We start from the raw sequence: 230,686 nt of genomic DNA, 5'->3' as shown, positions 1-230,686 counted from the left end.
GGGCCGGTCGTAGGGCATGGCCCACAGGTTGGCGTCCAGCACGGTCTGCGCGTACCCCGCGATGGCCTCCTCGCTGAAGAAGCGGGGAGCGACGGGGAAGACGTCGTGCCCGAGGGATTCCAGGAGCCGCGCCGCCCGCTCGGCCGCCTCCACGCACACGGGGTCCACCGGCAGGCCGGTGGGCGCCTGAGTGAGCAGGCCGACGCGCAGCCGCCCGCTGTCGCGCCCCACCTCCTCGGCGAAGGGGCGTTCCGGCGCCGGCGCCTGGTACCAGGCCAGCCGGTCCGGCACGGACATGACGTCGAGCAACACGGCGGCGTCACGCGTGTAGCGGGTAACGGCTCCCTCGACGGTGGCATGCTCCCACGCCGCCACCTGCTGCGGCACCCGCCCTCTGCTGGGCTTCAGCCCCACCAGGCCGCAACTGGACGACGGCATGCGGATGGAGCCGCCGCCGTCGTTGGCGTGCGCCACCGGGCTCAGCCCGGCCGCCACCGCGGCCGCCGCGCCGCCGCTCGACCCGCCGGGGCTGCGGGACGGGTCCCAGGGGTTGCGGGTGCTGCCGAAGCGGCGGTTCTCCGTGGTGGACAGCAGGCCCATCTCCGGACTGTTCGTACGCCCCATGAGCAGGAATCCGGCGTCAAGGAACCGCTCGACCACGGGCTCGCTCGAAGTCCGTGGATGATCATTCACCCCCAGTGATCCGTAGGTGGCCGGTTGCCCCGCCACCTCGGTCAGCTCCTTGATGGGAATCGGCACTCCGTGAAAGGGCGGCAGATCCGCGCGATCGGCGACGGCCTGCTCGGCCCGCCGGGCGGCGGCGCGCACCTCGTCGTCATTACGCCAGACGAAGCAGGTGAGGCCGGGATCGTAACGGTCGATCCTGCGCAAGTAGGTGTCGACGATCTCGACAGGGCTCAGCTCTCGTTTGCGTACAGCCGTGGCGAGGTCGACGGCGGCGGCGAAGGGATCCATATCAGCTCCAAACAGGCAAATCAGCGAACCATGAGCAGCTCGTCGAGCCGCTGACGGGTTTCCTGGCCGACCGGCGCGTCGAGCACGACCCGGCCCGCCTCCATGACGAGGGCGCGGTGGCAGTGATCGAGCAACAGCCCGGCATGCTGGTCGACGACGATCACGGCGACGCCGTGCGCGGCGACGGTGGCGAGCGCGGTCAGCACCTCGCTCACGAGTGAGGGCTGCAGGCCCTGGGTCAGCTCGTCGATCACTATCATGCGCTGCCCGGCCAGGATCGACCGCGCCACCCCGACCTGCTGTTTCTGCCCGCCGGACAGGGTGCCGGCCGGCTGGCCGGCCCGCTCGGTCAGCAGCGGGAACAGCTCCCGCGGGTCGACGGCCGGGACGAACCCTCTCCGTGTGGCCAGCCGGATGTTCTCGGCGACGGTCAGCGACGGGAAGACGCCGCGGTCTTCGGGCATGAGGGCGGCGCCCCACCTGGCGAGCAGGTCGGGACGGCCCGGCGGCACGGGACAGCCGTCGAAGTCGACCTCGCCGCCCTGCCGGTCGGCCAGGCCGAAGACTGTGCGCAGCAGGGTCGTCTTGCCCGTGCCGTTGCGTCCCAGCAGCGCGACCACCTCGCCCGCCGCGACCTCCGTGGTCACTTCGCGGACGACGTTCGCCTGGCCGTATCCGCCGGACATTCCGCTCAGCGTCAGCATCGGCCCGCTCCCAGGTACGCCTCGCGCACAGCCGTGTCGGCCACGATGTCGTCCATGGGGCCGTGGGCGATGATCCGGCCGCCGTGCAGGACGACGACGTCGTCGGCGAGCTCTCTGACGATCTCCATGTCGTGTTCGACGACGAGCATGGCGCAGCCGGTCCGTACGGTGACCTGTTTCAGCTCCTGCGTCAGCCGTCGGGCGTCCTGCCGTCCCATGCCCGCCGTCGGCTCGTCCAGCAGGACCAGCCTCGGGGCGCCTGCCAGCACCATGGCCAGTTCCAGGCGGCGGCGGTCGGCCAGGGGGAGGGTGCCCGCCTCGATCGCGTCGTTCGTCACCAGATCCTCGTACTCCTCGGGCAGCTCGGCCGGGACCGGCGCCTCCATGCGTGCCAACCGGATGTTGTCGGCGGGGGACAGCGCCGTGATGACGCTGGGGATCTGGAACATGCGGCCCACGCCCATGCGTACCCGGCGGTGCACCGGTACGGCCGCCGCGTCCCGGCCGAAGATGCGCAGTGTGCCGGCGTCGGCCGCGAGCTGGCCGGCGACGATGGCCAGCAGCGTGCTCTTGCCCGCGCCGTTGGGCCCGATCAGGCAGACGCACCGGCCCGGCGGTACGACGAGGTCCACGCCGTCGAGAACTCGGACGGGGCCGAAGGACTTGGCGATCCCGTCCAGGCACAGCGCGGCGTCGCGACCGGCCGCGGGCGGCGTATCGGCCCGCTGGTCCAGGGAGACGGCCGCGGGCGATGTCCTCCTGTCCCGGGAGGCGGCCGGAGGCAGCGTCACGCCGGGCCTGCCGCCCGACGGCCAGGAGCGGGCGAGCCCGGCCAGCCCGGCCGGCGCGACCTGGACGACCAGGACGAACAGGGCGGCGAGCCCCAAGACGTACCAGCCCAGCCAGGCGGTGCCCAGGATCTGCTGACCGGTCGTGAGCGCCACCGCGCCGAGCAGCGGCCCCAGCGTCGACTCCCGGCCGCCCAGGGCGAGCCAGACCAGGACGCTGGTCGACAACCCCAGGCCGAACACGGGCGGCGACACCAGTCCGGCAACGGGGGCGTACAAGGCACCGGCGATCGTCGACACGACCGCGCTCGCGGCGAAGGCGGCCGAACGGACGCGGATGGTGTCGATGCCCGACTGCGCGGCACGTTCCGGATTCCGGGCCGCCGCCGTCAGGCGCGCCCCGAACCGGCTGCGGACGATCAGCAACGTGCACAGCCCCACCACCACGACGACCGCGACCAGTGTCCGGTAGTAGGTGGACACGATGTCCGAGGTGGACACCGGCAGGCCGTTGGTCCCGTTGGTGAGCGACGTGAGCGTGGTGGCCGCCTTCTGAAGGAGCAGGCTGACCCCGAGCGTCAGCAAGATCAGCGGCGCGTCGGGTACTCCCGAGGCCAGGCCGATGCGGACCACGACCAGCGCGATCATCGTTGCCGCCGCAAGCGCCACGGCCAGCGCGAGCATCAGGGGGATGCCGTGCCGCTCGCTCAGCGCCACCGCGTAGGCGCCGCAGCCGAAGAAGGCCGCGTGGCCGACGCTGAGGAGCCCGGCCCGTCCCCAGGCCAGATCCAGCCCGTAGGTGAACAGCCCGAAACACAGGCCGAGGGTCAAGGTGGCAACGGTGAAGGCGCTGAGCCCGAAAGGCGCCGCCGCCAGGGCCACGATCAGCAGCGCGGTGACGGCGCCTGCCATGCGAGGAGCGCTCACGGGCAACCCTGCTTGGCAACGGTGTCGGTGATCTGGCCGAGGTTACGCGTCACCGCGTAGGCGCCGCCCGGCCCGATGGTGGTCTCCAGCATGTCCGCCTGAAGGAGGTGGTTGGCCGGCTCGAAGTACGTGCCCTTGCCCAGCGGCGAGTCGAACCGCATCCGCCCGATCTCACTGTTGATCGCCTTGGGGTCGTTGCGGCCGGCCTTGCCCGCGGCGGCGAGGAAGAACTGGACGCCGAAGTAGGCGTTGCCCGCGACCTCGGGAATGGGTTGCGTCCACTTGTAGGCGGCCCGGTAATCGGTCACGAACTTCTTGCTCTCGGCGTGGTCGAGCCGATCGGTCCAGCGCACGACGTGGGTGCGCCCGTTCACCAGATCGCTGAGCGCCGGATAGTAGTCGGCGTCCAACGGCGCGCCGTCGTAGCCCAGCTCGCCGCGGAACAGCCCGAACTGCTGGCCCTGCTTGCTGAAGGCCACCGCGTCCGCGCCGACCACCATCGACAGCAGCACGTCCGGCTTGGCGTCCTTCAGCCTGGTGATGACCGACTGCCAGTCCGTCTGGCCGAGCGGGCTGTACTCCTCCGCGACGATCGTCCCGCCGGCCGACTTGGCGACCTCTTTGACGATGCCGGCGTAGAAATGCGGATAGTTGTAGTCCGACCCGGCGATGGCGACCCGCTTGCCGTGCTTGCGAATCAGCTTGGGAACGCTCGGGAGGAGGATCTGGCGGGTGGACTCGCCGAAGCCCCACGCGTAGCGGAAACAACGCTCGTTGTCGCCCAGGATGGCGGTGCCGAACGGCACCTCGGAATCGTTCGCGACCTTGCTCACCGCTTCCGCGGTGTCGCCGGTGATGGTGCCGAACAACATCGACACGCGGTCCTGCTGGATGAGCTTGCGGGCCAGCTGCGTGGAGGTCGCCGGGTCGCCCGCATCGTCGGTGACCACGTACTCGACCTTCTTGCCGTTGACCCCTCCGCTGTCGTTGACCTTCCGCACGCCCAGCTCGAAGCCGCGCTGGAGCGCCTTGCCCGTCTCGCTCACGGGGCCGGTGAGCGGGAGGACCACCCCGATCTTCAATGGCGCGCCGGCGTCGTCGGCGGCGCTGGACACGGCCGAGCCGCTGCACGCCGCCAGCGACAGCAGGGCCGCCGCGGCCGTCGTGGCTACGGCCGCGCGGGAGTAAGGATGCGACGGGACCATGAGAGCAACCTCCGTACGTGGGAACGCGACCGGAGCGCCGCGGTCCCGATGACGACGATGTAGAAGAGCACGTCGGCGAGCGTGTCGGTGAGCCAGGTACGCAGCAGCACGGCCAGCGCGGCCACCAGGAACGCCGCGGCCACCGCAGACCCGAGCGCACCCGGGCGGCTGAACAGCAGCGCGAAGAACATGGGCACGAGCAGCCCGAAGCCCATCGTCGGATTCACCGCGAGCAACGGGCTGTACAGTGCCCCGGCCAGCACCGCCAGCAGCCCGCCGGCGACGAAGGCCGCGATCCGCATCCGGCGCGGATCGGTGCCCAGCAGCGCCGCCATCGTGGGATTGTCCGCGACCGCGCGCAGCGTGAGCCCCCAGCCCGTCCGGTAGGTCACCAGCAGGACGACTCCGATGACCACCACCGCGACCAGGCCGGCCACCAGGCGGTAGGCCGGATAAGACGTGCCGAGCAGCTCGACCGTGCCGCCCACGGGATCGGCCACCGACCGGGACGTGGAGGTGAACAGCAGCTCGGCGCCCTGCCGCAACGCCATGCCCACACCCCAGGTGACCAGCATCGTGGCCAGGCCGTCAGCCAGCGGACGCCGCAGCAGCGCTCGCTCGATCACCATGAGCGGCAGGACGCACAGCACGAGAGCCAGCAGCACCCGCCAGCCGAACGCGGCGCCGGTGACGGTCGCGGCGACGTACGCGCCGGTCATCGCCAGGTCGCCCTGGGCGAGGTTCACCACCCGCAGCGCCGCGAAGATGATCGCGACGCCGAGGGTGAGCAGGCCGTACAGCCCGAACTGGCCCACGATGGCGAGCAGAACGTCCACGCCGGGGTCCGCCTTTCACCTGAGGAATGTTCAGATGATCGCCACCAGGCGGTGGGCGAATTGGTGTGGCAGCGCACACTTGTGGTCTTCCAGCGCCCGGCCCGACACTGGAGCATGCGCAACGGCAGGTGAAGGAGGGCCATGCCCATCGAGCACAGGCCGGACGGCACCCTCGTCTACGGCTATCTCGACACGGCCGCACGTCAGGGGGCGGGTGCCTCTGACGCGGTTCTCGTCCGGGACGAGGATCGTCCCTACCAGGCGGAGACGAGGCCGTACCGCCTCGGCGCGCTGGGCGCGTGCGAGATCACCGGTGAGAACCGGGTCCGGGTGAGCTCCCTGCGGTCAACGGCCGCTCCGGCGGGCCAGCACCTGCTCGGACTCCTCCGGGATGGCAACGGCCGGCTGGAACAGGATGGCCGACTCGCCTCGCTGTCCACCGGCGAGTTCCTGCTCTACTCCGGCTCGCGGCCGTTCCGGCTGGAATTCGACGGCCCCTACCGCTACTTCCTGATCAGGCTCTCCACGGCCGCGTTCAGCATCTCCCGCGGCTTCACCGCCAACCGCGACATCCTCGGGCCGCCCAGCGCGCGCATCCTGGGGGCCATGCTGATGGAGCTGGCCGACCAGGCCGCGCGGCTGGGCCCGCTGGCCGGCCACGAGCTGGGACACCACGTCACGGCCGTGCTCAGAACGGTGCTGCACGAGTCGTCCCGGCCGGCCCCGCCCGGCGACGGCGTCGCCCTGCTGGAGCGGGTCCTGGACCACATCGATCGCCATCTGAAGGACGACCTGCCGCCCGCCGCGATCGCCGCCGCCCACCATGTCTCGGTGCGCTACCTGCACAAACTGTTCCAGCAGCAGGGCCACACCGTCAGCGACCACGTACGCCGCCGCCGGCTGGACCGCATCCGCCAGGACCTCGCCGACGCCGCACTGGCCCACCTGCCCGCCCAGACCATCGCGAGTCGCTGGGGCATCAAGGACCCCAGCCACTTCAGCAAGCTGTTCCGATCGGAATACGGGCTCTCACCCCGCGAATTCCGGCGCGAGGCGATCGCCGGCCGCCCGGACTGACGTGTGCCGCAACCCCTAGTAGCGCTCGGCCGCTTCGGCTCGGGGTGCGCCTGACAGTCGCGCGCTGGCCTCGGCCGCGGCGTCCATCACGGCGGGAACGAGCGCATCGTCTGCCTTGACGCCGAGCTGGACCACTCCGAGGCTCGCCGTCGCCCAGTCCGACACCTGGATGGGCGCGGCAATGCCGACCGCGCCGGGCTGGATCATGCCCACCGTGACGGCGTAGCCGCGCTCACGCGCCAGCCGGACGTCTTCGGTGTCGCCGGCGCTCGGTGGCCGGCCGGCGAGGATCGCCACCCCGTCGGCGCCGACGTTGAGGGGGTGGCGCGCCCCTTCCCGCATCGCCAGGTGGAAGGTGCTGTTCAGAGGTTCCGCCGTCACGAGGATGAGCGCATGATCTCCGTCGGCAACGCTCAGTAGCGCGGTGCTGCCGGTCTGCTCGCTGAGCTTGCGCAGAATGGGCCATATCGTGGTCTGGAGCCGTGGTTGGAGGCGTCCGGCCAACTCGGCGATGCCGTACCCGAGGACGTACTTCGCGCCCTCGCGGCTCACGAGATCGTGGGCCTCCAGAGTGCGCAGCAAGCGGTAAACGATGGCCCGGGCAGTGTGGAGCCGTTCGGCGAGGTCGGCGGCCGTCAGGCCGTCCTCGCTCCTGGCCAGCAATTTGAGCACGGTCAAACCGCGGTCGAGTGTCTGAGATGTCTCCCCGCCCGGTGCAGCCACGACAGCTCCTCACCCTCCTTTCCAGGCGCACATGGTGTCACATGTCGGCGTGCGGTGCCGTCTTGACGGTCATCCGGCGCCGTGACTATCGTTCGCGTACGACTATCGGCCAAAAAGAACGGTAATCGAACATGATAGTACGTGCTGAAGCCGAACGCCTGGCCCTGAAGGTCCCCACCGAGCCGTACTACGCGGGACGGTGGGGTGTCACGCGAGGTGTGGGCACGTTCGACGTGGTCGATCCCGTGACAGAGCGACGGCTCATAACGGTTCAGGCGGCCGGCCCCGCCGAGGTCGACTCGGCCGTCTCCTTCGCGCGATCAGCCTTGGACGACGGCGCGTGGGGACGGACGGATGGTGCCACCAGGGGCCGGTTGCTCAACCGGGTGGCAGACCTGCTCGAGGAGCGCAGCGAAGAATTCGCGGCACTGGAGTCGCTCGACGTCGGCAAGCCGGGCTTCGAGCCCCGCGCGATCGATCTTCCCCAGTCGGTCCGGACCTTCCGCCACTTCGCCGGCTGGGCGGACAAGCTGGAGGGACGCTCCATCCCGACGTCCGGCTACATGGGACGGCCCACGGTCAGCTACACGGTCCGTGAACCGGTCGGGGTCGTCGCCGCGATCACGCCGTGGAACTCGCCGACGATGATCGCGGCGTGGAAGATCGCACCCGCCCTCGCCGCGGGGTGCGCGCTCATCCTGAAGCCTCCGGAGGAGGCACCGCTGACATCGCTGCTGCTGGCATCACTCATCGAAGAGGCCGGATTCCCTCCTGGGGCGTTCAGTGTGCTTCCCGGCCGTGGAAGCGTGACCGGCCAGCTCCTCATCGATCACCCGGGCGTCGACAAGATCTCCTTCACCGGAAGTCCTGAGACGGGGTACAAGGTGGCCGTCGCCGCGGCGAAGGGGTTCCGTCGCGTCACCCTCGAACTGGGCGGGAAGAGCCCGCAGATCGTCTTCGCGGACGCCGACCTCGACGCGGCGGCCGACGGTGTGGCCGTCGGCATCTTCGCCAACCAGGGGGAGGTGTGCGCCGCAGGCAGCCGCATTCTCGTGGCCCGCGCCGTCTACGACGAAGTCGTGGAACGTCTGGTGACCAGGGCGCGCGGCGTGAAGCTCGGCGACCCGTTCGATGAGGGCACGACGATGGGAGCTCTCATCAACGCGCGGCAGCTCGAGCGAGTGTCCCGATACATCGAGGCGGGCGTCGCGGGCGGCGCGCGGTGCGTCGTCGGGGGCGGCCGGCCGGAACGTCCGGGCTACTTCGTCGAACCGACCCTGTTCGCCGACGCGACGAACTCGATGACCATCGCCCGAGAAGAGATCTTCGGCCCGGTCGGCACGATCATCCCGTTCGACTCCGAGGAGGAGGCGGTCGCGATCGCCAACGACTGCGACTACGCGCTGTCCGCCACCTTGTGGACCTCGGACGTCGGCCGCGCGCACAGGGTGTCGCGCGGCGTCAAGGCGGGTGCGGTCGCGGTGAACGGCTGGTCTCCGCTCGACCCGAGCCTTCCCTGGGGAGGTTTCAAGCTCAGCGGTCAAGGCCGGGAGCTGGGGTGGGCGGGCATCGAGGCGAACACCGAAGAGAAGACCGTGACGATCGTTCTCTGACCTCCGCGGGTCGTCCTGCCGGCAACGCGGGCGGCCGCTCCTTCCCGCAACTCACCGCTGATCCCCCACATTCCGCCGCAACTCCTCCCCGCGTCCCATGGAAAGGTTCGTCATGTCACCACGTGTTCTCGTCGTCTACTACAGCGCCACCGGATCGGTGCACCGGCTCGCGGAAGCCGTCGCCGAAGGGGCCGAATCAGCCGGCGCCGAGGTCCGGCTGCGCCGGGTCACCGAACTCGCCCCGCCCGAGGCGATCGCCTCGAACGCGGACTGGGCCCAGCACCGTCAGGACGTCGACTCGGTCGTCGACGTGGCGACACTCGACGACCTCGAATGGGCGGACGGATACGCCTTCGGGACGCCGACCCGCTACGGCACGCCGGCGGCACAGCTGAAGCAGTTCATCGACTCGGCCAGCAGCCTGTGGCATGCGGGCAAACTGGCCGACAAGCCCGTCACCACGTTCGTGTCCTCGGCGGAGCAGCACGGGGGACAGGAGTCGACGATCATTTCCCTCAACAACGTCTTCTACCACTGGGGATCGGTCATCGTTCCACTCGGATACACCGACGACGTCGTGTACGCCGCCGGTGGCAACCCTTATGGGACATCGTGGCCGGCCGGGTTCCCCTCGAGTCCCCCCGACGATGTGACGTTGAGCTGCGCCCGCTATCAGGGCGCACGGCTGGTGAGGTTCGCGCGGCTACTCGCCCCTGCGGAGATGGAGTTGTCCGGCGTACCAGGGGGAAATGACATGGGGGATCGGGCTCGGTGACGCGGCGGGTCGACATCTGGTCGGACATCCACTGTCCCTGGGCCCTGATCGCGGTGCATCGGCTGCGGCGGGCCCGGGCCCGTCTGGGCGCCGAGGTCGTCTTCGTCCCGCGGGCATGGCCGTTGGAATGGGTCAATCACCGCGGGACCCCCAGGGACATCCTCTCGGTCGAGGTCGCCGCGCTGGCCTCCCACGAGCCGGAGCTGTTCAACCTCTATTCGGGGGAGTCGTGGCCCTCCACTTTCCTGCCGGCGTTCGAACTGGTGGCGGCGGCGGCCCGTACGGGTGGGGCCGAGCTGGCGGAGCATGTCGACTACGCCCTCAGAATCGCGTTCTTTCGGGATTCGGTGGATGTCAGCATCGAGGCCGGACTGCGCCGATCCCTGGACATCGCTCTCGAGTACCGGCCCGACTGCGATGTGGAAGGCGTCATGTCCGCCTGGCGGACGCAAAACGTCCGAGCGGACGTCGTACGTGACTTCACCGAAAGCCAGGGCGTGCGGATCCAGGGCAGCCCGCAGGTCGTCTGGCCCGACGGAACCTCCGTTCACAACCCGGGCATGACCGACCACCACTGGCGCGGCGGGCTGCTGCGGATCACTTCGACGGATCCGATGGAGCCCGACCGCCTGCTGGCGGAGTTCCTGGGCCGCGACACGGCCGATCGTCCCGGGCCGCCGCGCCCGTAGCGGCCCGGGAGGCGCACTTCTTCTCGGGCCCTGTCGGCGTTGAAGACGGCGGGTGGTCTCCGTGTGCTGTCTCCTGCCGCGGATCAGCGGCCTTCCGGCATGGCCCGCCTGGACGACCCCATACGCATCAATCCCGCGCTCCGGGGCCGCGATGTGCGTGGCTCGCCCGGCGGTCCGGGTCGATGTCAGGTCGCGATTCCCCGGGGGTTGACACCAGCCGACCAGCGGACGCACGATGTGTTTCCATTAATCGAACTTGCTGAACGATTATCGGACAAGACGGGGACTCATCCTTCGCGTGAAGACGCACGACCCCAAGGAGCTGCTTCGGATGACGCCAACCCCTGACAACACCGAGCTCGCGCGGGGTCGCCTTTCCCTGCTCGGCGTGCTCACCCAGTCCATCGGATTCATGGGCCCCGTCTTCTCCATCGCGGCCCTCATGCCCCTGGTCGTCGGGTTGTCGGCGACCGGCCGCGGCGCCGGCGTCGCGACTCCCGCCGCCATCCTGATCGCCGCCGTCGGCATGGCGGGGGTGGGCTGGATCATCGCCCAGTACGCCAAGCGGATCCATCGGTGCGGCTCGCTCTACGACTACGTCAGTCTCAGCGCCGGTCCCCGGGTCGGTCTCGTCGGCGGCTGGCTCTACTACGGCGCGATGCTGGTCCTCGCGGCCGCGACCTTCCTCCTGCTCGGCGGCCTCACGCAGGATCTCTTGCTCAGCCTGCTGTCGGTCGACGTGCCGTGGTGGCCGCTGTCGCTCGGATACGTGGCGATCGTCGTGGCCGTGCTCGTCATCGGCGTCCAGATCTCGATTCGCACGCAGCTCGCTCTCGCGCTGCTCTCGATGGCGGTCGTGCTCGCCTTCTCGGTGCGCATCATCCTCGCGGGCGGGCAGGGCGGGCACAGCCTGTCCGCGGCCCCCTTCAACCCGCTCGCGGTGGGCGGTCTGGACCTTCTGTACGGCGTCCTCTACGGCATCAACATGTTCATCGGGTTCGAGTCCGCCGCCAACCTCGCCGAGGAGACCGCGGAGCCGAAGCGGCACATCCCGCGGGCGGTCATGCTGTCACTCACCATCGTCGGGGCGTTCTACCTGGTGACCGCGTATGCCCAGGACATCGGGTTCGGCCTGGACGCGGAGGCGTGGAAGAACAGCGTCTTCCCGCTGCAGGCACTGGCGTCGGGCGCCGACTTCGGCTCCCCCGTGTTCGGCCACCTCGTGTCGATCCTGGTCATCCTCGACGTCCTCGCGGTCGCGATCGGAGTAGGCGTCGCGGTGACCCGCGGGATGCTCTCGATGGCCCGCGAGCAGCGGCTCCCGAAAGTCCTCGCCGCCGTCCACCCCCGGTACCGGACGCCGGCCCGTTCCGCCGCTCTCCTCGGTGTCGTCTCGGTCGTCTCGGTCATGGTGGTCGTGATCAGTGACGGACTCTTCTCCCGGGCGACCGGCCAGCCGGGCGTCCTCCAGCCGCAGTGGTCCCCGATGTTCGGCTGGATGGCGGGCTTCGGCGGGACGGGCCTGGCGCTGATGTACCTCGTGGTGAGCGCGGCAGGTGTCAAGGGCCTGTGGGGTCAGGTCAGCAGCGGCAAGCTGGTGGTCGCCGCCGTCGCAGGGGTGACGGTCGCGACCGGCGCGGTGTTCGGCGCCTTCTACCAGGCGGCGAGCCCTCTGGACACCATCCCATGGGCTCTGCTCGCGTGGATCGCGCTCGGCGTGCTCTGGTCGTACGCCGCGCTGCGCCGGCCGGTCGAGGCGGAGGCGAGCGTCGCCGAGGCCGCTCCGGCAGATTGACGGCGCCGGAGCCACTGAGGACATCGCACGTTCACCACGACAATCTGGAGGCACCGGCGATGACGACATCGCACCCGTACGATCCGCTGACCGTCGAGGAGATCGAGCGGGCCGTACACGCCGTACGTTCGGACCGGCCCGAGCTCGGCTCGCCGAGGTTTCCCCTGGTGCGGCTGGACCCTCCGGACAAGGAAGCCGTGCGGAGCCATGACCCCTCGCGGCCCGTCGCGCGATCGGCGTTCCTGGTCGTCTACGACCGCGACGCCGGGGCCACGTACGAAGCCCGTGTGGATCTCGCGCGGAACGTCGTGACCTCCTGGAGGCACGTGCCGGGAGTGCAGCCGCCGATCATGATCGAGGAGATCCTCGCCCTCGAGGACATCGTGAAGAACGACGGCGCCTCGATCGCCGCGCTCGCCCGCCACGGGGTCGACGACCTGTCCCTGCTGCAGCTCGACCCCTGGTCGACGGGCACCCTGCCGGTCGAGGGCGTGGACGCCCGGCGCCGCGTCATCCGGGCCAGCGCCTACGTCCGGCGCTTCAAGGAGGACAACGGCTACGCGCGTCCTGTGGGGAACCTCGTGTTCGTGATCGACTGTGACGCCCGCTCCGTCGCCGCGATCATTGAAGGAGAGCCCATTCCGTTGCCGCCCGAGAGCGGCAACTACGACGTCGGCAGCGTCGGCCCGCTGCGCGACGACCTTCGTCCCATCGAGATCGTCCAGCCCGAGGGCCCGTCGTTCACGGTGTCGGGCAACGTGATCGAGTGGCAGCGCTGGCGGCTGCACGCGCACATCGACACCGTGGAAGGCCTGGTCATCAGCGACGTCTCCTACCAGGACGGTGATCGGCGCAGGTCGATCCTGCACCGGGCGAGCATCGGCGAAATGGTCGTGCCCTACGGCGACACCAGCGAAGACTTCTACTTCCGGAACGTCTTCGACGCCGGCGAGTACAACCTGGGCAAGACCGTCGGGTCGCTCAGCCTCGGATGTGACTGCCTGGGCGAGATCCGCTACCTCGACGCGGTGCTCGCCGACGAGTCCGGCAGCCCGCACACCGTCCACAACGCCATCTGCCTGCACGAGGAGGACTACGGCATCCTCTGGAAGCACTGGGACTTCCGTTATGTGGAGCGGGCGGAGGTCAGGCGCTCCCGCCGCATGGTCGTGTCGGCCATCCACACGATCGGCAACTACGAGTACGGCTTCTTCTGGTACTTCTACCTCGACGGAACGATCCAGTTCGAAGCGAAGCTGACCGGCATCGTGCAAACACGCGCGATCGCCCCGGGGGAGGTTCCCGGATACGGAACCCTTGTCGCGCCGCAGCTGGACGCGCCCAACCACCAGCACCTGTTCAACATGCGTCTGGACATGGAGGTCGACGGCCCGCGGAACTCCGTCGTCGAGGTCGACGCCGTCGGTCTCCCTGTCGGGCCGGACAATCCTCACGGCAACGCGATCGTGGCCCGGCAGACCTGGATCGAGAACGAGCGGGACGGGCGGCGCATGTGCGATCCTCTCGCGGCCCGCACCTGGAAGATCGTCAACCCCGAGGTGCGGAACCGTCTCGGGCAGCCGGTGGCGTACAAGCTGGTGCCCTTCGCCGGCCCCACGCTGCTCGCGGCCCCGGAGAGCGACCTGGCCCGTCGCGCGGAGTTCGCCCGGGCACACCTGTGGGTGACCCGCTACAGCCCCGACGAGCTGCACCCCGCCGGCGACTACCCGAACCAGCATCCCGGGGACGGGATCGGGGAGTGGGTCAAGCAGGAGCGAGACCTGGTGAACACCGACGTCGTGCTGTGGCACACGTTCGGCACCTCCCACCTGCCCCGCCCGGAAGACTGGCCGATCATGCCGTGCGAGTACGTCGGCTTCACCCTCAAGCCCGCCGGGTTCTTCGACCGCAACCCCTCGCTGGACGTTCCGCCGCCGGTAGGCCATGACACGGCGCACTGTCACCACGTGCCGGGGCAGGACGATCAGTGAAGACCGATCGCCACACCGCGCACGTGGAACTCACCGGAGCGCAAGTCCTCCTGGAGACGGCCGCCGGTCGCGGCGTGTCGGTGTGCTTCGCCAACCCCGGAACCACCGAGATGCCGCTCGTCACCGCGCTCGACCGCGCACCGGGGCTGCGGGCGGTGCTCGGGCTGCAGGAGAACGTGTGCACGGGCGCCGCCGACGGATACGCCCGGATCGCCCGGCGAGCCGCGCTGACCCTGCTGCACCTCGGGCCAGGGCTCGCGAACGGCCTGGCGAACCTGCACAACGCGCGCCGGGCGCACAGCCCGGTCGTCAACGTCGTGGGTGATCACGCGAGCTGGCACCTGCCCTTCGACGCGCCCCTGACCTCCGACATCGCCGCCCTCGCGGGCACCGTCGGAGCGCACCACGAGATCGGTGATCGCGCCTCGGTCGCCTCGGTGACGCGGCGGGCGATCGACGACGCGCATGACCGTCTGGGCGTGTCGACGCTGGTCGTGCCTGCCGATCTCCAACAGCTGACCGCGCAGGAGCCGCCGCTGGTGGAGAGCCCCCGTGCCGCCCCCCGGCCCGGCGTCGGCGGGGAGGCCGTGGAGCAGGCCGCCCACCGGTTGCGGGCCGCCGGCTCCCGGGGCGTTCTCCTCCTGGGCGGCGCGGGCCTGAGCCGCCTCGGCCAGTCCGCCGCCGGCCGGATCGCGGCCGCCACCGGAGCCCGTCTCTACAGCGAGACGTTTCCCGCCCGAGCCGAGCGGGGCGGCGGGCTGCCCCCGATCGACCGCCTGCCGTACTTCCCGGAGACAGCGGTAGCGGAGCTCCGGGACGCCGCGGTGGTGGTGCTGGCCGGGGTCTCCGAACCGGTCGCCTACTTCGGATACGAAGGAATCCCCAGCCGCCTGGCACCCCAGGGGGCGGTGCACCGGCTCGCGGACGTCGCGCAGGATGTTGAACAGGCGCTGGTAGCGCTGGCCGAACTCGTCGGCGCTGCGGATCGCCCCATGGCCGGTGCGCAGCGACCGGTCGAGCCCGCGCCCGGGACCGCCCTGACCGGGCAGACCGTCGGCGCCGCCCTGGCGAACTGGCTGCCGGAAAACGCCATCGTCTCGGTCGAAGGCGGGACTTGCGGCTACCCCTTCTACTCGGCATCGGCCGCGGCGGTGCCTCACACCGTCCTGACCAACACCGGTGGCGCGATAGGCCAGGGACTGCCGGCCGCGCTCGGCGCCGCCATCGCCGCGCCCGAGCGTCCCGTCATCGCCCTGCAGTCCGACGGCAGCGGCCTGTACACCGCGCAGGCGCTGTGGACCATGGCCCGCGAGTCGGCCGACGTCGTCGTGCTGATCGCCGCCAACCACGCCTACAACGTCCTGCGCACGGAGCTCGCCCGCCACGGAAGCCCCGAACCGGGTCCCCAAGCCGCACGGCTGACGAGCCTCGGCGAGCCCGCGATCGACTGGGTGTCGCTCGCGCGCGGTTTCGGAGTCCCGGCGAGCGACGCCACCACCGTCGGTGAGCTGCGCGTCGCGTTCACCGACGCGCTCCGGGCGCGAGGCCCGCACCTTATCCAGATGACGATGTGAGGACCGCGATGTCGTCCGAAATTTCGCTCTCCCAGACGGTGCGACGGTTCGTGAACCGGCCGCAGCGCATGCTCATCGGCGGCGAATGGGTGGAATCCCGAACCGGCGAGACCCTGGAATCCGTCGACCCGGCGACGGGCCGGAAGCTGACCACCATCGCACGAGGTGACAGCGCGGACGTCGACCGGGCCGTCCGCGCGGCGCGCGACGCCTTCGAGTCGCCGGCCTGGCGGGACCTCTCCCCGCTGGATCGCGGGCGGCTGCTCAACACCCTGGCGGAGTTGATCGAGGAGCACGCCGACGAGCTGGCGCTGATCGAGGCGTACGACAACGGCAAGCCGGTCAACGTGGCCAGGGCCGTGGATGTCGGCTCCAGTGCGAAGCTGTTCCGGTACTTCGCCGGGTGGCCGAGCAAGTTCGAAGGCAGCACCATCCCGGTGTCACCCCGGGGCGGGCTGAAGATCCTCAACTACACGGTGCACGAGCCCGTCGGCGTGGTCGGCGCGATCGTCCCCTGGAACTTCCCCATGTCGATGGCCTGCTGGAAGCTGGCCCCCGCCCTGGCCACCGGCAACACCGTGGTGTTGAAGCCGGCCGAGGAGACGTCGCTGTCCACACTGCGGCTGGCGGAGCTCATTCAGGAGGCGGGCTTCCCGGACGGGGTCGTCAACGTGGTCACCGGCACCGGCGCCGAGGCCGGCGCGGCGATGGCGGACCACCCGGGTGTCGACAAGATCGCCTTCACCGGGTCCACCGAGGTCGGGCGGCTCGTCGCGCGGGCGGCGACGGGCAACCTGAAGAAGGTGTCGCTGGAACTGGGCGGGAAATCGCCGCACATCGTCCTGCCGGACGCCGACCCCGCGCAGGTCGCGGAGGCGGCGGCGGACGCCATCTTCTTCAACCAGGGGCAGACGTGCACCGCGGGGTCACGCCTGTACGTGCACAAGCGCATCTACGACGACGTGATGACGGCGCTGGTCGAGCGCGCCCGTCGCATCGTGGTGGGTCCCGGCACCGATCCGGGCAGCGAGATGGGCCCGCTGGTGTCGGCGAAGCAGCTCGCTCGGGTAGGGGAGTACATCGCCTCCGGCCGGCAGGAGGGCGGCGAGCTGGCCACCGGGGGCGGACGCCCGGACGGGCTCGGCGCGGCCTACCGCGACGGTTTCTTCCTGCAACCGACGATCTTCGTCGAGACCGACCACACGATGCGGGTGGTCCGCGAGGAGATCTTCGGCCCGGTCCTGGTCGCGATGGAGTGGGACGACATCGACGACCTCGTCGCCAAGGCCAACGACACTCCCTACGGCCTTTCCGCCGGGGTGTGGACGCAGGACCTGAAGACAGCCCATCGCATCGCGGCGGCGATCCGGGCCGGAACGGTGTGGGTCAACTGTTACAACCTCACCGACCCTGGCTCCCCCTTCGGCGGCTACAAGCAGTCCGGCTGGGGACGGGAGATGGGCCGCGAGGTGCTCGAGCACTACACCGAGACCAAGAGCGTGTGGGTGAACCTCACGTGAGAACACCGGACCAGGAGAGGAACGTCGTGGATCTCGAGCTTCGCGGGCGGGTCGCCGTCGTCACCGGCGGTGCCCTCGGCATCGGCAGGGCCGTGGCCCGTGAGCTGGTGAAGGAAGGCGTCACGGTCGTGATCGCCGCCCGGCGGCGGCATCTCCTTGAGGACACCGCCAAACACATCGAGGCAGAGCTGGGCGGACGCGTCGTGCCGCTCGTCGCCGACACCACCAGCACCGAATCCGTACGCGCGATGATGGACGCGGCGGCCGGTGAACTGGGCCGCGTCGACATCCTCGTCAACGGCGCCGCCGCACCGTCCGGACTGGTGCGCAACTCGGTCGACGAGGCCGACCCCGACCTCCTGCTGACCGACCTGAACACCAAGGTCGTCGGCTACTTCCGGTGCGCGCAGGCGGCCGCGCCGCACATGCGGAAACTCGGCTACGGGCGCATCCTCAACATCGGCGGGCTGACCGGCCGCTCCAGCCACGCCCTGTCCGGCATGCGCAACCTCGCCATCGTGCACATGACCAAGGCCCTGTCGGACCAGCTCGGCCCGTCCGGGATCACGGTGAACACGGTGCACCCCGGGGTGGTGGAGACCGAGCACATCCACGAACTGTATGAGAAGGAAGCCGCCAAACAGGGCATCACACCGCAGCAGGTCGAGCAGAACTTCATCGATCGGACACCGATCCGCCGGGTCCTGACCGCCCAGGAAGTCGCCCGCACGCTGTGCTTCCTGGCCTCGCCGCACGCCGGCGGCATCACGGGTGAATCGCTCGGCATCGACGGCGGGCTCACCCGCGGCATCTTCCTCTGAACCCTCAACCAAGGAGCATCGCCATGGAAGGAACGATTCTCGTGGCAACCGCGGGACAGGGCGTGCTGTCCAGCGCGGACGACGGCAGAACCTGGTACCGGATCCCGCCGGGGCAGGAGGTGGAGTTCGACGCCGTGGTCCGGTGCCTGGCCGTCCACCCCGCCGATTCACAGGTGATCTACGCGGGGGCCGACGTCGGCCTGGTCCGCAGCGACGACACCGGCGTGACCTGGCACCGTGTCGACTCTCCGATGAACGGCATGCACGTCTGGTCGCTGGCCATCGACCCCGACGATCCCGACCGCATACTCGCCGGGACCGGCGCGCCCTCCCGCGCGGCGGTGTTCCGCACCACCGATGCCGGGAAGAGCTGGGACCGGCTTCCCCCGGAGATCCCCGAGTTCTGCGCCGGGGTCAACCGCCCGCGCATCCTCACGGCGACGTGGGATCACGTCGACAGCGGGGGCGCGTGGTTCGGCGTCGAAGAGGGCGGCCTGTGGCGCACGCGCGACCGGGGCTACACCTGGCAGCGCGTGGACGGCACCCCCGCGTCGCTGCCGGACGGGGTCACCAACTCCGACATCCACAGCATCGTGGTCCTCGCTGGTCCGCCCAAGACGATCGTGGTCGCGGTCGTCAACGCGCTGTTCGTCAGCCAGGACGACGGCCGGACCTGGACCCGGCAGGACACCCGCCGGAAGTACGGGGTCTACTACACGCGCCTGGTGACGCCGATCCCCGGTACCGACGAACTGCTGCTCGGCATCGGCGACGCCACACCCGGCACGATGACGAAGATCCTCTACTCGACCGACCTCGCGCAGACCTGGACCGAGGCCGATCTCGACACTCCGGCCAACTCCACGGTATGGGCGTTCGGCACCCACCCGGCCGACCCGTCGACGGTCTTCGCCGGCACCAAGTACGGCCACCTCCTGCGGTCGACCGACGCCGGACGGACCTGGACCAAGGAATGGCGCGAGTTCCCCGAAATCACCGACGTGGCATGGACCCCGGCCGTCGCCGCGGGTCCTGGTGCCCACTAAGGAGGCAACGACATGGCCAAGGACGACGCACCGGAGTCCACGACCGACGCCGCATCCGGGGTGAAACCACGGGTGCGGCGCACCCACCTGTCGCTGTTCGTCCTCGATCCCGAGGCCTCGGCGAAATGGTACGAGGACGTGCTCGGCATGGAGGTCACCGCACGGGGGCCGGAATGGGTCTTCCTCTCCTACGGGCTCAAGCACCACGACATCGCGCTGATCCGCGCCGCGGACGGCGCCAGGCCCGGTGGCATCGGGCTGCAGCACTACGGCCTGGAGATCGACGGCGACCTGGACGAGCTGCGCCGCCTGTACGGCATGCTGCTCAGCAAGGGTGTGCCCGTGGTGAAGACAACCGACCACAAGGTGGGCTTCGGCGTGTACTTCACCGACCCCGACGGCAACCGCTTCGAGTTCTTCTGCGAAACCGTGCAGGACGACGAGGAAGGCAAGCGGATCCTCGGCGAGCACAACGCGCCGAGCGAGACCGTCGATCTCGATCCGCTCTACACCTGATCACTGGAGAGACCTCATGCCCGATCCGAATTTCGAGGGTTACCACATCCGTAAGTGGTTCACCTCCATCGAGGACACCCTGGCCACCGAGACCGGGGCCCTCGCCGACGGCGAGCCGGTGCGGAAGATCGTCATCGCCGCGGCGATCCACAACCCCTACGCGGGCCGGTACAGCGAATCCCTCGACGAGATCGTAGGCCGCTCGGCCGCGCTCGGCCTGGAGTTCGGCCGCCGGGTCAAGTCGGCGGCCGAAGGCCGGCCGATCGAGAGCTACGGCAAGGCTTGCCTTGTGGGCGCCAACGGCGAGTACGAGCACGGCAACGCCTTCCTCACCCAGGTGTTCGCCGACCCGGTCCGGGAGGCGGTCGGCGGCGGGAAGTCCTGGGTGCCCTCCACCGGCAAGCGTGCCGCCCCCGGCACGAGCATCGACGTGCCGCTCGCGCACAAGGACGCCCTCTACGTGCGCTCGCACTACGACACCGTCACCGTGACCTTCACCGACGCACCAGCTCCGGACGAGGTGGTGGCGATCTTCGCCTTCGCCACCCGGGGCCGGCTGCACGCGCGTCTCGGCGGGCTGGCGGCGAGTGCGATCGAGGGCCGAGACGGGCTGCGGTGAGCATGGCCGTGCCGACGAAGCCGATCGCGGGGGCCGACCGGTTCACCACGCTGAACGGTCTTCGCGCGCACTACGTGGAGTGGGGCGAGCCGGACGCGCCCCCGATCGTGCTGCTGCACGGACTGCGCAGCTATGCGCGGACGTGGGAGCCGGTGGCGGCGGCGCTGGCCGATCGGCATCGGCTCATCGCCCTGGACCACCGGGGCCGCGGCGACAGCGCCTGGGACCCGGCGGGAGAATACGTCACCGATGCCTACGTCAGCGACCTCGAGCAGCTCGCCGACGCATTGGAACTGCGGCGCTTCACGCTCGTCGGTCATTCCATGGGCGGCACCAACGCGATCGTCTACGCGGCACGGCACCCGGAGCGGGTCCGGCTCGCGGTGATCGAGGACATCGGGCCCGGTTCGTCGGCGTCCGGCGCGGGCGCGGAGCGGATCAGGCGCGAACTCGAGCGGACGCCGCGCGCGTTCGCCGGACGGGACGAGGCGCGTGCGTACTGGAGGAGCGTGCGCCCCGACATCTCGCAGGCCGCACTCGACTCCCGGATCGACAACACCGTTCGTGCGGCCGCCGACGGCCAGTGGGTGTGGAAGTTCGACCTCGAGGGCATCGCGCGGGCGCGCCTGGACCCCGACCCGGCACGCACCGTGGATCTGTGGCCGCACGTCGAAGCGCTGCGGTGCCCGACGCTGGTGCTCCGCGGTGCCCGGTCGGACTTCCTGCCCACCGCCACGTGCGCCGAGATGGCCGCCCGCCAGCCGCTGCTCACCTGGCAGGAGATCCGCGAGGCCGGGCACTACGTGCACGACGACAACCTGGCCGACTACCTGACCGCCCTGCGGGAGTTCCTGGACCGGTATCGGGACCGGCCATGACCCGCACGCTGCGGACCCAGGTCGCCGTGGTCGGCGCCGGCCCGGCGGGCGCCACCCTCGCGAACTTTCTCGGCATGTACGGCGTGGACGCCCTGCTCATCGAGCGCTCCCTCGAGATCATCGACTACCCGCGCGCGGTCGGCATGGACGACGAATGCCTGCGCAGCTTCCAAGCAGTGGACCTGGCCGACGAGCTGATCAAGAACATGATCCAGAACGTGCCGCTGCGGTTCTTCGACGCCCGCAACCGGTGCTTCGCCGACGTCCGCCCGGCCACGCGTGAGTACGGCTGGTCCCGGCGCAACATCTTCATGCAGCCCACCTGCGAAGAAACGCTGCGCCGCGGCCTGGACCGGTTCCCCTCCGTACGAGTGCTACTCGGGCACGAGGTCGTCCAACTGGAGCAGGATGGAGACGGGGTCGAGCTCGACGTCCGAGCTCCCGGAGGCGAAACCGTGCGGGTCCGCGCCGAGTACGTGGTCGGCGCGGACGGAGGCCGCAGCACCGTCCGCGAGCTGCTGGGCGTGGAACTGGAGGGCGACACACATCCGCGCAAGTGGGTGGTCGTCGAGTGCGACAACGACCCTCTCGAGGCCCAGTACACCGGGTTGCACTGCGATCCGGTACGGCCGTACGTCTGCGTCCATCTGCCACACGACTTCCGGCGCTGGGAGTTCATGCTGTTTCCCGGCGAGGACGCCGACGAGATGCTCAAGACCGACAAGGTGCACGAGCTGCTCGGTCACCACGTCGAGGACCCGACGCGGCTGAACATCATCCGGGCACGCGTCTACACCCACCACTCGCGCATCGCACGGAGGTTCACCGTCGGCCGCGTGTGCCTGGTCGGCGACGCCGCCCACCTCATGCCGCCCTGGGCGGGTCAGGGGATGAACACCGGCATCCGCGATGTCACCAACGTCGCCTGGAAGATCGCCGCCGCCGTCAGAGGGCACGCCGATCCGGGCATCCTGGCCACCTACGACGCCGAGCGGCGCGCCCACGCGCAGGCGATGATCGACCTGTCGACCACGCTCGGCCGCATCCTGTCGCCCACCAACCGCCTGGTGGCGACCGCACGCGACCTGTTCTTCCGCGCCGTCGTGCGAGCGCCGGCGATGCGCGACTGGGTCCTCCAGATGCGGTTCAAGCCGATGCCGCAGTACACCGACGGCGTCGTGGTCCCCGACGGGCACGGCCGGCGGTCACCGGTCGGCCGCATGTTCATCCAGCCCCTGGTCGAGAACGCCGCGGGGGACGTCCTGCGCTTGGACGACGTGCTCGGCCCCTGGTTCGCGCTGGTGGGCTTCGGCGCCGACCCGGCCGAGCACCTCTCCGGCGCCCAGCGCGACTATCTCACCGCACTCGGCGCCACCTTCGTCAAGGTCGTCGACTCGCGCGCCGGCCGGGCGCGGCGCGCGACCGTCAACCCGGAGACGCGGGTCGTCGAGGACGTCGAGGGATATCTGCGCGAGTGGTTCACCCGGCACTCCACCCGCTTCGTCCTCACTCGCCCCGACCGGTACGTCGCGGCGCGCGCCGACGAGGCCGCGCTCGGCCCGGCCGTCGACCGGCTCCACCGGCTGCTCGGCCCGGCCAACACTGATACGGAGCAGAAGTAACCATGATCGTCGAAGAGCGCAACTACGGCCTCCGGCCAGGTGGGGTCATGTACCTGTGGGGATTCCCCTCCTGGGAGGATCGTGGCCGGCGGCGGGCCGCGCTGATGGCAACTCCGCACCGAGGCCGATCGCGGACTCGGCGGTCAACTCCGGGTCAGATCCCGTGCGCTGCGGCTGATTCGGTCGAGCGCGACGCGGGCAGCAACGACGGCCGGGTGATGGTGGCTGCCAGTGCGGGTAGCGATGAGGACGCGCCGAGCATTCGGCGGCGTCAGCTCGGTAAGTGTCACTGTAGGAGCGTGGACGCCCCAGGCAAGTTTGGGTAGGAATCCGACCGCCTGCCCGGCTTCGATCAATCGCACGTGGAAGGTGAGGTCGGTCGACTGGTAGCGAACGTGGGGTTCGAAGCCGGCTTGGCGACAGACGGCGCTGGCCCAGCGCCTGGCGGCATTGCCCTCGGGCTCCATGACCCAAGGCAGGTGTGCGAGAGCTGCGAGTTGCGGCGGCTCGCTGCCCGGTGGGGTGGCCAGAAGAAGAGGATCCTCGAGGAGAAGCTGAGTGTGCAGGCCGGTCAGAGCCGACGGCGGCTCTCCCGGGTAGTCCTCGGCGATGACCAGGTCGAATTCGTGCGCGACAAGCGCCCGCAGCGGTGTGCGTTCGTTCTCCTGATGCACGTAGACGCGAAGCTGCGGATGCTCGCGCTGAAGCAGCTCTACGGCAGGTAGGACCAGAGTCTTAGCAGCAGTCTGGAAGGTTGCAATCCGCAGGTCCCCCTCGAGCACCGTTTTAGACCGCGCGATATCGGCCTCAGCCTGCTCGAGCCGGTCCAAGATCACCTCGATATGCCCCACCAGCATCTCCGCCGCGGGCGTCAGACGAACCCGACGTCCCATAGGTTCCAGGAGCGGGACGCCCACCTCGGCCTCCAGCTGCGAAAGCTGCGAAGAGATGGTCGAAGGACTGTACGAGAGGGCCGAAGCCACAGCTGCAAGGGTGCCGCGGTGCTTGAGTTCGCGCAGCAACCGAAGCCGGTGAAGGTCGTACATCACGCACCAATCGCCGCCTGCGACCATCGATTCGTCGCTTGAGATAACGAATCGTACGCGAAAACATTTGCCGCCCCGCATTGAGCGCATCCAACCGCCACGACCACCAACCCGGCGAACCTACGCGGTCACAGCACTACATACGGCGTCTTCCCAGGCGATTGGTCGAAAATATCGATGAGTGCGCATCGATAACGACGACTGGACCGGGCAATGGGCGGCGCATAGCATTCCAGAAACCGCGAGAATCGGCCACCCGAAATCCGCGGTACGGCCGACGCAGCCCGCGGCAGAGCGGTATCGGTCGTCCGTCTCCCCACGCTGTCGTCGCTGCCTGCGGGCCCGCGCGCCGCAGGCCGATCAGATATCCCGCCATGCAATTTCGGAGCGGCCATGAGACCACCCCGTGCACGTTGGCGCGTACGCAGCCATCCTGCTCGCCTGTCACTACTGCTGGGAGCGGTCATGCTCTCGATCGCCCTGCTCGGCGTCGTGGCAGTGGGCGGTCCGACGTACGCGGCTGATGATCGGACCGTGCAGGGAACGTTGCGCAACTCTGCCGACAACAACGCACCGGTCGCTGGGGTGAAGATCAATGTCCAGTCCAGTACGGGTAAGACCTACACGGGCGTCAGCAACGACCAAGGCCGGTTCGCGATCACTGTGCCCGGCGGCGACTCGGGCACCCTGGCCGTCATCTTGGACACCAAGACGCTTCCCGATGGTGTGCAGGTCCGCGACGGAGCGTCGAACACCTTGCGGCCAACGGGCACCTTGAGCACGATCACCGTCAACTTCCCCCTCGGTCCCGATACGCGTCGAGTGTCGACGGTGTGGGACCAGGTCCCTCAACTGCTCTACAACGGTCTGCTGTTCGGCCTGGTGCTGTCATTGGGGGCTCTTGGCCTGTCCATGGTGTTCGGCACGACGGGACTGTCGAACTTCTCCCACGGCGAGCTGGTGACCTTCGGGGCATTCGCCACCTATCTCGGCAACCGGGTCATAGGGCTGCCCATCGTCGTGGCGGTGGCGGTGGCGGTAGCGCTGTCGGCGCTGTTCGGCTACCTGAACGAAAAGGGTTTGTGGGGTCCACTCAGACGCCGCGGAACGGGACTTATCGCCATGATGATCGTCTCGATCGGTCTGCAGTTCTTTCTCCGGAACTTCTACCAGTACTTCACAGGCGGCCGCGCCTTGACCTACCGCGAATACGTCACGCCCGCCGGCCGAGACGCCTTCGGCTTGTTCACCTACACCATGCGAGACGTCGTCATCATCTCCATCAGTGGGCTTGCGCTCGTCGCGGTCACTCTTGCTTTGCAGTACACCCGGCTCGGTCGCGCCACGCGCGCGGTGTCGGACAATCGGGCCCTGGCCTCTGCGACGGGGATCAGCGTCGATCGTGTCATAACCACGGTGTGGATCGTGGGCACCGCGCTGGCGGGACTGAGCGGGGCGTTCTTGGGATTCTCCCAATCGGTGTCCTACCAACTGGGAGCGCAGGTACTGCTGTTGATCTTCGCCGCTACCTGCGTCGGAGGTCTGGGATCAGTGTGGGGCGCGCTGATCGGCTCGATCATCATCGGGCTGTTCGTCGAGACCTCAACCTTGGTCATCCCATCGGAACTCAAGTTCGCAGGCGCGATGGTTCTGCTGGCGCTGGTCCTGCTCGTCCGACCACAAGGCTTGCTCGGCCGCGCCGAGAGGATCGGGTGAGGACATGGACATCATCGGCGCCGTCACGGGGGCACTGCACGACGGCTTCGGCTATGTGGCCGTATCGTTCTGCTTGGCTGCGATCGGTTTGAACATTCAGTTCGGCTACGCCGGGCTGCTCAACTTCGGTCAGGCCGCTTTCTTGTCGGTAGGCGGTTACATCATGGGCGCGGCGATCGCCACAAGCGGGATTCCCACCGTCCTCGCCATCCTGCTCGCGATCGCCTTCACCGTGGCGTTGGCGCTGATCTTGGGTATCCCCACCCTGCGTCTTCGGGCGGATTACCTGGCGATCGTCACCATCGCGGCGGCAGAGATCCTTCGACTTGTGTTCGGGACGTCGTTCCGGACGTACTTTCACGGCAAGGACGGTGTGACCGGCTTCACCGCCGGGTTCCGAAGCCTCAACCCGCTGCCGGACTACGACGGCTTCTTCCTGACCTACAGCCGGGAGGAGCTGTGGACAGTCATTGTCGGCTGGGGCCTGGTCATCATGATCAGTCTGTTCACCTGGGCCCTGATGCGATCACCGTGGGGAAGGGTTCTTCGGGGCATCCGTGAAGACGAGGATGCGATGCGGTCTCTGGGCAAGAACGTCTACAGCTACAAGATCCAGGCACTCATCCTCGGTGGAGTGGTCGGATGCGCCGGAGGTTTCGTGGGCGCGTTCGGGGCCGCTTCGGTCCAGGCCGACACGTTCAACCTGGACTTCACCTTCATCGCCTTGACCATGCTCATCCTGGGTGGCGCCGCTCGGATCCTTGGTCCGATCGTCGGCGCGGTGATGTTCTGGGCGATCCTGTCGTTCCTCGGATCGGTCTTGACGCAGTTGGCGGGCTACCCGGTCGTGGCGCAGTTCATGAACGCCGACCAAGCATCAATCTTCCGGCTGATGTTGGTCGGATTGGTGCTGATGCTGCTGATGATTTTCCGGCCGCAAGGCATCTTCGGTGATCGAAGGGAGATCGCGCTCGATGCCCACTGACAACGTCCCCACTGACCACCTCTCCTCGGGCATCGCACCCAAGGACGTCCCGGCTGCCGGTGATACGTCGCAGCCAAGGGTTCCCGACCCCGGTGCCGGGGAGAACAAGTCGATGCGCGAGTGCCGGACTGCTTTGCAGTCGGTGCCGCATGAGCCCGGCGCTGCCAAACCCGACCCCGTTGTAGTCGTGAACGGAATCCGCCGCGCCTTCGGCGGCCTCACCGCGGTCGACGTGGAACATCTCGAAATCCAACGTGGGGTCATCACCGCCTTGATCGGACCCAACGGTGCAGGCAAGACCACGTTCTTCAACTTGCTCACCGGCTTCGATCAACCCGATGCCGGTTCCTGGTCCTTCGACGGGACACCGCTCAAAGGCAAGGCAGCCTACAAAGTGGCACGCCTCGGCATGGTCCGGACCTTCCAACTGACCAGAGTGCTCTCGAAACTGACAGTAGTGGAGAACATGCGGATGGGCGCCACAGGTCAGCGTGGCGAACGCTTATGGGCCGCCGCGCTCCCCGCCCTGTGGCGGGCGCAGGAACGAGACATCACCGACCGGGCCCGAGACCTGCTCAAGCGGTTCAAACTCGACGCCACGGAGGAAGATTTCGCCGGGTCCCTGTCAGGCGGCCAGAGAAAGCTGCTCGAGATGGCGCGAGCGCTCATGGTCGAACCGAAGCTGGTCATGCTCGACGAACCCATGGCCGGCGTCAACCCAGCGCTGAAGCAGTCCCTGCTCGGGCATGTGAAGTCGCTTCGGGATCAGGGAATGAGCGTCCTGTTCGTCGAACACGACATGGACATGGTGCGAGAGATCTCCGACTGGGTGGTCGTCATGTCCCAGGGCAAGGTGATCGCCGAGGGACCCCCCACGTCCATCATGTCGGACGAACGGGTCATCGATGCCTACCTCGGAGCTCGCCACGACACCGACATCAGCGAGCTCGAACACGTCATCCAGGTCGAGCACGCGCACGACCACGCCGAGCAGCTGGTCGACCGGGAGGTCCCGAGATGACTTCTGCCCATCACGGCCCATCGGAGCATCTGCAGGCGGCCGAGGGTGCAGCCCTTCGCGCCGACAATCTGATCGCCGGGTATCTCCCCGGAGTCAACATCTTGAATGGCGCCGATCTGTACTGCCAACCGGGCGAGTTGGTCGGCATCATCGGACCCAACGGCGCCGGCAAGTCGACACTGCTCAAAGCACTCTTCGGGCTGGTCAAGATCACCGCCGGGACGGTTCGCCTGCGGGGCGAAGAGATCACGAACCAGCGCGCCGACGCACTGGTATCCCAAGGGGTCGGCTTCGTACCGCAAACCAACAACATTTTCCCCTCGCTCACCATCGAGGAAAACCTGCGGATGGGGTGCTATCAGTCCCCCAAGAAGTTCGCCCCCCGATTTGCGTTCGTGACCGACCTGTTCCCTGCGCTGGGCCGGCGCCGCAAGCAGCGGGCCGGGCAATTGTCAGGCGGTGAGCGGCAGATGGTGGCCATGGGCCGGGCTCTGATGATGGAACCCTCCGTGTTGTTGCTCGACGAACCCTCAGCGGGCCTGTCCCCGGCGCTGCAGGACGAGGTGTTCGTCCAGACCCGAGCCATCAACCGCACCGGTGTATCGGTCGTCATGGTCGAGCAGAACGCACGCCGCTGCCTGCAGATCTGCGACCGCGGGTACGTCCTCGACCAAGGACGCAAGGCCTACACCGGGTCCGGCCAGGCGCTGGCCCGTGACCCCAGGGTGATCGAGCTGTATCTCGGCACCTTGTCCAATGCCGCCCAGGCAGACAGCACACCTGCCGGCCGGCGGAACTAGGACTACGACCGCACCTGTTCGCCGGTCGAATCCTCCCATCGCGTCCGCTGCTGACATGCGCCACGACACAGCCGTGCACCGCACCAATAGCGCAACAGTCCTCACCACACTTGGAGGCCCCATGCCGCTCCCCAGACGCATCACCTGTATCGCCGTTTTGGCCTTCGCCGCGCTGGCAACCGCCGCTTGCGGTTCTAACAGCAGCCCCACCGCAGCCGGCAGCGAGCCGCCGGCCACGGCGGGCACCCAGCCGCCGGCCAAGGCGGGCACCCAGCTCTACTTCGTAGACGGCAACACCGCCGACTACTCCGGTGATTTCGAGCCGGGCACTCTCAACGGTGTGCGCGCCACCCTGCCCGGCGGCAAGATCGGCGACGAATTCCGGCAGCGGATCCTCAAGATCAACAGCAAGGTGAAGGACTTCACCTACGCTCCGGAGGCCTACGACGCCACGATCCTCTCAGCCCTGGCTGCGATCGCCGCCAAAAACGACTCCGGCAAGGCGATCGCCGAGAAGGAGATCGGCATTACCAGGGATGGGACAAAGTGCACCAGCTTCAAGCAGTGCGCCGACCTACTCGCCGACGGAACGGACATCGACTACGACGGCGCCTCTGGCCCGATCGAGATGAACTCGACAGGAAGCCCGTCCGCGGCGACCGTCGGCATCTACCAATTCGGGCAGGACAACAACTACAAGAATGTCGGCTACGTCAACGGCACCACTCCGGACCAAGCCAACATCCGAGCCGACCAGAAGGTCAGCGGCCCAATCCCCAAGGGGGACGGCACCCTTACGTTCGGCACCCTGCTCCCTGCCACAGGGGACAGCTCCTTCCTCGGCGCCCCGCAGTTCGCCGGCGTGGACCTGGCCATTGACGAAATCAACAAGGCCGGGGGTGTGCTGGGCAAGGATGTGAAGCAGTTGAAGGGCGACTCCGGTGACGGGTCGCCGAACATTGCGCCATCCGAGACCGACAAACTGCTCCGCGGTGGTGCCGACGTCATCATCGGCGCCGCTTCCTCGTCGGTGTCGTTGTCGGTCATCGACAAGATCTCCGGGGCCGGCGTCGTCCAGATATCGGCCGGAAACACCTCGACCGCATTCGACACCTACCCCGACCATGGCATGTACTTCCGCACGGCCCCCTCCGACGTCCTGCAGGGGCAGGTGATGGCCCAGACCATCAGCGAGGACGGTCACCGCAACATCGCAATCCTCGCCCGGCAGGACGCCTACGGAGAGGCATTGGCGAAGAACGTCCGCTCCTTCTACGAGGAATCCGGCGGCAAAGTCGTCTCCTATGCCCTTTACGACGCGAACGCAGCCAACTACACGGCCGAGGTGGAGAAGGTGAAGGCCCAAGACCCGGACGCCATCGTGCTGATCTCGTTCGACGAGAGCAAGAAGATCGTCCCGGAACTCATCAAAGCCGGCATCGGCCAGAACGGCTGAGCCCGTACCTAGCCGGTGGTCGTGGCTCCGGATCCGCCCCGCAGCCACGACCACCCAGACTGCCGTGTCGCCCGTGGAGTGGAGAAGTTTTTCGCATGACCACCAGACCGCCAAAGGCCAGTCCTACCGCCACCGCAGAGTACGGCGCCGACCCCGACTTTGACACGGTGTACGACCGCGCCACTTTCGGGTCAGCCAAATGGGCCAACCAATGGGACGAATTTTCACCGCGTGTCCGGGGCGAGGATCTGCTGTCGCTATGGACGGCCGACATGGACTTCCGGGCGCCGACGACCGTCATCGACCGCCTGCGCGCCGCTGCGGACCACGGTATCTACGGCTACACCCTGCGAGACCCGGAACACTTCCAGATCGTGCAGAACTGGTTCACCGTCAGGCACGGCTGGACACCACCGGTGGAAACGCTCCTCCCGGCCCCTGCGATCATGTCCTCGGTCGCAGCAATCTTGCGCACCTTCACCGCCCCTGGAGATGGGGTGATCGTCCAGTCACCGGTCTACTCGCCGAACTTCGAGGCCATTACCGGTAATCACCGGCGGCTGCTCGTGAATCGGCTCCGGCTCATCGACAACCGCTACGAGTTCGACCTCGACAATCTGGCCGAGCTGGCCGCATCCGGCGCGAAGGTGCTACTGCTCTGCAACCCCCACAATCCCTCGGGCCGGAGCTGGACGGCCGACGAGCTGCTCGCCGTGAACGACATCTGTGCGCGCTACGACCTTCTGGTGATTTCTGACGAGATCCACTGCGACATCCGGCTGAACGGCCGGCCCCACGTGGTCTATGCCTCGATCAGCAGCGACGCCGCCCGCCGAGCATTCATCTGCACTGCCCCCACCAAGACCTTCAACCTTGCCGGCCTGCCAACGGCCACACTCTCGGTTGCCGATCCATACCTGCGCTCGGAACTGCTTAACGCCATGCGGGCATCGTTCATGATCAACGCGCACTACTTCGGTCGTCTGGCCTTGGAGACTGCCTACACTACGGGTGGTCCGTGGCTCGACCGGCTGACCGAATATCTCAAGGGCAACGTGGCCTTCGTGCACGAGTTCGTCCAAGAGCGGCTGCCCGAGATCACGCCGATGCCGCCGGACGCATCGTTCCTGGTCTGGCTCGAGGCTCGTGAGCTTGACGCTCGTGTGGGCGGGCTGCACCAGTTCCTCGTCGACCGTGCGGCCGTCAATCTCTACGACGGCCGGGTCTACGGCCCCGGAGGAGAGGGGTGCGTCCGACTGAACGTCGGCTGCCCCCGGAAGGTGCTGACTGAGGCGCTCGAACGCATCGATCATGCGCTATCACGGTAGCGCTCCTCGGGGCACTCACTGACCCTGTCCCGCGTCACCTCAGGACATGTCGGCCTGGGGATCTTCCGGTATCAGCGAAACCATGGCGGAGGCGCCATCGCAGCGAGGATCGCTCCCTGCTGAGGTGGCACCCCCGACGACTTGTGCGTGGCCGACCCATTCGGACGCCGGCGGCAGCGGGATGATCGGGGCGCCGGACGCGGTCAGAGCTGCGATGGTCCGCGGGGAGAGATCCATCTCCAGGCTGATCGTGTCCTCCGGCTGGCCCGCTTCCATACCGCCGACGACCCAGCGGGGCGCGGCCACCGCGTCGGCGGGTTGTTCCCCGTCGAGCAGCCGTAGCAGCACTTGGGTGAGGATCTGCGGTTGGGCCTTGCCTCCCATCGTGCCCATCGACCAGGCCAGCCGTTCTTCCTGGGTGACCATGACCGGCATCAGCGTGTGTGCCGGACGCTTGCCTGCCGCGATGACGTTGGGCGAGGCGGCGTCGAGGGAGAAGAACGCTCCGCGGTTGTGCATCACCATGCCGGTCGAGGGTTCGAGCAGCCCTGCGCCGAAGCTGTGGAAGAGGCTCTGAATCAGCGAGACCGCGTACCCTTCGCTGTCCGCGGTCACGACCGCGACCGTGTCGCCACTCGCCCTGCCGGTGATGGCCGGCCCGGGCGCTTGGGGGGAGGGGCCCAGCAGCAGGGCGTCCACGTCGATCTGCGCGAACCGGGGATCGGCCAGATGGCGGGTCCGGTCGGCGATGCCTCTGTGGAAGATCGCGGCCAGTTGTCCGGCGTCTTCCCCCTGCGGGTCCGTTCTCTCCAGTGCGCCCAGCGCCTGCAACAGCAGGAAGCCCTGTGTGTTGGGCGGGCTGGTGTAAACGTCGAAACCCCGGAAGGTGCGGTGGAGCGGATCGGACTGCTCGACCTCGTAGGCGGTCAGGTCGTCCAAGGCGATGGGGACCGCCAACGCCTGCAGGCCGGCGACCAGTCGCTCGCCCAGCCGCCCGCCGTACAACACCTCGGGGCCCTGAGCCGCGATCTCCGCGAGCGTCGTGGCCAACGCCTCCTGGCGCAGGGTTTCGCCGACGCGAAGTGACCCGAAGACGGTCCGCATCCCCGGGTCGGCGGCGATCAGATCTCTGGCCTCGGCTATGGCCACTGCCAGGCCCGGAACGACAGGAGTGCCTTCCGCATGGCTTATGGCGGCGGCGAAGTGGTCGGGCCACGTCAGCGCGGCACCGGAGGCGTGCAGCGCGGCATAGCCGGCGACCGCGCCGGGGACGGTGATCGTGTCAGGCCCGGACACGGGCATCTGGCCGCCGGAACGCGATCTCAGCGCCGCCACGTCGATGCCGGCCGGGGCGGGGCCGCTGGCGTTGACGCAGGAGATCCTGCCGTCCGGGGATCTGATCAGAGCGATCAGATCGCCGCCGAGTCCGGTGTTGTGCGGATAGACGACGGTGAGCGTCACGGCGGCCGCGAGCGCGGCGTCTACGGCGTTGCCGCCGCGTGCGATCGCCTTCTTTGCCGCGGCGGTGGCGAGAACGTGCGGGCTGGCGATGGCGCAGTGATAGGTCATGGCGCCTCTGCCCGGACCACGGCACGCCCGCCGCCGAAGAGCCGCTGCCCTATCGTCGGAGGTCGCGATATCCCCGCCGATGCATTCAGCCGGCCCTCGATCCAAGCCTGGACGAACGACCACAAGGTAGTGAGCATCAGGTAGTACAGAGCCGCGACGATGAACACTTCGAACGTGCGGAAGGTCGTGGAACTGATCGCCTGGGTGTTGAGGAACAGCTCGTCCACACCGATCACACTCAAGATCGAGGTGGTCTTCATCATGGCGTTGAAGTTGTTGCCGAGCGGCGGGACGATGAAGCGCAGCGCCTGCGGCAGGATGATCCATCTCATCGCGGAGCGCGGTGTCATGCCGATGGCGAGCGCCGCCTCCGACTGCCCCTTCCCGACTGAGTCGATCCCCGCCCGGATGATCTCCGCCATGTAGGCGCTCTCGTTGATCGCCAGCGTGACCAGGGCGGCCTGGAACACGCCGGTGACGGTCACGCCGAGCAGGGTCACGTCGGAGAAGGAATAGAGCTCGGCCGCGGCCAGGCCGTTGTAGACGAGAACCAGTTGCACCAGCAGTGGGGTGCCGCGCAGGATCCAGATGTAGAACCCGGCCACCGCGGTGACCCAGCGGCGCTTGGATCGGCGCATCAGCGCCACGCCGAGCCCGATGATCACTGCCAGGAGCTGGGCGAGGACAGAGATGTAGACCGTGCGCCAGAGCCCCGCGAGAAACGGCCCCGACGGGCGAAGGAGCGCGTCCCAGAAGAACGCCGGGTCGAAAGTCAAGGCTCCAGCCTGTCCACCTGGAGGTTCCACTTGGCCAGGACCTTGTCGTACGTCCCGTCCGCCCGGATCTCTTGCAGCGCCTTGGCCAGCGCGCTCTGCAGCGCGGAGTTGCCCTTGCGTACGGCGATGCCGGCCTTGATCTTGTCGAACGACTCTCCCGCGAAGGCGAAGAGGCCGGGCTTCTGGCCCATGTAGTAGGCGGCGGTCTCGCTCGTGGTCGCGTATGCCTGCGACCGGCCGAGCGCCAGCTCCTGCAGTGCGGCGATGTCCTGATCGAACCGGGTCAGCTTGATGGCGGGTTTGCCGGCCGCCTCGCACTTCTTGGACTGATCCTCGAGACGCGTGGCGGCCGTGGTGGAAATGAGCGTCGACGCGGTCAGCCCGCACAGGCTCTCGTCCAGCCCGGTGACGCGCCGGGGATTGTCCTTGGCCACGAGGATCGACTGACCGGAGTACATGTAGGGGACGAAGTCGACAACCCTTTCCCGCTCTGGCTTGATGTAGAGCTGGGACAGAATCGCATCGCACTGCTTGGCCACCAAGGTAGGGACGATGGAGGCGAACTTGGTGTTTCGCCATACCGCCGCCACACCGAGCCTGGCCGCGAGCGCCTCGCCGATCTCCACGTCGGCACCGATGGGCTTCTTGGCCTTGTCGTAGAACTCCAGCGGCGGGGCGGAGATGTCGGAACAGTAGACGATCTCCCCGTCCTTGATCACCGCAGGAGGCGCTACCATCGCCTTGCCGCCGGCTGGAGCGGCCTCCGTTTTCGCCGCCGTTCCGCATGCGGCCAATGACAGCGCGGCGGCCGTCGCGAGTATGCGACCGTGCATTCCGTACCTCCACCCAGACGAGCTTGCGGGTGAGGGCCATTGAGGTTGATTAACGAATTAACCACAACCCCGTACGGTAACAATCTCGTTGCATGGCCATGGCGACCGAATCGGTCGCCATCTTCCTCGCTGGCAACGATTTCCGTATGCTGCCTGGCATGCCAGCATTCGTTCACGTCCTCACGGACGGATACGCCGACGAGCGGGTCGCCAGCACCGTGACGTTGATCCGGGAAGGCGACCTGATCGCAGTGGTCGATCCGGGCATGGTCGCCCACCGCCGGCTCATCCTGGACCCTCTCGCCGAGTTGGGCCTGCAACCCGAGCAGGTCACCGACGTGGTGTTCTCTCACCACCACCCGGATCACACGTTGAACGCCGCCCTGTTCCCCGAGGCCCGCTTCCACGACCACTGGGCGATCTACGCTGGGGACGAGTGGGTGGAGCGTGAGGCCGATGGTTTCGAGTTGTCGCCCTCGGTCCGGCTGTTGCGAACCCCGGGGCACACGGCGCAGGACATCTCCACGGTGGCGGAGACCGATGGCGGGCTGGTCGTCGCCACACATTTGTGGTGGAGTGCCGACGGGCCGGCCGACGACCCGCTGGCCGAGGACGCCCACGCGTTGAGACGATCGCGCGAGCGCGTGCTCGCCCTGCGTCCGAGCCTGATCATCCCTGGTCACGGTGGGTCATTCGTCCCGGTGGAGACAGCCGAGTGACAGCCGGCGGGTAACCTCCGCGAAACGCCACGAGCGTACGATTGTAAAGGTGCCCCGAAAGCCCTCACCTGACGTGACCATGGCGGATGTGGCGCGAGTGGCCGGAGTGTCGATCGCGACCGTCTCCAACGCGCTCAACTCGGCCGGCCGCATGTCCCAGAGCACGCGTGACAACGTGTGGCGCGTGGCACGAGAGCTCGGCTACCTTCCTGATAAGACGCACACGAGAACGCTGGGCCTGGCCGTCACCACCGACCACCCCGCCTCATGGGGCTTCGCGGAAATCCCCTACTTCTCCCAGGCCATCCAGTCCGCCACCGTGGTCGCACACGAACACGGCTATGGGCTCGTCGTGCAACCCACCGCTCTCGGCCTGGAGCGGTGGGCCGTTCTGCCCGTCGACGGCATGCTGCTGATCGACAGCCCGAAGGGCGATCGGGTTCGTGCCGATCTGCTGATGCGCGGCGTGCCCGTCGTCCACATCGGGAGGCCGGTCAGCGCGGAGCCGAACGACATCTGGGTGGACAACGATGTCGAAGGCGCGGTGCGCGGCGTGCTGGACCACCTGTCGCAGGCCGGTGCACAGCGGGTCGCCCTACTCGGCGGCGACACCACCGACTACTACATCCAGGCCTGCATGACAACGTACCGTCAGTGGTGTGCCGAGCGGGGAGAGCCCGCCCTTCTCGAACTCATGAGACGCAAGAATCCGGCCCCTGCCGTCGCCCGCCTCCTGTCCCGGGACGATCCTCCCGACGCCATCTTCGGTCCGTACGACCGATGCGGGCACGCCGTACTGTCGGCCGCCCCTGGCTATGGCCTGCGGATTCCCGAAGACCTCCTGGTGGCCTGTGCGAGCGAGTCCAGTGCCTACGAGACGACAACACCGCCGGTCACCACGCTGTCCCTCGATCCCGTCGGAGCGACGAGAATCGCCACGGAACTCCTCATCCAACTCGTCGAAGGAGAAACGCCTGCGGTGTCAGGAGGCGTGGTCCATCACACTCGCCTGCTGGCCCGAACGTCGACCCTCCGGCATCTGTCCACAGCGTCTCTGATTGGCTAAGTGGTCTTCGCAGGAAGTTCCTCGGGGTTACGCCAGCCAGGACCGGGTGAGGCCATCGGGACAGATCGGCCCAAGGTGTTGGTGGAGCTGAGGTGAAGAAGCGGAGTAGGCCCAGAAGCCGACTGACTGGAGGGGCGGTCCAGTGGCGTTCGCCCCGGGCGCGTGCGTACCGGCCGGCGAGGGGCGGGTCTCACCGGCTCGCGCAGGTGCGTGCGGCGCCATAAGTTCGCGCGAGCCGGCTGGGTGGTGCCCATTGACGCGCTCCCCGGGATGAATGACTCCCGGAGATTCCGGCCCGCGTCACACAGGCTCGTGTGACGCCTCCTTGGCTTCGTGCTTCGTCGGCCTGCGCCACTCCGGAGAGTGGTCTTACCGGGCCTCCACCAGAACGACCCCATGGATCGTCCCGTCCGCTTGCGCGGAAGGCGTTTTTCGTCTCCGCCCGCCCGGCGGCGACAGTCACGCTGTGTCCGTCGTGACCCTTCGGAGCTTCCAGAGTAACCCTTCGCCCCGCACGTCGAACACATTATCGTGCGGTAGCCGAGCCCGCAGCACATTCCCCAGCTCTCATGCTGACTTCCTCGCGCCGAAGACGCTCTCGCACGTGCTGTTGGCGGGCGCCTGCGGGGAAAGCCCGATCGGCAGGACGGCGATCGCGGCGAGGAGTCTCCTGAGCGGGCTCACCTCGGATCCTTCCAGGTGGTGAGGCGGAGCTCGGTGCCGCCGCGGCCCACGCGCAGGTGGACCTGGCCGGCCGGGGCGTCGGAGTCGATCTCTGGGTGGTCGTCGCTGGAGACGGTGACGCGCAGCCTGTGGCCGGCGCTCAGCCGGTAGTGGGTGGGCCAGGTGCGGAGCTCCAGGTCGTACGTTTTGCCGGGGCGGACGGGGACGGCGCGGTCGTGGCCGAAGCGGTGACTGGCCTTGAGCCAGCCCTGGGTGATGCGGGCGGCCGTGCCGTCAGGGGCGACGTCCTCGGCGACGATGGCGATGTTGCCGTCGGCGGCCGTGAAGGAGGCGCGTACCTTCGCCGTGATGTCTCCGGCGAGGACGAGATCCTGCTGGTAGGGCCGGGTCTGGAAGGTCAGCCGCTCGTCCGGGGCGGCGGCGGCCGGGTCGGTGTTGACGGTGAAGTGGAGGGCGGCGGGGGCGCCCGGGGCGGAGGTAAGCGTTCCGTCGGCGCTCAGGCCGAGCCGGTGCCGGCGGGCACCGGGAGGAGGCCAAGTGGAGAACTGCTTCCAGCCGGCGCCCGCGCCGGGGCCGCGGATCTCGTAGGAGGTGACCTTGGCGGCCGGCAGGGGCGCGTCCCGGCGTCCGGCGAGCCAGCGGTCCCACCAGGCGAGGTACGCGCCGTTGCCGGGGTCGGCGTGCTGGCCGGACGGCCATCCGTGCTGCCAGGGGCCGGCGACCAGCCAGACGTTGCCGGGGCGGGCCTGGAAGTTCTCCACCATGGCGGCCCGGTATCTGTCGTACCAGCCGGCGATCTCCAGGACGGGAATGTCGAGGTCTTTCCAGCGGGCCTTGACGCTGCGCTCGCGCCAGAAGTCGTCGTAGAGCGGGTGCTGCGCGTAGGTGACCAGCGTGCCGGGGGCGACGGCGCGCTGCCAGTCGCGGATCCGGGCCGAGTAGATGCCGCCGCGGTAGATGGTGTTCTCGTACCAGTCGCTGATCCCGTCCACGGGGATGATCGCGGCGAGGTGGGGTGGCTTGTTCACCGCCACCAGGAGCGAGGAGTGGCCGCCGTAGCTGACGCCGGTCTGCCCGATCTTGCCGGTGGACCACGGCTGGGCGGCCAGCCACTCGATGAGGTCGTAGTTGTCGCGTTGCTCCTGCGCGCTGAACGGATCGAGCCGGCCGGGGGAGTCGCCCGAGCCGCGGGCGTTGCACACGGCGGCGTGGTAGCCGCGGGTGACGAAGTAGGCGGCCGCGCGGCCCTGCGCTTCCAACTGGTTGTAGGCGTTGTAGTCGTACACGATCACCGGGAAGCGGCCGTCGGCGTCGGGCCGGTGCAGGTCGCAGGCCAGGTGGCCGCCGTCGCGCAGTGGCACCGACACGCGCTCGGTACGCACTCCGTATGTGGCGGGCCGGTCGTAGGAGAAGAACAGGTCGGCTTCGGCGTGGGCGGGCTGGTGCGGGGTGAGGGGGAGCGCCAGGGCGGCGGACAGGGCGGCGGCGATCCTGCCGTACTTCACGGGGGGACTCCTCAGAGCGAGATGGCGCCGGTCACGAGCGCGGCCACGGTCATGACCAGGGTGGTGGCGAACGCCCAGCCGAAGATGAAGCGCTGGTGCCGGCCGAGTTGCACGCCGCTCATGCCGACGAGGATGAACGTCGCGGCGGTGAGCGGGCTGAGCGGGAAGCCGGTGGTCATCTGGCCGAGGATCGCGGCCCGGGCGATCTCGGCGGACTCGATGCCGAAGCCGCCGGCGGTCTGGGCCAGCACCGGGAGCACGCCGAAGTAGTAGGCGTCGGGGGTGAAGACCAGGCTGAGCGGCATGCTCGTGACCGCGACCAGCACCGGCAGGTGGCCGCCGAAGGAGTCGGGGATGATGTTCACGAACGCGGTGGCCATCTCGTTGATCATCTTGGTGCCGGTGAGGATGCCGGTGAAGACGCCCGCCGCGAAGATCATCGTGGTGACCAGGACCACGCTCTTGGCGTGCCGGTCGAGCAGTTCCTGCTGCTTCTCCCAGGTGGGGTGGTTGACCAGCGCGGCGATCGCGAAGCCGAGCACGAACAGCACCGGCAGCGGCATCGCCTGCAGCACCAGCCCGACCAGCAGCGCGACGGTCAGCGCCAGGTTGAAGGCGGTCAGGGCCGGGTGCCTGCGCTCCGGGGCCCGGGGCGTCCCTGGGCCGTCGCCGACGACCTGCGGTTGCGGGGGCAGGGTCACCGTGCCCAGGCGGCGGCGTTCCCGCAGGCCGATCAGGTACGACGCCACCAGCACCCAGGCGATGCCGGCGGCCATCGCGGGCAGGACCGGGGTGAACACCTGCGAGCTGTCCAGCTTCAGCACCGCCATGGCGCGGGCAGTGGGGCCGCCCCAGGGGATCATGTTCATCACGCCCGCGCCGAGGCAGACGACGCCGGTGAGCACCAGTGGGCTCATGCCGAGCCGTTTGTAGACGGGCAGCAGGGCGGAGACGGTGATGAGGAAGGTCGAGGCGCCGTCGCCGTCCAGGGCCACGCACATGGTGATGACCGCCGTACCCACGGCGATCCGCACCGGGTCGTCCTTGGCCACCCGCAGGATGCCGCGGATCAGCGGATCGAACAGCCCTGTGTCGATCATCAGGCTGAAGTAGAGCACCGCGAAAGCGATCATGATGCCGGTCGGCGCCACCTTGGCCAGCCCGTTGAGGATCATCGGGCCCATGTCGGCGGCGAACCCGCCGGCCACCGCGGTCAGCACCGGGACCAGCACCAGCGCGGTGAGAACCGAGACGCGCCTGGTCATGGTGAGCACCAGGAACAGGCCGATGGTGAGAAAGCCCAGGAGCGCGATCATCGGGGTCCTTTTCTTTCGGGAGGTTACGGAGAAGTTTCCGAGCGCCGACCTTTCACGTCCACCATCAAAAGTGGATTTATCCATGCGTTATGCGCAACAGTTGCTCCATGGAAGCCAGCCTCCGGCAGCTCGCCGCCTACGTCGCCGTCGCCAAGGCGGCCAGCTTCACCGCCGCGGCCGCTCAGTTGCACGTCTCGCAGTCGACGCTGAGTCGCGCCGTGGCCGACCTGGAGCGCGTGCTCGGCGTCCGCCTGCTCGCGCGCGACACCCGCAACGTGCAGCTCACCGCGGCGGGCCAGGAGACCCTGCGGGTGGCCGAGCAGATCGTCGGCGCCCACCGGTCGGGCATGAAAGAGCTGCAGCGCTACCTGCTCGGCGAGTCGGGCATGGTGGCCGTGGCCACACTGCCCTCGGTCGCGGCCGTGCTGCTGCCACGCATGATCTCCGCCTTCAGGGGACAGCGCCCGCTCGTGACCGTCCGCATCATGGACGGGCTCGAACGGGCCGTCCTCGGCAAGGTGCTGTCCGGCGACGCCGACTTCGCCATCACCACGGTCGGCGCGCCGTCGGATCGGCTCGAACACCGCCCGCTGATCCGCGACCGCTTCCACGCGGTGCTGCCGGAGGGGCACTCGCTCGCCGACCGCGACGAGGTCGCCTGGGAGGACCTGGCCGTCGAGCCGTTCCTGGCCGTGGGGCCGCAGTCCAGTGTCCGCAGGCTCACGGACGCGGCGTTCGCCCAGGCGGGCGCCGAGGTGACGCTCGCGGCGGAGGCGAGCAACGTGGCGACGGTGGGCGGCCTGGTCGCCGCCGGGCTCGGCGTGTCCGCGATGCCCGCCCTGGTGCTGCCGCTCCTGGGACCCGGGCACATCTTGCACCGCCCGCTGGTCGGCCCCGTGGTCGAGCGGCGACTGGACGTCGTGGTCCGGGCGCGGCGGACTCTGCCGGTCGCTGCGGCCGCGTTCCTCGACCTGCTGGAGGAGTCCCGTACTCGGGCGCTGGATGTGCCTGTGGGCGCCTCCTGGGTTGACTAATGCGTAAATGGCATGAATTTATCGAGTTTTTGTGCTGGCCCCGCATTTCTTCACCTGGGCAGGATGACATGGAGCCCGACAGGACGAAGGAGCATGCGTGGCCTCTGAACAACAGCGAGGGCAGTTGTGCGGCTTGAAGGTGGTGGAGTTCGCCCACGTGGTCGCCGGGCCGCTGGCCGGCTCCATGCTCGCCGACCAGGGCGCGGACGTGGTGCATGTGGAACCCCCGGGCGTCGGCGACGCCGCCCGCGCGATGGGTCCCACGCGCGACGGCGAGCCGCTGTGGTTCAAGGTCGCCGGCCGGAACAAGCGCTCCGTCACCCTGGATTTGCATGACTCCGGCGGCCGGCAGGTCGCGCACCGGCTGGTGGCCTGGGCCGACGTCGTGATCGTCACGCTCCGGCCGGGCCGGCTGCGGAGCTGGGAGCTCGACTGGGAGGCCGTGCACCGGATCAACCCCAAGGCCGTCCTGCTGCAGATCTCCGGATTCGGCGCGACCTCGTCCCAGGCCGACGCCCCGGGATTCGGGAAGGTCGGCGAGGCCAGGAGCGGCGTGGTGCACCTGACCGGGTTCCCGGACGGCCCGCCCGTGCACACCGGGTTCTCCCACGGCGACGCGGTGACCGGCCTGATGGGCGCCTACGCCATACTCGCCGCCCTGCACCGCCGGGCGCACGACCCCGGCTTCGACGGCGAGTGGATCGACCTCGCCCTCTTCGAGCCCCTGTTCCGGCTCGTCGAATGGCAGGTCATCGCCCATGACCAGCTCGGCGTCGTCCCCGGTAGATCCGGCAACCAGCTCGCCGTCGCCCCCGCCGCCGTGATCAACACCTACCTGTCCCGCGACGGCGACTGGATCACCGTGACCTCCGCGACCCTCCGCTCCGTGCTGAACGTCGTCCGCCTCCTGGGCCTGCCCGAGGAGGACTATGCCACCACCCGGCAGCAGCTCGCCGGACGGGAACGGCTGGACCAGGGGCTCCGCGCCTGGGTGGCGGCCCGCGAGACCGGCGAGTGCCTGCGGGCCTTCGCCGAGGCCGAGGTGGTCGCCTCCCGCGTCTTCACCGCCGCGGACATCGCCGCCGACCCCGTCTACGCCGAACGCGGCGACATCGTCACCGTCGACGATCCCGACCTCGGCCCCGTCCGCATGCAGGCCGCCCTCCCGCACTTCCACCAGGAGCCCGGGCACATCTGGCGCACCGGGCCCGCGCTCGGGCAGGACAACGACCTCGTCTACCGTGACTGGCTCGGGCTCGGCGCGGAGGAGATCGTGGACCTGGAGAAGCGCGGTGTCATCTGACCGGCCCCAGCTGCGCTCCCTGCTCTTCGTCCCGGGGACCAGAACCGAGTGGCTCGCCAAGGCGGCGGCCGCGGGGGCCGACGCGGCCATCCTCGACCTCGAGGACGCGGTCCCGCCCGCGAAGAAACCCGCCGCCCGCGCCCGCGTGGCCGACGCCATCGCGAACGTGAGCGGCGACATGGCCATCCTCGTCCGCATCAACCCCCTCGACAGCTGGGCGGCCGCCGAGGACCTGCGCGCCGTCACGCACGCCGGCCTGGCCGGGGTGGTCGTGCCCAAGATCGGCGGGCCGGCGGACGTGCTTATGGCCGATCGGCTCCTGACCTGGTGCGAACGCGAACACGGTCTGCCCGAAGGGCATCTCGCCCTGGTGCCGCTGCTGGAGAGCGCCGCCGCGCTGCGGGAGGCGTACGAGATCGGCCGGGCCGCCCCCCGCGTCGCCTACCTGGGCGCGGTCACCGGCAAGGGCGGCGACGTCGAGCGCGCGATCGGCTACCGCTGGAGCCGCGAGGGCACCGAGACCCTGGCCCTGCGCTCCCGTGTCCTGCTGGACGTCCGGGCGGCGGGAGTGCCGTGTCCGGTTGCCGGCCTGTGGACCGGCGTCGGCGACCTGGAGGGGTTGCGGGCGTTCGCGGAGCAGAACCGCTCGCTCGGCTACGACGGCATGATGGCCATCCACCCCTCCCACGTCCCCGTGATCAACGAGGTGTACTCACCTGGTCCCGAGGAGCTCGCCCGCTACGAGCGGCTGATCGCCGCGGTGGAGGAGGCGCGGGCGCGCGGCGCCGGGGCGATCGCGTTCGAGGGGGAGATGGTGGACGAGGCCATGGCGGGCAGAGCCCGAGCCGCCCTCGAACGCCGTTGAGGTTCGGACCAAACTGTGCCCCTTCGTCTGGCGAGCGGGGTCGGTGTGTTCAGCGCGCTCAGCACCGCCGGTTCTGCCGCCTGTACCACTCGTGCAGGTCATCGTCCCGGTGCTGACCACCGTCGGGTCCAGGGCCGGAAGCGGTGGGCGTACGCGGTTGACCCTGCTCACTCGGCAGCGCCTCCAAGGAGGCGGAGACCCTGGTCCTGCCGTACGAGGTGGCGGTGCTGCGCCGCGCCGGTCAAGGCGGGTGTTCCAGAACGGCGGCCATCAGGCGGGCCTCTGCCGGCAGCCGTACAGCGTGGGCGCAGCCGCCTTCGAACCGTGACCTTGCGGCACCTTCCGGGCGCCGTGAGCGGGATAGGCTCGGCCTGTGCCCACCTACGTCGCCGTGGATCTCGGGGCGGAGAGCGGACGGGTGCTCGCGGGTGAGTTCGACGGCGAGCGTCTCGTGGTGAGCGAAGCCCACCGCTTTCCCAACGTGCCGGTGCGCGTTCTCGGCGGCCTCCACTGGGACGTTCTGCGCCTGCTGGCGGAGGCGCGTGCCGGGATCGGGCGCGTCGCCGCCGAGCGCCGGGTCGTCAGCGTGGGCGTGGACGCGTGGGGCAACGACTTCGGGCTGCTCGACCGCGCCCAGCGGCTTCTGGCCAACCCTCGGCACCATCGCGACCCCTACACCGCGGGCCTGACCGCCCTGGTCTCCTCTCAGGAGCAATATGAGGTGACGGGGGTGCAGCCGCTGCCCATCAACACCTCGTGCCAGCTGCTTGCGCATGCCGGGTCGCCGCTGCTGGACGCCGCCGATCGGCTGGTGATGTTACCGGACCTGTTCACCCTCTGGCTGAGCGGCGAGATGCTCACCGAGCGGACGATCGCCAGCACCAGCCAGCTCCTGGACGCCCGGACCGGCCGCTGGGCCGGCGACCTCATCGCCCGGCTCGGGCTGCCGTCGCGTCTGTTCGGCGGGGAAATCGTCGAGCCCGGCACGGTCGCCGGGTCGCTGCGGGACGAATCCGGCCGGCCCGGCGAGGCCGTCGTGGTCGCCGTGGCCGGTCATGACACCGCATCGGCGGTTGCGGCGCTACCCGTCGTCTCCGGTCCGAGCGGCTCCTCTGGCGCGGTCGCGTACGTCTCCTGCGGCACGTGGTCGCTCGTCGGTGTGGAGACGGCCGGGCCCATCACCACCCCAGAGTCCCGGCTCGCCGGGTTCACCAACGAGGGTGGCGTGCTCGGCACCGTGCGGTTCCTGCGCAATCTCAACGGCCTGTGGCTGCTCCAGGAGTGCCGCCGGGCCTGGGGGACCCGCGCTGCGTATGCGGACCTGGTCGCCGAGGCCGCGACCGCGCCCGCCTTCGGCCCGCTGATCGACCCTGCTCACTTGGGTTTCCTCAAGCCGGAGGACATGCCGGGCCGGGTCGCGGCGTTCTGCCGCGCGACAGGCCAGCCGGTGCCCGAGGGCCGGGCCGCGACGGTGCGTTGCATCCTGGAGAGCCTGGCGTGCTCCTACCGCCTGGTCCTGGAGCAGGCCGAGGAGCTGACGGGCCGCCCGGTCGAGGCCGTGCATCTCGTCGGTGGCGGCGCCGCCAGCGACACACTCTGCCGGCTCACCGCGGACATCGGCGGGCGGCCCGTGCTCGCGGGGCCGGTCGAGGCGACCGGCATCGGCAATCTCCTCGTCCAGGTCATGGCCCACGAGGGCATCGGTTCCCTTGGAGAGCTGCGCGAGGTGGTCCGCCGGTCGTTCCCGCCCCGGGTGTACACGCCGGCCGGCGAGCGTGAGCCGTACGATGCGGCGTACGCTCGATTTCGGCGATTGACCGCTGTTGACAACTTCTGGAGTAAAGTAGCGTCCCAGAGGAGCCCTACCACAGATGGGTGAGCCCGGTCCCATGCTGATCGCAGAGCGGCGACGCCGCATCCTGGAGCACGTGCACGAGCACGGATACGCCTCATTCCAGGAGCTGGCCGGTGCGCTCGGCACGTCGGAGTCCACTGTCCGGCGTGACCTGCGATCGCTGGTAGGCGAGGGCCTGCTGCACGCCACCCGGGGCGGCGTGACCCGGCCCGTCCTGTCAGCGGCGTCGCGCCCGGCTCTCCCGGACGTGGTGGCGGCCGAGCGCGAGGCCATCGCCGACCACGCCGCGACGCTCGTGGAGCCCGGCACCGCCGTCCTGCTCGGTCCCGGGCGGACCACCGCGGCGCTGGCCCGCCGGCTCGCCAAGCTGCCGTCCCTCACCGTCGTCACCAACTCCACCCTGGTGGTCGAGGCGCTCATGGACGCGCCCCACGTCGAAGTCGTCGCGGTGGGCGGCACGCTGCGCCGATCCATCCAAGCCTTCGTGGGGCCGATCACCGAGCAGCACCTGGAGGGCCTGCGGGGCGCGCAGACCTTCCTGTCAGGCGACGGCGTCACCCCTGAGAGGGGACTGACCACGCCCAACGTCTTCGCCGCCGCCACCGACCAGGCTCTCGCCGCGGCCGGCCGCGAGGTCGTCGTCCTCGCCGACCACTCCAAGATCGGTCATGACACGATGTGCCAGACCGTGGCCACCGCGCGCATGAGGGTCCTGGTCACGGACTCGAAGGCCGATCCCGTCATGGTCGACCGGCTCGTCCAGGCACAGGTCGACGTTCACATCGCTGACATGAACCGATGAATTTTGACCTGAAATGACAGGTCTTACTGGCGTATAGCACGCCGAACATATCCGCCCTTCCCCTGTCGCCGTATGTGGCCAGCTCGTGGGCATGAGGTCGACTCGACACTGCATGACATCCGCCGACGCGTATTGACACATCCGCGCCCGCCGTGACTATGATCCCTCCAAGTTCCTGTCAAAAGTAGGCAAATTCTGGCAGTGGATGGGTTCGTTCCCTCGGAAGAAGGGGTTACGTGATGCCCTGCAGAACAATGGCCACAGCCGTCGTGGGCCTGCTGGCGCTCACGCTGAGCGCGTGCACCAAGTCTGTCGGCGACGGTCCCACGGACGCCGGCGCGTCCGCCCAGCAGCAGGTGGAGGCGACCTCTGGAGACGCGTCGCTGTGCACTCCGGAGCGATACAACGGCGGTGTGCCCAAGCTCGATCTGAAGAGCGTCACCGTGGGGTTCGCGCAGTCGGAGAAGGAAGCGAACCCGTTCCGGATCACGGAGACGCAGTCGATCAAGGACGAGGCCGCGCAGCGAGGCATCAAGCTGATCACGACGAACGCGCAGTCGGACCTCAACAAGGAGATCGCCGACATCCAGGGCATGATCGCCCAGGGTGCCAAGGTCCTGATCATCTCCCCGCTCAACTCCGAAGGGCTCGACCCCGCGCTCAAGGCGGCCCAGGATGCCAAAGTCCCGATCATGACGATCGACCGGCTGCTCACCACCAAAAAGGCCTGCGTCGACTACGTCGGCTGGATCGGCTCCGACTTCGTCAAGCAGGGTGCCCGAGCCGCCGATGCGATGATCACCGCGACGGGAGACAAGGGAGAGGTCGCGATCCTGCTCGGAGCCTCAGGGGTGAACGTCACCGTCGACCGGACCAAGGGGTTCAAGGACCAGCTCGCCGCGAAGGGCTCGGCGCTGAAGGTCGTGGCCGAGCAGACCGGCGACTTCACCCGTGAGAAGGGTCGCGCGGTCACCGAGCAGCTCATCTCCGCCAACCCCGGTATCAGCGCCATCTACGCGGAGAACGACGAGATGGCCCTTGGCGCCGTCGCCGCGCTCAAGGCGGCGGGCAAGAAGCCGGGAGACGTGAAGATCGTCACGATCGACGGCACTCGTGGCGCGGTCCAGGGCATCGTCGACGGCTGGATCGCCGCGGTCATCGAGTCGAACCCACGATTCGGGCCGCTGGCCTTCCAGGCGCTCGAGGACTTCTACGCAGGCAAGGGCGTGCCGGCGAAGACGATCATCTCCGACAAGGAGTACACCCCTGAGAACGCCAAGGTCGAACTGCCGAACGCCTACTGAGCCCGGGGGCGGCCCGGACCGCCGCCCTCACGACGTCCGGGAGCGGGCACATGAATGAAGCGGTGTGCGAGGCGCATGCCATCTCCAAGCGGTTCGGCGGGACCCTCGCCCTCGACTGCGTCTCGTTGCGGCTAGACGCCGGCGAGGCCCACGCGCTGGTGGGGGAGAACGGTGCGGGGAAGTCCACGTTGATCAAGGTGCTGACCGGGGTGCACAGGCCTGACGGTGGCACGATCCGCCACCTCGGGCGGCCGGTGTCCTTCTCCGAGCCCGCCGACGCTCAGGACGCCGGGATCAGCACCATCTACCAGGAGGTGGAGCTCGCCCCGCTGCTGAGCGTGGCCGACAACCTCTTCCTCGGCAGGGAGCCGATCACTCGCTTGGGGCTGCTCGACCGGTCGCGGCTGCGGCGCGAGGCCGCCGAGGTCCTCGCCCGGTACGGCGTGGCCGTGGACGTCCGCCGGCCGCTCGGCGAGCTCGGTCTCGGCATCCGGCAGATGGTGGCGATCGCCCGTGCGGTCAGTGCGCGCGCCCGATTGGTGATCATGGATGAGCCGACTTCCTCACTGGCCCCGCGCGAGGTGGACCGGCTCGCGGATGTCATCGAGGTGCTGCGCGCGCAGGGCATCGCGATCCTCTATGTCACTCACAAGCTGGATGAGGTCTTCCGCGTCTGCCAGCGGGTCAGCGTCCTGCGTGACGGCCGTCTGGTCCGCACCGGTCTCGTCCGGGAGACCTCCCGCATCGGCCTGGTCGCCGCGATGCTCGGCCGGCCGGTGGCCGAGGTGCGCCGCCACGGCGTGACGAGCTTCGGCGAGGCCCACGAGGTGGGCCGCGCCGCGCCGGTTCTGCGGGCCGAGTCCCTGGTGCGCGAGCACGCTCTGCACGGTGTCTCCGTCGAGGTACGCCCGGGCGAGGTGGTGGGACTCGCGGGCCTGCTCGGCTCCGGCCGGTCAGAAACGGTGAGAGCGGTGTTCGGCGCCGACCCCCTCGACGCCGGATCGGTGGAGGTGGCGGGGCGCGCCCGCCGGCGCTGGAACCCCGCCATCGCCATCCGCTCGGGTGTCTGCATGGTGCCGGAGGACCGCAAGGCCGAGGGTGTCGTGCCGGGGCTGTCGGTCCGTGACAACATCACGCTGGCGGCGCTGCCCCGCCTCACCCGGGGCGGGCTGGTGTCCCGCCGGGCGCGCGACCGCATCGTCGACGCATTCGTCCGCCGCCTCGGGATCAAGGTGTCCTCGCCCGACCAGAAGGTGGGCGAGCTGTCCGGAGGCAACCAGCAGAAGGTGCTGCTCGCCCGCATGCTCTGTCTCCATCCCGCGGTGCTGATCCTCGACGAGCCGACGCGGGGCATCGACATCGGCGCCAAGGCGGAGATTCAGGCGCTCATCGACGAGCTCGCTCATGAAGGCCTCGGCGTGCTGCTGGTGGCGGAGCTGGAGGAGATCGTGGAGGGCGCCGACACCGTCGTGGTCCTGCGGGACGGGACGGCGGCCGGCGTGCTGCGCGGTGCGGAGATCGGCGAGCGGCCGATCATGGAGCTGATCGCCGCGGCCGACTCGGATGGATCTGCCGGTGGGCGGTTCGATGACTGAGCCGCCCAGCGGGACTCCCGCGCCCACCCCCACCCGCGTGGCCGGCCGCACGGGCGCGGCGGGGCGGGTGACCTGGTTGTCCGATTACGGGGTCTACCTCGCCCTCGGCGTCCTGTTGTCGTTCAACCTGGTGTTCACGCCGAACTTCGCCACGGTCGCAAACCTACGGCTCCAGCTCGTCCAGGTAGCCCCGGTGGCCATCGTCGCCCTCGGCATGGTACTGGTGATCGGCACCGGAGGCATCGACCTGTCGGTCGGCTCCACGATGGCCATCGCGGCGGCGTTGCTGCCGCTCTACCTCGGCTACGGGCCCTGGCCCGCCATCGCCGTCGCGGTGCTCGCCGGTGCGGCCGTGGGACTCGTGAACGGCGGGCTGGTCGCCTACGGCATCCAGCCGATCGTCGCCACCCTCGGGCTGCTCGTAGCCGGACGGGGGGCGGCGCTCGTGCTCGCGGACGGCCGGCTCGTCGAGATCTTCGACCCCACGCTGGCCGCCATCGGCGGCGGGCAGGTGCTGGGGGTCCCACTGCCCGTGCTCATGGCCCTGACGGTCGCCGCCGCCGCCGGGTTCGTCCTGCGCCGCGCCGCGTTCGGCCGCAGACTGCTGGCCGTGGGAGGCAACCGGCCCGCGGCGCTCCTGGCCGGCCTGCCCGTACGACGGACGCTGGTCACCGTCTACGTGATCAGCGGGGTGCTCGCGGCGATGGCCGGAGTGCTCACAACCGGGCGGCAGAGCGCGAGCGACCCCTCGTTCACCGGGCTGCTGATCGAGCTGAGCGCCATCACCGCCGTGGTCGTAGGCGGTACGCCCCTCGCCGGAGGCCGCGTCCGGATCCTCGGCACGCTGATGGGGGCGCTGCTGATGCAGCTCATCATCGCCACGGTCATCCAGCACGACCTGCACGACTCGACCGCCCGGATGATCCAGGCGGCGATCATCGTGGCCGCCGTGTACGCGCAGCGAGACAGGAGCGGGACGTGACGACCGGACAGGCCGAGCGTGCCGCCCCCTTCTCGCCGGCCGCCGGCACCGGGCGGACGCGGCTGGCGGCACTCGCCCGCCGGCACGGGGCCGCCCTGGTGCTCGTCCTGGTCCTCCTCCTCGGGTCGCTGACCTTCGGCTCGAGCTTCACCGGCCCGGGGAACCTCGGTGCCATCGCACTGGACGCCTCCTACCTGCTGCTGGTCGCGACCGGTATGACGTTCGTGATCCTCTCCGGCGGGATCGACCTGTCCGTCGGGTCCGTTCTCGCGCTGTCCGGTGTCCTGTCGGCGTACGGCTCCCGCTGGGGGACGGCGGGCGCGGTCCTGCTGCCCCTGGCGGTCTGCGGGCTGATCGGCCTGGTGAACGGGCTGCTGATCGGACGGGCCCGGCTGGCGCCGTTCGTCGTCACCCTGGCGACCCTGCTGTTCGCCCGAGGGCTGGCCTTCGCGGTCTCGCAGGAGGGTAACCAGGTCTACATCATCCCGGCCGACCTGGCCCTCACCCGGATCGGACAGGCCACTGTTCTCGGCGTCGGGGTCCCGGTGCTGATCGCCCTCGCAGTCTTCGCCGCGGCCGGCGTGGTACTCAACCGCACCCGGTTCGGTCTGCGGGTCTTCGCCGCCGGGAACGGGGACGGGCACGCCGCCGAGCTCATGGGGCTCCCGGTGGCTCGCATCCGGGTCCGCGTCTACGTGCTGAGCTCCCTGCTGGCCGGCCTCGCGGGAGTCCTCATCGCCGCGCAGACCGCCTCGGGGCTCCCCACCCTTGGCGAAGGCAGGGAACTGGAGGCCATCGCGGCCGTCGTGATCGGCGGCACGCTGCTCACCGGAGGCGCCGGATCGCTCGGGGGGACCCTCGCGGGCGTACTGCTGCTCAAGGTGATCCAGAACCTGATCAACCAGGTGGGCACGCTCAGCTCCGCCTACCAGCAGGTGGTCAGCGGCACCTTCCTCGTCCTGGTCGTACTCGTCCAGGCCGCCCTGGCAAGGAGGAGACGACAGTGAATGGCAATCGAACCAGGGTCGCGGTGGTAGGCACCGGCGACTGGTGGGGCTTCCACCACGCCCGCGTGTTCTCCTGCCGCGAGGACACCGAGTTGTGCGCCGTCGTGGGCCGGACCGAGAAGCGCACCGTCGAGCGCGCCCGGCGGTTCGGTGTACGCCCTTATCTCGACGTGGAGGAGATGATCGCCCGGGAGCGGCCCGACCTGATCTCCGTGTGCCTGCCGAACGAAGACCATTTCGCCACCACCCGGCTGCTGGTCGAGGCGGGGATCCCGCTGCTGGTCGAGAAGCCGCTGGTCTTCTCGCTCGAGGAGGCGGACGTCCTGATCGCCGAGGCCGAGGCCCGCCGGCTCTTCTTCGCCATCAACTTCAACCACCGGTACGCCCGTCCCGTGCGGCTGGCGGCGGCGGCGATCGAGCGCGGCGAGCTGGGCCGGCTGGTCTTCGCGACCTGGCGGTTCGGCGGAGAGGCGGGCACCAGCCGGCACCCTCACGCCAACCTCATCGAGACCCAGTGCCACGGCTTCGACATGGTCGAGCACCTGTGCGGCCCGATCGCGTCCGTGACAGCGCAGATGACCGGCGGGCCGCCGTACACAACGATGGCGATCGCCGTGCGGTTCGCCAGCGGGGCGGTGGGGACCCTGCTCGGGACCTACGACTCCTCGTACACCTACCCGGGAACCCACCTGCTGGAGATCAACGGCACCGGCGGCCGGATCCTCGTCGAGGACACCGTCCGCCGCTACACCTACACGCCCGCCGGCGACGAGACGAGCCGGGTGTGGCAGGCGGGCTACTTCAACGACACCGACCGGGGCTTCCACACCACCTTCGACCGGCACGTCGACGAGGTGCTCACCGCCCTGCGCGCCGGCGATCCGCCGCCCGTCCACGCCCGCGCCGGTCGCCGCGCGCTCGAGCTCGCGCACGCCGTGATCCGCTCGTACGAGTCGGGGAAGCGAGTGGACACCGCCCCCGGAGAGACGACGTGACCGCCGAGGCCGGGGCCCTGCGCCGCCTGGGCAGCGATCCGCTGCGGCTCGCGCTGCTGGCCATCCGGCTCGGCCCGGCGCTGATCCTGCTGCTCCTCATCGTGATCATGAGCATGTTGTCACCCGCGTTCCTCACCGTGCTCAACCTGGGCAACGTGCTGGCGCAGAGCGCGGTGATCGCGGTGCTCGCCATCGGGCAGCTCCTGGTGATCCTCACCAGGGGGATCGACCTGTCCGTGGGATCGACGCTGGCGCTCGCCTCCGTGACCGGGGCCCTTGTCTACTCCGCCGTACCGTCCGGACCGGTCGTCGTCCTCGCCATGCTGGCCACCGGCATGGCGGTCGGCGCGATCAACGGCATGGGCTACGTCCTGGGCCGGTTGCCCCACCCCTTCATCATCACGCTCGCCACCCTGAGCGCGGGGCGGGGCCTCGCCCTGTGGCTGTCGGGCGGGCAACCGCAGCAGGGCATGCCCGAGATCGTCCAGGCGATGGGCGGCGGCTCGGCAGGCTGGCTGCCGTATTCGGCCTTCCTGGTCGCCGCAGTGGCGCTGGCCGTCGTCCTGCTCACCACGCGGATGGTGTGGGGGCGCTGGATCTACGCCGTCGGCGGGAACCCGGAGGGAGCCCGGAGGGCGGCGATCCCCGTCGACGGGGTGGTGGTCTCCGTGTACGTCCTGAGCGGCCTTGCCGCCGGGATCGCCGCGATCATCACCTCCGGCCGGCTCAACGCCGGCTCTCCCACCTTCGGCGACCTGGCCGAGCTCGACTCGATCGCCGCCGTGGTCATAGGGGGCGCGAGCTTCCTCGGCGGCCGGGGCGGCGTAGGCAACGCACTCGTGGGAGCACTCATGATCGGAATCATCCGGAACGGCATGAACCTGCTCGACGTCGACGCTTTTCTGCAGCCGATCGTCATCGGCGTCGTCATCGTCTTGGCCGTCGAGTCCGACGTCGTCCGCGGGCGGCTGGAAGGCCGCTTCCGCATCGCGCGGGCGGCGCGGTCATGACGCCCGTCCTGGCCGTTCGCGGCGCCACCAAGCGCTTCGGCGCCGTTCTCGCCCTCGACGGCGTGGATCTGGAGGTGTTCGCCGGCGAGGTGCTCGCCCTCCTCGGTGACAACGGGGCGGGCAAGTCCACGCTGATCAAGTGCATCAGCGGCGTGCACCGGCTGGACGCGGGATCCATCGAGATGGGCGGAGTCGCGGTGACGACGGGCTCGCCCGCCGCCGCCCGAGCCCTCGGGATCGAGACCGTCTACCAGGACCTCGCGCTGTTCGACAATCTGGATCCCGTCGCGAACTTCTACGCCGGGCGGGAGGTCGCCGGGCCGCGCTGGCTTCCCCGCGGCTTGCGGCTGCTGCGCCGCCGGGACATGTCCCGGGCGACGGGCGAGTTGCTGACACGCCTCCAGGTCGGGATCGCCGACCCCCACGCCGCGGTCGGTCTGATGTCCGGAGGCCAGCGGCAGGCCATCGCCGTGGCCAGGGCCGCGGCGTTCGCGTCGAAGGTCGTGATCCTCGACGAGCCGACGGCAGCGCTCGGGCTGCGCGAGTCGCGGCGGGTGCTCGACCTCATCCTGCGCCTGCGCGAGGAGGGCCACGCCGTCATCGTCATCTCCCATGCCATGGATCACGTGATCGAGATCGCCGACCGAGCCGCGGTGCTGCGGCGCGGTCGCAAGGTCGGCGAGATGAGGCCTACGCCGGACAACCAGCAGGCGATCGTCTCGCTCATCGTCGGAGGCGACTCGTGACCTCCCTCCGGCGTTCCGCGCTACCGCCCTCCAGAAAGAGATGAGAACGATGGCACCACACCTTCGGTCAGCCTCGCTGGCCCTCGCGCTGGCGCTCTGTCTCGGCGCCTGCTCCACCGGCTCCGGTACGTCCACCACCGGGGCGTCTCCTGGCACCGCCGAACCGATGAAAGTTGGATTCATCACGAAGTTCCCGGTCGACTTCTACGACACCATGGTCGACGCGGTGAAGACCTGGAACCGCGACCACCCAGACGTCGAGGTCCTCTTCGGCCAGGGCAAGAGCGGCACGGACGACGAAGGCGAGACGGCCCAGATCGAGTCGATGCTCGCCAAGGGGGTCAAGGCCATCGCGATCACGCCGACCAGCCCCAACCTCCAGAACGTTCTGCAGAAGGCCGTGGATGCCGGGGTCAAGGTCGTCCTGGTGGACAACGACATCCCCAGCTGGGCAGGTAAGTCGTCGGTGGTGGCGACCGACAATCTCGCGGGCGGCAAGCTGGCGGGCGCCTGGCTCGCCAAGCAGGTCAAGCCCGGCTCCACGATCGCCGTCCTGCAGGGGCGGCTCGGCAACCCCTCGCTCGACGACCGCGTCACCGGCATGCTGTCCACGCTCGGTGACGGCATCACCGTGGTCTCCAAACCCGCCACCGACTGCGACCAGACCAAGGGGCTCAACGCCGCCCAGGACATCCTGGCCGCTCATCCCGGCATCGCCGCCATCTATGGGGCCTGCGGGCCGCCGATCCTCGGCGCCCTCCAGGCCGTCAAGTCCGCCGGCAAGAAGCCGGGCGAGCTCGTGCTGGTGGGCTTCGACGCCTCACCGGGCGAGCTGAAGGCCATCGCCGGAGGTGAGGTCGCGGCGTCGGTCGCCCAGTTCCCCGCCAAGATGGGCTCGGTCGGTATCGAGACCGCGGTCGCCGCGGCCCGGGGCCAGAAGGTCCCGGCGATCATCGACACCGGCACAGAGATGGTGACGAAGGAGAACGTCACGGGCTTCCAGTGACGCCGCAGGCACAGGAGCCAACGGCACCACCACGTTCGGCCTCACCGCCAACGGCACAGCGCCACACCAGCCCTCTCCTGCAGCGCCTCCCGACCCGATGACGGTGCGGCGATGCGCCGGCCCGACCGCGGCACCCTCGTATGGAAGAGCGGGCCTGCGGGGATTTTGCCGGTCTCAGTCCGGTGATCCTCGCAGGCCATCGGGTCAGCTCTTGGTCCATTTCTGGCTGGTCGTGCCGGTGCAGGACCACAGCTGCACCTTCGTTCCGTTCGCGGTCCCGAAGTTGCTCGCCTCCATGCAGAGGCCGGACTGCACGCCGGTGATGCTGCCGTCGCCGTTGACGTTCCATTGCTGATTCGCCTGCCCGTTGCAGTCCCAGATGATCACTTGGGTGCCGTTACCGGTGCCCTGCCCCTTGGCGTCCAGGCACTTGTTGCCGTACACCTGCAACTGCCTGGACGAGGTGACGGTCCACTGCTGGTTGTTGCCGCCGCCGCAGTCCCAGAGCTGGAGCTGGGTGCCGTTGGCGGTGCTCGCGTTCGGGACGTCCAGGCACCGGCCGGCGTTGACGTTCCGCAACACCGACGTCGACCCGCCGCCGGGGCCGGGGTCCGTGGGAGGCAGGAGCGTGATCGTGTAGGTGTCGTCGATGGCGGTGTGCGGCAGGTTGACCGTCGTGCCGTCGCCGGACAGCGTCACCACGGAGTTCTGGAAGAGGACCGGGCCCTGGACGGCGCCGCCGCTGTTGTAGGGGATGCGCTCGGCGACGACTCTTACCTGGTTGTTCTGCACGATGCCGCTCGTTGTGTCCAGGCGCCGCAGGTTGACGGCGATGTTGCCGGTCGTGGTGCCGCCGCCGACCAGGATCTTGGCCGTTCCGGCCGCCTTGGTGGCGAACGCGTCGTATGAGGAGCTGGGGGTGACGGACACGATCTGGCCGGTCTGAGAGCCGTAGAAGCGGTAGACCCACCATTCGCCCTTCGGCTGGTACTCGCCTGCCGAGTTGCGGACGAGCAGGTTGCCGAGGTCGTTGTGCAGGTTTCCGCCGCCCGCCCAGTTGGCGCGCAGGCCGTCGGCGCCGGCCCTTTCCAGGCGTGCGATGTACCAGGATCCGTCACCGGGGTTCTGCTCGTTGGACGCCCCGTATTCGTTGATCTGGTACGGGCGCGGGTGCGGGATGCCGCGGGAGTTCAGCGTGGTATCCGCCGCAGCCACGTTGGCGACCGGGTCGCCGGGCAGGGAGTGCCAGCTGATGATGTCGGGGACCACGTTGTTGGCCTTGACGTAGTCCAGGTACTGGTTCCAGAACGAGTGCGTGGCCGAAGGTACGCACGCGCAGCTCGGCCCGACGATGAGATGCGTCGGGAACGCGGCCCGAATGCGCTGGTAGGTGCGCCGCCACAGCTCGAAGTACTGGGACTGAGGGCGGTTCCAGAACAAGGTGATGTTGGGCTCGTTCCAGAGGTCCCACTGCACGGTGGCGCCCGTCGCCCGTACGTCGTTGATCAGACGGGTGAGGAAGTTGTCGTAGTCGGTCCAGTCGCCGTTGTCGCCGGGGAATCGCGAGATCGGGTAGCCGTCGGCACCCCACAGGTCGTGGACGAGCAGGATGAACTCCCCGCCCAGCGATCGCGTGCGCAGCAGCTGAGCGCGGGTGGAGTTCCATCGGCGGTCGTATTTGCCCGACACCCAGCCGCCCGGACTGTCGAGCTGTGCCCCGCCAGCGCGCATGTACCGGAACTTCACATCGGTGTAGAAACGGTCCGGCGGCGCCGACGCGTTCTCGGTCATGCCGTAGATCCACCCGGAGGCGCGGTAGGTGGGAGAGCCACCACCGGCGGAGAAGTCGACGGTGATGGTCTGGTCCGCGGCCAGGGCCGGCGTGGCGGCCGTCACGACGGGGCCGGCGACGAGTGCGCCTGCGGCAAGGAGGGCAGCGATCCCGCGGCGGCTTCTGTGCCGCCTGCAGGGTGTGGCGTCCATATGTGATTCCTTGGTCACGGAGGGTCGGGGCAGGTCGAGCAGGCCACGGGGGGGCTGGTGGCGGTGCCCTTGCCGGCTCACGGACGGCGGCAAGCTTCCGCTCCTCCGAAGTGGTGGGGGCCGGAGTAACTCAAGGCACGCCGCACCGCCGTCGCGGGTGACGGGCTCAGGCGGGCGCCACTGGGAGCGTGGAGCGCAGGTCAGCAGGGTGAGTTGGTCTGGGTGAGGAGGTAGCCACCTTGCGGACTCAGTGTGGAAACCACCACGAAACATGTCAAGACCGCGGACGAATCGGTTCGATGGCATGATCGGCACCCAGGAGGCGGGTGCGCTGGTACGTCCCGGTCACGCCACGCCGCCACGGGATGAACGTTTCATCACTTGGCCCCGCCGCGACAGTGCGACCGCTCCCGGCCAGCCCTGCTCAGGTCACTTCGGCATGCGGCGGAATCGTGACGCAGGAGAGCGGGCCCTTGACGGATCTTCTGGCGTCATGTTTGCTCCCGCCATACCACCACCTCAGTCGGCCTGCGTGGAAGGAGCACTCGATTCGCCACGGTGATGTTAACGCTAACAGACGCTATCGGGAGCCGCTCCCGGCATACCGAATCGGGTCAGCCCCGAACCTGCCGGCCGTGGGCCCGGGTGCGGCAACCACTCAGCACGATCCCAAGTCGCCGATCCTTCCAAAGGAGGTCCCCGTGTCCACAAGGGCGGGCCGGAACGCCAGCGTGTTAGCGCAAACATTGCGACTCGATTCGACCTGCTACTTGACCGCCGCGAGGAGTTGAGCATGCGTACGTGGGGACGATGGTGGGCCGCCGCGCTGATGGCCGTGGCCTTGGTGGTAGCAGCTACGGCGATGGGGGCGGGGGTCGCCGGCGCGGAGTCCAACGGCGGGGTGCGGGTCATGCCGTTGGGCGACTCGATCACCGAGGGCACGCAGGTGCCGGGCGGGTACCGGATCGGGTTGTGGCAGCGCTTGGCCGCCGGCCGCTACACAGTCGACTTTGTCGGGTCGCAGTTCAATGGGCCGGGCAGCCTGGGCGACCACGATCATGAGGGCCATCCCGGGTGGCGGATCGACCAGATCGACGCGAACATCACCGGCTGGCTGCGTACGTACACACCGCGCACGGTGCTGCTGCACATCGGCACCAACGATGTCCTGCAGAACTACAACCTGGCCGGTGCACCGCAACGGCTGTCCACGCTGATCGACCACATCACCACAGCCGTGCCCAACGCGGACGTCTTCGTCACCACCATCATCCCGCTGTCCAACTCCGGCCAGGAGTCGGCCGGCCGCACCTTCAACGCGGCGATCCCCGGCATCGTCCAGAGCAAGGTGAACAGCGGCAAACATGTCCACCTGGTCGACATGCACAGCAAGGTGACCACCTCCGACCTGATCGACGGCATCCACCCCACCGCCGGCGGCTACGACAAGATGGCCGCCGCCTGGTACGAAGCCCTTCAGTCGGTACCGGGCAGCATCGGCCAGCCGGGGAGCGGCACCCCCAGCCCAACACCTGATGCGGGTGCGATCAGGGGTGTGGGGTCGGGCCGGTGTCTTGACGTCTCCGGCGCCTCGCAGGCGAACGGCGCGCAGACGCAGATCTGGGACTGCAACGGCCAGGCCAACCAGCAGTGGACGGCGACCGCGAGCGGTGAGCTGCGGGTCTACGGCGGCAAGTGCCTGGACGTTTACGGCGGCGGCACCGCCGACGGCACCAGTGTGATCATCTGGGACTGCAACGGTCAGAACAACCAAAAATGGCGCTTCAACTCCGACGGCACCATCACCGCGGTCGGCGCGAACAAGTGCCTGGACGTGCCGAACTACTCCACCGCCAACGGCGTCAAACTCCAGATCTGGTCCTGCAACGGCGCGGCCAACCAACGCTGGACCCGCACCTGACCTGGCGAAGGCGCACCGGCCACAACGCACGATCTATACCTGTGGTCAGCCGGCGTCTGCCGCCCGGCTCTCGTCGTCATGCGGTGCTGTTCCCGCAGTTGGCCGATGTGGTCCTCAAGCAGGGAACCGAAGAACCGCAGGTCGTGCGGGTGCGGGCCCGGACACGATCGGCGGGCATCCTGCCCCGCCTGCAGGGTCCCGGCCCGGCGAGTGCACGCCTATCACAACGGATGGCACTCCGTTGCAGTTGTGGGACTGCAACGGCCAGTCCAACCAGCAGTGGAGCGTGACCTCCGCGGGTGAGCTCAAGGTGTACGGCAACAAGTGCCTGGATGCCGCGGTCGGCTCATGGCTTCGCCGCAACCGGTGGCCGGTTGCGGCGAAGCGCGCGTTGGGCAGAGGTCTGCGAGGGTCGGGTTTCACACGCCCGTAATAGTCCATTGGTTGTTGGTGCTGTTGTTCGGCGTCCACATGGCCACGGTGGAGCCGGCGGTGCTGTTGCCCATACCGTCCAGGGCCGTGCCGGTGCCGCGGTTGATGATCTGGTAGCGGCCGTTGCCCATGTTGTTGAGGCGCCACTGCTGGTTGTTGCCGCCATTCCACGCCGCCTGCCTGGCGTTGGCGCCGTTGGCGGTGTTGCCCCAGCTGTCGGCGACCATGCCGTTGGTGCGGTTGACGATGCGGTACCACCCGCCGCCCAGGTCCACGAGCTGCCACTGCAGGTTGGTGCTGCCGTCCCAGTTCCACTGCTTGAGGTTCGACCCGGAGGCGACATTCCCGCCGCTGTCCAGCACCAGGCCGGTGGTGACATTCGTGATCCGCACGTAGCTCGTCGGCGCGGGGCCGGATCCGGTCATGCGGTACGTACGACCGGCTTGGCCGGTCAGTCTGATGACGTCGCTCTCGGGTTTGTCGACGCTGACGGTACCGCCGGTCGTGGCGTCCACCACCTCGTAGGTTCCGGCGAACAGCCGGCTGCGTACGTTGACTGTCCCGTCACGGTCGAACCTGATGAGGATCTCGGTGGCCCCGCCGGAGCTCCACGTCGCGTCCACGGTGTAGCCGCCGCGCCCCCGAAGACCCTGCACCTTCCCGCTTGGCCAGGCCGCCGGAAGCGCCGGCAGCACGTGAAGCTCGCCGTTGTGGCTCTGCAGCAGCATCTCGGCGATGCCCGACGTCGCCCCGAAGTTGCCGTCGATCTGGAACGGCGGGTGCAGGTCGAACATGTTCGGCGCGAGCCGGGCCGTCGTCACGAGGGCGCAGATCAGGTCGTGCGCCCGCGTGCCCTCCTCCATCCGCGCCCAGTAGTTGATCTTCCAGGCCAGCGACCAGCCCGTACCGTCGTCACCGCGCAGTTCGAGAGTCCGCCGGGCGGCGGTGTACAGCGCGGGGGTGCCGCGCTTGGTGATCTGGTTGCTCGGGTGCAGGCCGTAGAGGTGGGAGATGTGCCGGTGGTTCGGCTCGGTCTCGACCCAGTCGTACAGCCACTCCAGGATGTTGCCGCGTGACCCGGTCTTCATCGGCGGGAGCCGGTCCCGGGCCGCCAGGACCTGCGCCCGGAAGCTCGCGTCCGTGCTGAGGAGCTCGCTGGCCTTGGCACAGCCGCTGAACAGGTCCCGCAGGATCTGGTTGTCCATCGTGGGCCCGGCGCACACGCTGACCCCCGCGTGGTGGGTCAGCTCCGGCGAGTTCGACGGGTTCGTGACCAGATACCGGAGGTTCGGCTCCTCCACGAGGGTCTCGAGGAAGAACTGCGCGGCCCCCTTCATGGCCGGGTAGTACTGCTGAAGGAATTCCAGGTCGCCGGTGAACAGGTAGTGGTCCCAGATCATGGTGGCCAGCCACGCGCCGCCGGTCTGCCACATGCCCCAGGTCGCGCCGTCGACGACCGAGCTACCCCGCCACCCGTCGGTGTTGTGGTGGGTCACCCAGCCGCCGGCGTTGTACTGCACCCGGGCCGTGCGGGCGCCGCTGACCGTGAGGTCGTTGATCATCCTGAACACCGGCTCGTAGCACTCCGACAGGTTCGTCGTGTCGGTCGGCCAGTAGTTCATAGGCAGGTTGGCGTTGAGGGTGTACTTCGAGTCCCAGGCCGGGGTCAGCGAGTCGTTCCAGATGCCCTGCAAGTTGGCGGGCTGGGTGCCCGGACGCGAGGAGGAGATCAGCAGGTAACGGCCGTACTGGAACAGCAACGCCGAGAACTGCGGATCGCTGCTGTTCGCGTGCTGCGCGATCCGTACGTCGGTCGGCTGGTCGGCCGCCGCGGTGCGGCCGAGGTCGAGCGTCGTCCGCCCGAACAGCCGCTGGTAGTCGGCGACGTGCCGGCCACGCAGGTCGTCGTAGGTCCTTGTGACGGCGGCGTTGAGGTGACGCGAGGCGATGCCTTGGTAGTCGCCGCTGACGTCCTTGTAGTTCACGTAACTGGAGCCGATGGAGATCAGCAGGGTCACGCTGTTGGCGGCCCTCACCTGCAGCGTGCCGCCGGAGCTGCTGACACTGCCGCCTTCGGCGACGGCCCGGGCCAGTGCCAGGAACCTGACCTTGCCGGCCAGGCCCCTCTGGTCGCCGGAAATGCCGTCGAGCGCCACCGTCGTGCCGTCCGGGCTGGACCGCGTCGTCCGCTGCGGGCTGTCGAACGTCGCGGAGAACGTGATCGAGCCCGGCCTGTCGGCGGTCAGGCGGAGGGCGATCACCTGATCCGGCGTGCTCGCGAGGACCTCGCGCTGATACCGCACGCCGTTCTGCAGGTACGTCACCGTCGTGGTGGCCGTGGTCAGATCCAGCCAGCGGTTGTATTCCGAGACGCCGGTGGCGCTGCCGAAGGCCAGTCGCAGGTTGCCCACGGGCTGGTACGCCAGCTGGGCCGAAGGGTTGCCCAGCATGTTCTGGTCGATCAGGCTCTGGGCCTGGCTCCACTGGTTCTGGAAGACCAGCTGCCGGATCTGTGGCAGCGCCGCCGCACCCCTCGTGTTGCTTTGGTCGTACGGCCCGCCGGCCCAGATGGTGTCCTCGTTGAGTTGCAGCCGCTCGGTGTCGACGTTGCCGAACACCATGGCGCCCAGGCGGCCGTTTCCGAGCGGAAGCGCCCGCAGCCAGTCCGTACCGGCGCTCCCGTCGTACCACAGCGCCAGATCGTTCGCGGCGCGCACCTCCGGAGGAGCTACCGACGCGGCCCGGGCAGCCGCCGTCCACTGCCCCGGCAACAGCGCACCTCCAGCTCCAACCGCGCCGAATCTCAGCACTTGTCTTCGCGATAATTCTGCCATTTCGGTTCTCCCAGCTCGCCGGGGCGATGAGTCGCCCCGGCGATGGCGCGTCGTCAGCTGTCGCAGGCGGTCAGTATTAGGCGCGGGTCCACTTCTGGTTTGTGCCGCCGTGGCACGTCCAGATCTGCACCTTCGTGCCGTTGGCGGTGCCGGCGCCGGACACGTCCAGGCACTTGTTCGCCCCGACGGCGGTGATGGTGCCGTCGGCGTTGAGGCGCCATTTCTGGTTGTTCTGTCCGTTGCAGTCCCAGATGATCACTGTGGTGCCGTCCGCCGTCCCGGCCCCGTTCACGTCCAGGCACTTTCCGCCGTAGACCCGCAGCTCACCGGCGGTGGTGGAGGTCCACTGCTGGTTCGGCTGGCCGTTGCAGTCCCAGATCTGCGCCTGCGCGCCGTTCGTCTGCGAGGCGCCGGTGACGTCCAGGCACCGGCCCGACCCCGCACCCTTGAGCGCGGTCCCCGGCGGAGTTGGGTTGCCGCCTCCCAACTGCGTGAAGAACTCCCACACCACTGGTCTGGTCCAGGAATTCTCGCCGGGTTCGAAGTCGCCAGGCCTCCCGTCCACGGGACCGGGAGTGTGACCCGCGTCGAACGCCGCCCATGCGACGGGATACCCGGCCCGGCACCCCGAGTAGTAGGTGACGATGTGCGTCAGGCTGCCCTGCGCCGGCTCCGGCGGGTTCTGGGCGGTGCAGCCGTTGTTCCTGACGAACCTGTCACGCAGCGACCGGCCCAGGGAGATGTTGAGCACCGAGTCCCTGAGGCCGTGCAGTCCGATGTACGCGACCGGCTCGGTGCCGCCGCTGCACCCGCTGAGCTGCGCGCCGGCGTAGACCGCCACCGCGCGGAAGACCGTCGCCCGGGCGCACGCGAGCGCGTAGCTCATGCCGCCGCCGTAGCTGAAGCCCAGGGCGAAGCGCTGGGAGGTGTCCACACAGAGGTCCGCCTCGATTCGCCGGATCATGTCGTCGACGAAGGTGACGTCTTCACCGCCCGAGTTGGCCCAGCCATTGTTGATGCCCTGAGGCGCGACGAAGATCGCGGTGTTGTTCGACAATGCCCTGAGCCCGTAATAGGACCAGGGATATCCGCTGGTTCCGCCCGAGTCGACATCGTTGGCGGTGCCGCCATTCCAGTGGAATCCGAATATCAACCGGTACAGGTTCGTATTATTGTAGTTATCCGGAATTCTCAGGATGTAGCTGCGATTTTTCCCGCTGGTGGTAATCGACTGCGTGCCGCTTCTCAGCGTCGGAGTCTGGCCGCATCCCGCGGTGGGCGCGAGGGCGCTCTGTTGTGCGAGCGACGGGGTCAGGCTGTCGCCCAGCGCCGTTTGAGGCGTGGTCAGGACGACGAGCAGTGCCGTGGTCGCGATGGCGGTTAAGAGGGATCTAAGCCTCGGCATCACGCAAATTCCTTTGCCGTTCTCATGGTTGCACACGTAGCTGGGAAAGCCACTTCTTCCACCTTCTCCGGGTCGGTCGAGTCCCAAAGTGTTAGCGCTCACTCAACGCCGCCATAATCGCATCTCCTTTCTTTCGCGCGGCTGGAGGCGACGGTGCAGCGGAGCAAATATGACCGTGACAAGACCTGTCAAGGCTCGGCCTTGTCGACGTTGGCGGCCCTCGCATGAGGCGACCCTGTCGCTCCTGCGTCTGGCCAGGGGAAGTGGCCGTGGTGATCACTGAGTGCCGCGATGAAACTTTCACGGTCGGTCAATCGAATCGTTCCGAGCGCCCGGACATATGATCAAGCCACTCGATCCAGGCCTCGGTTTCCCGCCTCATTGACGTTATACGTCATACGAATTACATTCGGCCGAGACGGAAGGGTCCAGGCGGTCCCTCTCGGAAAGCGGGCAGCAATGAAGCAGCGAGTGTTGTGTTCGGCGTTGTTGGTCGCGGCACTGGCCGGCGTCGTCCGAATGCCGGCCACCGCCTCCCCTTGCTGGGTGGAGTAGGTGGCCGGCGTCCGGGCTGGGACTGAGTCAGCGGTAGCCGGCGGCGATGATGTTGGCCTGGACGGCGTTCTCCGTGGCGTCGGTGGGATAGCCGGCGACCATGGCTCCCTCGTAGAAGGTGCCCGCGCTGAGGTTGGCGCCGCCGTCGGGCTTGCAGCAGTCGCCGCCGCTGCCCAGGATGATGGCCCCCTGCTTCTTCATCGGGCTGTAGCCGTTGGGGAGCGGCCCGTCGTACAGGGTGTACAGGCTGCCGGACTGCGCGTTGCTGCCCTTGATGGCGAAGCGGGTCGTGCCGTTGTTCTTCAGCGTGGCGGTGACGAACTTGTGGGGGAAGGCCCGCTGGTTGGGGTTCCACGACTGGCTGCCGCCGGGGTAGAGCCCCCATTCGAGATCGGCCTGGACCCAGGGGCCGGTTCCCTGGCAGCCGCCGAACCAGCATTGGGTGCTGAAGTTGATGGCGTCCATGGCGCCGGCCGCGTCGGCCTTCCTGGTCGTCTCGCTGTTGCCGTAGTCGAAGCAGCAGCCGCTGTTGACGTGGATGCCACTGGTGACCATGTACATGCCCTCGGGTGCGCTGCCGGTGGGCACGCCGGTCAGGTGGCCGTCCCGCCAGTAGCTGTTGCCGGGGTTGATGTAGAGCGAGTAGGCCTTGCCGCCGCCGACGGTGAGCGACTCGGTGGTCGCGATCGCGGGCCTGCTTTGTGGGGAGCCGGGGACCACGCTGGATCCCTGGTACCACAGGTCGTTGCCCCGCCCGGACTGGTCGTACACGACGGTGATGACGCACGTGGTGCCGGCGCAGAAGGAGTCCTGGGCCGCGGCGTTGGCGACGCCGCCCGCGGTCAGGACGGCGATGTTCCTGGTCGTGTTGTCGGAGGAGCGCCTGACCTGGTACAGGTTGCCGTTGTACGACTCGTAGAGCGCCCGCGTCGTACTGTGCGCGGCCACGCACGGCGTGCCGCCCGAGGCGTAAATGTCGCACGGGCGCGCGCCGGGCGGCGGCGGGGTCGGCGTGGGGCTGGGCTCGGCTCCGGTGGTCCATTTCTGGTTGGTGCCGCCGTGGCAGGTCCAGATGTGCACCTTGGTGCCGTTGGCGGTGCCGGTGCCGCTGACGTCCAGGCACTTGTTCGCCCCCACCGCGGTGATGGTGCCGTCGGCGTTGAGGCGCCATTTCTGGTTGTTCTGCCCGTTGCAGTCCCAGATGATCACGCTGGTGCCGTCGGCGGTGCCGCCGCCGTAAACGTCCAGGCACTTGGTGCCGTACACCCGCAGCTCATCGGAACTGGTCGACGTCCACTGCTGGTTGGCCTGGCCGTTGCAGTCCCAGATCTGCACCTGCGCGCCGTTCGTCTGCGAGGCGCCGTTGACGTCCAGGCACCGGTTCGACCCCACGCCCACCAGCGGCGTGGTCGCTGCCGAGGCCGGTGCCGCCCATGTCAGGGCGGTGGCCAGGAGGGTCGCCAGCGCCGCCACCACAGACGCGACGACGGCGGCCCGAGAGCGCCGCCCACGCGTCGCACGGCCCGATAAGGGAACGGATGGAGGCTGCATTGTCGTACTCCTTGGGGGATAGCTGCTCGGAAACCGGTCGCTACTACGAGTGCGAATCGATTCGCTAAACGAACTGAATCCATGAGGAGGGGGAGACGGCGGTGTACAGCGAAGCACATACGACCGGCGGACCGCCTGTCAAGGCTCCATGCCCTCCAACTGCCTGCCGAAAGTCCTCCCGGCGGCACTCATCGGCGATGCTCGCACTCCCGCCGAGTCGGGCTCGATGAAACGTTCATCCGCCCCCGGTTCGCCTGGTGACGTCCCATCGGCTCCCATATGATCGAACCGGTTCGACTTAGCCGACCGCCAGCCGGATCATTCGGATGAGGAGAAGAGGCGCTGCTGGATCTCTCTTCGGTAGTCGTCGAGGGTGTTGTCGATGTGCGTGGCGGCGGCCTGGGCGGCCGCTTCCGGGTCGCCGGCGCGGATGGCCTGGTAGATGGCGTCGTGCTCCTCGACGGCCTTGGCGGCGTGCCCGCCCACCGAGCCGCGCAGCCCGATGAGGCTGGACTGCGCCTGCAGCCTGCGGGCCTCCCGCACCGCGACCTGGAGGAAAATGTTGTGCGAGGCCGTGGCGATGGCGGTGTGAAAGGTGTCGTCGCCCTCGTTGAACAGGTCCTCGCGTCCTGTCTCGAATCCGTGGCGGCACACACCGGCCGCCTCCTCGATGGCCCTCAGCTCCGCGGGGATGGCGCGGCGGGCGGCCAGCCTGCTGGTCTCCATCTCCTGCGCCCGGCGGAACTCGAACAGCATGTAGACGTGGTCCAGGTCGGCGGGGAGGAAGAAGGACGCCCAGCGCCCGGTGCCGAGCATTCCCTCGTCGTCGGCCACATACAGGCCACGGCCCTTCTGGGCACGCACCCGCCCGAGCGCGGAGAGTATCTTCACCGCCTCGCGTACCACCGTGCGGCTGGTGCCCAGCTGGTGGGCCAGCTCGTTCTCGGTCGGCATGCGGTCGCCCGGACGCAGGCCGAGCCGGACGATCAATTCCAGTACTTGCTCGGCGGCCACCTCGTAGCCCGGCCGGTATCCGCTCTCACGCGGGGTGTCCGTCACCGTGGTTCCTCCTCGCCGTTCCCTGTAAGAGTATGACTGATCGACGTCGCCCTCCCCGAGGACGATCAGGTGCGTGCAATCAGTACGACACATCTGAAAGGTTCATACGAGGATGATGGGCGTGAGCGTACGCCGTGGCAGGAATCGCCGCTGGTGAAGGAGTAAAGCACACAACCATTGGCTGGACCTTCGGCGCACAACCGGTCGAATAAGCGGGCTTAAGGTCTTGACGCATCATGACTCCGAACGTAATTAGATAGCGAGGCTCCGAAGGACGCGCTCCTTCCGGAACCTCCGCGGCTGGATCACATGGACGCAGTGTGGAGGCGCTTCGCGGCCCTCCGCATCGTGACCGGCCACGTCGACGTCCACAGCTTCGTTTGCCATGCGTCCCCTCGTGGTCTCACCAGTGTGTCGCGCCATCTTGGGAGAAGCACGTCCACCCCCTACCCCCCGAAGGAACCACCGTGCAGTTATCTTCGCCCGTCACGGCGCTGAAACCGGTCCTGACCGGCATCGTCGCCGCGGCGCTGGCCGCGGCGTTCGCCCTCGTCGCCCCGGCCACCCCGGCCTTCGCGGCCACCACGACCCTGTACGCGTCACCCGCCGGCACCGGCACCGCCTGCACCTCAACCCAGCCGTGCTCGCTGCCCGCGGCGCAGACGGCGGTGCGTTCGCTGAACGCCGGAATGTCCGGTGACATCGTCGTCGAGCTGGCCGACGGTGTGTACCGGCTCTCCGCGCCGCTCCGGCTGACCGCCGCCGACTCCGGGAACAACGGCTACACCGTCAAATGGCAGGCCGCGGCGGGCGCCCATCCTGTCATCAGCGGAGCCAGGGCGGTCACCGGATGGACCGTGGCCGACTCGGGGAAGAACATCTGGCGCGCCAACGTCGGCGCCGGGATCGACACCCGGCAGCTGTACGTCGACGGCGCGCTCGCCACCCGGGCGCGCACCGCCGTCAACCGGTCCGACTTCACCGCGAGCAGCACCGGGATGAGGTTCACCAGCAGCGCGCTGAGCTATCTGAACAACCTCGCCAACCAGGGCCGGGTCGAGATGGAGAGCGTCGGTTCGTTCACCGACCGGTACGCGCCGGTGCAGAGCATCAGCGGCAACCTCATCACGATGCGGCAGCCCGCCTGGAACAACAACAACTTCGGGTACGACACCTTCACCAGCCCGCACCGGGCGGGGCCGCTCTACCTGGTCAACGCCTACGAGTTCCTCGACTCGCCGGGGGAGTGGTACCTCGACCCCGGGACCGGCGCCCTGTCCTACATCCCGCTCGCCGGGCAGAACATGGGCAACGTCAGCGTGGAGCTGCCGGTGCAGCAGTCGCTGGTGCAGGTCGGGGGCACCTACGACGCGCCCGCGCACCACATCACGTTCAGCGGGATCACCTTCACCGGCACGAGCTGGCTCGGCCCCAGCGGCAACCAGGGCTACGTGGACCAGCAGACCGGCGCCTACATCGCCGGCAACTGGAGCTGGCCCGCCTTCACCTCCTGCCACCAGGGCTGCCGGCAGTTCGAAGCGACCCGGCCGAACTGGCAGCAGATGCCCGCCGCCGTCCAGGTCTCCGCCGCCAGCACCATCACCTTCACCGACTCCCAGTTCGTCAATCTGGGACAGACGGCCATCGGCATCGGCAATGACGCCAACGCGCATGCCAGCGGCGTCGGCCTGGGCGCCGCCGACATCGTGGTCACCCGGTCGGAGATCGCCCGCAGCTCGGCCGGCGGCATCGTGGTCGGCGGCGTGCGCGCCGACGCGCACCACCCGAGTGACCAGCGGATGGTCAACCGGAACATCACCGTCAGCAACAACCGCATCCACGACCTCGGCCTGGACCACCGGGGCGTCGTCTCGGTCCTGACCACTTACGTCACCAACACCGACGTGTCCCACAACGAGGTCTACAACATGCCGTACACCGGCATGTCGATCGGGTACGGCTGGGGCGCCAACGAGCCGGGCGGCAGCACCCACTACGCCGACCGCGGCCTGTACGACTTCCAGCCGCGTTACACCACGGCCACCACCGCCTCCGGCAACCGGCTCATCGGCAACTACGTGCGCGACGTCATGCAGCAGATGACCGACGGCGGCTGCATCTACACGCTGTCGTGGAACCCGGGCGCGGTGATCAGCGACAACCACTGCCTGCGCACCAACGGCTGGTTCGGCATCTACTTCGACGAGGGCTCCAAGTACTACACCGTCAGGAACAACGTGCTCTCGAACACCGGCACCTGGGCCACCGCCAACTACTACTACGGCGAGAACATGGGCAATTTCACCGTCACCGGCAACTGGTCGACCAACGGCAGCACCAACGTGACCAACGGCGACCGCGGCAACGTGGTGAACAACAACGTCACCGTCACCAACGGCGCCTGGCCGGCCGGCGCCCAGGCCGTGATCGCGTCCGCCGGACCCCAGGGCCAGCCCTCGGGGAGCACGGGTGCGTTCAAGGGTGTCGGGTCGGGCCGGTGCCTGGACGTCACCGGCGCCTCGCAGACGAACGGCGCGCAGGCGCAGATCTGGGACTGCAACGGGCAGGCCAACCAGCAGTGGACCTCCACCAGCACCGGTGAGCTGCGGGTCTACGGCACCAAGTGCCTGGACGTGAATGGGGCCGGGACGGCGGATGGCACCAGCGTGATCATCTGGGACTGCAACGGTCAGAACAACCAGAAGTGGCGCCTCAACGCCGACGGCAGCATCACCGCCGTCGGGGCGAACAAGTGCCTGGACGTGTCCGGCGCCGGCACCGCCAACGGCACCAAGATGCAGATCTGGACCTGCCACGGCGGCACCAACCAGAAATGGACCCGCGCCTGACACCGTCCGCCTGACGACGGGCCTCGTCTCCCACCGTGGCCAGAGGCGGCACTCCTCTGGCCACAAGCAGAACTCCGGGCGCCTTGCCCTGACTGGTCTTCGTGTTGCAGGAGGGAACACTCATGTCCCGACGTCCGTGGCTCACCTTGCTGGCCACGATGGCGCTCATCACTCCCGGAGCACTCGCGCTCAACGCCTCCCCGGCGAACGCCCTCGACATCCCGCCGTCCGACTACCAGCAGGTGTCTCTCGCCTCGGGTGGCGCGGAGCTGGGTGAGGCGATGTCGCTGGCCGTGATGCCGAACCGGTCGGTGGTGCACACGGCGCGCGACGGCACGGTGCGCGTCACCGATGTCAACGGCAACACGAAGGTGGCCGGCAGGCTCAACGTCTACACGCACGACGAGGAGGGCCTGCAGGGTGCGGCGGTCGACCCGAACTTCGCGTCGAACCGGTACATCTGGCTCTACTACTCGCCGCGGCTGAGCACACCGAACGGTGATGCGCCCAGCACCGGCACGCAGGCGCAGTTCGACCAGTGGAAGGGCGAGCTGTACCTGTCCCGGTTCACCCTCAAGTCGGACGACACTCTCGACATGACCAGCGAGAAGGTGGTCCTGCGGGTCCAGAACGACCGCGGCCAGTGCTGTCACGTGGGCGGGGACATCGACTTCGACGCCGCCGGAAACCTGTATCTCACCACCGGCGACGACACCAACCCCTTCGAGTCGAGCGGCTACTCCCCGCTGGACGAGCGGACCAACCGCAACCCGCAGTTCGACGCCCAGCGCTCGGCCGCCAACACCAACGACCTGCGCGGCAAGCTCCTGCGCATCAAGCCGCAGCCCGACGGCACCTACACGATTCCCAGCGGCAACCTGTTCCCACCGGGGACGGCGAAGACCCGGCCGGAAATCTACGCGATGGGCCTCCGCAACCCGTTCCGGATGAGCGTGGACAAGGCGACCGGCATCGTCTACCTCGGCGACTACGGGCCGGACGCGGGTGTGACCAACTCCAACCGCGGGCCGAGCGGGCAGGTGGAGTTCGACCGCATCACCGGCCCGGGCAACTACGGCTGGCCGTACTGCACGGGCACGAACACAACCAGCGAGACCTACAACGAATGGAACTTCGCCACCAACAGCACCGGCCCGAAGTACAACTGCGCGGGCGGCCCCACAAACAACTCCTTCCGTAACACCGGCCTGACCACGCTGCCTGCGGCGAAGCCGGCGTGGATCAGGTACGCGGGGGACGCCGGATCTCCGCCGGAGTTCGGCTCCGGGTCGGAGTCGCCGATGGGTGGTCCGGTCTACCGCTACGACGCGAATCTGAACTCGGCCATCAAGTTCCCCCAGGCGCTCGACGGGCGGTATTTCGCCGGTGAGTACGGCCGGCGCTGGATCAAGGCGATCGAGGTCAAGCCGGACGGCGCCTACGGGGAGATCTCGGCGTTCCCCTGGTCGGGCACGCAGGTGATGGACATGGCCTTCGGTCCTGACGGGGCCTTATACGTCCTCGACTACGGGACCGGGAACAACAACCAGGCGCTGTATCGAATCGAGCACATCGGCAACGCCAACCGCAATCCGATCGCCAAGGCGTCCGCCGACAAGACGTCGGGACCGGCCCCGCTGACGGTGAACTTCTCCTCGGCGGGCAGCTCCGACCCGGAGGGTGGAGCGCTGACGTACTCGTGGAACTTCGGCGACGGCACCACCTCCACGGCGGCGAGTCCGAGCAAGACCTACACCACGAACGGCGCCTACACGGCGACGCTGACGGTCCGGGACCCGCAGGGTCTCACCGGCACGGCGAACGTGATCGTGAACGTCGGCAACACCGCGCCGACGGTCAGCCTCACCACCCCTGCCGACGGGCAACTGTTCTCCTTCGGCGACACCGTGCCCTTCCAGGTCACCGTCAGCGACCCGGAGGACGGCACGATCGACTGCGCCGAGGTCACCGTCGCCTACTACCTCGGCCACGACAGCCACCGCCACAAGATCACCTCCAAGACCGGCTGCTCGGGCTCCATCTCGCTGCCGGCCGATGGTGAGCATGACACCGCGGCCAACATCTACGGCGTCTTCGAGGCCTCCTACACCGACAAGGGCGGTCTGACCTCCACCAGCGCCCGTACGCTCCAGCCGCGGCACCGGCAGGCCGAGCACTTCGGCGCCCAGCAGGGCATCCAGACGACCGACCACGCCACCGCGGAAGGCGGCAAGACGGTCGGCTTCACCGACGACGGCGACTGGATCTCCTTCCAGCCGTACAACCTGGGCAACGCGACGAGGATCACCGCCCGGGTGTCCTCGGCCGGCGCGGGCGGCCGGATCGAGGTGCGGGCGGGCTCGGCGACGGGCACCCTGCTGGGAACGGTGAACGTCGCGAGCACCGGCAGTTGGGACGTCTTCACCGACGTCTCGGCGAACCTCAGCGGCGCGCCGGCCGGCACGACGACGCTGTACCTGGTCTTCCGCGGCCCGACCGGACAGGGCTACCTGTTCGACGTCGACGCCTTCACCCTCGACACCGGCACCTCGCCCTCAGGGAGCACGAGCGCCTTCAAGGGTGTGGGGTCGAACCGGTGCCTGGACGTCAACGGCGCCTCGCAGGCCAACGGCGCGCAGGTGCAGATCTGGGACTGCAACGGCCAGCCGAACCAGCAGTGGACCTCCACCAGTGCCGGTGAGCTGCGGGTCTACGGCGGAAAGTGCCTGGACGTGAATGGGGCCGGGACGGCGGACGGCACCGCCGTGATCATCTGGGACTGCAACGGACAGAACAACCAGAAGTGGCGCCTCAACGCCGACGGCACCATCACCGCCGTCGGGGCGAACAAGTGCCTGGACGTGTCCGGGTCCGGCACCACCAACGGCACCAAGGTGAACATCTGGACCTGCACCGGAGGAACCAACCAGCAATGGACCCGCGTCTGAGGCCACCCATCACACCACCCGACCTGAAAGGCCACCCATGCTGCGACATCTGACCCCCGCCGCGCTCGGGCGCATCGCGGGGAGCGGCCGAAAGACATCTGTGCTGCGACGCCTGTCGGTGACCGTGGTGGCGATCGCCGCTGCCGCCGCCGCGACGGTGATCCCCGCCATACCTGCCCAGGCCGCCGCCTTCAAGGTGCTGGTGTTCTCCAAGACGGCCGGGTTCCGGCACGACTCGATCCCCGATGGGATCCAGGCCATCCGCGACCTGGGGGCCGCCAACGACTTCGCCGTCGACGCCACCGAGGACTCGAACGCCTTCAGCACGGCCAACCTGGCCCAGTACCAGGCGGTGGTGTTCCTCAACACCACCGGTGATGTGCTGAACGACAACCAGCAGGCCGCCTTCCAGACGTATGTGGACGGCGGGGGCGGTTACGTAGGAGTGCATTCGGCCGCGGACACCGAGTACAACTGGGCGTACTACGGGCAGCTGATGGGGGCCTGGTTCAACAACCACCCGGCGATCCAGCGGGCCACCGTACGGAACGAGGACCGGGCGCACGCCGCGACCGCTCACCTGGGGGCGACCTGGTCGCGTACCGACGAGTGGTACAACTACCGCTCCAACCCCCGCCCGAACGTCCGGGTGCTGCAGAGCCTGGACGAGAGCAGCTACAGCGGCGGCGGCATGGGCGATCATCCGATCACCTGGTGCCGCCCCCAGTCCTCCGGCCGCGCGTTCTACACCGGCCTGGGCCATACCCGGGAGTCGTACGCCGACCCGAGCTTCCGCACGTTGCTGCTCGGCGGAATCCGGTACGCGGCCAAGGCCACCAACGCCGACTGCCGCCCGGAGACCGGGTACACGACGTTGTACAACGGGTCGACGATGGGCTGGTCGCAGGCAGGGCCGGGGTCGTTCGCCAACAGCGACGCCACGCTGACCTCCCAGGGCGGCATGGGCATGCTGTGGTACAGCGCCAAGGAGTTCCGCTCCTACTCGCTCAAGCTCGACTGGAAGATGACCGGCGACTCCAACTCCGGTGTGATCGTCGGGTTCCCGGCCACCAGTGACCCCAACGCGGCGCTCAACACCGGATACGAGGTGCAAATCGACGCAACCGACACCACGGACAAGACGACCGGGGCGATCTACGGGTTCAAGGCCGCCGACATCGCCGCCCGCGACGCGGCGCTGAACCCGCCGGGGCAGTGGAACACCTATGAGCTGCTGGTGGAGGGTGAGCGGCTGCAGGTGTTCCTCAACGGCAGCAAAATCAACGATTTCACCAACACCGATCCGGTTCGCTCGCTCCAGCAGGGCTACATCGGCATCCAGAACCACGGGTCCGGCGACGTGGTGTCCTTCCGCAACATCCGTATCGAGGAACTGACCAGCACCCCGGGCAGTACGAGTGCGCTGCGGGGCGTGGGGTCGAACCGGTGCCTGGACGTCAACGGCGCCTCGCAGGCCAACGGCGCGCAGGCGCAGATCTGGGACTGCAACGGGCAGGCCAACCAGCAGTGGACCTCCACCAGCGCCGGTGAGCTGCGGGTCTACGGCAACAAGTGCCTGGACGTGAACGGGGCCGGGACGGCGGACGGCACCGCGGTGATCATCTGGGACTGCAACGGCCAGAACAACCAGAAGTGGCGCCTCAACGCCGACGGCACCATCACCGCCATCGGGGCCAACAAGTGCCTGGACGTCAGCGGCACCGCCAACGGCACCAAGGCGCGCATCTGGACCTGCACCGGAGGAACCAACCAGCGCTGGACCCGCGTCTGAGGCCATCGTCCACACCCCGGGGAGTGGACCGCCCCTTCGACTCCGGCCGTTGCCGGTACCCCCAGGAGACCCTTCATGCGAACATCACGCTTACTTCCCGTCTTGACCGCAGCCCTCTTAGGGCTGCTGCTGTCCGCGGTGCCGCTGGTGGCGCACGCGGCCGCTCCGCAGTTCAAGGTGCTGCTGTTCACCGAGACCGCGAGCGGCGCCTATCGGCACGACTCCATCCCCGCCGGTGTCGCGATGTTCCAGCAGCTGGCGACCGACAACAACTTCCAGCTCGACCACAGCGAGAACTCCGCCGTCTTCACGACCGCGACCTTGAACACCTACGACGCGGTGATCATGTTCCAGACCAACGGCATGGTGTGGGACAACGACACCCAGCGTCAGGCCTTCCAGGCGTATGTGCGCAGTGGCCGCGGCGTGGTCGCGATCCACAACGCCACCGACATGAACATCGAGGCGCAGTTCCCCTGGTGGGATCAGGTCGTGCTGGCCGGCGCGCACATGACCGCGCATTCGGCGACCGTGCAGGGGACCGCCAAGGTGGCCGACAAGGTTCACCCCTCCACGAAGGGGCTGCCGGATCGGTGGGTGCGTCCGGAGGAGTGGTACAACTTCGACAAGAACATGCGCGGCTCGGTGCACGTGCTGGTGACCGCGGATGAGACCACCTATGACGCGGGGCCGAGCAAGATGGGCGCCGACCACCCGATCTCCTGGTGTCACAACCCTGAGGGCGGCCGGGTGTGGGCCACCGCGATGGGCCACCAGGCGTCCTCCTATGCGGAGCCGCTGTTCAAACAGCACCTGCTGGGTGCGGTGAAGTGGGCGGCGGGCGCGGAGCCGGGTGACTGCGGCGGCACGGTCGCGGCCCGGTTCCAGAAGGTGATCCTCGACGGCGCACCGGACCAGCCGATGGAACTGGACGTGGCCGCCGACGGCAGGGTCTTCTACATCTCGCGCTCGGGCAAGGTGAACATGATCCCCGCCAATGGCGGGGGCACGCGCGTCATCGCCACCCTGCCGGTGTACGACGGCGGCGAGGACGGCGGCATCGGGCTGGCGCTGGATCCGAACTTCACCACCAACGGCTGGATCTACGTCAACTATTCGCCGTCCAATGGCGGTGAGGTGAACCGGGTATCGAGGTTCACCTTCAACGGCACCAGCCTCGACTTGGCGAGCGAGAAGAAGATCATCGAGGTTCCGGCGTACCGCAACGTCGACGAGCCCGGCCACACCGGCGGCTACCTCGCGTTCGGCCCGGGGGGCAATCTCTACGTCGGCCCGGGTGACGACACCAATCCCCACGCCTCCAGCGGCTACGCTCCGATCGACGAGCGGCCGGGCCGGGAGCATTACGACGCCCAGCGGTCCTCGGCCAACACCAACGACCTGCGCGGCAAGATCCTGCGCATCCACCCCGAGCCCGACGGCACCTACACGATTCCGTCCGGCAACCTGTTCGCGCCCGGCACCGCCCAGACGCGGCCGGAGATCTACGCGATGGGCTTCCGCAACCCGTTCCGTTTCTCGGTGGACAAGGTGACCGGCTGGATCTCGCTGGGTGACTACGGCCCCGACGCGGGCGCCGCGAACTCCAGCCGCGGTCCCGAGGGCACCGTCGAGTGGAACCTGATCAAGCAGCCGGGCTTCTACGGCTGGCCGTACTGCGTCGCCAACAACATCGCGTACAACGACTTCAACTTCGCCACCAACACCTCCGGCGCGAAGTTCAACTGCTCGGCGCCGGTCAACAACTCGCCCAACAACACCGGCCTGACCAACCTGCCCGCGGCCAAGCCCGCGACCGTGTGGTACAACTACCACGCCTCGGCCGAGTTCCCCGAGATCGACTGCTGCGGTGGTGCGGGCCCGATGGGGGGACCGTTCTACCGCTACGACCCCGCCGGCAGGTCTGACCGCAAGTTCCCCGAATACTTCGACGGCACGCCGTTCCTCTACGAATGGAGCCGCAACTTCGTCAAGGAGTTCCGCCTGGACTCCTCGGGCAACCTCCTGAAGATCAACCCCTTCGTGGCACAGCTCGCCCCGCATGCGCCGATCGACATGAAGTTCGGTCCGGACGGCGCCCTGTACATGGCCGACTGGGGCAATGGCTTCGGCCACGCGAACACCGATGACAGCATCTACCGCGTCGACTACGTAGCCGGAAACCGAGCGCCCCTGGCCAAGGCGAGCGCCAACCCCGATTCGGGTGCGGCGCCGCTGACGGTGGCGTTCTCCTCTGCCGGCTCCTCCGATCCCGACGGCGACGCGATCACCTACGCGTGGGACTTCGGCGACGGCGGGACCTCCACCAGCGCCAACCCCTCTCACACCTACAACACCAACGGCACCTACACGGCCAAGCTGACCGTACGGGATTCCGGCGGGAAGACGGGCAGCATCACATTGCCCATCGTCGTCGGCAACACTCGTCCCAAGGTGGCCTTCTCGGCTCCACCCGACGGTGGATTCATCGACTTCGGCGATCAGGTGGCCTACACGGTGAACGTCACCGACGCCGAGGACGGCGCCGTCGACTGCACCAAGGTCAACGTGATCACGGCGCTCGGCCATGACCAGCACGCCCACGACACCGGCCAGTACACCGGTTGCTCCGGGACGGCCACGACCACCGCCTCCGGCCATGACGAGGCCTCCAACGTCTACTACGCGCTGTCCGCCGACTACACCGACAAGGGCGGCCTGAAGGGCAGCGCCGGCATCACGCTGCAGCCGAAACACAAGCAGGCCGAGCACTTCACCGGCTCGTCCGGAATCCGGATCGTCGACGAGCCCGGAGCCGAGGGTGGCAGGCGCATCGGCGACATCTCCAACAATGACTGGATCTCCTTCAGCCCGATCAACCTGTCCGGGATCGACACGGTGTCCTTCCGAGTCTCGGCGCCGTCCAGCACCGGGGCGTCCATCGAGCTGCGCGCCGACTCACCGACCGGGGCGCTCATCGCCTCCAGCCCCGTGTCGGCAACCGGGGGATGGAACACCTACGTGTCGCTGCCGGCGGTGCAGGTCACCGACCCCGGTGGCACCCGCAATGTCCATGTCGTGTTCAAGGCGCCGTCCGCGAACTCGTTCGACGTGGACTCCATCACCTTCAACGGCAGGGGCGTCGGGCAGGGGGACGGCTTGCCTCCGGGCAGTACGAGCGCGCTGCGGGGCGTGGGGTCGAACTGGTGCCTGGACGTCAACGGCGCCTCGCAGGCCAACGGCGCGCAGGCGCAGATCTGGGACTGCAACGGGCAGGCCAACCAGCAGTGGACCTCCACCAGCGCCGGTGAGCTGCGGGTCTACGGCAACAAGTGCCTGGACGTGAATGGGGCCGGGACGGCGGATGGCACCAGCGTGATCATCTGGGACTGCAACGGACAGAACAACCAGAAGTGGCGCCTCAACGCCGACGGCACCATCACCGCCGTCGGCGCGAACAAGTGCCTGGACGTCGGCGGCACCGCCAACGGCACCAAGGCGCGCATCTGGACGTGCAACGGCCAGAACAACCAGAAGTGGACCCGCGTCTGATCCCCATGTGACGCCCGAACCCCGGAGCCGGCCCGCCCTCCTGCGGACCGGCTCCGCGGCCTGGCCGGCGTGCCGTGCCGAGTGGGCGGCCAAGGTTCTGCCGAACACGGCGCCTGCTTCACAGAAGCTTCACGGTCGAAGTCGTACGCGCCACATGATGCCCCGGTTCGCTGTCGTGGTGTGGACAGCTTTTCCCTCACCCGAAAACTCGTGGTCGCGGCTCATGCCGGGCTGGCCGGGGCGCTGGTCGGCGCCGCCGCCCTACACCTCGGCTGGGCGAAGCAGGTGGACACCGTCCGGAACGTGTTCAGCGACTACGCGCTGAGCGACGGCGCGGACCAGGTCTTCGCCGGGACCGTGGCCTGTCTCTCGATGGGATCGACGGCGCTGGTCGCCGGACTCGTACGGTCCAGGCTGCCGGTCGGCGCGCCGGCGATCGTCCTGCTGGGCGCGTGGTGCGGCGGGTTGGCCCTCGCCGTGGTCTTTCCGACCGACACGCCGGGCGTCCCCACTATAGAAGGGCTGGTGCACCGGTACGCGGCGGGCGGAGCCGTGGCGGCGCTCCCGGCCGCCACACTGCTGATCGCCCGGCGGCTGGGACGACGGCCCGGGTGGGAGACGACGGCGCGGGCATTGCGTCGTACCTCGTGGGCGAGTGTGGCCGGCTGCGTCGCTTTCATGTGCGCGCATCTGTGCGTCATGACCCCGGACCCGACCCCGCTGGTCCAGGAGATCGGCAGTTGGCTGGGGCTGGCCGAGCGGATCACCCTCGCGCTGGAGATGAGCCTGCTGTTCATCCTGGCCGGCGCGGTGGCGGCGAACCGGGAGGGCAGACTGGCCGGCGCCGTGGCTGCGAGCCGGGAGGGCAGATGACCTGGCTTGCCATCGGCCTGGCGGTCCTGAACGCCTGCTGCTTCACGGCCGGGACCTGGCTGCAGCACAGCGCGTCGGCGGGTGGCGCGTCCCTACTGGCCGCGCTGCGGCGGCCCCGATGGCTGGCGGGGCTGGCGCTGCTGACGGCGGGGGCAGTGTTGCAGGTCATCGCCCTGCGACTGGCCCCGGTGACCGTGGTCGAGCCGGCCGGGGTGCTCGGGATCGTGATCAGCGTGGTGTGGGCGCTGCGGCTGCGCCGCGCCCCGCTGCGGTGGGACACCGGCTCGGCGCTGGCGGCGATCCTCGTCGGTACGGGCGGTTTCGCGGTGCTCGCCGCGTTGAACACCGTCCCCCGCCCGGTCCCCGTGGCGGCGCAGATCCAGGCCGGTGCGCTGGTGTTCGCCGTGATGGCCGTCTGCCTGCTGGTCGCCCATCCGCTCAGGGGCCGGGCCCGGTGCCTGGTCCTGGGTATAGGCGGGGGTGCCGCCTACGGCTGCACCTCGACGCTGGTCCGGGCGGCGACGGAGGAGTTCGTCTCGCACGGCGTCAGCGCGCCGCTGTTCGGCACGCTCGCCGGTCTGGCGGCGACGATCCTGGCCGGTTTCTGGTTCGTGCAGCGCGCGTACGCCGACGGTCCGCCCGAGAGCACGGTGGCGACCCTCACCGTCGTTGACCCGCTGGTCGCCGTCACCATCGGCATCGGCCTGCTCGGCGAGGCCCCCGGCCTGACCGTGCCGATCGCCGCCCTGGGGCTGGCCTTCGCCGCCGTCGCGATCGGCGGGGTCGTCGGCCTCTCCCACGACATCCCCACCCGGCTGCCCCCTTCCTCTCCGTTTCCGCACGACAGGAGCACCTCATGTCCGGCAGTCCCATCCGGCGTATCGTCATCGGCGCGGACACCTATCCGCCCGACGTCAACGGCGCCGCGAACTTCGCCCACCGCCTGGCCACCGGACTCGTCGGCCGAGGCCACGAGGTCCACGTGATCTGCCCCGCCACGGGCGCCGGTCCCGAGCGCGTCACGCCCGACGGTCCGACCGTGCACCGGCTCCCCTCACACGGCACCCCGTTCCATCCCACCTTCCGTGTCTGCCTGCCCTGGCAGATCCGCGGCTCGGCCGCCCGGCTGCTGGACCGGATAGCACCCGACGTCGTCCACGTGCAGTCCCACTTCGCCGTGGGCCGGACTCTGATCAGAGCCGCGCGGCGCACGGCCATCGCGGTGGTGGCGACCAACCACTTCATGCCGGAGAACCTCGTCGGCTACACCTCCCTCCCCGAGTGGCTGGCCACCGCCGCGTGCCGGCTGGCCTGGCGCGATTTCGTACGGGTCTTCCACCGCGCCCAGGTCATCACCGCCCCCACCCCCAGCGCCGTGCGGCTGATGCGCGAGCACGGCCTCGTCGGTGACGCCGTCCTCCCGGTGTCCTGCGGCCTGGACCTGCACCGCTTCGCACAGCACACGGCGAAGAACCAGGGCGAGGGACTGCGCGTGCTGTTCGTGGGCCGGCTGGACGCGGAGAAGAACGTGGACGAACTCCTGCGCGCCCTGTCCCTGCTGCCCACGTGGCTCCCGGTCACGGCCGAGATCGTGGGCGACGGCTCCCACCGCCGTGGCCTGGAGCACCTGGCCCGCGCACTCGGCGTCGCCGACCGCGTCACCTTCCACGGCCTGGTCAGTGATCAGGAGGTCCTGGACGCCTACGCCCGCTGCGACGTGTTCTGCATGCCGGGAACGGCCGAACTGCAGAGCCTGGCTACCATGGAGGCCATGGCCGCCGGAAAGCCCGTCGTCGCCGCGGACGCCACGGCGCTGCCCCATCTGGTGCACCAAGGACGCAACGGACTGCTCTTCCCGCCTGGCGACGTCCCGGCCCTGGCCGAAGCCCTCGGCTCGATCCTGGGCGACCCCGAAGGCCGGACGCGCATGGGCGAAGCCAGCCGTGAGATCGTCGCCCGCCACGACATCGGGCTCACCCTGGACACCTTCGAAATGCTCTATCGGGAAGCGGCCAAGCTCACGACGGCCCGTGGCAGGGAGAACCATGAGCACACAGCGCATTCTGGTCGTTGACGACGAACCCAAGATCCGGATGACGCTGCGCGGCTATCTGGAGGCGGACGGCTTCGAGGTCCTGGAGGCGGCGGACGGCCCGTCCGGCCTCGCCTCGGCCGTCCGCGAGGAGCCTGACCTGATCGTGCTGGATGTGATGCTGCCCGGCCTGGACGGGTTCGAGGTGCTGCGCCGTATCCGGGCGACCCGCCAGGTTCCGGTGATCCTGCTCACCGCCCGGACCGAGGAGGTGGACCGGGTCATCGGCTTCACCGCGGGCAGCGACGACTACGTCACCAAGCCGTTCAGCGCCCGTGAGCTCGCCTTGCGGGCGCGGGCCATCCTGCGCCGCGCGGAAGGCCCGGCCCAGGCCGCGGAGGAACGGACGCTGCGCTTCGACGGCCTGGTCATCGACCCCGGCACGCGTACGGTCACCTGCGACGACGAGCGTACGGTAGAGCTGTCCGCGCTCGACTTCGACCTGCTGGTGGCCCTGGCCCGCGCGCCGGGCCGGGTGTTCACCCGCCGCGGGCTGATCGAGCACGTATGGGGCAGCGACTTCTTCGGCGACGAACGCGTGGTGGACGTCCACATCCGCACGCTGCGGCGCGCGCTCGGCGACGACGCGAGTGCGCCCCGGTTCGTGGGCACGGTGCGCGCCATCGGCTACCGCTTCCTCGCCCGTCCCGCCGTATGACCCGCCCGCCCCGTCACCGGAGGACCGCCTGGGCCGGCGCGCTGCGCAGCGCGGTGCGACGGCTGCCGGCGCTGCCGCTGACCATCCGCCTGACGCTGTCCCACATGACGGTCCTGGTCGTGTCGCTCGTGGTGATGGACGCCACCTCCGGCGTGATCGGGCAGCCGGTGCCCGTCACCGGGCGTACCGACTTTGAAGCACTGGTGGCCGCGCTGGCCAGCCAGGACGAAGGAAACATCGCTTTTGAGATGGTCCTGCCCGCACTGACCGCCGGCCTGATCTCGGCGCTCGCCCTGTCCTTCGTGTTCTCCCGGTTCCTGCTCCGGCCTCTGCGCCAGGTCAGTGCGGCGACGCACCGCCTCGCCGACGGGCACTACGACGATGTCCTCAACGTTCCCCGCGAGCCGGGACTCGCCGCACTGGTCGAGGACGTCAACCGGCTGGCCGCCGCACTCGCCGACATCGAGCGGCGCCGCGCCCGCCTGGTCTCGGAGATCGCCCACGAGATGCGCACCCCGATCACCATCCTCAACGGCCAGATCGAGGGAATGGCCGACGGCATCTTCACCCCCGATGACGCCATGTTCGCCTCCCTCACCGACGATCTCACCCGGCTGCGGCGTCTCACGGACGACCTGTCCAACCTCTCCCGGGTCGAGGAGGGCGCGTTCACCCTGCGGCACTCCCTCACCGACGTGACGGCCCTGACGCGGACCACCATCGAAAAGTTGCGTCCCCAGTTCGACGACGGCCAGGTCACGCTCGCCATGGCCCCCGGCCCGCCGGTCAGGGCCCTGCTCGATTCAGGCCGCATCGCCCAGGTGCTGGTCAACCTCCTGGGCAACGCCCTGCGTGCCTGCGATCCCGGCGGCCGGGTCTCGGTCACCGTGCGCACCGGCGACGGCCCGGCCCCGCACGTGGAGATCACCGTCCAGGACGACGGGGTCGGCATCGCCGCCCACGACCTCACCCGGATCTTCACCCGGTTCGAACGCGTCGAGCACCCCGGGCGCCCGGCCCCCGCAGGCGGCAGTGGCATCGGCCTGACCATCGCGCGCGGCATCACCCGCGCCCACGGCGGCAACATCACGGCCACCTCCGAGGGCTTGGGCCAAGGGGCGACCTTCACCGTCCGCCTGCCGCTGGCACCGATCGGCGCCTGAAGGGCGTTGCAAAGAACTGGTTCTCAGGGTTTACTCGCACAACGTCCAGGTCATTCGCACAAACGCACTCTACGGTCGCGGCGTGTCAGTAGAAACGGAATCCGTCGACAGCGACGAGAATCGGAAACGAACATTCCGCCGAATGGGACTGGTGGCCGCGGCGGCCGTGATCGCGGTCATGGCCAGAGTCGCCATGTTCGACCACGAGTCCTTCGACTACAAATTCTTTGTCAAAAGCTGGTATGACTTCATCTCCACACATGGTGGATTCGGCGCCCTCAAGCACCGTTTTGCGGACTACAACGTCCCTTATTTGTACCTGATCGCATTATTGACCTATCTACCGATACCCCCGCTCGCCGGAATCAAGATCATCTCGGTGGCGTTCGACCTGGTACTGGCGTACTTCACTTACCGCATCGTCGCGCTGCGCCACATCGGCCGCTGGTTACCGCCACTGGCCGCCCTCATCGTGTTGTTCCTCCCCACCGTGGCGACCAACAGCGGGATGTGGGGGCAGGCCGACTCCATCTACGCCGCGTTCGGCCTGGGCGGCGTGTATTTCCTCCTTCGCCGGCGGCCGTGGCCGGCCGGCCTCTTCTTCGGCCTGTCGCTGGCCTTCAAGTTGCAGGCGATCTTCCTGTTCCCGCTGCTCCTGGTGCTGGTACTGAAGAAGTGGATGCCGTGGCGGGTGCTGCTGGCCGTCCCCGGGGTCGTCCTGCTGCTGGACGTGCCGGCGCTGCTGGCCGGAGCGCCCCCGGGGCAGTTGTTGTCGGTGTACGCCCAGCAGGCCAGCTCATATTCGGCGCTGTCGCTGAACGCGCCGTCGATCTACCAGTTCCTCCCGGCGGGCGCCGACGCGGCGCTGATCCGGCCCATCGGTGTCGCGGTGACCGGGCTGGTGATTGTCGGGCTGTGCCTCGGCGTACTGCTCAGCCGGGTGCAGCTGACGACGGCGAAAATCGTGCTGATGGGAGCGACTTCGGCCGTCCTGATGCCGTTCCTCCTGCCGTCGATGCACGAGCGCTACTTCTACCTGGCCGAGGTACTCGCCGTGATCGCCGCGTTCTACCTGCCGCGCCGTCTCTGGTATGTGCCTGTCCTCGTCCAGGTGGCCTCGTTCCTGGCCTATCTCCCCGTGCTGTTCCCGGCGGCGGATTCGGGGCCTCCTGGAGGCCCGCCAGTGGAGATGTTCACCGGTGAGCCTCCTCCCGGCGGAGACGCAGCGCCTTCCGGCGGAGACCCGGCGTCCGAGGTCCTCGCGGACGAGATGGCGAAGATGTACGCGCCGACCCTGGAGTTCCGGATCCTCGCCGCGCTCATGGCGGTCGCGGTCGTTTCCGTTCTGTGGGCGACATTCCGCGAGTTCCGCCGGGACGCCCGCGCCGGGAGCGCAGAGAACACGGAAAACGCCGACTCATGATGCGCTGAATACGCATTCCCGATCCTCGTTGAGGACTTAGGGCGAAGGAAAGCCATGGCACAAATCTGCCATCCCAGAATGTATGAATATCGCCGCCTCCCAGGCTCCTTTGAGGTTCCGTCCAGCCTCCTCGCGGTTGCGCCTGGCAAACCTTTAGTCATGATTGGCATTCCAGCCCCGGCGACTCCGCCGGACCTGACCGGTGCGACAAAAGCCGCCACGGTCGACGTCGTGATCCCGGTGTACAACGAGGAACGCGCGCTGCGCGGCTGCGTGGAAGTCCTGCAGTCGTACTTGGGGGAACAGTTCCCGTTCGAGTGGACCATCACCATCGTCGACAACGCCAGCACCGACGCCACCCTGGCGATCGCCGACGAACTGGCCGAAACGACGGATCAGGTCCGCGTGCTGCATCTCGACGACAAGGGCCGTGGCCGTGCCCTGCGCAGGGCGTGGCAATGGAGCGACGCCGACGTGGTGGCCTACATGGACGTGGACCTGTCGACCGGGTTGGACGCGTTGCTGCCCCTGGTGGCTCCGTTGGTCAACGGCCACTCGGACGTCTCGATCGGTTCGCGACTGGCGCCGGGCGCGAGGACCATACGGGGCCCGAAGCGTGAGTTGATCTCCCGGTGCTACAACGCGATCATCCGGCTCAGCCACGGTGCGAAGTTCTCCGACGCCCAGTGCGGATTCAAGGCCGCGCGCACGGACGTGATCCGCCCGCTGCTCGACCACATCAAGGACGACAACTGGTTCTTCGACACCGAACTGCTGCTGCTGGCCGAGCACAACGGACTGCGGGTGCACGAGGTGCCGGTCGACTGGGTGGAGGACATCGACACCCGGGTCAAGATCGGGTCGACCGCGATCGAGGACATTCGCGGCCTGATCCGGGTGGCGAGGGCGAAAGCCGGCGGCACAGCGAGAGTCGCCGACCTGCCAAGACGTCCGGAACCCAAGCCGTCCCACCCGGACGCGGTGGTGTCCAGACGGGACACCGGTCTGGTCTGGCAACTGTTGTCGTTCGCTGCGATCGGCGTATTGTCCACGGCGGTCACGCTGCTGCTCTACGCGCTCTTCCGGTCGGCGATGAACCCGTTGACGGCCAACCTGCTGGCGCTCGTGATCACCACGATGGTCAACACCGAGGCCAACCGGCGGTTCACGTTCCTCGGCTCCCGTGGCTCGTCCGGCCGGGTGCACCTGCAAGGTCTCATCGTTTTCTGTCTCTACTACGCGTTCACGTCGAGCGCGCTGCTGGTCCTGCACTCGGCAGTGGCCGGACCTTCGCGTCTCCTCGAGCTGGTCGTGTTGCTCGGCGCGTCCGTGCTGGGCACGGCCGGCCGGTTCGTCCTGCTGCGTGGCTGGGTTTTCAACCAGGGAAAGGGAAACACATGACCGCCGCCGACACTGGCCAAGCGGAGCAGACAGTGCCCATCGAACCGGCAGGGCAACCTCCCAGGCGCCGGCCGCGGTACGCGCTCATCGCGATCCTCGTGCTGGGGGCGGCGCTGTACGGCTGGGGGCTGTGGAGCGGCAGTTGGGGCAACACGTACTACACCGCCGCGGTCAAGTCGATGTCGTTGAACTTCACGAACTTCCTGTTCGCTTCGCTCGACCCGGCCGGTGTGGTCACGGTGGACAAACCGCCGCTGGCGTTGTGGCCGCAGGTGGTCTCGGTGTGGATCTTCGGCTTCCACAACTGGTCCGTGCTGCTGCCGCAGGTGATCGAAGGCGTCGCGGCGATCTTCCTGCTGCACCGGACGGTCCGGATGTGGGCGGGGGAGAACGCCGCGCTCATCGCCGCCTTGATCTTCGCGCTCACCCCGATCACCGTGGCGACCACCCGCACGAACAACACCGACACCATGCTCGTCCTCACGCTCGTCGCGGCGGCCTACGCCTTCACCCGCGCGATGAAAGCGGTGGAACCAGGCAGAAGGACGAAGTGGCTGCTGTTCACGGCCTTCCTGGTCGGTTGCGGCTTCCTGGCGAAGATGGCGGCCGCGTACATCGTCCTTCCTGCCGTTTTCGCCGCTTACCTGGTCGGCAACAAGGCGCCTTGGCGCCGTCAGGTGCTCGACCTGGCCGGTGCGGCTGTGGTGCTGGTGGCGAGTTCACTGTGGTGGGTGGCGGCGGTCGACCTGTGGCCCGGCCAGAAGCCGTACATCGGCGGCAGCACCAACGGCACGGCCCTGGACCTGGTGCTGGGCCACAACGGGCTCGGCCGCGTGTTCGGCGCTGAAGCAACGGCGAACGGCGGGGCGGCGACCGGTACACCCCCGTCGGGCGGAGGTGGCCCCGGAGGACCCGGCGGGCCCGGTGGCCCAGGGGGCCCCGGGGGCCCGTCGTTCGGCGGCCCGTCCGGTATCGATCGGATGTTCGCCGACGCCGTCGGCGGGCAGATCAGCTGGCTGCTTCCGCTGGCGCTGATCGCGCTGGTGGTGGCGGCGGTGCTCGGCTTCCGGCGGTGGCGCCGGTCCGCCCCGGCGGACACCGCCGGCCGCGCGGGCTGGGTGCTGTGGGGCGGCTGGCTCCTGGTGTACGCCCTCGTGTTCAGCTTCCAGAAAGGCGTCTTCCACCCGTACTACACCACCGTCATGGCACCCGCGATCGGAGCACTCGTCGGTGCGGGCACAGTGTGGGCGTTCCGGAAGTACCGGGAGCCCGAGGGACGGACCTGGCTCGTGCTGCCCGCCGGCGTCGCGGTGACCGCGGCGTGGGCGTGGGTGGTCATCTCCCGGGACACCTCGTGGCACGGCTGGCTGCGGTACGCGGTGGTGATCGTCGCGCTGGCCGCGATCCCGGCCTTGGCGCTGCGTAAGATCCCGAGGGTGGCACCCGTGCTCGGACTCGTCGCGGTATTGCTGGCACCTGCCGTGTGGTCGGGGGCCAGTGCGTTCGCCTCCACCGCCCCCGCGAGCTTGCCGGCCGCGGGGCCGGCGGACAACGAGATGCCGATTGGCTTGGACAGTGGGGAACTCACCGCGGACCAACGCAAGGTCCTGGACTACGCCAAGTCACATTCGTCCGGAGCCGAGATCACGATGGCGGTCGAGGGCGGCGCCCAGGCCGCGAACACGTACATCGTCGCCACCGACGAGACCGTCATCGGAATGGGCGGGTTCGACGGCCGCGACCCCGCGCCCTCGACGGACCAGCTGACCGCGTGGGTGCGGGCGGGCAGGCTGCGGTTCGTGCTCATCGGCGGGCTGGCCGGCGGCGGGATGGGGGACGACAACAGGGTCATCGAGCGGTCCAAGTGGATCGAGCAGCACTGCAAGCCCGTGCTCACCGCGATCGGCGAGGGCGAGACGCTTCACGAGTGCACGGTCGGATGACTCACAGCGCGTTCTCAGGAAGTTCCCAGGTTCGTCGTCGACGCTGGTCAGGTGGATCAGCAGCGTGGTGAGGCGACTGTCCTCGTAGTGGACGACGAACCGAACATCCTGGAGCTGCTGTCGGCAGCGCTCCGGCTCAGCGGGTTCACCGTACACGCGGCGGACTGCGGAGCCGAAGCGCTGGCCACGGTCCGGCGCGTCCGGCCGGACATCGTGATCCTGGACGTGATGCTGCCCGACACCGACGGCTTCGACCTCGCCCGCAGCCTCCGTACGGTGCAGGACCAGCTGCCGGTGCTCTTCCTGACCGCACGGGACGCCGTGGCGGACCGGATCGCGGGCCTGACGGCCGGTGGCGACGACTATGTGACCAAGCCCTTCAGCCTGGAGGAAGTCGTGCTGCGGCTGAGGGCGATCCTCCGGCGCACCAACGGCGGCGCCGACGTCCTTCCGGACGGCGGCACCTTCCGGTACGCCGATCTCGTGCTCGACGAGGACGCCCACGAGGTCCACCGGGCCGGCCGGCTGGTGCCGCTGTCGCCCACGGAGTTCAACCTGTTGCGGTACCTGATGGTCAACGCCGAGCGGGTGGTCAGCAAAGCGCAGATCCTCGACCGGGTGTGGAGCTACGACTTCGGCGGGGACGGCCGGATCGTCGAGTCGTACATCAGCTATCTGCGCCGCAAGATCGACTCGGTGGAACCGCCGCTGATCCACACCATCCGGGGCGTCGGCTACTCACTGCGGTTGCCCAGGGAAGAGCGTTGAGCAAGAACCGGTGGCGCAGACCGTGGACACTACGGGCGCGCCTGGTCATGGTCTTGCTGGTGCTGGCTACCGTCGGCGTGGGCACCATCGGGGTCGCGAGCGTCGTGCTGCTCCGCACGTCGATGATCGTCCGAATGGACGACCAGCTCAGGGATTTCGCGCAGCGGGTGGACGGCCGCCCGGGAGGGTCGTCGCCGTCGCCGGACGACCTTCAGCGCCAGTCTGACGGTCTGCCCACGGACTTCGCGGTCCTGGTGCTCTACGACAACGGGACGCCGGAGTTGTCCGCCCCGGTCACCGCGGACGGGCCGGTACTGCCGGTGATCAACTCGACCACCATCGGCCAGTACGACGAGCGTCCGTTCACGGTCGACGACAAGCGCGGCGGCGCCGGGTGGCGCGTCCTGGTGTCGCGGCGGACGACGCCCGAAGGGCCGCGGATCGTCGTGGCCGCGCAGTCGACGGAGACCACCGAGGTGACCGTGACGCGGCTGATCTGGATCGAGGCCGGGGTCGGGATCACCGTGCTGCTCGCCCTCGGCGTGGGTGGGTTCTTGCTGGTACGGCTGGGACTGCGGCCGTTGACCAAGATCGAGAAGACCGCGGAGGACATCGCCGGCGGCCACCTCGATCTGCGGGTCGCGTCGGATCCGCGTACCGAGGTCGGCCGGCTCGGCGGCGCCCTGAACACCATGGTCGGCAGGCTTTCCGCCGCGCTGCGCCAACGGGAGCAGTCCGAGTCGCGGCTGCGCAGGTTCGTCATGGACGCCTCGCACGAACTGCGCACCCCGCTGACGTCGATCCGCGGCTTCGCCGAGCTGAACCGCCGCGGCGGCGCCCCGGACCGGGCCGACGTGGACCGGCTGATGGGCCGGATCGAGAACGAGGCGATCCGCCTGGGCCGGCTGGTCGACGACCTGCTGCTGCTGGCCCGGCTGGACCAGGAACGCGCGCTGGACCTGGCCGAACTGGACATCCGCACGCTCGTCGAGGACGCCGTGCACGACGCCAAAGCCCGCGACCCGGAGCGGCCACTGATCCTGGAAAGCGCCGACAAACCGGTCCGCGTCACGGTGGACGAACATCGGATGCGCCAGGTGATCACGAACCTCGTCAGTAACGCCATGGCCCACACCCCGCCTGGCACGCCCGTACACGTCCGCGTAGGCATGCCCGCCAAACAGCCAGGACCTCCTGTGGCCGCCGCGGGGAGCCTGGAATCGCGCGGCCGCGTCGTACTGGAAGTGATCGACGACGGGCCTGGCGTGCCGCTGGAGGCCGCGCCGAACATCTTCGACCGGTTCTACCGGGTCGACGAGGCCCGCTCCCGTACCCGCGGCGGCACCGGGCTCGGCCTGGCCATCACCGCCGCGATCCTGGAGGCCCACGGCGGCCGCGTCGAACTCAGGACGGCACCCGGCGAAGGCGCTCACTTCACCATGCTGCTTCCCTGGTCCTAGGCCGGACGACCGACACGGGTTGTGCGTCGTTTGGCCAGGTGTGCGAGGCCAGGCAAATCCGACCGAAATGTCCCGGACTGCAGGGACCCCAGTGGATCGAGCAGAACTGCAAGTCCGTGCTCACATCGGGCGGCGAGACGCTCTATGGGTGCACTGACGGATGAATCACAGCCCTTTCTCAGGCCGTTCCCACGTTCGTCGTTGAGTCTCACCCTCATGACTGATTGGCTCGTTGGACTGATGGAGAGTCTCGGGGCCCCCGGGGCGGGCCTCGCGATCGCGCTGGAGAACCTGTTCCCGCCCCTGCCCAGCGAAGTGATCCTGCCGTTGGCGGGCTTCACCGCCAGCCGGGGCGAGATGGGCCTGCTGGACGTGCTGGTGTGCACGACCCTCGGCTCGCTGATCGGCGCGCTGGCGCTGTACTGGGTCGGGGCGCTGCTGGGCCGCGAGCGGGTGCTGGCCATCGCCGCCAAGCTGCCGCTGGTGAAGGTGTCCGACATCGAGAAGAGCGAGGCCTGGTTCCAGCGCCACGGCCGCAAGACGGTGTTCTTCGGCCGGATGATCCCCCTCTTCCGCAGCCTCATCTCGATCCCGGCGGGCGTGGAGCGGATGCCGCTGCCGACGTTCACCCTGCTGACGATGGTCGGGAGCCTGATCTGGAACACCGTCTTCGTGCTGGCCGGGTATTTCCTGGGCGAGAACTGGTCACGGGTCGAGACCTACGTCGGCCTCGGCACGAACGTGGTGACCGCCATGGTGGTGGCGGCGGTGCTGGTCTTCGTCGGGGTACGGCTGGCCGAGCGGTACAAAGGCCGCCATGCGGCTCGTCGCGCAGTTCTTGACGGCACCCCAACTCGAGGAAAGCCTGGTGAAGGAGATCACGGCGACCGGCGTCCCCGCGCTCGTGGGTGAGCTGGGCGCCGGACGGTGCTGCCCCTTGGAGGCCGCGCTTCGGCTCAGGCGGTTGAGAGTAGGGGAGGCCCGGTGCTCTCGCGTACGACGAGTTCGGTGGCCAGCTCGACGCGGCTCTGGGGCAGTTGCTCGCCATGGGCCAGCGTCAGCAGCATCGAGGTTGCCGCGCCGGCCATCTTGGCGAGGGGCTGGCGGATGGTGGTCAGCGGTGGAATGGCCCACCGCACCGACGGCAGGTCGTCGAAGCCGATGACGCTGAGATCGTCCGGGATGCGCAGGCCGAGCTGACGGGCCGCGTGGTAGACGCCGATGGCCTGGCCGTCGTTCGTGGCGAAGATCGCGGTTGGCCGGTCGGGCAGGCGCAGCATGCGGTGCGCTTCGGCCAGACCGCCCTCGATGAGGAAGTCCCCCCGGCCGATCAGCTCAAGGTCGACGGGCACGCCGGCCATGTCGAGGGCGGTTCGGTAGCCATCGAGACGGGCCCGGCTGGGCAGCGCGGAGTCGGGTCCGGTGATGATGGCGATGCGGCGATGCCCGAGCTCCAGAAGGTGGCGGGTGGCCGTGAGCCCGCCGTTCCAGTTGCCGGCGCCGACCGATGGGATGTTCCGCGCGGGAGCGTCGGCCGGATCCAGCAGGACCAGCGGGATCTCGCGGAGGGCGAGCTGTTCATGTTGGGTCTCGGTCAGTCCCGAGAACACTGCGATCACGCCGCTCGGGCGGCGCCGCAGCACACTCTCCAGCCAGGCGTCTGCAGCGGTGTGGTCACCGTGCAGGTCCGATATCGCCACCGTGAGGTCGTGCTTACGGGCGGTCTCCGCGACGCCTTTGGTGATCTCGACGGGATAGTCGCCCTCCAGCGCGTGGAAGACGAGCTCCACCAGGGCCGTCGGCGTGGAACGGCGGCGCTGTCGCCGGTAGCCGTGCCGGCGGATGAGCTCCTCCACGGCGGCGCGGGTTTCTGACGACACCTCGGAACGGCCGTTCACGACCTTGGAGACCGTCGCGGTGGAGACTCCGGCCAGCTCGGCGAGCTGAGCGATGGTGAGAGGGGACGACTCCGTGGTCATGGCGGCAGTCTAATCACGGAGTGTGGGGGAGGCGGGCTGCCGCCGGTGCCGCATGACCCGGGCGGGCTCGGCCGTGCATCGAGCCCGCCACGCCGGCTCCAGCCGGACCTGTCACGCCATTAGCGCTGCAGTGTCAGCAGGCCCGGCCGGTAGGGCAGGAGGCCGTAGTCGCCGCCGGAGTTGGGGCTGCGTCCCTGGTAGAGCAGTTGCAGGTTGCAGGTTGCAGGGATCGACGGTCATGGTCTGCGGCGTCTTCGTCGCATACGTTGACCCACATCCCTACTGCCGCAAGGCGAGGAGGCCGAGATGCGGGTCATCAAGGAGCGAGACGGCGGGATCGTCCGCCGGGTGCGACTGGTCGACGATGAGGGAGAGCTGGTGGGGCCGGTCTGCCGGTTCCTGGATCACCTCCGGAACAGGGAGTTCTCGCCGAACACCCTGAGCGCGTACGGATACGACCTGAAGTACCTGTTCACCTTCCTCGATCGGGAGGGCTTGAACTGGCAGGACTTCCGGGCGCCGCACATGCTGGCCGGGTTGCCATCGACTTACTTGCCTACCGCAGGTGGCCGTGACTTCTGCTGCCTGATCTCGGCGTGTAGATTGCCGGCCAGTTCCTCCAAGGTCTCTCCGCAACGCACGTTGGAGAAACCGCTGTTCTTGGGCACGAAGTTGACTCGCATGGCGACCCAGCCTCCGGATATGTCGGTGATCTGCCAGCCGGGGAACTTGCTGAGCACTTGCTGCACGGTCAGAGACACGGCTGGACTCCGGCGATCAGCGATGAGAGCGGGTGTGACATGCGCAGTTCCGTGTAGCGAAGGGCGACTCGGTGCGCGGCGCGGGCCAGCTCTGTGAAGGGGTGCCCTGCGTAGATCGCTCGGTGTCTGCGTGGGTTCCAGCCAGTGTGCCACCAGTACATGCCGTCCTCGCACCATACGATCAGGCCGAGCCAGACCGACACCATGGGCGTGCCGTAGTCGTGATGGACGTCGGTAGTGATCCCTTTCTCCGCAAGAGCGGCGGCCAGTCGTTGGGCGGCGGCCAGGGGTTGAGGCGGTAGTGCGTTCATGTACTGAGCGTCGCCGTCACGAAACCGCGGGTGAACGCCATAGTGCTGCTGGTGGTACGCCTATTCCCGTCGCGAATATCGGTACGGTCGAGTTGGGCGGCTTAACCTAGCGTTGTGACCCAGATACCGCCGCAGTTCTGGTCCGGGCCAGTCGTGGCCGCTGCCCTCGCCGAGTGTGATCTCCCAACCATCCTCGAAGAGGTGCGGCGGGTACACGGTTGGACGCAGGGCCAGCTTGCTGAGGCGGTCGGCTACTCCCAGAGCTGGGTGTCCAAGGTGCTGCGTGGCCGTCAGCCGCTCACTGTGGACCAGGTTCGGGAGATATCCATCCAGATCGGGGTGCCGCTTCACTTGCTCCGATTCGGAGCCCGAGGGGATGAGGATCCGACGAAGCGCAGAGATTTCGGCAAGGCGGTGGCGTTGACCGCGCTGGCGGGCGTGGCCCTGCCCAAGCGCCCGGATGTGGACGAGACGACGGCCGCCACGCTGACCAGCATCACCGGCGCCCAGCGTCGTTTGGAGGCCGTCACACCTGCGCGTGAACTCGCCCGTCCAGCCGTGGCCCAGGTCGATCTCGCGAACCGCGTTCTCGGCCGCGCGTCGCGATCTCCGCATGCTGACGAGGTCCGGGCCGGTCTGAGCGAGGCGGCGGGCTTCGCGGCCTGGGTGCATGCCGACATGCAGGACACCGGTTCGGCGCGCTTCTACTACCGTCGCGCTATCGACAGCGCGCGGCAGGCCAACAACGCGCTGCTGGCTGCGTACATGATCGGTAGTCTGGCCGCGTTCGAGATCGACGCCGCCGACCCGCTGATCGGACTGAATCTCTTGGTGAGGGCGCGGCGGGAGATCGGTGAGCGGCCACCGGCCACCGGCCGTGCGTGGCTGTCGAGCCTCGAAGCGCTCGGTCACGCGACCGCACATGACGAGACGGCAGCGCTTCAGGCGTTGAGGGCGGCCGAGGCAGCGGTACGGGCTAGCGAGCGGGCCGTCGCGCCACCCTGGCCATGGGTGTTCCCGTTCGATCATGCGAAGTTGGCGGGCTATCGCGCCCTGGTGATGGTACGCCTCAAGAGGCCGGCCGAAGCCGTTGCCGCCTTCAACGAGTCGCTCTTGTCGGCCCAACCCGGTCCGAAGCAGCGGGGCGTGCTCATGACTGAGGTAGCGGCTGCTGAGGCCATGTCGGGGCACTACGACGAGGCGTTGTATCTGGCGTCCAATGCGCTCACTGTGGGGACGACGTATGGCTCGGAGCGTGTCCTGCACAGGGTCAAGAACTTCCGCCGAGCGTATGGCGGGCCGTCGTCCGACGCCCTGCGCTCGTTCGACGAACGTCTTCACGCCACTCTGCTCTAGAGGGATCATGGTCCGCATCGCTGTCTCCGGCCACCGGAGCCTTCCGGAAGAGACTGCTGTACTGATCGATCGGGCGATATGTGAGGCGCTCGCGGATTACCTCCCCGACATCTGCGGGTTGTCCTGTCTGGCGGACGGAGCCGATCAGATTTTCGCCCGTGGAGTGCTCGCTGTCGGTGGAGCGCTCGAGGCAGTCATCCCGGCCAAGGAGTACCGAGACGGGCTGCCGCGAGAGTGCCATGCCGCTTACGACGAGTTGCTGGGCCGGGCGATCCGGACTCACAGGCTGGACTTTGTGGAGTCCACCTCGGAGTCCCATATGACGGCCAGCGCGCGCATGCTGGACGACGCCGATGTGTTGTTCGCCGTATGGGACGGGCAGCCCGCCCGAGGCTATGGAGGCACTGCTGATGTGGTGGCCGAGGCCCGGCGGCGGGAGGTCCCTGTGCGGGTGATCTGGCCCGAAGGAGCCCGGCGAGATTAAGAGCCTCTAGGCGAGCCTCTAGACCTAGAGGTCGGTCTCTCTAGGTCTAGAGGAAGCGGCTCTACCCGTCTTCGCGAATTCGTTCTCGTGCGATCTTGCGAGCGGTGGCGATACGTTGGCGAGCTACCTCGGCCCAGAAGGCTTCTTCGTGGCGATGGCCACTCCCGGCACAGCGCCATTCGCCCACAGTCGCGGTCGTCTCAGGATCTGTCTGCGCGAGAAGTCAGACATCTCGATTCTCCTTCTCGAGAAGATGATCAGACGCGGGTCCACCGTTGGTTGGCGGCGCCGTTGCACGTCCAGATCTGGAGGTAGACGCCGTTGGCCGTGGAGTTGCTGGGTACGTCCAGGCACTTGTTCGCGCCGAGGGCGGTGATGCTTCCGTCGGTGTTGAAGCGCCACTTCTGGTTGTTCTGGCCATTGCAGTCCCAAATGATCACGCTGGTGCCGTCGGCGGTGCCGTTGTTGTTCACGTCGAGGCACTTGCTTCCGTAAACCCGCAGTTCACCGGCTGCCGTGGAGGTCCACTGCTGGTTGCTCTGACCGTGGCAGTCCCAGATCTCCACCCGGGTTCCGTTGGTCTGGGAGGCTTCGGTGACGTCGAGGCATCTTCCGGACCCCACGCCCTGGATCTGGGACGCGGGGTTGGGCGTTCCGCCGCTGACCCGGAACACGACGGTGCCATGGGACGGCACGCTCGCCGAGATGGCCCCGGTCGTCGAGGTGACGGCGTTCGTCCAGGCCTCACGCAGGCTGAAGGAGCTGCCGGACAAGCCGATCGCCGAGGTGGTGGTGCTCATCGTCGTCGTGCTGCCGCCCTGGTTGAACAGCGCGACCGCGACGTCGCCGTTGCTCAGCCGTTTGGCCAGGATGCGGCGGGTGCCGTCGTTGCTGATCTGGGTCGCCTGGAGGCCTAGCGGGTCCTGATTGATGGCGATCAGATTCTGGTTCTTCATGATCGTGGCGGTCGCGGCGTCCATGTTCCTCATGTCGTTGCCCGCGATCAGAGGCGCGGCCATGATGGCCCACAGAGCGAAGTGGCTGCGCATCTCGGTGTCGGTCATGCCGCCCCGGCCGACCACCATCATGTCGGGATCGTTGAACTGCCCCGGCTTGGCGTAGCCCGACAGGGGCGCGTTGACGTTGACGATGTTCTGGATGCCCATCGGGTAGCCGTTGGTCTGACCGGAGTTCCAGACGTTGGTGATGTCCTCGGTCGTGCGCCAGATGTTGGCGACGTCACCCCAGTTCCGCTGCGGGCCGGTCTTCTCATGGATGCTGTTGGGGTTGATGCTGTAGAGGATCGGCCGTCCGGTGGCCGCCAGGGCGTCGCGCATCTTCGCGAAGGTGCGTACCTGGTCGTCGATGGTGCCGGTGGGTGAGCACCAGTCGTACTTGAGATAGTCGACGCCCCAGGCGGCGAACTGCTGGGCGTCCTGGACCTCGTGGTTGAGACTGCCGGTCGCGCCCGGATAGGAGCCGAAGTACTGGGCGCAGGTACGGTCCAGGGGCGCCTGGTAGAGACCGAACTTCAGGCCCCTGGCGTGCAGGTAGTCGCCGAGCGTCTTCATACCGCTCGGGAATCGCGACGGGTTGGCCTGCAGGTTGCCGGCCGAGTCGCGGTTGGGATCGAACCAGCAGTCGTCGACTACGACGTACTGATATCCGAGGTCGCGCATGCCGGAGCTGACGAGCGCGTCGGCGGTCTGCCGGATCAGCGTCTCGTTGATGTTGCAACCGAACGTGTTCCAGGTATTCCACCCCATCGGCGGGGTGCGGCCCACGCCGTTGTCCAGCGCTTGAGCCTGGGTGGCGGGCGTGAGCGCCACGGCCAGGGCCACCATGGTCAGCAGCGCGCGGGTTCGTTTCCTGCTCATGGAGATCGCTCCTCAGTGAATCGAAGGCCGGACCCATGGGGTGGGCTGGCCACCCCATGAACCCGGTGCTCAGGGCTCAGGCAACCGTCGGGGTGGCCGCGCTGCGGTTGGCGATGAAGCCGAAGAGCGTCCTGCCTGCGGTGCCCGGGGCGGGGTGTCTTGACATGGCGCGGCTCCTTTCAGTGGAAGGAGGCGTCGTCGATGTAGAGGCCATCGGTGCCCGCGGCCGTCTCGACGTAGAAGGAGGCGTTGGTCAGCGTCCCGGTCCAGGAGACGGTCGCGGTGCCGGTGAGTTGGGTCCAGCCGTTGGTGTTGACCGTCTGCGCGGGGGTGAGCTGGCGGTAGCTCTGGCCATTCTCATGGTGATCCTTTCGAGGGTGACCCTCGGGCTCGGAGCGTTGCCCGACCCCTCGCTCCGTCAGCTGTATGAGCGCTGAGACGTCTGGTGACCCGCGCGGGCTCGGCCGTGCACCGAGCCCGCCACGCCGGCTCCACTTCGAGCCGGACCCGTGTCACGCCATTAGCGCTGCAGTGTCAGCAGGCCCGGCCGGTAGGGCAGGAGGCCGTAGTCGCCGCCGGAGTTGGGGCTGCGTCCCTGGTAGAGCAGTTGCAGGTTGCAGGGATCGACGGTCATGGTCTGGTCGGCGCTGGTGCGGATCAGTTCGCCGTGGCTGATGTCGTTGGTCCAGGTGGCGCCGCTGTTGGCCTTGCCGGCGAAGGGGTTGCTCTCGGTGGCGGCCTGGGGTGTCCAGGAACCGTTCAGGCTGGTGGCGGTGAACGAGCGGAAGTAGCGGCCCTGGGAGCCGATCGCCTCGACGATCATGAGGTATTTGTTCTGGCCCTGGAGCTTGTAGACCTGAACGGCTTCGAACAGGTTGTTCGTCGTGTCGCTCATGATCACCGTCGCTGTGGTGCCGAAACTGCCCGGGAAGTTCCCGATGGGCATGCTGGCCCGGTAGATCTTGCCGTTGTCCCCGGCGAAGAACAGGTACATGTTCGTGCTGTCACCGATGAGCGTCTGGTCGATGGGGCCTGTTCCGGAGCCTGAGATGCTCGCGGTGGAGAGCACCTGCTGCGCTGACCAGCCATTCGGGTTGGTGGGGTCGCTGGAGGTCCTGTAGGAGAAGGCGGTCCCGCCCCACTGGTAGGCGAGCACCCAGATGTTCTTGGGGGCGAAGTAGAGGAGCGTGGGCGCGACAGTCGAGGAGTTCATCGTGTTCTGGCTGGCCGAGGCCATCTCGGACCAGTTGGTGAAGAGGCTGAAGTTCATCGAGCCCCAGCTCGTGCCGAAGTCGTGCGTCGTGGCGTAGACGAGGTGCCTGCCGTTGTAAGGGGCGACGGTGAAGTCCTTGAGCGAGACCCAGCCCGACTTCGGCTGCGCCAGCGCGCCCGTCGAGGTCCAGCGGTACGTCGACGGAAGATCACATTGCCCCGGGTTGCCGCCGCCATCGACCTTGACGAGCTGCCACTGCTGGTTGGCGCCGCCCCAGTCGTCGTACTGGACGATGTTGGCGCCGTCGGCGGTGGAGGCGCCCTGGACCTCCAGGGCCTTGTTGCTGTGGCGCGAGATGAACCTCACATGGCCGTCCGAGCTGTCGGCCAGCCGCCACTGCTGGTTGGTGCCGTTGGTGTCGGACCATTGCACGATCGCGCCGCCGTTGGCGGTGGACCAGTTATAGACGTCGAGCATCTTGCCGGAGTGGCGGGACTTGATGCGGTAGTAGCCTCCGCCGGAGTCGACGAACTGCCACTGCTGCTGGTTGCCGTCGTTGCGGGTCCACTGGGTGATGCGGGCGCCGTCGTTCGTCGCGAGGTTGTAGACGTCCAGGGCCTTGCCGCTGTTGCGGTTGACCAGGACGTACCAGGCGGTGGTGTCGACGGTGGCCGCGTTGGCGGACTGCGTCTGAAGGGCGACGAACAGGCTCGCCAGTAAGGTGGCCAGCGTCGCGAGGACGGCCAGGGATCTGAATTTCACGTCTGTACCTTTCTGTCAGGGGGTGGTGAGGTCGAAGCGGTGCACGGTCACTGCTCCGCCGAGGGACTGGGTGGCGTAGTTGAAGATTCCGAAGCGGTAGCCCATGAAGAACTGCCAGGCGTTGTTCAAGGTGAAGGCCGGGCCGAGGCTCACGAAGGTGCTGCCGTCGGTGCTGTAGGAGAAGCGGGCCTGCCTGCCGGAACCGGGCCGGATGTCGGCGCTGACCCGCAACCAGATCCGGCCGCCCGAGATGTTCGCGCTCGCCGCCTCGGTGCCGGTGCCGGTGGTCTGCCACGAACTGTTCATGGTCAGCCCGTTGGTCATCACGACCCGGTTGACGCCGTTGTCGCGCTTGACGCCGATCCAGGCCGACTGGTCGCGCAGCATGGCCAGCCCAGCGCGGTCGCCGTTGGCCATCTGCGAGTAGTCGAGCTCGATCGTCGCCGTCGACGACGGGCCCTGGATGCGGTGGGTCAGCGTGTTACGGGCGTTGTAGAGGTCGCCGGTGACGGTCGCGGTCTGCAGGCGCAGGCCGTTGCCGGTGGAGAAGCGGCTGGTGTCGGGGTTGTGGTTCCATTCCCAGCGGTGCCCGAGGCTGCCCGAGGTGAAGGTGTCGGGACCGATCATGGACGCCACGGTCCGGCTGGTCTGGATGTTCGGCTTCGGGTAGTTGACACCCCAGCCGCCGTTGACGGTCTGCACGGTCGGCCAGTCGCCGGTCCAAGTGATCGGTGCGAGCGCCGGGACGCGGCCGCCGGGGTAGGCGTCGACGAACGACATGTAGTACCAGTCGCCGTTCTGGGTCTGGACGAGCCCGCCCTGGTGGGGGACGCCGCCGCCGGAGATAGGGCCGGGCATGTCCAGCAGGACCTGGCGCATCTCGTACGGGCCCCATGGCGAGGTGGAGCGGAGCACGTACTGGCCGTTGGCGGGGCGGGTCAGCCAGATGTAGTAGTAGCCGTTGCGCTTGTAGAAGCGGGCGCCCTCCAGGGTGCCGACGCTGCTCGGGGTCTGGAACACCTGCTGGGCGCGCACCTGGCTGAGCCCATCGGCCGAGAGCTGGGCGACGCTGATGGTGCCGTTGCCGTAGGCGACGTACATGGTGTCGTTGGTGTCGATCAGGAGACCGGCGTCGTAGTAGCAGTTGTTGATCCGCGAGCGTTTGGTCCACGTGCCGTCGACGGCGGAGGCGGTATAGACGTAGGTCCGGTTGAACTCGACGCAGCCGATCCAGTAGTAGGTGCTGTTGCTGGGCCGGTAGTTCAGGGTCGAGGCCCAGATACCCTTCACGTACGCCCGGCCGCCGTTGAGGTCGTAGGCGCTCGAGTCGAAGTCGAGCCTCGGGACCGAATGGCCGGCGTACTCCCAGTCGACCAGGTTGTAGGAGCGCAGGATCGGTGCGCCCGGCGAGTAGTGCATCGTCGAGGCCGAGTAGTAGTAGGCGTCGCCGACCCGGATGATGTCGCCGTCGGCGAAGTCCTGCCAGACGACCGGGTTGGTGTAGGTGCTGCCCGGATCCGGATTGCTGCCGACCTGGACGAGTTGCCATTGCTGGTTGTTGCCGCCCCAGTCGTCGTACTGGACGATGTTGGCGCCGTCGGCGGTGGAGGCGCCCTGGACTTCCAAGGCCTTGCTGCTGTTGCGGTTGATCAGCCGGATGTAGCCGCCGGCGGAGTCGGCGAGTCTCCATTGCTGATTGGCGCCGTTGTGGTCGGCCCATTGGACGATGTTCGCGCCGTTGGCGGTGGAGAAGTTGGAGACGTCCAGGACCTTGCCGGAGTGCCGGGACTTCAGCCGGTAGTAGCCGCCGCCGGAGTCGACGAACTGCCACTGCTGCTGGTTGCCGTTGTTGCGGGTCCACTGGGTGATCCGGCCGCCGTCGGCGGTGGACAGGTTGTAGACGTCCAGGGCCTTGCCGCTGTTGCGGTTCACCAGGACGTACCAGGCGTTGGTGTCGACCGTCGCCGCTGACGCCTGGGGCGTGAGGAACACACCCACGAGAAGCAGTAACGAGAGAACCGCGAGCACGCGCCTCACAGGAACCTCCAGAGGTTGTTGTTCGCGCCGTTGTCGTCGGCGAGCACGACCTGCGCGCCCTGGGACGCGCCGCCGAGGCCGAGGACCCGTCCGCCATTGGCGCACTGGATGCGGAAGGCGGCGCCCGCCCCATAGCGCAGCCGCCAGCGGTGGTCGGCGGTGCCGTTGTCGGCCCACTGCACGACGCGCGACCCGGACGCGGTGCCCATGTTCTCCACGCCCAGCACCTTCTGGCTGTGGGAATTGCGCAGCCGCAGGTAGCCGCCGGTGTCGATGATCGCCGTCCACAGGTGGTCGGCGGTGCCGGTGTCGCCCCACTGGATGACGAGCGCGCCGTCGGCCGTGGACATGTCGGTGACGCCGAGGACCATCCCGGTGCCTACGTTCTGGATGCGCCGCGCGCCGTTCGGCACGAACCGCCACTGGTTGTCCGGGCTGCCATTGTCGGAGTCCTGGACTACCTGGGCGCCGTTGGCGGTCGAGCCGTTCTGGATGCCGAGCAGCTTGGAGCTGTGGACGTTGCGGATCTTGACGGAGCCGTCGCCGACGTCACTGATCGTCCAGCGGTGGTCGGCGGTGCCGGTGCCACCCCACTGGAGCACCCGGGCGTTGTCAGCGGTCGACATGTTCTCGACGCCGAGCACCTTGCCGCTGTGCACGTTGCGGAACCGCAGGGCACTGCCGTCGACGACGGGAACCCAGTCGTGGTCGGCGGTGCCGTTGTCGGTCCACTGGAGGGCCAGGCCGCCATCGGCCGTGGACATGTTCTGGATGCCGAGGACCAGCCCGCTGGCCGCGTTGACCAGCCGGAAGCTCGCCGCGCCGGTGCCGCCCTGGCCACCGGTGTTCCAGTAGACGACGTAGTTGTGATCGTGAGCATCGTAGAACGGCCCCAGACGCACCGACGCTCCGTTGGCCGTGGCCGTGAAGGCCAGGGAGGAGGTGCTGGTCCGGGCGATCGAGGAAGGGGTCAGGGCCGGGGCCGATGACAGGCTGGTGTTGCCGTAGTCACCCGACAACACGACCGGGCCGTAGGTGATGGCTTGCACGTTGGGGTTGTCGTTGGCGGCCTTCATGACCACCCGCATGGGCAGCCGCACGGTCACGGTGTCGCCCGACGCCCACGACCGGGTGAGGTCGGCGTAGGCGCCCGGCGTGGTGGCGATGTTCTGCTGCACGCCGTTGACGCTGATCGTCGCGCCCTGGGTCCAGGCCGGGATGCGGATGCGCATCGTCCACGATCCGCTCACGTTGCCTGCGACCTGCAGCGACATGGTGTCGCCGACCGGGTACGAGGTTGTCTGGGTGACCGTGATGCCGCGCTGGCTCCAGTTGAGCGTGGAGGCCACGAACAGGTTCACGAACAGGGTGGTGCCGTTGTGGAAGTAGATCGAGTCCATCAGCTTGGTGTTGGTCTCGATCCCGGTGCCCTGGCAGCACCAGAAGGAGTTGTAGTCCGTGCTCCAGGTGCCGCCGCCCCAGGCCGGGCCGACACCCCGCCGTCCGCCGGGGTTGAGCGGGGTGAAGTAGGTGACGTGCCCGCGTGCGTCTGCCGGGTTCTGCTGGCCGATCAGATGGTTGAGCAGGGCGTTCTCGTAGTAGTCGAAGTAGTCGGCCCGCGTCGGCGACAGCAGCCACAGCTCCCGGGTGAGCTTGAGCATGTTGTAGGTGTTGCACGCCTCGCCGGTGTCTCTGGTCAGGTGGGCGGCGATCGCGTTGGGAGCGCGGAAGTGCTCGGCCTGGCTGTTGGAGCCGTTCACGTACGTGTGCGCGCCGACGGTGATGGACCAGGCGTTGGCAGCGATGTCACGGTAGCGGGTCGTGCCCGTCGCCTTGTACTCGCGGGCTGCCCCGATCCACTTGGGCACCTGCGTGTTGGCGTGCAACCCGTTGAGGCGGTCCTGGCCTGCGGCCAGCGGGTCGAACACGGCCGCGTGGTCGAACCGTTGTGCCGTGGTCAGCCAGCGGGAGTCGCCGGTCATCTGGTACAGGTCCGTCAGCACGGCGTTCATGCCGCCGAACTCGGTGCCGAGCATGGTCTGCATCTGGCTTGAGCTGAGTCGCGACGTGCGGGCGTCCACCCACCCTGCCAGGGCCAGCAGCACGGTCCGGGCCTGGGTGTTGCCGATCAGCCGCCAGACGTCCAGCAGCCCGGTCAGGGTCTTGTGGATGCAGTAGTACGGCACGTTGCCGTTGGTCAGGGTGCGGTTCTCCACGGCCGTGATGTCCGACTCGGGAAAACCGGACAGATAGCCGTTGGTGAATCCGGCGGCGCTGTTGTTGGCCTGACATCGGGCCAGCTCGGCCACCATGTAGTTGGCCTTGTCCCGGCAGGTGGTGTCGCCGAGCACGGCGTAGGCCTGCGCCCACGCCGTCAGGAAATGGCCCTGCATGTGGGACCGGAACGGGAAGCTGGGCGCGTCCCAGCCGCCGTTGGCCGCCGCGCCGTTGGTGGACAGCCGGTGGTTGTCCCGGAAGACGTACAGCAGCCGGTCGACATCGACGAAGCGCAGGTAGTTGAGAGTGCGGTTCTGGTTGTCCAGCAGGCGGCCGGAGGTCAGCCGGACCTGGCCGAGGTCGAACTCGTAGGCCGAGACGCCGATGTCGGATCTGGCCCAGGGGAGTGCGGCCAGAGCGGGGGATGCGCCGGCTACCTGGCCGGCGACCGAGAGCGCGGCGGTCGCGCCCGCGGCCTGAAAGATCTGGCGACGACTCAAGGACATGCGGAGCTCCTTGGAGATGGGGGCGGTGACCGGCCGCCGCCGGTCACGTGTTCATCGGGTCAGGCACTCGGTGAGGCTGTCCATGGTTGTCGGCGTGGAGATGCCGCTCTCGTACGCTGTGTTAGCGCTAACACTTCGCTAGTGAGGTCACCCAGATCGAGGTCTTGGCGGTCGTGGCGCTCGACGAGGAGCTGATCGGGTCGACGCGCAGCGTGCGGTGCCAGGGGGGAGGGGCTATGCGGAACCGCGGCCGCCATGGCTGTTCTGGGGGTCGATGCGCATCGAGCCGTTGACTGATATGGAGCTGTGGCGACCATGGCATGCCAGCGAACGGTGTGTCCTGCGCCGTCGCCGGGGATGAGGGGGGACATCCAGGGCTCCTTGACTAGATCGCAGATGGGCCACGAAAGCTGTTAGCGCTAACAACCGATCCTGCAGAGAGCTGTGTGGCCTCCTCCGCTGAGCGCGTTGTCGCGGAGTACATCCGACGGTCCGGCCCGGCGTCAACGAGGGGCACCCCTCGCCGGCCTGGGCGTTGCCATTGGAACGCTTTCCCGCCTGGAGTTTTGCCTCCAAGGAGATCGCGCCGCACTGCTCGTGCATGTGAAAGTTTCACAGAAGTTACCGGTTGGCAACAGGGTAATTTGCGACGGATCTAGGGTTAAGTTGCTGTCTCGGAGTCGGGGCTGGACCGCTCGGCAGTGTGAGAAACCGTTGTTGAGCCACACCCGGCCGCTTCGGACGGGTGTGGCTCACCCTCCCTCGGTCTCCCCACCGGGGCCGAGGGAGGGTTGCACCCGGGGTGCGGTCAGCAGGTGGAGCTGTTGTGGGTCAGCAGGCCCAGACGCCAGGGTGAGCAGCCGGTGAAGCTCACCCCGCGTTGTAGGTCCACTTCTGGTTGCTGCCACCCCAGCAGCTGTATAGCTGCAGGCCCGTGCCGTTGGCGGTGCCGGCGCCGACGGCGTCAAGGCACAGCCCGGACTGTACGCCCACGATCGTGCCGTCGGAGTTGACGCGCCATTTCTGGTTGTCGCCACCCCAGCAGGAGTAGATCTGGATCTTGGCGCCGTTGCCCGTGCCTCCGGCATCCAGGCACTTGTTGCCGTACACCTTCAGTTCCCCTGCTGAGGTCTGCGTCCACTGCTGGTTGCTCTGACCGTTGCAGTCCCACAGGTGCACCGCGGTGCCGTCGGTGGTGCTGGCGTTGGGCACGTCCACGCAGCGACCGGAGGCTGTGCCCTTGATCTGCCCAGCACCGCCGGGCGTGGTCGGGGTCACCGTGGGGGTCACTGTAGGGTCAGGGGACGGGTCGGCGGCGTTGAGCGCGTTGAGGACCGCGGTGTAGGCGGGCTTCTTGTTGCCGTTGCCGTCGAAGAGCAGCGGGGCGGCGCCGGCGCCGAGCCAGGAGTCGCTGTCGCGAACCCCCCAGACCGTGATGCCGGTACAACGCGGCACCGCCAGGCAGTCGTTGACGACGTTGGCGTACGTGGTGGCCGAGCCGCCCTGGATGTCCAGCTCGGTGATCTGCACGTCGACCCCCAGCGCGGCGAAGCTCTGGATGGTCGTGCGGTAGTTGCTGTTGTAGGGGCTGTTGCTGTTGAAGTGCGACTGCAGGCCGACGCAGTCGATCGGCACGCCGCGGGCCTTGAAGTCCCTGACCATGTTGTAGACGCCCTGCGTCTTGGCCCAGCTCCAGTTGTCGATGTTGTAGTCGTTGTAGCACAGCTTGGCGGCCGGGTCGGCGGCGCGCGCGGTGCGGAAGGCCACCTCGATCCAGTCGTTGCCGGTGCGCTGGAGGTTGGAGTCACGCCGGCCGCCGGAGCTGCCGTCGGCGAAGGCCTCGTTGACCACGTCCCAGGCGTAGATCTTGCCCTTGTAGTGGCCCATGACGCCGTTGATGTGGTCGATCATCGCCTGGCGCAGCGAGCTGCCCGACAGCGACTGCATCCAGCCCGGCTGCTGGGAGTGCCAGGCCAGGGTGTGCCCGCGCACCCGCTTGCCGTTCTGCACGGCCCAGTTGTAGACCCGGTCCCCGGCGGTGAAGTTGAACTGCCCCCGGTTGGGCTCGGTGGCGTCGATCTTCATCTCGTTCTCGGCCGTCACCATGTTGAACTCGCGATTGGCGATCGTCGTGTAGGCGGAGTCGCCGAGCCTGCCCGAGGCGATGGCGGTGCCGAAGTAGCGGCCGCTCTGCGCGGCGGCCGCGCCGAGCGTGCTCTCCGCGGCATCGGCCGGAATCGCCGTCGCCAGTGCCGTGATCAGGCCGAGTGCGCCGAGCGCGCCGGCAATCAGCGCCCGACGCGCGCCGAGCGGCCGTCGGTCGTTAGGTGGGGACATGGCGTTGACACGCATGCTTGAGCCTCCGTATGCGAATCATGGGGAAGGGTTCGTGCGGGACACACCCGCGGGGCCGACGCCGCGTCCCGGTAGGGACGCACACCACAGGTGTCGGGGACGGCAGTCCACGTTGAGCACCACCGAGCCGGTAGGGGAGATCACCTCGGGCACTCAGTGTGTGAAGCTCGCCGAAAATTGTCAAGGATACGGTGAAAGTTTTCGGCAAAGCCTGCCCTCGTCTGCGTTGCTTGTGCTGGCCCAAGGGGGAATGGTGGCCCTTAAAAGTTTCGGACTGGGCTCTTCGGGTGCGGTTCGCATGAAAGTTTCATGGCGACGCTCTTGCAGGTCGAGCGCGGCCAGGTTCGGTAATCCGAGGTGAGCGCGCTCGGGCGCCACCTCCGTCGGCCACTGCACGTTAAGGCGCTCTTGACAGTACCTTTCTGACTCGTGTTTGCTCCGTCCCGCCACCACCTCCATCGGCCCTAGGGGAGCTCGACCAGGCCAGCGGTTTGTTAGCGCTAACAGCGGAGAGGCGAACCCATGAAGCGAAGCGAACCCCGCACGAGAAGGTGCGCGGGCATTGGAGCCGCTCTGGCGGCTCTGACCGCGGCGTTAGCCACTGCTCTGTCCGTGTTCCTCACGGTTGCGCCGGGAGCGTCGGCGGCGGTCCTGACCGAAGTGACGAGCTTCGGCGCCAATCCCGGCGGTCTGCGGATGTACCTCTACGTTCCCGACACGGTGGCATCCCGCCCGGGAGTCCTGGTGGCGATGCACGGCTGCAACGGCTGGGCCCCGGGCTTCCACCAGGGCACCGAGTTCGCCTCATTAGCCGACCGGCACGGTTTCATCGTCATCTACCCGCAGGCGAACAAGAGCGCCAACGGCATGTCGAACTGCTTCGACGTGTGGTCCAACGAAGCCCTGCGGCACGGTGGCGGCAGTGACCCGGTGTCGATCGTCTCCATGGCGACCTATGCGCTGCAACGCTACAACGGTGACCCGGAGCGGGTATTCGCCACCGGCTTCTCCTCCGGCGCGATGGAGACCCTCAACCTGCTCGCCACGTATCCGGACGTGTTCAAGGCCGGCGCGCCGTTCGCGGGTGTTCCCTACGGTTGCCTCGGGCCCGCCGGGTGCGGGGACAAGACGCCGCAGCAGTGGGGTGACCTGGTCAGGAACGCCTACCCCGGCTACACCGGGCCCCGCCCGCGCGTGATGGCCTGGCACGGCACCGCAGACTCCGTGCTGCCGTACACGATGCTGCAGGAGGAGGTCGACCAGTGGACCAACGCGCACGGACTGAGCCAGACCCCCGCTTCCACTGACAGCCCGCAATCCGGCTGGACCCGGCGGGTCTTCGGCTCCGGGCAGGTCGAGGCGTACACCATCACTGGAGCCGGCCACGACCTGCCGCGACCGGGGATGGCCGCGTACGCCATCCGCTTCTTCGGCCTGGACGGCGGATCGTCCACCACGACGCCGACTCCGCCACCCGCCGGGCAGATCAAGGGAGTCGGCTCCGGGCGTTGCCTCGACGTGCCCGGCGCCGCCACCGCCGACGGCACCGCGGTGCAGCTGTGGGACTGCAACGGGCGCGGCAACCAGCAGTGGGCCGCCACCTCGGCCGGCGAGCTCAGGGTCTATGGCAGCAAGTGCCTCGACGCGGCCGGCACCGGCAACGGCGCCGGCATCCAGATCTACGCCTGCCACGGCGGCGCCAACCAGAAATGGCGACTGAACGCCGACGGCACCATCACCGGGGTGCAGTCCGGGCTGTGCCTGGACGCCGTGGGCCAGGGCACCGCCAACGGCACCCGGCTCCAGCTCTACTCCTGCCACGGCGGCGCCAACCAGCGCTGGACCCGGACCTGACACACCGCGGCTCGCACCCACGCCCGCCCGACTTCGGAAGGTGACCATGAAAGTCGCATCCCCCCTTCAGTTCGGCGTCATGGCGAGGCTCGGCGTGCTGGCGATCGTGGCGCTGCTCTGCGCCGTGACGGTGATTCCGGGCACGGCCAGGGCGGACAACCCGATCGTCCAGACGATCTACACCGCCGACCCCGCTCCACTGGTGCACGACGGCCGGGTCTACCTCTACACGGGACACGACGAGGACGGCTCGACGTGGTTCACCATGAAGGAGTGGCGGGTCTGGTCGTCCGCGGACATGGTGAACTGGACCGACCACGGCTCGCCGATGAGCCTGGCCACCTTCAGCTGGGCGAGCGCGGACGCGTGGGCCGGCCAGGCCGTCTACAGGAACGGCAAGTTCTACTGGTACGTCCCGGTGAAAGACCGGGCGAGCGGCCAGATGGCCATCGGCGTCGGGGTCTCGAACAGCCCCACCGGGCCGTTCACCGACGCCATCGGGCGCCCGCTGGTCAGGAACGGTGAGATCGACCCCACGGTCTTCATCGACGACAACGGGCAGGCCTACCTGTACTGGGGTAACCCCAACCTCTGGTACGTCAGGCTCAACGCCGACATGATCTCGTACTCCGGCAGCCCCACCCAGATCCCGCTCACCACCGCGGGCTTCGGCACCCGCACCGGTGACACCAGCCGCCCGACCCTGTACGAAGAGGGGCCCTGGGTCTACAAGCGCAACGGCCTCTACTACAACGTCTTCGCGGCGAAATGCTGCTCGGAGTTCATCGGTTACTCGACGGCCCCCGGCCCCACCGGGCCCTGGACCTACCGCGGGACGGTCATGCCCACGCAGGGCAGCAGCTTCACGAACCACCCCGGAATCATCGACTTCAACGGCGGGTCCTACTTCTTCTACCACAACGGCGCTCTGCCGGGCGGTGGCGGCTTCACCCGCTCGGTGGCCGTGGAGAAGTTCACCTACAACGCCGACGGAACCATCCCCACGATCAATATGACCACGACCGGGGCGCCTCAGGTGGGCACGTTGAACCCCTACGTTCGCCAGGAGGCCGAGACGATCGCCTGGGCGTCCGGCGTGGAGACCGAACCCGCCGGTGAGGGCGGCATGAACGTCGGCTGGATCGAGAACGGCGACCACATCAAGGTCAAGGGCGTCGCCTTCGGCTCCGGCGCGACGTCCTTCACCGCGCGAGTGGCCTCCGCGACCAGCGGCGGCCGGATCGAACTCCACCTCGACGGCGTCAACGGCACGCTGGTGGGGACCTGCACCGTGCCGGGCACCGGCGGCTGGCAGACGTGGACGACCGTCACCTGCCCGGTGAACGGCGCGACGGGCACCCATGACCTCTACTTCAAGTACACCGGCGGGAGCGGCAACCTGTTCAACGTCAACTGGTGGCAGTTCACCGGCGGCCCCGCTACCGGCGGGAACCTGCTGACCAACGGCGACATGGAGAGCGGCACGACGGGCTGGGGCGCGTCCGGCGGAGCCCTGTCGTCCGTCACCGACCCGGTGCACGGCGGCGCGCGGGCGCTGTCCATCACCGGGCGCACGGCGTCATGGAACGGCACCACCCAGGACGTGACCACCAAGCTCACCAACGGCAAGAGCTACACCACGAGCGTCTGGGTGCGGTCGCAGAGCGGCACGCCCAGCGCGAAGGCGACCCTGGCGGTCACCGCCGGCGGCACGACGAACTATCTCCAGCTCACACCGGTGACGACGGTGAACTCCGGCGGCTGGACCCAGCTCACCGGCACGGCGACCGTGTCATGGAGCGGAGCGCTGACCGGCGCCACCTTCTACGTCGAGACGGCGGCGGGCACCGACGGCTTCTCCATCGACGACGCCTCATTCCAGTAGCCCCAAGCCGGCCGATGCTCTCGCCGAACAAGGGAGCAGCAAACGGCCCTCCATCCAGACGCATCGGAATTCGCACCAAGATCGGAGTTACCTGATGTCAGGACGCGGCTCCCTATTCACCACGATCGCGGTCGCTGTCGCGGCACTTCTCGTACTGGCCACGGGCGGTGCGGCGATGAGCAGCGACTCCGGCACAGCCGCGGCGCCCGCCGGCGCCCTCGCGACGACCGCCGGATGCGGCAAGACCCCGACGCTGAGGAGCGGTACGCAGTCGATCCAGACCAGCGGCAAGAACCGCTCCTTCATCCTCCGGCTTCCCGACAACTACCAGAACAACACGCCCTACCGGTTGATCTTCGGCTTCCACTGGCGAGGAGGCACCGCCGCCGACGTCGACTCCGGCGGAACCAGCGGATATCCCTGGTCCTTCTACGGACTCAGGCAGCTGTCCAACAACGGCGCGATCTTCGTCGCGCCCCAGGGCTTCAACAACGGCTGGGCGAATACCAACGGTGAGGACGTCACCTTCGTCGACGACATGATCCGGCTCATCGAGTCGGATCTCTGTGTCGACACCTCGCAGCGCTTCGCCACCGGTTTCAGCTACGGCGGCGGGATGAGCTTCTCACTCGCGTGCTCGCGGCCGACGGTCTTCCGGGCGGTCGCGGTCTTCTCCGGCGCGCAGCTCAGCGGGTGCAGCGGCGGAACCCAGCCCGTCGCGTACATGGGGCTGCATGGCATCGGGGACACGGTGCTCAACATCTCGCAGGGACGGTCGCTGCGTGACAGGTTCGTGCGCAACAACGGCTGTACCGCGCAGAACCCGCCCGAGCCGAGTTCGGGCAGCCGGAGCCACATCGTCACCACCTACTCGGGGTGCCGGGCCGGTTATCCGGTCGTCTGGGCCGCGTTCGACAACGGTCACATGCCCGGTCCGGTGGATGGGACCTACGCCGAGAGTGGTGTCACGACCTGGACCAAGGGAGAGGTGTGGAAGTTCTTCTCCCAGTTCGGAAGCTCCCCGTCGCCCAGTCCGACGCCCACCATCACCCCCACCCCGGGAACCGGTGAATGCACGGCCACGATGCAGACCGTGAACTCCTGGTCCGGCGGCTTCCAGTCCACCGTCACCGTCCGCGCCGGCGCCAGCGCCGTCAACAGCTGGACGGTCGAGTGGACCTGGCCGGGCGGGCAGACAATCAGCAACCTGTGGAACGGCGTCCGCTCCGGCTCCGGAGCCGGCGTGACCGTCCGCAACGAGGCCTACAACGGCTCCATCGCCCCCGACGGCACCACGACGTTCGGTTTCACCGCCAACGGCGCCGCGGCCACACCCACCCTTACCTGCGACGCCTCCTGATCAGGTGAGGGCGCGCTCAGCGATCCCGTGTTGAGAGGAGCCAGATGCGTAAGGTCATTCGATGGATGCTGGCGGCGTTACTGGCCGCCGGCTCCCTGGTCGCGATCGGCGGTACGTCGTCGCCGGCCATCGCGCTGGACAACGGGCTCGCCCGTACGCCGCAGATGGGATGGAACGACTGGAACACCTTCTTCTGTAACGTCAACGAGAGCCTCATCCGGCAGACCGCGGATGTCATGGTCTCCAGCGGCATGGCGGCGGCGGGCTACGAGTACGTCAACATCGACGACTGCTGGTCCACCAAGAGCCGCGACGCCAACGGGAACCTGGTACCTGACCCGCAGAAGTTCCCCAGCGGCATGAAGGCCCTGGCGGACTACGTCCATGCCAAAGGGCTGAAGCTCGGCATCTACTCCTCGGCGGGGACGACCACGTGCGCGGGGTACCCGGCCAGCCTCGGCTACGAGCAGCGCGACGCCGCCCTGTGGGCGTCCTGGGGGATCGACTATCTGAAGTACGACAACTGCGGCGATCACCAGGGCAGGACCGGGCAGCAGCGCTACACCGCCATGCGTGACGCACTGGCCGCCACGGGCCGCCCGATCCTCTACAGCCTGTGCAACTGGGGCCAGGAGAACGTGTGGACCTGGGGGATGCCGGTGGGCAATTCCTGGCGCACGACGGGCGACATCGCGGCGAACTGGAACTCCATCATGGGCATCCTGGACCAGCAGGTCGGGCTCGAGGCGTACTCGGGGCCGGGCGGCTGGAACGACCCCGACATGCTGGAGGTGGGCGTCGGCGCGCTGACGGCGACGGAGGGACGGGCGCACTTCAGCCTGTGGTCGCTGCTGAACGCGCCGCTCATCGCGGGCAACGACATCCGGTCGATGAGCGCGGAGACCCGGTCCATCCTGACGAACACCGAGGTCATCGCGGTCAACCAGGACTGGGGCGGCAGGCAGGGCCACAAGATCAGCGACAACGGGAACCTGGAGGTCTGGCGCAAGCCCATGTCCAACGGCTCGGTCGCGGTCGTCCTGCTCAACCGGGGCACCTCGACCGCGACGGTCTCCACCACCGCCTCCGCCCTGGGGCTGGGCTCGGCGTCCTCCTACTCGGTGCGCGACCTGTGGGCGCACACGACGTCCTCCTCGTCCGGGACGATCAGCGCGTCGGTGCCCGGGCACGGGGCGGCCATGTACATCGTGACCGGAGGAGGCATCGTCCCTACGCCCACGGGGGAGATCAAGGGGGTCGGCTCAGGCCGGTGCCTGGACGTCACGGGCGCCTCGCAGACCAACGGTGCGCAGGCGCAGATCTGGGACTGCAACGGCCAGGTCAACCAGCAGTGGACGCCCACCGCGAGCGGTGAGCTACGGGTCTACGGCAACAAGTGCCTGGATGCCTACAATCAGGGCACTGCCAACGGCACTCAGGTGATCATCTGGGACTGCAACGGACAGTCCAACCAGCAGTGGCGCCTCAACACCGACGGCACCATCACCGGAGTGCAGTCGGGTCTGTGCCTGGATGTGCCGAACAACGCCACCGCCAACGGCACCAAGCTGGTCATCTGGTCCTGCCACGGCGGCGTCAACCAGCGCTGGACCCGGACCTGAGGAACGTGGCGAGAACACCTTTCGCCGGAGGCGGTCCTCCGCTTCCGGCGAAAGGTGTCTCCATCCACCAGGTGCACTCCTTACGTGCTCACGGAGAAGTCGCTGAAGCTGAACTGGCCTGTCACGCCGGCCGCGTGAGAGGTCGCGATCAGCCCCGCGTCCTGCGTTCCGGCGATGCCGGGCAGGGTGGCGGTCGGGCCGACCTTGATCCAATCGGTGCCGTTCGTGGAGTAGTAGCCGCTGACCTCGTTGCCGGAGCGGACGAGGCGGACCCAGGCCGGCGTCTTGATCCCAGAGGCTGTGCCGAACGAGTCGAGGTAACCGTTGCCGTTGGAGTCCCACTGGAAGGCGACCCCGTTGCCGGGGGTGACGACCATGACGGCGTACCCGGGCGACGACGCGGCGGCGGTGAGATCGTTGCGGATGACGACACCCGCCTTGGCCCAGGAGTTGGTGTTGTCCATCTCGGTGACCCGTGCCGTCACCGTGGCTGTGGTTCCGACCGCGTCGTCCTGGTAGATGGCGCCGTACTCGTCGTACGACCCGCCGCCGTCCTGCCAGATATCGGTGCCCGAGGTCAGGATGGCGTACGCGGATCCGGCTTCGGCGAACCGGCTCGGCACCGAGCCGTACCCCTTCAGGGACGTCAGCGGGTTGAGCGCGGTCAGTGTCAGCGACCTCTTCAGCGCGTACTCGGTCCTGCCTGCCTGGAACGTCAGTGACATCGTGACCGGCGCGCGGTCGACCGGGGTCGTGACCGACCCGGGCGCCGTGACCTTCCACGACACGGTGGCCGAGGCGCCCGCGGGGAGGTCCGGCTTCAGCGGCTCGCCGATGGGCACGGCCTGCCACCTCTCGGGGACGGTGATCCGGGCACGCAGGCCGGAAGCCGGGCTGTCACCGATGTTCGCCACCGTGGCGGTGACCGTGCTCGTACCACCGGCGTTCAGGCTGACCGGTTCGGCCACGAGGTAGGCGCCGACTGGCGGGCGCTGCGGGTCGGCGGGGCCGCGGTACTGGCCGGTCGGGCCCGCCTTGTGGATCACTTCGCTGGCCGCGATCGGGAGGTTGCCGGAGGTGATGGCGGTGTTGTCGCGTGTGACGTTGCCGCGCTGGCCGTTGACGATGCCGGTGATGGCCGGGTTGGTCGCGAAGTTTCCGGTCAGGGTGAGGTTGCCGGTGTGGTTGCCGTTCTGGTTGTTGGCATGCGCCCACTGCCCCGCGGTGTTGACGAACACATTGCGGTTCGCGGACAGGTACCGCGAGCCCTCGTCGAAGTACAGGCCGAGCTGCCCGCTGTTCTCGCAGTAGTTCTCGTCGATCGTGCTGCGGGGCATCGCGGAGAGGGTGTAGATGCAGCCGGCGTCGTTCATCGTCTGGATGACGTTGCGCACATGGTTACCCACGATGCGGACATCGCTCGAGGTCGTCGGGGTGTCGTAGATCGGCTGGAAGTCGTAGAGCCCGCGGTTGATGTACTCGGGGCTGCCGCCCGGGTCGTTGGCGCCCCAGCCGAAACCGACGCCGATGCCGGAGTAGGGCATGTCCGAGACGTAGTTGTGCTCGATGATCAGCCGCGTGACGTAGCTGGCGAAGATCGCGTCCTGGTCCTGGTATTCGAGCGCGGTCGCGTAGACCCGGTTGTCACTGATCGTGATGTCGCTGTTGACCATGCGCGGGTCGGAGGGGTGGTGGGCGTCGGGCCGTACACCTCCGACCACGATGCCGCCGCCGGCGCTCGCGGTGAACGTGCTTCCCGTGACCGTCACGTGGTGCGCGCCCAATCCCACGGTGCTGGCGTGGGCGTTGGCGTCGTTGCCGATGCCGAGCCCGACGGAGCCGAGGTTCACGAAGGTGTCGCCGGTGAAGCTGACATTCTCCGCGGCTGACACCTGCACCGCGGCGGGTGCCTGCGCCCAGCCGTTGCGCGCTCCTTCGAATCCCTTGCAGCCGACCGCGCACGAGGTGAACGCGTCGGCCGGCCGGTGCGGCTGAACGCCGCTGATGAACGTGCCGGTCTGCTGGTTGGCGTATCCGTCGGCAGTGCCGGGGTGCAGCCATGTGGTGCCGGTGAAGGTCAGGCCCTCGAACCGCAGGTTGCGGGCGGGCTCGTCGTACGTTCCGCCGACCTGCAGCAGCGACTCCAGCCGCGGCAGCTCGACGCGCGCACGTGAGAGATCCTGCCCGGCGAGCGGTTTGTAGTAGAGCGTCCCGGCACTCGGGTCCAGGTACCACTCGCCGGGCTCGTCGAGGAACCTCCTGGAGTTCAGCAGGTAGAAGGTCGGCGTGCGGAACGGAGACTGGATGGTGTCGTAACCGTAGGTGTTGTTGTCCCAGGCCGGTTGCTGCATGACGACCGTGGAGCCGGAGATGCTCTGCACGGGCGCGAAGCGGTTGGTGAACGACAGCATCGCCTGGAAGTCGATGCGCTTCTGGTCGGGCAGCGTGGCCAGGTAGGCGAGGCCGGGGTTGTTGACGGTGAAGCCGGTCGCGTTGAGCGTGATGTCGTCGCGGGCCAGCTTGGTGCGTGCCCGCTGCGCCAGGACGCCGTCGACGTAGAGCTGCCGGCTGTCGAATCCGGTGCCGACCTGGGCCTTGTAGACGCCCGTCGCGGCGTCGTCGAGCACCCAGCCGGTGACGGGCTTGGCGCCGCTCAGCACGGGTTTGGCGCCGCGCCTGGCCTTCCAGGTCACGGTGTGCCCGTTCCGGCCGGAGTCGGCGGCGTCGAACCGCAGCGGCGCGGTCAGCCGATAGGTGCCGTCGAGGAGTTCGACGGTGACGTCGCGGTTGCCCTCCGCGGCCGCCTGGCGCGCCCGTCGTTGTGCCTCCTCCAGGGTCTCTAGCGGCCGTCCGGCGCTACCCGGGCCCTTGTCGTCGGCGTTCTTGGTCCCGACGGGCGCGACCACGATCGTCTGGTTTCCCACGGTCATGGCCTCCGCTCGGGCGGTGACTGGGCCGACGAGGAGTCCGGCCGCGATCAGTAAGGCGGCGGACGCCGCAGCCGATGTTCGTCTGTGCAGCACGAGTAACGGACGCACGCGTGTTCCCTTTCATCCGGCACGTTGGGGGCAGGGACGGGAGGCGGCGAACGAGTTCGCCTCGCCGTCCGGTCGTGAGGGTCTACGACTAGGGGGTGAGCTGGTGATGCGAGGCGGCGCCCTGATCGGCCACCGCCAGCAGTCGCCGTCCGGCGTGCTCGGGCCGGACGTTGGGGGTGCCGGCCGCCATCGCGTCGGCCGGGCGGCAGGCGAGCGACGTGACCGCGTCCTCGTCGATCGATACGCCCAGGCCGGCGGAGTCTCCGAGGATGAACGCGCCGTCCTCGACGGTCAGGTCGAGAGACACCCCGAGAGGTGGCCGCAGGTCCTGCAGTTCGCTGATCAGGTGGTTCGGTACCGACGTCGCGGCGTGCAGCAGGGCGATCGGGGTGGTGCCGATTGGACTGACCGGCAGGTCATGGGCGTGTGCCAGAGCGGATACTCGCAGGAAATGTGTGATCCCCCAGACGGCGGCCGTCTGGACGATGTCGACGGCTCCCGCGGCCAGCAGCGGTCGATACTGCTCGAGCCCGGTGAGATTCTCGCCCGTGGCGACCGAGGCCCGGATCCCGCGGCCGACGATGGCCAGGCCTTCGGCGTCCCACCGCCGGACCGGCTCTTCGATCCACGTGAGATCCAGGGTGCGTTCGAGCTCGTGGACGTGCCGGACCGCCTGCTTGCGGGCCCAGGCTTCGTTCACGTCGAGCATCAGGCCCGGTCGCGATCCGTGCCCGGCCTCGGTCAGGACGTCTCGTACCAGTGTCAGGCGGTGCCGGTCGCGGTCGATGTCGAGGCCGCCCTTGAGCTTGGCCGCCCGCAGCCCGTGCCGGGCGTAGACCTGGTAGAGGGAGACGAGTTCCTCATCTGTCAGGTCGATGTCCAGGCCGGAGGCGTAGGCGGGGACCCGCCGGTCGCGACCGCCCAGCAGGCGCCAGAGCGGTTCGCCGGCGGCCTGCGCCTTGATGTCCCACAGAGCGGTGTCGAGCGCGCCGATCGTCCCGAACACGGCGCCCGCGTGGCCGGCCTTGAAGGTCTGTCGCAGCATGCGGTCGTAGAGCGCCGTCACGCCGCGCGGATCCTCGCCTTCGATGGCGGCGAAGATGGTGTCGAGGTGTGCGTGCGGCCCGAGGCCGACGCCGGTGATCCCCTCGTCGGTGTCCACCATGATGATCGGCACCGGTACGTTCCCGTCGGCGTAGACGCCGTTGGCGTCACCGACGGGGCGGCCCCATTCATGCACCGTCGTCAACGTGCGATACCCCGAAATGCGCATGTCAGCCCTTCGTGGAGCCGGCGGTGACACCGTCGGCGATCTGACGCTGAAGGAAGAGATAAAGCAACAGGACGGGTATCGCGGCGATCAGCACTCCTGAGGCGAACTGGGGGATGTTGTCCGAGTACTGCCCGCGCAGCGAGGTGACCCCGACCATGAGGGTGCGATGCTCTGGCGAGGGCATCATCAGCAGGGAGATGAGCACGTCGTTCCAGCAGAACAGGGCATCGAGGATGCCGACCGACAACAAGGCCGGAGCGCCGAGCGGAATCATGATCCGCCGGTAGACGCCGTAGGTGGAGTTCCCGTCGATCCTTGCCGCATGGATGATCTCCACCGGGATGGTCCTGTAGTGGCTGGTCATCAGGAAGATGGTGAAGGGGAGGAACTGCGCGACGTAGGCCAGGATCAGTCCGGGATAGGTGTCGATGAGGCCGCTGTCCGCCATGACCCGGGCCATCGGCACCATGATCACCTGGAACGGGACGAACAACGCCGCGAGGCAGCCGAGGAACAGCGCCGAGGAGCCGCGGAAGCGCAACTGAGCCAGTGCGAAGCCGGCCATCGACCCGAAGAGCAGCAGCAGGATCACCGCTACCGTCACCACGATGAGCGAGTTGGCGAAGTAGCGCGCCATGCCGACGCTGTTCCACGCCGCGGCGACGTTCTCCAGGTGCAGCGAGCTCGTAGGGGAGAAGCGGTCGAGGATGTACTCCCGCCGGGTCTTCATCGCGGCGTTGGTGGTGAACAGGAGGGGATAGACGGTCGCCACCGCGAGGAGCGCCATCGGGACGGCGGCCACCCACCTGCCCAAGCTCTTGCCGGGCATCAGTCTTCCCTCCCTGCGCGGCGGAGCACGATCACCTGCAGGATTCCGACCACGAGCATGATGAGGAACAGCACCGTCGATGCGGCCGAGGCGAGTGCCGGGCGGTTCATCCGTCCCTGCTGGATCCAGACGTAGAACTCCGGCAGGTACGTCGAACCTTCAGGGCCGCCGCTGGTCATGACGTACAGCAGGCCGAACATGGACGTCAGCATTCCGATCATGGTGGTCACGAAGACGAACTGGATGGTGCGGGACAGGCCCGGGACGATGACATGCCAGATGATCTGGGGCAGTGACGCGCCGTCCATCCGGGCGGCGTCCAGGAGTGCGGCGTCCAGCGTGGAGAATCCGGCGAGGAACACCACCAGGGCCATCCCGAACGTCGCCCAGATGTGCACGCCGACGACCGTGAACATGGCGATGTCCGGGTCGCCGAGCCAGTCGACGGGGCCGAGGCCGAGCTGTGCCAGGGCGGTGTTCAGCGGGCCGTCGAAGCCCAGCATCAGGTTGAAGATCGCACCGACGATCACCGGTGAGAGCACGGCCGGGAAGAAGTAGACGCTGCGGAAGAGCCGATGCCCGGGCACCCGCAGGTAGATGAACGTCGCCAGCAGGCCGGGGATCGCCACCGCGACGGGAAGCAGGATCACCAGCAAGCCGACATTGCCCAGCGCGGTGCGGAACAACGGATCGTTCAGCAGTTCGGCGTAGTTGTCGAAGCCGACGAAGGTCCCGTTGCGCTCCCCGTCGCCGGTGAAGGAGAAGTTGACGCCCAGCAGCAGCGGCCACAACCGCAGCGCCACGATGATCAGTACGGCCGGAGCCACCAGGACGAAGGGCGCAAGCCGCTCGGCCCACGCCCCACGGGGGGTCCTTTCGGTGCCGCCGTGGCGTCCTGGCCGCTCGAACTTTGCCCCGGTGGTCCGCTCCGCCTGCGCCGAGCGGACCATCGGTGACGAACCCCCGAGCGGCACGATCAACTCGCCTTGTCCGAAGCGGCCATTTGCTTCACCACGTCATCCACGCTCGCCGACCCGCTCAGGAGCTGCTGGGACAGCCGGCCCATCAGGTCCAGGGTCTTGCTGGACAGCGCGACGTGCAGTGCGGGCTTGCCGCCCTTGATCTGGGGCACGATCGCGGCCACGGCGGGAGCGCCCTGCGACACGTCGATCGTGGTGTCGGAGGTGATCGCGCCGGCGCCGGTGTAGAAGGCGGTCAGCGCGCCGGTCGAGGTCAGCGATCGCACCAGGTCGGCGGCCAGCTGAGGATTCTTGGTCGATTTGGCGACCCCGTAACCGATGCCGCCGTCGTAGGGGAGCACGGGCGTGGCTCCGTCGGTGACCACGGGGGCGGTCATGACGCCGACCTGGTCGGCGCCCAGGAATTCGCCGAAGTCCTTCCAGTGCCCGATATCCGACATCAGCCCGATGATGTGGGCGGACTTACCGGTGTTGAAGACGGCGAAGGCGTCGTTGAACAGCGCGGTGGAGTTGGCCCCGTCGTTGTTCAGGCCGTCCTGGTTGACCTTCTTCCACAGGGCGAAGATCTCCTTCACGTGGGGAGAGGTCCAGTCGCGTTTCCCGGAGATCCAGTCGTCGTACTCCTTGGGCGTCAGGATGCCCGGCCCAAGTCCCGACATGAAGAACTGGATCCCGAAGCCTTCCTTGTTGCCGAGGGCGAAGCACCTGGCGCCGGCCGTCTTCTTGATGACGGCGCAGCCACTGACGAACTCGTTCCACGTCTTCGGCGGGTTCGCCGGATCCAGCCCCGCCTTCTGATAGATCGTCTTGTTGTAGTAGATCGGGTGGCCCTGCAGCGTCACCGGGGCGGCGTAGATCGTGCCGTCCTTGCTGAAGGCGTCCCAGCCCGCCAGCCGCTGCTTGTCCTCGGCAACGTACTGGTCGAGCGGCAGGAGCGTGTCCACCCGGTCGCGGAGCTGGCCGCCGCCGTTGAAGAGCATGACGTCGGGGCCCTTTCCCGACTGGGTGGCCGCGCCCAAGAGCGTGTAGTACTGATCGAACGGCTGAGCCACGAACTCGACGGCGACATCGGGATGTTTCTTGGCGAAGTCGGCCTTGGCCTTCTCAACGTAGGAGGCCACGGCCGGTTCACCGGATTTCCAGTCCCAGACCACAATCCTGCCCTTGGGTTCCCCGGGGGAGGACTGCGTCGGTGCGGCGCTTCCGCAGCCGGTCACGGCCAGTCCCGTGACGAGGACGACCGACCATAGTGTTCGCTGCCTCATGGCTGATCACTCTCCAGAACGCGGCCGGTGTCCTCGGCCGTCTGCCCGGAAACGTAATTCGTATGACGTATGCTGTCAATACGGATGACATATACTGCCGCGGTGGCGCTGACCTAGCAGGTCACCGGAGGAAGATATGACGGCATCGCAGGAATCGCCCGGCAGCGTCCCCGTGCCGCCGCCCGCATGGGTCCGACGACCGGCCAGCCTGGGCAAGGCGGTGACAGCGGAACTCGTGGAGCGCATCGTCCGCGGCGTGCACCCGCCCGGCACGTCCCTTCCCCCAGAACCCGTGCTGTGCGAGACCTTCTCGGTGAGCCGGACCGTCGTCCGTGAGGCCGTGAAGATCCTCCAGGAGAAGGGGCTCGTCCAGGTTCGCCAGGGCGCGGGCACCATGGTGACCCCGCCCACGATGTGGGACATGCTCGACGAGCTCGTGCTCGCGGCGACCATCGACATGGACGAGAGCCTGGGCATCCTCGACGACCTCGTCGTCACCCGCCGCCTGCTCGAGTCCGACATGGCCTACCTCGCCGCCCGGGTGGCGGACGAGGAGAGCATCGAGCGGCTGCGTGCTCTGGTGGACCGGATGGACGAGCTCGTGGACGACCATGTCACCTACGCCGATCACGACCGCGCCTTCCACGACACGATCATGCTGGCGTCCGGCAACCGCATCGCCCGGGGCGTCGTGCGAGCGTTGGAGAGCCAGGTGATCAACACCGCCCGATACATGGGCAAGCCGGAACGCGCCCTGTGCGTGGCGTCCAACCAGGGCCATCGCCGGATCTATGAACGCATCGCCGCCCATGACCCCGATGGCGCCAGCGAAGCGATGTTCACGCACATCACCGAGGCCTGGCTCGTCCGGCGCAACGCACCCAGCGCCCCCGTGCGCCTGCAACGTTAGCGCGCCCACCGGGCTCTACGGCGCCCGCCTGGTTGTGAGCGGCAGCGTGGTGGACGGGGGTTAGCACCGGGCGTCCTCGACGTCTCCCAACACCGAGCGCAGCCAGGTCTCGGTCGTGCCGATGTGCACGAGCGCCGCGGCCTGGGCGAGCGTCGCGTCGCCGGCGGCCAGGGCGTGGTAGATCGCCTCGTGCTCGGCGACGGTCTTGTGCGAGCTGCCGGCCTCCACCGTGCCGCGCCACACCCGCATCCGCAGCGTGCGGCCGGAGATTCCGTCGAGCAGGGTGGACAGCGTTTCGTTGCCGGTCGCCCGCACGACGGCGCGGTGGAAGGCGGCGTCGTGGTGGTTCAGCTTCTCCACGTCATCGCAGGCGGCGCGCATCGCGTTCAGGTGCTCGCCGATCTCGTCGAGTTGCTCGGCGGAGATCCGGGACGCGGCGAGGGCGGTCGCCGCGGGCTCGAGCATCCGCCGTACCTGGACGATCTCCAGCAGGGTGTCGTCGCGCAACAGCTCGACGGCCAGTCCCAGCCCTTCAAGCAACAGCCGCGGCTCCAGGCTGGTCACGAAGGTGCCGTCGCCCCGCCGTACGTCAAGGACCCGGGCCACGACCAGCGCCTTGACCGCCTCGCGCAGCGGGTTGCGGGAGACGCCGAGCTGGGCGGCGAGCTGGTGCTCCGGCGGCAGGCGCGCCCCCGGCGGCAGCTCGCCCGACTGGATGAGGGCCCGGATGCGGGAGATCGCCTCGTCGGTCAGGGACATGCGGGCGCCCTCCAGGCACAGAGTCGCTCGATCGGCACGCGCGTCACGCTGGGCAACATAACAGACATCCTATGTCCGAGGAAGCTTTGGACTTATGGATGAGCAGACATGGGTTGTCTGCTCATCACAGCGTGTGCTGCTGGGGCAGTTTTTCGCGATATCACAGGTATTTCCCGGGAGGTCTAGACACGCCGCCCTCGCGAGGATTACAAAGACATCCCATGTCGGTGTGGTGAAGGCCGCTTCACCTCCCCGAAACATCCCATGGAGGACGGCCCCGCTCCCCAGCCCCCACCCAGCACAGGGAAGGAACACCCATGAGAAGAGGACTCGCCTTAGGGACGGCCGTCGCTCTGTCGGCCGGCCTGGCCACCGCCTGCGGGGGCGGCGGAGGCGACGGCACGGCCGCCTCAGGAGGCGGCAAGCCGGTCGTCGGGGTGGACTATCCCCGCTCCGACACCGACTTCTGGAACTCCTTCATCAAGTACGTCCCCCAGTTCGGTGCCGAGAACGGCCTGGAGCTGAAGACCTCCAACTCGCAGAACGACATCTCCAAGCTCACCGCCAACGTGCAGAGCTTCATCAGCCAGGGCGTCAAGGGCGTCGTGCTGGCGCCGCAGGACACCGCCGCCGTGGCCCCCACCCTCCAGCAGCTCAACACCAAGAAGATCCCCGTCGTCATGGTCGACACCCGTCCCGAGCAGGGCGACGCCTTCATGGTGGTACGCGCCGACAACCGGGCGTACGGCGAGAAGGCGTGCAAGTTCCTCGGCGAGAAACTGTCCGGCAAGGGCAAGGTCGTGATGCTCCAGGGCGACCTGGCCTCCATCAACGGCCGCGACCGCACCGAGGCGTTCAACACCTGCATGAAGGCGAGCTACCCCGGCATCACGGTGTTCGGCGAGGCCACCAACTGGGACGGCGCGATCGCCTCGCAGAAGCTCCAGACCCAGCTCACCGCCAATCCCGACATCAAGGGCGTCTACATGCAGTCGAGCTTCGCCCTGTCGGGCACCCTCCAGGTGCTCCAGCAGCGCGGCCTCCTGGTTCCGCCGGACGATCCCAAGCACGTCTTCGTCATCTCCAACGACGGCATCCCGCAGGAACTCAAGGAGATCGCCGCCGGCAACATCGACGCCACCGTCTCCCAGCCGGCCGACCAGTACGCCAAGTACGCGCTGCAGTACACCAAGGCCGCCATCGACGGCAAGACGTTCCAGCCCGGCCCGACCGACCACGACAGCACCATCATCCAGGTACGCCCCGGCCTGCTGGAGGACCAGCTCTCCGCGCCCCTGGTCACCGCCGACGGCGGCACCTACGCAGGCGTGGCGAGCGTCAAGCCGGCCGACTCCTCTCTGTGGGGCAACAACCTTGGCGGATGACCAGGCGGCCACGCCTGTCGTCGAAGCGGTGGGTGTCACCAAGAGATACGGGGAGACCGTCGCGCTGGACCGCGCCGGAATCCGCATCATGCCCGGCCAGACTCACGCGCTCGTCGGCCGCAACGGAGCCGGGAAGTCGACCCTGGTATCGATCCTCACCGGGCTCCAGGCGGCCGACGAGGGCGAGGTGAGCTTCGGCGGCGAGCCTGCTCCGCGCCTGGCCGACCGTGATGCTTGGCGGCAACGGGTGGCCTGCGTCTACCAGAAGTCCACGATCATCCCCGAGCTGACCGTGGCGGAGAACCTCTACCTGCACCGCCACGACCTGAACCGGCTCGGGCTGGTCCGCTGGGCCGCCCTGCGGCGCAAGGCGGCCGAGTTGCTCGCCACCTGGTCGGTGGACGTCGACGTGCGCCTGCCAGCCGGCGAACTGGACGTCGAGCAGCGGCAGTTCGTGGAGATCGCCCGTGCGCTGTCGTTCGGCGCCCGGTTCATCATCCTCGACGAGCCGACCGCCCAGCTCGACGCGGCCGCCATCGCCCGGCTGTTCACCCGTATCCGCACCCTGCAGGAACAGGGAGTGACCTTCCTGTTCATCAGCCACCACCTGCAGGAGATCTACGAGATCTGCGACACGGTCACGGTCTTCCGCGACGCCCGGCACATCCTGACCACCACGGTGGCCGATCTGCCGCACGCGGAGCTGGTGGCCGCGATGGCGGGGGAGGCCGCCGGCCTGGCAGAGGCGTCCTCCCGGACGGCCGTGCCCGGCGGCGCCGGTGTGGTGCTCGGCGTGCGCGGCCTGACGTACGGCGACGCCTACCGGGAGATCGACTTCCAGATCCGGTCCGGCGAGATCGTCGGCCTGGCCGGCGCGGCCGGCAGCGGCAGGACCGAGCTGGCCGAAACCGTCGTCGGGTTGCGCGCGGCCGATGCGGGCGCGATCGAGGTCGCCGGGCGCGCTCCCCGTCCCGGCAGCGTGCCCGACGCGCTCGCGGCAGGTGTCGGCTTCGTCCCCCGCGACCGGCACCACCAGGGGTTCGTCCCGATGATGTCGATCGCCGACAACGCCACCATGACCGTCCCGGACCAGCTCGGCGAGGCCGGACTGATCAGCGGCCGGCGGCGCGACCGGCTGGCCAGGACCCTGATCGCCAACCTGGCGATCAAGACCCCCGGTCCCGGCCTGCCCGTGATGGGCCTGTCCGGCGGCAACCAGCAGAAGGTCGTCATGGCCAGGGCGCTGGCCTCCGATCCCCGGCTGCTCGTGCTGATCACCCCCACCGCCGGAGTGGACGTCAAGTCCAAGGAGTTCCTGCTCGGCAAGGTCGAGGAAACGGCCGCCAGAGGAACCGGCGTGCTGATCGCCTCCGACGAACTCGACGACCTGCGGCTGTGCGACCGGCTGCTGGTGATGTTCCAGGGCCGTGTCGTCGCCGAGATGGCCGCCGGGTGGCACGACCACGACGTGGTGGCGGCCATGGAAGGAGTCCGGCTCGATGCCTGAGAAAACTCTCACGCCCGCCACCGAAAACGCCGCCCCCGAGCGGGACCGGCCACGGATACGACTGGCCCGGCTGCGCGACTTCGCCCTGATCCCCGCGATCATCGCGATCGCCGTCGTCGGCCAGATCGTCAACCCGATCTTCCTGCAGGGCGACAACCTGATCAACATCCTGCAGACCATGTCGGAGATCTCGCTGCTGGTCCTGGCCCAGACCATCGTGCTGGTCGCCGGGAAGATGGACCTTTCACTGGAGTCGACGTTCGGTCTCGCGCCGGGCGTTGCGGCGTGGCTGACCGTGGCCGCCGGTTCGGGCGCCGGGCTCGGCCTGCTGCCGGGCTTCTGGTCGATCCCCGTCACCCTGGCCGTCGGCGTGCTCATCGGCGCGATCAACGCGCTGCTGATCGTACGGTTCGGGCTCAACGGCTTCATCGTCACCCTCGGCATGCTCATCGTGCTGCGCGGCCTGCTCACCGGCATCTCCGGCGGCCAGACCTTCTTCAACCTGCCGACGTCGATGCTCTATCTCGGCTCGGCCCTGTGGCTCGGCGTGCCCGCCTCGATCTGGCTCTGCCTGCTGCTGTTCGCCGCCGGAATCGTGCTGCTGGGCTTCACCAAGTACGGCCGCGCCCTGTACGCCATCGGCGGCAACGTGGACGCGGCCAAGGCGGCCGGCATCCGTACCGACCGGGTGTTGTGGACCGCCCTGGTGGGCGCCAGTGTGCTGGCCGCGCTCGGCGGCCTGCTGATGTCGGGACACCTCGCCTCCGTGGCGGCCGCGCAGGGTGACGGCGCCATCTTCACCGTGTTCGCCGCGGCCGTGATCGGCGGCGTCGGCCTCAACGGCGGCAAGGGCACGATGTTCGGCGCGTTCACCGGCATCCTCCTCCTCTACATGATCCAGAACGTCCTCACTCTGGCCGGCGTGCCCGCCCAGTGGATCCAGGCCCTCAACGGCGCGATCATCATCGTCGCCCTCGTCCTGTCCCGCCTCACCGGAGGCAAGGTCCAGGAATAGCCCGTCCCAGCACCCCTCACGATGGGAACAGCCATGCCCGAAGACCACCCGACGCGAAGGCAGCTGATGAAGCTCGGTACAGCCGGAGCCGGTGCGATCCTGCTGCCGATGCAATGGACGGCGGTCGCCCGGGCCGCCTCGGCACCGCCCCCTGAGGTGCGCGCCGCCAACGACCTGGCGCTCTGGTACGACGAGGCCGCCGGCACCGACTGGCTCCGCGCTCTCCCCATTGGCAACGGCCGCCTGGGCGCCATGGTGTTCGGCAACGTCGATACCGAACGGTTACAGCTCAATGAGGACACCGTCTGGGCGGGCGGACCGTACGACCAGAGCAACCCGAAGGGCGCGCAGGCGCTGCCGGAGATCCGGCGGCTGGTCTTCGAGAACCAGTGGATCCAGGCCCAGGACCTGATCAACCAGACGATGCTCGGCAAGCCCGCAGGTCAGCTGGCCTACCAGCCCGTCGGCAATCTACGGCTCGGCTTCGGCGGCGCCGCCGGGGCGTCGGAGTACAACCGCCAGCTGGATCTCACCACCGCCACGACCTCCGTGACCTACGTCCTGAACGGCGTGCGGTACCGGCGCGAGGTGTTCGCGAGCGCGCCGGACCAGGTGATCGCCATCCGCCTGACCGCCGACCGGCCCGGCTCCATCACGTTCTCCGCGACGTTCGACAGCCCGCAGCGGACGACCCGCTCCAGCCCGGACGCGGCCACCGTGGCACTCGACGGCGTCTCGGGCGACATGGACGGAGTGACCGGCTCGGTCCGTTTCCTGGCACTGGCCCGGGCCGTCGCCGACGGCGGCAGCGTCACCAGCTCCGGCGGCACTCTGCAGGTGTCCGCCGCGGACAGCGTGACACTGCTGATCTCCATCGGCTCCAGCTACGTGAACTACCAGGATGTCGGCGGCGACTACCAGGGCATCGCGCGCAAGCATCTCAAGGCCGCCCTGGAGCGGCCCTACGACGACCTGCGCGGCCGGCATGTGGCCGACTACCAGCGCCTGTTCGGGCGTACGACGCTCGACCTCGGCCGCACCGCGGCGGCCGACCAGCCGACCGACGTCCGCATCGCGCAGCATACGGACACCGACGACCCGCAGTTCGCCGCGCTGCTGTTCCAGTTCGGCCGATACCTGCTGATCTCCTCCTCACGGCCCGGCACCCAGCCGGCCAACCTGCAGGGCATCTGGAACGACCAGATGCGCCCGCCGTGGGACTCGAAGTACACCATCAACGCCAACCTGCCGATGAACTACTGGCCCGCCGACTCGACGAACCTGTCGGAGTGTTACGCGCCGGTGTTCGACATGATCAAGGACCTCACCGTGACCGGCGCCCGCACCGCCGAGGCACAGTACGGGGCGGGCGGCTGGGTCACCCATCACAACACCGACGCATGGCGGGCCACCTCGGTCGTCGACGCCGCGTTCTGGGGCATGTGGCAGACCGGCGGCGCCTGGCTGGCCGCCTTGATCTGGGATCACTACCTGTTCACCGGCGACGCCGGCTTCCTGCGCGCGAACTACCCGGCCATGAAGGGCGCCGCCCAGTTCTTCCTCGACACCCTGGTACCGGAGCCGTCGCTCGGCTGGCTGGTCACGAACCCGTCCAACTCACCCGAGCTCAGCCACCACCCGAATGCCAGCGTGGCCGCCGGCCCCACCATGGACATGCAGATCCTGCGTGACCTGTTCGACGGCTGCGCCGAGGCGAGCAAGGTGCTCGGCGTTGACGCGGACTTCCGGGCCAAGGTCGAGGCCGCCCGCGAGCGGCTGGCGCCGATGAAGATCGGCTCCCGCGGCAACATCCAGGAATGGCTCTACGACTGGGTGGAGACCGAGCGCAACCACCGGCACGTCTCACACCTGTACGGCCTGCATCCCAGCCATCAGATCACCAAGCGCGACACACCCGAGCTGTTCGAGGCCGCACGCCGGACGTTGGAGTTGCGCGGCGACGACGGGACGGGCTGGTCGCTGGCCTGGAAGATCAACTACTGGGCCAGGCTGGAGGAGGGTACGCGAGCGCACGACCTGGTCCACGCCCTCGTCACACCGGCCAGGCTCGCGCCGAACATGTTCGACCTGCACCCTCCGTTCCAGATCGACGGCAACTTCGGCGCCACGTCCGGCATCGCGGAGATGCTGCTGCACAGCCACAACAGTGAGCTGCACCTGCTGCCGGCGCTGCCGGCGGCCTGGCCGAAGGGACGGGTGAAGGGCCTTCGGGGTCGTGGTGGTCACACCGTCGGCGCGGCATGGAGCGAAGGGCAGGCCGACGAGTTCCTGGTCACGCCCGATCGCGACGGCACCGTGAGAGTGCGCGCCGAGATGTTCACCGGGCGCTACAAGGTGGTCGACGCCGTGCGTGGCGGCCAGGCCCGCATGAGGAAGGTCGGCCCCGACCTGATCGAGCTGACCGGGAAGGCCGGCCATACCTATCGCGCGTACAGCTTGCAGAAGATCCGGCTCGGCGCGCCGGCCGAGGTGATCCCGGGTCAGGAGTCCAAGGTCACTGTCACCGTCCGGGCGATCGAGATGCCGCTGGCCCCTTCAGCCACGGTGTCCGTCGAGGCTCCAGACGGGTGGAGCGTCACGCCCGCCCAGGTCGTGCTGGGGCCCCTGAGTCCCGGCTCGGAACGCACTGCCGAGTTCAAGGTCACCCCGGGCGCGGACGAGCCCATGGGCACCGCGGTCCTGACCGGCAAGGCGGGCGGCCATGACTGGACCACGTCGGTGAAGGCCACGGTCCGGGTGTTGGGTTCCAGCGGCATTTAGGCGGCGGGGGAGCAGGCTGTGCCGTTGAGGGCGAACTGCGCGGGTGCCGTGTTCGTCCCGCTGTAGGTGGCCTGGAAGCCGAAGGTGACGGCGGCTCCGGCGGCGGCGTGTCAGTGCTGGTGGGCGTCTGGCTGAGGCCGAAGACGTTGGTCCACTGGTCGATCTGCTGCTGCAGCGTGGCGTAGTAGACGAAGGTGTCGTTCGTGCCGTGCCAGAGCTGCACGCGCGGCCGCGCACCGGTGTAACCGGGGTAGGCGGCGCGGACCAGGTCCCCCCATTGCTGAGGCGTCTTGCTGACGCGTCCGGAGGCGCAGTCGCTGGCACCCGGTGAGGGGATGTAGTCGGCCTCGTTCGCGAAGCAGCTGTGCGGCACGCCCATGAACACGGCCCCGGCCTTGAAGACGTCCGGGTAGTTGCCGAGCATGATGTTGGTCTCCATGCCGCCGGCCGCAGTGCCGGTGACGAACACGCGGTCGGCGTCGCCGCCGAAGCGCTGCAGCGTGTACGGGTCGATGGACATGAGCGAGACCGGGTCGCTGCCGCCGCCTCGCATGTGCGACTCGGCCGACCAGGTGTCGAAGCAGTTGCCCTTCTTGGAGGCCGACGGGTAGATGACGACGAAGCCGCACGACCGCCGGGCGTGCCGGGCGGTTGTCCGGCACGTACACGTGCATGCGGAGATTGCCCGGGTTGGCGCCGAACCCGGTCACCTCCGTCAAGGTGGCCGCGGCGGCCTGGTGGGGGAGTGCCGCGGTCAAGGCGGCGCACAACACCGCGGTGCAGACACCGGCCACCCACGCGGTCAGTCGTTTCATTCGCCCTCCTCTGCTCGGTGCTTGAGGTGCGGCGGCGTCGGCACGCGGCCGCCCTGGACGGGGCTCTCGCTCGGCACGGCGTCACGACCACCGAGTACATGGCGTTGAGCGAGCTGCGACTACGCGACGGGCCGTCCTCGGCGGATCTGGCCCGCATCGCCTTCGTCACTCCGCAGGCGATGAGCCTCGTCATCCGCGACCTCGAACGACGCGGTCTGATCCGTCGGGACCCGCAGCCCGGCGCGGGCCGCGTGCTGCGTGCCCGCCTCACCCGTGAGGGCCTGTCCACCTTGCGGCGCTGCGACCGTTCCATCGACGAGATCGAGGCGCTCATGTTCGCCGAGGTCGACGACACCGCGCGCAAGACGCTGGCGGAGAGCCTTTCAGCGTGTGCGCGCCCTGCACCCCTGAAGGCCGTGGCGCGGTCATGCCGACTGGCGCAACGACATCACCGCCCAGGGCGTCAGTTCGACATCGAGGTTCAGCACACCGTTGTCGGGCACGGTCAGTGTGAATCTGAGGAGCGAGTCGGCGACTTTGCTCAGGTACTCGCTCTCGGCCCGGGACGGGTTGAGAGGGGACCCGAGCTGATACCAGGCCTCGGCGACGTTTCCGTGCTCCCAGTCCAGGACCTCGACGAGGAACGTCGTGCCAGGCTCCAGGCCGCCGATCGAGTGGTGGATCCTGCGGCTCGGCCCCATCTCGGCCAGCGCGCGTGTCGCCGGGTACGAGGTCTGCGAGCTGAGACCCCTCATGGCCATGTCCTCGGGATAGTTGAAGAACACCGCGGATACGGCCGACGTCCGGCTGTCACGGGTCACGACACCGTCAGACGTCGTGAGGAGCAGCCGGTCGCCGAGCCGTTCCAGCATCGTGAACGCGTGGTACGTGGGCTTGTGGATGCCCGCCTCGTTCACCAGTCCGAATCCGCCATGAAACGGTCCGATCCCGGCGCCTCCCTCCTCGAACACGTCCGTGAAGGTCCAGTAGGCGATGGAGTCGGCGAGGGGCGCGCACTTCAGGTACGCCCGCGTGATGTAGGTCGCCGCGAACACCGTGTCGTGGATGAAGTCGCGGGCCGACGGCGACGTCGACCACTCGCTGATGTGGATCTCCGCCTCGGGATACGCGCTGTTCTGCACGAGCTTGCGCAGCAGGGTCAGGTCGTCGAACGTGGCATCGGCGTACCGGGTGATGTGCACGCCCTCGCCGTCGGCGCCGTACGCGAAGTCGGTGGGGTACAGGTGGGTCGAGATGAAGTCGATCGGGAGCTCGCGCTCCGCGCACCAGGTGATGAAGTCCTCGATCCAGACCGGGCGCCAGTCGAGCGCGTCCACGTCGGCCGCGTCGGCCGTCTCGAGCGCCGCGGAGCGATCCTCGCTCTCGCCCTTGTAGCGGTCGTCGGGCACGAAGACGCTCGTCGAGGGCCCGCCCACCTTCAAAGCCGGATCGATCTTCTTGATCGCCCGTACGGTCTGCTCGTAGAGCTCGAAGTACTCGGTCTTCGTGCCGGTCCAGAAGTGCGGGACCAGGTTCGGCTCGTTCCACACCTCGAAGCGCCACTCTCGCACCTCGGCGAGGCCGTACCGGTCGATCCAGTGCTCGACCGACCTCGTGACCAGCTCGACCCAGCGCGCCATGTCCTTGGGCGGGCTGCAGTGAGCACCCCACCAGAACACGGTCTCGGTCTGCGTCGCCAGCTCGCGCGGCATGAAGCCCAGCTCGACGAAGGGCCGGACGCCGCAGTCCAGGAGGAAGTCGAAGACCTTGTCGACGTAGCTGAAGGTGTACACGGGTGAGGGGAGGGGGGCATCCGGGCCGAAACCGCCGCCGTAGCTCTCCCGGTAGACGAACATGTCGTCGTGGAAGACGCCGTGAAAGCGGATGTACTCGATTCCCGCCGCGGCGACGACCTCGGCGAACTGCTGTCGCCAGTCCGCGCGCAGCGCCTCGTTCGCCCGCCCGGCGCCGATACACCTGCTCCAGACGTGCGGGAGCGCGCTCTCGTCAAGCAGCTCGCCGTTGATCAGGAACCGGGGCTTGCTCTTCATGGCCTCACTTCTCTTCACGAAATCGTTCACGGGGGATGGGAATGGGCAGCCGAATGGCCTCTCCTCTCCTCCTGAACCGGTCGCGAAAATATTTCGTAACTTGTTCGTCGATCTCGAGGACATTAAGTGTCGTGCCTGTCCTGTGTCAACGGGTGGCAGCCCGGCCAAGGGTTCGTGGTAGGTTCCGAAATAATTTCGAATCCTGAAGGGAGTCCTGATGCGACGGCGAGGTCCTTCCGAGCGAGCCACCTTGGCGGATGTCGCCCGGCTGGCCGGCGTCTCGCCGGCGACCGCCTCGAAGGTTCTCAACGGGCGCAGCGATGTAGGGGCGAAGACACGCGACCTGGTGCTCGGAGCCATGGCCGAGATCGGCTACAAGCCTACGGCGGTGCGACACCAGCATCCGCGGGAGCGCACCCTCGTCACCGTGCTCGACATCGTGGAGTCCCGCTACGCCGGAACGGTGCTCCAGGGCATCCTCCTGGCCGCGACCTCGGCGCAGGCCGAGCTCCTCCTTCGCCTGCCGCCCGACGAGCCGATCAGCACGAACCGTACGGCGGCGCGCGCCTGGATGGAGGAGCAGAAGGCGTCCGGTGTCGTCGGCATCATCGCGCTCGCCGTCGCCGTGCCCGACCCGATGCTCCTCGCCGCGGAGAATCTCGAGGTGCCCGTCGTGACGATCGACCCCATCGATACGTCCGAATCACGTCTCGTCAGCATCGGCTCCACCAACTGGGCGGGCGGTCGCTCGGCGACCGAGCACGTCATCAAGCTCGGCCACCGCAGGATCGCCTGGGTCGGCGGCCCCCTGGGCTCTGCCCCCTCACTGGAACGCTTCCACGGCTACCAGGCCGCGCTTGACTCGGCCGGCATCACGCCGGACCGCGCCATGATCCGCCACGAGGCGTTCTCCGTCGAGGCGGGACTCCGGCACGGCCATGACCTCCTCGCGCTCGACGAGCGGCCGACCGCGATCATCGCAGGCAACGACGAGATCGCCGTCGGGGTCCTCGCCGCGGCCAAGGCGCTTCACATCACCGTCCCGAGCGAGCTGTCGGTCACGGGGTTCGACGACACACCGCAGACCGAGTGGACCACGCCCCGGCTCACGTCCGTCCGGCAACCTCTCGTCGGCATGGGCCGGATGGCCGTCGAGACCGTCCTGCGCATGGCGGACGGTGTCCAGCCCGCCTCCCGGCACCTCCAACTGGCGACGACCCTCAGCGTCCGCGACTCGACGGGCCCGGTCCCGTCATCCTGATCGCCCGGCGAACGCCCAGCTCAGCAGGGATCGCACAGCTTGTCACTCATGTCGCAAGGGCGCCCTCCTCCCGCCGACCGGCGATCTCATCCTGGCCAGTCGCCGGTTCCCGGGGGACGAAACCGTCAAGCTTGTCGAACGCCGTGCACCCGGAGGTTTCTCCGAGACCGGGGAGGTGCTCTCGGCGCCGGAGCCGTCCAAGCAAACGGAGCGCCTCCGCCGGTGAAGCGGACAACCCCTCGCTGTCAGATGTAGGCGAGCGCCTCGCGGACCGTGATGCGCGAGGCGCGGTTGGCGGCGGCGTCGGTAGCGATAGCCGCGCCGATGATGACCATGGCGACCCAGATGCCAACGGCGAGGGCGGAGATGCGGAAGGGCAGCGCTGTGTTGCCAAAGGTGTTGCCGAGCCCGTAGCCGAGGAGTTTGGTGAGGCCGAGCGTGGGAAGCGCGGCCATCAGGCAGCTGGTGAGGGCGAGGAACAGGCCTTCGGCCACGACGATGCGGCGGACCGCCCTCGGGCGTGCTCCGATGGCGTGCATGACGCCGAACTCACGGAATCGGTCGAGGACGTTGGCGCCCATCATGGAGGCCAGCCCGATGCCCCCGACCAGGCCGAGAGGAAAAGCGACGTAGAGCAGGACCGACAGGACGGGGCCGAGGTGGGCCGAGGATGCGGCGGCGCCCCGGCTTTCTGATGCGGCGAGCTCCACCTTGATTCCCGCGGCGGTGAGGGTTCCTTCGACAGAGTCGGCAACGGTCAGACGGGTGGGTTCGTCGCTGCGGGTGGTGATGATGCGCAGTTGGGAGATCTGCTGAGGTTTCCCGGTGGCGTTGGCGAGGGCCTCTGGCGTGGTGTAGGCGCCGCCGCCGGCGGAGTCGGGTTCTTCGATGATTCCGGCGATTTGCCAGGTGGTGGGTTGTCCGTCGATGAACACGCGGACGGTGTCGCCGGGACCGAGGCTGGGGACAGTTTTGTTATGGGTTGGCTGGTTGAGGACGATAGCGCCGGTTTCGCCGGGTTTGAGCCAGCGGCCTTCGATCACGGTGGGAGGTGGGAGGGCGCGGTTGACAGGGATGGTGTTGAGGTTGATGCTGCCGTGTCCCTGGTCGGGGTAGGTGTTGGTGATGGGCAGTCGCCCCTGTTCGGAGATGCTGATCTGTACTCGGTTGAACGCCTCCACCCGGGTGATGTCGGGCAGTTGCTCCAGCGCAGCGTTGCCGACCGTGTCGGCGTTGGCGGGTTCGGCGAGTTGGACGTCGACGTCCCAGTAGCGTTGAGCGAGTCGTTGTTCGTCGAGGGCCTGAGTCCCGGATCTGAGGGACATGCCGGCGACGAAGACGGTGCCGGCGGTGGCCAGCAGCCCGACCGACAGCCAGAATCTGGCAGGGCGGCGCACGGTGTTACGCAGCGCCATGATCAGGCCGCGATCGAGACCCGGCAGGCGGGCGAGCCCGGCCAGCACACCGGTGACGGCACTGGGCCTGGCGCCGCCGCCGTGGTGGTCGATGGCGGCCCGTACGGTGGTGCGGCTGGCCCTGATGAGGGGCAGCAGGGCCATCAAGGAGGGCAGGGCCAGTCCAATGGCCACGATCGCGAGGTAGGTCCACCAGGGGGCGGCCAGGCTGGTCGGCTGGATGCCGAGGTTGCCCAGCAGTCCTTCGACACGGTCCCGGCCGATCAGGACCGCCGGGTACAGCGCCAGCAGAGTGGCCGCGGCGGCCACCAGTACGGTCATCGCGAGGTACAGCCGCGCGATGCGCGCCGACCGGGCGCCGATGGCCTTCATGATGCCGATCTGCGGGATCTGCCGGGTGAACAGGTTGTTGAGCATGGTCGCGACCAGGATGGTTGCCAGCAGCAGGGCGGCCGCCGCGCCGGCCATCAGCGACACGAGCAGTACGTCGGCCTGCCACTGGTGCGGGTGGGCGTAGGGCTTGGGGACCTGGATCTCGGCGATGATGAGGCCGTATTCGCGCTGCAGCCACTCGCCGACGTCATCCGCGACGGACACGACCGTGCCGCGGTCCGGGCTGGGCTCGGTCTGGCCCGGGCCGGCGACCTGGAGCTTGAGCTGGTCGAGTAGCCCGGCGGTGGCGGGCAGCGATGCGGTGGACAGGTAGCCGTGGCCCTTCTGCTCCTGGGGCGAGGGAGCCAGGCTGGGGTCGTACACGGTGCCGGCCACCCGCAGCTGCGCGCGTTCCCCGCCGGGAGTCTCGACGGTGAGGGTGTCGCCGACGCTCGCCCCGAGCAAGGACAGGGATCCGTCGCCGCCGATCCAGATCTCGCCGGGGGGCGGGGGCCACTTGCCCTCCTGCCGCAGGTCGAACTTGACCATCCGCATCTGATCGTCCGGGGCGGCCACGAACGCCTGGAGGATCGTCCTGCGGGGCTGGCCGTTGACCTCGACCACGCTCTCGAATTGGGTGCGGCCGGTCGCCTCGAGCACGCCAGGCTGCTGCTTCGCCGCGGCTGCGATCTCCGCCATTTTCTCGATGCCGACGCCCTTCTCGAGCACGATTGTCGCCGACGCGGGCTCGGTGCTCATGTACGCGCCGCCGGCTTCCCTGCCGACCGCGGCCCAGCCCATGAGAACTCCGCCGAAGATCGCCAGGCTGACCGCGAGTGCGATCACCATCAGCGCGAACCGGGGCCAGGAGGCACGCAGATCCCGGCGCAACTTGACCGCCAGCAGGCTGCTCATCGGGTCGCCCCTGTGGTCTGGTCGGTGATGATGCGGCCGTCGACCAAGGTGACCTCGCGACTCACGATCGAGCGGATGTCGCGCTCGTGGGTGACCACCACGATGGTCCGTCCCTCGGCGTTGAGTTCGGCGAACAGTTTCAGGACGGCGTCAGCCGTGGTGGTGTCGAGGTTGCCGGTCGGCTCGTCGGCGAGCAGGAACGGCGGGTCGTTGGCCAGCGCCCGTGCGATCGCGGCGCGCTGCTGCTGGCCGCCGGACAGGGTGGCGGGTAGCTTGTCGGCCTGCTCGGCGATGCCCACTCGATCCAACAGGTGCTCGGCTCGGCTGCGGCGCCGGCCCACTGGGATCTTGCCGGCGAAATCCATGGGCAGCATGACGTTCTCTGCCACGGTCAGCGTCGGCAGCAGCTGGAAGAACTGGAACACCAGTCCGACACTGTCTCCCCGCCAGGCGGCCAGCCCGGACTCCGACAGTGACGCCAGGTCCGTGTCCCCGACCCGAAGCTTCCCCGAGGTGGGCCGGTCGATGCCGGCGAGCAGGTTCAGTAATGTCGTCTTGCCACTGCCCGACCGCCCGACGATCGCCACGAACTCCCCCTGCGCGATGTCGAGGTCGAGATGATCAATGGCGACGACCTCGCCGTTGCCCAGCGGATACACCTTGACCACGTCAAGGACCTGTATTGCCTGTCCCACGGTGTCCTACCTCCCGGAGCCGGCATTGCGGCCCCACATCGATTCGGTGTGTTCGAGCGCGAGCTCGCGCCATGAGGGGATGTCACGACCCATGCGGCGGCGGGGTGTGCCCGGGGCGGCCACTGCCGTCAGGCCCCTCGACGCTGGACGGCGGCGCGTTGCCAGTGGGGCCACCGGGTCCGTGTGGCGGGGGAGTGTGCCCGGGACCGCCACCGCCGCCCATCAGCAGGATGACGACCACCACCGCGGCCACCAGAATGCCGCTGAGCACGGACAGCTTCACCCACCGCGGCACCCCGGTGCGCTCGCCTGAGTCGGAATAGCGGGCCGGATCAGACATGCGGATACTCCTCGATCGCACGTGGTTGTCAGCCTCAGTCCACCAATCCGGCCATTAGACCGCCGCTAGGGATTTTCCTAACCGGTTTCTAACGCCGTGAGCAGGCATGATGGCGGCCAGACAGGTGTCAGGCGAGCGTCAGCCCGTTGCGGCCGTCCTCCGCAGGCAGCGGCGGACCGCCAGCCAGGCGTTGGCGGCGAGTAGCCCGAGCGGCAAGGAGTATGCCTGGCCGAGGACGACGCCCACCACGCCTGCGGCTGCCGCGATCACCCCATAGATGTACTGATCGGCGTGCCGACCCGGGCTGGTCGGCGGGTCAGTGAGCATGATGAACCCGGCGAAGAGGGAAGCGTTCACGAACGGCTCGTCGTAAACGACGGAGACGCGGCCGGCCATGCCGGTGAAGGCGGCGAACATGGTGTAGGCAAGGGCGAGGAGCAAGTACGCCAAGATGAGCAGGAGGTAGTAGGCGCCGAGGAAGGCGCCGACCATGGGCAGCCGGTTGACCCGGTCGGCGATGAACAGACCGGTGATGACGACCAGCGGCACCATCACATACGCCGGTGCGGCCGCCACACCCCACCAGCTCTGCGCCTCCACACCGAACAGCCCGGCGGCGACCAGGGCGAGCGCAGCTGGGTTGAACACGTGCCCGCGGCCGATGCGGACCAGGTGTTTGATCACCACCGCGGCACCGGCCAAGGCCGCCACCGCCGGCAGCGGAAGACTCGGGTCGAGGATCATCCCAAGGATCACGCCGGTCCCGACCGCGCCGTCCGGTATCCGCAGCCGCCGGCGACGCGCCGCGGTGATCATCATCTCGATGCCGGCGGCGGTGCCGGCTGCCAGCGCAACGGTCAGCCACGCCCGACCAGCACCGCCCGTGGCTCCGGGCGCCGTCACCGCGACCAGCACCAGCAGGACGCCGATCAACAAGACCTTCGGGCCGCGCGCCCACCGGACGAGGCGATGCGCCATCTCGGACCATCGGCGGCGGGCGGTCGTCGTGCTCACGACGTGGAAACCTCAGGTGTGTCCAGCGCAAAGCCGCTGGTGGTGATGCGCTCACCTGATCTGGTGATCATCAGGCCCTCCACCTCGTCGGTGTTGTCCAGCAGGTCACGCCCGGCGGTGACACCGAGCACGAAGGCGGCCGTAGACAGCGCGTCGGCGATCACCGTGGTCGGTGCGGACACCGTGACCCCCACCGGTCGCTCGCCCCTCACGGATGCGGGACGGGGGTCGAGGATGTGGGCTCCACGGGCGGTACCGCCGGAGCCGGCCACCGCGCCGTCAGTGACCCGCAGGCTGCCCAGCAGTGTGCCCGGCCGCCGCGGATCGGCTATGCCGATCCGCCAGGGGCGGCCGTCGCGGTCGGCGCCACGCGCATAGACGTCGCCGCCCGCGTCCACCACCGCGCCCGGCGCGTCGGCCAACTCCCGCGTTGCGAGATCCACGGCCAGGCCCTTGGCCAGGCCTCCCAGGTCGAAGAGCACGGGACGGCGCAGGGTGACCGTCCGTCCGGCGGGGTCGAGCAGCACGTCCCGGTACGTCGGCCGGGCACCGGGGTGGATGCCGCTGCGCCAACGCTCTCCGGTGCGGTAGTTCCGGTCGTACCCGGCCGTCTCCTGCCGATGCCCGATCGTCGGGTCGAACGCGCCATCGGTCGCCTCGGCGAGGACCAGGCCGAGGCTGAGCGCCTCGAACAGCATCGAACTGACCGGTACCGGCCTGCCGGCCTGGTGGATCAGGCGGCTCACCTCGCTGGCCGGGTCGAACCGCGAGCAGGTGGCCTCGACGGCGGCGAACCAGCGGAATGCGCGTGCGACCGTACCTGCCCAGGCCGGCGCTTCGGACGCCGGGACGGCCAGCTGGATGGTCACCAAGGTGTCCATCCACACTTCGGTCCATCCGGCCCGACCGCCGGCGCGCGGATTCATGTCAGCCGCCCTTGGTGGTGCCGGGTGACGCCCCGGCCGCCTCGCGCAGCGCCCGCTGCACGGCTTGGACGAAGTCCTCCCAGCTGGCCGTCGCCCCGGACACCACCGGGACATCGGCCGACTGGGTGTTGAGCACCTGGTCGGGCAGCCCGTCGATATAGCTTCGCGGGTAGAGGGTGTCCGATCCGATGATCTCCACGCGGCTGATCCGGCCGGATGCGATGCTCACCGCGACGGAGACGCTGCCGAACTTGTTGCTCGCCGTCCCGGTGTACGTCCCGTCGCGGTATGTGCCGGCCGACGCCGGGGGCGCCAGCTCCAGGATCACCTCGGACGGGGACATCCCAGCAAGAGCCGGTGTGGTCACCACCAGATAGCCGGACGCGTAGACAGCGCCGATCGCCGCCGCCGACAACGCCACCGCGCGCGCCTTCTCACCCGGCGTACGCCACGGCATCCCGCCGCCTACCTGCCTTTGGCCGCGCGGATGTTTCACAACGGACCCCTAACGACGCGTGGATGATTGCGCTCGGCCAGGATCCGAGCTGGGCCCAGCTCACCAATTGCGGCATTAGAGAAGCGCTAGGCCGGTCCCTAACGGTCACCTAACGGCGTGAGCGGGCACCATAGTCGGCGTGCGGGTACTGGTAGTGGAGGATGAGCGCTTGCTGGCCGATGCGATCACTGCCGGGCTTCGAAACCACGCCATGGCTGTCGACGTGGCCTATGACGGCGATGCCGCGCTGGAACGCCTGTCGGTCAATGACTACGACGTGGTCGTGCTGGACCGTGATCTGCCAAGGGTGTCCGGCGACCAGGTGTGCGCCACCCTGGTGGAGACGGGAGCCGACACCCGGATCCTGATGCTCACCGCCGCGACCGCGGTCAGCCAGCGGGTGGCCGGCCTCGGCCTGGGTGCCGACGACTATTTGACCAAGCCGTTCGACTTCGCCGAGCTCATCGCCCGCATTCACGCCCTCGGCCGGCGGGCCCGGCCGGCGGCGCCACCGGTGCTCGAGCGCGCAGGCGTCCGCCTCGACCCGCACCGCCGCATCGTCACCCGCGACGGTGAATTCGTTGCGTTGTCCCGCAAGGAGTTCGCCGTCCTGGCCGAGCTCCTCCGGGCCGGCGGCGGTGTGGTCTCCGCCGAACAACTGCTGGAGAAGGCATGGGACGAGCACACCGATCCGTTCACCGGTGTCGTCCGGTTCACGATCATGATGCTGCGCCGCAAGCTGGGCGAGCCGCCGATCATCCACACCCTCCCCGGCGCCGGGTACCGCATCCCATGAGCCGCTGGTGGCGCTCCACGATCCGGGTGCGGCTCACCCTGCTGTACGCCATCGCGTTTCTTTTTGCCGGTCTGGTGCTCATCGCTCTCATGTACATCTACTTCGGGCAGTCGCTCGAACAGCACGCGGCCCGGCGGGCCGCCACTACCGAACAGCTCGCCGCGGACTTCGTGGGCGAAACCGGTCACGACAATGGCAAGGTCAAGCAACTGCACGAGGCGCTCCGGGTCCAGTTCCAGCAGGACCGCGACGACACCATGCGCGCGATGATCGCCTGGTCCCTGGCCTCGCTCGCCGTCGTCGGCCTCCTCGCCGGCGGGCTCGGCTGGCTGTTGGCCGGCCGGGCACTGCACCCCCTGCAGCGGGTCATCGCGACCGCCCGCCGCGTCGCCGACCGCAGTCTGCACGAACGCATCGCCCTCACGGGGCCCGACGATGAGATCAAAGACCTCGCCGACACCTTCGACGCCATGCTCGAACGGCTCGATCGCTCCTTCGACGGCCAACGACGCTTCGTCGCCAACGCATCCCACGAACTTCGCACCCCGCTGACCATCAATCGCACCCTGATCCAGGTCGCACTCGACGCCCCCGACACCCCGGAGTCCACCCAACGGCTCGGCGCCACTCTCCTCGAGGTCAACGAGAGAAACGAACGTCTCATCGACGGCCTGCTCGTCCTCGCCACCAGCGACGCGCAGCTCACCGAGCACAGCCGGGTCGACCTCGCCGACCTCGCCCACCAGACCGTCGATCTCTCCGGCGACGCGGCCCGCGACGCCCGCGTCGACATCCGCACCAGCCTCACGCCCGCCCCCGTAACCGGTGACCCGGTGCTGCTGGAACGCCTCGTCCATAACCTGATCGACAACGCCGTCCGCTACAACCTCACCGAAGACGGATGGGTCTCCATCACCACCGGCACCACCGACGGACACGGCTACCTCACCGTCGCCAACACCGGACCCGCCATCCCGCTCGACGAGGTCAGCGGGCTGTTCGAACCCTTCCGCCGTCTCGCCGCGACCGACCGGCTCATCGACCCCCACGTGGCCCCGCCTGACCGCGGCGCCGGGCTCGGCCTGTCCATCGTCCGGTCTGTCGCCCATGCCCACCACGGTCACGTCCACGCCCGCCCCCGACCTGACGGCGGCCTCACCATCCACGTACGAATCCCCACCACGCCACCGGCCAACGGCGCCGCCGACAAAACACCAACTGGTCGCCGGGCTGATCAGTAGCGGCACGCACCGGCCGCGTCGGGCGGAGGCGGACCGATTGACCACTCGCCCGCGGTCTCCGGGCGGATCCGCCAACGAGGGCCGCCATCCTCTCAGCAGGGCCGTGGCCAGCGCGACCACCGGACGTGCCGGCCCAGAAGTGGTCGCCGCGCGGGAAGCCGACCCGATAGACCGTGCCGTCCGGTGACAGCTTCCCTGGGCGGCCCAGCGCCCGAGCCACGCTTTGCCAGTCGGCCTCGGTGGTCTTCATCATCGGCATCGGCTCACCGCGGTGTCCTCCTCCCTTCCCGCGTGGCCCGCCTGTGTCCCGGCCTTGTGTCCCCGCCGTGGTCGCTCCACGGCCGGTCAGCAGCAAGTCCACGCTGCTCTACCACGCCTTCGGCATCCAAACTCGCCGCTCGGCGCCGACTGGCTAGGACGAGGGACAAGTGTCGAGCATGTCGTCCAGGGCGTTCTTCTCGCGCGACGTGATGTGGAGTCGGTAGTGATGTTTGACCGTGATCCAGGCACGAGCATAGGTGCACCAGTACTCGGTGACGCTGGGTCGCCAATTGGCTGGGCTGTGACCTCCTTTGGCGAGGTTGGAGGATTCGCTGACCGGGATCAGTTCGGGCCGCACCACGTCATTGGCGAAGGCGTGGCGCCGAGCCGGGCTCCAGGTGTCGGCTCCGGAGATCCACGCATTGGCCAGAGGGACAACGTGGTCGACGTCGATCTGATCAGTGCTGGTGAGCGTTCGCCCGTCATATGGGCTGTACCAAATCCCGCTGATGGGACTGCAGGCAGCATCGCGGCCGACAGTCCACGCATTGAGCAGGAGGACGATTTCGCGAGTGTCGCATGCTCCCTTTTGGCGAGACCAGTCGGTCATGAATTCGGCGCGCTTGTATGTGTGGAGAGGATGCGGTTTGGCGACCGTCAGGCGCTCCAGTTCGGCACGGGCTTGGCGGACGGAATTCGGCTCGGCCAGCGCGGCGGGAGCGATGGCCAGGGATTTTGCGCTCTGCGTGCCGAGAAGCAGGATGATGACCGCGGCCAGGCGAGAACATCCGGTGACGAGTCGCAGGGTCGCCCGGCCTGTGGCACGAGGCATCCGACGTGGCCATGCTGGGTGGTCCCCGCCCGGCCGGAGCCGGGAGGGACGGTGAAGGGCAGCCATGTGCGGATGGCTACCTGGCGGCTTTGCGCAGGTAGTGGGCCGAGGCCCAGCCGTGTTGCCCGTTGGCGGTGGTGACGGCGAGCCAGCCGTTGGTGCTGGTGCATGTCCCGGCTGGGTGGTCGTCGCGGGTGCGTATCTTTCCGATCGGGTGGTAGCGCAGTCCCGGGCCGGAGCGAACGTTCAGGTAGCTGATCGGCCTCACCCCGTACAGGGTGTAGCGGCATGCAGTGGCGGATGGGCCGGTTGGAGCCTGTCCCTTGCCCGTTCGGCCTGTCGGTTTGCGTAGAAGATGGTCGGTATGCGCCCAGCCGTGTGTTCCGCCGGGCGTGGTGACGGCCAGCCAGCCGTCTGTGGCGGTGCAGGATCCGTGGACGTGGGTGTCTGCGGCGCTCAGCTTGCCTACGATGCCGTGGCGGTCGCCGGCACCTGATCGGACGGGGACGGTCTCGCCGCGCTTGATGTGGGTGGGCGCGTAGTGACACTGTGCTTGGGGCGGCGTGTGGAGGATGCGGTGGCTGGCGGTGGCCGGTGACGCGGATATGAGAAGCAGCCCCGCGCTCGTGCTGAGTGTCATGGCGGCGTTCAGACGGGAGATGTTCACAAGATCATTCCTTTCGATCGTGCATCGCCTCACCCTGGGGGTTCGGTGGGGTTGGGGGAGCCGGCTGAGGCCAGGCCCACGATTACTACGCAGAGTAATTTACTTATTACGCAGAGTTTAAACTCGGATGGTCCAAATGCCAGAGTTTCGCAAGTTGGTGTGGGGACCTGAGGCCTGATTTCAGGGCTTAGGCGCTGGTCGGCGCCCCCTTCCGGGCGGCTCACCGTGCGGAAAAGCGTGCACGCTACTGTTGCCGCTCGTCCTGCGAGCGGCCGAGCAGACGGCGCTTGTTGCGTTGATGAAGGCGACAGGAGCTTCAAGGCTCGGACGCGTGTCGATCTCAAAGGCGGACGTGCCGGTGTTTGGCCTCAAACGGTATGGGTGTGCAGAGAGCTGCACGTTGGGAGGCCAGTGGCCTGCGAGGCCAAGTGGTCCCGGCTGCGTCCCTGATCGTCGGCCATGTCAACGACGGCGTAGTGCGAGGCGGTCAAGCGCCTGATCGATCCGCAGGACGTGCGTGCGCTCGAGTGGGTGGCCGGTGCCGGCCTTGTGAGTGCTGCGTGACGCGGCCCGCGAGATCTACCACCGGCTGATCCATGACCTGCCGAGGCTGAGCGCCGCACCGTTCACGCCGATCCCGACGGCCCCGATCACCATGCGCTCGGCACCGCGGGCGCCGCACGACCAGCACGGCGCCCGCGGTGCCGAAGACGCAGCAGAAACACGCACAGGATCAGGTGCGCCACGGCGGCGATCGCCAGCATGGCCACGCGTGTCGGCCAGCGCACCGAACGGGGAATCGGGTCGCTACCCACCACCACCCAGAACAGCAACGTCCCGGCGAGGACGAAGAGGGCCTGGGTGCCAGCGGACGCGTGATCGCCCGTATCAAACATCCGTCGAGCAGTGCCCGGTGCGCCTCGCCGGACTGAGACAGAGGCGACATCGACGCCGGTCAGCAGGACTGCGGCGAGCGCGAACAGCCCGCCGATCCAGGCCAGCGCGCAGCCGGTGGATGCTGCCGCGGTCACAGCAGCGGGCGGGTGGCGTGGTGGGCGCTAGGGCGGCGGAGCCGCTGGGCTGACGTGGACCAGCGCATCGACCAGTTTCGGCACGCCGCGGAGCAGGGCCTGCCTGGCCTGGTCGGCGACCTCATGAGCTTCGGCGAAGGAGAGGCTTCCGGTGGCGCGGATGGATACCTCTGAACGCAACCGGTGTCCGACCCACCGCATCCGGACGGTGTCCACCGCAGTGACCTGGGGAACCGATGAGAGGACCTCCTCGGCGCGGGAGATAAGCGCCGGATCCACGCCGTCCATCAGCCGCCGGTAGATCTCCTTGGCGGCGGTGACCAGGACCATGACGATGGCGGCACAGATGATCAGGCCGACTATCGGGTCTGCCAGCGGGAACCCCAGTGCGACGCCGGCCGCGCTGAAAACCACCGCCAGGGAGGTGAGCCCGTCGGTGCGTGCATGGAGCCCGTCGGCTACCAGGGCGGCGGAGCCGATGCGCCGGCCGACCCGGATGCGATAGACGGCTACGAGCTCGTTGCCGGCGAACCCGATCAGCCCCGCGGCGAAGACCCAGCCCACGTTGGTGATTTCCTGCGGGTCGATGAGCCTTTTGATCGACTCGTACCCGGCCAGGGCGGCTGACGCCGCGATGGTCAGCACGATGAAGACTCCCGCGATGTCCTCCGCCCTGCCGTAGCCGTAGGTGTAGCGGCGGTTTGCGGCACGCCGTCCCAGGACGAAGGCGAACCACAGCGGTACCGCGGTGAGAGCGTCGGCGAAATTGTGCACGGTGTCGGCCAGCAGGGCCACCGATCCGCTGATCGCGACCACTAATACCTGCAGGAGGGCAGTGACGCCGAGCCCGACCAGGCTGATCTTCAGCGCGCGGATGCCTTCCACGCTGGCCTCAAGAGCATCATCCAGAGAATCCGACGCATCGTGGGAATGTGGGGTGAAAAGGTGCCGCACCCCCGACCAGAGGCCCCGGCCAGCCCCGTGCCCATGTCCGTGCCCATGCCCGTGCCCATGTCCGTGACCGGTTGCGGTTCCGTGAGCGTGCCCGTGCCCGGACTCGTGCGCGTGACCGTGCCCATGTCCGGTTTCGGTTTCGGTTTCGGTTTCGTGAGCGTGTCCGGACTTGTGTCCGTGCCCCTGTCCGTGGTCACGCTCGTGTTCGCGCGCTGAATGTTGGTCTTGTTGTGTCATTGGGGCGTCCGATCGAGATCAGCGGACCAGGGTGGGCAGGTGGAAGTCGCCTTCCCGGCGGTAGGCCTCGGCGAAGGCATAGCGTCCGTGATGACCGATGCCGTGGTAGATGTGCACTGCCTTGTCCAGGGCGCGGTGGACGGCCCGTCCGCGTTCGAGGTCGCTGCTCAACCCAGCGAAGCCGGGCACCAGGGCTTCGAGGTCGGTAGGAGTGAGTTGTTCGGTCCAGTGCCGGCCGGAGAACTCCATCTGCGATTCCAAGAGGTCCATGGCGGCCACCTTCTGCTCCCAGCGCGGGGCGATGTCGACCACGCAGTTGGGGCGCGATGGGGTCATGTAGTAGATGGTCGGCACGGGATGTGGGTCCAGGCCGTCGTCGTCGGCGAAGTCGCGGGAAGCCAGCCCCAGGGCCTCGAGGATGAGCGTCATGGCCGGTCGCCGGTCGGGATCGAGATCGGCCAAGGAGTGCTCGGGGTCCTGGGTAATGACGATCGTCGGGCGGACCGTGCGGATCGCACAGACCAGGGCGCGCTTGTGCTCCTCGTCCACGGCCACGTACCCGTTGCGGAATCCCAGGAAGTCGACCTCGACGCCGAGCACGTCCGCCGCCTTGCTCACATCGGCGCGCATGCGCTCGCGGCACAGCATGAGGGTGGCGAACGACTGGCCGCCCGCGGCGACATTGGCCGCCAGGGCTCCTCCGCACTCCACCAGTTCCATCCCGTAAACGCCAATAAGCAGCACACGTTCGGGCATTGTCTGCAGTCCTCCATCCACCATAAACCGCCTATGTCTGGAGTTAAGCCCACTTGTTACGGAAAGTGCAAGGGGTCGATATCAATCCCGGTAAATCGGAAAAGGAGTCATCTGCGGGCTGTGCACAGTTGCATAGGCCTTGCAAGAGCGTCTACTTTGAAGGAGGGTTCTGGACGCAGTTGCAGGACGTCGTCAACGTTCACACAGGTTTATCGCGCTGGAAATGAAGGGCTGAATAGGGTCTTGTTTCGTGTTGATATGCGGCATTCCATGCGGGAACGCTGCTTACCTGATCGGACTCCCTCGCATATCAGGCCCAATCCGTAAGCCGGGCAGTGCCAGAAAAGCCTGCCGTCAAGGAGGCTTCCCCCATGTTCCCGCCTGCGGCGCGGGGGCGGAGCGTGCGGCGCCTCGACCGCGGCCTCGGCCTGGTCAACTGACAGCACGGCTCCCGCTTCTCGCCCGTGCTCAAGGCCGTGTCCTCGGCCACCGCGGACGGCAATACGGTGACCATCACCCTCAAGTCCCCGGACCCGGAGTTCCCAGTACGGCTGCTCGCCGACATGCCGGTCCTGGCCAAGCACGTCTGGTCCTCGATCGCCGATCCTGAAGGCGCGCCGACGAGCGCGGGCCGTGGGCACCGGCCCGTACAAGCTGACGTCCTACGTCAACAACCAGCGCTACGAACTCACCGCCAACCCCGGATACGCACTGGGCAAACCCAAGATCGGCAAACTGGTGGAGTCCGTCGTGCCGGAGCAGCAGACCGCGCTGGCGGCGCTGCGTACCGGCGAGGTCCACATGGTCACCAAAGAGTTTGCCACCGCAGCTGATCGAGTAGCTCCGCAGTCAGAGCAACACAGGGCTGGCCACGGGCAGCAACTTCTCCAGCACGCTGCTGCTGTTCAACGCCGCCAAGCCGCCGTTCGACAAGCCCGAGGTACGGCAGGCCCTGTCCGCCGTGATCAACGTCGATTGATCCTGGTGAACACCGTCCTGCTGGGCGAGGGCACGGCCGGCAGCGCCGGCTTCTGGCATCCCGAGGCACCCGGCGCCACCCCCGTCAAGCACACCATGTCGCCTGCCACCATGCCGGCGATCGGACTCCCCAGCCGCCGGGTACGTGCGCTGGAGGGCGTGGAACTGGACTTCGGGCAAGGGAAGTGCTCGGCTCCCTGCACCCCGCGCTGACCGTCGCCGCGATCGTCGCCGAGCCGCTGCGCATCGCCGCCGTTCCCCGCGCGAGGGCTGTCGAGCGGGTCGATGCTGCCCTCGCCGCCGGCCTCTCACCCGACGCCCAGCTTCTCGGCACCTACCCCGACCGGCTCTCCGGTGGCCAGCGCCAGCGGGTGGCCATAGCCCGCGCACTGGTGAACCACCCCCGTCCTGCTGCCGGCGGACGAGGCCACATCCTGACCAATGGCGCCTCACCGGTCTGGACCTTCCCGTACACGGGCCTGCCGTACATCCTTCGACGGCCAGGTTGTGATGTCACTTGTTCTTTTCTCGCTCGGCGACGCGTAAGCGATATTGCCGGGGTAGCCTCTCTGTCATCCGGCTGAAATATGCGGGCAAATGGCGCACGCTTCGCACTTGGGAACCGTTCCCATCTTATGGGGATATGTTGACGTGCGATTCGCGTGCACTTTACTTTGAGTGGAAGACGTTCAGGTGCGGTGATGTCGCCGCCACGATTCATCCATTCTTCTTGATGATTTATGTCGTGGTTCGGCTGGAGAAATCATGCCGTTCCGTATTCCACTGAATGCAGCTGTCCCGGCCCTCATCGCGCCCCGGTGAGAGGAGACGAAGTGCGCCCATTCCGAAGAACGCTGAGCCTGGCCCTGGCCGGCTCGCTGGTATTGGCCGGTGGCGCGTGCACCAGCGGCCCTCAAGGCACGGGCGACCCCGATGCGGCGAAACTCCAGCCGATCGTCGACGACGTGTCCGGCCGTACCCGGGTGCCGGTCGTGAAGTTACTGACGAAGACCCCGGCCGAGGATCCGCGGCGCTACGAACAGGCCCGCCTGATCGTCGAGGCGTGGCAGCAGGCGGGCATCCCGGCCGAGCTGCTCGCCGTTCGAGGCGCGGAGGTGACGCGCCGGGCCTTCACCAGCAAGGACTTCGACGCCTATCTCGTGGTCTACGACCCGACTCCGGACCGGCTCGACCCGGACAACATCCTGGCGCGGTTCACCTCGGCCAGTGCCGGGACCTCCGGCTCCAACGTCTCCGGCTACCGCAACCGCGAGTTCGACACCCTGTACAAGGCACAGCAGACCGCCACGAGCGAGACCGACCGGATCGACGCGGTGAAGCGGGCCCAGGCCCTTCTGTACGAGCAGCAGCCGGTCCGCCCGTTCGCCCACGTCGTCGTGGGCGGGGCGTACCGCTCGGACAGGTGGGACGGCATTCGCGGCGCCCTGGGCTACCCGGTGTTCAACATCTGGAACTCGATCAACGCCAGTCCGAAGACCGGCAAGCGCACGCTGGTCGTCGGCACCATCTACGAGCCGCCGACGCTGAACCCCGTCACCCTGGAGACCACCGAGGCGCAGCTGCCGCTGTCGCACATCTACGACAGCCTCGTACGGATCGGGCCGGACGGCGAACTGCGCAACTGGGCCGCGACATCCGTCGAGGTCAACGGGAAGCAGGTGACCGCCACCCTGCGGCCGGACATGAGGTTCAGCGACGGGGAGCCCGTCAGCGCGGCCGACGTGGCGTTCACGGTCAGATATCTGATCGACAAGAAGTCGCCCCTGTTCGGCCCCAAGCTCGCCGGCGTGCGGGAGGTGCGGGCCAAGGGCGAATCGGTCGAGTTCACGCTGGCCGACTCGTCGTCGAGCTTCGTGCCCACTGTGCTGGCGCAGATGCCGATCCTTCCCGAACACGTCTGGAAGAAGGTGGACGACCCGGCGAGGTTCTCCAACGACTCCCCGGTCGGGTCCGGGCCGTTCGCGTTCGCCGGCCGCAAGCTCGGCGCGGAGATCAGGTTCGCCTCGAACAAGGAGCACTTCTCGGCCCCGAAGATCGACGGCCTGGTGATGACCGTGCTCGGCAGCTTCGACGCCGAGGTCGGAGGGCTGGCCCAAGGCGACATCGACATGCTCGGCGACATCCAGAGCGTCGCCCAACTGGGCTCGCTGCGCGGCAAGGGCGGGATCACGGTGATACCGGTCGAGAGCTTCGGCTGGTCCGGGCTTCACTACAACGTGCGCAAGGCACCGTTCGACGACCGCCACTTCCGGCGCGCACTGTCCTACCTCGTCCCCGTGCAGGACATCATCGACGTGGTCCTCGACGGCCAGGGCAAACCGGCGGGGTCGGTAATCGCGCCCACGCTGGACAAATGGCACAACTCCTCGCTCAAGCCATTCCCCTACGACCTCAGGGCTGCGATGAACGAACTACGCGAAGCGGGCTACGCGTTCGACCGCGGTGGTGCCCTCTACTACCCCCAGGCAGGCGCCGACAAGCGGCTTCGCGACAACGACGTCGCGGGCTGATCCGGCAGCAGGCAAGGAAACTCCCCATGGCGCTACTGCACTTCACCGCCAGGCGGATCACGCAGATGGTCATGACCATCGTGATCATCGTTCCCCTGACCTTCATGCTCTTCCGCGCCGTGCCGGGCGATCCCGGCGCGGCCGTGATCGGACCGGATCTCGACCCGTCCGTGGCCGCGACGCTCCGCGAACGCTACGGCCTGGACCAGCCGCTCGCCGTCCAGTTCACCCGGTATCTCGGCGGACTCCTGCAGGGCGATCTCGGCCTGTCCTTCCAGTACAAGCAGCCGGTCGGTGACATCCTGCTGGGCAAGCTGGTCAACACCGCGGTGCTGGTCGTACCGGCCATCACGCTCGCCCTGGTGCTAGGAACGGCCCTCGGCGCGATCGCCGCCAGACGACGGGGGCTCCTCGACGCGCTGCTGCGCAACGGCGCGTTCGTCGCGAAGGCCTCGCCCGTCTTCTGGACCGCGACCTTGGGCCTGCTCCTGTTCAGCTACCGCCTGGAGTGGGTCCCTTCGATCGGCATGTCGACCCCCGGCCAAGGTGCCGCCAACGCCGGTATGGCCCTGTTCGCCTCTCCGGACTTCTGGTGGCACCTGATCCTGCCGCTCGCCGTCATGACCCTCTACCTGGTGCCCGAGCCACTGCTGACCATGAGAACCGCGATGACCGACGTCATGCACGAGGACTTCATCTCGCTGGGCCGCGCGCAGGGGATGTCCACCGCTCGGAGCACGTACCTGCACGCGGCCCGCAACGCCATGCTCCCCGTCGTCAGCCTGATGCCGGCGCTCACCGGAGTGATCATCGGCGGGCAAGTGATCATCGAGACCATCTTCTCCTGGCCGGGAATGGGACGGACCATCGTGGATGCGGTCAACACCTTCGACTATCCGATGATGCAGGGCGTCTTCCTCCTGACGGCGCTGATGGCCGTCGCCGTCAACGCCGTCATCGACGTCCTGTACGCGTATCTCGATCCGCGCGTGAGGCTGGCATGATCAGCTCGTCCGTGCCGATGCGCGGCTCGGTGTGGCGCGGCAAGGTCGCCACGGGCGCCCTGCGGGTGGGCCGCACGCTCTGGTCCACCCCCAGCGGCCGGGCGGCCGTCGTCATCGTCGGCGCGTTCCTGCTGATCGCCGCACTCGCCCCGATGATCGCCACGTACGGCCCGCTGGAGCGGGTGCGCGGCGAGCAGGGAGGTCTCGCCCGGCTGTTGCCGCCCAGCGCGGCGCACCCGTTCGGCACCACCAACTTCGGCCGTGACGTCTTCAGCCAGGTGGTCTGGGGCACCCGCCGGACCTTGACGATCGCCGGGATCGCCGCCCTGGCCACGGCGCTGATCGGGCTCAACGTCGGCCTGATCGCCGGCTACCTCGGAGGCAAGGTGGACGCGGTCCTCATGCGCCTGGCCGACAGCGCCTACGCGATCCCGTTCCTGCCCCTGGCCCTGGTGCTGGTCGGCATCTTCGGCCGCTCCGACACCGTGCTGGTCCTGGCCATCGCCGCACTTTTCTGGCGGACCACCGCCCGGGTCGTGCGCTCGCAGGTGCTGTCGTTGAAGGAGCGTTCGTTCGTCAAGGCAGCGATCGTCAGCGGCGCCTCGCGGCGGCGCGTCCTGTACGTACACATCGCCCCGAACGTCGCCTCACTCGCCATCCTGTACGGGATGCTGCTGGTCGCCGAGGCCGTACTCGCGGAGGCGAGCCTCAGCTTCCTGGGCATGGCGCCCCCGAACACGGTCTCCTGGGGAACGATCATGTTCGACGCCTTCACCTCCCAGGAGATGCGCCGCGCCTGGTGGTGGCCCCTGTTCCCAGGCCTGGCGATCATGCTGTTCGTCTTCGCCCTCTCGCTCCTCGGCCGGGCGCATGAGTCCCTGCAACGACGTCGACTGGAGACGCTGCCGTGAGCTCGATCCTTGATGTGCGCGGCCTGACGGTGGAATACCCAGCCGGACCGGCGGCCGCCGTGCGCGACCTGTCGTTCTCCATCGGCACGGGCGAGGTGCTTGGCCTGATCGGGGAGTCGGGATCGGGCAAGACCACCGCCGCCAAGGCGATTCTGCGGCTGCTGCCTCCGAGCGCGCGAGTCTCGGGACAGATCGCCTTCGAGGGTTCCGACCTGGCGTCCTTGTCGGACAAGCGGTTGCGCGGACTCAGGTGGGAGCGGCTCTCCCTGGTTCCGCAGGCGGCGATGAACTGCCTGGATCCGGTCCAGCGGGTGGATCGGCAGCTCGCCGAAGTGATCCGGATGCACCGGCGCACCCCGCGCAAGCAGGCGATGGCGTTGGCGAGGGAGGCGCTGGACAAGGTCGGGATCCCAGCCGACCGGGCCGCCGCGTACCCTCACCAGTACAGCGGCGGCATGCGGCAGCGCGCCCTGATCGCCATGGCGACGCTGCTCAAGCCGGACCTGCTGATCGCCGACGAGCCGACGACCGGGCTGGATGTGATCGTGCAGGACCGGATCATGGCGCTGCTCGCCGACGCCAAACGCGAACTCGGCCTGTCCATGCTGCTCGTGACCCATGATCTCGGGGTGGCCGCGGAGATCTGCGACCGGGTGGTGGTGCTCAAGGACGGCGCCGGCATCGAGTCAGGACCCGTCGCGGCGGTCATGGGCGCGCCCCAGCACCCCTACACCCGGCGGCTCCTGCACGAGACGGCGGCTCGCCCGAGCGGGCACGGCCGGCAGCAGGTCGGGACCGGGCCGGTGGCGGTCGGCCTGGACCGGCTGGAGGTGCGTCACGCCACGGGCCGCGGTCTGGCCACGTTGCGCGGGTCCCGTCAGGTGGCCGCCGTCGACGATGTGTCGATGCTGGTACGTGAGGGCGAGATCGTCGGGCTGGCCGGCGAGAGCGGCTGCGGCAAGAGTTCCCTCGTCTCGGCCCTGGTGGGGTTGACCGCGATCTCCGGCGGCCGGGTGCGAATCGGCCAGACCACGCTCGGCCCCGGAGCCGCGGACTGGCGTCCGCTGCGATCACAGGTCCAGCTGGTGTTCCAGGACCCGTACCAGTCCCTCAATCCCCGCCTCACCGTGCGCCGGGAGGTCGCCGAGCCGCTCCTGGCCCAGTTGCGCCTGCCCGAGGAGGAGGTGGAGCGCAGGGTGATAGCCGCCCTGGAGGCGGCCGAGCTCAGGCCCGCCGAGAGGTACGCCGCGCGCCGTCCCCACGAGCTGAGCGGCGGCGAGCGGCAGCGGGTGGCGATCGCCCGCGCGTTGGTACTGGAACCGCGCGTGCTGCTCGCCGACGAGCCGGTGTCGATGCTCGACCGGTCCACCGGCGGCGAGATCGTACGGCTGCTGCGGCGCCTTGCCGAGGAACTGCGCGTCGCCGTCGTCCTGGTCTCCCACGACCTCTCCGTCCTGCGGCAGATCTGCGACCGGATCGGGATCATGTACCTGGGGCGGCTCGTCGAGACCGGGCCGGCTCACCAGGTGCTGGAACATCCCCGGCACCCGTACACCCGGGCGCTTCTCGACGCCGTTCCCTCGCCTGATCCGTCCGTGCGCCGCACCAGAGTCCTGCTGCCGGGTGAGCCGCCGTCGGCGCTCGACCGCCCGCCCGGATGTGCCTTCCACGACCGTTGTCACCTGGCCAAGGAACGTTGCCACCACGACCTGCCCGCACTGTCATCGGACGCGCACGCCGCCGCGTGCTGGTTCCCCATGAACGGGCCATCCGCCGTTTCCCCGATCTGAAAGAGGAGGACGTCATGCCCATCGTGCTCAGCCCGGAAGACGTGGTGTCGCACGACACGGACGCCAGAAGGATCTGGCGACTGCTGACCCCCGAAACCTGCGGCGCCAACCTCGGCGCAGTCGCCGGCCTCGTCGCCTACAAGTACCGCTCGCCGGCCGACGAGCCCCCGGCCGGGCAACTCGGCGAGGGCCACGCGCGTGCCGAGTTCTACTACGTCACGCAAGGCGCCGGCGTGGTCCGCACGCCGGCCGAACGGCTGGAGATCGCCGCAGGCCAGGCCTTCGTCATCGAGGCCGGGATCCCGCACACCATCTGGTCCGACCAGCCGGACCAGCCGGTGCTCACCTTCTACGTATCGCTCAAATGACGGCCGTCGCCTCTGCGGCGATCGCCCAGCGCTCCATGGGCGATCCCTCGATCGAGTACTCCCTGTGGCCGCCGCTCACCTCCGGCTGCCCCAAGACCAGCACCAAGACCGTGAGCTATCCCGTCGAGGTGACCTACGACTACGAGGCCGTGCCGCCAGACCTGTTCCAACGGGAACGGCCACCTGCGGGCCTGCACGGCTGGGCGCCCATGCTCCCGCCGCTCGACGACCGGTTACGCCTCGGCATCGGTGACACCCCACTACTGTCGGCCCCCACGATCGACCGATTCACGGGCGCCCACACCCTGCTGAAGGACGAGAGCCGCAACCCGACCTGGAGCCACAAGGACCGGCTCAACCTCTGCACGGTCAGCGCCGCCGCCCTGACCGGAGCACCAGGGGTCGTTGTGGCCTCCTCGGGCAACCACGGCGCTTCGGCCGCCGCGTTGTCGGCACGGCTCGGCCTGCCGTGCGTGGTCATCACCTCGGCCGGCATGCCTCCGGCCATCGGCTCGTTCCTCGCGGCGTACGGGGCGGCGGTGCTCGTCGTCCAGCGCGAGGCACGCTGGCAGGTGCTTCGGGAGATCGTCAGCAGGCTCCGCTACCACCCCGTGAGCAACCTGACCGCGACGCACACCGGGCACCCGTTCGGCGTGGAGGGCTACAAGACCATCGCCTACGAACTGTTCCTGCAGCTCGACCGGGCCGTACCCGAGGCGGTGTTCGTCCCGACCGGATACGGCGAGCTGCTCTACGGCGTCTACAAGGGCTTCGCCGAGCTACGCGATCTCGGGCTCACCTCCCGGCTGCCGCGCATGTACGCGTGCGAGCCCGCGGCGCGCGCGCCCTTGGCGAGGGCGATCGACCTTGGCCTGCCCGCGACCACGGTCCACGGCGCCGATACCTCCGCCTACGCCATCGGCACCACGGTCAGCGGCTATCGCGCCACGGTCGCCGTGCGAGGCAGCGGCGGCAGGGCGGTCCGGGTCACGGACGAGGAGATGTCGGCCGCGCAGCGGGAGTTGGCTCGCTCGGGGATGTGGCAGGAGTTGTCCGCGTCCGCCGGGGTGGCCGGGCTGCGCCAGGTGATCGCGTCCGGCACCCGGTTCGACGGCCACGTCGTCTGCCTGTGCACATCCAGCGGATTCAAGGACAAGACCGTCGGGCAAGAGACCTGGCAGGCAGGGGATGCCGACTGGGCCTCGATACGGCGTGAGTTACACCGGCAGGGGCTGGCGGTGTAACCACCCGGGCAAGGAAGGAAAGCACAACCCATGGAACCCCCCAACGGGATCGGCAGTATCCGGGCCCTCGGATACCGGCTGACCTTCCAGCGAGAGCAGATTTACTACGCGCTGGAACGCCTCGGCCACGCCACACCCGACCAGGTCTCGCAGGTGCTGCCCGAAACCGCCGGAGTGAGCCTGTCCACCGTCTACCGAGTGCTCGATCTGCTGGAGAAGATCGGGCTCGTCCACCACACCCACGTCGGGCACAACGCCACCTACCACATCGGCGGCTACGACGATCATGTGCATCTCGTGTGCCGCGACTGCGCCGTCATCTATGAGGCCGATCCGCGCTTGCTGGACCCCGCGTTCGCGGCCATGCTCCGGGACTACCAGTTCGCCGCCGACGTGCGGCAACTGGTCATCTACGGACGGTGTAAGGAGTGCGCGCCTGGTCCATGCAGTTCAAGCGGCATGTGAGTACTCGTGGAGGACGCCGCCAAGCCGGTCTCGTCGGCGTATGTTCAGGCCGATGATTCGCTCGGGACCCGTGATCGGGTCCGGGACAGCACGCAGCGGGGCGCTTGGGCGGCCGTCGGCAGTGGCAGCGCAGGTGCCCATCAGGCGGCTATCCCTCGGCGGCGAGTCTGCGCTCGACGTCGCCGCGGGTCGCGGACGGTAGCAGGGGCAGCAGGCGGTCGCGGCAGGAAGGCCGGCAATGCACGAGCACCCCGGCGATCGTGGAGGATGGAAGGCGACTGAGCGCCTGACCGGCCGGGTCCTCCGGCATCGCGGCGAGGGCGAGGCCGGTCTGCCGGCTATCGACGGCCGCCATCGCCTCGATGGCCGCAGCGGAATGCCGATCGTGCATGTGACCGAGCACGCGTCCGCGGTGGTGGGGGTCCATCGCCAGCACGACCCCGGCCACGAGGCTCGGGTCACGTACCTGGTCCAGCAGCCGGCCCACGTGGCGCGGGAGCAACATCTGCAGGATCTTCGCGCACGTCGCCGCCTGGCGGCACATCTCCTCCACTGCGGCGGTCGTGAACAGCTGCCCCTGTTCAGCGAGGAGCACCGCCGCATCGGCCGCGGGCAGCGTGAGGACCATCGAACCTCTTTCTGCGGCGCCGGCGCCGGCGAGCGTCCGACGCACTCGTTGCGCCGCAACGCCACCACCCGCTCCCGAGCCGTTCCCGCCTCGGCCGTCGCTCCCTGCGGAGGAGCGGTTCCCTCCAGCCCCGTTCGCCTGGGGAGGCGCAGGCGGTTTCGTGACAGGGCCTTGCGACGTCCGGCGCGGCTCCACCCCAGGAGAGCGCCCGGCAGCCTGCTCCAGCATGCGCGCCAGTTCGCCGGCCGTCATCCGGGTGGCCGGGCTCTTGGTCAACAGCCGGTTGATCGTCGGCTTGAGCCTGCCCGCCCGGGTCATGGGGTCCGGGGGAAAGGTGAGAATCGCGAACCTGGTGGCCTCCTCGGTGCCCCTGCGGAACGGCGGACGTCCCTCCAGGGCCGTGTAGAGCGTGGCACCGAGCGACCACAGATCGGCCGCCTCGCCTGCCGGGGTGCCTCGCAGCCGCTCGGGGGCGATGAAGTCGGGGGTGCCGATCACGTGACCCAGCATGGTGATGCGCTCGTGACCCTCGATGGCGGCGATCCCGAAGTCCACCAGGACGACCCCACCGGAAGCGGTGATCAGAATGTTGTCCGGCTTCACGTCGCGGTGGAGCACCCCTACCGCGTGCGCGGCGGCGAGCGCGTCGAGCGCCTGGGCGCCGACCCGCACCACGGCGGGCTCGGACAAGGGTCCCCGCTCGATCAACTCGCCGAGCAAGGCGCCCTGCACGTAGTCCATCACGATCCATGGGCCGTCCGGGGCGTCGAGCACGTCGTGGACGCGGACGATGCCCGGGTGGTCGATCCGGGCCAGCGCCTGCGCCTCGCGTTCTGCCCGCGCCTTGAGCTCGGGCAGGCGGCCGACGTCCGCGCGTACCTGTTTGAGCGCCACCACGCGGCCGAGCTTGCTGTCCCGGCCGCGCCAGACCCGCCCCATGCCGCCGCTGCCGAGTTGCGCCTCGATGACGAACCGGCCCGCGACGTGCTCACCAATCATCGTTCATTCCGGCGTACTCGGCCTGCGGGCTGTCGCCCGTCCCGGCCGGCCGGGAGGCGCGGTTGTCTCGGAGGCCGCGGAGCGCCTCGTCCTCGAAGCTCCTGCCCTCGTGGCGCTCCTGCGAGGGCGGGGACGGCGTATCGGTAGCGTGGAAGACTTCGGTACGCGGCTCATCCGCGGTGTACGGCCGGGTCGTGCCCTCCCGCCAGGCGGCGCGCCGTGGCCTCCTGTCCGCCTCGTAGATCTGGTCGATGGCCGCATTGACCTCACGCTTCTCCAACGCGGCCAGGATCGTGTCGTAACTGCCCGGCCGCTGCATCAGCTTGACGATGACCGGCAGGCACTCGATGAGAAGGATGAACAGGAACAGCAAGATCCTCGCCAGGGTGAGGGTCGGATTGTTCTGCGACACCCTGCTGAGCGCCTCCAGTCGCAGCAGCAGGCCGTCGGATCCCTGGATCTCGGCGGCGAAACCGGATCTGAGCCGCGCCTGCCCTTCTGTTAGTTTGTCCAGCTCCGTCTGTACGCTGCGCAGGTCCTGCTCCGCCTGGGCCAGCCTGCTCGCCTTTCCGGCCTCCTGAGTGTCGCTGAGCCGTTTCCTGCGCTGCTCGATCTGCCGGTCGATGTCATTCACCCGATCGCGGGCGCCCTTGTACGCCTCCTCCGCCGCCTTCGCCAGCGGCCCGGAGCCCTTCTTCGCGCATTTGGGCGGCCCGACGTACAGCTGGCACTGCCATTCCTGGTAGAACGCGTCCCGCTGCTTCACCGCCCGCTCGCGCGACTTGCTCAATTCCTGGATCCGGGGATCGGCCGCCGGATCGAGCGCACTCTCCCCGCGCGAGGCGATCACGGCTCCCAGAGCCGCCGCGGACTTCTCCAGAGCGGCTATCCGCCGGCCGGTTTCGCCGCCCTGCTGCGCGCGGGTGAACGCGTCGGCCTTCTCCTGCTGGATGTCGACGATCTCGGCATCGATCTCGGGCTTGAAGATCTGCAGCACCAGTGGCGTGGAGATGACGGCCCCCAGCAGCAACGCGAGCAGCACCCGGGGCAGGGCGAGCCACAGGCGCCCTCCGCCTCGGGCCGGCAGGGAGGTGACGAGCCAGCGGTCCAGGCTCAGAATCGCCACGCCCCAGACGAGGCCGATCAGGACGGCGAGGGGCGGGAACACCTTGAGCGCCGAGGCTAACGCGAATGTCATGGAGATGGCGGCGATGCAGGCTGTGGTCAGGATGGCGCCACCCAGGCCGTGGAACCTGGCACGCTCCCCCCTGCACCTGTCCAGCACGTCGGGACGGGCACCCGACAAGACGATCAACCATCTACCGACCATGCGCGGCTCCGGGAGGAAGGGACCAGGGCGCACAACGCCCTACCCCGTGAGTAATCCACTGACTACCATAAACAACCGGCAATCATGATTTATAACAAGAGGGCCTGACCGCCCGCCACGCGGTGCTGTCACAAAGGATTACAAACTACCAGAAAACGGACAAAGGCTTGACTATCCCCCTTTACTATCACTTACTCCACCAAGGACATTAATTCGTACCAGGCAAGGGTCCGAAACTGGTGGGGGAAATTCTTGAGCCATTTCGCAGAGGGTGGGTTGCGGGGGGATCTCGCCGATCTGATCGCCTCGTTCAGGGAACGGCTGGCGGTCGTGGAGATCGGCACCGCCGGAACACGGATCTTCGAGGTCCGCGTCGACGAGGTCGGCACGACGTACTACACACGCAGGGCCGCCGCCAAGTGGTCCACTTTGGCCGCCGCCGGCGATGACGTCCACGACGCGGTGCTCCGGGTCTCCCAGGATCTGATCTCCGCCGACGAGGGGGACCCGGTGGTGGTCGTGCGGTCCGCCGACGGGCCGGAGCAGGAGGCCGCCGTGCGCGCACTGCGGCAGTGGCGGCCATCGGCCCAGGTCGCCGAGGTGTCCGGGGCCAAGGTCGGGGACTTGCTCCGTGAGCTGGTCGCCGGCGCGCCGCTGCGCCAGGTGTACGACTTGATCATGGCGCGTGAGCGCGCGGACGACCGCAGACTCGAACTGGTGGGACAACGGCTCTTCGGTCCCGGCGCGAAGCCGGGGGAGGACGCCCAGGTGGCCGTCACGTGCACCGACGCCGGCGGCATGCTGCTCGCGATCTCCGCCTGGGCGGGGCCGCTCCAGCCTTCGGAGCTGGTGTCGGTCGACCACGCGCCGTTTTCGCCCGGACGGCATGTGCTGCGGGCGGTGTTGGAGCGGCCCGGCGTGGTCCGCTTTCCCGGGATCCCCGGCCTCCGGCCGGACACCCGGCCGTGGGCGGACGTGGTGGCCACGCTGCCGTCGCGGCTGCACTACGCGCCCCGGCCCGCGCACCTGGTGTGCGCCATAGAGACGGCGGGGACCGCGAAGGAGTTCGAGGCCCGCTGCCACTGGGCCGGCTATGTCATCGACCTGCTCGCCGAGCGCCGTCTCGACCCCCGGCAGCTCCAGGTGTCCGTCGTGGGATACGGCACCCACGTGTTCGGCACCCGGCACGCGGACCGTACCCGGCCGGCCGTGGCCGTCTGGTCCGGGTCCGCGGCGCAGGCGCGGACCGCTCTGGAGTCCCTGCAGCCCACCGCGCCGGCCTACCCGAACGCCGCCCAACTCGAGGACGTGCTCGCGGAGGTGAGCGCCCGGCTGCTCCCGCAGCCGGTCAACACGCGGACGGCGCTGCTCACCATCGGGGCGCGGCCGCCGCATCCGCCTCGGGCCGGCCTCGACCGCGTGCCCCCCTGCCCTGCGCGGTACGACTGGCTGGCGCTGCTGCGCGAGATGGAACAGCGCCACGACCTGAGGAGCGCGGTCATCTGCGACAGTCCGCCCGCCACTGCCTCGGCTGCCTGGCATCGGCTCGGCTCGGCCGCGCTGTTCCAGGTGGACGCGGTGAACGCGGAAGAACTCGCGCTCCGGCTCGGCCTGGTGACACCGCCCGCCGCCGTGCTCGCCCTTCCCTTCGTCTCCCAGAATTCCGACTCCCAGAATGAGGACCTCGGTGGTCGACACTGACTCCGCCCCCGGCGATCCCGAGCGCGATCGCGCGCCTGACATCGCCATGTGGGGTGCTTCGGGCAGCGGCAAGACCGCCTTCCTGGCGGCGCTGAGCATCGCGCTGAACAAGGCCCCCGACGCGGGCTGGAGGCTCATCGGGGAGAACCCGGTGTCCCGGATGGAGCTGGCGAAGTTGCGGACGACGCTGCTGCAGACGCGTACGTTCCCGGCCCCGACCGAGGCCCTCACCCACTACAGCTGGCTGATCATCGGCCCGGCGGGGGCGCCGCGCAGACGATGGTGGTGGCCGTGGGAGACGCGTGAGGGGAAGGCTCCGAAGATCAAGCTCGACTTCCTGGACCTGCGCGGTGACCTGTACGCCGAGTCCGAGTCGAACATCGACAAAAAGGCCCTGGTCGACAGCCTGGTCAAGAGCCGCGGCCTGATCTACATGTTCGACCCGGACCGGGAGGCCCGGGTGGGTGACGCCTTCAAACACCTGGACGCCGCTCTGCACGAGGTCGCCGGGCGGATGCTCGTCGACGACGCGTACGAGGACGGCAAGCTCCCCCATTACGTCGCCGTCTGCATCACCAAGTTCGACGACCCGAAGGTGTTGAGAACGGCGATCGAAGAGGGGTTCACCGAGCGGGATCCCGTGGACGAGTTGCGCATCCCCCACGTGCCCGAGGAGCGGGTCCGCGACTTCTTCCGGCTGCTGTGCCGGGACGCCCAGGACCACAACACGGAGATGATCCTCGACCTGCTCGAGGCCTTCTTCCACCAGGACCGCATCAGGTACTTCGTGACCTCATCGGTGGGCCTGTTCATCGACGAGGATCTCGGCAGCTTCGACCCGGACGACTTCCTGAATGTCATCGACAACGCAAGCGGCGGACTGACGATCCGTGGCGCCATCCGCCCCATGAACGTCATGGAGCCCGTGATCTGGCTCGGCCGCATGCTCCGGCCCGGCGCGATGAGGAGCAGACGATGGGACGGCTGACCGCCCACTGGGCGATCCTAGGCAAGACACCGGAGAGCCTCGACGACTACAGCGTGATCGACTGCAGCACGGGTGCGATCACCAACGCGGAGTTCGGCATGTGGCTCAAGGCGTTCACCTCCGGGACCATGGAGCCCAAGGCCCTCCCGCGGGTGGCGACCAACTACTTCTCCGACCCTGACGGCGAGCCCTGGCTGGGGCTGTCCCTGCAGACCGAACCGGACTCCCAGGACGGCTTCCAACGCCCGTACGCGATGACGTACTACGTCTGCGTACGCTGGGCGGAGGTCGCCTCCGAGTCGACCAGGCTCTCGTACCGGGCCCTGTACGAGGCGCTGTTGAAGGAGAACTTCTCCGGCGACGCGCCGTTCCAGCTCTCGCTCGCGGCGTACGACGAGCGTCATCTCGCCGGCCAGGTCAACGGCACGGCACGGCGGGCGGCGGCGCTGCTGCTCACCGGACAGCCCGTCTGCATGGTACGGGCCGGCCATCTCACCCTGGACCAGCGGCTGGACTTCCTGGACACGGTGGCGGCGCTGCTTCCGTACGGGTTCCGCCGCACGCTGGCGGTCTCCACCTGGACCAACAGTGCCTCCCGGCACCGGATCCGCCTCTCCTTCGCCGAGGTGCCCCCCACCCACGGGGCCTGGGAGCTGCCCTGGGAGGACGGCGATCCTGCGGGGCCGATCCCGCCCCAGGCACTGTTCTACCAGCGGGAACTGGAGGGCTATCAGGGCGATGACCTTTGTGAGCTGATGAGGTGGCTCACGACCGCGGCCGAACCAGGCGACTTCGACGACGCCTCCCACCGCGCCGCCGCGTCCAGGCTGCTCCGCGGCCGTACCTCTCCCCGGCTTCCTGCGCAGGCCGAGCAGCCCGCCGCCGCCCTGCCCTCGGTCGAGCAGCTGCTGCACCAGTGCCGTGAGAGCATCGCGAACGCCGACGGGCAGCGGCTCGCCGTCCTCAACGCGCAGCTGGCGCAGCGGGCTCGCGGTCGTGTGGCGGACCACGATCGCAAGACCTACCGGGTGTTCATCAGAGCGAACCCCATCCGCCCGCCTGAGAGGCTGGCCGATTCGTCCGTCATGCGGCATTTCTTTGAGATCCTGCTCCGGCTGTTGTACGGGTCGGCGATGCATGCGGCCGACGTCGAGGAGATGCTGGTCGACCTGGGTGGACCGTTCCGGCAGGAGCCCGCCCTTCCGCCCGCGCTGCTCGCCGCGATGCGCCGGATCCTGCCTGCCTGCGCCCCCTCGGGCAAGCTGCTCATCGCGAGCCTGCTGGGCCGCGAGCACCTGCGCAGGATCCTCGACGACCTGTCGGAGGACGAGTTGCTCCGCGTCGCCGTCCAGTCCCGCAACCGCAGGGTGCTGGACATCGCCATAGCCGAGGCCGAGCACCGCGCCGTGCCCACCGATCCGCGGGCCATGGAGGCCGTCAAATACGCGCTGACCCGGCACCGCTACCTCATCGAGGCGATCAGCTCCATCTGCGCCGCCGAGGAGAGCATCATCTACTACCAGAGCGTGCTCTGGGTGAGCTACCGCAGGCAGCTCACCTCGGCTGACATAGAGGAGATCCTCGGGGACGTGGACCGCCCTCCCCAGACGTTCGTGCTCGCCATCGTGGCCGAGAGCGCACCAGGAACGGCCTCGGCGCTGCTCCACACGGTCGCGGGCGGCACCGTGCGCAGCCTGGGCCTGACCGGAAGGCCCGTCGCCGGCCACATCAAAGCCGGCCTCGACCGGATGACCGCCCCTGTGGATGACGGCAACGACCGGAAGACGTCACATCGCAGGCGCTTCCAGAGACTCGCTCCCACGTCCCGAAGGCTGAAACAGATTTCCGCCTTCGGGAAGGTTCTCATCGGCGCGTCGATCACCATCGTCATCATGGGCCTCGCCCTGTGGCTGTGGCTCTGACCCGCAGCGCCGGACCGGCGTTCACGTCTCGGTCCTAGTCCTGGCGCTCCTCAGCCGGGCAGCGGGCCCCCTGTGCGGGCACGGTCAGCGAGATCAGGTAGCTGTCCATTGCAGCCCTGGTGCACTGGGTCACTCTGTAGATGCCGTGGCCCCAGCCCTCGTACGTGAGGAGCCTGGCCTTGGGGCCGAGTTGGCGGGCCACGTTGGCCGACCACTGGTACGGCGTGTCGGGGTCGTGCATGGAGGTGCCCACCAGCAGCGGAGCGCTACCCGTGTACCGCAGCCGGTGCTGCGGGTTGTTCACCGGGTGGCCCTGGCAGATCGGCATGTCGCCCATCGGCATCGGGTTGTACCGCATGTCAGGGGCCACCGCGTTGGAGCTGCGCATCACGTCGGCGTACTCGTTGTAGTTCCGGAGCGACAGATTGAAGTCCTCGCAGAGGATCGCGATGGGGAGTTCGGCGGACTCACCGTTCACGGGCCCGTTGCCGGGAGGGCCCGGCATGTCATCCGGCACCGGCCCGCCGGCCAAGGCGAGGAGCACCTTGGCCTCCTGCCGCCAGGCGGGCGCCTCGTTGAGCACCACACCCAGCCAGAGGAGGTTGTGGGCGCTCACCGGGCGGTCATTGACGCCTGGCCAGTGCAGCTCGCCGCGGTCCGCCTTCTTGAGCAGTCCCTTCCACAGTGCCCGGACGTCGCGCCCGTGCAGGACGCAATCGGTGTCCCGGTCGCACCAGGCGACGAACTCGTCGAAGCTGTCCTGGACGGCGGCCGCGTCGGTCACCTGGAACGCTTTGACGTTCAGGCTGTGGTCCATGTTGCCGTCCAGCACCATGGCCCTGACCCGGTTCGGGAAAAGCTCGGCGTACATCTGCTGAGCGAGCGTGCCGTAGGAGACACCGTACGAGGTCAGCTTGTCCTCGCCGAGCGCGGCCCGAATGGCGTCCATGTCACGCGCCACGTTGGCCGAGTCGATGTGGTCGTACAGGGGGCCGGTGAGCTTGCGGCAGTCCGCGTGCAGCTTCTTGTTGAAGGCGACCCACTTGTCGTAGTCGGCCTGGCTGGTCATGACCGGAGACGGCATCTGGTTGTACACCGAAGCCGAGCAGGTCACCGAGCCACTGCGGGCGACGCCCCGGGGGTCGTAGCCGACGATGTCGAAGCGCCGCTGGACGTCCTCACTGAAGCCGGCGGAGCGAAGCATGTCCTTCACGCCGGAGTTGCCGGGTCCGCCCGGGTTAATCAGCAGGGATCCGATCCGCGCGGAGGGGTCGATGGCCTTGCGCCGGGCGAGGGCCAGGTCCACGGTGAGGCCGTTCGGCTTGGACCAGTCGATCGGTACCGTCAGCGTGCCGCACTCGACGGTGGGCTCCTCCTCGCACTCCTCCCAGGTGATGCCGCGCTTGCCGACGGCATCCGTGTCGCCCTCTCCGGTCACCGTCGCGCTGGCCCCGCAGGACATCGTGGCGGTCAGCAGCGCCGCCATCGCCACGCGGGCGATGGCGGGCGGAGAAGTTCTTCTTGGCACATTGCTCCTATCGTTGATCGGCTTGCCGGGCTGTTTCACACGGCACTGGTGGTGTTGGGCCGCTGGGAGTGCGCGCGGGACCGGCCGCTGGGCATGCGGAACCCAGTGGTCGAGGCGAGGCTGTGCGGTTGTAGGTGTGGTGGATCAATCACCTGATGGAGGTCTGCCGACGGCTCTCGGTGGTTCCAGGTCCGGCTCGTGTTCGCCGCGGCCGAGCCTTGCGCCACAGACAGCATGTGCCCCATCGGTGACCAGGATCCAGACCAGTTTCCTGCTCACTCTTTGGTCACTACGGAGCTGCCCCTGGTTGGTGCCAGGCGGGCTCGGTGTGTGCTCGCGCGCCCCGACACACCCCGTCATGACTCGGGACTTCCGGACACGCAAGTGCCCACGCCGCAGCCGCGCCAGGCCACCGGAGACCGCCTTCACCAGCCGGTGCGGGCTCGGCGCGCCGGCTGGTGACCTGGTCGTTGGCGGTCCAGTCGAAGGCGTCTCAGCCGACGGTGGCGGCCGGCAGCGGGCTCGCGCGGAGCTCGGTACGGATGTCGCCAGAGGTCATGACGTGGCTCCAGTGAGCTGGGCGTGGAGGCGCTTGCACTCGTGGACGAAGCGGGTCGCCCGGCGACTGTGCGCGAACTCGCCGATGACCGGGATCTCCCCGCGCGCGCCGCTCCAGCGTGCCACGTCGGCGGCGAAGGCGACGAGATCGGCGTGGGTCACGGTGATGCGCCGCCCCTTGCCCGACAGCATCCCGGGCAGCAGGGCGCGCAGGATGCGCCACACCTCCTGGTGGCCGCCCGCGTCGGCCAGCTCGGTCAGGGCCGCGATGGCGGGGCGGGTCTCCCGCCAGGTGCGGCGCAGCACCAGCGCGAGCTGGCGGCCGATCGCCTCGGCGGGCAGCTCGCCCCTGGCGGCCATGCTCAGGACCAGCGGGATCATGCCGGGCACGCTGTCGGCCAGGAGGAAGGCGAGGATCACCGCCGTGGACTCGCCCATCGGGCCCTGGGCGATCTCCAGGCCGGCGATCTCCGACGGAGCCGCCCACGCGCCCCAGTGGCCGCGCAGCAGGAAGGGCAGGAAGTTGACGGCCACGACCTCGCGGTGCGAGGGCAGCATCGCGGGCCATGCCCTGAGCGTGCCGCCGGACTCGTCGACCCTCCAGTCGAACGGCTCGCGCAGCAGCACCTCGTCGATCAGCCGATGGCCGGTCGGGGCCGTCACCCGCAGCACAGGCTGCAGCCGGACCTCGGTGAAGTGTTCCGGTTCGCCGTCGCCGAAGTCGACCATGGACGCGTCGACCATGTGGCGCCACACGTGGCCGCACTCGGGGTCGGCCATGCCGTCACCGGCGAGCCAGCGGGCGGCCGAGCGCGCCGCCTCCGAGTCGACCTTGGCGGCCCGGTCGGCCGCGGCCGGGTGGCAGCCCCGGGGCAAGCGCAGCAGCGCCTGCGCCAGGTCGGCCGGGGGTGGCTCCACGCCGGCGGCGGCGCAGGTCTCCAGCCGGTCGATTAGCACGTCGGGGTCGAGGTGGCCGCTCATCCAGGTCGGCGTGGCCAGCAGCACCGGCGGCAGGGTGCCGTTGCGGAGGGCCTCGGCGAGTTCCACGTAGCGGTGCAGCAGGAAGTCGTGGAGCGGGGAGACACCGTTGGGGTGGGGCAGCCGGTTGCGCCGCCGCCACTCGTCGTGCTCGGGCAGCGGCTCGGGCATGTAGGAACGCAGCCGGGGCGGGACGAAGACGACGGTCACCTGTACGAGCGGCTCGCCCGGGTGCGCCGGGGGCACCTGCTCCCCGGCCCGCATCGCCGCGATCCGGGCGGGGTCCACACCGAGCTCGGCCATGCGCTCGTAGGCGCGGTCGAGGATGAAGGACGGCATGGCCTCCACGGAGTCGTCGTACAAGACGCCGGGCCTCGTCCGCAGCGGATGGAGGCGATCCGGCAGTCTGTCGTCGCCGAGCTCCTCGTCCTCCTCCTCGTCGTCGTTGCCGTGATACCACGGCTGCTCGACGTCGGTGGGGGAGCCGTTCAGGTGGATCCGGCCCATGGCGAAGGGGATCTGCCGGTCGCCCTCGTGGGCCACCGCCCCGTCCGGGCCGTCGTCGCTGGTCCAGGTGATGAAGAAGGCGCGCAGCGGGGTGTCGTCGTCGAGATAGCGGCCAGGCCGGTAGGCGCCGCCTATTGTGATCCGCCGGGGCGACTGCTCCGGGTCGGGCTCCTCGCCACGGGTGAGGGCGCGCACGCGCACGGAGTGGTTTGCCCCGTCCCAGAACTTCTCCGGTTGGATGGGCGGCAGCTCCGGCACGCTGCCGGGGGTCACGAGCTCGGCGGCCAGCGCCGACTGCCACTCGCCGGGGTCGAGGCGCACCTCCCTGGACCGCCAGTAACCCTGGTCCTGCTCGACGTGGGGCTTGAGCTTGCGGCACAGCTTCGCCCGGTCCTCGGCGATCCCGGCGACGAAGGCCGCCAGCCAGCGCTCCTGGCCGATCCAGCCCTCGTGGTCACCGGGGAAGATCGACGGCTCGGGAAACCGCCGCCCCTCCGGCAGCTCGGGCAGCGGCGGGAACTCCTTGTGCTCCAGAGGTTCCTCGACCGGGATCTCCCCGCCGTACTGCTCGGCCAGCTTCGCGCCCAGGTCGGCGGGAAGGTGGTGGGCGCCGTCGAGGATCGCCTCGGCGTGGTCGGCGAACAGGTCGGCGTATTTCAAGCTCAGCTCGACCGCGCGGGTGCGCACGTCGAAGGACTTGTGCGCGTACGCCGTGGTCAGCGCGGTCACGAAGTCGGCGGCCGCCTCGGGCGTGGCCCGGATCGCCTGGTCGAGCCAGCGCAGGCCCGTGGTGGCCAGCTTGGCCTCGTCCCGGAAGGTGAGCGCGTCGACCGCCTCGACCAGGTCGGCGTGGTCGAGGGGCATCGCCCCGCGCACCTGCCCCGCGGCCAGCTCGGCGACCGTGCCCGGCGCCGACGGCAACAACCGCAGGTAGTCGCGCAGGCGGGGTGCGGACTCCGCGGGCGTGGGGTCGAGGAGTGTGTGCAGCCGGACGAAGAAACGCAGGTCCTGCGCCTGGCCGCCGCGCAGGAAACGGCTCACGCAACCGTCGAGCACCTCCTCCCTGGGCAGTTCGCGGGCGGCGGTGGCCAGCCAGCGGGTTGGCCGGGGCTCCAGCCGCTCGTCACGAAGGGCGCGGCCCGCGCCGTCAGCGGCGAAGACACGAGGCAGCAGCACGGGGGTCAGCGGGTCACCGGCCACGCTCGGCGCGGCCAGCCAAGCGGCCACCAACGGGTCGTGGTGGGGCGGCACGGCGCCGGACTCACGCAGCAGCGCCACGGCCAGCGGCGCGATGCGGTCGGCGGGACGGCGCACCCGCTGGGCCAGCCGGACCGCGACCTCACGACGCCACTCCAAGGGACGGGTGGCCGCCACCCGGCACACCTGGGCGACGTCGGGGTCCCCGGCCCACCGGCGGTTGACGTCGCGGCTGGTCATCCACGTCACGGCGGCCGCCGGTCCGGTGATGATGCCGACACCGGTCAGCAGCAGCGCGTCGGCCACTTCGTCGAGCAGGTCGCCGACCTCCCAGGAGGCCATCTCCTCGAAGTCGTCGGGATGCTGGGTGCGCATCGGCTCGGTGAGGGCGCGGCGCAGCTCCTTGACGAGGCCGGGCAACCGCCCGCCCAGCTCGGCGCGCTCCTCCTCGGTGAGCGTGACCAGCCGGTCGGCCAGGTGGGTGACCTGATTGTCAGTGACCAGGTCGCGGATCTCCGTCCAGAGGGTCATCGGGAGACCTCCACGGCGGCGCGGGCGACGATCCTGGCGGCCAGCACGTGTTTGCAGGGCCCACGGGAGCCGCGATGGTCCCACCACCACTCGCAGGTGCAGGAGCCGTCGGTCAGCGAGACCCGGCGCGCGCCGCCCGAGGTGTGGACGGTGGCCAGCTCGCCTTCGAGGTGCACGGCGCCCGCGTCGACGAGCTTGCGCGCCTTGGCCAGCCGCGGGTTGAGCAGGCTCACGTTGTCCTTGTCATAGGGCAGCTCACGGTGGAAGTGGGCGGCCTCCGACAGGTCGTAGCCGACCCGGCCGGCGACGCCGAGCTGCGTCAGCGCGGCCCGCACCCGGTCGGCGGGGATGCCCGCTCGGTCGGCCAGCAGGCCGATCTCGACCTCGGGCTCGAAGTTGAGCAGCATGCCCACGACGTCGGCGTCGTTCTCGGCCTCGTCGGTGGCCAGGTCGTCGAGCACCGCGCCCTCGCCGGAGAAGCCGCGCCAGCGCTCGGGCGAGAGGGTGAGCGTGTAGCGCATGCCCGGAAGCTCCAGCTCCCAGGCGCTGGAGGCGGCGTCGGCCGGGCCGTACACCCGGAGGGACTTCGCGAAGCGCAGCAGCGGCAGGAGGGTGCCGAGCCGGTTGGGGCCGGCGAGCTGGACCGAGCCCGGAACCTGACGGGCGGAGACCTTCAGCTCACGCCCTGCCTGCGCCACCCACACCGTGCCCTTCTTGGGCAGCCCGCGCAGGAACCGCACGGCCGCCATGCCGGTCAGCTCACCGCGCTGGTCCATGCCCGAGGCGATGACCTGCACCTCGGCGAATCCGCGTAACCAACGCTCGGGCAGCGGCACCTTCTTCTCCACGACCGCGCCGTCCATCGTGGTCACGACCAGCTCGTCGAGGCCCACCCCCAGGTGCAACGGGTCACGCGCGCCGATGCGCGCCAGCGCCTCCCGGAGCGGCGCGTTCACGTCGACGTTGGTGGTGCCCCGGTCGAACACCTCGCCGTCGAGCGAGCCGTTCAGCAGATCGAGCCGGGCGTACACGCCGCCACAGGCCGAGAACGATTCGAACCGCAGCCGGTCTCCGTTGCACGTCACCACGGGGTCGCGCACCCAGCCGGGCCGCGCCTGCGGCTGGTGGTAGCGGGCCAGCGCCACATCGGCGACGCCGAGCAGGCCCGCCGCGGCGGGGGCGGCCTGGGTCACCACGCCGCTGAAGAACCGGGGGGCCACGGCCGGGCCGGACAGGGCCCGTCCGCCGGAGGTCGCCAATCCGAGGCGACCGTCGACAAGGGAGGAGGGCGCGGCGTACGTGTACGCCTGCGTCGCTGAAGTCATGGCCGGGACAATAGATCGCCCCACCGACAAACCGGCGCTGCGGTGCGGAGAGCGTCACACCGCCTACCGCTGCGCCGTCGACGCGGAGGCCGTGGTTCAGCTCGGCCTGTCCGTCCAGCGGGCGAGCGTACGGCCGCGACCCGCCCTCGGTTCGTCAGAAAAGGGGGTGTCGCCGGGAGAAGCGGCCGGGACCGGTGTGGAACGTGGCGCCATCCGGGAACCTGACCTGCGCCTGGGCGCCCCCGGGGACGTCGACCGAGATGGTCAGATGATCGTCCTGGATGTGCCAGGCGGCGGCGATTCGCCCCTGCGGGCTGTCGAACGTGCCCTCGGCCCAGGTGATCGCGTCGTTGAGCACGGGCGCGACGAGGAAGGACTCCCACGCGACGGAGCCTGCGGCCTGACGCAGGCCGAGGGTGTGGGTGTGCAGGAAGCGGATGACCGCGCCCTTGCTGTAGTGGTTGAGGGAGGCCGTGGCGGTGCCGTCCTCGGAGACGCCGTCCCAGTCCTCCCAGATGGTGGTGGCGCCCCGGTCGAGCATGCCCAGCCAGGAGGGGGAGGTCCGCTGCCGCAGCAGCCGGTAGGCCACGTCCGGGTGACCGGTGTCCGCGAGCACGGGGAGCAGGTCCGCTGTTGAGAGAAAGCCTGTGGTGAGGTGGCCGCCGGCCGCGTCGATGAGGGCAACCAGGTGCCAGGCGGCCTTGTCGCGCAGGTCATCGGGCACGAGGTCGAAGGCGAGGGCGCGTACATAGCCGGCCTGGGTGCCGGACTTCGTGCGGCCCTCGGCGTCGAGGAACTCGCTCTGCCACGCCCGGCGCACCTTCTCGGCCGTTGCGCGGTAGTGGGCCGCGTCGTCGGCGTGGCCCAGCACCTCGGCGACGGCGGCGAGAGTGCGTACGGAGCGGTACAGGTAGGCGGTGCCGACCTCGCCCTTGTCGGCGGTGTACCAGGCGATGGGGTCGCTCATCACGGGGTCGATGAGGGATCCGTCGGCAGCGCGCTGCTTCGGCTCGGTCCACTCTCCCCAGTGGAAGGAGCCGTCCCAGATGAACTCCTCGTGGGGGAGTGGGCCGGCCGAGCGTTCGACGCGGGAGGGGTGCCGGGCGGTGCGGGCGGTGGCGAGTGCCCACTCGACCCAGCGCCGCATCGCGGGCCAGTTCTCGGCGAGGGCGCCCTGGTCGCCGTAGGTCTCGTAGAGCACCCACGGGACGTGGACGATGGCGTCGCCCCAGCCGGCCGAGCCGGTGATCGCGTTCGCCATCGGGTCGTCGTGGGTTTTGAGCCGGTTGGCGTCGGGGGAGGAGTTGACCACGCGGCCGTCGTCGAGCTGGTCGTCGCGGACCGAGCACAGCCACTTGCGGCTGAAGCCGTCCACGTCGTACAGGCGCGCGGCGGTCGGCACGAAGATCTGGTAGTCGCCCGTCCAGCCGAGGCGCTCGCGGGTGGGGCAGTCGGTCGGGATGTCGACGGCGTTGCCGCGGAAGCTCCAGCGGGCCGCCTCATGCAGGCGGTTGAGGTCGTCGTCGCTGCAGGTGAAGGTGGCCGTCGGGCGCAGGTCGGTGTGCACGACCTGCATGGTCACGCTCGCCGGGTCCACGGCGCGGGAGATGCGCGCGTACCGGAAGCCGTGCACCGTGTGCCGGGGCTCGAACACCTCGCCGAGCCTTCCGGAGGAGACGACTTCGTCGCGCTGCACGAACGGGATCGCCGCCTCACCCGGCTTCTGGCTGTCCAAATGTGTCGTCGTCAGGTCCCCGGTCGGGTCCAGGTGCTCGCCGTGGTCGATCACGGTGCGGGTACCGGCCGGGCCGAGGTCGGTGAGGGTGATCCAGCCGGAGGCGTTCTGGCCGAAGTCCACGATGTACGCGCCGTCGTCGTGCCGGGTCACCGAACGCGCGGGAAGCTGCTCGACCCGCCGCACCGGAGGGGCCGGGGACCAGCTGATCGGCGGCGCGCTGACCGCATCGACGAGCGCGGGCCGGGTCGTGCCGCGTTCGGCGGTGAAGTCCGTCGTCTGGCCGTTCATGAGGTCGGCGGCGACGATGGCGCCGGGGCGCGAGGTCCAATCCTCGCCGGTGACCGCGACCGTCTCGGTGCCGTCGGCGTAGCGGACGTGGAGCTGGAGCCTGGCCGCGGTGACGGTGCCCCAGGAGTCGCGCTTGCGCCAGGTGCCGACGCTGCCCCGGTACCAGCCGTCCGACAGCAGGATCTCCAGGTCGTTGCCGCCGCCGCGGAGCAGCGCCGTCACGTCCGCGGCCTGCGCGTGGAGCGTGTCGGCATACGACGTCCATCCCGGCGCCAGCTCGGCCGTCCCTACCCGCGTACCGTTGACGAACGCCTCAAAGACGCCGAGCGCGGTGGAGTAGAGCCGAGCCGAGGCGATGTCGCCCCGCAGCTCCACACCGCCGGCGAGAACGTAGGCCGGACGCGGTTGCTTGTCGTCCTCCTGCGGGGAGATCCAACGCGCCGACCAATCCCCGTCCAGCAGGGCCGACTCGAACGCGTGCCAGGGCGACCACTCGGACCACCGTCCGCCACTGTGCGTGCGAACCCGCCAGGCGACGCACTGCCGGCTGCGCAACGGCGGCAGCGGCCATTCGAGGAACAAATGCCGCGCCGAGCCGGCGTTCTCCACCACCTTCTCGACGCCGTCCACGCGCAACTGGAGATCGTAGCCGTCCTGCCCGCTCCATTCCCGTGGCAGCTTCCACGACAGCCGGGGCGCGGGGCCCGAGACGACGAACTGGTCTCCGCCGCTGTCGATCTGCAGGTCATAGGGCGATTGGCTCATCCTCGTCCTCCAACTCGGGTGACATGGTCCACGTGGTCAGCGGGGAGACGGCTACCGGACGGACTTGACCTTGAACAGGATGAGCAGGCCGCCGATGAGAGCGAGCACGGCCCCGGCAAGGTAAAGCACGGTGTAGTTCTTCTCCGCACCGGCCGCGCCGATCGTGATGATGAACGGGGCGATGAGCGGGGCGATCGCACTGGGGATCTTCTGGGCGAACGCGACCACCGCCATGTAGCGGCCTGCCTGAGCTCGGTCAGGCAGAACCGCGAAGACGATCGCCTGGTCGACGGCGGCGAACACGGCGATGGCGAGTTGCATCAGCACCGCGCCCACGATCAGCGGCGGCAACGAATAGGCGAAGGCCTCGACGCAGGCGCCGGCGACGAACAGGAGCGCGCCGATGAAGGTGAACAGCTTGCGCCGGCGGAGCTTGTCGGACAGGAATCCGCCGGCCAGTGCTCCCACGGATGCCGCGACAACGCCCAGGATCCCGATGGAGGCCACGACCCCCGCGACCTCCCTGACGGGCAGGTCGAGGCGCTGGGCGTAGAAGAACGTGCCGAAGGTCGTGTTGAAGTACAGGCCCATGAAGAAGATGAAGCGACCGAGCCAGTTCCACCCGAAGTCGGGATATTTCCTGGGGTTGAAGACGAAGCTCGCGAACAGCTCCTTCGCGCTGACGTGAGTGGAGTGCACGAGATCGTGCGAGCTGCCTTCAGCCTTGAGGATCGGAAGCAGGACGAGCATGACGGCGCCGATGAGTCCGGGCACCATGAACACCAGGAACATGCTCGATGACACGGCGTAGGCGATGCCGATGCCGATCACGGGGGCGATCTGCGTCGTGAGGCCGGTCAGGGCCGACACCCGGCCGCGCTGCTCCTCGGGGACATGATCGGCCTGCAGGTTCTGGATCGCTCCGCCCGCCGTCGACCAGCCGATCATCCCGAACACCCATCCCAGACCGATCAGCGGAACGGTGGGCGCGGTGGCGACGACGACCAGCGCGGCCAGACCGAGAAGCGCTCCCATGGCCAGGAAAGGCGCGCGCCGCCCGAACCGCGACCGGGTGCGATCGCTCCACATGCCGATCAGCGGGCTGAGCACGAGATAGACCAGCTGTGCGGTGCCGGTGACGTAGCCCAGCGTCTCTTCCTGCCCCGGCGCGATGTCAGAGATGCGTACGGCGAGCCCGTACGTCAGCGGGACCATCAGCGCGATCGAAGCCCCGAAACTGGCGATCATCAGCAACGCGATGTAGCCCGCGCTGATGCGCTGCAGCGGTGGCGCCGCGATGTCCACCTGCTCAGGCCCGGGCACGTCGTGGGCGCCCGTCACCGGGCGGGGTGCTGCGGCTCCCACGGCGAGGGCGTCACTGTCCGGTCGTTCTTCGACCACTGGGGCTCCTCTTGGGTTAGGTGTTGCCACCGGGCGCGCAGGCCCACGAATGCAGCGCGCGCTCGGAATCTCTGACGGTCGCGTCCGTGCGCGCCCCCCGCACTAGGCAAAAGTAACCACAGTGGAAACTTTTTAGCAATACTAGACTCAGGACCGATCGAGGCGGGCGACGCCGCCTCGAGGTGCAGCAGCCGACCGAAGGACGTTCGTGACCGCTCCTGAACAGGGCAAGGAACCCGCAAGACGCCGTCGGGGCCCGAACGCCTCCACCCCGGCCCGGCGCGCGCAGATCGTCCGTGCCGCGCTGGAGAGTTTCGCTCAGCACGGTTACGAGCGGGCGTCATTGCGGGACATCGCTGCGCGGGCAGGCGTGACGCACGTGGCGTTGCTCCGCCACTTCTCCGGCAAGGACGAACTCCTCCTGGCCGCGCTGGCCCAGCGGGAAGAGGATGAGGAGAAACTGGCGGAGCAGATCATCCAGTCCGGTCTGGCCGGGGGAAGCGTCCTGAGCGCGGTGCTCCGTGACGAGTTCAAGGACCCCGACTACCAGCGCAACTGGATGGCGCTGGCCATCGCGGCAACCGACCCCGCGCATCCCGCGCACGAGTTCTTCGCCAGCAGGCGCGAGCGCATGCGAACACGCTTCAACAGCAGCCCGCTGCCCACCTCGCGAGACAGCGCGTACCTTTCGGCGGACGAGAAGGTCACTCTGGTGCTGGCCATGGTCGACGGCCTGCGCATCCAATCCCTGCTCGATCCGTCTCGTGAAACCCTCAGGCTCCTTGAGGTCTTCATGACACTGGTCGTCACCCCTGACGCTTCTCCCGGCACTGCCCCTCATTCCTGAACTAAAGGAGACCTTTCATGTCCACTGCCGATGTGTCGGGCAAGTCCCTGGCCGAGCTCGTTTCCCTGAAGGGGCGGCGTGCGGTCGTCACCGGAGGCGGGCGCGGGCTGGGCAAGGCCATCGCGTCGCGCCTGGCCGAGGCCGGAGCCGACCTGCTGATCGGCGACCTCGACGAAGAGCTGGCCGCGACCGCCGCCAAGCAGCTCGCCGAGCGCCACGGGGTGCGCGCGATCGGCGTCGCCATGGACGTCACCGATGCGGCGGCCGTGGCCGCCGCGGCCGACCGCGTGGTCGCCGAACTCGGCGGCCTGGAGGTCTGGGTGAACAACGCCGGCATCTTCCCGGCCGTACCCCTGCTGGAGATGACCGAGGAAACATGGGACCAGGTGTTCGCCGTGAACGCGCGCGGCACCTTCGTCGGTGCGCGCGAGGCGGCGCGACGCATGTCAACCGCGGGCAAGGGCGGTGTCATCGTGAACATCGTCTCGACCGCCGGCTTCCGTGGCAGCGCGCCGGGCCTGGCCGCCTACGTCGGCTCCAAGCACGCCGCCCGCGGCCTCACACGCGAGCTGGCCCTCGAACTGGCTCCGCTGGGCATCCGCGTGCTGGGGGTCGCGCCGAGCTTCGTCCCCACGGAGGGCAACATGATGATGGCCGCGGCCGCCGGCGTGAACCTCGACGACATCCCGCCGACCGACCTCATGCTGAACAGCCCGATCGGCCGGATCGGCACCCCGGACGACATCGCGCGCGTCGCCCTGTTCTGCGCTTCGGACCTGTCGGCCTTCATGACCGGCAGCACCCTGCTCGCCGACGGCGGCGACACCGCCTGAGCGGACATCTACCGGCCGGGAGAAGCCGCACGTCGCCGGTGCCCTACTCCGTGCCCGGCGGTTTGCGGCCGGCGAGCGGCTTCCAACGTGCGCGCAGTGCGTGGGCGGCGGCCTTGGGTCTGCGGTCGCGGGTGAACACGCCCTTTTTGTTGCCGTCGACGCGGTGGATGCCGTGGGAGGTCTGGAAGTCGGCGAAGTTCCACACGTGCTCGCCGATGAACGCCTCGATGCGGTCGAAGACGCGGTGGTTCATCTCGAGGTAGGCCTGCTGGTACTCCTCGGTCCACGGGGTGTCCCACACCGAGTGCAGGCCGGGCATGGTGTCGGCGCCGTACTCGCTCATCATGATGGGCTTGCCGTATGTGCCGGCCCAGCCGCGCAGGTCGTGCTCCAGGTAGGTCTCGGCGGTGGCGAGGTCGCCGGTGGCGACGTACCAGCCGTAGTAGCGGTTGATGCACAGGACGTCGAAGAGGTCGGCGATGCGGTCGTTCTCATGCGTGGCGAAGATCACGGCCGCGTAGCTCACCGGGCGGGTGGGGTCGAGCTTGCGGGTGAGCTCCACTAGCGGCTCGAAGTACTCGCGTGCGCCCTCCTCGTTGGAGGACGGCTCGTTGGCGATGCACCACATGACGACGCTGGGGTGGTTCTTGTCCCGGGCGATCAGCTCGCGGATCGCCTGGGCGTGCGCCTCGTGGGTGGCCTCGCCGAAGGTCTCCGGTGAGAAGGTGGGCCGGGGCGGAGCGCCGGTGAGGCCGGAGGCGACGGCAAGGTTGAGCCCGACGGCGGCGGTCTCGTCGATGACGACGATGCCGTGCCGGTCGGCGAACTCCATCACCTCCTCGGCGTAGGGGTAGTGCGAGGTGCGGAAGGAGTTGGCGCCGATCCAGTCCATGAGCTGGAAGTCGTGGACGAGGTAGGCGTTGTCATGACCTTTGCCGCGTACGGGCGTGTCCTCGTGCTTGCCGAAGCCGGTGAAGTAGAACGGCTCGCCGTTGATGAGGAACTGCGTGCCGCGCACCTCCACGGTCCGTACACCGAACGGCTGGGTGTAGCTGTCGATCACCTGGTCGCCGTCGAGCACTTCGACGAGCAGGTCGTAGAGGTAGGCCGCGCCCGGCCGCCACGGCGTCACGTCGTCGATGCGCAGGGTGCCGTACGCACCGTCCGCCGTCGCGACCTCCGTGCCGGTGGCGTCGAGCGCTCGCACCCGGACCGGCGCGGGTGCGCTGGTCCGGATCGCATACTCGACCGTGCCGGTTCTTTCGTCGAGGGCGGTCACGATCGTGATGTCCTCGACGTGCACGGGCGGGCGGCTGCAGAGCCACACCGAGCGGGCCAGGCCCGCGTAGTTGTAGAAGTCGTGCAGGTACGTCTGCCGGCGCCGCCCGTCGGCGGTGACGGTGATCGTGCCGGGCGGGATCGTGGTGTCGGTCAGTTCGTTGCTGACGCCGATGGTGAGGCGGAACTCCTGCCCGGCGCGCACGTGCTCGGTGATGTCGGCGTCGAACGGCGTGTAGCCGCCGGTGTGCTCGGCGACGAGGATGTCGTCGACGTAGACGCGGCCGTGGTGGGTGGCGGCGTCGACGCGCAGGACGACGCGTTCGCCGGCCCAGCCGCGCGGCACCCGCACCTGGCGCTGGTACCAGGCCCAGCCCACGTGGTCGCGGATCGCGCTGTCGGTGAACAGGTCGTTGTAGCTGGCCGGGACCGCCGCCTCCAGCGTGGTGTCCAGCGGGCCGGGGCCGCCGTCGAGGGCGAAGCGCCACAGGCCGTCGAGATTCACCAGCTCGCGGGTGGAGGTGGAACGCGGTCGCAGCATCAGATCTCCCCACGGCGGGCGACCTCGCCCAGCCAGGCCAGGCTCGGCTTGGGGTGCCGCTCGAACGTGGTGCGGTCGACGGCGATGAGACCGAAGGTCGGCTCCCAGTGGCCCCACTCGAAGTTGTCCAGCGCGGTCCAGTGGAGGTAGCCCCGGACGTCGATGCCGTCGTCCATCGCGGCGAACAGGTGGCCGAGGGCCTCGGAGGTGTACGCGATCCGCCGCGTGTCGTCGGGAGTGGCGATGCCGTTCTCGGTGATGAGGATCGGCGTGCGGCCGGTCGTCTCCCAGGCGTGCCGGACCGCGATGCCGAGCGCGTCGGGCCGGTAGGCGTTGCCGGTCATCGTGTTGTCCGGGTGCTGCGGGTGCGGGACGACGCCGTTCTCGTCGACGGCCTGGCTGGAGTAGGACTGCACGCCGATGAAGTCGTCACCGCGGGCCGCCTCCAGGTAGAGGTCCTCGCGGACGTAGCGCACCTCCCGCAGCTTGTCCTCGTTGCCGGGGGTCGCGGTGAGCGACTGGCAGGCCACCGTCCAGCCGACGGCCGCCCCGGTGTGCTGCTTCAGGACCGCGCGGGCCGCGTCGTGTGCCTCGGCCAGCCGCGCGCCGATCTTGGGGTCGGGGTCGGGCAGCACGGGTCGTGCGGCGCCTTCGACGGTGGGGCTCATCCACTCCTCGGTGGACCGCTGGGGCTGTGCGTCCCGGGCCATCCCGATCATGAGGGCGAGCATGTTGGGCTCGTTGAGCGTGCACACCCATTCGACGCCGTCGAGAATGCTCGCGGCCTCCCGGACGTAGGCCTCGAAGCGCTCGATCGCCTGGTTGCCCAGCCATCCGCCGGTCTCGGCGAACCACCGCGGGTTCGTGAAGTGGTGCAGGGTGACGACCGGGGCGAGCCCCAAGTCCAAGGCGGTGTCGATCATCCTGCGGTAGTGGGCGAGCTCGGCTCGGGAGAACTCCCCGGGAACCGGCTCGATGCGGGCCCATTCGATGCCGAAGCGGTAGGCGTTGAGCCCGGCCTCGGCCAGCAGGCGCATGTCCTCGGCGTAGCGGTGGTAGCTGTCGACCGCGTCGCCGCTGCGCTGCATGCCGGGCATCTGCTGTTCGAGAGCCCACCAGTCGCTGTTGACGTTGTTGCCTTCGATCTGGTGCGGCGCTGTGGCCGCACCCCAGAGGAACCTGGAGGGGAGCTGGGGCATGGTTGAGTTCCTTGCTCGAGACCATGGGTTGTGACGCTGGCGCCAAACGCTAGCATGAAAACCGAAACGCGATACTAATTTGGAGGAGCGTCCATGGCGGCATCCGGCAACCGCGGCCCGTACGCGAAGACGGCGGCGGTGCGGCGGCGCGTCCTCGAGGCCTGCGTGGACGCCTTCGGCGAAACCGGCTTCTACGGCGCGACCATGAAGGACATCGCCAAGCGCGCGGGCATCAGCCACACCGGGCTGCTGCACCATTTCCCGCGGAAGGAGGACCTGCTCCTCGGGGTGCTGGAGCTGCGCGACGAACGCGGTACCGAGTTCCTGGAATCGGCCAAGGTGCTGGACCCCGCGGCCGATCCCGTCGAGACGCTCAAGGGCATGATCGCCGTCATCGTCGACAACGAACTGCAGCCGGGGCTCATGGAGCTGCACTGCGTCGTGTCAGGCGAGGCCACCTCTCCCGATCACCCCGCGCACGCCTACTACGCCGAGCGCTACCGCAATCTCCGCCGCTTCTACGCCGACACCTTCACCGCGCTCGTCGAACGCAACGGACTGCGCCCGACGATCGACCCCGAGACGCTGGCCACCATGACCATCTCCCTCATCAACGGCCTGCAGGCCCAGTGGCTCTTCGACCGCGACTCCGTCAAGGTCGAGTCCGCGATCCGCCAGTTCCTCCTCTCGGTCATCCCGGGGCTTCCACCCGAGGCCTTCTCGTAGGGCCTGCGCCTCATTCCTACGGCTTCGTGGTCATCGGTCCGGCTTTTCCACCGTGACCAGCACGTCGACCGGGTCGCAATCTGGGGCGGCGGCGGTCAAGCGGATGGTGCCGGGCGCGGTCGGCTTGACCACGGCGAGCGCACGGCCCTCGTAGGTGTGGTGCTCGGTCGCGTCGAACCGTTCCTTGGTCGACGGGTCGGCGCTGCCGAAGCCGATCAGCGTCCCGTCACCGGAGACGTCCACCCGCACGGGCCGGTCGGCTGCGGTGTGCACTGTCCCGGCCGAATCGACCAGGGTGAAGGTGATATAGGCGAGGTCGCCGACACCCGCCGTGATGACCGGTCGATCGGGTACGGCCTGCAGCACAACGGGGCCGGTCGCGGTGCGCAGGATATCGCGGCCGGATTCGACGCCGTCGCAGTAGGCGATGGCGAGCAGTTCGCCTGGCTCGTAGGCGGTCTCGAACTCGGTGCGGAAGCGGTGTTGTTCGCCGACCGGGTTGCGTCCGAGGGAGCGGCCGTTGACCAGCAGTTCGACCTCGTCCGCGGCGCTGTACACCTCGACGATGATCGGGGCGGTTTCGTGGCCGGGCCAGGTCCAGCCGGCGAGGGTGTCGCTCCAGGCCCACCGGCTGCTCGTGACGGTCTTGCCATGGTGCTGCGGCCGCTGGACCGCGATATAGGGCTGGACGCGCAGGCCGAAAACGATCTCCCGGTAGTAGGAGACGGGACGTCGGTGGCCGGTGATGTCGAGGTCGCCGCAGCCGGCCAGCAGGTACGGATACGGCGCGGCGAACGTGGGATGCGGAGTGTCCGATGTGGAGTACTGCGGTCGGCCGATACCGACCTCGCCCAGGTAATCCCAGCCGGTCCAGGTGAAATCGCCGATGACATGGCTGTGCTGCTTGACCAGTCGCCAGTTGTCGTCAATGCGGGTCGGGAAGGTCTCCGTGCCCAGGATGATCCGGTTCGGGAACAGCGTGCGGTCACTCGCGTAGCGGATTTCCGAGTAGTTCATCCCGGCCACGTCGAGCACGCTGTAGGACTCGGCGGTGCGGGTGGTGACCAGTTCGGAGGCGGCGACGGCGTTCACGTCGAATCCGCTGTCGGCCATCAGGGTGTTGATGCCGGTGTCCTCGCCTCCCTCGGCTCGCAGGTCGGTGAGATCGGGCAGCAGAGCCAGCAGGTTGTTGATCGCGTTGGTGAGGAAGCGGGTGTCGTCCAGTGAACGAACCTTCTCGGCGAGTCTGCGGCTCCACATGGCCCCGGTGGGTGAACCGGTTTCGGGGATTTCGTTGCCGAGGGAGTAGAGGACGACGCTGGGATGGTTGTAGTCCTTGGCCACCATCGCCTCGATATCGCGTTCCCACCATTCGGGGAAGTTGAGGCTGTAGTCGAACGGGTTCTTGCCCCAGGTCCACATATCGAACGTCTCGTCCACCACGAGCATGCCGAGGCGGTCGCAGGCGTCGAGCATCGCGATGCTCATGGGATGGTGCGACATGCGGATCGCGTTGAATCCCGCGTTCTTGAGCAGCCGCACGCGGCGCTCCTCGGCTTGGGCGAACGTCGCGGCGCCCAGCGGTCCGTTGTCGTGGTGCATGCAGGCGCCGCGCAGCTTGACCGTCTCGCCGTTGATCCGCAACCCGTGCTCGGGGTCCAGACGCAAGGACCGGATGCCGAAGGCGACCTCCACGGCGTCGATGTCCGTCAGGGACACCGCGCACGTGTACAGTGCGGGCGAGTCCGGGCTCCACAGCGAGGGGTCGCGGACGTAGAGGCGCCGGCGAGCGATGGCCGCTTCGCGAGGCTGTACCGTGATCGGCGTGGTGTCCGATGCGACGACGGTTCCCGCGGCATCGCGGATCTCCGTGACCAGTTCGACGGTGCGGATGTCGATGGAGTCGTTCTCGATCGTGGTCGCGACCTCCACCACCGCACGTTCGGTGTCGATGTCCGGGGTGGTGACGCGGACGCCGTCCGGGCTGATGCGGACCACATCGCCGACGAGCAGCCAGGTGTCGCGGTAGATGCCCGCGCCGGAGTACCAGCGCGAGTCCTGATGGGTGCGGCACTCCACCCGGATCTCGTTGTTCTCGCCGAACCGCAGGAACCGGTCGGCGTCGATGAAGAACCGCGAGTATCCGTACGGGCGCTGCCCGGCGTAGTTTCCGTTGACGAACACGGTGGCGTCCCGGTAGACGCCCTCGAACTCCAGCATGACCCGCTTGCCCCGGTGCTCCTCGGGTGCGAAGAACGTCTTGCGGTACTCGTACGCCCCACCGGGGAAATAGGCGGTCGCGGCGCCGTCCATGGTGGGCTCGCGGTCGCGGGTGATCATCGCGTCATGCGGCACCGTCACCGCCTCGTACGGGACCGCGGTTCCGGCCAGTTCGGCAAATGGATTGACCTTCGGACGGAACTGCCAGTTGTCGTTGAACGATGTGCGGATCACGTAACTCCTCAGTCGCCATGTGCATGCGGGGTGAGCGGCACGTGCCCTCACCCCGACGGCATCTGCGTTTCGGCATCGGCGGGACGTGGGTGGGGAGACGCGGTGGAGCGCCGGATGACCAGGCTCGGAATGACCGAGAAGTGCACAGCCGCCGAGCGGCCTTCGATGCGCTCGAGCAGCAGCCGCCCGGCCGTCCGGCCCATGACGACTCCGTCCTGGTTGACGGTGGTCAACGCGATGTTGGGATGAGCGGCCAGTCTGGTGTTGTCGTAGCCGGCCACGGAGACGTCGCCGGGGACGGACAGGCCGGCCTCGTGCAGCGCGGCCAGGACGCCGAGAGCCGCCTCGTCGGCACCGGCGAAGATCGCGGTGGGGCGCGGAGAGCGGCTCAGCAGTTCGCGGGCGCCGTGGTAGCCGCCTTCCTCGGAGTAGGAGGTCGCGGCGACGGCGATCTCGTCGGCGAACCCGTGCTCGCGCATCACTCGCTCGTAGGTGTCGGCTCTGATGTGCGGCATCTGGTCGGCCGGCCGTCCGTGCTCCTGCTGGAAGGTGATGTGCCCGATGCGACGGTGGCCGAGCCCGATCAGGTGTTCCATGACGAGCTCGGAGCCGATGCGGTCGTCGTCGACGATCGAGTCGTACGCCGGCGACCGGTCGTGCCGGCCGAGCACCAGGGTGGGGATCTCGCGTGCCACTTGCTCCAGCTGTCCGCGGCCGGAAAGCGGAGCGATCAGGAGGATGCCGTCCACCTGCCGGTCTATCAGAGCGTCCAGGGCACGTTTCTCGGTCTTGTCGCGGGTGCCTCCCTGGATCATGATCGCCTGGTAGTCGGACTCGGTGAGCTGATCCACCAGGCCGGTCATGATCTCGGCGTAGAACGGGATCCCGATGTGCTGCATGAGCACGCCGATGGTGAACGACCGTCCGCGCAGCGCCCGCGCGGCCGCCTGAGGGCGATAGCCGAGCTCGTCGATGGCCCGCTTGACGCGGTCTCGCATGGACTCGCTGACGCCGTAGTCGTTGCGGATGACCTTGGAGACGGCCGCCTTAGAGACTCCGGCGTGTTTCGCCACGTCAGAAATGGTCACTCTTCGTCGTCGCTCAGGCGCGACCATGGGGATCCCTTCTCGAACCGAGTCCTGCCGATTCTACGGTGCCGAGATCGTCGCGCACGTAGACCGGTCTATGCAAGATAGCCGAAGATCGAGAACTTGCCCCTCTCGGCTACCAGTGATGCCGTAGACCGGTACACATTTTTCCTTGACCTGCTCGCGGCGTAACGGCTACGTTAACTCGCATTCGGGGCCCTGCCCCGCCCCCTGCCGACGACTCCGTGTCGAACGGCGGTCCCTGCATCCACTGCAGCTGAGACTCAAGATTCAAGGAAAGGCGAGGATGCCCGAAGCAATCGACCGGCGCCACCTCGTGCGACGGCACAACCCCGTGCTGACGTCCGCGCACCCCGCTGACGTCCTCACGGTCGGCAACGGTGACATCGCGCTCACGGTCGACATCTCCGGACTGCAGACGTTCCCGTTCTTCCACGAGCTTGTCCCCGATCCGCACCGCGTCGTTCACGATGGGCTGTCCGGTCTGCCCGAGCAGCGCCCGCGCGTATTCGACGCCGACGACTTCCAGATCCCCTTGCGCACCCAGTCGACCTGGGGCTGGTACGAGACGCGCACCGACCGGGAGCTCCGACTCGAGGACGCGACCACCCTGTACGAGACGTCCCGCGGCCCGGTGCCCTATCTCGACCGCATGGGTCTCCAACGTGCCGGCGATCCGATTGCCGACGAGTTCGTCGCGGGTGCGTGGTTCCACTTCAATCCCCGCCGCGCTCACCTCGGCCGTCTCGCTCTGGTCCGCCCCGACGGGACGGGGCTAGACGATCCGACCGCGTTGTCCGACGTCCGCACCGAGCTCGACCTGTGGACGGGGTCGGTCCAGGCCGAATACGTCCTCGACGGCGAGGGCGTCCACGTCACCACCGTCGCCGACCCGCGGGATCACTGCTTCGCCGTGCGGGTCGAGTCCGACCTGCTGCTCCGCGGATGGGGCGTTGCATGGGTGTTCGACGAACAGCCGGACGACCTCGCCGCCTTCGAACTCCCGCTCGCGCAAGAGACGGTCTGGGACCAGCGGACGGAGGGCCACTGGAACGCCCGGCGCAGGGTGGAAGCGCTGACCTACAGCGTAGACGTCCGCACCACCGGCAGCCTGCGGAAGGGAGCCGAGTCCGTCGTCGCGCACACAGGGGCCAATGTCCTCGAGGTCGTTGTGACGCTGACGCCGGATCATCGCCGGCAGCAGGACAAGGACGGTTTCTCCGCCGTCAGCGAGTCCGCGGAGACATGGTGGGCAGAGCACTGGAGCACCGGTGCCGCGGTCAGCCTCGCGGGGAGCACGGACGCGCGAGCTCCGGAACTCGAACGTCGCATCGTTCTCTCGCAGTACCTCATGGCCGTCAACAGCGCCGGCGTCACGCCTTCCGCGGAGTCCGGCCTGACGTACAACACCTGGACGGGGAAGTTCCACCTCGAGATGCACTGGTGGCATGCGGCGCATTTCCCGATGTGGGGTCGAGGGCATCTGCTCGAGCGCAGCATGCGTTGGTATCACGGCGCCCTGGAGGCGGCGAAAGCGACCGCCCGCCGGCAGGGGTACCGCGGAGCCCGCTGGCCGAAGCAGACCGATCCGTCCGCGCGCGAGTCGCCGAGCAACATCGGCGTTTTCCTCCTGTGGCAGCAGCCGCACGTGATCTACCTGCTGGAGCTGCTGCGTGGCGACGGGCGCGACGAGTCGTTCCTGCGAAGTCACTACCCGCTCGTCGAGGCGACCGCCGACTTCATGGCCGACTTCGCCGAGGAGCGCGACGGATCGTTCGAGCTGCCGCCTCCGCTCATCCCCGCGCAGGAGAGCTACCTCGTCGACCGGGCGACGAACGCCGATCCGACCTTCGAGCTGGCGTACTGGTCGTGGGCGCTCGGCGTGGCGAACGAGTGGAGAACTCGGCTCGGTCTCGAACCGAGCGAGGAGTGGGACCGGGTGGCGCGGAACCTGCGCCGGCCCGCATTGCTGCCCGATGGCACATATGCCGCGATCGCGACGCCCCCGCTGCTCATCCGTAAGGATCACCCGTCCATGCTCATGGCGTTGGGGTGGCTACCGGATACCGACCTCGTGGACCCGGCCACAATGTCCGCGACGCTCGATTCCGTATGGGAGCACTGGGACCTGCAGTCCAGCTGGGGCTGGGACTACCCCGTCATGGCGATGACCGCAGCCCGCCTCGGCGACGTCGGCCGTGCCATCGACGCCCTCCTGCTCCCGTCGCCCAAGAACGTGTTCCTCCCCAACGGACACAACCCGCAAATGCCGGGATTCCTCACGATTTATCTGCCGGCGAACGGAGGACTGCTGGCCGCGATGGCGCACATCGCCACGGCGGTGGACCAGGGCGCGGAGCTTCCCGACGGTTGGCTGATCACGTCAGAAGGACTGGGCGCGCTTCCCCGCCCCAGCGTCATGTCCTCATGCACACGGAAGGAGAAACGGTTAGCCGCCAGCCGGCCGACATGGTCGGCGAACCCCATCCAAGGCTTCCAAAGGTGAGGACCATGGGTACAAACTCCACAGCACGCGGCGCTCGTCGCCGCACCATCATCGCGGCAGGATCAATGGCGATCGTCGGGGCGCTTGCTCTGGCAGGTTGTTCGTCGTCCGACGAATCCGCCACCGGGGACGTCGGACTGACATTCATGAACCAGTCGCGCGGACAAGAGGCCGCGCTCACCCAACTCGCGCAGCAGTACACGAAAAAGACCGGCGTCAAGATCACCATTGACACGCCCGGGCCGGCCGACTACCTGCCCAAGCTCCAGGCGAAGGCGCAGTCCAGATCCATGCCCGACATCTATTCGTCGTTCGACGCGACCCAGATGGCGCCGTTCTACAAGGCCGGCTGGGCGATGGACCTTTCTCCCCAGTTGAACGCCGGTTGGAGTAAGAACTTCAGCCCTGCCGTGATCAGAATGTCGACGTTCAAGGAGGGCAACAACCTCGGGGTCAAGCCCGGCGTCTACTCGGTGCACTGGGAAACGCAGACGTACGGCTTCCTCATCAATCCCGCGCTGACCGGAATGTCGCTGAAAAACCCGCCCGCGACGACTGCCGCGTTCATCGATGCGCTCGCTACCGCGGACGGAGCGGATTTCTCCATTGCGGCCTCGCAGACACCGTACTTCATCCAGGCCCTCGCCTCGAACTGGCTGACGGACGCCGAGATCGAAGCAACCCTCAACGGGAAATCGAGTTGGAAACAGGACGGCTGGCGCAACGCCTTCCAATTCCTGGTCGACCTGAAGAAGGCCGGCGTCATCGCCAACGGCGCTCTTCCCGGCGGCCAGGACGACAACCCGAACGTGGAGTCGTCCTTCTTCACCAAGTCGGTGGCCGCGATCTTCGACGCCTCTCCCGGCGTCTCGGTGGGTCTGAGGACGAACCCGGAGTTCGAGGACTACTTCTCCACCGGGCTTCCCACGGCTCCCGGAAACGTCCACGAGCCGCGCTCGCCGGGTATCCCTGGGAAGGGCGCGGTGATCAACCCGAGGGGCGAGGATCCTGAGAAGGCGCTCGCGTTCGTGAAGTGGCTGACCGAGCCCGAGCAGCAGGCGGTGTTCGCCAAGGTCGCTCGCATCCTCCCCACCAACCCGGAACTTCTCGCCGGCGCGGACATCCCCGACCAGCTCGCGGGCTTCGCCGCCGGTGTGAAGGGCATGCAGGTCATGTCAGCGACCTTCACTCCTGACGTGAACACCGCGATCAAGGCGGAGTCCCAGCGCCTGGTGCTGGGCGAGGCGACGGTGGACGACGTACTCGCCACCATCCAGGCGGCGCAGGATCGCACGTCATGACGACGTGGCAACTCGCGGTTCCCGCGCGGCGGCCTTCAGCGCCGCGCGGGAGGCGCACTCTCCGGCGCAACCTGATCGGCTGGTTGTTCCTGGCTCCGGCCGTGGCGCTCATCGGGATCTTCACGATCACCCCGTTCGCGCAGGCGATCCTGTTGAGCTTCCAGTCCTGGGACGGCGTCAGCCCCGACACCCCATGGGTGGGACTGGCCAACTACGACTTCGTCGCATCCGACCCGATCTTCTGGGCGTCCATGCGCAACGTCCTCTTCTTCGGTGCCGTCGGCTTCATCCTCGGCAACGGAATCGCCTTGGTCATGGCGCTGGCCGTCAACAGCATCACCCGCGGCAAGACGTTCTTCCGCACCGTCTTCTACTTGCCGGGCGTGTTGTCGGTGGTCGTCGTCGGCCTGCTGTTCTCGTTCATCCTGGCCCCTGGATCCGGCATCCTCAATCGGCTCCTCGGCCTGGTGGGGTTGGGCACGCTCCAGCAGAACTGGCTGGGCGAGCCGGCCGTCGCGCTGCCCGCCGTGGCGGCGGTGTTCGTGTGGTTCCACTGGGGGTTCGGCTTCCTGCTCTTCCTCGCGGGGCTGCAAGACGTGCCGAAAGAACTGTACGAGGCCGCCGAACTCGACGGCGCGAACCGCTGGTCGAAGTTCCGCTACGTCACCTGGCCGCAGCTGGCTCCGGTCACGTCGATCGTGAGTCTTCTCACCCTGCTCGCCGCGCTCCAGATCTTCGGGACCGTGCAGGTGCTGACCAACGGCGGACCGGGTCACCACACGATGGTGCCGACCCTCGCGATCTACAACGAGGCGTTCGTCAACTGGCGTTACGGCAGTGCCGCGGCCATGTCGGTCATCTTCGGCGGCGCCCTCGTGCTGCTGTCCGTGATCCAGCTCGCGATCACCAGGCGGAGGTCCCGCGTATGAGCAGCCGGACGACCGACGAGATGTCCGTCGCTTCAGCACCGGCCGGCACGGCCGAAGGCGGGACTCGTCCACCTCGACGGGGAGCACGCCTCGACAAGGTCGGACTGTACGGACTGCTGAGCGTCGCCGCACTGATCGCGCTGTTCCCCCTGCTGTGGATGCTGTCCGGATCTCTGCAGAGCCTCAAGGAACTGCTCGCGAACGACAGCTTCCTGCCCGCCGACCCGCAGTGGGACAACTACGTCACCGCATGGGTTCAGGGGGAACTCGGCATCTACCTGCGCAACAGCGTGATCTACACGGGGTCCGCCGTCATCGGCATCCTGCTGGTGTCCAGCCTCGCCGGGTACGCGCTCGCGCGACTCGACTTCGCGGGCAAGGGCGTGTTCACGTTCGTCATCCTCGCCGTGATGATCATCCCTGCGCCCGCCATGTTCCTCGCGCAGTACAAGCTGCTCATCTCACTCGGCCTGACGAACAATCCCGTGGGCTACGTGCTGATCCTGATCACCTCGGGCATCCCGATGTCGACGCTCATCATGCGCAGCTTCTTCGTCAGCCAGCCCCGCGCTCTGGAGGAGGCGGCCGCGCTGGACGGCGCCGGTCCGCTGCGCATCTTCTGGAACGTCATCCTCCCGCTGGCAAGGCCCGGCCTCGCCGCCGTGGCAGTCATCCAGGGGCTGGGGGCGTGGAACGAGTACCTCATGGCGCTCGTCCTGTTCGACGGCAACTCCCTCATGCCCGTCCAGCGCGGTCTGACCGCCTTCACCTCCGCCGAGACGCCCCAGCAGCAGATCCTCCTGGCCGCCACCACCATCTCGATCGTGCCGGTTGTGATCTTCTACCTCATGGCGCAGCGTCACATCGTGAAGGGCATCGGCGCGGGCGCGATCAAGTAAACAGGGCCGCCGACGCCGGCCGATCAGCGCGCCGGGCCGAGGCGGGACCAGCTCCGCTCGTCGGACCACCGTGAGGCCGGATCGATGTAGGCGCGCAGCAACTCACCGAGTTCCGTATCGCCACGGTCGCGGAGTTCGTCGGCCGCGAGCCTCCGAGCGACTCCGGCCAGCACATCGGCCACCTGAACCCGCGGATCCGTACGCGAGTCCACCTGCGTGAACCAGAGGCGGCGCTCCGGTGGCAGGAGTTGGTGTTCGAGCCGCCGGATGCGCCGCTCGGTCAGGGCGGACTGCTCGTCGTGCACGATCGACACGTCGCTCGCGCCGTCGCGGCTCCAATGGAGAATGGTCCTGGCGAGGGAGGGGATCAAGGGTTCCAGAGCCGGTTGCAGGGCGCGGTGCTCGAGGAGCCTGGCCCGCGCCGCGTAGGCAACCGATCTGTTTCTTCGAAGCTCGTCGAGAATCGCGCCCACGCGACTGCCTCCGTCGAGTTTCGCCAGCGTCTCGACCAGATCGACGAACGCGTCCACGGGCTCACGCACGTTCCGGGGTCTCTTCGTCCGCAGGACGGCATTGGATGCCACCAGGAAGGCTTGCCACCGATCACGGCCGAACGTGCCGGGACCTTCACGGCTGAGCGTGGTCGCCAGCCCGGTGAGCCGCCGATCGGCGACCACGCCGGCGCTCGCCGCCTCCGCGGACTGCCCGAGGACGAAGTCGAGGAGTCTGCCGACGACGAAGTAGGCCTTCTCGGTGAGATGGACGAAGGCATTGCCATGGATGGGCCCGGCCGGGCCGAGCAAACTCGCCAACGTGGACCGATCCGCGCGGAGCACATGCGACGCCTTGTACACCTGCCTCACGTGCCCGTCGCGACCGCCGAGTTCGCGCAGGCACTCCGCGGCCTCGCCGATGCTCAGCCGGACACTGGCGTACGCGATGACGTCCGAGTTTCCGGCCACGAGGTTGGCGCCCTCCCAGCCCGACTCGTCGCAGGCGATCTCGCGAGCCGGCGTGATGGTGGGATGTGGCGTCTCCACGATGGCATGATCGACCCTCGACCCCCGCTCCCGCCACCGGATTTCCGCCCGTTCCGACGCGGCCTCCAAGGGTGGTATCAGCTGTCCTCCCGCCGGACCGTCTCTGGTTACCGGCTCGACCGACAGCCAATCTCGTTCACATGAGCATGACCTTCTCCCACGACCATGTCGGCATCAGCGTGACGCCCGAGGATCTCGACACCACCATCCAGTGGTACGCGAGCAAGCTCGGTTTCGTCCTTGACCAGCGGTTTGAATCCCACGGCACGACGTTCGTCTTCATCGTCAACGGAGACGTCAAGATCGAGCTGGTCGCGGGCGCCTCGAACCGCCGCGAGGCGCCGACCCGCGACATTCTCACGAGCATGGACCCGGAGCGCCTGCACCATTTCTGCCTCGCCGTCGAGGATCTCGACGCGACCGTGTCCCAGTTGCGCGAGGGCGACGTGCCGCTGATCGGCGGGCCCATGGACGTGCCCGCGATCGGTCAGCGCATCGCCTTCGTCACCGACAACCTGGGCAACATCATCGAGCTCGCCGAGCCCGGCACCCCGCCCGCGATGATAACGGTCCGATGAAGGTCGGCGGTGTTCGCGGCTTGCGCCCGGCGTCGGTTCGTCGGTTTCGCCGCGGTTCGGCACAATGGCTGATGTGCGAGTCGGATTGCTCGGGCCGTTTGAGGTCCGGAACGGTGATGGGGCCGTGGTGGAGGTTCCTGGGATTCGACTGCGCGCATTGCTTGCCGCACTCGCCCTCGAACCCGGCCGGATCGTCACGCGTGCGAGGCTGGTGGACTGGATCTGGGGGCAACGGCCGCCCGCGGACGAAGTGAATGCCTTGCAGGCGTTGGTGTCCAGGCTGCGCAGGGTGTTGCCGGACGGCGTGATCGAGGCGGACTCCGGCGGCTACCGGCTGGCCGTGGCTCCTGATGCCGTGGACGTGAGCCGGTTCGAGCACCTGGTCGGTCAGGCCCGGACCGCCGAGCCGGCGGCGCGGGCGGATCTGCTGCGCGAAGGCTTGGCATTGTGGCGCGGTAAGGCCATGGCGGACCTCGCACTGCACGACAGCGAGGCGTTCGACGCCGCGGTCGCGCGGCTGGACGAGCTCCACGTCGCCGCGCTCGGGGATCGGGTGGAGGCGGACATTCGCCTCGGCCGTGGCTCGGAGCTGGTCTCCGAGCTGACCGAGTTGGTGGCCACGTACCCGCTGCGTGAGGGGTTCGTGGCGGCCCTGATGCGAGCGCTCGCCGAATCGGGGCGTGGGAACGAGGCGTTGACCCTCTACCAGCGGACGCGCGAGCTGCTCGCCGATGAGTTGGGCGCCGATCCATCGGCCGAGCTCTCCGCGCTGCACACCGCGTTGCTCCGGGGAGAGCTGGGCGAGCGGGCGCACAGCGGCAGGACCAACCTGCGTGCCGAGCTGACGAGCTTCGTCGGCAAGGATGCTGACATCGCCGCGGTCGGCGGTCTGTCCCTCAACTACCGGCTGGTCACCCTGACGGGGCCGGGTGGCTCCGGCAAGACCAGGCTGGCCACGGAGACCGCGCGGACGATGCTCACCGAGCTGCCGGATGGGGCGTGGCTGGTCGAACTGGCCTCCGTACGCGCGGGCAGTGAGCTGGCGCAGGCCGCCCTCACCGCGATCGGCCTGCGTGACCAGCCGTTGCTCGGCGATGCGCGGGGTGGGGAACCGATGGATCGGCTCATCGCCGCGCTCCGGGAGCGCACGATCTTACTGATCCTGGACAACTGCGAGCACGTGATCGAGGAGGCCGCGGCGTTCGCGGACCGGCTTCTCGGAGAGTGCCGCAGGCTGCGGATTCTGGCCACGAGCAGGGAACCGCTCGGCATCACCGGGGAGGTGCTGTGGCAGGTCGAGCCGCTCGCGCTGCCCGCGAAGGGAGCCGACCCGTCCGAGGCCGAGTCCTCGCCCGCCGTACGGCTGCTGCGGGACCGCGCGGAGCTGGTGCGCAAAGACATCGGCACCGACGCCGATACCTTGTCGGCCATGGTGCGGATCTGCCGGGCGCTCGACGGTATCCCACTGGCGATCGAACTGGCCGCGGCCCGGCTGCGCACCATGTCCATCGACCAGCTGGCACGCCGGCTCGATGACCGCTTCCGCCTGTTGACCGGCGGCAGCCGTACGGCGCTGCCCCATCACAAGACGCTGCGCGCGGTCGTGGACTGGAGCTGGGACCTGCTCACCGAGGCAGAACGTGGGGTGCTGCGGCGGCTCTCGGTGTTCTCCGGTGGGGCGAGCCTGGAAGCGGCCGAACGGGTGTGCGGGGGCGAGACGTTCGCCGGCGAACAGGTGCTCGACCTGCTGACCGCGTTGATCGAGAAATCGCTGCTGGTCGCCGACGGCGAGGACACGCCGCGCTACCGGATGCTCGGCACCATCAGGGAGTACGCGGCGCACCGGCTCGACGAAGCCGGGGAGACCGAGCTCGCGCGCCGGGCGCACCTCGCCTACGCCACCGAGCTGGCCGAGACGGCCGACCCGCACCTGCGCCAGGCCGAGCAGCTGAAGTGGTTGGCCACGCTCGAGGCCGAGCACGACAACATCAGCGCGGCCCTGCGCGCAGCGATCGCCGGGGGATGGGCCGAGGAGGCGATGCGGCTGGTCGGGGCCGCGGGCTGGTACTGGTTCCTCAGCGGGCACAGGGCCGAGGGCGCCGAGTTGAGCGTCGCGGCGGCCTCCCTGCCCGGAGAGGTGCCCGATGAGGTGCGGGCGCTGGCGTACACGGTCGTGACGACGTTCCTGACCTCCGGGGTCGGCCGCGACCAGTATCAGGCGGAGGAGTGGATCCTCCAGGCGCACCGGGTCACCCAGCGCACCGGGTCTGGCCACCACCCCATGCTTCGGTTCGTCGAGCTGTGGAAGCGAATACTGCAGGAGCCGACAGGGTTCCTGCCGGCGTTGGATCCGCTGATCGTCGACGATGACCCCTGGGTGCGCGCGCAGGCCAGGCTCACACGTGGCCGATTCCGGCTCACGCTCGGCAGCGACGAGACCGACGTGGACAGCGACGCCGAAATCGCCCTTGCCGAGTTCCGTACGCTGGGTGAACGGATGGGGATCTCGCTGGCGCTGACCTTCCTGGCCGATCGGCTCGGCATGCGCGGCGAGTTCGCACGCGCGTGTGAGCACTACGAAGAGGCGGTCACGGCGCTCACCGAGCTGGGCGTGGACGAGGAAGTGGTCAGCCTGCGCGCGCGGCAGGCTCAGCTCTACTGGCTGCTCGGAGATGAGCGGTCCAGCACGTCCGCCATGGCCGAAGCGCAGCGATGCGCGGGCGGGTTGACCTGGCCGGACGCGCTCGCCGACCTGGCGCTGGTGAAGGCGCAGCTGGCGTGCTGGCGCGGCGAGCCGGACGAGGCACGCCGGCACCTGGACACCGTGCGGGCGATGGCGGGCAACGAGGAACTGACCGACTTGACCCACGCCAGGACCAGCGACCTCCATGGCTACCTCACCGAGGATCTCGAGCAGGCGCGTGCCTATCGGAGCGAGGCGTTCAGCGCCGCCGTGAAGACGGCGTATCCACCGCTGATCGCCGCGGTGTTGGTCGGGATCGCGGATCTCGCGCTGCGCCAGGGACAGTACGAGCAGGCCGCGCGGCTGCTCGCGGCCAGCGAAGGCGTGCGCGGCACGCCGGATCACTCGCTGCCGGAGGTTTCCAGGATCACCGCGGACACGCGTGATCGCCTCGGTGAACACATGTTCACCGAGGCGACTCGCGAAGGTCGGCGCCGGGATTGGCGCGAGCTGGCCGAAATCACGCTCTCTTCTTGAACGACGCGCTCGCCCACAGATAGCCGATCAGCGCCAGCCCGACACACCAGGCGATCGCCGTGACGGCCGAGCCCGTCGACGGCGCGCCCGTCAGCAGCCCGCGCAGGGTTTCGATGATCGGGGTGAACGGCTGATACTCGGCGAACTGCCGCACACCGGGCCCCATCTTGTCGGCCGGCGTGAAGGCGCTGCTCAGGAACGGAAGGAGCATCAGCGGGACGGCGGCCATGCCCGCGCTTTCCGCCGTCTTCGCCGCGAGACCGAACGCGACGGTCAGCCAGCCGATCGCCAGCACCGCCAGCACGACGATGCCGATCACGCCGAGCCACTGCGAGAAACTCGCCGACGGCCGGAATCCCATCAGGAACGAGACCCCGATGATGAGGGTGATGGCCACCAGGCTCCGTAGCATGGTCGCGATCACGTGCGCGTTCAGCACCGCGGCCCGGGACACGTCCATGACGCGGAGCCGGTTGATGAATCCGGTCGTCATATCGGAGTTCACCGCGACCGCGGTGGGGCCGACGCCGTAGCAGATGGTCGTCAGGATCAACCCCGGCGTCGCGTAATCGGCATAGTTGACGCCGACGCTGAACGCGTCGCCGAGCACATAGACCATCAGGAACATCAGAACGATCGGCATGATGATGCCGTTGAACAGTGCCAGGGGGTTTCGCAGCGTGTGGCGGAAGTTGCGCCGCAGCATGGTCGCGGAGTCTGAGATGGTGTTCATCGTGCGTTGACCTTCTTGTTCGCGTGGCCGGTCAGGGCAAGGAAGACGTCGTCCAGGTCGGGCGTGTGCACCGACAGTTCATCGGCGTCGATGGCGTGCGCGTCGAGCCGATCGAGCAGCGCGCGCAGGGACCGCACCCCGCCGTCGCCGGGCACCCGCAAGGTCAGCTCTTCGTCGTCCCTGGTGGAGGTGTGCAGGATCTGTGCCGCGACGTCGAGCGCGTGCCGGTCGGCGAACCGCAGCCGGACATGGCTGCCGGGAACCCGGCGCTTGAGCTCGTCGGCCGTGCCCTCGGCGACCAACCGTCCCTGATCGAGTACGGCGATGCGGTCGGCGAGCTGGTCGGCCTCCTCGAGGTACTGGGTGGTGAGGAAGATGGTCGTACCGTCGGCGACCAGTTCCCGGATGATCTCCCACATGGTGCGGCGGCTGCGCGGATCGAGTCCCGTCGTGGGCTCGTCCAGGAAGATGATCTGCGGCTCGCCGACCAGCGTCATGGCGAGATCCAGCTTGCGGCGCATGCCGCCGGAGTAGGACGCCGCCGGCTTGCTCGCCGCTTCACCCAGATCGAACCGGTCGAGCAACCGGCCGGCGACTCGTTTGCCCTGCGGCCTGGGCATGTGCAGGAGATCCGCCATCAGCAGCAGGTTCTCCTCGCCGGTGAGCAGGTCGTCCACCGAGGCGAACTGCCCGGTGACGCCGATCGCCGCGCGCACCGCCTTGGTCTCGGTGACCACGTCGTGCCCGGCGACGATCACCTTGCCGGCGTCGGGGGCCAGCAGCGTGGTCAGCACGTTCACGGTCGTGGTCTTCCCGGCGCCGTTGGGCCCGAGCAGGGCGAAGATCGTGCCGGCCCGGACATTCAGGTCGATGCCGTCGAGGACGGTCTTGTCTTTGTAGGCCTTTCGCAGCCCCGAGGCCGCGATCGCTGATCCGTTCATGGGGTCAACAATCGGCGACCGCCCTGATACCGGGCCGTCGCCGTCCTGACGCGGCCGCTGACACGACACCGCCGCATCCCTCCATGGGAGGGAGTCGATTCCACGGGCCAGGTGAGACTAGGGCAGTCTTGCTGGTGTGATGGCGATTCATTCGCTGCCCACGCAGCAACAGGCGCAGCCGTACCAGATGATCACCCGTGTGTCACCGCCGCACCTGCGTCCGTACGTGCTGGGGTGGGCCGGCTTTCGCACCCGGGCGGGAGAGTCCGCCCACCCCAGCCGGATGCTGCCGCTCAACGCGGCCACTCTGATCATCGACTTCACCGGCATGGGCCCGATCGTCACCGGTCCCCGCGCCACCGCGACGTTCTCGGCCCACACGCCGTGGCGCCACGGGATGGCGGTCGGGCTCACCCCCGCCGGGATGTCGGCGCTGACGGGAACGCCCCTACGTGAGGTGGCCGGCACGACCGTGCATCTTGAAGACCTCCTCGGCACCCGCGCCGCGGAGCTGACCGGCCGGCTGATCGCGTCGGCGACCTGGGCGGACCGCTTCAGGCTGCTGGAGGAGCGGCTGACCGCGTGGCTGCGCCCCGACGCCGGCCCCAACGGCCTGATCACGCACGCCTGGTGGCGGCTGCAGGAGCCGGACGGCCCGCCCACCATCGGGGCCCTCGCCGATGAGCTGGGCGTCAGCCGCCGCTATGTCGAGCTCGGATTCCGCCGGGTAGTGGGCTTGTCGCCCAAGACGGTAGCCCGGATTGCCCGATTCCAGCGGACCGTGGACACGTGGAGACGGCCCTCGGCCACGCTGGACGAGGCCGTCGCCTGTGGTTACGCCGACCAGCCGCACCTCTCCCGCGAGATCCGGGCGATGGCGCAGATGACACCGAAGCAGCTGTTCGCATTCGTTCAATACACCGATCGGCTCACCGGCTAACGTGACCTTCCGCTCCCGGACCGAACGAGTGCCGGGGGAGGAAGGGGCAACCACGTCATGGCAGGCGTTCTCGCGGCCGATCCCACCCTTGCCGACTTCGACAAGGCCTATCCGCTGTGGGTCCACATCGTCAAAGCGGTGATGCTGTTCCTCTTTCTGATGCTGGGCGTCGTCTTCGGGGTCTGGTTCGAGCGGAAGCTGATCTCCAGGATGCAGAACCGCTACGGCCCCAACCGGGCCGGTAAGTTCGGTCTGCTGCAGTCGGTCGCCGACGCGATCAAGATGGGGCTGAAGGAGGACCTCTTCCCGCGCACGGTGGACCGGGTGCTCTACCTGCTGGCGCCGGTCATCATGGTGGTGCCGGCGTTCCTGGCCTTCTCGATCGTGCCGTTCGGGCCGATGGTCAACCTGTTCGGCGTGCAGACGCCGCTGCAGCTGGTGGATCTTCCGGTGGCGGTGTTGTTCATGCTGGCCATGGGCGCGGTGTCGGTTTACGGGGTGGTGCTGGCCGGGTGGTCGTCGCGCTCGCCGTACGCGCTGCTGGGCGGGTTGCGGTCGGCGGCGCAGGTGGTGTCGTACGAGATCGCGATGGGCCTGTCGTTCGTGGCGGTGTTCCTGTTCGCCGGGACGCTGTCGACGTCGGAGATCGTGGCGGCGCAGGAGCAGACCTGGTATGTGTTCCTGCTGCTCCCGTCGTTCCTGATCTACGTGGTCTGCATGTTCGGTGAGGCCGCCCGCATTCCGTTCGACCTGCCCGAGGGTGAGGGTGAGCTGGTCGGTGGGTTCCAGACCGAATACTCCTCGTCGCTGAAGTTCGCCCTGATCATGATGGGTGAATACCTGCACACGTTCACCGCCTCCGGCATCGCGGTGACGCTGTTCCTCGGCGGGTGGCGGGCGCCGTTCCCGATCTCGCTGTGGGAGGGCGCCAACACGGGCTGGTGGCCGGTGTTGTGGTTCTTCATCAAGTTCGTGCTGACCTTCAGCTTCATCGTGTGGGTGCGGGCGTCGCTGCCGCGGGTGCGTTACGACCAGCTCATGTCGCTGGGCTGGAAGGTGCTGATCCCGGTCAACCTGGCGTGGATCCTGCTGGTCGCCGGTGTGCGCAGCGTGGTGATCAACGACTCCCGGATGATCAGTCTCGCGGTCACCGGGATCATCGTGGTCGGGGCGCTGGCCATCTGGATGCGGTTCGACACGGTCAACCAGCGGCGCAAGGAAGCCAGGAAGGCCCAGGTCGAAGCCGAGTTCGAGGAACTGTCCAACGAGCCGGCGAAGGGTGGCTTCCCGGTGCCGCCGCTCGATCTGCCGCACTACCACCGCGTTTCCCGGCCGTGAGTGGTCCCCAATTCCGCTACGGGGCTTGACCTCCTGCAACATGAAGCATGCAATATATTGCATGCCAGTTCCGCAGAGCCGAGGAGTCGTCGCCAGGCAACTTCTCCGGGAGAACGCCTATCGCGCGATCCGAGACGCGATCGTCGACGGCACACTCACCCCGGGGGAGCGTCTCAACGACGGCGATCTGGCGCAGTGGCTGGGCGTGAGCCGCACACCCGTCCGGGAGGCGCTGACACGTCTGGAGCAGGCCGGGCTGGTGCGGACCAAACCCGGTCGATACACCATCGTCAGCACCGTGGACATCCGGGCCGTGCGCGCCGCCCAGTCGGTGACGGCCGCCATGCACGAGCTCGCCGTCCGGGAGGCGCTGCCGAATCTGTCCGCCGGCGAACTCGACGCCATGCGGGAGGCCAACGCGCGTTTCGCCGACGCCCTACGTCGCGACGACGTCGACGCGGCGCTCGCCGCGGACGACGCCTTCCACGACATCCCGGTGATCGCATCCGCCAATCAGGCGATACGCACCGTACTCGACCAGTTCACGCCGGTGCTGCGGCGCGTGGAGCGGATGCGATTCTCCTCCCTGAGCGGCCGAGGATCGGTGGCGCAACACGAACGGATCATCGCGTTGTGCGCCGCCGGAGACGCGGAAGGAGCGGCACTCGCCGTGCGCGCCAACTGGCAGACCCTGGCCCCACTCCTCGAGGCCATGCCTGCTCCTTCCGACAACAAGCCTCAACCCTAAGGAGCCGTACGTGTCCATCGACGACTTCGAGCGCTATCCGCTGCTCTTCGGTCCCAGCCCCGTCCACCCCCTCGACCGGCTCAGCGACTACCTCGGCGGAGCCCGCGTCTGGGCCAAGCGTGAGGACTGCAACAGCGGGCTGGCGTTCGGCGGAAACAAGACCCGGAAGCTGGAGTACCTGATCCCCGACGCCCTCGCCCAGGGCGCGGACACGCTGGTCAGCATTGGGGGAGTGCAGTCCAACCACACCCGGCAGGTGGCCGCGGTCGCCGCCAGACTCGGGCTGAAGGCCGTACTCGTGCAGGAGAGCTGGGTGGACTGGCCGGACGCGGTCAACGACAAGGTCGGCAACATCCTGCTGTCGCGCATCATGGGCGCCGACGTCCGCCTGGTCGAGGCCGATTTCGGGATCGGTCTGAAGGACAGCTGGCGCGCAGCCCTGGAGGGGGTCGTGGCAGGCGGTGGCCGCCCGTACGCGATCCCCGCTGGAGCGTCCGACCACCCGCTGGGCGGTCTCGGCTTCGCCAACTGGGCCTACGAAGTGCAGCGGCAGGAACACGAGCTGGGTGTCTTCTTCGACACCATCGTGGTGTGCAGCGTCACCGGGAGCACCCAGGCGGGCATGATCGCCGGCTTCGCGGGCCAGGATCGTCCGCGACGCGTGCTGGGCGTCGACGCCTCCGCCAAGCTCGCCGAGACGCGTGCCCAAGTGGAGAAGATCGCCCGGGCCACGGCCGAACTCATCGGCTTGGGCCGGGACCTGCGCGAGGAAGAGATCACAGTGCTGGAAGGCTGGGCCGGCGACACCTATGGGATCCCCGTGCAGTCCACCCTCGACGCCATCAGGCTCACCGGACGACTGGAAGGCATGATCATCGACCCCGTTTACGAAGGCAAGTCGATGGCCGGGCTCATCGACCTCGTTCGCCGCGGCGAGATCCCCAAGGACGCCAATGTCCTGTACGTCCACCTCGGCGGTCAGCCCGCCCTCAACGCCTACAGCGGGGTCTTTCGCTGAGCTGCCGCGTCAGTGAGATCGGGGCGCCGCCCCGGCGTGGCTAAGTAGTTGGTCTCCGATGGCCGGTTCGCCTTCGATGTAGGGGACTGGCCGTGGTAGCGGATGTGGGGGGTCGGTCAGCTGAGGCCGGTGCCGATGCCGTCCAGCACGACCGCGATCAGGTCGTCGATGTCGTCGGCCGCCATGGGCCGTGCCACCTCCTGGAACAGGAGGGTCAGCACGGTCTCGTGGCACACCCCGACGATCATCGCCGCCGCGGCGTCCACCTTGGCGTCGAGGGCCAGCCGCCCCAGCTCCCGCTCCGCCCGCAGATAGTCCCGTAGCCGATCGCGCCAATCCTCGCCCGGGCTCCCCAGCTCGGTGAACCGGTCGAGGACCTTGGGCTGGGCGAGTAGCCCGGCGAAGGCGGGAAGGATCGCCCGGTGCATCGCCAGCCCGTACTCGATATGAGCGCGCAGGTTATCCGCGATGGTCCCGCGGCCCGGCTCTGGCAGCTCGCCAAGTCCCCGCTCAACAGACCTGACGTGCGCGCGCAGCGCCTCAGCCAGCAGCTCTTCCTTGTCCGCGAAGTAGTTGTACAGGACACCGTCGGCGACCCCGGCCTCGCGGGCGATGGCGCGTACGGTGAGCCCTGCCGTGCCCTGCTCGGAGATCATGCGCTCGGTGGTGGCGACCAGATGCTCGTGCAGGCTCCGGTCGCCCTCCCGGAGCACCGCCGCTTTTCTCGGTGACATCGATTCAGATCGTAGTGGTAGAGCGCCGATCTCAGCTGGGCTGTCCGTGGTGGGCGGTGGGAGTTCTGCGAGGCGCGTCCGATTCCAGGTTGATCACCGGGCCCCCGTCACGAGCCAGGCGGTGGCGCGCAATCTGACGGCATCCGCGCGCTCGAAGCGGCCGAACGCGGCTTCGAGCGCCGCGCGTGCTGGCGCGCGGTCGGCCGAACCGAGGTTGAACCGGACCGGGCCCCAGCCCATGAGGAACTTGGCAGCGTCTGCCGTGTCGCTGCCCCAGATCGACTCCGCCTCGACGAGGGAGACGGCGATCTCGCAGAAGCCCGCGGCGGTCAGCAGCGTCGTGATGTGTTCGGGGTCGGAGAGTGAGAGCGGCCCGCCCCCATGGTCGCCGGCTGTCCGGCCTTGGGGTAGGTACCCCGCAAGGGCGGCCAGGACCTCGCCCAGATCCGTGCCGGTCGGGTCGGTCATGCTGAGAAAGGCAAGGCGGCCGCCCGGGCGGAGAGCGCGGTGGACGTTGGTGAACGCGGCGATCGGGTCAGCGAAGAACATCACGGCGAAGCGGCTCATCGCCACGTCGAGGCCGGCGTCCGGGAACGGGTGGACCTGCACGTCGCCCTGCTCGAAGGTCACGTTCGAAATGTCCTCGGCGGCCGCCAGCCCGCGGGCCGTCGCGAGCATCGGCATGGACAGGTCGACACCCAAGGCGTGGCCGAGCCGGGCGCGGCGGGCGGCCAGGCGGGTGACCTGGCCATTGCCGCACCCGATGTCGAGCACCCGGTCGCGCTCGCCGATCCCGGCCGCGTCCAGAAGTAGGTCGTTGAACCCGCTGTTCACGGCGTCATAGCGGTCGTGGTTGCGCGCCCAGTGCTCGCCTTCGTATGCATTCCACGCCTCCGCCTGATGCGTGTTGACGATCTGCACTATGCCCCCTCGTGAACGCTCGTTCATGAATATGTGTTCATAATGGAGACGGGGTAGACGTTCGTCAAGGGGTAAGGGTCCGGTGGCCGGCTCTGTCGGCGAGAAGGCGAGCCAGATGTTGGTCAGTGGCTCCGAAGATCGCTCTCTGAGGCATCCGATCTTCCTAAGGATGAGGGGTAGTTGGTCTCCGGTGGCCGGTTCGCCTTCGACGTAGGGGAACTGGCCGTGGTAGCGGATGTGGGGGTCGGTCAGCTGAGGCCGCTACGCCGACCACGGCCTGGACGGCCCGAAAGACCGCCGGCGCTCGGGACGGCCACCCACGTTCACCCCGGTCCAGGTCGCCGAGGTCAAGGCGCTGGCCTGCCAGTTACCCGCCGAGACCGGAGTGCCGCTGTCGCGCTGGAGCTGTCCGGATCTGGCCGAGCAGATCGTCTCCCGTGGCCTGGCGGCGGCGATCTCCGCCTCCACCGTCCGCCGGGATCCTCACCTGCGACGCGCTCAAACCCGGGCAGCACCAGTCCTGGATCTTCATCCGCGACCCGCAGCTCGCCGCCAAAGCCGCCCGCGTGCGTACTGAACCCCGCCGCATAGCCCCCGAAGGATTTACGAACCTGACCACTAAGCTGCGCGTATGGCGCGGATCCTTCTTCTGCACTCGATGTATGGCTTGCGGCCTGCTGTTCACCAGGCCGCTGACGGGTTGCGGGCGGCCGGGCATGACGTGCACGTCCCCGATCTGTACGGCGGCCGGGTCGTCGACACGCCCGAGGAAGGCATCGCGATCAAGGAAGAGATCGGCCGGGACGAGCTGCTGAAGCGGGCCGTGGCCGCGGCCGCCCCGCTGTCCGCTGACGGCGGCCTGGTGTACGCGGGTTTCTCGCTGGGCGCGGCGCTCGCGCAGAACCTCGCTCTGGCCGACGAGCGGTGCCGCGGGCTGCTGCTGATGCACGGCACGTCCGACCTGGCCGATGGTGTCTCGGCCGACGATCTGCCTGTCCAGCTGCACGTCGCCGATCCCGACACCTACGAACCCGTCGACTGGCTGAACGCCTGGTACCTCAGGATGCGCCGGGCTCGGGCCGACGTGGAGGTCTTCCGCTATCCGGGCGTTGGCCACCTGTTCACCGACCCTGATCTGCCCGATTACAACGCCGAGGCCGCCGAGCGCGCCTGGGCGATCGCCCGGGACTTCCTCGCCGATCTTTGACCTCCTGGCGATTGCGTCAGAGGGCTTCGTGATACGCCTAAGAGCCGTCCAATGGGCTGGACTCAAGGCCGGCCGTCGGGACACCTGCCCAGTCCGGTAGCGGTTCACATCGTCTTCTCCACTCCGGCGGCAGGTGAGTGTCCTCGGCAACCGCGACGATGCCGCCGACGATGGCGCACGTGGTGTCGACGTCCCCGCCGGCCGCCGCGGTGGTCCACATGGCCGCTTCGAAGTCATGGCGTTCGCGAGCTGCCACCCAGAGGGTGAACGGGACCGTGTCGTGAGCGCTGACCTGCCGCCCGTTGCCGAGCATCCGGGCGGCGAGTGTGGGGTCGCTGATGGTGAGGAGTTGCCGCGCCTCGGTAATGCCGTCGTGGACCATACTCGCGGGCACGTGTTCTTTGATCCGATCGAGGAAATGCCCGGCAGGGAGGTCGGGCTCTTTGACGGTCACGGCTGTGGCCACGGCAACGGCTATGGCGCCGGCCACCGCTTCCGGATGAGTGTGGGTGACCTGTGCCGACAGGGCGGCCTGTCGGACGGCTTGTGGCAGGTCGTCGGCGAACCAGGCGCCGAGCGGTGCCACGCGCATCGCGGCACCGTTGCCCCAGGAGCCTTTGCCGTCGAAAAGCTCCGCGGAAAGCGTCCGCCAGTCGCCTCCTTCGCGAACCAGTCGGAGCATTCGGTTTGTCGCCGGGCCGTATCCGCGGTCGAAGTCATGACGGGCGGCGAAACTCGTGGCGAGCTTGTCTTGGTCGATGGTGCCGTGATCGGCCAGGATGCGATAGATGGAGCACGCCATCTCGGTGTCATCCGTCCACTGCCATGGGCTGGGGGGAAGGAGACGCGCGGAGAGGGGTGGTGATTGGCGGGAACGAAGAATTGGGAACCGAAGGCGTCGCCGAGGGCCAAGCCGAAGAGAGAGGCTGTGGCCCGCGCAAGGAGATGGGATGACATCACTCACATTGTGAGGTACGTCGGCCGTTCACCGGCGTACTTCTGCTGACCTGGAGTGCTCGTCATTCACGCAAGGCTGTGGATATGCGACGTTCTCATCGGCGACTACATCTACATCGTTGGCTTCACGGCTGTTGCTGCCGGAGCCCTGGGAGGGCCGTTGCTGCGGACCTCGCGCGAGAACGTAGACGAACAGGCCCGCCATGACTACTGCGCCTGCCCACATGGCCTGCTGCCAGCCGTCGACGAAGGACTCTTGGGCGGCTCGGATCAGCGCCTGCGCTTGGGGGCCGACCCCGTCGGCGGCCGCGAGGGCGTTGGCGACGCCCTCGCGGGCGGTGTCGGCGGCGTCGCCCGGCACTCCGTCGAGCCGGGAGGCGATGGCGCTGCGGTAGCCGGCGGTGAGGACCGCTCCGAGCAGTGCGACACCGAGCGCGGTGCCGAACTCCCGGGTGACGTCGTTGAGCGCGGACGCGACACCTTGACGCTCGCGCGGCAAGGCGGTGGTGATGGCCTCGGTGGAGGGCGTCATCGTCAACCCCATACCGAGTCCCATGGCGAGCATGCCGGGGAGGATCGAGAGGTAGCCGCCGTCGACGGACACGAAGGTGGCCATGAGGACCAGCCCCGCGCCGCCCAGGAAGATCCCTGAGGCCATCGTCGAGCGGCCGCCGATGCGCGCGGCTGCCTTCGGGGCAAGGCCGGAGGCCATCATCATCAGCAGCGCCATCGGCATGAGCGCCAGGGTGGAGCGAAGGCCGGACCAGCCGAGCACCGCCTGAAAGTACGGGAAGAGGACCACGAAGATCCCCGCCTGCACGCCGAAGACCGTCAAGAGCGACACGGAACCGCTCGCGAGACCTCGCTCGCGGAACAGGCGGACGTCAAGGAGTGGAGCCCGTCGGCGCAGCTCCCATGCCACGAATCCGACAGCGGCGATGACGCCGAGGAGGAGGCTCAGGAGCGTCGTGGGCGCGGTCCAGCCCCGTTCGGGGCCCTCCTGGAGGAAGAAGACGAGCCCGACAACCGCGACCACGGACGAGAACGAACCGACGGCGTCGAACCCGTGCCCTGACGGCTCACGCGAGTTCGGGATGGATCGCAGCGCCATGACGGTGGCGACGACGACGAGCACGACCGGCAGGACGAAGAGCCACCGCCAGCTCGCCAGGTCGACCAGGACGGCTGACAGGTACATCCCCAGGATGCCTCCACCGCCGGCGACGCCGGTCCACACGCCGATCGCCTTGGAACGCTCCTCGTCCGGGAAGGTCGAGGTGATGACGGCGAGGGTGACCGGCATGATCATCGCTGCGCCTACGCCGCTCAGGAAACGCGCAGCGAGCATGATCTCCGACGACGTGGCAAGGCCGGCCGCCGCACTCGCTGTTCCGAAGACGAGCAGGCCTGCGAGGAGCACTGGCCTGCGGCCCAACCGGTCGCCCATCGCGCCGAGCGGCAGCAGCAACGCGGCCAGTGTGATGGTGTAGATGTTGATGAACCACAAGACCTCGGTTTGCGAGGCGTCGAACGCGACGGTGAGCTCCGGCTGGGCGACGTTGAGCCCGGACACCGATGCGATGACCGCCATGAGCGCGATGCAGACCCCGGCCAAGATCGTACGTCGTTGTCGTGGGTCGTGGATGGTCGGGTCGGGGGCTTCCGCGTCTGAGGACCGGTTCGTACTCATGGGATTCCTTTCGAGAAGGCAAGGGGAATCGACGCCGGAGCAACGGGCCCTGGCGCTGTCGGATGGCGGGACTATCGGCGTCGGTTGGCGCGCACGACGACGTCGTGGAGGGGGACCGCTCGGCCCCCGCGGCCGGTGAGCGTGCGGAGGTGCTCTTCGGCGGTGACGATCTCCCACTTCGTGCCGTCCATGCGCGCGGTGATGGCCGCGGAGGTGGCCGAGGCTTCGGCAGGAGGGTGGTGCCCGTGGCCGGTGGAGCCCGGGGTGTGCAGGTGCCCCACAATGAGCAGCGTGCCGCCGGGAGCCACCCATCCGGCGATGCGGTCGTAGAACTCCAGCTGCGGCATCGCCGGGTGGGCGTAATGGGTCATGACCAGGTCGAACTGCGCGTCCGGGCTCCAGACGCTCAGATCCGCCTCAACCCACTGCAAGCGCTCGGGCGCTCCGCTCGTCGCCGCGCGCTCGGCAGCGCGAGCAAGGGCCTCGGACGAGATGTCGGCTGCGGTGACGTGCCAGCCGTGGGAGGCGAGCCAGATCGCCTCGGCCCCGGCGCCGCACCCGGCATCCAGTGCCGTGCCCGGTGTCAGGCCGCTGGTCTCCTGAGCGAGGTACGGGTTCGGCGGGTTGCCGCCCATGGATCCGGGGCCCCCAGCTCGCCCCTGTTGCCAGTGCCGCTCCCAGAAGTCCTTGTCGAACGCGTGCGTCATAGGTCGTCCTCGTGTCGTGCACCCCTCTGCGGGTGCGTTCCTCGGTTCGATCGTCATGGTGCAGACGGAGGAGGCAGATACGCAAACGTTGTTGCCGAATGGCAAAATGGATGGGTGGATGAAACCATTGACCGCACCCTTGACGCTGTCGGACCGAGGTTGAAACGCCTTCGGCTGCATCGCGAGGTCACGCTCGCCGACCTCGCGGCGGAGACCGGCATCTCCACCAGCACCTTGTCCCGGCTCGAGGCGGGGCTGCGACGTCCCACGCTCGAGCAGCTGCTTCCGCTTGCCCGCGCCTACGGGGTCACACTCGACGAGCTCGTCGACGCGCCGCCGACCGGCGACCCCCGCATCAATCTGCGTCCCATCCCCTGCGGCGACGGCTCGGTCATCCTGCCGCTGACCCGTAGGCCCGGAGGAATCCAGGCCTACAAGTTCGTCCTCCCGACAGGAAACGACGACGCCGAACCCGACCTGCGCACCCACGAGGGCTACGACTGGGTCTATGTCCTCAATGGAACACTCCGCCTTGTCCTCGGGGAACACGACCTCATCCTCAAGCCCGGGGAGGCCGCGGAGTTCGACACGCGCACCCCGCACTGGTTCGGGGCCACCAGCGCAGGTCCCGTCGAGTACTTGAGTCTCATCGGGAAACAAGGCGAACGTGCGCACGTTCGCGCAGCACCGAGAAATGGCGCGGCCGAGTAAGATCCGGCGTCTCGGCGGGAACAGGGACCTCATGCAGGACAGTGCCGAACCGTCGGCGAAGGCGCTGCGGACGCCGCGCGCCGCGGGAGCCGCAGGGATTCTGTCCGCCCTGCTGCTGGGCGGCGCCATGATCCTGGTGCGCAGGGCGATACCCGAGCGCCCGCTTGAGGTGACCGCCTACCTTGCCGACGTCGCCGGCCGCGACGCCCTGCGGCAGGCGCTGATCCTCCTGCCGTTCGGAGGGGTCTTCTTCCTGTGGTTCATGGGCGCGCTGCGCGACTCGATCGGCGCGCGGGAGGACAGGTTCTTCGCGACGGTGTTCCTCGGCGCTGGCCTGCTGTACGTGGCGATGCTCTTCGTCTTCGGCGCGACGGCGAGCGCCTTCGTGGTCACGATCGATGCGATGAAGGGCTCGATCCCGCCGGCCGGGCTGTTGCACTATGGGCGTCATCTCACGATCACCCTGCTCACCGAGTACGCACCGCGCATGGCGGGCGTCTTCGCGCTGACCGCCACAACCATCGTGGCCCGCCTCGGCCTGTTCCCCCGCTGGCTGATCCTGGCCGGCTACGTCGTCGGGCTGGTGCAGGTGCTGCTCGTCAGCCGAGTGGCCTGGTCGGAGATCATCTTCCCCGCCTGGGTCATGGTCGTCGGGTTTGTTCTGCTCATCTTGCCGGCCGATCGCATTGATGCCCCGAATATGCCGAAACGATGAACCGTCATACTGCTGGCCGCCGGCGCCGCCCCTGGACGCCTGGACTCGGTTGACCGTGCTCGGACCCGCATCGCGGACTCCGAAAACACTCCAAAGCATCACCAACTGGCAGGAGAAGGGTCAACGGCCTGGATACGACGGGGGACACGGGTTCTGCCGCCTCGGCGCGGATCAGGCCGTCGCTGCCGGCTGGTGAGGCGTCGCGTCGCCGACGGGGCGGCGTGGCGCGCGGAGTCCCAGGGTGCGGCGGCCTGCTTCGACGAGGTGCCGGCGGAGGGCGTCGTCATCGAGGCGGAGCAGTGCCCGGCCGGCCCCGGCGGCGATGCCGGCCAGCGTCATGGTGGCGTTGACGCGCCCGGCCGGGCCGGGGGTGACGTTGGCGAGAAGGTCCAGCTGGCGGTGGATCAGGTCGACGGTCTGCGGCTGGGCACGCAGCATCTCGATCGCTCCGGCATCGGTGGTGAAGACGGCGACCACGGCCCGAAACTCGACGGCGAGCGCGACATAGCCGGTGAGAAGATGTTCGGCTCGCGCATGGGGAGTGCGTTTCGTCTCGGCGGCTTCGACGAGGACCCGCAGCTGGTTCAGCACGGGCTCGACCACCGCGGTGAGCAGTTCCTCGCGGGTGCGGAAGTGGTGGTAGACGGCGGCTTTCGTGATCCCCAGCTCGTCGGCGATCATCTGCAGTGACGTGCCCGCGAAGCTGTGCCGGGTGAACAGGCGCACCGCCACGTCCATGAGACGCTGCCGGGTATCGGGCACGCTGGGCACCTTTTGAGCGGCTTTGACCGCCATATCTGCCCCTTTCCGCAGCTTCCCTGCAGTGTCGGATCTCGTTGGAGCTCTCGATCCTAGCTTGCCGATCGGCAGGTATCCAACTAGCCGATCGACAAGTGACTTACGCCACAAACTGTAGCCTCGCGGCTTGCCGATCGGCTAGGAATGAGCTAGCCGATCGGCTAGGAGGCAACCTGCCGCCGAGACAGAGAGTGAGGGAGGACCCATGGCTGACATCCTGGCCACCGCCGCAGGTGAAGCGGCATCGCCGGTTCCCGGCTACCCGATGCCGCGGGACAACCGCTGCCCGTTCCACCCGCCGGAGACCGTGCGGCGGCTGACCGTCGAAGAGCCCATCTCCAAGGTGCTGATCTGGGACGGCAGCACGCCGTGGCTCATCACCCGCCACGCCGACCAGCGCACGCTGCTCACCGACCCACGCGTCAGCATCGACGAGAAGCGGCCCGGCTTCCCCCACATGACCCGGGGCCGGGCAGAGGTCGCCCGCGTCACCCCACCGCTGATCACCAACACCGACGCGCCCGAGCACACCCGGCTCCGCCGGATGGTCAACCTTCCCTTCACCGTCAAAAAGGTCGAGGACCTGCGGCCCGCCATCCAGAAGATCACCGACGACCTGATCGATGCCATGCTGGCCGGCCCGAAACCGGCCGATCTCGTCACGGCGCTGGGCCTGCCGGTGCCGACGCTCGTGATCAGCGAACTCCTGGGCGTGCCGTACGAGGACAACGAGTTCTTCCATCACCAGAGCACCATCGCGCTCAGCCACAACTCGTCGGCTGAGGAGGCGGCGGCGGCGAGCACCGCGCTGCTGGGCTTCCTCGACGGCCTGCTCGGGCAGAAGATGACGGCCCCGGCCGACGACATGCTGTCGCAGCTGGCCGCCCGGATCAAGGCCGGCGAGATGACCCGCGAGGAGGCCGCCACCATGGGCGTGGCCGTGCTGATCGCCGGGCACGAGACCAGCGCGAGCATGATCCCCCTTGGCACGCTCGTCCTGCTGCAGAACCCCGATCAGCTCGCCGTGCTGCGCGACACGGACGAGGCGAAGGTCGTCGCCGCCGCGGTCGAAGAGCTCCTGCGCTACCTGACGATCGTGCACACCGGGGTTCGCCGGATCGCCTCAGCAGACATCGAGATCGGCGGCCAGGTCATCCGGGCCGGCGACGGCATCATCTTCGATCTCGGCGCCGCGAACTGGGACGCCGAGACCTTCCCCGAGCCCGGCCGGGTCGACCTAGGACGGAACGCACGCCGGCATCAGGCCTTCGGGTACGGCCCCCACCAGTGCCTCGGCCAGAACCTCGCCCGCGTGGAACTCCAGGTCGTCTACAGCACGCTCTACCGGCGGATCCCCACCCTGCGCCTGGCCATCCCGGTCGACGAACTCGAGTTCGCGTTCGAAGGCATCGCCTACAGCCTGCGCTCCCTGCCCGTCACCTGGTAACCGCCCCACATCAAGGAGGAAGAGCTCCCATGCGTGTAGAACTCGACGAACCCAAGTGCGTGGCCTCGGGCCAGTGCGTCCTGGCCGCTCCCGAGGTGTTCGACCAGCGGGACGAGGACGGCGTCGCGATCCTGCTGGACGAGACGCCCGTCGAGGAGCTCCTCGACGGGGTGCGGGAGGCCGTGGGGATCTGCCCGGCCGCGGCGATCCGGCTGGTGGCGCAGTGAAGCGCGTCGTCGTGGTGGGCGCCTCGGCGGCCGGGCTCGCGGTGGCCGAGACGCTGCGCCGAGAGGACTTCGACGGCACGATCACCCTCATCGGCGACGAACCATACGCTCCCTACGACCGGCCGCCGCTGTCCAAGCAGATCCTCTCGGGCGAGTGGAGCGCCAGGCGGCTGCCGCTGCGCCCGTCCGCGCATCTCGAGGACCTCGGCTTGGACCTGCGCCTCGGCGACGCCGCGACCGGCCTGGATCGCACCGCGCGTACGGTGCGGCTGGCGGACGGATCGGCAGTGCCCTACGACGGGCTGATCGTGGCCACCGGGGTGCGGCCGCGTCGCCTGCCCGGCCAGGGCGGGCACGTGCTGCGTACCTTGGACGACGCCCTGGCCCTGCGGGACCGGCTGAGCCCTGGGCGGCGGCTGGCCGTGGTCGGCGCCGGATTCCTCGGCGCCGAGGCCGCCGCCGTGGCCCGCGGCCTCGGCTGTGAGGTCACCCTGCTGGAACCGGCGCCGGTGCCGCTGGCCCACGCCCTCGGCGAGCGGATGGGCCGCGTGCTGACCCGGGCCCACCTGGAGCACGGCGTCGACCTGCGTACCGGCGTCACCGTCACTGAGGTGACCGGGGATGGGGTGCGGCTCGCCGACGGGGAACTGGTGCGGGCCGATGAGGTGCTCGTCGCCGTCGGCTCCCTGCCCAACACCGAATGGCTGGAAGGCAGCGGCCTGCGGGTGGACGACGGCCTCGTGTGCGACCAATTCAGCGCGGCCGGCCCGGACATCTATGCGGCCGGAGACGTCGCCCGCTGGCACAATCCGCTGTTCGGCACGTCCATGCGCATCGAACACCGCACCAACGCCGCCGAGCAGGGCATGGCCGCCGCCCGCAATCTCCTGAACCCGGGCGCGCGCAAGCCGTTCGCCCCGGTGCCGTACTTCTGGTCGGACCAGTACGACATGAAGATCCAGGCCTACGGCTACCTCCGCGGCCACGACGGCATCGCGGTGATGGAGGGGGATCTGGACGAACGCCGGTTCCTGGCCGCCTACCGCACCGGCGACCGGCTGACCGGAGTCCTCACGATCGGCCTGCCGCCCAAGGCCGTCCGCCCCTGGCGACAGGCCATCGCCGCCGGCGTCAAGTGGCACGAGGTCGTCGACGACGCGACGTTGGCGGCGTGACCCCCCTGCAACAGCCGGCCGCAGATCCCGAACCCGCGCCGGGGGCCCGACCATTCACAGAAAGAGTCTCACCATGACGACCATGAAATCCGTACAGACCAGCACACCGGGCACGATCGAGGTCGTGGACATCGAGCGTCCCGTTCCCGGCCCCAAGGACGCGCTGCTACGAATCCGCGCCTGCGGCATCTGCGGCACGGACGTGACCTTCCTGCACATGGGCGGCGGGCCGTTCGGCCCCGGCGGGCAGATGATCCCGGTGCCGCTCGGGCACGAGCCGGCCGGCGAGATCGTCGAAGTGGGCGCCGAGGTCACCGGCCTGAAGGCCGGCGATCGCGTGGTCGTCAACCCACAGGCCGCGCCCTCCGGCATCATCGGCTGCGGCGGCTCGCTCGGCGGCATGCGCGAATACCTGCTCATCGAGGACGCCGTCGTGGGCAAGAGCGTGGCGGTCATCCCCGACACGGTGCCGTACGCCGTCGCCGCACTCAACGAGCCGATGGCGGTCGCCCGCCACTGCGTCAACCGTTCGCAGGCCAGGCCGACCGACAAGGTCCTGGTGTTCGGGGCCGGGCCCATCGGACTGGGGGCCGCCATCTGGCTGAAACTGCGCGGGGTCGAACACGTGGTCGTCGCCGACGTCATCCCCCAGCGCCTGGAGACGGCGCTCGCCGTCGGCGCCGACGCCGTCATCGACTCCTCGCGCGAGGACGTCGCAGCGCGTCTGACCGAACTGCACGGGCAGAGCGTCAACTCCCTCGGCCAGCCACGCCCCGGCACCGACATCTACATCGACGCCGCCGGAGCCGCCGCCGTCGTCAACACCGCCCTGACCTCGGCGAAGTGGGGCGCCAAGCTGGTCACGGTCGCGGTGCACAAGAAGCCGGAGCCCATCGACCTGGGCGCCATCCTGCGCAGCGAGATGGCCATCCTTGGATCCCAGGGCTATCCCACGGAGATCTTCGAGGTGACTCGGGAGATCGTGGAGCACCAGGAGCGCTTCGCCCGGCTGATCAGCCACACCGTTCCCTTCTCCGGGGTCGAGCGAGCGTTCGAGCTCGCGGTGACACCAGGGGCGGCGGAGAAGGTGATCGTGACCTTCGACGACCAGCGCTGAACTGCCAGGTTTCCACCAAATCCACGGAAGGACGACAATGCCCAAGAACGCTCTCCTGGTGATGGATGTCCAACAGGCCGTCGTGGACCGTTACCCGGACCCCGCCTACCTGCCGCGCCTGCGCACCGCGATCTCCGCCGCCAGAGCGGCCGGCGCTCCCGTGATCTATGTGGTCGTGGGGTTTCGCCCTGGCTGCCCGGAAATCAGCACCCGCAACAAGACTTTCGGCGCGCTCGCCGGCACCGGCGCAGTGGCCGGAAGCGACCAGGCCACCCAGGTTCATCGAGACGTGGCACCGGACCCTGGCGACATCATCGTCACGAAGCGACGCATCAGCGCCTTCGCGGGTAGCGACCTCGAGATGGTCCTGCGGGCCGGTGAGATCGATCACCTTGTCCTCACGGGCATCGCGACCAGCGGTGTCGTGCTGTCCACCCTGCGCCAGGCAGCCGACCTGGATTTCCGGCTCACCGTCCTGTCCGACGGCTGTCTCGACTCCGACCCGGAGGTGCACCGTGTGCTCGTGGAGAAGGTGTTCCCCCAGCAGGCGGACGTCACCACCGTGGCCGACTGGATGGCGCGGCGGCGGGGCATGCCGTTGGGGGAGCCCGCGGCCACCCCGTCGACGGTGGTCCTCCCTTGAGTTAGAGATGCTGCTTCTGAGGTAGGAGAAGGCCCTGGTCAGCGCGCGACGGGGGGCGAGCGATGGCATCCACGGCGAGCGGCGCCCGAGACCGGACTCGGTGGTGCCGTACACGTCCCGGAAAGCCGATCGCGTTCTTGACCACGCTGACCGTGGCGGTCGCGACGCCGCCCACCACGGCCCGGGCGAGCGGACCGCTGCCCTGTCCGTCATCGGGCACGACCAAACCGACGATCGTCCTGGTCCACGGAGCATGGGCCGACACCTCGAGCTGGAACGGAGAGGTGGACGCCTTGCGCCGGGCCGGTTACACCGCGCGCGCCATCGCGAACCCGCTGCGCAACCTCGGCGACGACGCCGCCACCGTCGCGGACTTCCTGAAGACCGTCTCCGGCCCGATCGTCCTGGTGGGGCACTCCTACGGCGGCTCGGTCATCACGAACGCCGCCGCGAACGCCCCGAACGTCAAGGCCCTGGTGTACGTCGACGCGGCGGTACCGGACACGGGGGAGACCACCGCCCAGCTCAGCGGATCCGGCTCCGCGCTCAACGGTGACCCAGACTCCCTGTACGACAAGGCGTCCTACTCGAACGCGCCCCAGGGCGCGAGCGACCTGTACCTCAAGCAGGACGTCTTCGTCGGCTCGTTCGCCTCGGACCTGCCGCGGGACACCGCCGTACGCCTGTGGGCCTCGCAGCGGGCCGCCTCGACCAGCGCGTTCCAGACCCCGTCACGAGCCGCGGCGTGGAAGAAGATCCCGTCCTGGTACTTCGTCAGCACCGGCGACCGGATCATCACGCCGGCGTCACAACTGTCGATGGCACGGCGGGCCGGCTCGAAGGTCACCAAGTTCGCGGGCGGGTCCCACCTCACCCTGGTCTCGCACCCGGACGCGGTCACGTCCGTGATCGGATCGGCGATCTGCTCTGTGAAGGCCGATTAGGCGGCCGTTCGGCGTGCCCGGCGGCGGGCCGCGCCCCTACGGGCGGAGCCGGGCCCTGGCGGCCGCGGACACCGGGGCGCCCCGTCCGACGCGCGCCTACGGCGAGTCGAGCGGGCCGAAGGCACGCAGTGCGGCGCCCAACCCGGGGGGTTTCCCAAAAGGCTTGAAAAAGTCGGTCACCTGGCCACAGCCAGACGGTAGTCCTCGTCGGTGGCGAGCAGGTTCCGGTGCGTGTCCTCCGCGGTGATGACGCCGTCGTCCAGGACGAGGACCCGGTCGGCGGCGTCCAGGAAGGCCGGGCTGCTGGTGATCACGATGGTGGTGCGGCCCCGCCGCAGTCCGGCGATGTTGCGCGCGATGAGCTGCTCGGTGACCGCGTCCACCGCCGTCGTCGGGTCGTGCAGGACGAGGACGTCGGTGTCGGCGGCGAGGGCTCGGGCCAGAGACAGTCGTTGGCGCTGCCCGCCGGAAAGATTCGCGCCGCGGTCGCGGACGCCGTAGTCGAGTCCTTCGCGGTGGAGGGCGACGACGTCGGTCAGCATCGACGCCTCGACGGCCTCGGGGACCATCCGGCCGGTGCCCGACGGGTCGATGTTCGTGCGGAGGGTGCCCGCGAAGATCTCCCCGTCGTACGGGTTCACCAGCATGTGCTCGCGGACCGCCGCGATGGACAGGACCGCCGTCTCCTGCCCGCTGACCCGCACCAGGCCCTCATAGGCGCCGGGCGGGACGTTCATGGCCAGGACCGATGCCAGGTCGGCAGCCGCGCGCGGCTGGTATGCGGCGATCGCCACGAGCTCGCCGGCGGACACGTGGAACTTCAGCTTGCGCAGGGACCCGTACCGGACGCAGTCGATCTCGAGGTCTCCGCCCGCGGACGGGCGGTCTCGCCCCGGGGTCATCACCGGCGGCGCGGCCAGCACCAGGGCCATCCGCTCCGCCGACGCGCGCGCGATCATCACGTACTTCGGCATCTCCGAGAACAGCTTGAGCGGTTCCATGATGAACTGCGCCAGCCCCACGGCCATGACGAGCTGCCCGATGGTGATCTGGCCCTGGAACGCGAGCCACCCCGCCATCAGGGTCACGGCGGTGGCGAGGATCGCGTTGAAGCCCAGAGCGGCGCCCGCGTACGCGCCGTTCACCCTGGCGACGGTGACCGCCTGGTGCTTCGCCTCCGTGCTGACCTTCCGGTAGGACAGGAACGCCGCGTCGTTGCCGCCGAAGCCGTGCAGCGGGCGCAGGCCGGTGATCAGGTCGGCGACCTTCGCGCCCGCCCGCGCCACCCGGGCCTGCTGCTCGCGGGTGCTGACGCCGATCCGCTTGGACATCACGCTCAGGATCGACAGGATCGCGACGGTCCCCACGATCACCAGCAGGCCGAGCCAGACGCTGGCCAGGCCCAGCGTCACGGCCGTGATCAGCACCGCGACCAGTGAGCTGATCAGCAGCGGCACCACCTCGATGATGTCGGCTGTCTGGTCGGCGTCCTCGGTGGCGATGGTCAGCACCTCGCCGGACTTGAGATCGACGTCTCTGGCCACGGGCTGGAGTCCGCAGGCCGCGACCTCCACCCGCCAGCGGTGCGCCTCGGTCGTGTTGGCCTTCTGCAGGATGCGCATCCCGAATCGCCACGACAGCGACACGATGGTGATGATCACAGCCAACGCGGCGATCGACAGGGCGAGCGAGCCGAGGCTTCGCTCCCGCATCGTGTGTTCGACGATCAGGCCGAGCGCGATGGGGAAGGCGGTCTCGCCCGCCTGGTAGGAGCCCAGGAGGACGGTGCCCCAGGTCATGGCGCCGATGTTGCGCCGCAGTGCGGTCCGGAGAACGCCGGACCCCGTGCGAGGCCGCTGCGCGTCAGGAGTCGTCATCGAGGTGGCGGGCATGCGGTTGACCTAACTCCCCGCTCGCCAGGCCTGCCACAGTCGCGCGTACCGTCCGCCCAGTGCCACCAACTCCTCGTGAGTTCCCTGTTCCACCACGCATCCCGCGTCCAGCACGGCGATCCGGTCCGCCGCCGTCGCCTGCGTCAGCCGGTGCGCCACGAGCAACGTGGTACGGCCCCGGCACGCGGCCAGCACGGCCCGCTCCAGCTCGGCGGCGCCCTCGCTGCCCGCCTCCGCGGTCGACTCGTCCAGCACCACCACCGGCGACCGCCCCAGCACCAGCCGGGCCAGGGCGATCTGGGCGACCTTGGTGACGTCCAGGCGCTCGCCGCCCTCGCCGACCATGGTGTTCAGCCCGTCGGGCAGCGCGTCGACCCACCCGTCGGCGCCGACCGTGCGCAGCGCGTCCATCAGCTCGGCGTCGGTCGCGTCCGGCGCGGCCAGCCGCAGGTCGTCGGCGAGCGGACCGGAGAACACGTGCGTCTCCTGCGTCAGGATGCTCACCAAGGCCCGCGCCCCGGCCTCGTCCAGGCCCGCGAGGTCGGTCGGCCCGATGCGCACCGATCCGGCCTGCGGGGTGCCGATGCCCGCGATCAGCGCGGCCAGGGTGGTCTTGCCCGCGCCCGTCGCGCCCACCAGCGCGAGCGAACCGCCGGCCGGGATCACCAGGTCAACGTCCCGGAGGACCGGCTCCTCGGAATCGGGGTAGCTGAACGTCAGTCCCTCGACCGTCACCGGGTACGGCGTGAGGTCCGCGGACATGGCGGCGGCACTGCCCACCAGCCGGTCGTGCGCGGCCTCGCCCAGCACCCCGACCAGCCGGGTCAGGCTCGCCCCGGACTTCTGCGCCTCGTCGAAGGTGAACATGATGGCGCCCAGCGGGTTGAACAGCCGGTGGAACAGCAGCGGGGCCGCCGCCACCTCGCCCAGGCTGGCGGCATCGGCCTCCAGCAGTACGTACCCCACCACGATGATCAGGACCAGCCCGATGAACTCGGCACGGTTCTCTCTGCCGACGAACCGGCCGAACAACCGGAACACCTCGATGCCGAGCTCGCGCACCCGCCACGACTCAGTGGTGACCTGCTCGCGGAAGGCGTGCTCAAGGCGGTATGCCCGGACCGTGTCGATCCCGTTCAGACCGCTGATCAACGCCTGCGCGCGGTCGGCCTGGGCCGCCCGCTGCTTCTGGTAGAGCGGGCCGGACCGGGGGAGATACCAGCGCAGGGCCAGCGCGTACGCGGGCAGCGCGCCCGCGCCCGCCAGACCGAGTCGCCAGTCGAGCCCGAACATGCCGGCCGTGGCGATGACGACCAGCACTCCCGCTGAGAACACCGTGGGGATGGCCGTGCGGATGCCCTTGGACAGCACGGCCACATCGTCGCCGACCCTGGACAGCACGTCCCCCCGGCCGACCTGCTCGATCCGCGCGCTCGGCATTCCCAGCACCGCCCGGACGGCGTCCTCCCGCAGCCGCGCGAGCATCTCCGCGCCCAGCCGTCCGATCAGGTACGTCGACGCCCCGGTGGCCGCGACGCCGACAAGCGCGGCGGCCACCATCAGCGCGCCGATCGTGACCAGGATCGATGGCCGTTCGCCGTCGATCACCCCGTCGACCACCCGGCCGAGCAGGAGCACCGGCAGCACCGCGAGCGCCGCCCCGGCCACCGTGGTGAGCACGGTGGCGACCGCCAGCCATGGAACGTCGCGGAAGTGCGCCGCGACCCAGCGGGTGGCCTCACGTCCGGTCGCCGTGCGCAGGGTGGCCGCGGCGAGGCGGGTGTCGGTGGCGCTCACCCGCATCTCCGCTTCGGTGGACCCATGACCATCTAAGGGAGCGCCATCAGGAAGGCACCACCATCGGCGTGCCGGCGACGGGGTCGGGCACCACGACGCAGTTGAGGCCGAAGACCTTCTCGACCAGCTCGGCGGTGATCACCGCGGTTGGGGCGCCCTCGGCGACGATGGCGCCTTCCGCCATCGCGATGACGTGGTCGCAGAAGCGGCAGGCAAGGTTGAGGTCGTGCAGCACGACCACGATGGTCTTGCCGGACTCGGCGTTCAGCGTCCGCAGCAGCCGCAGCAGCTCCACCTGGTGGTTGATGTCCAGGTAGGTCGTGGGCTCGTCGAGGAGCAGCAGGTCGGTGTCCTGGGCGAGCGCCATCGCCACCCAGACCCGCTGCCGCTGGCCGCCAGAGAGCTGCCGGAGCGGGCGGTTGACCAGGTCGGCGGTGCCGGTGGCCTCGAGGGCCCGGGAGACGGCGTCGTCGTCCTCGTCGCTCCAGCGGCGGAACCAGCCCTGGTGCGGGTAGCGGCCGCGGGCTACCAGGTCGGCGACGGTGATGCCCTCGGGCGCGAGAGGGGTCTGCGGCAGCAGCCCGAGTGTCTTGGCCACGTCATGGGTGCTCATCTCGGTCAGCGCCTTGCCGTCCAGGTAGACGGCGCCGTGACGGGGTTTGAGCAGCCGGGCCAGGCCGCGCAGCAGCGTGGACTTGCCGCACGCGTTCGCGCCCACGATGGCCGTGATCCTGCCGTCAGGGATCTGGACGTCGAGGTTGGTCACGATCGCCTGGTCGTCGTACCCGAGGGTCAGGCCCTCGGCGCGTAGCCGGGTCATCCGCCCGCTCCTTGCCGGTTGGTGGTGGCCAGCAGCCACAGCAGGTAGGGTGCGCCGACCGCGCCGGTGACCACGCCGGTGGGCAGCGCCGTCGGCAGCAGGTGGACGGCGATGAGGTCGGCGGTGAGCAGCAGCGCGGCGCCGACCAGCGCGGCTGGGATGATCCCGCCCGTGGCGGGGCCGAGCAGCCGGTTGGCGATCGGTCCTGCGACGAGCGCGACGAAGACGATGGGGCCGGCCACGGCGACGGCCAGGGCCGTCAGCACCACTGCCGTGGCGAGCAGGCCGGCCCGGCCGAGCTCGGTGCGGATGCCCAGCGCCCGGGCGGTGTCGTCGCCGAGTTCGAGCGCTCGCAGCTGCCGCTGCAGGAGGACCGCGGTGGGCAGGAGGAGCACCAGGGCGCCGAGCAGGAGCCGCAGCTCGCCGGCGTCGGCCTGCCCGACGGAGCCGGTCAGCCAATGCATCGCCTGCCGGGCGTCGGACAGCTGGGCTCGGGTCAGCATGTAGCCGATCAGGCCGTCGAAGAAGAGCGTGGCGCCGATGCCGATGAGGATGAACCGGTAGCCGGCGACGCCGTCGCGCCAGGCGAGCACGTACATCAGCAGGGCGGCGGCGACGGCCCCGCCGAGGGCGAGCGCGCTCACGGCCAGTCCGCTGACCTGCAGAAGCACGATCCCGGTGATGGCGGCGAGCCCGGCGCCGGAGTTGATGCCGACGAAATCGGGGGACGCGAGAGGGTTGCGCAGCAGCTGCTGGAAGATCGTCCCGGCGGCGCCGAGGGCGAGGCCGACGGCCAGCGCGGACGCCGCGGTGGGCAGCCGCAACCCCCGGACGACGAAGTCGACGCTGGGGTCCTCGCGCAGGTGGAGCACCGAGGCGATGACCTCGCCCGCGCTGAGCTGGAAGCTGCCCACCATCATGGTGAGCACGAACAGCGCGCTGACGGCCACGGCCAGGGAGCACGTCACCACAAGTGAACGGGTGGTCCGGCGACGCCGGGTGGTGCGGAAGGCGCCGGCGGTCGCGGCCCGCGCGGTCGTGGTCGCTGCCATGGTCACACCTCCGACAGCCGGCCGTAGCGGACGATGCCGACGAACGCCGGCGCTCCGAGCACGCCGAGGACCACACCGACCTGGAGTTCGTCGGGGACGGCCACCACCCGGCCGAGCACGTCCGCCAGCAGCAGGACGATCGGGGCCAGGAGCATGGAGTACGGCAGGATCCACCGGTAGTCCGGGCCGCAGATGAACCTCGCCACGTGCGGCACGACGAGCCCGACGAAGACGATCGGTCCGCAGGCGGCAGTGGCGGCCCCGGCGAGCACCGCGACCACGGCGAACGCCGCCGCCCGGGTCCTGGTGACCCGCTGGCCCAGGCCGCGGGCCATGTCCTCACCGAGCGCGAGCCCGTTGAGCGCTCGCCCGAAACCCAACGAGGCGATCAGGGCGAGGACGAGGAACGGTGCGACCCCGGTCAGGATCGGGGCGTAGCGCCCGGCGAGCGATCCCACCTGCCAGAACCGCAGCTCGTTGAGCGCGTCCACGTTGGTCATCACGATCCCGGTGGTCACCGAAGCCAGGCCGGCGGTGACGGCCGCGCCGGCCAGCGCCAGCTTGATCGGGGTGGCGCCCTCCCGGCCGAGCGACGCGATCGCGTACACCAGCAGGAGAGCCCCGATCGCCCCGGCGAAGGCGAACCAGACGTAGACACCCGCGCCGCGCACGCCGAGCACCGTGATGGCGAAGACCACGAAGACGGCCGCGCCGGAGTTGATGCCCATGATCCCCGCATCGGCCAGCGGGTTGCGGGTGACGCCCTGCAGGATGGCGCCGGCCACGCCGAGCGCGGCGCCCACCAGGATGCCGAGCAGTGTACGGGGCACGCGCAGCTCCAGCGTCACCGTGCTGTTGATCGACCCGTCGGTGTCCAGGCTGCCCAAGGCGCGCAGCACCTCGGGCAGGCCGATCGAGCGCGAGCCCAAGGTGACGCTGAGAAACGCGACCAGAGCCAGTAACACGCACAGGACGGCGAGCCCCGGCCCGAGGGCGACGGCTCTGCGTGCGAGATGCGTCGAGCTGCTCATCAGCGGCGATCAGTCGCCGACGTTCGGGTCCGCGGCCTTGACCGCCGCCGTCAGCTTGTCCAGCTCGGTGGCGAAGTGGCCGTAGGTGTGCAGCCAGTACGCCGGCCACGACACGACGGCCCCCGCCTTGGCCGCCTTGATCTTGAACCAGGTGGGCTGCTTCTTGCCCCAATCGGCATTGGAGGTGGGCTTGAAGCTACGGCCGTCGAAAAGGATCAGGTCGGGCTGGTACTTGTCGACGTTCTCCCAGCTCAGGTTCTCCCAGTACGGGAAGCCGGGGTCCGGGCTGTCCGGGTTGATCACCTTCATTCCCCAGCGCTGGAAGTCCAGCAGTTCGGGGGCGTACTCGGGGTTGGCCACGTACACCTTGTCGTCAGCGGGCGACATCGCGGCCACGGTGAGGCCCGACTTGGCCGCGACCGCCTCCTTGAAGCCGGCGAGCGCCTCCTCGAAGCGCTTCTTGTTCGCGGCGATCTGCGGGGCGTCGACGTCGGCGCCCAGGCTCCTGGCGAGGTCCTCATACCCCTTGGCCAGGTCGACGATCGACTTGCCCTGGGAGACACCCACCACCGGGGCCAGCTCGGCGAGCTTCTTGCTCTTCTCGTCGACGCCTTCCTCCAGGCCGCTGTGTGCCTTCTCCACCGGCCACCAGTCGCCGACGATCAGGTCCGGCCGCAGGGCGGCGGCCTTCTCCACGTCGATCTTGCCCCACTCCTGTCCCAGGATCTCGATGCCGGTCAGGTCGAGATCCTTCAGGTTCGCGTCGGTCTTGACGGACTCGTCGGCGTAGATGCCGACCGGCTTGATGCCGAAGGACATCAACGCGGCCGCCTCGCCCGCGTGCGCAATGATCCGCGTCGGGGTCTTGTCCGCCTTGACGACCTTGCCCGACCCGTCGGTGAACGACCACGGGCCGGAGGGTGTGGCGGAGGCTGCAGTGGTGGTGCCGGAGGAGTCTGCCGAGCCGCAACCGGCGAGCACTACGCTCAGGGCGGCGAGCACCAGGACTGGACGCCATGCGCGCATGGTGGAGCTTCCGTTCTCGTGTCGAGTGATCTACGAAGGTCAACAATTAGGCAAGGCTAACCATAGTTTTTGGCTTTTGGCTAGATCGGTGTGATCGGTCTCACCGGGGGCGAGCCCCGTCCTGGGGGCGGTGCCGCATGCGAGGCCGGCCAGCGACGCCGAGTCGGAATTTTTCCGGACTGTTGACGAAATTTGCGCGACTTCGGCAGACTCTCCGCATGCGGCGGGGGCGCTCACGCAGAAAGCGAGCTCGACAGGCTCCGAAGTAGGAGGACGTGACTGATGACGAGTTCCGGCAATGGTGTGCACGTCGGCCGACGGTCCTTGCTGGCCGGCGCAGCCGGCCTGTTAGGGGCGGCGGCCCTGCCCGCGACCGCTGCGCAGGCGACCCCCACGGAGGTCGCGTCGCGGCGGTACCCGTCGAACTGGCCCGACCTCGAGCCCTACGGCCTCGCGGACACCCGGCTGGACCTGTGGCCACGTGCGGACAATTCGCTCATCCTTCCGCTCGAACTGCGCCCCCGCGACAACGAGCTCGGCCGGGTCTGGATGCGCGACACGTACGTCAACTGCTTCGTCGTCAACGGCCGTCCGATGTACGTCGCCACGGGCACCACCCGGGTGCCCGGGCTCGCCGGGGCCGCCCCATGGAACGACGGCATCTTCGTGTGGGTGTCCCCGTCCCTGAGGGGACCATGGATGCTGGTCGACACCGCCGGGATCCGGCCCGGCGCCGAAAAGGGCAAGGTGTGGTCACCCGAGTTCGTCGGCGAGAACCGGCCCGGACGCATGGTCGTCGCGCCGTGGCAGGAGTATTGGCACGACGAGCAGTTCGGCAAGCGAGGCGAGGTCTGGGCCCCGGAAGTGCACTATTTCCGCGGTACGTGGTACATCGTGGCGTGCATGGGCGACCACTCCCAGAAGGTCGGTTCGTTCATGCTCATCAGTGAGGGCGGCATCGAGGGCCCGTACCGCCTCGTCGAAGGCAATCGTGAAAAACCCTTCGGCGACTCTTTCATCGGTGGACCCGCCTTCATCAAGCCCGGCGCCTACCACCACATCGACGGCAGCCTTTATACCGAGGGCGACGACGCGTGGCTTGTGCTGCACAACCACCTGTACGCGAAGTTCCGGGACGACATGGAAGACATCATCCCGACGGCCAGCCTCCCGAAATTCCAGCAGACGCCCTACACGCCCGAGCCGTACCTCGAAGGCGCGTACGTCTTCAAGCACGGAGGCAAGTACTACCTCCTCCACGCCGCATGGAACCGAACCTCGACCACCCCCGACGGCAGCACGCGATACGCCTACGACCCGCCCGGCCCCGGCCGCGTGCAGTATCAGTACGACGCGGTCGTCGCCGTCTCGGACACGTTCGAGGGACCGTATTCCCAGCGGTGGACGGCGGGCGTCGGCGCCGGCCACAACAACTTCTTCAGGGATCGCAGCGGCCAGGTGTGGGCGACGTTCTTCCGCAACCCCAACTTCGGCTACTGGTCCGACCCGTCGCGCATCGCCGACGCCGCCGTGGCCGGCATCGTGCGTCTGGAATGGACCGGCCCGCAGGGCAATCGCCTGTACGTCCAGCGCCGGAATCACGGCCACACGATCAGCGATTGACCCAGCCGGCGCTCGTCGAGCCGGCCCCGCGAGGCGGGATCGAACGCTGGACTCTCCCCTTATGGGAGGCCTCATGCTATTTTCCGGCGTTCGGCCCGCACGGCGGCTCCGCACCCGCTGATCGCCCGGCTATCGAGGAGAGCGACGCATGACCATGGTGAAGGGCATCGAGGCTCGCGGCATGCACCACTGCGAGACGACGGCGCTGGGTGTGCTGCTGCGGCATGAGGGACTTGATCTGTCCGAGCCCATGCTGTTCGGGCTCGGCTCAGGCCTGTCCTTCATCTATTGGGACGCCAAGGCAATGGACTTCCCCTTCCTCGGAGGCCGCGTCAAGCCCTTCGAGCTCACCAGGAACCTCGCCGCCCGGCTGGGGCTGACCTTGCTGGTCGAGGAGACCACCTCACCGCGCAAGGCGTGGGCGAACGTGTCCGCCCGCATCGATGCCGGACTGCCGGTCGGCCTCCAGGTCGACTGCTACCACCTGGACTACTTCCAGTCGAAGGTGCACTTCGGTGGCCATGTCGTCGCGATGTACGGCTACGACGAGCACGATGCTTACCTGGTGGACACGGCTCAGCAGGGAGGAGCCGTGCGTACGAGCCGGACGACCCTGGCCATGGCGAGGGCCGAACGCGGCCCGATGACCGCCAGGAACCGCTCCTTCTCCCTAACGCTGCCGGCGCACCGTCCCTCCTGGCAGGACCAGATCATCCCCGCGATCAAAGCCTGCGCCGACGCCTTCCTCGCCGCGCCCATCGCGAACCTGGGCCATCGTGGCATCGAGAAAGCCGCTCGCCAGGTGCCCAAGTGGCTGCTCCGCACGGACGAGCCGAAGCGGGACGTGCCACAGGCCGCCCTCCTCATGGAGAAGGCCGGCACCGGCGGCGCCCTGTTCCGCGCCCTTTATCGTGACTTCCTCGGCGAATGCGCCGGGCTCATCGACGATGACGGCCTTCGCGCCGGTCACCGGCTGTACGCCGAGGCCGCCGCCCTGTGGACGGACGTGGCCACCTTGATCACGAAGGCTGGAGAGGAGGGCGACGCGGCGCCCCTCGAGCAGGCCGGCGTCATCCTCCACGACCTTTCGTGCATCGAGAGAGATGCCATGCGGGTGCTGAGTGAGATGCACCCGCGGCCGTAGCGTCCTAAAACTGCAGCGCGTACACACGAGCAATTACTAACCATGCCGGATCACGATGGCGCGCCCTTGGCCATCGATTCTGCGCCGTGTGCGTCTCGGCCTTACATGAGCGACTCATTGCGACCGATCCGGCCTTGGGACATGCGGCTTGACCTGGCCGGATATTGATCGGCACAGCAAACACCATCCTGAGTTCGCGGTCGTTTGCAGGTTTGTTGCAGCTTTCGCCCTCAGCATTGACACCTTTTGACAGCCGCCTCTATGGTCCGAGTGAGTGGTAAGCGCTTTCCCTGCGGCGTCCGCCTTTGTTGTGGTGGCAGCACGCCACTCCATTTCGCCATTTCCGCGCCGACAGCGCGCGGATTCGTGCGCCCTCTACCCGGTCCCGGCATTTGACGACGAAGGTGAGACGAGCATGAGACGAGCAGTCGCGTTGCGCTTCCAGGCGGCGCTGGGTACGGCGGCCATTGCGGCCGCGATCGGTGTGGTTTTACCGGCAATCCAAGCGTCGGCAGCAGCCGGCAGCGCCACCGGCTACGCGACCAGCAACGGTGGGACCACCGGCGGTGCGGGCGGGCAGACGGTGAGGGCCACCACCGGGACCGCGATCCACGCGGCCCTGTGCAGCCGGGCCAGCAGCAGCACCCCGATCACCATTCAGGTTGAGGGGACCATCAATCACGGCAACACCAGCAAGGTGTCGGGCACAAGCTGCAACACCGCCGACGGCCTGATCGAACTCAAGCAGATCAGCAACGTCACGATCATCGGAGTCGGCAACGGCGCCGTCTTCGACCAGCTGGGCATCCACATCCGCGAGGCCAGCAACATCATCATCCAGAACGTGACCGTCCGGAACGTCAAGAAGTCGGGCTCGCCCATCTCCAACGGCGGTGACGCCATCTCCATGGAGAGCGGTGTCCGCAACATCTGGGTCGATCACGTCACCCTGGAGGCTTCGGGCGGGGAGTCGGAGGGTTTCGACGGCCTCTTCGACATGAAGGACAACACCCAGTACGTGACCCTGTCCTACAGCATTCTGCGCAACTCCGGCCGCGGCGGGCTCATCGGGTCCAGTGAGAGCGACCTCTCGAACGGCTTCATCACGTTCCACCACAACCTGTACGAGAACATCGACTCCCGCACGCCTCTGCTGCGTGGCGGCATCGCCCACATCTACAACAACTCGTACGTGAACCTCCACGAATCCGGCATCAACTCCCGGGCCGGGGGCCGCGCCAAGGTGGAGAACAACTACTTCAAGGACTCCAAGGACGTCCTGGGCGCCTTCTACACCAGCGAGGCCGGCTATTGGCAGGTCGGCGGCAACATCTTCGACAACGTGACCTGGTCCAGCCCCGGCAGCGAGAACAATCCCGCCGGCCCCAACCCGGTGTCCAACACCTCCGTCAGCATCCCGTACTCCTACAGCCTCGACGGGGCCGGCTGCGTGCCTGCCATCGTCGGCCAGACGGCGGGCGCCAACAAGGGTCTGCAGGTGTCGAACGGCAACTGCACGCCCCAGACGCCGACACCGACCACCCCTACGCCGTCAGCCACGCCTACGCCGTCAACCACTCCCACCTCCGGCGGGACCAACCTCAGCATTGGGGCAGGCTCCGACGGCTCCAGCAAGGCCGACGGGACCAGCTACGGCAACGTGCGGGACGGCAACCTGAGCACCTACTGGTCGCCGGTCGGCTCGACCGGTGACATCTCGATCAAGTGGAGTTCCGCCAAGACGGTGTCCAGGATCATCATCCGTGAGGCGTCAGGCTCCGCAGGCGCCATAGGGTCCTGGCAGGTCACCAATGGCGGCACCGGCGCCGTCCTGGCCTCCGGCAGCGGGGCGGGCGCCATCACCTTCGCCCCGACCTCGCTGAGCAAGATCACCTTCAAGATCACCGGCTCGACCGGCACGCCGAGGGTCGCCGAGTTCGAAACCTACGCGGGATAACAGGCAGCCCGCCCGGACGGCGCGGTGCCCTCAGCATCCCTGAGGAGCTCAGGCCGACCGGGCGGGCTGCTGCTGCGTGATGCAGTGGACGCCGCCGCCGCGGGCGAATATCTCGCGTGAGTCCACCCCGACGACCGTGCGGCCGGGATAGACCTCGGCAAGGACGTCGAGCGCCTCCGGGTCGGCGGGATCGTCGAAGGTGCACGCCACCACGCCGCCGTTGACGACGAGGTGGTTGACGTAGCTGAAGTCGACGAAACCCCGCCGGTCGCGGAGGGTCGCCGGAGCGGGAAGCCGGACGATCCGATAGGAGCGGCCGAGCACGTCGGTGGTACGCGCCAGCGTGTCGACGACCTCGGCGGTGACCGCGTGATCCGGGTGTTCCGGGTCGCGTTGATCGTGGACGAGCACTGTCCCCGGAGACGGGAAGGCGGCGACGATGTCGACGTGGCCGCGGGTGCCGTAGACCTCGTAGTCCCGCGTGAGGCCACGGCGTAGCCAGATGGCCTGCTCCGCGCCGATCGTGGCGGCGAGCTCGCGCTCGACATCGTCCTTGCTCATGCCGGGGTTGCGTCCCGGGTCGAGTTGCACGGTCTCGGTGACCAGCACCGTGCCGAGCCCGTCGACGTGGATGCCGCCGCCCTCGTTCACCATCGCGGAGGGCAGGTACGCGCAGCCGGCGACGTCGGCCATGGCGGCGGCGACCTTGCTGTCGAGGTCCCAGGAGGCCCATTCCTGCCCGCCCCAGCCGTTGAAGCTCCAGTCGACGCCGCCCAGCCGTCCGTCGGCGTCGAGCACGAAGGTCAGGCCGATGTCGCGCATCCACGCATCGTCGAGTGGCTGCTCGACGATCGTCACCTCACGCGAGAGCCGCGTACGAGCGTCGGCGACGTCGGACGGGTCGACCACCATGATCACGGGCTCGAACTCGAGGATCGTGTGCGCGACCTGCGTCCAGGTCCTGCGGGCGATGTCGATGTCGTCCGCGTTGCCGCCGAGCGCCGGCGAGGCCGGCGGGAACGCCATCCACGTGCACTCGTGCGGCGCGGTCTCGGCCGGCATCCGCCAGCGCATGGGCTCGCTCACGCGGGCACCTCGCCGTAGGGCTTGCCCGGGTCGGCAGGGGCGGTCAGAGGCCCGTAGGTGTCGGGCCGGCGGGTGGTGAGGAAGGGGAAGAGGTCGAGCCAGTCGCGCCGCTGCTCCAGGTCGAGGTCGGCCACCAGAACAGCTTCTTCGTCCCGGGGCGCCTGGACGAGGACGCGGCCGTACGGGTCGGAGATGAACGACGAGCCGTAGAACCTCAGGGCCCCTTCGTCGCCCGTCCTGTTGGGGACGACCATGAACGTCCCCGCAGTGATCCCGTTGGCCGCGATGACCTGCTGCCAGAGCGGCTGGGTGTCGAACTCCGGAAAAGCCGGCTCGGAGCCGATCGCGGTCGGATAGACGACGACCTCGGCGCCGGCGACGGAGTAGGCGCGGGCGAGCTCAGGAAACCACTGGTCCCAGCAGGTAGGAAGGCCGAGGCGGACGCCGCGCAGCCGGTCGACCTCGTAGACCGGATAGGGGTCGTCCGCCGGCCCGGCCCGGAAGTAGGTGTCCTCGTAGTATCCATCGGTGACTGGGATGTGCAGCTTGCGCGTACGGCCGACCAGATCCCCTTCCGGGGAGACGAGGATGGCCGTGTTGAAGCCGAGCCCGTCCGGGCCGTCGGCCCTTTCATAGACGGACGCGTGCACGAAGACCCCGTGCGCTTTCGCCGCGCCTGCCGCGAACGTGTACGTCGGTCCGCTGGTCAGGGACTCGGCCAGGTCGCCGGGTCGCCCGGTGGCCCGCTCGTGCGCGGGGTATTTCGCCAGGGTCAGCTCCGGCAGGAACACCACCTCGGCGCCCGCACGCGCCGCGACGCCGATGGCGTCGGTGAGCGCACCCGTGAGCTCGTCGGGGTCGGGACGCCAGGCGTGCTGCACGAGCCCGACACGCAAGGGTGAGCGCTGCGGTGTGCGGACCCGGGCAGGCGACGGCGGCGGGTTCAGCCGGGTGAGGACCTTCATGATGTCTCCTTGAGCCGTGGTGGCGACGACGGGTTCGGACGGAGGTGCACCAGACGGGCCGTGGCCTCGGAGAGCAGGCCGTGTGCTTCCTCGACGGTGAGCTCTCCGGCGAGCCAGCGGTTGGCGAGGCCCTCCACGAGCGCGGTCAGGATCGTCGCCGTCCGCGTCGAGTCGGAGGCCGCGGCTGTCCCGTCGTCGTTCTGGACGGCCGCCACCGACCGGGCCACCTCCTGGATCCAGGCGGACGTGGTGCGGCGCAGCGGCTCCCGGAGCTCGGTCTCGAACACGGCGAGGGCACGCAGCTCGTTCCAGGCCGCGGAGTTCTCTCGTACTTCCGTGTCGTCGTCGATCTCGGACAGGAGCTGCTGCTCGAGTTTCGCGAAGGCCGACAGGCCGGCGTCCGCACGCCGGGCGCGTACGTCGTTGGCGTGGGCGTTGATGTAGTCCAACGTCGCACTGAGCAGTCCGGCGCGGTCGGTGAAGTGGTAGTAGAGCAGGCCGGGGGAGACGTCGGCCTCCTCCGCGACGTCGGTGACGCGCAGACCGCGGACGCCGTCCCGGGCGATGCGCCGCGCGGCCGCCCGGAGGATCTGGGTGCGTCGATCCATCAGACGCCGGCCTCCTCGTCGATCAACTGGCTCGTGGACCACGAGCGCCATCCGGGCAGTGTGTCCCAGACTGAAAATTCAGTCAAGGCGCCTGGTGATTCCATCGCATCGGGCCGTTTCAGGCCTGCGCCTGGGTGTCCAGCATGTGGCGAGCGTGTCTGAGGAAACCCTCGAGGGCCAGCTCGAACGCACGGTCGGCGCGGTTGTCGCCGATCGCGTCAAGGGCTTCGGCCAGGCGCGGGGTGGCCGCGTCGTCGGCGATCTCCCACATGGTCTCGGGAGCGGCGAGGTCGAGGGCCGAGCCGAGCACGAGGTTCTCCAGGGCGACGATGACCGGCATGACGTCCGGCAGCGGGAAGCCGGCGTCGAGGAGCAGGGTGACGGCCCGCTCGTACTGTTCGAGGACACGTGGGGCGCGTACGGGTGAGGTCATCAGCATCGGAATGGCCCGGGGGTGGGCCGCGAAGGCGGCGCGATAGGACCGGGCCCAGGTCATCAGGGCCGCGTCCCAGGGCCGGATGTCCAGGGCGGTGATGTCGATGCGGTGCGCGATCCGCTCACGGAGCAGCTCGACGATGCCGTCCCGGCCGTCCACATGGTGATACACCGAGCCGGTCTGCACCCCGAGGCGGCGCGCGATCTGGGGGACGCTGAACTCGCCCTGCGCGTCGACGATTTCCAGCGCGGTGGTGGTGATGCGCTCCCGGTCGAGCAGGGGTGTGCGCGGCCGTCCCATGGTCGGTGTTCCTCCTGGAGGGGGCTTCCCTAAATTCTGAAGTTGAGGTTACATTGCGGAAACCGAAAGCCTTTAGGTTTATTGGCAACGGACACCACACACACCCTCCTCCCTGTCTTCACCCCCAGCTAGAAGGGCTTCTCCATGCCCGTTACCCACTCCGCGTCCAGCTCCGGTGGGAGCGCCACGGCCCCGGCCCCATCCCTGCGCTCCGGCTCGCTCGGAACCACGGACATCGCGTTCTTCGTCATCTCCGCCGCCGCCCCGCTCACCGTGATGGCCGGCGTCGCGCCACTCGCGATCATGCTCGGCGGGATCGGCGCCCCCACCGGCTACCTCATCGCCGGCGTCACCCTCGCCGTCTTCGCCGTCGGCTTCACCACCATGAGCCGCCACGTCCGCAGCGGCGGCGCCTTCTACGCGTACATCACCCGTGGTCTCGGCCGCACAGCCGGGATCGGAGCCGCGCTGCTCGCGCTGGTCGGCTACAACGGCATGGAGATCGGCGTCTACGGCCTGCTCGGCTCCGCCACGCAGGGCACCGTCCAGGCCCTGTTCGGGGTGGACATCCCCTGGCTGCCCATCTCGTTGGCGGGGCTGCTGCTCATCGGCTACGGCGGATATCGGTCCATCGAGTTCGGCGCCAAGGTGCTCGGTATCCTGCTGGTCGCGGAGATCGGCATCCTCGTCCTGCTCGCCGGCGGCGTGCTCATCAAGGGCGGCGCGAGCGGACTGTCGCTCGCCTCCCTCGCACCGGGCAACGTGCTGGTGCCCGGTACGGCCGCCGTGCTGGCGTTCGCGTTCGCCGCGTTCACCGGCTTCGAGTCGACCGTCATCTACCGTCGCGAGGCCCGGAACCCCGCTCGTACGGTGCCGCGCGCGACCTATCTCGCCGTCGGATTCCTGGGCCTGTTCTACGCCTTCATCGTCTGGATCGCGATCCAGGCGTTCGGTGACGCGCAGGTCGTCGCGGCGGCCGGCGCCGATCCTGCCGGGCTGTTCTTCTCCGCCATCACGACGTACGTCGGGGCGTGGGCGGCCGACCTGATGCACATTCTCATCGTCACCAGCGTTCTGGCCTCCCTCCTGGCCTTCCACAACGCCATCAACCGCTACGGCCTCGCCCTCGCCGAGGAAGGAATCCTGCCGAAGGCGCTGGGCCGCGTGCACCCGCGCCACGGCTCCCCTTACGTCGCCGGTCTCGTCCAGACGGTCCTCGGCGCCGTCGTCGTCGTCGCCTTCGCCGCGGCCGGAGCCGATCCGTACGGCCAGCTGCTGCTGTGGGTCAACACGCCCGGCATGCTCGGCCTGATGGCGCTGCAACTGCTCGTCGCGCTCGCCGTGCCGTTCTACTTCCGGCGCGTCAACCACCGCGAAGGCGTGCTGCGCACCGTCGTGGCTCCCGTCGCCGCGGCCGTGCTCCTCACCGCCGCCATCACGCTGGTGATCACTCACCTCGACCTGTTCACCGGCGCCTCCGCGACCGTCAACACCCTTCTCGCGGCCATCGTCCCCGTCGTCTTCCTGGTCGGGCTCGCGCTCGCCTGGCGGCTGCGCCGGGCCAGGCCTGAGGTCTATGAGCACTTCGCGGCCGAGCCCCCGGCCGCCGCCGACTGACGCCACGCGCCTCCGCCACACCCCGCGACCAGCCAAGGAGACTCTCCCCGCATGCCCACCGCCGACCTCGTCATCACCGGCGCCCGCGTCCGCACCCTCGACCCCGGGCGTCCGTATGCCTCCGCGGTCGCCGTACGCGACGGGCTGATCGCCGCCGTCGGCGACGCGGGGGACGTCGCCCCCTGGCGCGGACCCGGCACGGAGATCGTCGACCTGGCCGGCGCCTGGCTGGTGCCGGGCCTGGTCGACAGCCACAGCCATCCCGTGTGGGGGCTCGAGATGGCCACCGGTCTCGACCTGACCGAGGTCCGCGACCTCGACGGGCTACGGGCGGCGCTCACCGGGGCAGAGCGAACCGACGGCTGGGTCGTCGGCTTCGGCCTGGACCACAACGTCTTCGGCGGCCGGCCCATCGACCGCGCTCTGGTGGAGGACGTCCTGGACGGTGCCCCTGCCTTCCTGCGCCTGTACGACGGCCACTCGGCCCTCGTCACCGCGGCCGCGCTCAAGGCGGCGGACATCACCGGCCCCCGGGCGTTCGCCCAGCGCTCGCACATCGCCACCGACGCCGGCGGACGGCTGACCGGACATCTCGTCGAGCACGCCGCGATGGACCTGGTCACGGCCGTCATGCCCAAGCCGTCGTACGCGGAGCGGCGCGTCCGCCTGCTCGAGCTGCTGTCCGCCATGGCCGCCACTGGACTGACCGGGGCGCACGTCATGGACCTCGGCGACCTCGGCCTGGTCGACGCCATGGCGCAGGAGAGCGTCCTGCCGCTGCGGCTGCGCTTCGCCCCCTGGTGCATGCCCGGCGACGGCAGCGAGGCCCTGGAGGAACTCGTCGCGCTGCAGAGCCGCAGGGGACGGCACTGGCGGGTCGGCGGGGTGAAGCTCTTCATGGACGGCACAGTGGAGGGCGGCACGGCCTGGCTGGAGCATCCGGACTGCCACGGACAGGGCACCGAAGCGTTCTGGCCCGACCCCGCCGCCTACAGCCACGCCGTGCGCTTCCTGCACCGCGCCGGGGTGCGGACGGCCACTCACGCGATCGGGGACGCGGCCGTACGCCACGTTCTCGACACTGTCGAATCGCTCGGGCCCGGAGGCCGCCTCGCCCATCGCGTGGAGCACATCGAATCGGTGCCCGACGACACGGTGGCACGGTTCGCCCGCCTGGGCGTCATCGCCTCCCTGCAGCCACCGCACACCGGCTACACCCGCGCCGACCGGTCCGACCAATGGTCCGTCCGGCTCGGGGAGGCGCGCGCCTCCCGGGCCTGGCGCCTGCGGGACCTGCGCGATGCCGGCGCGGTCGTCGCGCTCGGCTCGGACTGGCCCATCGCCCCCTACGACGCGCGCGCCGTCCTGGCGACCGCACGCGCGCCCCGGGGCGCGGCCTCCTCTCGGCCGGGACTCTCGGGCCTGCAGGCCCTGGAAGGCTGCACCACACACGCGGCGCTCGCCGCCGGCGAGGCCGCCGTCGCCGGCCGCATCGCCGCGGGGTTCCGGGCCGATCTGACCGCGCTGGGGCTCGACCCCGTCGAGTCGCCCCCTGACGAAGTCGCCGAGGCGCCGGTACGCCTCACGGTGACCGGCGGGCACGTCGTCCATCGCGGCGCCTGAGCCAGGCGTTCCCGTTCAAGGTCATCCACCTGTCGTGCCTGCATAGCGGCATCGTGAGAGGTTCGTCTGGGCACGATCACGGTCGTGAAGGATGACGGAGACCGGCGCGCATTCTCGACGCCGGTATTGGCAGCGGGGATCGTGGGCGTCACCGTGGCCGTGGTCGCTCTGGACGTGTTCGCGGCGACGGACGTGCGGCTGCCCCCGCTGCTGATCTTCCTGCCGGCGATCGTCGCGGCGCTGGGCACCGTGCGGCAGACGGCCGCCGCGTCGGCGTGGGTGGTGCTGGTGATCGCGGGCACCCTGGCCTACCTGGGCGAGAGCCTGGACGACAATCTGCTGGCGACCGGGTTCACCGCGGTGTTCGGCGTGATGGCCGTGCTCGGGTGCCGGTATCGGGTGCGTCGTGAGGAGGAGGTGCGCCGGCTGCGCTCCGCGGCGGCCGCGCTGCAGCGGCAGATCGTGCGCCCGCTGCCGCTGCGCACCGGTGACGTGGTCGTGGACGGCCTCTACCAACCGGTGGAGGAGGACGCGATGGTGGGCGGCGACATGTACGAGGTGGCCGACTCGCCGTACGGCACCCGGGTCCTGATCATGGACGTGCAGGGCAAGGGGCTGCCGGCGATCGGCACCGCGCTGGCCGTGCTGGGGGCCTTCAGGGAGGCGGCGTACCGCGAGGAGACGCTCGCCGGGGTCGTGGACGCCATGGAATCGGCCGTGGCCAGGCAGAACGCCTTCGCCACGCGGACCGGCGACCACGAGCGGATGGTCACCGCCCTGGTGCTCG

Annotated in this window: 182 protein-coding genes and 4 pseudogenes (2 of these 186 only partly in view); 111 read left to right on the top strand and 75 right to left on the bottom strand. The window is 68.8% G+C overall.

Going from position 1 to position 230,686, the window contains the following annotated elements:
* The 5 genes in view from Q9G87_RS08180 to Q9G87_RS08160 are tightly spaced (at most 20 nt apart) and all read right to left on the bottom strand, a layout consistent with a single transcriptional unit that may run on beyond the window.
* On the bottom strand, positions 1-975 hold the 5' portion of the coding sequence (locus Q9G87_RS08180) for an amidase (protein ID WP_305915598.1). It extends 438 nt beyond the left edge of the window; only the first 975 of its 1,413 coding nucleotides appear in the window; its start codon is at positions 973-975; its stop codon lies off the left edge, out of view.
* A 20-nt stretch (positions 976-995) separates the two neighbouring features.
* Complete coding sequence (locus Q9G87_RS08175; RefSeq protein ID WP_305915597.1) at positions 996-1,679, bottom strand: ATP-binding cassette domain-containing protein; 684 nt, start codon at positions 1,677-1,679, stop codon at positions 996-998.
* Positions 1,673-3,394 (bottom strand): branched-chain amino acid ABC transporter ATP-binding protein/permease, encoded by a 1,722-nt coding sequence (locus Q9G87_RS08170; RefSeq protein ID WP_305915596.1) that lies wholly within the window; start codon positions 3,392-3,394, stop codon positions 1,673-1,675. The genes Q9G87_RS08175 and Q9G87_RS08170 overlap by 7 nt, the downstream gene beginning before the upstream one ends.
* Positions 3,391-4,599, bottom strand: a complete 1,209-nt coding sequence (locus Q9G87_RS08165; RefSeq protein ID WP_305915595.1) for an ABC transporter substrate-binding protein — start codon at positions 4,597-4,599, stop codon at positions 3,391-3,393. The genes Q9G87_RS08170 and Q9G87_RS08165 overlap by 4 nt, the downstream gene beginning before the upstream one ends.
* The gene (locus Q9G87_RS08160; RefSeq protein ID WP_305915594.1) at positions 4,563-5,435 is read right to left on the bottom strand and encodes a branched-chain amino acid ABC transporter permease; all 873 of its coding nucleotides are present in this window, start codon (positions 5,433-5,435) and stop codon (positions 4,563-4,565) included. The genes Q9G87_RS08165 and Q9G87_RS08160 overlap by 37 nt, the downstream gene beginning before the upstream one ends.
* Before the next feature lie 141 nt (positions 5,436-5,576).
* Between Q9G87_RS08160 and Q9G87_RS08155 the strand changes: the two genes are divergently transcribed.
* Positions 5,577-6,512 (top strand): helix-turn-helix domain-containing protein, encoded by a 936-nt coding sequence (locus tag Q9G87_RS08155; protein ID WP_305915593.1) that lies wholly within the window; start codon positions 5,577-5,579, stop codon positions 6,510-6,512.
* Positions 6,513-6,527: 15 nt separating this feature from the next.
* Here the strand turns inward: Q9G87_RS08155 and Q9G87_RS08150 are convergent, their stop codons facing one another.
* Positions 6,528-7,235, bottom strand: coding sequence for an IclR family transcriptional regulator (locus Q9G87_RS08150; RefSeq protein ID WP_305915592.1), 708 nt, complete (start codon positions 7,233-7,235; stop codon positions 6,528-6,530).
* Positions 7,236-7,366: 131 nt separating this feature from the next.
* Between Q9G87_RS08150 and Q9G87_RS08145 the strand changes: the two genes are divergently transcribed.
* The 13 genes from Q9G87_RS08145 to Q9G87_RS08085 all read left to right on the top strand — a co-directional run bounded on the left by Q9G87_RS08145 (position 7,367) and on the right by Q9G87_RS08085 (position 22,694).
* Positions 7,367-8,848: an aldehyde dehydrogenase family protein gene (locus Q9G87_RS08145; protein ID WP_305915591.1), complete on the top strand. Its 1,482-nt coding sequence runs from the start codon at positions 7,367-7,369 to the stop codon at positions 8,846-8,848.
* Positions 8,849-8,960: 112 nt separating this feature from the next.
* Positions 8,961-9,623, top strand: a complete 663-nt coding sequence (gene wrbA, locus Q9G87_RS08140) for an NAD(P)H:quinone oxidoreductase (protein WP_305915590.1) — start codon at positions 8,961-8,963, stop codon at positions 9,621-9,623.
* Complete coding sequence (locus Q9G87_RS08135) at positions 9,620-10,312, top strand: DsbA family oxidoreductase (RefSeq protein ID WP_305915589.1); 693 nt, start codon at positions 9,620-9,622, stop codon at positions 10,310-10,312. The genes wrbA and Q9G87_RS08135 overlap by 4 nt, the downstream gene beginning before the upstream one ends.
* A gap of 331 nt (positions 10,313-10,643) precedes the next feature.
* The gene (locus Q9G87_RS08130) at positions 10,644-12,107 is read left to right on the top strand and encodes an APC family permease (protein ID WP_305915588.1); all 1,464 of its coding nucleotides are present in this window, start codon (positions 10,644-10,646) and stop codon (positions 12,105-12,107) included.
* 59 nt (positions 12,108-12,166) lie between these two features.
* Positions 12,167-14,098, top strand: coding sequence for a primary-amine oxidase (locus tag Q9G87_RS08125; protein ID WP_305915587.1), 1,932 nt, complete (start codon positions 12,167-12,169; stop codon positions 14,096-14,098).
* Complete coding sequence (locus Q9G87_RS08120; protein WP_305915586.1) at positions 14,095-15,672, top strand: acetolactate synthase large subunit; 1,578 nt, start codon at positions 14,095-14,097, stop codon at positions 15,670-15,672. The genes Q9G87_RS08125 and Q9G87_RS08120 overlap by 4 nt, the downstream gene beginning before the upstream one ends.
* Before the next feature lie 8 nt (positions 15,673-15,680).
* A complete protein-coding gene (locus tag Q9G87_RS08115) occupies positions 15,681-17,192 on the top strand; it encodes an aldehyde dehydrogenase family protein (protein ID WP_305915585.1) in 1,512 nt (503 codons plus the stop codon).
* A 26-nt stretch (positions 17,193-17,218) separates the two neighbouring features.
* On the top strand, positions 17,219-18,013 hold the full coding sequence (locus Q9G87_RS08110) for an SDR family NAD(P)-dependent oxidoreductase (protein ID WP_305915584.1): 795 nt from the start codon (positions 17,219-17,221) through the stop codon (positions 18,011-18,013).
* Between the two features lie 23 nt (positions 18,014-18,036).
* Positions 18,037-19,059: a WD40/YVTN/BNR-like repeat-containing protein gene (locus tag Q9G87_RS08105; RefSeq protein ID WP_305915583.1), complete on the top strand. Its 1,023-nt coding sequence runs from the start codon at positions 18,037-18,039 to the stop codon at positions 19,057-19,059.
* 12 nt (positions 19,060-19,071) lie between these two features.
* On the top strand, positions 19,072-19,575 hold the full coding sequence (locus tag Q9G87_RS08100; RefSeq protein ID WP_305915582.1) for a VOC family protein: 504 nt from the start codon (positions 19,072-19,074) through the stop codon (positions 19,573-19,575).
* Between the two features lie 16 nt (positions 19,576-19,591).
* Positions 19,592-20,194, top strand: a complete 603-nt coding sequence (locus Q9G87_RS08095; protein WP_305915581.1) for an amino acid synthesis family protein — start codon at positions 19,592-19,594, stop codon at positions 20,192-20,194.
* 8 nt (positions 20,195-20,202) lie between these two features.
* Complete coding sequence (locus tag Q9G87_RS08090) at positions 20,203-21,072, top strand: alpha/beta fold hydrolase (RefSeq protein WP_305915580.1); 870 nt, start codon at positions 20,203-20,205, stop codon at positions 21,070-21,072.
* Positions 21,069-22,694 carry a bifunctional 3-(3-hydroxy-phenyl)propionate/3-hydroxycinnamic acid hydroxylase gene (locus Q9G87_RS08085; protein WP_305915579.1) on the top strand — a complete coding sequence of 542 codons (1,626 nt, stop codon included), beginning with the start codon at positions 21,069-21,071 and terminating at the stop codon, positions 22,692-22,694. Before Q9G87_RS08090 ends, Q9G87_RS08085 begins: the two co-directional genes overlap by 4 nt.
* Positions 22,695-22,837: 143 nt before the next feature.
* On the opposite strand, the gene Q9G87_RS08080 is transcribed toward Q9G87_RS08085, so the two are convergent.
* Positions 22,838-23,740, bottom strand: coding sequence for a LysR substrate-binding domain-containing protein (locus tag Q9G87_RS08080; protein ID WP_305915734.1), 903 nt, complete (start codon positions 23,738-23,740; stop codon positions 22,838-22,840).
* 465 nt (positions 23,741-24,205) lie between these two features.
* Between Q9G87_RS08080 and Q9G87_RS08075 the strand changes: the two genes are divergently transcribed.
* The 6 genes from Q9G87_RS08075 to Q9G87_RS08050 all read left to right on the top strand — a co-directional run bounded on the left by Q9G87_RS08075 (position 24,206) and on the right by Q9G87_RS08050 (position 31,046).
* Positions 24,206-25,456, top strand: a complete 1,251-nt coding sequence (locus Q9G87_RS08075; protein ID WP_305915578.1) for a branched-chain amino acid ABC transporter permease — start codon at positions 24,206-24,208, stop codon at positions 25,454-25,456.
* Between the two features lie 4 nt (positions 25,457-25,460).
* Complete coding sequence (locus Q9G87_RS08070; RefSeq protein ID WP_305915577.1) at positions 25,461-26,441, top strand: branched-chain amino acid ABC transporter permease; 981 nt, start codon at positions 25,461-25,463, stop codon at positions 26,439-26,441.
* A 112-nt stretch (positions 26,442-26,553) separates the two neighbouring features.
* Entirely contained in the window at positions 26,554-27,462 is a 909-nt protein-coding gene (locus Q9G87_RS08065) for an ABC transporter ATP-binding protein (RefSeq protein ID WP_305915733.1), read from the top strand.
* A complete protein-coding gene (locus tag Q9G87_RS08060; protein ID WP_305915576.1) occupies positions 27,459-28,262 on the top strand; it encodes an ABC transporter ATP-binding protein in 804 nt (267 codons plus the stop codon). The genes Q9G87_RS08065 and Q9G87_RS08060 overlap by 4 nt, the downstream gene beginning before the upstream one ends.
* A 121-nt stretch (positions 28,263-28,383) precedes the next feature.
* Positions 28,384-29,718, top strand: coding sequence for an ABC transporter substrate-binding protein (locus tag Q9G87_RS08055; RefSeq protein WP_305915575.1), 1,335 nt, complete (start codon positions 28,384-28,386; stop codon positions 29,716-29,718).
* A gap of 95 nt (positions 29,719-29,813) precedes the next feature.
* Positions 29,814-31,046 carry a MalY/PatB family protein gene (locus tag Q9G87_RS08050; RefSeq protein WP_305915574.1) on the top strand — a complete coding sequence of 411 codons (1,233 nt, stop codon included), beginning with the start codon at positions 29,814-29,816 and terminating at the stop codon, positions 31,044-31,046.
* Between the two features lie 39 nt (positions 31,047-31,085).
* On the opposite strand, the gene Q9G87_RS08045 is transcribed toward Q9G87_RS08050, so the two are convergent.
* Genes Q9G87_RS08045 through Q9G87_RS08035 form a run of 3 tightly spaced genes read right to left on the bottom strand, consistent with a single transcriptional unit; the run spans position 31,086 to position 34,224 of the window.
* Positions 31,086-32,615: a gamma-glutamyltransferase family protein gene (locus Q9G87_RS08045; RefSeq protein WP_305915573.1), complete on the bottom strand. Its 1,530-nt coding sequence runs from the start codon at positions 32,613-32,615 to the stop codon at positions 31,086-31,088.
* Positions 32,612-33,391: an amino acid ABC transporter permease gene (locus Q9G87_RS08040; RefSeq protein ID WP_305915572.1), complete on the bottom strand. Its 780-nt coding sequence runs from the start codon at positions 33,389-33,391 to the stop codon at positions 32,612-32,614. The genes Q9G87_RS08045 and Q9G87_RS08040 overlap by 4 nt, the downstream gene beginning before the upstream one ends.
* Complete coding sequence (locus Q9G87_RS08035) at positions 33,388-34,224, bottom strand: ABC transporter substrate-binding protein (protein ID WP_305915571.1); 837 nt, start codon at positions 34,222-34,224, stop codon at positions 33,388-33,390. Before Q9G87_RS08035 ends, Q9G87_RS08040 begins: the two co-directional genes overlap by 4 nt.
* A 158-nt stretch (positions 34,225-34,382) precedes the next feature.
* Here Q9G87_RS08035 and Q9G87_RS08030 point away from each other — a divergent pair, with 158 nt between their 5' ends.
* Both Q9G87_RS08030 and Q9G87_RS08025 read left to right on the top strand, forming a co-directional pair.
* Complete coding sequence (locus Q9G87_RS08030; RefSeq protein ID WP_305915570.1) at positions 34,383-34,943, top strand: MBL fold metallo-hydrolase; 561 nt, start codon at positions 34,383-34,385, stop codon at positions 34,941-34,943.
* 49 nt (positions 34,944-34,992) lie between these two features.
* Positions 34,993-36,009 carry a LacI family DNA-binding transcriptional regulator gene (locus Q9G87_RS08025; RefSeq protein ID WP_305915569.1) on the top strand — a complete coding sequence of 339 codons (1,017 nt, stop codon included), beginning with the start codon at positions 34,993-34,995 and terminating at the stop codon, positions 36,007-36,009.
* Positions 36,010-36,689: 680 nt separating this feature from the next.
* Here Q9G87_RS08025 and Q9G87_RS08020 read toward each other — a convergent pair.
* Both Q9G87_RS08020 and Q9G87_RS08015 read right to left on the bottom strand, forming a co-directional pair.
* On the bottom strand, positions 36,690-38,198 hold the full coding sequence (locus Q9G87_RS08020; RefSeq protein WP_305915568.1) for a CocE/NonD family hydrolase: 1,509 nt from the start codon (positions 38,196-38,198) through the stop codon (positions 36,690-36,692).
* Between the two features lie 11 nt (positions 38,199-38,209).
* The gene (locus Q9G87_RS08015; RefSeq protein ID WP_371825745.1) at positions 38,210-39,598 is read right to left on the bottom strand and encodes a CitMHS family transporter; all 1,389 of its coding nucleotides are present in this window, start codon (positions 39,596-39,598) and stop codon (positions 38,210-38,212) included.
* A 23-nt stretch (positions 39,599-39,621) separates the two neighbouring features.
* Here Q9G87_RS08015 and Q9G87_RS08010 point away from each other — a divergent pair, with 23 nt between their 5' ends.
* The 13 genes from Q9G87_RS08010 to Q9G87_RS07950 all read left to right on the top strand — a co-directional run bounded on the left by Q9G87_RS08010 (position 39,622) and on the right by Q9G87_RS07950 (position 54,018).
* Positions 39,622-40,548, top strand: coding sequence for a LysR family transcriptional regulator (locus tag Q9G87_RS08010; protein ID WP_305915566.1), 927 nt, complete (start codon positions 39,622-39,624; stop codon positions 40,546-40,548).
* A gap of 97 nt (positions 40,549-40,645) precedes the next feature.
* A complete protein-coding gene (locus Q9G87_RS08005; protein WP_305915565.1) occupies positions 40,646-41,851 on the top strand; it encodes a CaiB/BaiF CoA transferase family protein in 1,206 nt (401 codons plus the stop codon).
* Positions 41,841-42,716 carry an HpcH/HpaI aldolase/citrate lyase family protein gene (locus tag Q9G87_RS08000; protein ID WP_305915564.1) on the top strand — a complete coding sequence of 292 codons (876 nt, stop codon included), beginning with the start codon at positions 41,841-41,843 and terminating at the stop codon, positions 42,714-42,716. The genes Q9G87_RS08005 and Q9G87_RS08000 overlap by 11 nt, the downstream gene beginning before the upstream one ends.
* Before the next feature lie 373 nt (positions 42,717-43,089).
* Entirely contained in the window at positions 43,090-44,595 is a 1,506-nt protein-coding gene (locus Q9G87_RS07995; RefSeq protein WP_305915563.1) for a rhamnulokinase, read from the top strand.
* Positions 44,588-45,373, top strand: coding sequence for a DeoR/GlpR family DNA-binding transcription regulator (locus tag Q9G87_RS07990; protein WP_305915562.1), 786 nt, complete (start codon positions 44,588-44,590; stop codon positions 45,371-45,373). The genes Q9G87_RS07995 and Q9G87_RS07990 overlap by 8 nt, the downstream gene beginning before the upstream one ends.
* Before the next feature lie 239 nt (positions 45,374-45,612).
* A complete protein-coding gene (locus Q9G87_RS07985) occupies positions 45,613-46,677 on the top strand; it encodes an ABC transporter substrate-binding protein (protein ID WP_305915561.1) in 1,065 nt (354 codons plus the stop codon).
* Positions 46,678-46,727: 50 nt separating this feature from the next.
* On the top strand, positions 46,728-48,272 hold the full coding sequence (locus Q9G87_RS07980) for a sugar ABC transporter ATP-binding protein (protein ID WP_305915560.1): 1,545 nt from the start codon (positions 46,728-46,730) through the stop codon (positions 48,270-48,272).
* A complete protein-coding gene (locus Q9G87_RS07975; protein ID WP_305915559.1) occupies positions 48,265-49,254 on the top strand; it encodes an ABC transporter permease in 990 nt (329 codons plus the stop codon). Before Q9G87_RS07980 ends, Q9G87_RS07975 begins: the two co-directional genes overlap by 8 nt.
* Positions 49,251-50,261, top strand: a complete 1,011-nt coding sequence (locus tag Q9G87_RS07970; RefSeq protein WP_305915558.1) for an ABC transporter permease — start codon at positions 49,251-49,253, stop codon at positions 50,259-50,261. Before Q9G87_RS07975 ends, Q9G87_RS07970 begins: the two co-directional genes overlap by 4 nt.
* Entirely contained in the window at positions 50,258-51,256 is a 999-nt protein-coding gene (locus Q9G87_RS07965; RefSeq protein ID WP_305915557.1) for a Gfo/Idh/MocA family protein, read from the top strand. The genes Q9G87_RS07970 and Q9G87_RS07965 overlap by 4 nt, the downstream gene beginning before the upstream one ends.
* Positions 51,253-52,266 carry an ABC transporter permease gene (locus tag Q9G87_RS07960; RefSeq protein WP_305915556.1) on the top strand — a complete coding sequence of 338 codons (1,014 nt, stop codon included), beginning with the start codon at positions 51,253-51,255 and terminating at the stop codon, positions 52,264-52,266. Before Q9G87_RS07965 ends, Q9G87_RS07960 begins: the two co-directional genes overlap by 4 nt.
* Positions 52,263-53,012, top strand: coding sequence for an ATP-binding cassette domain-containing protein (locus Q9G87_RS07955; protein WP_305915555.1), 750 nt, complete (start codon positions 52,263-52,265; stop codon positions 53,010-53,012). The genes Q9G87_RS07960 and Q9G87_RS07955 overlap by 4 nt, the downstream gene beginning before the upstream one ends.
* A gap of 166 nt (positions 53,013-53,178) precedes the next feature.
* Entirely contained in the window at positions 53,179-54,018 is an 840-nt protein-coding gene (locus Q9G87_RS07950; protein WP_305915554.1) for a sugar ABC transporter substrate-binding protein, read from the top strand.
* 204 nt (positions 54,019-54,222) lie between these two features.
* Here Q9G87_RS07950 and Q9G87_RS07945 read toward each other — a convergent pair whose 3' ends face one another.
* Positions 54,223-56,001 carry a ricin-type beta-trefoil lectin domain protein gene (locus Q9G87_RS07945; RefSeq protein ID WP_305915553.1) on the bottom strand — a complete coding sequence of 593 codons (1,779 nt, stop codon included), beginning with the start codon at positions 55,999-56,001 and terminating at the stop codon, positions 54,223-54,225.
* 793 nt (positions 56,002-56,794) lie between these two features.
* Here Q9G87_RS07945 and Q9G87_RS07940 point away from each other — a divergent pair.
* Positions 56,795-57,922, top strand: coding sequence for a lectin (locus Q9G87_RS07940; RefSeq protein WP_305915552.1), 1,128 nt, complete (start codon positions 56,795-56,797; stop codon positions 57,920-57,922).
* A 1-nt stretch (position 57,923) separates the two neighbouring features.
* Positions 57,924-58,355: a ricin-type beta-trefoil lectin domain protein gene (locus Q9G87_RS60600; protein WP_371825752.1), complete on the top strand. Its 432-nt coding sequence runs from the start codon at positions 57,924-57,926 to the stop codon at positions 58,353-58,355.
* Here the strand turns inward: Q9G87_RS60600 and Q9G87_RS07930 are convergent.
* The 4 genes from Q9G87_RS07930 to Q9G87_RS07915 form a co-directional block, all read right to left on the bottom strand.
* Positions 58,342-61,071: a glycosyl hydrolase family 95 catalytic domain-containing protein gene (locus tag Q9G87_RS07930; protein ID WP_305915551.1), complete on the bottom strand. Its 2,730-nt coding sequence runs from the start codon at positions 61,069-61,071 to the stop codon at positions 58,342-58,344. The two genes, Q9G87_RS60600 and Q9G87_RS07930, sit on opposite strands and share 14 nt — an antisense overlap.
* Before the next feature lie 193 nt (positions 61,072-61,264).
* Positions 61,265-62,593 carry a ricin-type beta-trefoil lectin domain protein gene (locus Q9G87_RS07925; protein ID WP_305915550.1) on the bottom strand — a complete coding sequence of 443 codons (1,329 nt, stop codon included), beginning with the start codon at positions 62,591-62,593 and terminating at the stop codon, positions 61,265-61,267.
* A 582-nt stretch (positions 62,594-63,175) separates the two neighbouring features.
* On the bottom strand, positions 63,176-64,624 hold the full coding sequence (locus Q9G87_RS07920; protein ID WP_305915549.1) for an arabinofuranosidase catalytic domain-containing protein: 1,449 nt from the start codon (positions 64,622-64,624) through the stop codon (positions 63,176-63,178).
* Between the two features lie 393 nt (positions 64,625-65,017).
* Positions 65,018-65,758, bottom strand: a complete 741-nt coding sequence (locus Q9G87_RS07915) for a FadR/GntR family transcriptional regulator (RefSeq protein WP_305915548.1) — start codon at positions 65,756-65,758, stop codon at positions 65,018-65,020.
* Between the two features lie 467 nt (positions 65,759-66,225).
* Between Q9G87_RS07915 and Q9G87_RS07910 the strand changes: the two genes are divergently transcribed.
* The 15 genes from Q9G87_RS07910 (at position 66,226) to Q9G87_RS07840 (ending at position 89,592) form a co-directional block, all read left to right on the top strand.
* Entirely contained in the window at positions 66,226-68,607 is a 2,382-nt protein-coding gene (locus tag Q9G87_RS07910; protein ID WP_305915547.1) for a ricin-type beta-trefoil lectin domain protein, read from the top strand.
* Positions 68,608-68,729: 122 nt separating this feature from the next.
* Positions 68,730-71,555, top strand: a complete 2,826-nt coding sequence (locus Q9G87_RS07905; protein ID WP_305915546.1) for a carbohydrate-binding protein — start codon at positions 68,730-68,732, stop codon at positions 71,553-71,555.
* Between the two features lie 37 nt (positions 71,556-71,592).
* Complete coding sequence (locus Q9G87_RS07900) at positions 71,593-73,347, top strand: ThuA domain-containing protein (RefSeq protein ID WP_305915545.1); 1,755 nt, start codon at positions 71,593-71,595, stop codon at positions 73,345-73,347.
* Positions 73,348-73,422: 75 nt separating this feature from the next.
* A complete protein-coding gene (locus tag Q9G87_RS07895) occupies positions 73,423-76,899 on the top strand; it encodes a ThuA domain-containing protein (RefSeq protein WP_305915544.1) in 3,477 nt (1,158 codons plus the stop codon).
* A gap of 180 nt (positions 76,900-77,079) precedes the next feature.
* The gene (locus Q9G87_RS07890) at positions 77,080-77,772 is read left to right on the top strand and encodes a DUF998 domain-containing protein (protein WP_305915543.1); all 693 of its coding nucleotides are present in this window, start codon (positions 77,080-77,082) and stop codon (positions 77,770-77,772) included.
* Entirely contained in the window at positions 77,769-78,758 is a 990-nt protein-coding gene (locus Q9G87_RS07885) for a DMT family transporter (protein WP_305915542.1), read from the top strand. The genes Q9G87_RS07890 and Q9G87_RS07885 overlap by 4 nt, the downstream gene beginning before the upstream one ends.
* Entirely contained in the window at positions 78,644-79,846 is a 1,203-nt protein-coding gene (locus tag Q9G87_RS07880) for a glycosyltransferase (protein ID WP_305915731.1), read from the top strand. The genes Q9G87_RS07885 and Q9G87_RS07880 overlap by 115 nt, the downstream gene beginning before the upstream one ends.
* Positions 79,818-80,522, top strand: coding sequence for a response regulator transcription factor (locus Q9G87_RS07875; RefSeq protein WP_305915541.1), 705 nt, complete (start codon positions 79,818-79,820; stop codon positions 80,520-80,522). Before Q9G87_RS07880 ends, Q9G87_RS07875 begins: the two co-directional genes overlap by 29 nt.
* A complete protein-coding gene (locus Q9G87_RS07870) occupies positions 80,519-81,685 on the top strand; it encodes a sensor histidine kinase (RefSeq protein ID WP_305915540.1) in 1,167 nt (388 codons plus the stop codon). The genes Q9G87_RS07875 and Q9G87_RS07870 overlap by 4 nt, the downstream gene beginning before the upstream one ends.
* Before the next feature lie 142 nt (positions 81,686-81,827).
* A complete protein-coding gene (locus tag Q9G87_RS07865; protein WP_305915539.1) occupies positions 81,828-83,108 on the top strand; it encodes a glycosyltransferase 87 family protein in 1,281 nt (426 codons plus the stop codon).
* Positions 83,109-83,267: 159 nt separating this feature from the next.
* A complete protein-coding gene (locus Q9G87_RS07860) occupies positions 83,268-84,509 on the top strand; it encodes a bifunctional glycosyltransferase family 2/GtrA family protein (RefSeq protein ID WP_305915538.1) in 1,242 nt (413 codons plus the stop codon).
* Positions 84,506-86,452 (top strand): ArnT family glycosyltransferase, encoded by a 1,947-nt coding sequence (locus Q9G87_RS07855; protein ID WP_305915537.1) that lies wholly within the window; start codon positions 84,506-84,508, stop codon positions 86,450-86,452. The genes Q9G87_RS07860 and Q9G87_RS07855 overlap by 4 nt, the downstream gene beginning before the upstream one ends.
* Before the next feature lie 51 nt (positions 86,453-86,503).
* A complete protein-coding gene (locus Q9G87_RS07850; protein ID WP_127932343.1) occupies positions 86,504-87,220 on the top strand; it encodes a response regulator transcription factor in 717 nt (238 codons plus the stop codon).
* Positions 87,217-88,680 (top strand): sensor histidine kinase, encoded by a 1,464-nt coding sequence (locus Q9G87_RS07845; RefSeq protein ID WP_305915536.1) that lies wholly within the window; start codon positions 87,217-87,219, stop codon positions 88,678-88,680. The genes Q9G87_RS07850 and Q9G87_RS07845 overlap by 4 nt, the downstream gene beginning before the upstream one ends.
* Before the next feature lie 216 nt (positions 88,681-88,896).
* Complete coding sequence (locus Q9G87_RS07840; protein ID WP_305915535.1) at positions 88,897-89,592, top strand: DedA family protein; 696 nt, start codon at positions 88,897-88,899, stop codon at positions 89,590-89,592.
* 44 nt (positions 89,593-89,636) lie between these two features.
* Here Q9G87_RS07840 and Q9G87_RS07835 read toward each other — a convergent pair whose 3' ends face one another.
* The gene (locus Q9G87_RS07835) at positions 89,637-90,659 is read right to left on the bottom strand and encodes a LacI family DNA-binding transcriptional regulator (RefSeq protein WP_305915534.1); all 1,023 of its coding nucleotides are present in this window, start codon (positions 90,657-90,659) and stop codon (positions 89,637-89,639) included.
* 306 nt (positions 90,660-90,965) lie between these two features.
* Here Q9G87_RS07835 and Q9G87_RS60595 point away from each other — a divergent pair.
* A pseudogene (locus Q9G87_RS60595) lies at positions 90,966-91,175 on the top strand (site-specific integrase); the annotation flags it as partial.
* Positions 91,176-91,207: 32 nt separating this feature from the next.
* Here the strand turns inward: Q9G87_RS60595 and Q9G87_RS07830 are convergent.
* Both Q9G87_RS07830 and Q9G87_RS07825 read right to left on the bottom strand, forming a co-directional pair.
* Positions 91,208-91,420, bottom strand: coding sequence for a hypothetical protein (locus Q9G87_RS07830; protein WP_305915533.1), 213 nt, complete (start codon positions 91,418-91,420; stop codon positions 91,208-91,210).
* Positions 91,411-91,731: a hypothetical protein gene (locus Q9G87_RS07825; protein ID WP_305915532.1), complete on the bottom strand. Its 321-nt coding sequence runs from the start codon at positions 91,729-91,731 to the stop codon at positions 91,411-91,413. Before Q9G87_RS07825 ends, Q9G87_RS07830 begins: the two co-directional genes overlap by 10 nt.
* A 114-nt stretch (positions 91,732-91,845) precedes the next feature.
* Between Q9G87_RS07825 and Q9G87_RS07820 the strand changes: the two genes are divergently transcribed.
* Together Q9G87_RS07820 and Q9G87_RS07815 are read left to right on the top strand one after the other, a co-directional pair.
* A complete protein-coding gene (locus tag Q9G87_RS07820; RefSeq protein ID WP_305915531.1) occupies positions 91,846-93,087 on the top strand; it encodes a helix-turn-helix domain-containing protein in 1,242 nt (413 codons plus the stop codon).
* 7 nt (positions 93,088-93,094) lie between these two features.
* On the top strand, positions 93,095-93,571 hold the full coding sequence (locus tag Q9G87_RS07815) for a hypothetical protein (RefSeq protein WP_305915530.1): 477 nt from the start codon (positions 93,095-93,097) through the stop codon (positions 93,569-93,571).
* A gap of 257 nt (positions 93,572-93,828) precedes the next feature.
* On the opposite strand, the gene Q9G87_RS07810 is transcribed toward Q9G87_RS07815, so the two are convergent.
* The 5 genes from Q9G87_RS07810 to Q9G87_RS07790 form a co-directional block, all read right to left on the bottom strand.
* Positions 93,829-95,448 carry a glycoside hydrolase family 27 protein gene (locus tag Q9G87_RS07810; RefSeq protein WP_305915529.1) on the bottom strand — a complete coding sequence of 540 codons (1,620 nt, stop codon included), beginning with the start codon at positions 95,446-95,448 and terminating at the stop codon, positions 93,829-93,831.
* Positions 95,449-95,968: 520 nt separating this feature from the next.
* The gene (locus Q9G87_RS07805; RefSeq protein WP_371825744.1) at positions 95,969-97,423 is read right to left on the bottom strand and encodes a non-reducing end alpha-L-arabinofuranosidase family hydrolase; all 1,455 of its coding nucleotides are present in this window, start codon (positions 97,421-97,423) and stop codon (positions 95,969-95,971) included.
* A gap of 15 nt (positions 97,424-97,438) precedes the next feature.
* The gene (locus tag Q9G87_RS07800; protein WP_305915528.1) at positions 97,439-99,460 is read right to left on the bottom strand and encodes an RICIN domain-containing protein; all 2,022 of its coding nucleotides are present in this window, start codon (positions 99,458-99,460) and stop codon (positions 97,439-97,441) included.
* A complete protein-coding gene (locus Q9G87_RS07795) occupies positions 99,457-102,183 on the bottom strand; it encodes a beta-L-arabinofuranosidase domain-containing protein (protein WP_305915527.1) in 2,727 nt (908 codons plus the stop codon). The genes Q9G87_RS07800 and Q9G87_RS07795 overlap by 4 nt, the downstream gene beginning before the upstream one ends.
* 870 nt (positions 102,184-103,053) lie before the next feature.
* Complete coding sequence (locus Q9G87_RS07790) at positions 103,054-104,535, bottom strand: endo-1,4-beta-xylanase (RefSeq protein ID WP_305915526.1); 1,482 nt, start codon at positions 104,533-104,535, stop codon at positions 103,054-103,056.
* 525 nt (positions 104,536-105,060) lie between these two features.
* On the opposite strand from Q9G87_RS07790, the gene Q9G87_RS07785 reads away from it, so the two are divergent.
* The 4 genes from Q9G87_RS07785 (at position 105,061) to Q9G87_RS07770 (ending at position 111,259) form a co-directional block, all read left to right on the top strand.
* Positions 105,061-106,392, top strand: coding sequence for an extracellular catalytic domain type 1 short-chain-length polyhydroxyalkanoate depolymerase (locus Q9G87_RS07785; RefSeq protein ID WP_305915525.1), 1,332 nt, complete (start codon positions 105,061-105,063; stop codon positions 106,390-106,392).
* A 46-nt stretch (positions 106,393-106,438) separates the two neighbouring features.
* A complete protein-coding gene (locus tag Q9G87_RS07780) occupies positions 106,439-108,277 on the top strand; it encodes a family 43 glycosylhydrolase (RefSeq protein WP_305915524.1) in 1,839 nt (612 codons plus the stop codon).
* A 94-nt stretch (positions 108,278-108,371) separates the two neighbouring features.
* The gene (locus Q9G87_RS07775; RefSeq protein WP_305915523.1) at positions 108,372-109,637 is read left to right on the top strand and encodes a cellulose binding domain-containing protein; all 1,266 of its coding nucleotides are present in this window, start codon (positions 108,372-108,374) and stop codon (positions 109,635-109,637) included.
* Between the two features lie 44 nt (positions 109,638-109,681).
* A complete protein-coding gene (locus Q9G87_RS07770) occupies positions 109,682-111,259 on the top strand; it encodes a glycoside hydrolase family 27 protein (protein WP_305915522.1) in 1,578 nt (525 codons plus the stop codon).
* Between the two features lie 80 nt (positions 111,260-111,339).
* Here Q9G87_RS07770 and Q9G87_RS07765 read toward each other — a convergent pair whose 3' ends face one another.
* The 5 genes from Q9G87_RS07765 to Q9G87_RS07745 all read right to left on the bottom strand — a co-directional run bounded on the left by Q9G87_RS07765 (position 111,340) and on the right by Q9G87_RS07745 (position 118,644).
* On the bottom strand, positions 111,340-114,297 hold the full coding sequence (locus Q9G87_RS07765) for an NEW3 domain-containing protein (protein WP_305915521.1): 2,958 nt from the start codon (positions 114,295-114,297) through the stop codon (positions 111,340-111,342).
* Between the two features lie 88 nt (positions 114,298-114,385).
* Positions 114,386-115,537, bottom strand: a complete 1,152-nt coding sequence (locus tag Q9G87_RS07760; protein ID WP_305915520.1) for a mandelate racemase/muconate lactonizing enzyme family protein — start codon at positions 115,535-115,537, stop codon at positions 114,386-114,388.
* Positions 115,538-115,571: 34 nt separating this feature from the next.
* Complete coding sequence (locus tag Q9G87_RS07755) at positions 115,572-116,399, bottom strand: carbohydrate ABC transporter permease (protein ID WP_305915519.1); 828 nt, start codon at positions 116,397-116,399, stop codon at positions 115,572-115,574.
* Positions 116,399-117,349, bottom strand: a complete 951-nt coding sequence (locus Q9G87_RS07750) for a carbohydrate ABC transporter permease (protein ID WP_305915518.1) — start codon at positions 117,347-117,349, stop codon at positions 116,399-116,401. Before Q9G87_RS07750 ends, Q9G87_RS07755 begins: the two co-directional genes overlap by 1 nt.
* 26 nt (positions 117,350-117,375) lie before the next feature.
* On the bottom strand, positions 117,376-118,644 hold the full coding sequence (locus tag Q9G87_RS07745; protein ID WP_305915517.1) for an ABC transporter substrate-binding protein: 1,269 nt from the start codon (positions 118,642-118,644) through the stop codon (positions 117,376-117,378).
* 136 nt (positions 118,645-118,780) lie between these two features.
* On the opposite strand from Q9G87_RS07745, the gene Q9G87_RS07740 reads away from it, so the two are divergent.
* Positions 118,781-119,554: a FadR/GntR family transcriptional regulator gene (locus Q9G87_RS07740; protein ID WP_305915516.1), complete on the top strand. Its 774-nt coding sequence runs from the start codon at positions 118,781-118,783 to the stop codon at positions 119,552-119,554.
* A 60-nt stretch (positions 119,555-119,614) separates the two neighbouring features.
* Here the strand turns inward: Q9G87_RS07740 and Q9G87_RS07735 are convergent, their stop codons facing one another.
* Complete coding sequence (locus Q9G87_RS07735; RefSeq protein WP_305915515.1) at positions 119,615-120,313, bottom strand: FadR/GntR family transcriptional regulator; 699 nt, start codon at positions 120,311-120,313, stop codon at positions 119,615-119,617.
* A 317-nt stretch (positions 120,314-120,630) separates the two neighbouring features.
* Between Q9G87_RS07735 and Q9G87_RS07730 the strand changes: the two genes are divergently transcribed.
* The 4 genes from Q9G87_RS07730 to Q9G87_RS07715 all read left to right on the top strand — a co-directional run bounded on the left by Q9G87_RS07730 (position 120,631) and on the right by Q9G87_RS07715 (position 127,001).
* Positions 120,631-121,698: a sugar ABC transporter substrate-binding protein gene (locus Q9G87_RS07730; protein WP_305915514.1), complete on the top strand. Its 1,068-nt coding sequence runs from the start codon at positions 120,631-120,633 to the stop codon at positions 121,696-121,698.
* A complete protein-coding gene (locus Q9G87_RS07725) occupies positions 121,688-123,205 on the top strand; it encodes a sugar ABC transporter ATP-binding protein (protein WP_305915513.1) in 1,518 nt (505 codons plus the stop codon). Before Q9G87_RS07730 ends, Q9G87_RS07725 begins: the two co-directional genes overlap by 11 nt.
* Positions 123,198-124,220, top strand: coding sequence for an ABC transporter permease (locus Q9G87_RS07720; RefSeq protein ID WP_305915512.1), 1,023 nt, complete (start codon positions 123,198-123,200; stop codon positions 124,218-124,220). The genes Q9G87_RS07725 and Q9G87_RS07720 overlap by 8 nt, the downstream gene beginning before the upstream one ends.
* A 66-nt stretch (positions 124,221-124,286) precedes the next feature.
* Positions 124,287-127,001: a glycosyl hydrolase family 95 catalytic domain-containing protein gene (locus tag Q9G87_RS07715; RefSeq protein WP_305915511.1), complete on the top strand. Its 2,715-nt coding sequence runs from the start codon at positions 124,287-124,289 to the stop codon at positions 126,999-127,001.
* Here Q9G87_RS07715 and Q9G87_RS07710 read toward each other — a convergent pair.
* Positions 126,998-127,063: pseudogene (locus tag Q9G87_RS07710) on the bottom strand (hypothetical protein); the annotation flags it as partial. The gene Q9G87_RS07715 and the pseudogene Q9G87_RS07710 overlap by 4 nt on opposite strands.
* Before the next feature lie 101 nt (positions 127,064-127,164).
* A pseudogene (locus tag Q9G87_RS07705) lies at positions 127,165-127,614 on the bottom strand (prolyl oligopeptidase family serine peptidase); the annotation flags it as partial.
* Positions 127,615-127,673: 59 nt separating this feature from the next.
* Here Q9G87_RS07705 and Q9G87_RS07700 point away from each other — a divergent pair.
* Together Q9G87_RS07700 and Q9G87_RS07695 are read left to right on the top strand one after the other, a co-directional pair.
* A complete protein-coding gene (locus tag Q9G87_RS07700) occupies positions 127,674-127,841 on the top strand; it encodes a hypothetical protein (protein WP_305915510.1) in 168 nt (55 codons plus the stop codon).
* A gap of 73 nt (positions 127,842-127,914) precedes the next feature.
* A pseudogene (locus tag Q9G87_RS07695) lies at positions 127,915-128,007 on the top strand (MarR family transcriptional regulator); the annotation flags it as partial.
* Positions 128,008-128,241: 234 nt separating this feature from the next.
* Here the strand turns inward: Q9G87_RS07695 and Q9G87_RS07690 are convergent.
* A complete protein-coding gene (locus Q9G87_RS07690) occupies positions 128,242-129,867 on the bottom strand; it encodes a GH39 family glycosyl hydrolase (RefSeq protein WP_305915509.1) in 1,626 nt (541 codons plus the stop codon).
* A 217-nt stretch (positions 129,868-130,084) separates the two neighbouring features.
* Between Q9G87_RS07690 and Q9G87_RS07685 the strand changes: the two genes are divergently transcribed.
* Complete coding sequence (locus tag Q9G87_RS07685; protein WP_305915508.1) at positions 130,085-131,128, top strand: LacI family DNA-binding transcriptional regulator; 1,044 nt, start codon at positions 130,085-130,087, stop codon at positions 131,126-131,128.
* A gap of 245 nt (positions 131,129-131,373) precedes the next feature.
* On the opposite strand, the gene Q9G87_RS07680 is transcribed toward Q9G87_RS07685, so the two are convergent.
* The 6 genes from Q9G87_RS07680 to Q9G87_RS07655 all read right to left on the bottom strand — a co-directional run bounded on the left by Q9G87_RS07680 (position 131,374) and on the right by Q9G87_RS07655 (position 137,262).
* Positions 131,374-133,830 (bottom strand): ABC transporter permease, encoded by a 2,457-nt coding sequence (locus Q9G87_RS07680; protein WP_305915507.1) that lies wholly within the window; start codon positions 133,828-133,830, stop codon positions 131,374-131,376.
* Positions 133,827-134,525: an ABC transporter ATP-binding protein gene (locus Q9G87_RS07675; RefSeq protein ID WP_305915506.1), complete on the bottom strand. Its 699-nt coding sequence runs from the start codon at positions 134,523-134,525 to the stop codon at positions 133,827-133,829. Before Q9G87_RS07675 ends, Q9G87_RS07680 begins: the two co-directional genes overlap by 4 nt.
* An 82-nt stretch (positions 134,526-134,607) precedes the next feature.
* The gene (locus tag Q9G87_RS07670) at positions 134,608-134,865 is read right to left on the bottom strand and encodes a hypothetical protein (protein ID WP_305915505.1); all 258 of its coding nucleotides are present in this window, start codon (positions 134,863-134,865) and stop codon (positions 134,608-134,610) included.
* Positions 134,866-135,003: 138 nt separating this feature from the next.
* Entirely contained in the window at positions 135,004-135,879 is an 876-nt protein-coding gene (locus tag Q9G87_RS07665) for an RnfABCDGE type electron transport complex subunit D (RefSeq protein ID WP_305915504.1), read from the bottom strand.
* Positions 135,876-136,760 carry an FAD:protein FMN transferase gene (locus Q9G87_RS07660; protein ID WP_305915503.1) on the bottom strand — a complete coding sequence of 295 codons (885 nt, stop codon included), beginning with the start codon at positions 136,758-136,760 and terminating at the stop codon, positions 135,876-135,878. Before Q9G87_RS07660 ends, Q9G87_RS07665 begins: the two co-directional genes overlap by 4 nt.
* Positions 136,761-136,806: 46 nt before the next feature.
* Positions 136,807-137,262, bottom strand: coding sequence for an FMN-binding protein (locus Q9G87_RS07655; protein ID WP_305915502.1), 456 nt, complete (start codon positions 137,260-137,262; stop codon positions 136,807-136,809).
* A 178-nt stretch (positions 137,263-137,440) separates the two neighbouring features.
* Here Q9G87_RS07655 and Q9G87_RS07650 point away from each other — a divergent pair, with 178 nt between their 5' ends.
* Both Q9G87_RS07650 and Q9G87_RS07645 read left to right on the top strand, forming a co-directional pair.
* Positions 137,441-138,097 carry a response regulator transcription factor gene (locus tag Q9G87_RS07650; protein ID WP_305915501.1) on the top strand — a complete coding sequence of 219 codons (657 nt, stop codon included), beginning with the start codon at positions 137,441-137,443 and terminating at the stop codon, positions 138,095-138,097.
* On the top strand, positions 138,094-139,338 hold the full coding sequence (locus Q9G87_RS07645; protein ID WP_305915500.1) for a sensor histidine kinase: 1,245 nt from the start codon (positions 138,094-138,096) through the stop codon (positions 139,336-139,338). Before Q9G87_RS07650 ends, Q9G87_RS07645 begins: the two co-directional genes overlap by 4 nt.
* 412 nt (positions 139,339-139,750) lie before the next feature.
* Here the strand turns inward: Q9G87_RS07645 and Q9G87_RS07640 are convergent, their stop codons facing one another.
* The 4 genes from Q9G87_RS07640 to Q9G87_RS07625 form a co-directional block, all read right to left on the bottom strand.
* Complete coding sequence (locus Q9G87_RS07640) at positions 139,751-140,431, bottom strand: GmrSD restriction endonuclease domain-containing protein (RefSeq protein WP_305915499.1); 681 nt, start codon at positions 140,429-140,431, stop codon at positions 139,751-139,753.
* Positions 140,432-140,507: 76 nt separating this feature from the next.
* A complete protein-coding gene (locus tag Q9G87_RS07635) occupies positions 140,508-141,098 on the bottom strand; it encodes an SH3 domain-containing protein (protein WP_305915498.1) in 591 nt (196 codons plus the stop codon).
* Positions 141,099-141,748: 650 nt separating this feature from the next.
* On the bottom strand, positions 141,749-142,129 hold the full coding sequence (locus tag Q9G87_RS07630; protein WP_305915497.1) for a cytochrome c oxidase assembly protein: 381 nt from the start codon (positions 142,127-142,129) through the stop codon (positions 141,749-141,751).
* Between the two features lie 27 nt (positions 142,130-142,156).
* Positions 142,157-143,014: a cation diffusion facilitator family transporter gene (locus Q9G87_RS07625; RefSeq protein WP_305915496.1), complete on the bottom strand. Its 858-nt coding sequence runs from the start codon at positions 143,012-143,014 to the stop codon at positions 142,157-142,159.
* A gap of 102 nt (positions 143,015-143,116) precedes the next feature.
* On the opposite strand from Q9G87_RS07625, the gene Q9G87_RS07620 reads away from it, so the two are divergent.
* Positions 143,117-143,299 (top strand): hypothetical protein, encoded by a 183-nt coding sequence (locus Q9G87_RS07620; RefSeq protein WP_305915495.1) that lies wholly within the window; start codon positions 143,117-143,119, stop codon positions 143,297-143,299.
* Between the two features lie 39 nt (positions 143,300-143,338).
* On the opposite strand, the gene Q9G87_RS07615 is transcribed toward Q9G87_RS07620, so the two are convergent.
* Positions 143,339-144,076, bottom strand: a complete 738-nt coding sequence (locus Q9G87_RS07615; protein ID WP_305915494.1) for a PIG-L deacetylase family protein — start codon at positions 144,074-144,076, stop codon at positions 143,339-143,341.
* A 603-nt stretch (positions 144,077-144,679) separates the two neighbouring features.
* Between Q9G87_RS07615 and Q9G87_RS07610 the strand changes: the two genes are divergently transcribed.
* From Q9G87_RS07610 to Q9G87_RS07570, 9 genes are all read left to right on the top strand, one after another.
* Positions 144,680-145,267, top strand: a complete 588-nt coding sequence (locus Q9G87_RS07610; protein ID WP_371825751.1) for an ABC transporter substrate-binding protein — start codon at positions 144,680-144,682, stop codon at positions 145,265-145,267.
* A complete protein-coding gene (locus Q9G87_RS07605; protein WP_305915493.1) occupies positions 145,240-145,638 on the top strand; it encodes an ATP-binding cassette domain-containing protein in 399 nt (132 codons plus the stop codon). The genes Q9G87_RS07610 and Q9G87_RS07605 overlap by 28 nt, the downstream gene beginning before the upstream one ends.
* A 249-nt stretch (positions 145,639-145,887) precedes the next feature.
* Positions 145,888-147,585: an ABC transporter substrate-binding protein gene (locus Q9G87_RS07600; protein WP_305915492.1), complete on the top strand. Its 1,698-nt coding sequence runs from the start codon at positions 145,888-145,890 to the stop codon at positions 147,583-147,585.
* A 26-nt stretch (positions 147,586-147,611) separates the two neighbouring features.
* Entirely contained in the window at positions 147,612-148,589 is a 978-nt protein-coding gene (locus tag Q9G87_RS07595) for an ABC transporter permease (protein WP_305915491.1), read from the top strand.
* On the top strand, positions 148,586-149,500 hold the full coding sequence (locus Q9G87_RS07590; protein ID WP_305915490.1) for an ABC transporter permease: 915 nt from the start codon (positions 148,586-148,588) through the stop codon (positions 149,498-149,500). The genes Q9G87_RS07595 and Q9G87_RS07590 overlap by 4 nt, the downstream gene beginning before the upstream one ends.
* Positions 149,497-151,290, top strand: coding sequence for a dipeptide ABC transporter ATP-binding protein (locus Q9G87_RS07585; RefSeq protein WP_305915489.1), 1,794 nt, complete (start codon positions 149,497-149,499; stop codon positions 151,288-151,290). Before Q9G87_RS07590 ends, Q9G87_RS07585 begins: the two co-directional genes overlap by 4 nt.
* Positions 151,291-151,304: 14 nt before the next feature.
* Complete coding sequence (locus Q9G87_RS07580) at positions 151,305-151,658, top strand: cupin domain-containing protein (protein ID WP_305915488.1); 354 nt, start codon at positions 151,305-151,307, stop codon at positions 151,656-151,658.
* Positions 151,655-152,902: a threonine synthase gene (locus Q9G87_RS07575; protein ID WP_305915487.1), complete on the top strand. Its 1,248-nt coding sequence runs from the start codon at positions 151,655-151,657 to the stop codon at positions 152,900-152,902. The genes Q9G87_RS07580 and Q9G87_RS07575 overlap by 4 nt, the downstream gene beginning before the upstream one ends.
* Before the next feature lie 30 nt (positions 152,903-152,932).
* The gene (locus Q9G87_RS07570) at positions 152,933-153,367 is read left to right on the top strand and encodes a Fur family transcriptional regulator (protein ID WP_305915486.1); all 435 of its coding nucleotides are present in this window, start codon (positions 152,933-152,935) and stop codon (positions 153,365-153,367) included.
* Positions 153,368-153,515: 148 nt separating this feature from the next.
* On the opposite strand, the gene Q9G87_RS07565 is transcribed toward Q9G87_RS07570, so the two are convergent.
* Together Q9G87_RS07565 and Q9G87_RS07560 are read right to left on the bottom strand one after the other, a co-directional pair.
* A complete protein-coding gene (locus tag Q9G87_RS07565) occupies positions 153,516-154,994 on the bottom strand; it encodes a serine/threonine-protein kinase (RefSeq protein ID WP_305915485.1) in 1,479 nt (492 codons plus the stop codon).
* On the bottom strand, positions 154,984-156,324 hold the full coding sequence (locus tag Q9G87_RS07560) for a DUF4407 domain-containing protein (RefSeq protein ID WP_305915484.1): 1,341 nt from the start codon (positions 156,322-156,324) through the stop codon (positions 154,984-154,986). Before Q9G87_RS07560 ends, Q9G87_RS07565 begins: the two co-directional genes overlap by 11 nt.
* A 252-nt stretch (positions 156,325-156,576) precedes the next feature.
* On the opposite strand from Q9G87_RS07560, the gene Q9G87_RS07555 reads away from it, so the two are divergent.
* The 3 genes from Q9G87_RS07555 to Q9G87_RS07545 are packed head-to-tail and all read left to right on the top strand — an operon-like array spanning position 156,577 to position 160,935.
* A complete protein-coding gene (locus Q9G87_RS07555; RefSeq protein WP_305915483.1) occupies positions 156,577-158,025 on the top strand; it encodes a hypothetical protein in 1,449 nt (482 codons plus the stop codon).
* Positions 158,012-159,013 (top strand): hypothetical protein, encoded by a 1,002-nt coding sequence (locus Q9G87_RS07550; RefSeq protein WP_305915482.1) that lies wholly within the window; start codon positions 158,012-158,014, stop codon positions 159,011-159,013. The genes Q9G87_RS07555 and Q9G87_RS07550 overlap by 14 nt, the downstream gene beginning before the upstream one ends.
* Complete coding sequence (locus Q9G87_RS07545) at positions 159,001-160,935, top strand: hypothetical protein (RefSeq protein WP_305915481.1); 1,935 nt, start codon at positions 159,001-159,003, stop codon at positions 160,933-160,935. Before Q9G87_RS07550 ends, Q9G87_RS07545 begins: the two co-directional genes overlap by 13 nt.
* A gap of 34 nt (positions 160,936-160,969) precedes the next feature.
* On the opposite strand, the gene Q9G87_RS07540 is transcribed toward Q9G87_RS07545, so the two are convergent.
* The 5 genes from Q9G87_RS07540 to Q9G87_RS07520 all read right to left on the bottom strand — a co-directional run bounded on the left by Q9G87_RS07540 (position 160,970) and on the right by Q9G87_RS07520 (position 171,751).
* Complete coding sequence (locus Q9G87_RS07540; RefSeq protein ID WP_305915480.1) at positions 160,970-162,463, bottom strand: alpha/beta fold hydrolase; 1,494 nt, start codon at positions 162,461-162,463, stop codon at positions 160,970-160,972.
* Between the two features lie 555 nt (positions 162,464-163,018).
* The gene (locus tag Q9G87_RS07535) at positions 163,019-166,234 is read right to left on the bottom strand and encodes a hypothetical protein (protein WP_305915479.1); all 3,216 of its coding nucleotides are present in this window, start codon (positions 166,232-166,234) and stop codon (positions 163,019-163,021) included.
* Complete coding sequence (locus Q9G87_RS07530; protein ID WP_305915478.1) at positions 166,231-167,559, bottom strand: SWIM zinc finger family protein; 1,329 nt, start codon at positions 167,557-167,559, stop codon at positions 166,231-166,233. The genes Q9G87_RS07535 and Q9G87_RS07530 overlap by 4 nt, the downstream gene beginning before the upstream one ends.
* Positions 167,560-167,713: 154 nt before the next feature.
* Positions 167,714-170,350 carry an alpha-L-rhamnosidase gene (locus Q9G87_RS07525; RefSeq protein WP_305915477.1) on the bottom strand — a complete coding sequence of 879 codons (2,637 nt, stop codon included), beginning with the start codon at positions 170,348-170,350 and terminating at the stop codon, positions 167,714-167,716.
* 51 nt (positions 170,351-170,401) lie between these two features.
* Positions 170,402-171,751, bottom strand: coding sequence for an MFS transporter (locus Q9G87_RS07520; RefSeq protein ID WP_305915476.1), 1,350 nt, complete (start codon positions 171,749-171,751; stop codon positions 170,402-170,404).
* A 208-nt stretch (positions 171,752-171,959) separates the two neighbouring features.
* On the opposite strand from Q9G87_RS07520, the gene Q9G87_RS07515 reads away from it, so the two are divergent.
* Together Q9G87_RS07515 and Q9G87_RS07510 are read left to right on the top strand one after the other, a co-directional pair.
* Complete coding sequence (locus Q9G87_RS07515) at positions 171,960-172,598, top strand: TetR/AcrR family transcriptional regulator (protein WP_305915475.1); 639 nt, start codon at positions 171,960-171,962, stop codon at positions 172,596-172,598.
* Between the two features lie 17 nt (positions 172,599-172,615).
* Positions 172,616-173,431: an SDR family NAD(P)-dependent oxidoreductase gene (locus tag Q9G87_RS07510; protein WP_305915474.1), complete on the top strand. Its 816-nt coding sequence runs from the start codon at positions 172,616-172,618 to the stop codon at positions 173,429-173,431.
* A gap of 43 nt (positions 173,432-173,474) precedes the next feature.
* Here Q9G87_RS07510 and uidA read toward each other — a convergent pair whose 3' ends face one another.
* Positions 173,475-175,250 (bottom strand): beta-glucuronidase, encoded by a 1,776-nt coding sequence (uidA, locus tag Q9G87_RS07505; RefSeq protein ID WP_305915473.1) that lies wholly within the window; start codon positions 175,248-175,250, stop codon positions 173,475-173,477.
* Positions 175,250-176,449 carry a family 1 glycosylhydrolase gene (locus Q9G87_RS07500; protein WP_305915472.1) on the bottom strand — a complete coding sequence of 400 codons (1,200 nt, stop codon included), beginning with the start codon at positions 176,447-176,449 and terminating at the stop codon, positions 175,250-175,252. Before Q9G87_RS07500 ends, uidA begins: the two co-directional genes overlap by 1 nt.
* Positions 176,450-176,542: 93 nt before the next feature.
* Here Q9G87_RS07500 and Q9G87_RS07495 point away from each other — a divergent pair, with 93 nt between their 5' ends.
* Entirely contained in the window at positions 176,543-177,175 is a 633-nt protein-coding gene (locus tag Q9G87_RS07495) for a TetR/AcrR family transcriptional regulator (RefSeq protein ID WP_305915471.1), read from the top strand.
* A 30-nt stretch (positions 177,176-177,205) separates the two neighbouring features.
* Here Q9G87_RS07495 and Q9G87_RS07490 read toward each other — a convergent pair whose 3' ends face one another.
* The gene (locus Q9G87_RS07490; RefSeq protein ID WP_305915470.1) at positions 177,206-179,629 is read right to left on the bottom strand and encodes a glycoside hydrolase family 2 TIM barrel-domain containing protein; all 2,424 of its coding nucleotides are present in this window, start codon (positions 179,627-179,629) and stop codon (positions 177,206-177,208) included.
* Between the two features lie 47 nt (positions 179,630-179,676).
* A complete protein-coding gene (locus Q9G87_RS07485) occupies positions 179,677-180,702 on the bottom strand; it encodes a LacI family DNA-binding transcriptional regulator (RefSeq protein ID WP_305915469.1) in 1,026 nt (341 codons plus the stop codon).
* A gap of 322 nt (positions 180,703-181,024) precedes the next feature.
* Between Q9G87_RS07485 and Q9G87_RS07480 the strand changes: the two genes are divergently transcribed.
* The 4 genes from Q9G87_RS07480 to Q9G87_RS07465 are packed head-to-tail and all read left to right on the top strand — an operon-like array spanning position 181,025 to position 186,373.
* A complete protein-coding gene (locus Q9G87_RS07480) occupies positions 181,025-183,244 on the top strand; it encodes a hypothetical protein (protein ID WP_305915468.1) in 2,220 nt (739 codons plus the stop codon).
* Entirely contained in the window at positions 183,208-184,545 is a 1,338-nt protein-coding gene (locus Q9G87_RS07475) for an ABC transporter substrate-binding protein (protein ID WP_305915467.1), read from the top strand. Before Q9G87_RS07480 ends, Q9G87_RS07475 begins: the two co-directional genes overlap by 37 nt.
* Positions 184,542-185,474 carry a carbohydrate ABC transporter permease gene (locus Q9G87_RS07470; RefSeq protein WP_305915466.1) on the top strand — a complete coding sequence of 311 codons (933 nt, stop codon included), beginning with the start codon at positions 184,542-184,544 and terminating at the stop codon, positions 185,472-185,474. The genes Q9G87_RS07475 and Q9G87_RS07470 overlap by 4 nt, the downstream gene beginning before the upstream one ends.
* Entirely contained in the window at positions 185,471-186,373 is a 903-nt protein-coding gene (locus Q9G87_RS07465) for a carbohydrate ABC transporter permease (protein ID WP_305915465.1), read from the top strand. Before Q9G87_RS07470 ends, Q9G87_RS07465 begins: the two co-directional genes overlap by 4 nt.
* 23 nt (positions 186,374-186,396) lie before the next feature.
* Here Q9G87_RS07465 and Q9G87_RS07460 read toward each other — a convergent pair whose 3' ends face one another.
* Positions 186,397-187,413 carry a hypothetical protein gene (locus Q9G87_RS07460; protein ID WP_305915464.1) on the bottom strand — a complete coding sequence of 339 codons (1,017 nt, stop codon included), beginning with the start codon at positions 187,411-187,413 and terminating at the stop codon, positions 186,397-186,399.
* Between the two features lie 140 nt (positions 187,414-187,553).
* On the opposite strand from Q9G87_RS07460, the gene Q9G87_RS07455 reads away from it, so the two are divergent.
* Both Q9G87_RS07455 and Q9G87_RS07450 read left to right on the top strand, forming a co-directional pair.
* Positions 187,554-187,991: a VOC family protein gene (locus tag Q9G87_RS07455; RefSeq protein WP_305915463.1), complete on the top strand. Its 438-nt coding sequence runs from the start codon at positions 187,554-187,556 to the stop codon at positions 187,989-187,991.
* A gap of 124 nt (positions 187,992-188,115) precedes the next feature.
* Positions 188,116-191,211, top strand: coding sequence for a BTAD domain-containing putative transcriptional regulator (locus tag Q9G87_RS07450; protein ID WP_305915462.1), 3,096 nt, complete (start codon positions 188,116-188,118; stop codon positions 191,209-191,211).
* On the opposite strand, the gene Q9G87_RS07445 is transcribed toward Q9G87_RS07450, so the two are convergent.
* Complete coding sequence (locus Q9G87_RS07445) at positions 191,195-191,944, bottom strand: ABC transporter permease (protein ID WP_305915461.1); 750 nt, start codon at positions 191,942-191,944, stop codon at positions 191,195-191,197. The genes Q9G87_RS07450 and Q9G87_RS07445 overlap by 17 nt on opposite strands.
* Positions 191,941-192,885 (bottom strand): ATP-binding cassette domain-containing protein, encoded by a 945-nt coding sequence (locus tag Q9G87_RS07440; RefSeq protein WP_305915460.1) that lies wholly within the window; start codon positions 192,883-192,885, stop codon positions 191,941-191,943. The genes Q9G87_RS07445 and Q9G87_RS07440 overlap by 4 nt, the downstream gene beginning before the upstream one ends.
* A 139-nt stretch (positions 192,886-193,024) precedes the next feature.
* On the opposite strand from Q9G87_RS07440, the gene Q9G87_RS07435 reads away from it, so the two are divergent.
* The 4 genes from Q9G87_RS07435 to Q9G87_RS07420 all read left to right on the top strand — a co-directional run bounded on the left by Q9G87_RS07435 (position 193,025) and on the right by Q9G87_RS07420 (position 196,929).
* Positions 193,025-193,825, top strand: a complete 801-nt coding sequence (locus Q9G87_RS07435; RefSeq protein WP_305915459.1) for a helix-turn-helix transcriptional regulator — start codon at positions 193,025-193,027, stop codon at positions 193,823-193,825.
* Between the two features lie 57 nt (positions 193,826-193,882).
* On the top strand, positions 193,883-195,163 hold the full coding sequence (gene nuoH / locus Q9G87_RS07430; protein ID WP_305915458.1) for an NADH-quinone oxidoreductase subunit NuoH: 1,281 nt from the start codon (positions 193,883-193,885) through the stop codon (positions 195,161-195,163).
* Between the two features lie 61 nt (positions 195,164-195,224).
* On the top strand, positions 195,225-195,911 hold the full coding sequence (locus Q9G87_RS07425; RefSeq protein ID WP_305915457.1) for a GntR family transcriptional regulator: 687 nt from the start codon (positions 195,225-195,227) through the stop codon (positions 195,909-195,911).
* 10 nt (positions 195,912-195,921) lie between these two features.
* On the top strand, positions 195,922-196,929 hold the full coding sequence (locus Q9G87_RS07420; protein ID WP_305915456.1) for a 1-aminocyclopropane-1-carboxylate deaminase: 1,008 nt from the start codon (positions 195,922-195,924) through the stop codon (positions 196,927-196,929).
* A 116-nt stretch (positions 196,930-197,045) separates the two neighbouring features.
* Here the strand turns inward: Q9G87_RS07420 and Q9G87_RS07415 are convergent, their stop codons facing one another.
* Together Q9G87_RS07415 and Q9G87_RS07410 are read right to left on the bottom strand one after the other, a co-directional pair.
* Entirely contained in the window at positions 197,046-197,663 is a 618-nt protein-coding gene (locus tag Q9G87_RS07415; RefSeq protein ID WP_305915455.1) for a TetR/AcrR family transcriptional regulator, read from the bottom strand.
* Positions 197,664-197,756: 93 nt separating this feature from the next.
* Entirely contained in the window at positions 197,757-198,584 is an 828-nt protein-coding gene (locus Q9G87_RS07410; protein WP_305915454.1) for a class I SAM-dependent methyltransferase, read from the bottom strand.
* Positions 198,585-198,861: 277 nt separating this feature from the next.
* Between Q9G87_RS07410 and Q9G87_RS60590 the strand changes: the two genes are divergently transcribed.
* Positions 198,862-199,161: a helix-turn-helix domain-containing protein gene (locus tag Q9G87_RS60590; protein ID WP_371825750.1), complete on the top strand. Its 300-nt coding sequence runs from the start codon at positions 198,862-198,864 to the stop codon at positions 199,159-199,161.
* Positions 199,162-199,215: 54 nt separating this feature from the next.
* Positions 199,216-199,791 carry a dienelactone hydrolase family protein gene (locus Q9G87_RS07400; protein WP_305915452.1) on the top strand — a complete coding sequence of 192 codons (576 nt, stop codon included), beginning with the start codon at positions 199,216-199,218 and terminating at the stop codon, positions 199,789-199,791.
* A gap of 37 nt (positions 199,792-199,828) precedes the next feature.
* Here the strand turns inward: Q9G87_RS07400 and Q9G87_RS07395 are convergent, their stop codons facing one another.
* The 3 genes from Q9G87_RS07395 to Q9G87_RS07385 all read right to left on the bottom strand — a co-directional run bounded on the left by Q9G87_RS07395 (position 199,829) and on the right by Q9G87_RS07385 (position 203,145).
* Complete coding sequence (locus Q9G87_RS07395) at positions 199,829-200,593, bottom strand: ADP-ribosylglycohydrolase family protein (protein ID WP_305915451.1); 765 nt, start codon at positions 200,591-200,593, stop codon at positions 199,829-199,831.
* Between the two features lie 183 nt (positions 200,594-200,776).
* Complete coding sequence (locus Q9G87_RS07390; RefSeq protein WP_305915450.1) at positions 200,777-202,438, bottom strand: MFS transporter; 1,662 nt, start codon at positions 202,436-202,438, stop codon at positions 200,777-200,779.
* A 71-nt stretch (positions 202,439-202,509) separates the two neighbouring features.
* Entirely contained in the window at positions 202,510-203,145 is a 636-nt protein-coding gene (locus tag Q9G87_RS07385) for a class I SAM-dependent methyltransferase (protein ID WP_305915449.1), read from the bottom strand.
* 114 nt (positions 203,146-203,259) lie between these two features.
* On the opposite strand from Q9G87_RS07385, the gene Q9G87_RS07380 reads away from it, so the two are divergent.
* Together Q9G87_RS07380 and Q9G87_RS07375 are read left to right on the top strand one after the other, a co-directional pair.
* On the top strand, positions 203,260-203,856 hold the full coding sequence (locus tag Q9G87_RS07380; protein ID WP_305915448.1) for a helix-turn-helix domain-containing protein: 597 nt from the start codon (positions 203,260-203,262) through the stop codon (positions 203,854-203,856).
* On the top strand, positions 203,840-204,571 hold the full coding sequence (locus tag Q9G87_RS07375; RefSeq protein WP_305915447.1) for a hypothetical protein: 732 nt from the start codon (positions 203,840-203,842) through the stop codon (positions 204,569-204,571). Before Q9G87_RS07380 ends, Q9G87_RS07375 begins: the two co-directional genes overlap by 17 nt.
* Positions 204,572-204,742: 171 nt before the next feature.
* Here the strand turns inward: Q9G87_RS07375 and Q9G87_RS07370 are convergent, their stop codons facing one another.
* Positions 204,743-205,333 (bottom strand): TetR/AcrR family transcriptional regulator, encoded by a 591-nt coding sequence (locus Q9G87_RS07370; protein ID WP_305915446.1) that lies wholly within the window; start codon positions 205,331-205,333, stop codon positions 204,743-204,745.
* Positions 205,334-205,574: 241 nt separating this feature from the next.
* Between Q9G87_RS07370 and Q9G87_RS07365 the strand changes: the two genes are divergently transcribed.
* From Q9G87_RS07365 to Q9G87_RS07340, 6 genes are all read left to right on the top strand, one after another.
* Positions 205,575-206,816, top strand: a complete 1,242-nt coding sequence (locus Q9G87_RS07365) for a cytochrome P450 (RefSeq protein ID WP_305915445.1) — start codon at positions 205,575-205,577, stop codon at positions 206,814-206,816.
* Between the two features lie 29 nt (positions 206,817-206,845).
* Complete coding sequence (locus tag Q9G87_RS07360) at positions 206,846-207,043, top strand: ferredoxin (protein WP_305915444.1); 198 nt, start codon at positions 206,846-206,848, stop codon at positions 207,041-207,043.
* Positions 207,040-208,218 carry an NAD(P)/FAD-dependent oxidoreductase gene (locus tag Q9G87_RS07355; protein ID WP_305915443.1) on the top strand — a complete coding sequence of 393 codons (1,179 nt, stop codon included), beginning with the start codon at positions 207,040-207,042 and terminating at the stop codon, positions 208,216-208,218. The genes Q9G87_RS07360 and Q9G87_RS07355 overlap by 4 nt, the downstream gene beginning before the upstream one ends.
* 82 nt (positions 208,219-208,300) lie before the next feature.
* Complete coding sequence (locus Q9G87_RS07350) at positions 208,301-209,335, top strand: zinc-dependent alcohol dehydrogenase (RefSeq protein WP_305915442.1); 1,035 nt, start codon at positions 208,301-208,303, stop codon at positions 209,333-209,335.
* A gap of 37 nt (positions 209,336-209,372) precedes the next feature.
* Positions 209,373-209,978 carry a cysteine hydrolase family protein gene (locus tag Q9G87_RS07345; RefSeq protein WP_305915441.1) on the top strand — a complete coding sequence of 202 codons (606 nt, stop codon included), beginning with the start codon at positions 209,373-209,375 and terminating at the stop codon, positions 209,976-209,978.
* Positions 209,979-210,115: 137 nt separating this feature from the next.
* Positions 210,116-210,922 carry an alpha/beta fold hydrolase gene (locus Q9G87_RS07340; protein ID WP_305915440.1) on the top strand — a complete coding sequence of 269 codons (807 nt, stop codon included), beginning with the start codon at positions 210,116-210,118 and terminating at the stop codon, positions 210,920-210,922.
* Positions 210,923-211,098: 176 nt separating this feature from the next.
* Here the strand turns inward: Q9G87_RS07340 and Q9G87_RS07335 are convergent, their stop codons facing one another.
* From Q9G87_RS07335 to Q9G87_RS07310, 6 genes are all read right to left on the bottom strand, one after another.
* Positions 211,099-212,721 (bottom strand): ABC transporter ATP-binding protein, encoded by a 1,623-nt coding sequence (locus tag Q9G87_RS07335; protein WP_305915439.1) that lies wholly within the window; start codon positions 212,719-212,721, stop codon positions 211,099-211,101.
* A gap of 102 nt (positions 212,722-212,823) precedes the next feature.
* Positions 212,824-214,617 carry an ABC transporter ATP-binding protein gene (locus Q9G87_RS07330; RefSeq protein ID WP_305915438.1) on the bottom strand — a complete coding sequence of 598 codons (1,794 nt, stop codon included), beginning with the start codon at positions 214,615-214,617 and terminating at the stop codon, positions 212,824-212,826.
* Between the two features lie 40 nt (positions 214,618-214,657).
* A complete protein-coding gene (locus Q9G87_RS07325; RefSeq protein ID WP_305915437.1) occupies positions 214,658-215,431 on the bottom strand; it encodes an ABC transporter ATP-binding protein in 774 nt (257 codons plus the stop codon).
* A complete protein-coding gene (locus Q9G87_RS07320; protein WP_305915436.1) occupies positions 215,428-216,483 on the bottom strand; it encodes a FecCD family ABC transporter permease in 1,056 nt (351 codons plus the stop codon). The genes Q9G87_RS07325 and Q9G87_RS07320 overlap by 4 nt, the downstream gene beginning before the upstream one ends.
* A 2-nt stretch (positions 216,484-216,485) precedes the next feature.
* Complete coding sequence (locus Q9G87_RS07315) at positions 216,486-217,514, bottom strand: FecCD family ABC transporter permease (RefSeq protein WP_305915435.1); 1,029 nt, start codon at positions 217,512-217,514, stop codon at positions 216,486-216,488.
* Between the two features lie 9 nt (positions 217,515-217,523).
* Complete coding sequence (locus Q9G87_RS07310; RefSeq protein ID WP_305915434.1) at positions 217,524-218,540, bottom strand: ABC transporter substrate-binding protein; 1,017 nt, start codon at positions 218,538-218,540, stop codon at positions 217,524-217,526.
* A 282-nt stretch (positions 218,541-218,822) separates the two neighbouring features.
* On the opposite strand from Q9G87_RS07310, the gene Q9G87_RS07305 reads away from it, so the two are divergent.
* The 3 genes from Q9G87_RS07305 (at position 218,823) to Q9G87_RS07295 (ending at position 223,264) form a co-directional block, all read left to right on the top strand.
* Positions 218,823-220,163: a family 43 glycosylhydrolase gene (locus Q9G87_RS07305; RefSeq protein WP_305915433.1), complete on the top strand. Its 1,341-nt coding sequence runs from the start codon at positions 218,823-218,825 to the stop codon at positions 220,161-220,163.
* 148 nt (positions 220,164-220,311) lie between these two features.
* Positions 220,312-221,307, top strand: a complete 996-nt coding sequence (locus tag Q9G87_RS07300) for a BtrH N-terminal domain-containing protein (protein ID WP_305915432.1) — start codon at positions 220,312-220,314, stop codon at positions 221,305-221,307.
* 415 nt (positions 221,308-221,722) lie between these two features.
* Complete coding sequence (locus Q9G87_RS07295; protein ID WP_305915431.1) at positions 221,723-223,264, top strand: pectate lyase family protein; 1,542 nt, start codon at positions 221,723-221,725, stop codon at positions 223,262-223,264.
* Between the two features lie 48 nt (positions 223,265-223,312).
* Here Q9G87_RS07295 and Q9G87_RS07290 read toward each other — a convergent pair whose 3' ends face one another.
* From Q9G87_RS07290 to Q9G87_RS07275, 4 genes are all read right to left on the bottom strand, one after another.
* Entirely contained in the window at positions 223,313-224,350 is a 1,038-nt protein-coding gene (locus Q9G87_RS07290; protein ID WP_305915430.1) for an agmatine deiminase family protein, read from the bottom strand.
* Positions 224,347-225,315 carry a nitrilase-related carbon-nitrogen hydrolase gene (locus Q9G87_RS07285; protein WP_305915429.1) on the bottom strand — a complete coding sequence of 323 codons (969 nt, stop codon included), beginning with the start codon at positions 225,313-225,315 and terminating at the stop codon, positions 224,347-224,349. Before Q9G87_RS07285 ends, Q9G87_RS07290 begins: the two co-directional genes overlap by 4 nt.
* Entirely contained in the window at positions 225,312-225,923 is a 612-nt protein-coding gene (locus Q9G87_RS07280; protein WP_305915428.1) for a TetR/AcrR family transcriptional regulator, read from the bottom strand. Before Q9G87_RS07280 ends, Q9G87_RS07285 begins: the two co-directional genes overlap by 4 nt.
* Positions 225,924-226,041: 118 nt before the next feature.
* The gene (locus Q9G87_RS07275) at positions 226,042-226,659 is read right to left on the bottom strand and encodes a TetR/AcrR family transcriptional regulator C-terminal domain-containing protein (protein WP_305915427.1); all 618 of its coding nucleotides are present in this window, start codon (positions 226,657-226,659) and stop codon (positions 226,042-226,044) included.
* A 144-nt stretch (positions 226,660-226,803) separates the two neighbouring features.
* Here Q9G87_RS07275 and Q9G87_RS07270 point away from each other — a divergent pair, with 144 nt between their 5' ends.
* The 3 genes from Q9G87_RS07270 to Q9G87_RS07260 all read left to right on the top strand — a co-directional run.
* The gene (locus Q9G87_RS07270; protein WP_305915426.1) at positions 226,804-228,276 is read left to right on the top strand and encodes an APC family permease; all 1,473 of its coding nucleotides are present in this window, start codon (positions 226,804-226,806) and stop codon (positions 228,274-228,276) included.
* 51 nt (positions 228,277-228,327) lie between these two features.
* On the top strand, positions 228,328-229,899 hold the full coding sequence (locus Q9G87_RS07265) for an amidohydrolase (RefSeq protein ID WP_305915425.1): 1,572 nt from the start codon (positions 228,328-228,330) through the stop codon (positions 229,897-229,899).
* Between the two features lie 84 nt (positions 229,900-229,983).
* Positions 229,984-230,686, top strand: the 5' portion of a protein-coding gene (locus tag Q9G87_RS07260; protein WP_305915424.1) for a PP2C family protein-serine/threonine phosphatase. The gene runs 404 nt beyond the window's last position; 703 of the gene's 1,107 nt are visible here — the first part of the coding sequence; its start codon is at positions 229,984-229,986; its stop codon lies beyond the right edge, outside the window.

It is taken from the genome of Nonomuraea turcica, from assembly GCF_030718205.1.
GTDB lineage: Bacteria > Actinomycetota > Actinomycetes > Streptosporangiales > Streptosporangiaceae > Nonomuraea.
This window is presented reverse-complemented; position numbering and strand designations above follow the sequence as displayed.

Coding starts and splice junctions, on each gene's coding strand:
- Q9G87_RS08175 (WP_305915597.1), bottom strand. CDS start 1,679: ATGCTGACGCTGAGCGGAATGTCCGGCGGATACGGCCAGGCGAACGTC.
- Q9G87_RS08165 (WP_305915595.1), bottom strand. CDS start 4,599: ATGGTCCCGTCGCATCCTTACTCCCGCGCGGCCGTAGCCACGACGGCC.
- Q9G87_RS08155 (WP_305915593.1), top strand. CDS start 5,577: ATGCCCATCGAGCACAGGCCGGACGGCACCCTCGTCTACGGCTATCTC.
- Q9G87_RS08145 (WP_305915591.1), top strand. CDS start 7,367: ATGATAGTACGTGCTGAAGCCGAACGCCTGGCCCTGAAGGTCCCCACC.
- wrbA (WP_305915590.1), top strand. CDS start 8,961: ATGTCACCACGTGTTCTCGTCGTCTACTACAGCGCCACCGGATCGGTG.
- Q9G87_RS08130 (WP_305915588.1), top strand. CDS start 10,644: ATGACGCCAACCCCTGACAACACCGAGCTCGCGCGGGGTCGCCTTTCC.
- Q9G87_RS08125 (WP_305915587.1), top strand. CDS start 12,167: ATGACGACATCGCACCCGTACGATCCGCTGACCGTCGAGGAGATCGAG.
- Q9G87_RS08115 (WP_305915585.1), top strand. CDS start 15,681: ATGTCGTCCGAAATTTCGCTCTCCCAGACGGTGCGACGGTTCGTGAAC.
- Q9G87_RS08105 (WP_305915583.1), top strand. CDS start 18,037: ATGGAAGGAACGATTCTCGTGGCAACCGCGGGACAGGGCGTGCTGTCC.
- Q9G87_RS08100 (WP_305915582.1), top strand. CDS start 19,072: ATGGCCAAGGACGACGCACCGGAGTCCACGACCGACGCCGCATCCGGG.
- Q9G87_RS08095 (WP_305915581.1), top strand. CDS start 19,592: ATGCCCGATCCGAATTTCGAGGGTTACCACATCCGTAAGTGGTTCACC.
- Q9G87_RS08085 (WP_305915579.1), top strand. CDS start 21,069: ATGACCCGCACGCTGCGGACCCAGGTCGCCGTGGTCGGCGCCGGCCCG.
- Q9G87_RS08080 (WP_305915734.1), bottom strand. CDS start 23,740: ATGTACGACCTTCACCGGCTTCGGTTGCTGCGCGAACTCAAGCACCGC.
- Q9G87_RS08075 (WP_305915578.1), top strand. CDS start 24,206: ATGCTCTCGATCGCCCTGCTCGGCGTCGTGGCAGTGGGCGGTCCGACG.
- Q9G87_RS08070 (WP_305915577.1), top strand. CDS start 25,461: ATGGACATCATCGGCGCCGTCACGGGGGCACTGCACGACGGCTTCGGC.
- Q9G87_RS08065 (WP_305915733.1), top strand. CDS start 26,554: ATGCGCGAGTGCCGGACTGCTTTGCAGTCGGTGCCGCATGAGCCCGGC.
- Q9G87_RS08060 (WP_305915576.1), top strand. CDS start 27,459: ATGACTTCTGCCCATCACGGCCCATCGGAGCATCTGCAGGCGGCCGAG.
- Q9G87_RS08055 (WP_305915575.1), top strand. CDS start 28,384: ATGCCGCTCCCCAGACGCATCACCTGTATCGCCGTTTTGGCCTTCGCC.
- Q9G87_RS08050 (WP_305915574.1), top strand. CDS start 29,814: ATGACCACCAGACCGCCAAAGGCCAGTCCTACCGCCACCGCAGAGTAC.
- Q9G87_RS08045 (WP_305915573.1), bottom strand. CDS start 32,615: ATGACCTATCACTGCGCCATCGCCAGCCCGCACGTTCTCGCCACCGCC.
- Q9G87_RS08035 (WP_305915571.1), bottom strand. CDS start 34,224: ATGCACGGTCGCATACTCGCGACGGCCGCCGCGCTGTCATTGGCCGCA.
- Q9G87_RS08030 (WP_305915570.1), top strand. CDS start 34,383: ATGCCAGCATTCGTTCACGTCCTCACGGACGGATACGCCGACGAGCGG.
- Q9G87_RS08015 (WP_371825745.1), bottom strand. CDS start 39,598: ATGGATAAATCCACTTTTGATGGTGGACGTGAAAGGTCGGCGCTCGGA.
- Q9G87_RS08010 (WP_305915566.1), top strand. CDS start 39,622: ATGGAAGCCAGCCTCCGGCAGCTCGCCGCCTACGTCGCCGTCGCCAAG.
- Q9G87_RS07990 (WP_305915562.1), top strand. CDS start 44,588: ATGGGTGAGCCCGGTCCCATGCTGATCGCAGAGCGGCGACGCCGCATC.
- Q9G87_RS07985 (WP_305915561.1), top strand. CDS start 45,613: ATGCCCTGCAGAACAATGGCCACAGCCGTCGTGGGCCTGCTGGCGCTC.
- Q9G87_RS07980 (WP_305915560.1), top strand. CDS start 46,728: ATGAATGAAGCGGTGTGCGAGGCGCATGCCATCTCCAAGCGGTTCGGC.
- Q9G87_RS07975 (WP_305915559.1), top strand. CDS start 48,265: ATGACTGAGCCGCCCAGCGGGACTCCCGCGCCCACCCCCACCCGCGTG.
- Q9G87_RS07955 (WP_305915555.1), top strand. CDS start 52,263: ATGACGCCCGTCCTGGCCGTTCGCGGCGCCACCAAGCGCTTCGGCGCC.
- Q9G87_RS07950 (WP_305915554.1), top strand. CDS start 53,179: ATGAAAGTTGGATTCATCACGAAGTTCCCGGTCGACTTCTACGACACC.
- Q9G87_RS07945 (WP_305915553.1), bottom strand. CDS start 56,001: ATGGACGCCACACCCTGCAGGCGGCACAGAAGCCGCCGCGGGATCGCT.
- Q9G87_RS07940 (WP_305915552.1), top strand. CDS start 56,795: ATGCGTACGTGGGGACGATGGTGGGCCGCCGCGCTGATGGCCGTGGCC.
- Q9G87_RS07925 (WP_305915550.1), bottom strand. CDS start 62,593: ATGCCGAGGCTTAGATCCCTCTTAACCGCCATCGCGACCACGGCACTG.
- Q9G87_RS07905 (WP_305915546.1), top strand. CDS start 68,730: ATGTCCCGACGTCCGTGGCTCACCTTGCTGGCCACGATGGCGCTCATC.
- Q9G87_RS07900 (WP_305915545.1), top strand. CDS start 71,593: ATGCTGCGACATCTGACCCCCGCCGCGCTCGGGCGCATCGCGGGGAGC.
- Q9G87_RS07895 (WP_305915544.1), top strand. CDS start 73,423: ATGCGAACATCACGCTTACTTCCCGTCTTGACCGCAGCCCTCTTAGGG.
- Q9G87_RS07885 (WP_305915542.1), top strand. CDS start 77,769: ATGACCTGGCTTGCCATCGGCCTGGCGGTCCTGAACGCCTGCTGCTTC.
- Q9G87_RS07875 (WP_305915541.1), top strand. CDS start 79,818: ATGAGCACACAGCGCATTCTGGTCGTTGACGACGAACCCAAGATCCGG.
- Q9G87_RS07870 (WP_305915540.1), top strand. CDS start 80,519: ATGACCCGCCCGCCCCGTCACCGGAGGACCGCCTGGGCCGGCGCGCTG.
- Q9G87_RS07865 (WP_305915539.1), top strand. CDS start 81,828: ATGGGACTGGTGGCCGCGGCGGCCGTGATCGCGGTCATGGCCAGAGTC.
- Q9G87_RS07860 (WP_305915538.1), top strand. CDS start 83,268: ATGATTGGCATTCCAGCCCCGGCGACTCCGCCGGACCTGACCGGTGCG.
- Q9G87_RS07855 (WP_305915537.1), top strand. CDS start 84,506: ATGACCGCCGCCGACACTGGCCAAGCGGAGCAGACAGTGCCCATCGAA.
- Q9G87_RS07840 (WP_305915535.1), top strand. CDS start 88,897: ATGACTGATTGGCTCGTTGGACTGATGGAGAGTCTCGGGGCCCCCGGG.
- Q9G87_RS07835 (WP_305915534.1), bottom strand. CDS start 90,659: ATGACCACGGAGTCGTCCCCTCTCACCATCGCTCAGCTCGCCGAGCTG.
- Q9G87_RS07825 (WP_305915532.1), bottom strand. CDS start 91,731: ATGAACGCACTACCGCCTCAACCCCTGGCCGCCGCCCAACGACTGGCC.
- Q9G87_RS07815 (WP_305915530.1), top strand. CDS start 93,095: ATGGTCCGCATCGCTGTCTCCGGCCACCGGAGCCTTCCGGAAGAGACT.
- Q9G87_RS07810 (WP_305915529.1), bottom strand. CDS start 95,448: ATGAGCAGGAAACGAACCCGCGCGCTGCTGACCATGGTGGCCCTGGCC.
- Q9G87_RS07795 (WP_305915527.1), bottom strand. CDS start 102,183: ATGTCCTTGAGTCGTCGCCAGATCTTTCAGGCCGCGGGCGCGACCGCC.
- Q9G87_RS07790 (WP_305915526.1), bottom strand. CDS start 104,535: ATGCGTGTCAACGCCATGTCCCCACCTAACGACCGACGGCCGCTCGGC.
- Q9G87_RS07785 (WP_305915525.1), top strand. CDS start 105,061: ATGAAGCGAAGCGAACCCCGCACGAGAAGGTGCGCGGGCATTGGAGCC.
- Q9G87_RS07780 (WP_305915524.1), top strand. CDS start 106,439: ATGAAAGTCGCATCCCCCCTTCAGTTCGGCGTCATGGCGAGGCTCGGC.
- Q9G87_RS07775 (WP_305915523.1), top strand. CDS start 108,372: ATGTCAGGACGCGGCTCCCTATTCACCACGATCGCGGTCGCTGTCGCG.
- Q9G87_RS07770 (WP_305915522.1), top strand. CDS start 109,682: ATGCGTAAGGTCATTCGATGGATGCTGGCGGCGTTACTGGCCGCCGGC.
- Q9G87_RS07755 (WP_305915519.1), bottom strand. CDS start 116,399: ATGCCCGGCAAGAGCTTGGGCAGGTGGGTGGCCGCCGTCCCGATGGCG.
- Q9G87_RS07750 (WP_305915518.1), bottom strand. CDS start 117,349: ATGGTCCGCTCGGCGCAGGCGGAGCGGACCACCGGGGCAAAGTTCGAG.
- Q9G87_RS07745 (WP_305915517.1), bottom strand. CDS start 118,644: ATGAGGCAGCGAACACTATGGTCGGTCGTCCTCGTCACGGGACTGGCC.
- Q9G87_RS07740 (WP_305915516.1), top strand. CDS start 118,781: ATGACGGCATCGCAGGAATCGCCCGGCAGCGTCCCCGTGCCGCCGCCC.
- Q9G87_RS07735 (WP_305915515.1), bottom strand. CDS start 120,313: ATGTCCCTGACCGACGAGGCGATCTCCCGCATCCGGGCCCTCATCCAG.
- Q9G87_RS07730 (WP_305915514.1), top strand. CDS start 120,631: ATGAGAAGAGGACTCGCCTTAGGGACGGCCGTCGCTCTGTCGGCCGGC.
- Q9G87_RS07720 (WP_305915512.1), top strand. CDS start 123,198: ATGCCTGAGAAAACTCTCACGCCCGCCACCGAAAACGCCGCCCCCGAG.
- Q9G87_RS07715 (WP_305915511.1), top strand. CDS start 124,287: ATGAAGCTCGGTACAGCCGGAGCCGGTGCGATCCTGCTGCCGATGCAA.
- Q9G87_RS07700 (WP_305915510.1), top strand. CDS start 127,674: ATGCGGAGATTGCCCGGGTTGGCGCCGAACCCGGTCACCTCCGTCAAG.
- Q9G87_RS07690 (WP_305915509.1), bottom strand. CDS start 129,867: ATGAAGAGCAAGCCCCGGTTCCTGATCAACGGCGAGCTGCTTGACGAG.
- Q9G87_RS07685 (WP_305915508.1), top strand. CDS start 130,085: ATGCGACGGCGAGGTCCTTCCGAGCGAGCCACCTTGGCGGATGTCGCC.
- Q9G87_RS07680 (WP_305915507.1), bottom strand. CDS start 133,830: ATGAGCAGCCTGCTGGCGGTCAAGTTGCGCCGGGATCTGCGTGCCTCC.
- Q9G87_RS07670 (WP_305915505.1), bottom strand. CDS start 134,865: ATGTCTGATCCGGCCCGCTATTCCGACTCAGGCGAGCGCACCGGGGTG.
- Q9G87_RS07660 (WP_305915503.1), bottom strand. CDS start 136,760: ATGGACACCTTGGTGACCATCCAGCTGGCCGTCCCGGCGTCCGAAGCG.
- Q9G87_RS07655 (WP_305915502.1), bottom strand. CDS start 137,262: ATGCCGTGGCGTACGCCGGGTGAGAAGGCGCGCGCGGTGGCGTTGTCG.
- Q9G87_RS07645 (WP_305915500.1), top strand. CDS start 138,094: ATGAGCCGCTGGTGGCGCTCCACGATCCGGGTGCGGCTCACCCTGCTG.
- Q9G87_RS07640 (WP_305915499.1), bottom strand. CDS start 140,431: ATGCCTCGTGCCACAGGCCGGGCGACCCTGCGACTCGTCACCGGATGT.
- Q9G87_RS07620 (WP_305915495.1), top strand. CDS start 143,117: ATGTCCGTGCCCATGCCCGTGCCCATGTCCGTGACCGGTTGCGGTTCC.
- Q9G87_RS07615 (WP_305915494.1), bottom strand. CDS start 144,076: ATGCCCGAACGTGTGCTGCTTATTGGCGTTTACGGGATGGAACTGGTG.
- Q9G87_RS07595 (WP_305915491.1), top strand. CDS start 147,612: ATGGCGCTACTGCACTTCACCGCCAGGCGGATCACGCAGATGGTCATG.
- Q9G87_RS07590 (WP_305915490.1), top strand. CDS start 148,586: ATGATCAGCTCGTCCGTGCCGATGCGCGGCTCGGTGTGGCGCGGCAAG.
- Q9G87_RS07580 (WP_305915488.1), top strand. CDS start 151,305: ATGCCCATCGTGCTCAGCCCGGAAGACGTGGTGTCGCACGACACGGAC.
- Q9G87_RS07575 (WP_305915487.1), top strand. CDS start 151,655: ATGACGGCCGTCGCCTCTGCGGCGATCGCCCAGCGCTCCATGGGCGAT.
- Q9G87_RS07570 (WP_305915486.1), top strand. CDS start 152,933: ATGGAACCCCCCAACGGGATCGGCAGTATCCGGGCCCTCGGATACCGG.
- Q9G87_RS07565 (WP_305915485.1), bottom strand. CDS start 154,994: ATGATTGGTGAGCACGTCGCGGGCCGGTTCGTCATCGAGGCGCAACTC.
- Q9G87_RS07560 (WP_305915484.1), bottom strand. CDS start 156,324: ATGGTCGGTAGATGGTTGATCGTCTTGTCGGGTGCCCGTCCCGACGTG.
- Q9G87_RS07545 (WP_305915481.1), top strand. CDS start 159,001: ATGGGACGGCTGACCGCCCACTGGGCGATCCTAGGCAAGACACCGGAG.
- Q9G87_RS07535 (WP_305915479.1), bottom strand. CDS start 166,234: ATGACCCTCTGGACGGAGATCCGCGACCTGGTCACTGACAATCAGGTC.
- Q9G87_RS07530 (WP_305915478.1), bottom strand. CDS start 167,559: ATGACTTCAGCGACGCAGGCGTACACGTACGCCGCGCCCTCCTCCCTT.
- Q9G87_RS07525 (WP_305915477.1), bottom strand. CDS start 170,350: ATGAGCCAATCGCCCTATGACCTGCAGATCGACAGCGGCGGAGACCAG.
- Q9G87_RS07510 (WP_305915474.1), top strand. CDS start 172,616: ATGTCCACTGCCGATGTGTCGGGCAAGTCCCTGGCCGAGCTCGTTTCC.
- uidA (WP_305915473.1), bottom strand. CDS start 175,250: ATGCTGCGACCGCGTTCCACCTCCACCCGCGAGCTGGTGAATCTCGAC.
- Q9G87_RS07500 (WP_305915472.1), bottom strand. CDS start 176,449: ATGCCCCAGCTCCCCTCCAGGTTCCTCTGGGGTGCGGCCACAGCGCCG.
- Q9G87_RS07495 (WP_305915471.1), top strand. CDS start 176,543: ATGGCGGCATCCGGCAACCGCGGCCCGTACGCGAAGACGGCGGCGGTG.
- Q9G87_RS07480 (WP_305915468.1), top strand. CDS start 181,025: ATGCCCGAAGCAATCGACCGGCGCCACCTCGTGCGACGGCACAACCCC.
- Q9G87_RS07475 (WP_305915467.1), top strand. CDS start 183,208: ATGGTCGGCGAACCCCATCCAAGGCTTCCAAAGGTGAGGACCATGGGT.
- Q9G87_RS07470 (WP_305915466.1), top strand. CDS start 184,542: ATGACGACGTGGCAACTCGCGGTTCCCGCGCGGCGGCCTTCAGCGCCG.
- Q9G87_RS07465 (WP_305915465.1), top strand. CDS start 185,471: ATGAGCAGCCGGACGACCGACGAGATGTCCGTCGCTTCAGCACCGGCC.
- Q9G87_RS07455 (WP_305915463.1), top strand. CDS start 187,554: ATGAGCATGACCTTCTCCCACGACCATGTCGGCATCAGCGTGACGCCC.
- Q9G87_RS07445 (WP_305915461.1), bottom strand. CDS start 191,944: ATGAACACCATCTCAGACTCCGCGACCATGCTGCGGCGCAACTTCCGC.
- Q9G87_RS07440 (WP_305915460.1), bottom strand. CDS start 192,885: ATGAACGGATCAGCGATCGCGGCCTCGGGGCTGCGAAAGGCCTACAAA.
- Q9G87_RS07435 (WP_305915459.1), top strand. CDS start 193,025: ATGGCGATTCATTCGCTGCCCACGCAGCAACAGGCGCAGCCGTACCAG.
- nuoH (WP_305915458.1), top strand. CDS start 193,883: ATGGCAGGCGTTCTCGCGGCCGATCCCACCCTTGCCGACTTCGACAAG.
- Q9G87_RS07425 (WP_305915457.1), top strand. CDS start 195,225: ATGCCAGTTCCGCAGAGCCGAGGAGTCGTCGCCAGGCAACTTCTCCGG.
- Q9G87_RS07415 (WP_305915455.1), bottom strand. CDS start 197,663: ATGTCACCGAGAAAAGCGGCGGTGCTCCGGGAGGGCGACCGGAGCCTG.
- Q9G87_RS07400 (WP_305915452.1), top strand. CDS start 199,216: ATGGCGCGGATCCTTCTTCTGCACTCGATGTATGGCTTGCGGCCTGCT.
- Q9G87_RS07395 (WP_305915451.1), bottom strand. CDS start 200,593: ATGGCGTGCTCCATCTATCGCATCCTGGCCGATCACGGCACCATCGAC.
- Q9G87_RS07390 (WP_305915450.1), bottom strand. CDS start 202,438: ATGAGTACGAACCGGTCCTCAGACGCGGAAGCCCCCGACCCGACCATC.
- Q9G87_RS07385 (WP_305915449.1), bottom strand. CDS start 203,145: ATGACGCACGCGTTCGACAAGGACTTCTGGGAGCGGCACTGGCAACAG.
- Q9G87_RS07375 (WP_305915447.1), top strand. CDS start 203,840: ATGGCGCGGCCGAGTAAGATCCGGCGTCTCGGCGGGAACAGGGACCTC.
- Q9G87_RS07365 (WP_305915445.1), top strand. CDS start 205,575: ATGGCTGACATCCTGGCCACCGCCGCAGGTGAAGCGGCATCGCCGGTT.
- Q9G87_RS07360 (WP_305915444.1), top strand. CDS start 206,846: ATGCGTGTAGAACTCGACGAACCCAAGTGCGTGGCCTCGGGCCAGTGC.
- Q9G87_RS07350 (WP_305915442.1), top strand. CDS start 208,301: ATGAAATCCGTACAGACCAGCACACCGGGCACGATCGAGGTCGTGGAC.
- Q9G87_RS07345 (WP_305915441.1), top strand. CDS start 209,373: ATGCCCAAGAACGCTCTCCTGGTGATGGATGTCCAACAGGCCGTCGTG.
- Q9G87_RS07335 (WP_305915439.1), bottom strand. CDS start 212,721: ATGACCTGGGGCACCGTCCTCCTGGGCTCCTACCAGGCGGGCGAGACC.
- Q9G87_RS07330 (WP_305915438.1), bottom strand. CDS start 214,617: ATGCGGGTGAGCGCCACCGACACCCGCCTCGCCGCGGCCACCCTGCGC.
- Q9G87_RS07325 (WP_305915437.1), bottom strand. CDS start 215,431: ATGACCCGGCTACGCGCCGAGGGCCTGACCCTCGGGTACGACGACCAG.
- Q9G87_RS07320 (WP_305915436.1), bottom strand. CDS start 216,483: ATGGCAGCGACCACGACCGCGCGGGCCGCGACCGCCGGCGCCTTCCGC.
- Q9G87_RS07315 (WP_305915435.1), bottom strand. CDS start 217,514: ATGAGCAGCTCGACGCATCTCGCACGCAGAGCCGTCGCCCTCGGGCCG.
- Q9G87_RS07310 (WP_305915434.1), bottom strand. CDS start 218,540: ATGCGCGCATGGCGTCCAGTCCTGGTGCTCGCCGCCCTGAGCGTAGTG.
- Q9G87_RS07305 (WP_305915433.1), top strand. CDS start 218,823: ATGACGAGTTCCGGCAATGGTGTGCACGTCGGCCGACGGTCCTTGCTG.
- Q9G87_RS07300 (WP_305915432.1), top strand. CDS start 220,312: ATGACCATGGTGAAGGGCATCGAGGCTCGCGGCATGCACCACTGCGAG.
- Q9G87_RS07295 (WP_305915431.1), top strand. CDS start 221,723: ATGAGACGAGCAGTCGCGTTGCGCTTCCAGGCGGCGCTGGGTACGGCG.
- Q9G87_RS07285 (WP_305915429.1), bottom strand. CDS start 225,315: ATGAAGGTCCTCACCCGGCTGAACCCGCCGCCGTCGCCTGCCCGGGTC.
- Q9G87_RS07280 (WP_305915428.1), bottom strand. CDS start 225,923: ATGGATCGACGCACCCAGATCCTCCGGGCGGCCGCGCGGCGCATCGCC.
- Q9G87_RS07275 (WP_305915427.1), bottom strand. CDS start 226,659: ATGGGACGGCCGCGCACACCCCTGCTCGACCGGGAGCGCATCACCACC.
- Q9G87_RS07270 (WP_305915426.1), top strand. CDS start 226,804: ATGCCCGTTACCCACTCCGCGTCCAGCTCCGGTGGGAGCGCCACGGCC.
- Q9G87_RS07265 (WP_305915425.1), top strand. CDS start 228,328: ATGCCCACCGCCGACCTCGTCATCACCGGCGCCCGCGTCCGCACCCTC.